The following is a 229,630-nucleotide window of genomic DNA, read 5'->3' on the forward strand; positions in this document are numbered from 1 at the left end:
CACGCCTGAATGGTTTCCTGGAAAACCTTGCGAGTCATCGTCTGGTATTTCAGGTCGCACAACGTCATGGCGCGACCGCCGTCCCCCGGATGCATGTGCGCATCGACGAAGCCGGGCATCAACATGCGTCCCGCCAGATCGATCAGCTGTGTCTGCGTGCCGATGTACGAGGCAACACCTTCATCGCTGCCGACATAGACGATCTTCCCGCCCGTGACGGCGATCGCCTGTTGCACCGAGTTCTTGCCATCGACGGTGTAGACATAGCCGTTGCGCATCACCATGTCAGCCGGTGTCGAACCCTGTGTCTGACACCCCACCAGCGCCATGCAGGAAAATGCCGTTGTCGACGCAACAGCAATAAACAGCCTGGAAAATTTCAACTGCCTCACCTCTATTTTTATAGTTTTGGAAGTGGCCCGAACAGACGGCCGCAAGCCTCTGATATGCAGGGCATACCCTATAGGGCGCAGGCGTCGGATGGACCTCTACAAATGAGGAGGGGTGAGGCAATTAGATGGCAGGCATCCGATGTGGTGTAGCGGCGAAACCTGTGGGAGCGGGCTTGCTCGCGAAGACGGCGGCACAGTCAACATTGATATCGACTGACACGCCGCTGAACTCGATGACGACTTACTCGCCATCGCGGTCTGCGTGGCGCAGGTCGTAGACACCGAGCATGGGGTTGTTGGCGGCATCTAGGAGGTAGAACGAGGCGGAGTTTTTTTAGCTGCCCTTGGCGACTTGCTCGGCGATGAGGCCTTGGGTGGAGGCCGTGAGGGATTTGATCCAGCCGGCAGCCGGGGCGTCGTGTTGCGGGCCCTTCTCGTCTGTACGAATCCCCAGAAACGAAAAAGCCCAGCTGATCGCTGGGCTTTTGGGTCAATGACACATTCGCCTTAGGCAGAAGCCTTCTCGGTTTTTCGCGCCATCTTGATAGCTTCCGCCTTATCCAGCACGTCACGCTGGGAGGCGATCGCTTTAGACATCGCCACTATAAATACGTCCCGCTTGGTCTCGGGGGAAGCCTTGCAGAAAAATTCAGCCAAAGGACTGGATTTTCCGGTCTTAGCTGCACTCATTTTTCTCTGCCTCGGTTAGGAGCTCGATAAGCTCAAGATGATCATAGGTCTCAGGCAGCCTCTTCTGTCGCTTTTTCTTCGGGGGTCATTTGAAGCTCGCAATTCGTTTGGCTCAACCTAACACTTAGATCGCCTCTAGACCATCCGCCTGCCTGTACGACCCCCAGTGACGCCCCGCCGCCGATTCCGACGACGGCTTCGGACAAATTCTGCGAAGATCTCCCATCAGCTGCTTGCTCGTTTCAATATGTTGCTTGACCTCCACCACACCCATTTCCTCTCGGATGTCGTAATCGGCTAACGCACGCAACTTTTTCTACTTTCTCAGCGATCTACCAATGACTGCAAGACGCTTACCGATGACCCGCGGGGCTTCGTGGAGTGACGGGGTGTAGGCGGCAACGGTGGCGGCCAGTTCTAGGCTAGCCACCACACTTGCGATGACCCACTTCAAACATACGTCAGATGCGTCCTTGGTTTTCAAGGCTCCACCTCGTGTAGGACGCGCGCACAAGATCATTCAACGTCGCCCGAGATCGCTTGTTTAAGCATCCTCATGGTTACGTCCTGAAAGCTACAAAACCTTGCGCCGTTGCCTACGGCTGCACCAGAATCCGCCGGCTTGTGCGCTTTGGGGACACTCGGTAACTTGATTCGTGTCACTGCTCATCAGTGATCGGGTTTAGCAGCCCGTCGTGACGAAGCGTATTTGCATCCAGACAGTCAGGTCATTTCATGCCTGCACTTTATGGTAGCTGTGCGCAGGGCGCCCTCGGGCGCGCCGGGTTCGTCTCCGCCGGTCTGCTAACCTGCACACAGCTGCCACCTTCGTTTAGCAGCGATTCGGTGATGGCTCCATATTGTTGGAGACGTAAATATGTTCAAGGTAACGCCAAACCCACCAGACGCCGATCCGATTTCCCCATACGAACCCGATTCAAAAAAGCTCAATGAGGCCGCCAAACGCGCCCTCGACTTCCACTTCCCGTCGAATGCCGACATCAAAGCCACCGCGCGTACACCCAGCACTATGTTTTCCGTGGCCCCGGAAGCCACAGCCGAAACCCTGGCGGTTTTTTTGGTCGAGACGCTGGCCTCGGTCGATGTGATGGTCCATCAGTTGGTGGATCATCTGGAGGGTGAGTCGCGCTACGCCCTGCTGGGCATTTCAAACAGCATCATGGTGGCGGAGATCACGGCGAACCGGGTGCTGGATAAAATCAATACACCTTAGAAATGTGAGCTGCATTCCCCCTGTAGGAGCGAGGCTTGCCCGCGAAGAACGATAACGCGGTGTGCCAGACCGGACGCCTTCGCGGGCAAGCCTCGCTCCTACAGGGCGCGCGTTGTAGGCGGATTTAATCGCGGCGCGGCGTATCCGCGAGCGAGGTCGCGGAACGCAGCACCGACCCCAGTTCCACCTTGCTCTTCACGCCCAGTTGCAGGTAGCAGTTGCGCAGGTAGGTGCGCACTGTCGCAGGGCTCAACTCCAGGATTTTGGCAATCTCCTTGTAGGAATGGCCGGCGGCAAACAGCATGGCTGCCGTTCGCTCGCGTGGCGCAAGCATCGCCCCGCGCGACTGGGCTTCGAGCGACAGGATAACGTGCTCGCCGTTAGGGCTCAGTGTCAGGGCGCAGCGGCCCAGGCGCATGACGCAGGGTGCCTTTTGCAGTTGCGCGATCACCTGCGCGGGAAGCATTGAACCGTTCCAGCCGGGTAACTCACGTTCAATGGCTGCACACAGCGTTGCCCCCACGTACAGCAAGCTGCCGTCCATGCGCGCGACGCCAAAGTCCGACGCCCCGTTGCCCGTGTCGAAGCGGATCATGTCCTGCACCTGGAATCGCCACAGCTGCAACAGATGGTCGCAGAAGGCCGAAAACAGATCGGCCTCGTTGTCGTTGAAAGCCGAGGCATCAATGCCTCGATAGAGGCAGACGAAGAACATCAAGCCGCTTTCGGGTAACTCGAAGGTGATGCACATCAGGTAGTAGAGGTCGTGGCGCCGAGCGAAGGCGTTCACTTCTTCATTGGGGTCGGTGAAGCCGCTGTCGCGCACGACCTCACCGGGTCGGCTCATGGTGTCTTGGGAGAATTTGTCGTTGCGCGCACACGTGTGCCACTCGGCGGCAAACGACTCGGGCAGATTGATTCGCCCGTGCATCCAGTTTCTGGGCGAAACATCGACGCCTGACCCAGACATCTCGCCCCACCAGGCCGAAGCGAAGGGCACCAGTTGGCTGAATGCCTGCAGGCCGTCTGTGATGAAGCGGGATGCACCGCGATCTCGGGCAAGACGCCCCAGGTGCAATACGCAAAGATTGAATGCCTGCAATGTTGTCATCGACGCCTTGGCACCGACCTCATCACCCTCCTCCATCGTTCTGATCCTGTTCGCTACATGGCGTATTATTTTTTTGACCATGCCATAGGCGCAGTGATTGCGTCCAGCCCCGAGCGCGCAAGCTCGCCCGCCACGGGGCTGGCGGTATTTTCAGACTTTGATTTCACTGGCCGGCATAACATCGATCCGCGCCACGGAGCCGGTCAGGTGCGCCAGATCCTTGTTGTGTTCGGCGATGATGTCTTCGGCGCTCATCGTGCCGTTGTCGATGGTGGAATGGGCGTCAGCCACCAGTACGACGTCGTAGCCCAATTGATGCGCCTGGCGGACGGTAGCGTTGACGCAGTAGTCGGTTTGCAGGCCGCAGATGATCAGGCGGTCGGCGTCCAGCTCTTGCAGCTGTTCATGCAGGTGGGTCTGGTAAAACGAATCCGGGGTGGTTTTGCGCACGCGCAGGTCTTGGGGTGAAGTCTTCAGGCCCTCGGCCAGTTGCCAGCCTTCGCCACCGTATTGCAGCAGGTCGCCCTCTTCTTCGTGCTGGATCAGGATGACCGGCATGTTGGCAGTTCGGGCTCTGGTGCTGAGGTCGTTGATGGTGTCGATGACGCGCTGGATGTCGAAGCATTCATACTCGCCGGTGCACAGCGCGCGTTGGACATCGATGATCAGGAGTGCGGTGCTCATGGCTTCCTTCCTTGATAAGTCGGTGGCTCGGAGACGGATTTCAACTCCCTTCTTCATGTAGCAATTGTCGACCTTACGAGGCTGTGTTCGAGCCCCGTAGGAGCTGCCGAAGGCTGCGATCTTTTGATCTTGCTTTCGCTGACATCAAAGGCAAAAGATCGCAGCCTTCGGCAGCTCCTACGGGGATCGGGGCCACCCAGGGAGCTGAAGTGGCCGGTGATCGCCTGTTTCAGTAACCGAGTGACAACCCGGTATTACGCCGTGGATCGTTCGCGCCATAGAAGCGGTTCTTGCCCACTGGCTTGCCTTCCAGCGAAGGCGCACCTACCAGAATAGCTGCGATATGGTTGGGGTCCTGCGGCCCGGCAAATTTGTGCCCCCAGCTTTCGAGCATCTTCTTGGTGTCCGGGCTGGTGGCGAAGTTCTCCAGGTTGGTTTCTTCCGGCAGCCATTGCTGGTGGAAGCGCGGCGCATCCACCGCTTCCTGGATGTTCATGCCGTAGTCGATCACGTTGAGGATGGTCAGCAGGGTTGCGGTGATGATGCGGCTGCCACCGGGAGTGCCGACGACCATGACGACTTTACCGTCCTTGGTGACGATGGTCGGACTCATCGACGACAGCGGTGCCTTGCCGGGGGCGATGGCGTTGGCTTCGCCCTGCACCAGACCGTACATGTTCGGCACGCCGATTTTCGAGGTGAAGTCGTCCATTTCATCGTTGAGGATGACCCCGGTTTTGCTCGCCATGACGCCGGCGCCGAACCAGTCGTTGAGGGTGTAGGTCACCGACACCGCATTGCCCCATTTGTCGACGATCGAGTAATGGGTGGTATTGCTGCCTTCGTGGGGCGCCACGCCGGGTTTGATCTCGCGGGACACGCCGGCCTTCTGCGGGTCGATGACTTCGCGGATCTTGGTCGCGTAGTTTTTATCCAGCAGATGAGCGATCGGATTTTTCACGAAGTCCGGGTCGCCGAGGTAGCTGTTGCGGTCCACATACGCGTGGCGCATCGCTTCGATCTGGTAGTGCATCGCCTGAGCCGAGCGAAAGCCCAGGTCTTTCATCGGGTAGCCGTCGAGGATGTTCATGATCTCGCAGATCACCACGCCACCGGAGCTTGGCGGTGGCGCCGAGACCACGTGATAGCCACGGTAATCGCACTCGATCGGCGCCAGTTCGCGGGTCTGGTATTTGTCGAGGTCAGCCTGGGTGATGATGCCCTTGTTGGCCTGGCTGGAAGTGACGATAGCATCAGCCACCCAGCCTTTATAAAAACCGTCGGCACCCTTCTCGGAAATTTCCCGCAGGGTTTTGCTCAAGTCTTTTTGTACGAGTTTCTGGCCGACCTGCATCGGTTCGCCATTGCTCAGGAAGATCGAGCCCGAGTCGCGCATGTCTTTCTTGAAGACGTCGGTGGCGTACTCCAGCAAGTCGACATCGCCCTGCTCCAGCACAAAACCGTCTTCGGCAAGTTTAATCGCGGGGGCGATCACTTCCTTGCGGGGTTTGGTACCGTATTTCTTCAGGGCCAGTTCCATGCCCGAGACGGTGCCCGGCACGCCAACGGCAAGATGGCCGCGGGTGCTCAGGTCCGGGATGACGTTGCCCGCTTTGTCGAGGTACATGTCGGGGGTCGCGGCCAGCGGGGCTTTTTCACGGAAGTCGAGGAAGGTCTTGCGCCCGTCCGCCAATTGAATCGTCATGAAACCACCGCCGCCCAGGTTGCCCGCCGCGGGGTACACCACCGCCAGCGCATAACCTACCGCAACGGCGGCATCGACGGCGTTGCCGCCATTCTTGAGCACATCGACGCCGACGTGGCTGGCCAGATGCTGGGCGGTGACGACCATGCCGTTTTCGGCTGCGACCGGGGCGACGGAGGCCGCCTGGGCGGTCAGGCAGCTCAGCGCCAATGCGGTTGCCACGAGCGATTTGGTAAAAGGTTCGAACTTCATGAGTCGGTCTCTTTTTGTTTTTAGGTTCTGTTCAAAAACAGCGGGAACGGTTCAAGAGCAGTAGGCAAGTATGGCTGGGATTGCGTATTGCGCCTCCCCGACGAGGCAGTATGCTGGGCCCCTGTTCAGCACTTTTGCGGAGTCCGCCGGCATGTCCTACACCTTCACCACCCTGGCGTCTCCGGTCGGCGAATTGAAACTGGTCGCGAAAGGCGCGCGACTGGCGGCCATCCTCTGGGAAAACGACAAACCGGGCCGGGTGAAGCTGGGGCCGATGACTGAAGCAGCGGACAACCCGATCCTGGTGCGCACCGCACAGCAGTTGCAGGAATACTTCGCTGGCACGCGTAACCGTTTCGAGCTGGAACTGGACTTTGCCGGGACGGAATTTCAGCAGAAGGTATGGCAGGCGTTACTGACCATTCCGTTTGGCGAAACGCGCAGCTACAGCGAGATTGCCCGGCAGATCGGCAATCCCAGTGCGGTTCGCGCAGTGGGTGCGGCGAATGGCAAGAATCCGATTTCGATTATCGCGCCGTGTCATCGGGTGATTGGGGCGTCGGGGAAACTGACGGGGTTTGCTGGTGGGCTTGAGGCGAAAGAGCGGTTGCTGACGCTGGAAGGGTATGAGTGTCGCGGAGGCGGCAGAATGGACGATTTGTTTATCTAACGGCCCCTACAAAAAGATAGGGAACATAGCAATTACCTAAATCGCCGCCCGTAATTCCCGTGGCGACAAGCCATAGTGTGAGCGAAAGCGCACTGCAAAACGTGAGGCCGAGGCGTAACCGCTGGCACCGGCAATTTCACCGATGGGGCGTGAGGTGGTTTGCAACCATTGCAGCGCCGTCGCCAGCCGAACGTTTTCCAGAATGTTCCTGAAACTGCTCCCTTCATTGGCCAGTTGGCGACGCAACGTCGACTCCCCCAGGTTCAGGTGTTGTGCAACGTGCGCAACAGTCCAGTCTCTCTCCGGGCTGCTCATTACCAGTTGCTGCACCCGTTCGCAGAGTGGATCGTTGCGATCCATCAGCAGCGGTCCGGCCTGGCCGCCGAGGCACAGGCTCAGGAGCACCGCTTCCCCATAGTGGGTGCGTAATGCATCCGGAGCATCCGCATTGATGGCCGCCAATAACTGATCCCATGCCTGTGTGATATGCCTGTCCAGAGGGACACATAGGTCTGTCTTCTGGGCATGGCGATGGCTGATGATCTGCTGGCCATATCGGCTGCTGAAGTTACGCAGTGTCGAACCGGGAAAGGTCACCACATCGGCGATATAGTGACCGTGAAGGCCGGGGAAGTTCGAGATGCCAAGCTCGCGCCCGGCCGGCATCAGAATCAGATGCTGCGGCCCTGCACGCATTTCCCGGTCATCCCATTGCAGCAGTTTTTCCCCCTGCCGCACTCGACACAAGGCGGTAGCGAATATCGGCACCCGTTGCAATGTATGGGGCTGTCGCGCCCGTATGACACACGCATCGATAATGTTTTCCCGGTGCTGTATGCCGACACAAGGGCGCATTGTTCTTAACGTCCGTAAGTTGAAGTGATGGTCGCTTTGGCCAAGGCGTTGGCATTGAGCATATAGCCCACCAAGGCGCCGCTGGCCTGGTTGTCGAGGGGTAGCTTATCGACTTTCAGCGCCCATACGGTGAATTGATAGCGATGCGGCTTATCCCCTACAGGAGGGCAAGCCCCGCCAAATCCCGGTTGGCCATAGTCGGTTCGCCCTTGTACTGCACCGGCAGGCAGGTTCGAGCCAACCCCTCTTGGCAAACTGCTGGTTGAAGCGGGTAAGTTGACCACCGTCCAATGCCACCAGCCGCTGCCGGTCGGCGCATCGGGATCGTAGACCGTGATCGCGTAACTTTTGGTACCCGTCGGGGCGTTGCTCCAGGAAAGCTCGGGCGAAGTATTGCCCCCTTCGCAACCGAAACCCTGGAACACCTCGCGGCTGGTCAACGGGCGGTTTTCAGCAATATCCTGGCTCTTCAGCGAGAAGTCGGCAGCGTGTCCAGTGAGCACGACCCCCATGGTCAATGCGGATAGGATTATTCTGATGTTCATCGTGACCTCATCTGAGTGTTGGCGTGAGGCACGAGTTTAGAGAGAGCAAAGGCTGGTTACTGTGCCGAAATGCTCGACCATTGTGCCTGAACGCTCTCTCGACTCAGAGGGCAATCCAATCCTGCTCAAACCGCTCCGAAGATGTTTTTCATCGCCACATACTGCAGCAGCATGATGGTCTTGGCATCGCAGATCTCCCCGCGATAGAACGCCGCCAGCGCGTCGTCGAACGTCCACTCCAGCACTTCCAGTTCTTCGGTTTCTTCCTCCAGCCCGCCGCCATCACTGACTTTGGAAGAGGCGTCGTACTCGGCGATGAAGAAATGCAGCTTTTCAGTCACCGAGCCGGGGCTCATGTAGGCTTCGAAAACCTTCTGCACATGGTGGACGCGATAACCGGTTTCCTCCTCGGCCTCAGCGCGAATGCGCTCTTCAGGCGCAACGCCTTCCAGCAGACCCGCCGCCACTTCAATCAGCAAACCATCGTGGCCGTTGACGAATACCGGCAGCCGGAACTGGCGGGTCAGCACAACGGTTTTCTTCTCGCGGTTGAACAGCAGAATCGCCGCTCCATTGCCCCGGTCGTAGACTTCGCGAGTCTGACGCTGCCAGTCGCCGTTGTTGCGCAAATAATCGAAAGTGATTTTCTTCAGCAGATACCAGTCGTGGGACAGCACCTGGGACTCGATGATGTTGACCCGCTCGGCTGTGTTCGACATGACAATCCATCCCTATTTTCGTCAGAAAGCGTCCATGTTAGGCGAAAACAGAAAAGCCCGGCGACTGCCGTAATGGCGCTCCCAAGAGAATCTTGAGTCAGAGAAACCTGTGGCGAGGGAGCTTGCTCCCGCTGGGCTGCGTAGCGGCCCCAAAAATCTGACAACCATTGCGATTTTTGTGAGCGCTACGCACTCAAGCGGGAGCAAGGTATCCGTCCGGTCAACACACCTTCCTGACCTTCAGCCAATCTGCTCGAACCGCCGCCTGGTCACGAACAGCCCCGCGCCCACCGGCACGGCAAGGACCGACATCAATCCCAAGTCAAAGCCCAGCAACTGGGTCTGGCTCACTGCAACGCAGCCGATTGCGCCTGCCACCACCAGCGTCACCCCTAGCCACTTGCGCAGCGGGGACGGCTTAAGAAACCGATCAAGTAGAAAGGCCAGCGCCACAACGATGACCGTCTGGGTAATTTCGGACATGTGCAGCCCCACTCAGGTCTTGATGATCAGGGATTCGGAAGAGCGCTGTGGGCCAATCCCACCATTGACCTGCGCCTGGATGCTGACGATTACGTCGCCAGCATGGTAGGTGGGCAGAGCGTCATTGACGTACGAGCGCACACCCGCCGTTACAACAGTACCTGCGGCGACACTGCCTGCAGGTCCGGCTAAACCGCCCACAGTACCGGCAGCGCCACCGAAGGCGGAGGCGGCAAGGTTGGCGACCTTGGTGCGTTGGGCATTGAGGGCATCGCCCTGTTGCCGGGTCAGCGGCTTGGAGATGCCGATCATCATCAGGCACGGCAGGCTCTTGGCCTGCATCTTGTCGTACACCTCGACGACCTTGCTGTTGACCTCATAGTGGGCGCTTTTCGCCTCGCCAAAATGCAGCTCGCGCAGGCGTCCGCGTTCGCTGTCGGTGAGGGTGATCTGCGAGACGTTGAAGACGATCCCGTGATTGCCCATGGATTGGAAAGTCCCTTCGAACTTCATCGCACGCATCCTTTCGAGGCAAAGATGGCGATTCTCTACAAGGAGCGCATTGGATTCAAATCATTTCACCTTGCTGGCAAGGTGTATTGGCCGGGCGCTTACGGAGCAAGCTCCCTCGCCACAGGTTTCTCTGACTCCAGACGCTCTTGAGTGAACAGCATCGCGGCGCTTTCAGCCTCAGGAAAGTTGCGCCTTGTATTCTTTCTGATACTGCCCGGCGAGGGTTTCTTTCTGTTGGTCGTCGAGCAACTTGCCGGCCATCTGGAAGAACTTCTGCTCCTCCTCTTTCAAGTGGTGATGGACCTTCTCCGAGAGCTTTTTCGCCGTTGCCAACCAGGACGGACTGGACATTTCGGTCGCATCCAGCGCTTCCATCATCTCGTCCATTTCGTGGTGTTCGGAGATGGCGTGGCGGCTAAGATCCACGCCGTTGTCGAACTCCATCAGCGGCATGTAGAAATGGCGTTCTTCAGCGGTTTCGTGGGCCTGAAGCTCGGATTTGAGCCGTTTGTAAGCCTCGACCCGTTCCGGGGTGTCGCCACGGGTTTGAATCAGTGCAACGGCATAGCGGCGCTGACGGTCGTGGCTTTCGCGCAAGGCTTCGAAAATATTCACGGGCTGTCCTCAATGGCTACGTTCAGCAATGACGCTGTTCAGGCTAGACATTCCCCGGGCCCCGGGGGTTCCTTCGGTTGCGGGGGATAGAACAATCGCCACAACCGGGATAGGCTCGGTGTTCATTGCCATAAGGATGTGTTGCCTATGACCCTGCGAATCGAATTGTCGAAAAATGCCACCCCGGAAGAGCGCGAGGCGATCCTCACACCGCTGCGCGCTTACAACGCCTCAAAGGCCGGGGCCACGGTGTCGGAGCAGATTGCTTTGCTGGTACGCAATGACAGCGACGAGATTCTCGGTGGGCTTTATGGCCGAGTGTTTTACCAGTGGTTTTTCATTGAGTTGTTGTCGGTGCCGGAGCAGGCCCGGGGACAAGGGATGGGCTCGAAGCTGATGCAGATGGCCGAAGACCTGGCGCGGGAGAAGGAATGCGTGGGGATCTGGCTGGACACCTTCGACTTCCAGGCGCCGGAGTTTTACAAGAAGCATGGTTACAGCGAGTTGGGGCACATCGCCGATTACCCGCCGGGCCACAAGCGCTTCTTTTTCCAGAAGCGTTTGGTGAACGACGCCTAATCCTGTGGGAGCAATCCCATTTGTGATCGACACCGGACAATTGTGGGAGCGAGCCTGCTCGCGATAGCGGTTTTTCATTCAACAATGTTGTCGACTGACCCGCCACTATCGCGAGCAGGCTCGCTCCCACAGGGTAGGTGCGCGGCTCATCGACTCAGAGGCAGGTCGCCAACGCCGCCAATCGGCGCTTGGCGACAAAATCGTCATGCTGCGCGTAGTAACTCAACGCTGTACCCGAGGCGTCGGTGCTCACGTCCACGAAGGACTCGGCCGAACGGGTATACACCGTGGAGCCACCCTTCTTGCCCGGCTGCAAATACGCGCCCGCATCGACGCCGAATACCGCTTCGTCCTGCCATGCAAACTGCACGCACTGGGCAACGACTTTTTCCGGTTTGTCCGAGGTCAGGGTTTTGTACGGGGTTTTGGTGCGGGCGTCATTCATCGCCGATCCGGCGCAGCCCGCCAGCAAGGTTGCGGCCAGCGCCACCATCAGAATTCGCATTGCGTTCGCTCATCAAGAAAAAGCGGACTGTATCACCGCGGCGCGGCGTATCGTTCTGCTTTACTTCATTTATACCGCGACACCGCGCAACGATTCGCGCACCCTGTCGCGCCATTAACGCCGCATCGCCCATTTCTCCGGGCGCATTTTTCTGGAAAGGTCATGACACCCAACGCCGAATACTACAAACCGACCGCTGAATACGCCGACAAGCTGATCAGCCAGATCGGTCAGACGCCTTCCTGGATCGCCAAGCGAATTGGCGTCACCGACAAACGGATTCGTTACATTCTCGATGGCGAAAGAACCGTCAAAGGCGAAACCACGCCGATCCAGATGACCTACCCCGAGCAGTTTGCTCTCGAGTGTCTGGCCGCGGCCGCCAAGGCGAGCAAAAAGCAGTCTTCCAAGGAGTGACCATGGCGGCAACCGAACAGCAACACGAGCAGGCGCTGAAAAAGTTTCTCGATGAGCGTCCTGAGCTGCGCGTCGAACTGGACAACCTGAATCCACTGTTGGCCCAGGCCAAGGGTGTAACAGTGGCGCAGTACCGCGATGAGCGCTTGCATGAAGCGTTCGAAGCCGAGGCTGAGCGCCTGGGCTTGTTTGCCTGGGAGCTGACACTGCAACTGACTGCCGCCACGCCCGAGGACTACCAGGCCCAACGCCTGGAGGTGCACAAGGAAGTCGCGGAGATGGCCGGCATGGACTGGCTGGAGTATTGCGAGTTATATGGGTTAACCAAATAATCTCGCTGCTCAAGGAAGCCTTCATCGATGCTGCCTTCGCCCTCAAGTACCCGGGCCACACCGGGCCATTTGCATACCCATAAATGGCGCGGGCGCATCGGCCTGTCGCTGGTCGCCAGTTTGTCGGTGCTCGCCGGCATGACCGATGCCATCGGCTTCATGGCCAGCGGCGACTTCGTGTCCTTCATGAGCGGTAACACCACCCGTCTGGCCGTGGCGATCAGCGACGGCGACCTCGGGCTGACCCTGCGCCTGATAATCCTCGTGACCACGTTCGTCGCCGGCAACGCCCTGGGCATTGTCGTCAGCCGGCTCGGTGGCCGACGGGCGTTGCCGTTGCTGCTGTGCATCGCCACCCTGCTCTGCGGCGCTGCGGCATGGCCCTATGAGACGCAGTTGCCGGCGTTGCTGGCGGCGATCATCGCCATGGGCATGCTCAATGCCGCCGTGGAAGAAGTGAACGGCCTGCCGGTCGGGCTGACTTACGTCACTGGCGCGTTGTCGCGGTTTGGCCGTGGGCTGGGGCGGTGGATGCTGGGCGAGCGGCGCAACGGCTGGCGAGTGCAATTGATCCCGTGGGCCGGGATGTTTGCCGGCGCGGTGCTGGGTGCAGTGCTGGAACATCATCTTGGGCTCAAGGCCCTGTTTGTCAGCGGGCTGCTGGCCGGGGCGCTGGGGGTGCTGTCGTTGAAGATACCGCGGCGTTGGCAGTTGGGTTACATGCCGCGCTGAATCTTGTATTGACTGTTCGGGCCTCATCGCGGGCAAGCCCGCTCCCACAGGTTTTGCGGTGAAGCTACAATCTTCGGCATCACACAAATCCCTGTGGGAGCGGGCTTGCCCGCGATGGGGCCCGCACAGACAACATCGATTTAGCCGCCCCGCCGATAAAGCTTTATCATGGCCGCAGTTTCGCTGATCGAGTCCGTCATGAAGTTCGCCATTGCGCTGTTTTCCGCCGCCCATGCGCCCTCCTCGCGCCGCGCCTTGCTGTTCGCCCAGGCCGCGCTGGCCGGCGGGCATGAGATTGTCCGGCTGTTTTTCTATCAGGATGGCGTCTACAACGCGTCCACCAGCGTGGTCACGCCTCAGGATGAGCAAGACTTGCCCAAGCAATGGCGCAACTTTGTCAGCGAGCATCAACTCGATGGCGTGGTCTGCATTGCCGCCGCCCTGCGCCGTGGGGTGTTGAACGAGGAAGAAGCCCAACGCTATCAGCGTGAAGCGGTAGCGGTGGGTGCGCCGTGGGATTTGTCCGGTCTCGGCCAGTTGCATGACGCGGTGCAGGACGCTGACCGCTTGATCTGTTTCGGAGGCGCGTGAGATGGCTAAGTCCTTGTTGATTATCAGCCGTCAGGCGCCATGGTCCGGGCCGAATGCACGGGAAGCGTTGGACATCGTGCTGGCCGGCGGTGCCTTCGATCTGCCGATCGGCCTGCTGTTTCTCGATGACGGTGTGTTCCAGCTCGCCAATGAACAGAACGCCAAAGCCCTGCAACAGAAAGACCTGAGCGCCAACCTGCAAGCCTTGCCGATGTTCGGCGTCGAAGAGCTGTTCGTCTGTGGTGAAAGCGCCGCGACCCGTGGTCTGGCCCCCGAAAACCTGTCACTTGAAGAAGCCCGGGTACTGACCACCCAGGACATCACCGCCCTTATTGACCGTTACGACCAGGTGATCACCCTCTGATGTCGACTTTGCATGTGTTGTCTCATTCCCCTTTCGGCGATGAACGTCTGAGCAGTTGCCTGCGCGTGATCGGCGCCAACGATGCGCTGCTGCTCAGTGGCGACGCGGTCTATGCCTTGCAGCCAGGCACTGCGCCGTTCGGTGCGCTGCACGCCCGCCAATTGAAACTGTTCGTGCTGGCCGAAGATGCTCAAGCGCGGGCTCTGCAAGTCCCGGACTGGGCCAAGGCCATCGATTACCCGGCCTTCGTCGAACTGTCGATTCACTACGACAAGGTCAACAGTTGGCTATGAAATCCATGACGGTCGGCGCCCGCGCCATTGAACTGGACAAGGACGGTTTCCTGGTCGAACTGAGTGACTGGTCTGCCGAGGTGGCCGCCGCCCTCGCTGCCGCCGAAGACATCGAGTTGAGCCCGGAACACTGGGAGATCCTCGAACTGCTGCGCAGTTTCTACGACGAATTCCAGCTGTCCCCGGCGACCCGCCCGCTGATCAAGTACACCGCATTGAAACTCGGCCCCGACAAGGGCAACAGCCTGCACCTGAACCGACTGTTCAAAGGCACCCCTGCCAAACTCGCCGCGAAACTGGCGGGCCTGCCCAAACCGACGAATTGCTTATGACCGACTATCCAGCACTGACCCTCGAAACGCCCGCCGAGCATCCGTTCGCCCAGTTCGTGCGGATTCTTGGCAAAGGTAAACGCGGTGCCCGCAACCTGACTCGCGAAGAAGCCCGCGAGGCCATGGGCCTGTTGCTCGACGACAAAGTCGAAGACACCCAGCTCGGCGCCTTCCTGATGCTGTTGCGACACAAGGAAGAAAGCGCCGAGGAAATGGCCGGGTTCACCGAAGCCTTGCGTGAACGCCTGAATCCGCCAGCGCTGGCGGTCGATCTGGACTGGCCGACGTATGCCGGCAAGAAGCGTCACCTGCCGTGGTATCTGCTGGCGGCCAAGTGCCTGGCGCAGAACGGCGTGCGTATCTTCATGCATGGCGGCGGCGCGCACACGGCCGGTCGGCTGTACAGCGAACAATTGCTCGAAACCCTGAACATTCCACTGTGCCGCAACTGGCAGCAGGTCGACGCTGCGCTCGATCAGGGCGGCCTGGCGTTCATGCCATTGGTGGACTGGGCTCCGCAACTTCAGCGGATGATCGACCTGCGCAACACCTTGGGCCTGCGCTCGCCGATCCATTCCCTGGCGCGGATTCTCAACCCGTTGGGCGCTCGCTGCGGTCTGCAAAGCATTTTCCACCCTGGCTATCAGGCCGTGCATCGCGATACCAGCGGTTTGCTCGGCGATACCGCCATCGTCATCAAGGGCGACGGCGGTGAAATCGAGATCAACCCGGACGCCGACAGTCACCTGTATGGCACCACTGGCGGCGAAAGTTGGGATGAAGAATGGCCGCAGCTGTCGACCCAGCGCCACGTCAAACCGGCCAGCCTCGATCCGGAGCATTTGAAAGCGGTGTGGCGTGGCGACGTGGTCGACAGCTACCCGCAAATGGCGCTGATCTCGACCATGGCCCTGGCGTTGCGCGGCCTCGGCCAGAGCCGCGAGCAAGCGTTCGAAACCGCCCAGCAGTACTGGGACGCCCGGGACAAATCGATTTAACCGATCATAACTGCCTAACCTTTGCGCTTTTTGTTCGAACCCATGCGCATAGACTCCTCTCCAACGCTTATCGGTTGAGGAGTTTTGAACATGGGTTTGTTAGTCGAAGGCCGCTGGCAAGATCAGTGGTATGAAAGCAAGGACGGCACCTTCCAGCGCGAACAGGCGCAACGTCGCCACTGGCTGACCGCCGACGGCAAGCCAGGCCCGACCGGCGTCGGTGGTTTTGCCGCCGAGGCCGGGCGCTATCATCTCTACGTCTCCCTCGCCTGCCCATGGGCTCATCGCACGCTGATCCTGCGCAAACTCAAAGGCCTCGAAAGCCTGATCGATGTGTCGGTGGTCAGTTGGTTGATGCTGGAAAACGGCTGGACCTTTGACAAGAACCTGGGCTCGACCGGCGACAAGCTCGATCACTTCAGTTTCATGCACCAGCGCTACACCGCCGATACCGCTAACTACACCGGCCGCGTTACGGTGCCGGTGCTCTGGGACAAACAGACGAATCGCATCGTCAACAACGAGTCGGCGGAAATCATCCGCATGTTCAACAGCGCGTTCGATGATTTGACCGGCAACGACCTGGATTTCTACCCGGCCCCCTTGCGAAACGAAATCGACGCCATGAACGAGCGGATTTATCCGGCGGTGAACAACGGCGTGTACCGCGCCGGGTTTGCCACCTCGCAGCAGGCTTATGAAGAAGCGTTCGATGAGTTATTTGCTGAGCTGGATCGGCTGGAGCAATTGCTGAGCGCCAATCGTTACCTGACGGGTGAATACCTGACCGAAGCCGACATCAGGCTATTCACTACCCTGATTCGCTTTGATGCGGTGTATTACGGCCACTTCAAATGCAATTTGCGGCGGATTGCCGATTATCCGAATCTGTCGAACTGGCTGCGGGAGATTTATCAGTGGCCGGGGATTGCCGAGACGGTGAGTTTCGAGCACATCAAGAATCACTACTACGGTAGCCACAAGACCATCAATCCGACCGGGATCGTGCCGAAGGGGCCGGCGCAGGATTTCACTGCAGCTCATGATCGGGCGCGGTTGAAGGGAAAAGGGGTTTGGCGCAGGATCTGAATTCGTACAGGCTTTGAGGGCCCCATCGCGGGCAAGCCCGCTCCCACAGGGATTTGTGTGATGCCAAAGATTGCAGCTTCACCAAATAACCTGTGGGAGTGGGCTTGCCCGCGATGGGGGCGACTCGGTCCTCAGACCTGCGCCTGAGCCCCTTCGAACCACGCCAGTTTCTCGCGCAGTTGCACCACTTCCCCGACGATCACCAGCGTCGGCGCATGCACTTCATGCTCCGCCACCAGCCGTGGAAGGTCGGCCAGGGTGCCGGTAAACACCCGCTGATTGACCGTGGTGCCCTGCTGGATCAACGCCGCCGGGGTATCGGCCGCGCGACCGTGCTTGATCAACTGCTCGCAGATGATCGGCAGGCCCACCAGCCCCATGTAAAACACCAGGGTTTGCGCCGGCGCGACCAGGTCGGCCCACGGCAAATCGGTGGAACCGTCCTTGAGGTGCCCGGTGACAAACCGCACCGACTGCGCGTAATCGCGGTGAGTCAGCGGAATCCCGGCATAGGCCGCGCAACCACTGGCTGCGGTAATGCCCGGGACGACCTGGAACGGAATGCCATGGGCCGCCAGTTCTTCGATCTCTTCACCGCCGCGCCCGAAGATAAACGGATCGCCGCCCTTCAAGCGCACCACGCGCTTGCCGGCCTTGGCCAGATCCACCAGATGCTGGTTGATCTGTTCCTGAGGCACGGCGTGATCGGCGCGGCGCTTGCCAACGTAGACCCGCTCGGCATCGCGACGGCACAAATCCAGAATCGCCGGCGCCACCAAGCGGTCATACAAAACCACATCGGCTTGCTGCATCAGCCGCAAGGCGCGGAAGGTCAACAGGTCGGGATCACCCGGCCCGGCGCCCACCAGATAAACCTCGCCGGTAGCGACAGGCGCTTCGCCATTGATTTTCGCCAGCATCAAGCGCTCGGCCTCGACGCCCTGCCCGGCCAGTTGCCGGTCGGCAATCGGGCCCTGGAATACATCCTCCCAGAACGCCCGACGCTGCTGCACATCCGGAAACAGACCTTTGACCTGAGTACGGAAACGCGCCGCCAGACCGGCCAGTTGCCCGTAGGTCGAAGGAATCCAGGTTTCCAGCTTGGCGCGAATCAACCGCGCCAGCACCGGCGCATCGCCGCCGCTGGACACCGCAATGATCAGCGGAGAACGATCGACGATCGCCGGGAAGATCACGCTGCACAGGGCCGGCGCGTCCACCACGTTGACCGGCACGCAACGCCGATGAGCATCGGCGGAGACTTGCGCGTTCAGCGGTTCGTCGTCGGTGGCGGCGATGATCAGCCCGCAGCCGTCCAGATCCGCCTCGACGTAGCCACGCACCAGGCACTCGCCACCGCTGCCGACCACCAGCTCACGCAGTTGCGGTTCGATTTGCGGTGCAACCACCCGCAGCAGCGCACCGGCTTCGGCCAGCAGGCGGGATTTGCGCAAGGCAATCTCCCCTCCGCCGACGACCAATACACGACTGCCGCGAAGGTTATGAAACAGCGGCAGATAGTCCATTTAGCCGATGACCTCAAGGCCACCCATGTACGGCTTGAGCACCTCAGGCACACGGATCGAACCGTCAGCCTGCTGGTAGTTCTCGAGCACCGCCACCAGGGTACGACCGACCGCCAGGCCGGAACCGTTCAGGGTGTGAACCAGCTCAGGCTTGCCGGTTTCCGGGTTGCGGAAACGCGCTTGCATGCGGCGGGCCTGGAAATCGCCGCAGTTGGAGCACGACGAAATTTCGCGGTATTTGTCCTGGCTCGGAATCCACACTTCCAGGTCGTAGGTCTTGACCGCGCTGAAGCCCATGTCGCCGGTGCACAGCGCCAGGGTGCGGTATGGCAGCTCCAGCAGTTGCAGCACTTTTTCGGCGTTGGCCGTCAGGTTTTCCAGCGCTTGCATCGAGGTCGATGGTTCAACGATCTGGACCATCTCGACCTTGTCGAACTGGTGCTGACGGATCATGCCGCGAGTGTCGCGACCCGATGCACCGGCCTCGCTGCGGAAGCACGGCGTGTGCGCCACGAACTTGATCGGCAGCAGTTTCGAATCGACGATTTCGCCAGCGACGATGTTGGTCAGCGACACTTCAGCGGTCGGTATCAGGTACAGATCGGCTTCGCCTTCGCGGCTGATCTTGAACAGGTCTTCTTCGAACTTCGGCAACTGACCGGTGCCCTGCAACGCAGGCGCCTGCACCAGGTACGGGGTATATGCCTCTTCGTAACCGTGTTCGTTGATGTGCAGGTTGATCATGAACTGTGCCAGGGCACGGTGCAGACGGGCGATCGGGCCGCGCAGCAGGGCGAAACGGGCGCCGGACAGCTTGGCGGCGGTTTCGAAGTCCAGCCAGCCGAACTTCTCGCCCAGGGCCACGTGGTCCTGAACCGGGAAATCGAAAGCCTTAGGCGTGCCCCAGCGACGCACTTCAACGTTGCCTTCTTCGTCATCGCCGACCGGCACCGATTCGTGCGGCAGGTTCGGAATGCCCAGCAGGATCGAATCCAGCTCGGTCTGGATCGCGTCCAGCTCGACTTTACCGGCGCTCAACTCACCCGCCATGCGCTCGACGTCCGCCATCAACGGCGCGATGTCTTCGCCGCGCTGCTTGGCCTGACCGATGGACTTGGAGCGCGCGTTACGTTCAGCCTGCAGTGCTTCGGTGCGGGTCTGGACGGTCTTGCGCTGTTCTTCCAGCGCTTCGATGCGCGCAACATCCAGGGCAAAGCCACGGGATGCCAGGCGGTCCGCTACGTCCTGAAGGTTGCTACGTAACAGTTTGGAATCGAGCATGTCGGTTTCTCGTTATCAAAGTTTGGTCAAGGACAGGCCAGCCCAGGTGGCGAGCAGCCCGCCGAATACGCTGATGACCGCATAGCCCAGGGCCAGCGGCACTTGCCCGGTTTCCAGCAGGCGCACCGTATCCAGTGAAAAGGATGAAAAAGTCGTCAGCCCCCCGAGGAAGCCGACCATCAACCCGGCGCGCACCGCAAACGGTACCTCCGGGCGAATCAAAAACAGACCGTATAGAACGCCGATCAGCAAACAGCCCACGATATTAACGGCCAGCGTCGCGGTATAGAAGTGCCGCGGCCAATTCGCGTTGATCCAGTTACCGGTGGCGAAGCGCAATAGCGTGCCGGCGACACCGCCAACAGAAACGGCAACGATCAATGCAATCACTATTTTCTCCGTTGCCGGGGGCTTAGACGATCAAGCTGCGCGAGGTGGTTAAGCTTTTCGCCGATTTTCAGTTCCAGGCCGCGGGGCACTGGTTGATAAAACCGTTGCGGTTCGAGTTCGTCCGGGAAGTAGTCTTCGCCAGCGGCGTAGGCATCCGGTTCATCGTGGGCATAGCGGTATTCATCGCCATAACCCAATTGCTTCATCAACTTGGTCGGCGCATTGCGCAAGTGCAGCGGCACTTCGAGCGAACCGTGTTCGGTGGCGCTGCGCATCGCGGCTTTGAAGCCCATGTACACCGCATTGCTTTTCGGCGCGCAGGCCAGATACGTGATGGCCTGGGCCACCGCCAACTCACCTTCGGGGCTGCCAAGGCGCTCCTGCACTTCCCACGCCGCGAGGCACAGGCTCAGGGCGCGAGGGTCGGCATTACCGATGTCTTCGCTGGCCATGCGCACCACGCGCCGAGCCAGGTACAGCGGGTCGCAACCGCCGTCGATCATCCGCGCGAACCAATACAGCGCGCCATCGGGATTGGAACCGCGCACCGACTTATGCAGCGCGGAAATCTGGTCGTAGAAAGCTTCGCCGCCCTTGTCGAAGCGCCGGCGGGTATCGCCGAGCAGACTTTGCAGCAGATCGACGCCGATTTCGCTGTTGTCTTCAGCCAGGTCGGAGGCGTTTTCCAGCAGGTTGAGCAGACGCCGGCCATCGCCATCGGCGGCGGACAACAGCATCTGGAAACCTTCATCGCTGAGGGTCAGTTGCCGCTTGCCCAGCCCGCGCTCTTCGGTCAGCGCGCGATGCACCAGCTTGCGCAGGGCCGCTTCGTCGAGGCTTTTGAGCACATAGACGCGCGCCCGGGACAGCAGCGCGTTATTGAGTTCGAACGAGGGGTTTTCGGTGGTCGCGCCGATGAAAATCAGCGTGCCGTCTTCAACGTATGGCAGGAACGCATCCTGCTGGGACTTGTTGAAGCGGTGCACTTCGTCGACGAACAGGATGGTGCGTTTGCCGTACTGCCCGGCCTGCTGCTTGGCGACTTCCACCGCCTGGCGGATTTCCTTCACGCCGGCCAGCACCGCCGAAACCGTTTCGAAGTGCGCATCGGAGACTTCCGCGAGCAGCCGCGCCAAGGTGGTTTTACCCACCCCCGGCGGGCCCCAGAAAATCATCGAATGCAGGGCACCCTGCTCCAGCGCTTCGCGCAAAGGCTTGCCGCGAGCGAGCAGGTGTTCCTGACCGACGTACTCGTCCAGATTGGTCGCGCGTAGGCGTGCGGCCAAGGGCTGAGCAATCGGGGCGCTGCGAAACAGGTCCATCACTACTTGCGAAACCTCACTGCCTATCAGTCAATAATTTGAACACCGCTGATCCCTGTGGGAGCGAGCCTGCTCGCGATAGCGGCATTACATTCAACATCAATGTTGACTGACCCGACGCTATCGCGAGCAGGCTCGCTCCCACAGGTTCTGTGTTTTATTCCTGGATCACGTCCGCCCCTTTAGGGATGTCGAACTTGAACTTGGACGCCGGAATCGGCTCGTTGGCCTTCACGCCGGTGAACAGGATGTTGGTGCGCTGGCCGACGCTGTCGATCATCTGCATATCATTGACCAGACCATTGCGGAACGACAGGCGCAGGCTGTCGAACAGGGTGTCCTTGGTTTTCGGCTTCAGGGTGAAGTCGATCACACCGCCGGCTTCCTTGGCGCTGATGTCGAAGCTCTGGCTGATCTTCGATACATCACCGGACAGCAGCAACGCCGGGGTCTGGGTCAGACGCTGATCGAGATTCTTGATGGTGGCCTGTTCCAGATCCGGGTCCCACAGGGTCACTTTCTTACCGTCCGACACCATGGTTTGCTCGGCCGGCGCGTTGGTGTGCCAATAGAACAGGCCCGGGCGCTGCAAGGACATTTCCCCCGCTGTTTCTTGTAACTGGGTGCCGCTGCCATCAAGAGTCAGCTGGGAGAAACGCGCGGTCAGGGTCTGGGATTTTTCCAGCAGTTGAGTCAGACGCGCCACGTCCTTGTCATCGGCGTGGGCCGAGAGCGTGGTCAAAGCCAGTACCGGCAGCAACAGCATGCGGATAAGACGCATGGGAGTCCTCATAAACATTCGTGGGAGTGCGGGCGGCATCTCAGACACCGCCCCTTTCAAAACCGGATCAGTCGCGCACCGGGCCAGGGGCCAGGACTTCACGCGAACCGTTGGTGTTCATGGACGTCACGACCCCGGCCATTTCCATGGCTTCGATCATGCGCGCCGCGCGGTTGTAGCCGATTTTCAGCTTGCGCTGAACCGCGGAGATGGACGCACGACGGCTTTCCAGTACGAACTGCACCGCTTCGTCGTAGAGCGCATCGGTTTCAGCATCATCGTCACCGCCACCGCCGCCGTTTTCAAAGCCACTACCGGGCTCTTCGACACCAGCGAGGATGTCATCGTTGTATTCAGGCGCACCGCGCAGTTTCCAGGCTTCAACCACCCGGTGAACCTCATCATCGGACACGAACGCGCCGTGAACACGAATCGGCAGACTGGTGCCCGGCGGCATGTACAACATATCACCGTGGCCCAGCAGTTGTTCGGCGCCGCCCTGGTCGATGATGGTCCGCGAATCGATCTTGCTCGATACCTGGAACGCCATACGGGTCGGAATGTTCGCCTTGATCAGACCGGTGATCACGTCCACCGACGGACGCTGGGTCGCGAGGATCAAGTGGATACCGGCCGCACGGGCCTTCTGGGCAATACGGGCGATCAGCTCTTCGACCTTCTTGCCGACGATCATCATCATGTCGGCGAATTCGTCGACGACCACGACGATGGTCGGCAATTTTTGCAGCAGGGGTGCCTCGTCGTGGATGCTTTCGCGCTTGTACAGCGGATCGCTCAACGGCTCGCCGGCGTCCTGGGCTTCCTTGACCTTGGCGTTGAAGCCCGACAGGTTACGCACGCCCATTTTCGCCATCAGCTTGTAGCGCCGTTCCATCTCGGCGACGCTCCAGCGCAAGGCGTTGGCGGCGTCCTTCATGTCGGTGACCACCGGGCACAGCAGGTGCGGAATGCCTTCGTAGATCGACAGCTCAAGCATTTTCGGGTCAATCATGATCAGCTTGGCGTCTTCCGGGCCAGACTTGAACAGAATCGACAGGATCATCGCGTTCACGCCCACCGACTTACCGGAACCGGTCGTACCAGCCACCAGCAAGTGCGGCATTTTCGCCAGGTCGGTGATGACCGGCTTGCCGCCGATATCATGGCCCAGGGCCAGGGTGACCGGGGACTTGAAGTTATCGTACTCGGGGGTCGACAAGACCTCGGAAAACCGCACGATCTGCCGGTCTTCGTTAGGGATCTCGATACCGACCGTGGTCTTGCCCGGAATCACTTCCACGACACGCACGCTGGTCACGGCCAGGGAACGGGCCAGGTCTTTCGCCAGGTTGGAGATGCGGCTGACTTTGACGCCGGCTGCTGGCTGGATTTCGTAACGGGTAATGACCGGACCCGGGTGAATCGAATCCACCGAGACCTCGACGCCGAATTCCTTGAGCTTGATTTCCAGCAAGTGGCCGACGGCCGCCAGGGACTCAGGCGAATAATTGAGTTGTTTCTTTTCCGCGGGGTCGAGAATCGAGATCGGCGGCAAGGTGCCTTCCACGGCGCTGTCGACGAACAACGGCGCCTGTTTCTCTTTTTCCACGCGTTTGCTGGGAGCGGCCGGTTTGGGCGGAGCCGGGGCAATCACCGGCGGTACCTGCTTCTCGCGTTCGGACATGTGCTTGCTCAGGGCTTGCTCACGCTCGATCAGGCGCTCCTTGACCTTGGCCTGCTCGCGTTTGTCGGTGACGGTCGGCGCGACCACGTCATGCACGCGATCATCGACCTCACGCAGCTGGGCAACCAGTTGCTTGCGTTCGACACGGGCCGCCCACCAGCGATTGGCCGCGCCCTGAAACAGTTCGAACAGATCAAGGGTGATCTTGCCGGTGACGTCCATCACCTTGAACCACGACAGGTCGGTGAACACCGTCAGGCCGAACAGGAACAGCGCGATGAACAACAGCGTGCTGCCCTGGATATTCAGCGCGTTCCGGGCCAGATCGCCGAGGCTTTCGCCCAAAGCGCCACCCGCGCCGGCCGGCAGACCGGTCGCCGCATGGAAATGGATGTGGGCCAGCGCCGCACCCGACAGCACCAGGAATACCAGGCCGATCAGGCGCCAGGAGAACAACCAGCCGCTCCACTGCCACGGTTCGTGGCGCTGGCGGAAGATCTGATACGCCTTGATCGCCAGCAGCAACGGGAAAATGTAGGCGAAGTAACCCAGGACCATGAACAGGATGTCGGCGCTGTAAGAGCCGGCAGGCCCGCCGAAGTTCTGCACATCGTCGATCTTGCTGTTATGGCTCCAGCCCGGATCGTCTTTGCCGTAGGTCAACAAAGCCATCATCAGGAACAGGCACAAGGCGCCGATGGCGATCAATGCACCTTCCTTGAGCCGGTAGTGCAATTGCTGGCGCCAGAGCGGGACGACTGTTTTAGGTGCTGCGGTGGATTTCTTCAAAACGCTTCTTTTCCTGCGCCCATGGCGCGTCCATCTGTTGAATGACTATAAAAACTGCCCAATCCAGGCAGGTAAAAAAGATAACAGGCGCAACTGGGACTACTTTTAACACTGCGCCCCGGTTTTTCGAAATACGGCACGCACCGCTTTTTTGATACAAACACTGTTACAAGCGAGCATTGTACGGGTTTGTTCACCCGATGCCATGCTTGAGCCCCTTTGGGTGCAGCATAGCCAACAGCACAGTACGCGCGGTCCAATTTGAGCATGCATTCTCTTTTGTGACAAAGGCTTATGAGGTGTTTTTATGACTGAAGCGCAGCATTCCCGCCTGATCATTCTGGGTTCCGGCCCTGCCGGTTACAGCGCAGCCGTTTATGCCGCTCGCGCCAACCTCAAACCCGTTGTCATCACCGGCATACAGGCAGGTGGCCAGCTGACCACCACCGTCGAAGTCGACAACTGGCCCGGCGACGTCGAAGGCCTGACCGGCCCGGTACTGATGGAACGCATGCAAAAACACGCCGAACGTTTTGATACAGAGATCGTTTACGACCACATCCATACGGCCAAGTTGCAACAGCGCCCGTTCGAGCTCATCGGCGACAGCGGCACCTACACCTGCGATGCGCTGATTATCGCCACCGGCGCTTCGGCCCAATACCTGGGGCTGCCATCGGAAGAAGCCTTTGCCGGCAAAGGGGTTTCGGCCTGCGCCACCTGCGATGGCTTCTTCTACCGCAACCAGGTGGTCGCGGTGGTTGGCGGCGGCAACACGGCCGTGGAAGAAGCGCTGTACCTGTCGAACATCGCCAAGGAAGTCCACCTGATTCACCGTCGCGACAAACTGCGTTCGGAGAAGATCCTCCAGGACAAGCTGTTCGAAAAAGCCGCCAACGGCAATATCCGTCTGCACTGGAACCAGAATCTGGACGAAGTACTGGGCGATGCCAGCGGCGTGACCGGTGCCCGTCTACGCCACAGCCATACGGGCGAAACCAATGAATTGCCGTTGGCCGGTGTATTCATCGCCATCGGCCACAAGCCCAACACCGACCTGTTCCAGGGCCAGCTGAAAATGCGTGACGGTTACCTGCTGGTCAAGGGCGGCAGCGAAGGTGACGCCACCGCCACCGACATCGAAGGCGTGTTCGCCGCCGGTGATGTGGCCGATCATATTTACCGCCAGGCGGTGACGTCCGCCGGGGCCGGCTGCATGGCCGCGCTGGATGCCGAGAAGTATCTCGATGACATCCCTACCGTTTGACGGTTAACCTCCTTCAAGGCGGGCTCAACGGCCCGCCACCGCCCTCCCCTTCTGCAAGCCCGGATGCCATGCTGACTTGGTTACAACGCAACACCCTGACCTTCCCGCCGCTGGAAAAAGCCATGCGCGACCCCAACGGGCTGCTGGCCGCGGGCGGCGATCTGTCCGCCGATCGCCTGATTCAAGCCTATCGTCACGGTTGCTTTCCGTGGTTCTCGGAGGGCCAGCCGATTCTCTGGTGGTCGCCGGATCCGCGCACGGTTCTGTTTCCCGACGAACTGCATGTCTCCCGTAGCTTGAACAAACTGCTGCGCCAACAACGCTATCAAGTGACCTTCGATCGGGATTTTGCCGCGGTCATCCGCGCCTGCGCCGCACCGCGCGAATACGCCGACGGCACCTGGATCACCCAAGAGATGCAGGACGCCTACGTCGAACTGCACCGGCGTGGTTATGCCCATTCGGTGGAGGTCTGGGACGATGGCGTGCTGGTCGGCGGGCTCTACGGCCTGGCGATGGGGCAGTTGTTTTTTGGCGAGTCGATGTTCAGCCGCGCCGACAACGCCTCCAAATATGGCTTCGCCACACTGGTGCGACATCTGAAAGACTCAGGTTTTGTGCTGATCGATTGCCAGATGCCTACCGATCATCTGCACAGTTTGGGTGCCCGAGCGATTCCTCGCCGCGAATTTGCCGGCTACCTTGCGCGACACCTGGATCAACCGGGCCGCGCCAACTGGGTTTGCTGAGCGACTTCTGCGCGCGTGGCTTACACTTAATGCGGGGAAACGAATTGAGAGCGCCCCCTAATCAAAAGCTTATCCCGAGGGTTGATCATGACCGAGTTGGCGCGTTTGAAGTTCTATGCCACTCAGCCCCACTCTTGCAGTTATCTGCCCGAGGAGCAGGCCACCACGCTGTTCCTCGACCCTAGCCAGCCCATGGATGTGCATGTCTATGCAGACCTGTCGGAAATGGGTTTTCGTCGCAGTGGCGATCATCTCTACCGGCCCCATTGCCAGCATTGCAATGCGTGCGTACCGGCGCGCATTCCTGTGGCGCAATTTACCCCCAACCGTCAGCAGAAACGCATTGTCAAACGCAATGCCGACTTACAGGTGCGTCCGGCCAGACCAACGTTCAGCGAAGAGTATTTCGATCTCTATCAGCGCTACATCGAACAACGTCACGCCGATGGCGATATGTATCCGCCGAGCCGCGACCAGTTTTCGACCTTCCTGGTGCGCGACCTGCCGTTCTCGCGCTTCTATGAATTTCGTCTCGAAGGCCGACTGCTGGCAGTGGCCGTCACTGACTTGCTGCCCAACGGTTTGTCGGCGGTCTACACCTTCTACGAGCCCGGCGAGGAGCGTCGCAGCCTGGGGCGTTACGCGATTCTCTGGCAGATCGCCGAAGCCCGGCGCCTGGGGTTGGAAGCGGTCTATCTCGGCTACTGGATCAAAAACTGCAAAAAAATGAGCTACAAAACCCAATATCGCCCTATCGAACTGCTGATTAATCAGCGTTGGGTCATCCTGAGCTAGTGCCCTGTCTCGCAAATACTGTTCCTTTTTGACGGTGTCTGTTGTCATCATGCTGCGTTGCCGCTCCTTGCCATAGCGGGCTATGACTCGTCGCGGCGCCTTGCCTGACGACAACAGCCACTCGCCAAAAGAGGAACGTATTTGTGAGACAGGACACTAACCCCTTGGCTTAAACCCCATTTTTCGGGCACAATGCACGCCGCTTTTGCCTGGCGCAGTTGCACCGGGCCATTCATTGGACACCGAGGGCTTTACTGCATGTCGAAAGAAGACAGCTTCGAAATGGAAGGCACTGTCGTCGACACCCTGCCCAACACCATGTTTCGTGTGGAGTTGGAAAATGGGCACGTCGTAACCGCGCATATCTCCGGCAAGATGCGCAAGAACTACATCCGTATTCTTACCGGCGACAAAGTGCGCGTCGAGCTGACGCCCTATGACTTGAGCAAAGGGCGCATCACCTACCGCGCTCGCTAATCAAGTCAATACAAAACGCCCGGCTATGCCGGGCGTTTTTGTTTGTGCGTGAACTAGCTGCCACATTTCGAGCCGCTGCCCAGACCCTGTGGGAGCGGGCTTGCCCGCGATAGCGGTGGGTCCGCTTGCCTGGATGCTGAATGTGCCGCCGCCTTCGCGGGCAAGCCCGCTCCCACAGGGTTTTGTGTTTATTGCTTGAAATCGATCAGGCAGCAAAAAGGCGCCAATCGGCGCCTTTTTGCTTTGTTGCGGTTTAACGTCAGGCCATTTCAGCCGTGGTCTCGAACTCGAAGGTCAGCTCGCCGTCCTTGAGGTCGATGTGTACCACACCACCATGGTCGGCCAGTTCACCAAAGAGGATCTCTTCGGCCAGTGGACGCTTGATCTTGTCCTGGATCAAACGCGCCATTGGACGAGCGCCCATTGCCGTGTCGTAGCCACTCGCTGCCAGCCAGCCGCGCGCTGCGTCCGTCACTTCCAGCTGCACGCGCTTGTCTTCCAGCTGCGCCTGAAGTTCGGTAAGGAACTTGTCCACCACGCTTTTGATGACCTCATGGCTGAGGCGACCAAACTGGATAATGGTGTCCAGACGGTTACGGAATTCCGGCGTGAAGCTCTTCTTGATCACTTCCATCGCGTCGGACGAGTGGTCCTGATAGGTGAAACCGATCGAAGCACGCGCCGCAGTCTCGGCACCGGCGTTGGTCGTCATGATGACGATCACGTTACGGAAGTCCGCCTTGCGTCCGTTGTTATCAGTCAACGTACCGTGGTCCATGACCTGCAACAGCAGGTTGAAGACTTCCGGATGCGCCTTCTCGATTTCATCGAGCAACAGCACGCAGTGAGGCTGCTTGGTGATGGCTTCGGTCAGCAAACCGCCCTGATCGAACCCGACATAGCCTGGAGGCGCACCGATCAGACGCGATACGGTGTGGCGCTCCATGTACTCGGACATGTCGAAGCGAACCAGCTCGACCCCCAACGCCTTGGCCAGTTGCCGCGCGGCCTCGGTTTTACCAACACCGGTCGGCCCTGCGAACAGGAACGAACCGACTGGCTTGTCAGGTGACTTGAGGCCGGCACGGGACAGTTTGATCGCAGTCGACAGCGAGTCGATCGCCGCATCCTGGCCAAATACCGTGAGTTTCAGGTCACGCTCAAGGTTACGCAGCAGCTCTTTATCGGAACTGGTGACGTGTTTTGGCGGAATTCGCGCGATTTTCGCAACGATGTCCTCGACCTGAGGCACTTCGATACGTTTCACGCGCTTCTCGATCGGTTGCAGACGCTGATAGGCACCCGCCTCGTCGATGACGTCGATCGCCTTGTCCGGCATGTGCCGGTCATTGATGTAACGCGAGGCCAGTTCAGCAGCGGCGCGCAGGGCTTCATCGCTGTATTCGATGTTGTGGTGCGCTTCGAAACGGCCTTTCAGGCCACGCAGGATGCCAATGGTGTCTTCCACCGAAGGTTCCGACACATCGACCTTCTGGAAGCGCCGAGCCAGGGCACGGTCCTTCTCGAAGATCCCACGGAATTCCTGGAACGTGGTCGAACCGATGCAGCGAATGTCGCCCGAAGACAGCAATGGCTTGAGCAGGTTCGAGGCATCCATGACGCCACCGGACGCAGCGCCCGCACCGATGATGGTGTGGATCTCATCGATGAACAGGATCGCCTGCGGACGTTTTTTCAGCTCATTGAGCAGCGCCTTGAAGCGCTTCTCGAAATCGCCGCGGTATTTGGTCCCGGCCAGCAAAGCCCCCAGATCGAGGGAATACACCACGCTGTTGGCCAGCAGATCCGGTACCTGGTTGTCGACAATGCGTTTGGCCAGGCCTTCGGCAATCGCGGTTTTACCCACGCCTGCCTCGCCCACCAGCAGCGGGTTGTTTTTGCGACGACGCGCAAGGATCTGCGCGACGCGCTCGACTTCCAGCTCACGGCCTACCAACGGATCGATACGCCCCTGGCGCGCGAGCTCGTTGAGGTTGCTGGCATAAGCATCCAGAGGATTGCCTGAAGAAGAAGACTCACCGCCCTCGTCGTCCTGCATATCTTGTTCACCTTCAGAGTGATCGCCATGCCCTGGCACTTTGGAAATGCCATGGGCGATGTAGTTGACGACATCGATGCGCGCAACGCTCTGCTGTTTCAGCAGAAACACTGCCTGACTCTCTTGCTCACTGAAGATTGCGACCAGCACGTTAGCACCAGTCACTTCGCGTTTGCCCGAGCTCTGCACGTGAAAGACAGCACGCTGCAATACACGCTGGAAGCCCAGGGTTGGCTGGGTTTCACGATCCTCGTCATGAAGAGGGATCAATGGCGTGGTGGAGTCGATGAACTCCTGCAGATCATGCTTGAGTTTGTCGAGGTTTGCGCCGCAGGCACGCAAAACGGTGGCGGCAGCCTCATTATCCAATAGGGCCAACAGCAGGTGTTCGACCGTCATGAATTCATGACGCTTCGAACGAGCCTCCTTGAAGGCAAGATTGAGGGTGACTTCGAGCTCGCGGTTTAACATAGCTTCACCTCATACCCAAGTGGTCGGCGATTAACCGTCCTTCTCGATTTCACAGAGTAGCGGATGCTGGCTTTCCCTGGCGTACTGGTTGACCTGCATGGCCTTGGTCTCCGCGATGTCGCGGGTAAACACTCCACATACTGCCCGTCCTTCTGTGTGGACGGCCAGCATGACCTTGGTCGCCAGCTCGCGATTCAGGTTAAAAAACACCTCGAGCACTTCGACGACGAAATCCATCGGTGTGTAGTCATCGTTGAACAAAACCACCTTGTACATCGGTGGCGCCTGTAGAGCAGGCTTAGCCTCCTGAACAGCAATGCCTGCGGAATCGTCGTCGTGTAAATCAGGGCGATCCTGATTGAATGTTAGTCGAATCTGGCTGATTGCATGCATGGAAAGAAAGGTTCGTCAGTTGTGCAAATACAGTGGTGGGGGCTGTTATGAACGTTTTCAACTCCGACTGCCCGGTCACCTTGACTATCGGAGAATCGGTGTTACAACCAATAGAGCCCACAGTGGGTAAAAAAGGTCCGCGGAGTCAATCTATTTGCAAGATTAGACTGCGGATTAACTGGATGATACTCCAGTGATGGAGTCTGTTGCAGAGGGATATGGGTATGGCTGTCGGTAAGGTGAAATGGTTCAACAATGCCAAGGGGTTCGGTTTCATTAACACCGACGCCAGAGAAGGTCGTGACGAGGATGGAAAGGAAATCGATTTCTTCGCCCACTATTCGGCCATTGTGATGGACGGATACAAGACCCTCAAGGCCGGACAAATCGTTAGCTTCGAGATCATTCAGGGCCCCAAAGGGCTGCATGCAGTAAAGATCGCGGCTGCCACCCCTTCGAACGAACAGAGCACCCCTGCCACCCGACAAGAAACAGTGTCGAGCTGACGCAGCTCGTCATCCAGTCATAAAAAAACCGCCCGAAGGCGGTTTTTTTGTACCGACGCGCTTACATATGCGAAATCAGTGCATCACCAAACCCTGAAGACGAAACCAGTTTGGCGCCTTCCATCAGGCGCTCGAAATCATAGGTCACGGTCTTGGCGGAAATCGCGCCGTTGGTGCCTTTGATGATCAGGTCGGCCGCTTCGGTCCAGCCCATGTGACGCAGCATCATCTCGGCGGACAGGATCAACGAACCCGGGTTGACCTGGTCCTTGCCGGCGTACTTCGGCGCGGTGCCGTGGGTCGCTTCGAACATGGCCACGGTGTCCGACAGGTTGGCACCCGGCGCGATACCGATACCGCCCACTTCGGCCGCCAGGGCGTCGGAGAGGTAGTCGCCATTGAGGTTCAGGGTCGCGATCACGTCGTATTCGGCCGGACGCAGCAGGATCTGCTGAAGCATGGCGTCAGCAATGGCGTCCTTGACGATGACATTCTTGCCGGTTTTCGGGTTCTTGAACTGCATCCACGGACCGCCGTCGAGCAGGGTCGCGCCGAATTCTTCAGCGGCCACTTCGTAGGCCCATTCCTTGAAGGCACCTTCGGTGAACTTCATGATGTTGCCTTTGTGCACGATGGTCAGCGAGTCGCGGTCGTTGTCGACCACATACTGCAGGGCCTTGCGCGCCAGACGCTTGGTGCCTTCCAGGGACACCGGCTTGACGCCGATACCGCAGTTTTCGTCGAAACGGATCTTGGTGACGCCCATTTCTTCTTTAAGAAACTTGATGACCTTGGTCGCTTCCGGCGAACCGGCTTTCCATTCGATACCGGCATAAATGTCTTCCGAGTTTTCGCGGAAGATGGTCATGTCGACATCGCCTGGCTTCTTGACCGGGCTCGGTACGCCTTCGAACCAGCGCACTGGGCGCAGGCACACATACAGGTCGAGTTGCTGGCGCAGGGCCACGTTCAGCGAACGGATGCCACCGCCGACCGGGGTGGTCAGAGGGCCCTTGATGGAAACCACGTAATCCTTGACCGCGTCCAGGGTTTCCTGAGGCAGCCAGGTGTCCTGATCGTAAACCTGAGTCGCTTTCTCCCCGGCGTAGACTTCCATCCAGGAAATTTTGCGCTCGCCGCCGTAAGCCTTCTTAACAGCAGCATCGACAACCTTGATCATGACCGGGCTGATATCAACGCCAATACCATCGCCTTCGATGAAGGGGATGATCGGGTTGTTAGGAACATTGAGAGAATGGTCCGCGTTGACGGTGATTTTGTCGCCGACGGCTGGAACCTGAATCTTCTTGTATCCCATGCTGAACTCCATTGTTTGGATTGAACATCTGGCTTGGTCCGAGCGTACCCCAGTTAAATCGGCGCGCAAACCCTATGTTCCGCCCATCCGCCGCAAAGCGGCACAGTTCGCGACGTACAAGCCTGAAAGCAAAGGGAAAAGCGCCAAACTCAAGCACGATGGACGACTCTACGCCCCACGCCCGCCTGCGACCTTTAGACCAATGGACGAAAAACGTTGCATATGAACCATCGGCAGATTGCCAGCTACCTATGTATAATGCCGCCGCTGACCACAGAGTCACGACGGCCGACCGCTCTATCACACGACGTTGGGCCCGAATAAGCCGGATTGTTATCGCAGTCCACCCGCTTGACGCTCGACTGATGCACCCAACATCACCGCGAAGAAACCTCGACATTCGGTTCACGGATGACTTTGAACGAACGCGCTTACCCGGCGCCCCTCGAGTTTCTGCGCACGCTTTAGCAAAGAAGAGAGAGTTAATCCGAATATGCCCACCCGCTCGAAGATCATCTATACCTTCACCGACGAAGCCCCAGCCCTCGCCACCTATTCACTGTTGCCTATCGTAGAGGCTTTCACCGCCTCGGCTGATATCGCCGTTGAAACCCGCGATATCTCTCTTGCAGGGCGCATTCTGGCCAGCTTCCCCGAGCAATTGGGTGACAAAGCCGTAGCCGACCACCTCGCCGAACTGGGCGACCTGGCCGTTACGCCTGAAGCCAACATCATCAAGCTGCCGAACATCAGCGCTTCGGTTCCGCAACTGCAGGCCGCGATCAAAGAGCTGCAAGCCCAGGGCTTCGCACTGCCGGACTACCCGGAAACCGTGACCAGCGATGCCGACAAGCTCGCCAAGTCGCGTTACGACAAGATCAAGGGCAGCGCCGTAAACCCGGTTCTGCGCGAAGGCAACTCCGATCGTCGCGCACCACTGTCGGTCAAGAACTACGCGCGCAAGCACCCGCACAAAATGGGCGCATGGGCCAAAGACTCCAAGTCCCACGTCGCTCACATGAGCACCGGCGATTTCTACGGCAGCGAAAAAGCCGCCCTGATCGACGCCGCTGACTCCGTCAAAATCGAACTGATCGCTCAAGACGGGACCACCACCGTCCTGAAAGAAAAAACCACCGTGCAAGCCGGTGAGATCCTCGATTGCGCAGTCATGAGCAAAAACGCGCTGCGCAGCTTCATCGCAGCCGAGATCGAAGACGCCAAAGCCAAAGGCGTGTTGCTGTCGGTTCACCTGAAAGCCACCATGATGAAGGTCTCCGACCCGATCATGTTCGGCCAGATCGTTGCCGAGTTCTATAAAGACGCACTGGCCAAGCACGCTGACGTGCTGGCCCAGATCGGCTTCAACCTGAACAACGGCATCGGCGACCTGTACGCTCGCATCAAGGCCTTGCCTGCCGAGCAACAAGCTCAAATCGAAGCGGACATCCAGGCGGTCTACGCCGTTCGTCCGTCGCTGGCCATGGTCAACTCCGACAAAGGCATCACCAACCTGCACGTGCCGAGCGACGTTATCGTCGATGCCTCGATGCCGGCAATGATCCGTGACTCCGGCAAGATGTGGGGCACTGATGGCCAGCTGCACGACACCAAGGCTGTGATCCCGGATCGCTGCTACGCCACCATCTACCAGGCGGTGATCGAAGACTGCAAGGCTAACGGCGCTTTTGATCCAACCACCATGGGCAGCGTGCCAAACGTTGGCCTGATGGCGAAAAAAGCCGAAGAGTACGGCTCGCACGACAAGACTTTCCAGATCAAGTCGAATGGCGTGGTTCGGGTTTCCGATGGCGCTGGCCGCACCCTGCTGGAACAGTCGGTTGAAGCCGGCGACATCTTCCGCATGTGCCAGACCAAAGACGCGCCGATCCAGGACTGGGTCAAACTGGCCGTCAACCGTGCTCGCGCAAGCGCAACTCCGGCGATTTTCTGGCTGGACCCAATGCGCGCCCACGACGGCGTAGTGATCGAGAAAGTTCAGGCCTACCTGAAGGATCACGATACTTCCGGCCTGGACATCCGCATCATGTCGCCCGTCGACGCGATGAAGTTCACCCTGGACCGCACCCGTGAAGGCAAGGACACCATTTCGGTGACCGGCAACGTATTGCGCGACTACCTGACTGACCTGTTCCCGATCATGGAGCTGGGCACCAGCGCCAAGATGCTGTCGATCGTTCCACTGATGAACGGCGGTGGTCTGTTCGAAACCGGCGCCGGCGGTTCGGCACCGAAGCACGTTCAGCAGCTGCTGGAAGAAAACTTCCTGCGCTGGGATTCCCTGGGCGAGTTCCTGGCCCTGGCCGCTTCCCTCGAGCATCTGGGTGTTACCTACAACAACCCTAAAGCGCTGGTGTTGGCCAAGACCCTGGATCAGGCCACTGGCCAGTTCCTGGACAACAACAAGTCGCCATCGCGCAAAGTCGGCAACATCGACAACCGCGGCAGCCACTTCTACCTGGCGCTGTACTGGGCTCAAGCCCTGGCTGCCCAGACCGAAGACGCTGCACTGCAAGCGCAGTTCGGCGAACTGGCCAAGACCCTGACCGAGAACGAAGCGACCATCGTTGCCGAGCTCAACGCCGTTCAGGGCAAGCCAGTGGACATCGGCGGTTACTACCACGCCAATGCCGAACTGATCAGCAAGGCCATGCGCCCGAGCAACACCTTCAACGCCGCGATCGCTGCGCTGGTTTAAGGTTGTAAGGGAACATCACAAACCCCGGCCTCGTGCCGGGGTTTGTGTTTGTGGCGTTCATACATATTTATCTGTCAGAACCCGAACCTGTGGGAGCTGGCTTGCCTGCGATGGCGGTTTATCATTCAACATTGATATCGACTGACCCACCGCCATCGCAGGCAAGCCAGCTCCCACAGGATCGAGTTTCAACATTCAAATTGAGGAACTCTTATGGATTGGCTACCCCACATCACCGTCGCCACCATCGTCGAAGACAATGGTCGCTTCCTGATGGTCGAAGAACTCAAGCACGGACAAACGGTGCTCAACCAACCGGCCGGCCATCTGGACCCGGATGAAACCCTGATCGAGGCCGCCGTGCGTGAAACCCTCGAGGAAACCGGCTGGGACGTCGAGCCGACAGGCGTGGTGGGCATTTATCTCTACACCGCGCCAAGCAATGGCGTGACCTACCAGCGGGTCTGCTTCACCGCAAAACCGCTCAAACACCACCCGGATTATCAGCTGGATGACGGTATCGTCGGCGCAAAATGGCTGACGCGTGACGAACTGCTGCAACAGCGCGCAAACTGGCGCAGTGAGCTGATCATCCGCTGTATCGATGATTATCTGGACGGTAAACACTTCAGCCTCGAGCTGATCCGCCCTTCTCTTTAGCCTTGCAGGCTTGAGCCTGCTAGAATCGCGTCCTTTTTCAAGACACTCATTGAATCCCTATGCGTGATCCAGCCCCTTCTGACACACAAAAGAAGCGCGTTATTGTCGGCATGTCCGGCGGCGTGGACTCTTCCGTTTCCGCTCTCCTGCTGATCGAGCAGGGTTATGAGGTGGAAGGCCTGTTCATGAAGAACTGGGAAGAAGACGATGGAACCGAATACTGCACCGCCATGGATGACCTGGCGGACGCTCAGGCCGTGTGCGACAAGATTGGCATCAAGCTGCACACCGCCAACTTCGCCGCCGAGTACTGGGACAACGTGTTCGAACATTTCCTGGCCGAGTACAAGGCCGGTCGCACGCCGAACCCGGACATCCTCTGCAACCGCGAAATCAAGTTCAAGGCGTTCCTCGACTACGCCATGATGCTCGGCGCCGACCTGATCGCCACCGGCCACTACGTGCGCCGCCGCGACATCGATGGCCGCACCGAATTGCTCAAGGGCCTGGATCCGAACAAGGACCAGAGCTACTTCCTGCACGCCGTCGGCGGTGAACAGATCGCCAAGACCCTGTTCCCGGTCGGCGAGCTGGAAAAACCCGAAGTGCGCGCGATTGCCGAGAAGCACGACCTGGCCACCGCAAAGAAAAAGGATTCCACCGGGATCTGCTTTATCGGCGAACGCCGCTTCAGCGACTTCCTCAAGCAATACCTGCCGGCCCAACCCGGCGAGATCAAGACCACCGAAGGCGAAGTCATCGGCCGTCACCACGGCTTGATGTACCACACCATCGGCCAGCGTCAGGGCCTGGGCATCGGCGGACTGAAAGACGCCAGCGACGAGCCGTGGTATGTGCTGATCAAGGACCTGGAGCACAACGAGCTGATCGTTGGCCAAGGCAATGATCACCCTTACTTGTTCTCCCGCGCCCTGCTCGCCTCGGACATCTATTGGGTCAACCCGATCGATTTGACCGAGCCGCGCAAGCTGACCGCCAAAGTGCGCTATCGCCAGAGCGACCAGCCGTGCACGCTGGAAAAGACCGCCAGCGGCTACCGCGCGACCTTCGATGACCCGCAACGCGCAGTCACTCCAGGCCAGTCCGTGGTGTTCTACGACGGTGAAATCTGCCTCGGCGGCGGCGTGATCGAAGTGGCCGAACCCTGGACCAGCAAGGGCCAGCGTTCATGAGCCCGACCCAGGAGCAACTGACGGCCCTGGGCGGCGTGTTTCTCGCCGCCGTACTGGTCGACAAGATCGCCAAGAGTGGCCAGACCAACGAAGCCGGCCTGACCTGCATGCTCGGCAGCCTGTTGATTCGCGACCCCAAGGACACGCTGGAAGTCTATGGCGGCGACGACATCAATCTGCGTGACGGCTATCGCGCCCTGATCGGCGCCCTGGAGCGCGACCCCAGCACCCTTCAGCGCGAACCTCTGCGCTACGCCCTGGCGATGCTGGGGCTGGAGCGTCAACTGGCCAAGCGCGACGACATGCTGGAAGTGATCGGCAAGCGTTTGCCGCAGATTCAGTCTCAGGTCGAACACTTCGGCCCGGCTCACGAAAACGTGATCGCCGCCTGCGGTGCGCTGTATCAGGACACCCTGAGCACCCTGCGCCAACGGATTCAGGTGCATGGCGACATGCGCAACCTGCAGCAACCGAGCAATGCCTCGAAGATTCGCGCGCTGTTGCTCGCCGGGATCCGTTCGGCACGCCTGTGGCGGCAGTTGGGCGGTCATCGCTGGCAGTTGGTGATCAGCCGGCGCAAGCTGCTTAAAGAGCTTTACCCGCTGATGCGCAGCAGCTGAACCGCGCCCGCAATACCGCTTTGTAGTCAGTAACGCGTAATACGCCGGTCAGTTGGCAACGGACCGGCGGATTTTTTCATGTATGATACGCGCCCCATTTCGTTGCCCGACTGTCCGAGAACACCCCATGCAGCTCTCTTCGCTCACTGCGGTTTCCCCTGTTGACGGCCGCTACGCCGGCAAAACCCAGGCCCTGCGCCCAATTTTCAGCGAATACGGTCTGATCCGTGCTCGCGTCCTGGTTGAAGTGCGCTGGCTCCAGCGCCTGGCCGCTCACCCTGCCATCAGCGAAGTGCCGGCGTTCTCCGCCGAAGCCAACGCGGTGTTGAACACCCTGGCGGAAAACTTCTCTCTGGAGCACGCCGAGCGTGTCAAAGAGATCGAGCGCACCACCAACCACGACGTCAAAGCCATTGAGTACCTGCTCAAAGAGCAAGCGGCCAAGTTGCCAGAACTGGCTGCCGTCAGCGAATTCATCCACTTTGCCTGCACCAGCGAGGACATCAACAACCTGTCCCACGCCCTGATGCTGCGCGAAGGCCGTGATGATGTGATGCTGCCGCTGATGCGCCAGACTGCCGAAGCCATTCGCGAACTGGCCATCCGTTTCGCCGACGTGCCGATGCTGTCGCGTACCCACGGTCAACCGGCTTCGCCGACCACCCTGGGCAAAGAGCTGGCGAACGTGGTTTATCGTCTGGAGCGTCAGATCGCTCAAGTCGCCGCCGTTCCCCTGCTGGGCAAAATCAACGGCGCTGTCGGCAACTACAACGCTCACCTGTCGGCCTACCCTGAAATCGACTGGGAAGCCAACGCCCGCGCCTTCATCGAAGACGAACTGGGCCTGGGCTTCAACCCGTACACCACGCAGATCGAACCGCACGACTACATCGCCGAGCTGTTCGACGCGATCGCGCGCTTCAACACCATCCTGATCGACTTCGACCGCGACATCTGGGGCTACATCTCCCTGGGTTATTTCAAACAGCGCACCATCGCTGGCGAAATCGGTTCGTCGACCATGCCGCACAAGGTCAACCCGATCGACTTCGAAAACTCCGAAGGCAACCTGGGGATCGCCAACGCACTGTTCCAGCACCTGGCGAGCAAGCTGCCGATCTCCCGCTGGCAGCGCGACCTGACCGACTCCACCGTACTGCGCAACCTCGGTGTCGGCTTCGCCCACAGCGTGATCGCGTACGAAGCCAGCCTCAAAGGCATCAGCAAACTGGAGCTCAACGCTCAGAAAATCGCTGCTGACCTGGACGCCTGCTGGGAAGTATTGGCCGAGCCGATCCAGACCGTGATGCGCCGCTACAACATCGAAAACCCGTACGAAAAGCTGAAAGAACTGACTCGCGGCAAGGGCATCAGCCCTGAAGCGCTGCAGACTTTCATCGACGGCCTGGACATGCCAGCCGCCGCCAAGGCCGAGCTGAAACTGCTCACTCCGGCGAACTACATCGGTAACGCTGTGGCACAAGCCAAACGCATCTGATCGACCGCTTTACCCGTTTGAGACGCCCGGCAGCGCCGGGCGTTTTTATTCCCGTCTGAAAAGTGCATTTTTTCAATAGGTTACACATGAATCCTGATATTCCTCTTCAACTTCTGGGCGGCATCACGGCGCGCGAATTCCTGCGTGACTACTGGCAGAAAAAACCCCTGCTGATCCGTCAGGCGATCCCTGATTTCGAAAGCCCGATCGACGCCGACGAACTGGCCGGCCTGGCGCTGGAAGAAGAAGTCGAATCGCGCCTGGTGATCGAGAACGGCGAGCGTCCCTGGGAATTGCGCCGTGGTCCGTTCGCCGAAGACGAATTCAGCAAACTGCCGGAACGTGACTGGACCCTGCTGGTTCAAGCGGTCGACCAGTTCGTGCCGGAAGTCGCTGAGCTGCTGGAGAACTTCCGCTTCCTGCCGAGCTGGCGCGTCGACGATGTGATGATCAGCTTCGCCGCCCCGGGTGGCAGTGTTGGCCCGCACTTCGACAACTACGATGTGTTCCTGCTGCAGGGTCACGGCAAGCGCAACTGGAAAATCGGCCAGATGTGCGATTCCGAGAGCCCGTTGCTGCAACACGCCGACCTGCGCATCCTCGCTGACTTCGAAGCCACCGATGAGTGGGTTCTGGAACCGGGCGACATGCTGTATCTGCCACCGCGCCTGGCCCACTGCGGCGTGGCCGTCGATGACTGCATGACCTATTCGGTTGGTTTCCGCGCGCCGAGCGCCGCTGAAGTGCTGACCCACTTCACCGACTTCCTCAGCCAGTTCCTGTCGGACGAAGAGCGTTACACCGACGCCGACGCCCTGCCGGCGGTCGATCCTCATCAGATCCAGCACGACGCCCTCGATCGCCTGAAAAGCCTGCTGGCCGAGCACATGAGCGACGAGCGCCTGCTGCTGACCTGGTTCGGCCAGTTCATGACCGAGCCGCGCTACCCGGAACTCGTGGTTGGCCCGGAAGAGATCGAAGAAGACGACCTGCTCGCCAGCCTCGAGCAAGGCGCGATCCTGATCCGCAACCCAAGCGCACGCCTGGCCTGGTCGGAAGTTGATGACGACCTGCTGCTGTTTGCCAGCGGTCAGAGCCGTTATCTGCCGGGCAAACTGCGCGAGCTGTTGAAGATGATCTGCGCCGCCGATGCGCTGCACGTCGACAACCTTGGCGAGTGGCTGATCGATGAAGACGGCCGCGGCCTGCTGTGTGAGCTGATCAAGCAGGGAAGCCTGGGGTTTGCCGATGAATAAAATTCACGTTCGTGTCGCAGACTGGCAAAAGGATAACGCCGAGATCCGGCGCATTCGTGAGACGGTGTTCATCGCCGAGCAATCCGTTCCACCTGAACTGGAATGGGATGCTGATGACGCAACGGCAGTCCACTTCCTGGCCTTTGAAGGCGACTTCCCGATCGGCACCGCTCGGCTGCTGCCAGATGGTCACATCGGTCGGGTGTCGGTGCTGAAGGACTGGCGCGGCTTGAAAGTCGGCGATGCGCTGATGCAAGCGGTGATCGGTGAAGCCGAAGAGCGCGGACTGAAGCAGCAGATGCTGAGCGCGCAAGTGCAGGCCACGGCGTTCTATGAGCGCCTGGGCTTCAGCATGGTCAGTGAGGAATTCCTGGAAGCCGGGATTCCGCATGTGGACATGGTGCGTCACTCCGCCTGACACCCTGCCACCGATCGTTCCCACGCTCCGCGTGGGAATGCCTCTCGGGACGCTCCGCGTCCCATCGCGGCAAGTGACGCGGAGCGTCACAGGCTGCATTCCCACGCGGAGCGTGGGAACGATCACGCCCCGCCATCCTCGGATGCCGGGGCGTTTTGCTGTCTACGATTCAACTTGCCCCACCGCGGGCCGACAAACTGGCAAACTCAAGCCTTTGATTGCGGAGATAACGGATATGTCCCTACGCACCCTGCTCACCACGCTGCTGCTGACCTGCAGTTTTTCGGTCATGGCCGCCACCGAGATCGTGCCCCTGAACTATCGCACCAGCGCCGACCTGCTGCCGGTGGCACAGGATTTCATCGGCAAGGACGGTCAGGTCAGCGCCTACGGCAATCAGCTGATCGTCAACGCAGAACAACGCAAGATCGACGAACTCAAGGCCTTGATCGGCCAACTCGACGTGGCCGCCAAGCGCTTGCTGATCACCGTCGATACCAACGAAAACAACTTCCAGGGCGATCAGGGTTACTCGGTGAACGGTGCCAAGCCGAGCCAGACTCGCATCATCAACCGCAGCACCGACAGCCGTGACGGCGGTATCCAGCAGGTTCAGGCCAGCGAAGGCACACCGGCGCTGATCCAGGTCGGCCAGAGCGTGCCGCTGACCAGCACGCAGACCGATTCCTATGGCGATCTGCGCAGCCAGACCGAATACCGCAATGTCACTCAAGGTTTCTACGTCACCGCCAGCGTCACCGGCGAGATCGTTCATCTGGCAATCAGTACCAACCGTGACCGGATGAGCCAGGAACGTCCCGATGTAGTGAATGTGCAAAGTACCGACACAACTGTCACGGGTCGACTGGGTGAATGGATCACCCTGGCCGGCGTGAACCGCCAGACTCAGGCCGACAAACAGGGCCAGACCCGCAGTTACTCGACTCAGGGCCGGGATGACATGACCCTGCGGGTGAAAGTCGATACTTTGGACTAAACCACCAAAAACTGACTGATTAGTCGTATTAGACCAAAGATGTAGTGCTTTAAAAAAAAGCACTACAAAACGTTTGACGAGCCAAAAAAGCAAAGGCATGATGGCCTCGCTCCCGCTAATCAGAGGCCCTGGCAAGGGCTTTCGAGTCGCTGTTCGCACCTACCCCGCGAGCCGATTCGTGTCTGTACCGCCCACAAGGTGTGTTTGACGAGGTTGCCGACTGGAACGAAGTTGTCCCGAGGGACGGAAGCGTAATTAGGTAACCCGGCTCCACACTGAAGTTCGCACCAAGGCCCACGACGCCCGAATGCGCTCGCCAGTTCGCCCTTACCTGCTCACTTCCCCTCGAGCCCATCGTTCATCCCGTCGCCACCCCCGCCGAACCCGACTTGACCGCCTAAGCTTCTGGTCAGCGAGCAGCCTTTTACGCCCCTTTAAAATGCGTTATCTGGCTGGAGCAGGAATTTCCACCAAGAACGACTTTTTATCAAAGACGCGACGAGGTTTATCTCCATGGCACTGACACGCGAACAGCAAATTGCAGCCCTCGAAAAAGATTGGGCTGAAAACCCGCGCTGGAAAGGCGTGACACGCAATTACTCCGCTGCTGACGTCGTCCGTCTGCGTGGCTCGGTTCAACCTGAGCACACCTTTGCAAAAATGGGCGCCGACAAGCTTTGGAACCTGGTCACCCAGGGTGCCAAGCCGTCCTTCCGTCCTGAGAAAGATTTCGTCAACTGCATGGGCGCCCTGACCGGCGGCCAGGCTGTGCAACAAGTCAAAGCCGGTATCCAGGCGATCTACCTGTCGGGCTGGCAAGTGGCTGCGGACAACAACTCCGCCGAATCGATGTACCCGGATCAGTCGCTGTACCCGGTGGATTCGGTTCCGACCGTGGTCAAGCGCATCAACAACTCGTTCCGTCGTGCCGACCAGATCCAGTGGAAAGCCGGCAAGAACCCGGGCGACGAAGGCTACATCGACTACTTCGCACCGATCGTGGCTGACGCTGAAGCCGGTTTCGGCGGCGTACTGAACGCCTACGAGCTGATGAAGAGCATGATCGAGGCAGGCGCCGCCGGCGTTCACTTCGAAGACCAACTGGCTTCCGTGAAAAAATGCGGCCACATGGGCGGCAAGGTACTGGTTCCGACCCAGGAAGCTGTACAGAAGCTGACCGCTGCGCGTCTGGCAGCTGACGTTGCCGGTACGCCGACCATCATCCTGGCCCGTACCGACGCCAACGCAGCCGACTTGCTGACTTCCGATTGCGATCCGTACGACCAGCCATTCGTGACTGGCGAACGTACCCAGGAAGGCTTCTACAAAGTGCGTGCCGGTCTCGACCAGGCCATCGCTCGCGGCCTGGCCTACGCGCCGTTCGCCGACCTGATCTGGTGCGAAACCGCCAAGCCGGATCTGGACGAGGCTCGTCGCTTCGCTGAAGCGATCAAAAAGGAATACCCGGACCAACTGCTGTCGTACAACTGCTCGCCTTCCTTCAACTGGAAGAAAAACCTGGACGACGCGACCATCGCCAAGTTCCAGCGCGAACTGTCCGCCATGGGCTACAAGCACCAGTTCATCACCCTGGCCGGCATTCACAACATGTGGCACAGCATGTTCAACCTGGCGCACGACTACGCCCGCAACGACATGACTGCCTACGTGAAGCTGCAAGAGCAAGAGTTCGCTGACGCTGCCAAGGGTTACACCTTCGTGGCTCACCAGCAGGAAGTGGGCACCGGCTACTTCGACGACATGACCACCGTGATTCAAGGTGGCACGTCCTCGGTGACCGCGCTGACCGGTTCAACCGAAGAAGAACAGTTCCACTGATCTGCTTCGCCTGAGTAAACGGCCGTTGCGGACCGAATAAAAGCTAACCGCAGCGCTGCACATCTGACGCCCCGACTGGTTCGGGGCGTTTTTTTGCCTGGGATTTCACCTGCTTTTGTAGGAGCGAGGCTTGCCCGCGAAGAACGATGACGCGGTACGCCTGAAAAACCATGGCGCGCTCTTCGCGGGCAAGCCTCGCTCCTACAGACCCAGACAGACAAAAACATTGATCCAGAGCGGTGTCGCGATCAGAAAAAGAGGGTAAAACGGGGACGCCTGCTACTTGCAGTAACACGCATATAAGACAACTTCCCAGCCACTCACCCGTTAAACAGTTTGAAAACCACGTCAAATAATATTGATTATCATTTAGCGGCAACTATGTTCGTTACATTCCCTACAAGACATATTTGACAAAACCCCCGCTAATGCCCGAGCGGCATGGGCTACAGGGCTTTGGAGGCACGCTATGTCCTTATTCTTGTAAATAATTTCGCTATCTGAATTTTACTTGCTCGGTGTTTAGCCATAAAATCACCGCGATTGATTGCTGCGACATATCGTCACTGCTTTGTTTCTTTTCAAGCTCAGAGACCTTTGCTCTCTGTTAAGGATTACCAGCATGCCCGAAGCGACCGGACTCATGGCCCACAACTGGGGCTTTGCCATTTTCCTTCTGGGTGTCGGCGGCCTTTGCGCCTTCATGCTCGGCGTCTCCAGCCTCCTCGGGTCAAAAGCCTGGGGCCGCAGCAAAAACGAACCGTTCGAGTCCGGCATGCTACCTACCGGTGGCGCCCGCTTGCGGCTCTCAGCCAAATTCTATCTGGTCGCGATGCTCTTCGTGATCTTCGATATCGAAGCCCTTTTTCTCTTTGCCTGGTCTGTGTCCGTCCGCGAAAGCGGCTGGACCGGATTCGTCGAAGCTCTCGTTTTCATAGCAATTCTGTTGGCAGGCCTTGTCTACCTATTCCGAGTGGGCGCCCTTGACTGGGCTCCGGAAGCTCGTCGTAAGCGGCAAGCGAAGCTGAAACAATGAGGCTTTGGCAATGCAATACAATCTCACCAGGATCGACCCCGATGCTCCTAACGAGCAGTATCCGATTGGCAAACGGGAAACCGTTTCCGATCCGTTAGAAGATCAAGTCCACAAAAACATTTTCATGGGCAAGCTCGAAGACGTGCTCAACGGCACGATCAACTGGGGGCGCAAGAACTCCCTGTGGCCGTATAACTTCGGTCTTTCGTGCTGCTACGTGGAAATGACCACCGCCTTCACGGCGCCCCACGACATCGCGCGCTTTGGCGCCGAGGTTATCCGGGCATCGCCGCGTCAGGCGGATTTCATGGTTATCGCCGGTACCTGCTTCATCAAGATGGCGCCGATCATTCAGCGTCTCTACGAGCAAATGCTCGAGCCTAAATGGGTCATCTCCATGGGTTCGTGCGCCAACTCCGGTGGCATGTACGACATCTACTCCGTCGTTCAAGGGGTGGACAAGTTCCTGCCCGTGGACGTCTACGTGCCTGGCTGCCCACCCCGCCCTGAAGCTTTTCTGCAAGGCTTGATGCTGTTGCAGGAGTCGATTGGCCAGGAGCGTCGCCCACTTTCCTGGGTCGTTGGCGATCAAGGCGTTTACCGCGCCGAGATGCCTTCGCAAAAGGAACAGCGCCGCGAACAGCGTATTCAGGTAACCAACCTGCGCAGCCCCGACGAAGTCTGATCCAGATCTGTTCTTACAAAGAAACGAGAAACTGGCTTCATTCTTTACGTTGACCGAAAGCGATAAATAACCATGACTACAGGCAGTGCTCTGTACATCCCGCCTTATAAGGCAGACGACCAGGATGTGGTCGTCGAACTGAACAATCGTTTTGGCCCGGAGGCGTTCACCGCCCAGCCGACCCGCACCGGCATGCCGGTGCTTTGGGTTGCCCGCGCCAAACTCGTCGAAGTCCTGACCTTCCTGCGTAACCTGCCCAAGCCGTACGTCATGCTCTATGACCTGCACGGCGTGGACGAGCGTCTGCGCACCAAGCGTCAAGGGCTGCCAAGCGGCGCCGACTTCACTGTGTTCTATCACTTGATGTCGATCGAACGTAATAGTGACGTAATGATCAAGGTCGCCTTGTCCGAGAGCGACCTCAGCGTGCCGACCGTTACCGGTCTGTGGCCGAACGCCAATTGGTACGAGCGTGAAGTGTGGGACATGTACGGCATCAACTTTGCCGGTCACCCGCACCTGACCCGCATCATGATGCCGCCGACCTGGGAAGGTCACCCGTTGCGCAAGGACTTCCCGGCCCGCGCCACCGAGTTCGACCCGTTCAGCCTGACCCTGGCCAAGCAACAGCTTGAGGAAGAAGCCGCGCGCTTCAAGCCTGAAGACTGGGGCATGAAGCGTTCCGGTGCGAACGAGGACTACATGTTCCTCAACTTAGGTCCCAACCACCCTTCGGCGCACGGTGCGTTCCGCATCATTCTGCAGCTGGACGGTGAAGAGATCGTCGACTGCGTGCCGGACGTCGGTTACCACCACCGTGGTGCCGAGAAGATGGCCGAGCGTCAGTCCTGGCACAGCTTCATTCCGTACACCGACCGTATCGACTACCTCGGCGGCGTGATGAACAACCTGCCGTACGTGCTTTCGGTCGAGAAGCTGGCCGGCATCAAGGTGCCCGAGAAGGTCGACGTCATCCGCATCATGATGGCCGAGTTCTTCCGGATCACCAGCCACCTGCTGTTCCTGGGGACTTACATCCAGGACGTCGGCGCCATGACCCCGGTGTTCTTCACCTTCACCGACCGCCAGAAGGCGTACACGGTGATCGAAGCCATCACCGGTTTCCGTCTGCACCCGGCCTGGTACCGCATCGGTGGCGTCGCTCACGACCTGCCGCGCGGCTGGGAAAAACTGGTCAAGGATTTCGTCGAGTGGATGCCCAAGCGTCTGGACGAATACCAGAAAGCCGCACTGGACAACAGCATCCTGCGTGGCCGGACCATCGGCGTCGCCGCCTACAACACCAAGGAAGCCCTGGAATGGGGCGTCACCGGTGCCGGCCTGCGTTCCACCGGTTGCGATTTCGACCTGCGTAAGGCTCGCCCTTACTCCGGCTACGAAAACTTCGAATTCGAAATCCCGCTAGCGGCCAATGGCGATGCCTACGACCGTTGCATCGTTCGCGTCGAAGAAATGCGCCAGAGCCTCAAGATCATCGAGCAGTGCATGCGCAACATGCCGGAAGGCCCGTACAAGGCGGATCACCCGCTGACCACGCCGCCACCCAAAGAGCGCACGCTGCAACACATCGAGACCCTGATCACGCACTTCCTGCAAGTTTCGTGGGGCCCGGTCATGCCGGCCAACGAATCCTTCCAGATGATCGAAGCGACCAAGGGCATCAACAGTTATTACCTGACGAGCGATGGCGGCACCATGAGCTACCGCACCCGGATTCGTACTCCAAGCTTCCCGCACCTGCAGCAGATCCCTTCGGTGATCAAAGGCAGCATGGTCGCGGACTTGATCGCGTACCTGGGTAGTATCGATTTCGTTATGGCCGACGTGGACCGTTAAGCATGAACAGCACGCTTATCCTGACAGACCGTTTCGCCCTGAGCGAAACCGAGCGCTCGGCCATCGAGCATGAGCTGCATCACTACGAAGACCCGCGCGCGGCGTCGATCGAAGCCCTGAAGATCGTCCAGAAGGAACGTGGCTGGGTGCCTGACGGCGCGCTCTACGCCATCGGCGAGATCCTCGGCATCCCGGCCAGCGACGTTGAAGGCGTGGCGACGTTCTACAGCCAGATCTTCCGTCAGCCTGTGGGCCGTCACATCATTCGCGTCTGCGACAGCATGGTCTGCTACATCGGCGGCCACGAGTCGGTGGTCAGCGAAATCCAGAGCAAGCTGGGCATCGGCCTGGGTCAGACCACCGCCGACGGTCGTTTCACCCTGCTGCCGGTCTGCTGCCTCGGCAACTGCGACAAGGCGCCGGCGTTGATGATCGACGACGACACGTTCGGTGATGTGCAGCCTGCCGGTGTTGCCAAATTGCTCGAGGGCTACGTATGACCCTGACTTCCTTCGGTCCTGCCAACCGCATCAAGCGTTCGGCCGAGACTCACCCGCTCACCTGGCGTCTGCGTGACGACGGCGAAGCCGTATGGCTCGACGAGTACCAGGCCAAGAACGGTTACGCCGCTGCGCGCAAGGCCTTCGCCGACATGGCCCAGGACGACATCGTCCAGACCGTGAAAGACTCCGGCCTCAAGGGCCGCGGCGGTGCAGGCTTCCCCACGGGCGTGAAGTGGGGCCTGATGCCCAAGGACGAATCCATCAACATCCGCTACCTGCTGTGCAACGCGGATGAGATGGAGCCGAACACCTGGAAAGACCGCATGCTGATGGAGCAACTGCCCCATCTGCTGATCGAAGGCATGCTGATCAGTGCTCGCGCGCTGAAAACCTACCGTGGCTATATCTTCCTGCGTGGCGAATACACCACCGCCGCCAAGCACCTGAACCGTGCCGTGGAAGAAGCCAAGGCAGCAGGCCTGCTGGGTAAGAACATCCTGGGCAGCGGCTTCGATTTCGAACTGTTCGTCCACACCGGCGCCGGGCGTTACATCTGCGGTGAAGAAACCGCACTGATCAACTCCCTCGAAGGCCGCCGCGCCAACCCGCGTTCCAAGCCGCCCTTCCCTGCCGCCGTGGGCGTGTGGGGCAAGCCGACTTGCGTGAACAACGTGGAAACCCTGTGCAACGTGCCGGCGATCATTGCCGACGGCGTGGACTGGTACAAATCGTTGGCGCGCGAAGGCAGTGAAGACATGGGCACCAAGCTCATGGGCTTCTCCGGCAAGGTCAAGAACCCGGGCCTGTGGGAATTGCCGTTCGGCGTCACCGGTCGCGAGTTGTTCGAAGACTACGCCGGCGGCATGCGCGACGGTTACAAGCTCAAGTGCTGGCAGCCAGGCGGCGCCGGTACCGGTTTCCTGTTGCCGGAACACCTGGACGCACAAATGTATGCCGGCGGCATCGCCAAAGTGGGCACCCGTATGGGTACCGGCCTGGCCATGGCGGTGGACGACAGCGTCAACATGGTGTCGTTGCTGCGCAACATGGAAGAGTTCTTCTCCCGCGAATCCTGCGGCTTCTGCACCCCATGCCGTGACGGTTTGCCGTGGAGCGTCAAGCTGCTGCGCGCGATCGAGAACGGTGAAGGCCAAGCCGGCGATATCGAGACCCTGCTGGGTCTGGTCGGTTTCCTCGGCCCAGGCAAGACCTTCTGTGCTCACGCACCGGGCGCCGTGGAGCCGTTGGGCAGCGCCATCAAATACTTCCGCCATGAGTTCGAAGCCGGCATCGCGCCTACCAGCGCCGTCGTCCCGCCTCTGGCAAAGCCGATCGTAGTCGGCGCGTAAACGCTTAAAAAGGCGAAGGGTCCGTGCCCTTCGTCTTCTCGTGTGATGACGCCGTAAACGGCTGTGTTGATTCACGCGAATAACAAGATTCCATTAGCCACGCCCGCTGACACCGGGCCAACGAAGAACTTTGAACCATGGCCACTATCCACGTAGACGGCAAAGAGCTCGAAGTCGATGGGGCAGACAACCTGTTACAGGCGTGTCTGTCGCTAGGCCTCGATATCCCTTATTTCTGCTGGCACCCAGCCCTTGGCAGCGTTGGCGCTTGCCGCCAGTGCGCGGTCAAGCAGTACACCGACGAGAACGACAAGCGCGGTCGGATCGTCATGTCCTGCATGACGCCAGCTACCGACGGCAGCTGGATCTCCATCGACGACGAAGAAGCGAAAGTGTTTCGCGCCAGCGTCGTCGAATGGCTGATGACCAACCACCCTCACGACTGCCCGGTCTGTGAGGAAGGCGGTCACTGCCACCTGCAAGACATGACGGTGATGACCGGCCACAACGAGCGCCGTTATCGCTTCACCAAGCGTACTCACCAGAACCAGCAACTGGGCCCGTTCATTTCCCACGAAATGAACCGCTGCATCGCCTGCTATCGCTGCGTGCGCTTCTATAAAGACTACGCTGGCGGCACCGACCTCGGCGTATTCGGCGCCCACGACAACGTGTACTTCGGTCGCGTTGAAGATGGCACCCTCGAAAGCGAGTTCTCCGGCAACCTCACCGAAGTCTGCCCGACGGGTGTGTTCACCGACAAGACTCACTCCGAGCGCTACAACCGCAAGTGGGACATGCAGTTCTCGCCGAGCATCTGCCATGGCTGCTCCAGCGGTTGCAACATTTCCCCGGGCGAGCGTTACGGCGAACTGCGTCGCATCGAAAACCGTTTCAACGGTTCGGTGAACCAGTACTTCCTGTGCGACCGTGGTCGTTTCGGCTATGGCTACGTCAACCGCGAAGACCGCCCGCGTCAGCCACTGCTGGCCAACGGCGCCAAGCTGGGCCTCGACGAAGCACTGGATAAAGCCGCCGACCTGCTGCGCGGTCGAAACATCGTCGGTATCGGTTCGCCGCGCGCCAGCCTCGAAAGCAACTACGCGTTGCTTGAACTGGTCGGCGCCGAGCACTTCTACTCCGGTATCGAAGCCGCTGAACTTGAGCGCATTCGTCTGGTTGTACAGGTGCTCAAAGACAGCCCGCTGCCGATCCCGAACATGCGCGACATCGAAGATCACGATGCGATTTTCGTCCTCGGCGAAGACCTGACCCAGACCGCTGCGCGCATGGCCCTGGCCCTGCGTCAATCGGTCAAGGGCAAGGCTGAAGACATGGCCGACGCCATGCGCGTTCAGCCGTGGCTCGATGCCGCGGTGAAGAACATCGGTCAGAACGCGCTGAACCCGCTGTTCATCGCCAGCCTGGCTGAAACCAAGCTCGACGACATCGCTGAAGAATGCGTTCACGCCGCTCCAGACGACCTGGCCCGCATCGGTTTCGCCGTGGCTCACGCCCTCGACGCCAGCGCGCCTGCCGTTGAAGGTCTGGACGCTGAAGCTCTTGACCTGGCCAAGCGCATTGCCGACGCCCTGCTCGCTGCCAAGCGTCCACTGATCATTGCCGGTACCTCGCTGGGTTCCAAGGCGTTGATCGAAGCCGCGGCGAACATCGCCAAGGCCCTGAAGCTGCGCGAGAAGAACGGTTCCATCAGCCTGATCGTGCCAGAGGCCAACAGCCTCGGCCTGGCCATGCTCGGTGGTGATTCGGTCGACGCAGCCCTGCAAGCGGTGATCGACGGTAAGGCCGACGCCATCGTCGTGCTGGAAAACGATCTGTACACCCGTACCGACAAAGCCCGTGTCGATGCTGCCCTGAACGCCGCGAAAGTGGTGATCGTGGCGGACCATCAGAAGACCGCCACCAGCGATCGCGCGCACCTGGTTCTGCCAGCCGCCAGCTTCGCTGAAGGCGACGGTACGCTGGTCAGCCAGGAAGGCCGCGCCCAGCGCTTCTTCCAGGTCTTCGACCCGACTTACCTCGACGCAAGCATTCTGGTTCACGAAGGCTGGCGCTGGTTGCATGCCCTGCGTTCGACCCTGCTGAACCAGCCGATCGACTGGACCCAACTGGACCACGTCACCGCTGCCGTTGCTGCGAGCAAACCGCAACTGGCGCGCATCGTCGATGCCGCACCGTCCGCCACATTCCGCATCAAAGGCCTGAAACTGGCGCGCGAACCGCTGCGTTACAGCGGCCGGACCGCCATGCGCGCCGACATCAGCGTGCATGAACCGCGTACTTCCCAGGACAACGACACCGCGTTCTCGTTCTCCATGGAAGGTTACTCGGGCTCGGTCGAACCGCGTCAGCAAGTACCCTTCGCCTGGTCTCCGGGCTGGAACTCGCCGCAAGCCTGGAACAAGTTCCAGGACGAAGTCGGTGGTCACATCCGCGCTGGCGACCCGGGCACTCGCCTGATCGAAAGCACCGGTGATTCGCTGAACTGGTTCGCCAGTGTTCCGCGCGCGTTCAACCCGGCTCCGGGCACCTGGCAGGTCGTGCCGTTCTTCCACCTGTTCGGCAGCGAAGAGAACTCTTCCAAAGCCGCACCGGTTCAGGAACGCATCCCGGCCGCTTATGTGTCGCTGGCCAAGTCCGAAGCCGACCGCCTGGGTGTCAATGACGGTGCCCTGCTGAGCCTGAACGTAGCCGGCCAGACCTTGCGTCTGCCGCTGCGCATCAACGAAGAGCTGGGTGCCGGTCTGGTTGCATTGCCGGCCGGTATCGCCGGTATTCCGCCAGCGATCTTTGGCAAATCCGTTGACGGTCTGCAGGAGGCAGCGCTATGACCTTGTTCACTCCTGAAGTGATCGACGTAATCATCGCGGTCCTCAAGGCCATCGTGATCCTGCTCGCCGTGGTGGTGTGCGGCGCGCTGCTGAGCTGGGTCGAGCGTCGTCTGCTCGCCCTCTGGCAGGACCGCTACGGTCCGAACCGCGTCGGCCCGTTCGGCGCGTTCCAGATCGCCGCCGACATGATCAAGATGTTCTTCAAGGAAGACTGGACCCCGCCGTTCGCCGACAAAGTGATCTTCACGTTGGCACCGGTCGTGGCCATGAGCGCCTTGCTGATTGCCTTCGCAATCATCCCGATCACCCCGACCTGGGGAGTGGCGGACATCAACATCGGCATCCTGTTCTTCTTTGCCATGGCCGGTCTGTCGGTCTACGCGGTGCTGTTCGCCGGCTGGTCGAGTAATAACAAGTTCGCCCTGTTGGGCAGCTTGCGGGCCTCGGCACAAACCGTGTCGTACGAAGTGTTCATGGGCCTGTCGCTGATGGGCATCGTGATCCAGGTTGGCTCGTTCAACATGCGCGACATCGTTGAATACCAGGCGCAGAACCTGTGGTTCGTCATTCCGCAGATCTTCGGTTTCCTGACTTTCTTCATCGCTGGCGTCGCCGTGACTCACCGTCACCCGTTCGACCAACCGGAAGCGGAGCAGGAACTGGCCGACGGTTACCACATTGAATACGCCGGCATGAAATGGGGCATGTTCTTCGTCGGCGAGTACATCGGCATCGTGTTGATTTCGGCACTGCTGGTGACCTTGTTCTTCGGTGGCTGGCACGGTCCGTTCGGCATTCTGCCGCAGATCCCGTTCATCTGGTTTGCACTGAAAACCGCGTTCTTCATCATGTTCTTCATCCTGCTGCGCGCCTCGATTCCGCGCCCACGGTATGACCAAGTGATGGATTTCAGCTGGAAGTTCTGCCTGCCGCTGACCCTCGTCAACATGCTGGTGACCGCTGCGGTCGTGTTGCTCAACACGCCCGCCGTCGCGGCTCAGTGAGGATAGAGAATCATGAAGTACATTTTTGACATCGTGCATGGCTTCTTCACCCAGCTTCGCAGCCTGGTGATGATCTTCGGCCACGCTTTCCGCAAGCGCGACACGCTGCAGTACCCGGAAGAAGCCGTGTACCTGCCGCCGCGCTTCCGTGGCCGTATCGTCCTGACCCGCGACCCTGACGGTGAAGAGCGTTGTGTAGCCTGCAACCTGTGCGCCGTGGCGTGCCCGGTCGGTTGCATCTCGCTGCAGAAAGCTGAAACCGAAGACGGTCGCTGGTACCCGGACTTCTTCCGCATCAACTTCTCGCGCTGCATTTTCTGCGGCCTCTGCGAGGAAGCCTGCCCGACCACCGCGATCCAGCTGACACCGGATTTCGAAATGGCCGAGTTCAAACGTCAGGACCTGGTGTACGAGAAAGAAGATCTTTTGATCTCCGGCCCCGGCAAAAACCCTGATTACAACTTCTATCGTGTTGCAGGTATGGCGATTGCCGGTAAGCCAAAAGGCTCCGCGCAGAATGAAGCCGAGCCGATCAACGTGAAGAGCTTGCTGCCTTAAGGAAGAAAGATGGAATTCGCTTTCTATTTCGCATCGGGTATCGCTGTTGTGTCCACGCTTCGCGTGATCACCAACACCAACCCCGTGCACGCCCTGCTCTACCTGATCATTTCGCTGATCGCCGTGGCCATGACGTTCTTCGCCCTCGGCGCACCGTTTGCCGGTGTACTGGAAGTGATCGCCTACGCTGGCGCCATCATGGTGCTGTTCGTGTTCGTGGTGATGATGCTGAACCTGGGCCCGGCCTCGGTTCAGCAAGAGCGCGTCTGGCTCAAACCCGGCATCTGGCTGGGCCCGGTCGCACTCGGCGCCCTGCTGCTGGCTGAACTGCTGTACGTGCTGTTCGCCCATCAGAGTGGCCAGGCCATCGGCCACACCACCGTAGACGCCAAGGCCGTGGGCATCAGCCTGTTCGGTCCTTACCTGCTGGTGGTCGAACTCGCCTCGATGCTGCTGCTCGCCGCAGCCGTCACGGCGTTCCACTTGGGCCGCAACGAAGCCAAGGAGCAATGACGATGCCTGCTATCCCTATGGAGCATGGTCTGGCGGTTGCCGGCATCCTGTTCTGCCTCGGTCTGGTCGGCCTGATGGTCCGGCGCAACATTCTTTTCGTGCTGATGAGCCTGGAGGTCATGATGAATGCCTCCGCGTTGGCGTTCATCGTTGCCGGTAGCCGCTGGGCACAGCCGGATGGACAGATCATGTTCATCCTGGTGATCAGCCTGGCAGCCGCCGAGGCCAGTATTGGCCTGGCGATTCTGTTGCAGCTGTATCGCCGCTTCCACACTCTCGATATCGACGCTGCCAGCGAGATGCGCGGATGAACCTTCTCTATCTGACTTTCGTATTCCCTCTTATAGGTTTCCTGCTGCTGGCGTTCTCACGCGGTCGCTTGTCGGAAAACCTTTCGGCGCTGATCGGCGTCGGCTCCATTGGCCTGTCGGCAATCGTCACTGCTTACATAATCTGGCAGTTCAACGTTGCACCACCTGAAGGCGGTCACTACACCCACGTGTTGTGGCAGTGGATGGCGGTAGAAGGCTTCACGCCTAACTTCGCCCTGTACCTGGATGGTCTGTCCCTGACCATGCTCGGTGTAGTGGTCGGTGTCGGCTTCCTGATCCACCTGTTCGCGTCCTGGTACATGCGCGGTGAAGCTGGTTACTCGCGCTTCTTCGCCTACACCAACCTGTTTATCGCCAGCATGCTGTTCCTGGTCCTGGCCGATAACCTGTTGTTCGTGTACTTCGGCTGGGAAGGCGTGGGCCTGTGCTCGTACCTGTTGATCGGTTTCTACTACAGCAACCGCAACAACGGTAACGCAGCACTCAAAGCCTTCATCGTGACCCGCGTCGGCGACGTGTTCATGGCCATCGGCCTGTTCATCCTGTTCCAACAGTTGGGCACGCTGAACATTCAGGAACTGCTGGTCAAGGCGCCTGAGCACTTCAAGGCCGGTGACTTCTGGATCGTTCTGGCGACCCTGATGCTGCTGGGCGGCGCTGTCGGTAAATCCGCGCAACTGCCGCTGCAAACCTGGCTGGCGGATGCGATGGCCGGCCCGACTCCGGTTTCGGCACTGATCCACGCCGCGACCATGGTGACCGCTGGTGTCTACCTGATCGCCCGTACCCACGGTCTGTTCGCCCTGGCGCCGGACATCCTGCACCTGGTAGGTGTGGTGGGTGGCGTGACGCTGGTGCTGGCAGGTTTCGCGGCACTGGTGCAGACAGACATCAAACGTATCCTCGCCTACTCGACCATGAGCCAGATCGGCTACATGTTCCTGGCCTTGGGCGTAGGTGCATGGGACGGCGCGATTTTCCACCTGATGACCCACGCCTTCTTCAAGGCGCTGTTGTTCCTCGCATCCGGTGCGGTGATCGTTGCCTGCCACCACGAGCAGAACATCTTCAAGATGGGCGGCCTGTGGAAGAAACTGCCACTGGCCTACGCCAGCTTCATCGTCGGCGGCGCGGCCCTGGCGGCCTTGCCTCTGGTGACTGCGGGCTTCTATTCCAAGGATGAAATCCTCTGGGAAGCGTTCGCCAGCGGTAACCAGGGTCTGCTTTATGCAGGTCTGGTCGGTGCCTTCATGACCTCGCTGTACACCTTCCGCCTGATCTTCATCGCGTTCCACGGTGAAGCGAAGACCGAAGCGCACGCTGGTCACGGCATTGCTCACTGGCTGCCGCTGTCGGTGCTGATCGTACTGTCGACGTTCGTCGGCGCGATGATCGTTCCGCCGCTGCACGGTGTACTGCCGGAAAGCGTCGGCCATGCCGGCGGCGAAGCCAAGCACAGTCTGGAAATCGCCTCGGGCGCCATCGCCCTGGCCGGTATCCTGCTGGCCGCGCTGCTGTTCCTCGGCAAGCGCCGCTTCGTCACCGCCATCGCCAACAGCGGCGTCGGCCGCTTCCTTTCGGCCTGGTGGTTCGCTGCCTGGGGCTTCGACTGGATCTACGACAAACTGTTCGTCAAGCCTTACCTTGCGATCAGCCACATTCTGCGCAAAGACCCGCTCGACCAGACCATCGGTCTGATCCCGCGTATGGCCAAGGGCGGTCACACCGCCCTGAGCCGCACCGAGACCGGTCAACTGCGTTGGTATGCCGCCTCGATGGCTGCTGGTGCCGTGCTGGTAATCGGCGCCGTCGTTCTGGTAGCGGTCTGATATGAACCTTGCGAACTTGCGAAAGGAAACGAGCCCGTCATGATTCTGCCCTGGCTAATCCTGATCCCCTTCATCGGCGGCCTGCTGTGCTGGATGGGTGAGCGCTTCGGCGCCACCCTCCCCCGCTGGATTGCGCTGATCACCATGTCCCTGCTGCTCTCCCTCGGCCTCTGGCTGTGGGCCAACGGTGACTATTCATTTGCCCCGGCGCCTGGCGCCGACCCGACCTGGGCGCTTGAGTTCAAGCACGTCTGGATCCAGCGTTTCGGCATCAACGTGCACCTGGCCCTCGACGGCCTGTCGCTGTTGATGATCATGCTGACCGGTCTGCTGGGTGTCCTCTCGGTACTCTGCTCGTGGAAAGAGATCCAGCGTCACGTGGGCTTCTTCCACCTGAACCTGATGTGGATCCTGGGCGGTGTCGTCGGCGTGTTCCTCGCCCTCGACCTGTTCATGTTCTTCTTCTTCTGGGAAATGATGCTGGTGCCGATGTACTTCCTCATCGCGCTCTGGGGTCACAGTTCTTCGGACGGCAAGAAAACCCGGATCTACGCGGCAACCAAGTTCTTCATCTTCACTCAGGCTTCCGGCCTGATCATGTTGGTGGCGATCCTGGGTCTGGTACTGGTCAACTTCAACGACACCGGCGTGATTACCTTCAACTACGCCGATCTGTTGAAAACCAAGATGTCGACGACCACCGAGTACATCCTGATGCTCGGCTTCTTCATCGCCTTCGCGGTCAAGCTGCCAGTCGTACCGTTCCACTCCTGGTTGCCTGACGCTCACGCCCAGGCACCGACCGCGGGTTCCGTGGACCTGGCCGGTATCTTGTTGAAGACTGCGGCCTATGGCCTGCTGCGTTTCGCCCTGCCGCTGTTCCCGAATGCCTCGGCCGAGTTCGCGCCGTTCGCGATGACCCTGGGTCTGATCGGGATCTTCTACGGTGCATTCCTGGCCTTCGCACAAACCGACATCAAGCGTCTGATCGCCTTCTCGTCCGTTTCCCACATGGGCTTCGTGCTGATCGGCATCTACTCTGGCAGCCAACTGGCGCTGCAGGGCGCAGTGATGCAGATGCTGGCTCACGGTCTCTCGGCCGCGGCACTCTTTATCCTCTCCGGTCAGCTCTACGAGCGTACCCACACCCGCGATATGCGTGAGATGGGTGGCCTGTGGTCGAAGATTGCCTACCTGCCGGCCCTCAGCCTGTTCTTCGCCGCCGCGTCCCTGGGCTTGCCGGCGACCGGTAACTTTGTCGGTGAATTCCTGATCCTGATCGGCACCTTCGCCAGCGCCCCATGGATCACCGTGATTGCGACGTCCGGCCTGGTATTCGGTTCGGTCTACTCGCTGATCATGATCCACCGTGCCTACTTCGGCCCGTCGAAATCGGACGCGGTGCTGCATGGCATGGACGGTCGCGAACTGATCATGGTGGTTGGGCTTGCGGCACTGCTGATCTACATCGGCGTGTACCCGCAACCGTTCCTCGATACCTCTGCCGCGACGATGCATGGCGTGCAGCAGTGGCTCGGCACCGCCTTCACTCAACTCGCTTCGGCCCGGTAAGAGCGCTATGGAATTCACGACTCAACACTTTATCGCGCTTGCGCCGTTGTTGATCACCAGCGCCACGATCATCGTGGTGATGCTGGCTATCGCATGGCGACGCAACCACTCACAGACCTTCCTGCTGTCGGTGGCAGGTCTGAACCTGGCTCTGCTGTCGATCCTGCCTGCCCTGAAAGTCGCGCCGCTGGCCGTGACTCCACTGCTGCAGATCGACACCTTCGCTTGCTTGTACATGGCGCTGATCCTGGTTGCCACCCTCGCTTGTGTGACCCTCGCCCACGCCTACCTGGGCGACGGCGGTTCGGGTTACCCGGGCAACCGTGAAGAACTTTACCTACTGATCCTGATGGCCGCCGCCGGTGGCCTGGTACTGGTCAGCGCGCAGCACCTGGCCGGCTTGTTCGTCGGTCTGGAACTGCTCTCGGTACCGGTTTACGGCTTGGTGGCTTACGCCTTCTTCAACAAGCGCTCGCTGGAAGCCGGTATCAAGTACATGGTGCTCTCGGCCGCCGGTTCCGCGTTCCTGTTGTTCGGCATGGCCCTGCTCTACGCCGACGCTGGCAGCCTGAGCTTCAACGGCATCGGTCAGGCCCTGGCGGCCACCGGCCTGCCAAGCTCTCTGGCTCAACTGGGCCTGGGCATGATGCTGATCGGCCTGGCGTTCAAGTTGTCGCTGGTACCGTTCCACCTCTGGACCCCGGACGTTTACGAAGGTGCTCCGGCACCGGTGGCAGCGTTCCTGGCCACCGCGTCGAAAGTCGCTGTGTTCGCGGTGATGGTGCGTCTGTTCCAGATCTCGCCAGCGGCGAGCAGCGGTGTGCTGAGCGACGTGCTGACCATCATCGCCATCGCGTCGATCCTGTTCGGTAACCTGCTGGCACTGACCCAGAGCAACCTCAAACGTCTGCTGGGTTACTCGTCCATCGCCCACTTCGGTTACCTGCTGATCGCCCTGGTGGCGAGCAAAGGCCTGGCCGTGGAAGCCATCGGCGTGTACCTGGTCACTTACGTGATCACCAGCCTCGGCGCGTTCGGCGTGATCACGCTGATGTCCTCGCCGTACAACGGCCGTGATGCGGATGCCCTGTACGAATACCGCGGCCTGTTCTGGCGCCGTCCGTACCTGACCGCCGTCCTGACCGTGATGATGCTGTCCCTGGCCGGTATCCCGCTGACCGCGGGCTTCATCGGCAAGTTCTACATCATCGCTACCGGTGTCGAGTCGCACCAATGGTGGCTGGTCGGCTCCCTGGTACTGGGCAGCGCCATTGGCGTCTTCTACTACCTGCGCGTCATGGTCACCCTGTACCTGATGGAACCGAACCTGCGTCGCCACGATGCGCAACTGCACTGGGAACAACGTGCAGGCGGCGTGATGCTGCTGGCGATTGCCGTACTGGCGTTCTTCCTCGGCCTGTATCCACAGCCGCTGCTGAACCTGGTTCAACAGTCGGGGTTGGCGGGTTGATCGCGTAAGCGACACTCGGTAGAAAACAGAAACGGCACCTTCGGGTGCCGTTTTTGCGTTTGTGGGATTTATTACCGCCGCACTCCCCTCCTCCTGCAATACCCGAAAGCTCTCGCCAGACTATCCGCCTCGTCCTACATCCAGCACTGCGCACTTGGCTCTATCTTGAATGACTGGCTGGATCGATAAATCAACGCGAGAAATAACAATGAACCGTGACATTTTTTCCGAACTGGTAGAAGACTTCGACGCCTTGGCCGCTGATCGCCGGGGTAATGTCACGCTGCTGCCCCATAGAGTGAAGCGCTCCAAACTGGCCCCCGTCCCCCTTGAGGAATCGCGCAGCTTTACCGCCTCCAAATATTCTGGCTATATTTGTCCAGAATATGGGAGTGAAATCATGATCGTCGTTCCGTTGGCCGAAGCAAAAAACAATCTGTCCAAACTCGTCGATGACGCAGCCGCCGGACAGATCATCACGATTGCCAAACATGGTCGGGCTCTTGCGCAGCTGGTTCCGGTGGGAAAACCCTGCGGGCAGCGTATCGGAGCGATGAAAGGCAAACTGGTGCTTCCCGAAGACTTTGACACCTCACTGCCGGACGACATGCTCGATACTTTTGAAGGCACTCAAGAATGAGGCTTCTGCTCGACACGCATATTTTGCTCTGGACGCTAAGCGATGACCCCAGGCTATCCGGCAAAGCCAGAAAGCTAATTGAGAACGCTGCCGATATTTACATTAGCGCAGCGACATTCTGGGAGATGGCGATCAAGGTCGGGCTGGGAAAGCTGAACGTTGACCTGGAAGAAATCCGCCAGTACTGCCTCGACAGCGGGTTCATCGAGCTGCCTGTGACCTCAGAACACGCCATTGCCGTGAAGGACCTGGAACATCACCATCGTGACCCGTTTGACCGCCTCATTGTTGCAACGGCCATGACAGAACCCATGAAACTCCTCACTGCCGATCCATTGGTTGCCCAGTACACGGATTTGGCTGTTCTGGTCTGATCGGGCAACACCACACGCACATGACGAAATTGTAATTCCCCCATCACCTTGGCGTTATCCGCAGCTTGCAACGATGTCACCCGGCGACCATGCCGGCGGGCCCTTGCCCGCCGAACAATAAAACCCACGCCAAAGCACGTTCCCGTTCTGCCGAACCCAAGGAGTGATTGATGGTTAACAATACAAAAATGTCGATGGCCGCTTTAGCGGTGGTGGTCGGCTCCGGGCCGTCCATGGTGTTGGCGCAAGATAAAGCCGAGGGGTTTATCGAGGGCAGCAGCCTGACGGTGCTCAACCGCAACTTATACTTCAATCGTGATCATCGAGACGGCCAGGCGAGTCCCACCGGCAATGGTTATTCCGAGGCCTGGGCCCATGCGATCATCAGCAAGTTCGAATCCGGCTTTACCCAAGGCACCGTCGGGGTCGGTGTCGATGCGTTTGCGATGATCGGCTTGAAGCTCGATACCGGCGACGGTCGCAACGGTGGCCGTAGTTCTTTCGACGTGTTGCCGGTCGACAGCGATGGTCAGGCGCGGGATGAATACACTAAGGTCGGTGGTGCCGCCAAAGTGCGCGCCTTCGATACGGTGGTGAAGGTCGGCGATGTGTTTCCGGCCAACCCGGTGGTTGCGTCGGGTGACTCCCGACTGTTGCCGGAAAGCTTCCGGGGTGTCACGGCCACCAACACCAGTATCGAAGGTCTGTCGGTACAGGGCGGTCGCCTGCATGCGATGAGCCAACCAGTGTCCAGCGACATGCGCGAGAACTTCGCGACCTTCTATGCCGGCCCGGTCAATTCGCCATGGATCGCTTACGGCGGTGGTGACTACGCGCTGAACAAAAACCTCAGTTTCAGCCTGTATTCCAGTCGCCTCAAGGATGCCTGGAATCAGTACTACGCCGGCACTGCATGGACTTATCCGCTATCGGATGACCTGTCGCTGTTCAGTGGCCTGAACTATTACAAGGCGGTCGACGAAGGCAAACAGCTGCTTGGCGAGTTCGACAACAACATCTGGAGCGGCCGCGTCGGGGTGAAACTCGGCGCCCACTCCGTTGCCTTGTCGCACCAACGCAACAACGGCAACGACGACTTCGATTACCTGCGTCAGTCCGACTCGATTTTCCTCGACAACTCCATCCAGTACAGCGACTTCAACTCGCCCAAGGAACGTTCGTGGATGGTGCGCTACGACCTCGACATGAGCAGCTATGACATGCCGGGTTTGTCGTTCATGACCCGTTACGCCCGTGGCACCGACGCCGACTATTCCAGCGCCAACGCCGTGTACATGCGTCGCGATGCCGACGGCAACCCGCTGACCGACCAGAAGCGCTGGGAGCGTGATATCGAAGTCAAATACGTGGTGCAGAGCGGCTCGCTGAAAGACATGTCGTTGCGCCTGCGCCAAGCCACTACCCGCGCCACGGCATTTGAGTCGGATCTGGATGAGGTACGGGTGATTGTCGAATATCCGCTGGCGATTCTCTGACTTCACGGTTTATGCAAATTCACCTTTAGAAGCTCCTTGCTCCTTTGGTAAGAGGTGAATCTTTTGGCGTCCTTCGGGGCGCCTTTTTTTATGCCCGGTCTTTAACACATCGCGAAAAACTGTGGGAGCGGGCTTGCTCGCGATGATGCCGGCACAGCCAATATCTTCATTGGCTGAACCACCGCTATCGCGGGCAAGCCCGGCTCCCACAGGTTCTGTGGTGTACACAAATTTGGCAAACATCGCGGAAATTGTGGGAGCTTGCCCGCGATGATGTCGGCACAGCCAACACCTTCATGGACTGGACCACCGCTATCGCGGGCAAGCCCGGCTCCCACAGGTTCTGTGGTGTACACAAGTTAGGAAAACATCGCGGAAATTGTGGGAGCGAGCCTGCTCGCGATGATGCCGGCACAGCCAACATCTTCATGGGCTGAACCACCGCTATCGCGAGCAGGCTCGCTCCCACAGGATTATGCAGCCGGCTCGACGTTATCCAATGCCTGATTCACTGCCAGTTCCCCCAGCATGACCACTTGCGCAATGCCCAGCAGGGTCTTGCGATGGCTGCCTTCCAGCAGCGCGGCGAAGTCACCGAGCATGACCGTGGCCGAGGACAATGACTCGCTGGCGTTGGCCAGCAGGGACTCGGTGTCGGCTTTTGGATTGGCGAAAAACATCTGGTTGGGGGTGTAGGGCGTGGCCATGACGTGGGCGGTAGGGTTCAGGTAGTAATCGAGCGCGCGATCGGCGGCTTCGTGGAGTTTTTTGGAGTCGATGGAGGCGTAGGGGGATGTTGGGGCGGTGTCCGTAGCGGTATCTGCTTCGGGAGGGTTGGGTGTTGGCTTTTTCATGATGTTTCTCTCTCTTTGATAGTTGCAGCTGACCCATTCGATTTCCAAGCGAATGGGTGGCAGCTGTACGCAGGCTGGAAATCCGGGAGAGAGAGCAACCCGGCAGACACGAATGTCTCCCGCGCACAGCCGCCATAACAGAGTACACACCATGAAGGTGCGCAAGCATACGTTATGAAAGGCGCCTTTTGCTCTCTCAAGTCCTCGGGTTTCCAGGCCCGGTCGCTGAATTGGCAGCGACATGCACAGGCTAGAGAGCGGACGTCCGACGGACAACCTGAAAACATTGTGGGAAGCTTCTGTATTCCAGGCACAATCTTTAAACATCCCGAATTGAAATACGCACTGTGTAGGAGCTGCCGAAGGCTGCGATCTTTTGATCTTGCTTTTGAAGATCAAGATCAAAAGATCGCAGCCTTCGGCAGCTCCTACAGGGGTATCCGGTGTCAGTTACCGCGTTTGCAAAGAGAAAAGCGTTGTCAGCCGCCACGTTTGCGGCAATCCCCCGCCACTGTGTATTTGATGGTGTTAAGTTGGCCCTGAGAATCTTCATAGGTCATGGCAGTAGGCACCACGGCACAAGCAACTTGCGGCCGCACAACGCTCACCACTTTGACCACATCCAGTTTCATCCCGTATTCGTAGTCTTTCACCACCGGCGCAGGTTTGCCCTGGTTGGCCGCGTACTGCTCCATGGCTTTGACGTTGGCACTGAACGCCCTCTCAAACGTTCGGTCACCGCCGCCTTCTGCCAGCGCATTCAACGACATCGCCATCACACCGACGAACGCCATCAACTTAAAAACTTTCATACCCAATACCTTCAAATCCAGGCTCAAAAAAAAGCCCACCATCGACGCTCGATGACGGGCTAGTTCCAGTGCGACACGCTTACAAGTCTTTGGTCTTGTCGTCCTTCTTTTCATTCAAGACGACGGGGTCACGCGCCTGTTCTTTGGCGACAAACTTCTCCACCGAGCGGTCATTGGCCGCCATCATTTTTTCAAAGGCTCTATCGCCGCCACCTTCAGCCAAAACAACAGAAGACATCACCAACGCTGTAAGCGCACTCAGTTGTGCAAGTTTCATGTTTGATTCCTCGTTTAATTAACTAACGAGGTCAAGGTAACAATCCGAACCTTTCGTGACGGTGGCGCGCAGATTACATATCCGTTATGTGGCTGCCACTCTGTTGAATCAGGGCAAATAACTAATGTGGGAGCGAGCCTGCTCGCGATGGCGGTGGATCAGTCAGCATCATTGCCGACTGACAGATCGCTATCGCGAGCAGGCTCGCTCCCACAGGGGGATCACCTATTTGGTTGAAGCTGCGTCTTCGTCTCGACGATGTGCCAACTGATACAGCGCCGGCAAGATCAGCAGCGTCAGGATGGTCGAGGACAGAATCCCGCCGATCACCACCGTCGCCAGCGGTCGCTGCACCTCTGCGCCGGTGCCGGTTGCGAGGGCCATGGGAATGAAGCCCAGGGATGCGACCAATGCCGTCATCAACACCGGACGCAGTCGTGTGAGCGCCCCCTCATTGATTGCATCAGAGAGTGAACGTCCCTCCTCACGCAGGTTACGGATGAACGCGATCATCACCAAACCATTGAGCACCGCCACCCCCGACAGCGCAATGAAACCGACGCCCGCCGAGATCGACAACGGAATGTCCCGCAGCCACAACGCCATGACGCCGCCAGTCAAGGCAAACGGAATCCCGGTGAACACCAGCAAGCCGTCCTTGAGGTTGTTGAACATCATGAACAGCAGGCCAAACACCAACAGCAAGGCCACTGGCACCACGATCTGCAAGCGCTTGGCCGCCGATTGCAGTTGCTCGAACTGCCCGCCCCAACGGGTCCAGTAACCCGCCGGAACCTGAACATCGCGCTCGATCACCTCACCCGCCTCTTTAACGAAAGAGCCAATATCCCGCCCACGCACGTTGGCGCTGACGATCACCAACCGCTTGCCGTTTTCGCGGCTGACCTGATTCGGCCCGAGCACCAGATCAAGGCTGGCGACTTCCTTGAGGGCGATGAAGCCAATCTGATCGGCAGCGCCATTCGGGGGCGCCGGCACTGGAACCAACAGCGCCGACAAGCCTTCGATGTCCTTGCGCATGGCATCGGACAGGCGCACCACCATGTCGAAACGCCGATCGCCTTCATACAGTGTCCCGGCCTGGCGCCCGCCGACCGCCACCGCAATGGTGTCTTGCACGTCGCCAACGTTGAGCCCGTAACGCGCCGCCTTGTCGCGGTCGATATTGATGGTCAGCACCGGCAGGCCGGTGGTTTGCTCGACCTTGACCTCGGACGCGCCGTTGACCTTCTGCATGGCGGCGGCGATCTTCGCCGCCGTGGCGTTGAGCACGTCCATGTCATCCCCGAACACCTTGACCGCCACATCACTGCGCACGCCGGAGATCAGTTCGTTGAAACGCAACTGGATCGGCTGCGACAGTTCATAGTTGCTGCCCGGCAGCGTCGCGGCGGCTTGTTGCAGTTCGGCCATCAGCGTTTCACGGGACTTGCCCGGATCCGGCCACTGCGCCTTCGGCTTGAGCATCACGTAGCTGTCGGAGATGTTCGGCGGCATCGGGTCGGAGGCGATTTCAGCGGTGCCGGTACGGGCGAACACGCGCTCGACCTCCGGCACTTTGCCGAGAATCAGGGTTTCCAGACGCTGCTGCATATCCACCGACTGGGTCAGGCTGGTGCCCGGCACGCGTAACGCTTGCAAGGCAAAATCGCCCTCACTGAGGCTCGGCACAAACTCGCTGCCCATGCGGCTGGTGAGCACGCCGCTGAGCACAATCACACCCAATGCCGCACCCACCGCCATTGCGCGATGGGACATCACCCAAGCCAGAGCCGGTGCATAAATGCGACGCGCGCCGCGCATGACCACGCCCTCTTCTTCTTTGACTTTGCCGGTGACAAACAGCGCGATGGCCGCCGGAACAAAGGTCACCGACAACAGCATGGCGCCCAGCAGCGCGATGACCACAGTGAAGGCCATCGGGTGGAACATTTTCCCTTCGACACCGCTCAAGGCGAAGATCGGCAGGTACACGACCATGATGATCAACTGGCCGAAAATCAGCGGTCGGCGCGCCTCTTTGGCTGCCGAAAACACTTCGCGGAAACGCTCGGAGCGGGTCAGCAAACGCCCGTGATGTTGCTGCGCATGGGCCAGCCGGCGCAGGGTGTTTTCGACGATCACCACCGCCCCGTCGACGATGATGCCGAAGTCGAGCGCGCCGAGGCTCATCAGGTTAGCGCTGACCTTGTTGGTGAACATGCCGGTGAAGGTGAACAGCATTGACAGCGGAATGACCATCGCGGTGATCAACGCCGCGCGGATGTTGCCCAGAAACAGGAACAGAATCGCAATGACCAGAATCGCGCCTTCCACCAGGTTCTTCTTCACCGTGGCGATGGCTTTGTCCACCAGGTGCGTGCGGTCATACACCGCAACGGCGATCACGCCTTGGGGCAGGGAGCGGTTGATCTGTTCAAGCCTGGTCGCCACTGCCTGGGAGACCGTTCGGCTGTTTTCGCCGATCAGCATGAACACCGTGCCAAGCACCACTTCGCGACCGTTTTCGGTGGCGGCACCGGTACGCAGTTCGCGGCCGATGTCTACGGTCGCGACGTTCTTGATCCGGATCGGCGTACCGTCGACATTGGCCATCACGATATTGGCGATGTCGTCTGTGCTTGCCACTTGCCCGGGCGCACGAATCAGCAACTGCTCGCCGCTGCGCTCGATGTAACCGGCGCCGACGTTGGCGTTGTTGCGTTCCAGCGCCGTGATCAAATCGGTGAGGGTCAGTTTGTAAGCCGCCAGCCGTTTCGGATCGGGGGCGATCTGGTATTCCTTGGCGAATCCGCCGATGGTGTTGATCTCGGCCACGCCCGGAACATTGCGCAATTGCGGCTTGATGATCCAGTCCTGGATCACCCGCAGGTCGGTCGGCGTGTAGGCCGTGCCGTCCTCCTTGAGCGCACCTTCCTGCGCCTCCACTGTCCACAGGAAAATCTCGCCAAGCCCGGTGGAAATCGGCCCCATCAGCGCTTCCGCGCCCTCGGGCAATTGCTCCTTGGCGATCTGTAAACGCTCGTTGACCAATTGCCGGGCGAAGAACAGATCGGTGCCGTCCTTGAAGATCACCGTGACCTGCGACAGCCCCGAACGCGACAGCGAACGGGTCTGCTCCAGCGCCGGCAAACCGGCCATGGCGGTTTCAATCGGGAAGGTGATGCGCTGCTCGGTTTCCAGCGGCGAGAACCCGGCCGCGCCGGTGTTGATTTGCACCTGGACGTTGGTGATGTCCGGCACGGCGTCGATCGGCAGCTTTTGATAACTGGCGATGCCGAGGCCGGCCATGAGGAGAACGGCGAGCAGCACGATGATGCGCTGCTCGATGGCAAACTGGATCAGGCGTTCGAACATGAGAACCTTCCGGTCGAGGTTGACGGATCAGTGGGAGCCTTCAATGAGAATGCTCGGCTGAGGCTTTGCCCAATTCCGATTTGAGGACGAAGCTGCCGGCTGCGGCGACTTGCACGCCGGATTCCAGCCCTTGAGTGACTTCCACCAAACCGGCCGCGCGACTGCCCAATTCCACCGGTTGCGCCTTGAAGCCGTCGTCGGTGCGCACGAACACCGTGGGTTTGTCCTCGACGGTCTGGATCGCGGTTTCAGGTACGGCGACCTTGGCTTGGCGACTGTCGGTAGCAACCAGCGCCGTCACGAATAATCCCGGACGCCACGCGCCTTTAGGGTTGGCCAGGGTCACGCGAACCGTTGCAGTGCGGGTCTGCTCACCGAGCAAACTGCCGACGTAGGCCACGGTGCCAGCGACTTCGGAATTGAGTTCCGGGGCGCTGACGGTGACCGGTTTACCCACCTGCACCTTGGTCAGATCCTTGGGCGATACGCCGAAGGTCACCCACACCCGCGACAGGTCAGAAAGCGTGAAGGCATTGGTGGTTTCATCGACCACCTCCCCCGGCGTCAGGTGTTTCTCCACCACCACGCCGTCGAACGGCGCGCGCAACTCATAGCGATTGCCGCCAGTGGCGACCACGCTGCCGCTGAGTACGCTGATTTTTTGCCGGGCATTGGCCAGGGCAATTTCGGCTTCTTCCAATGCTTGCCGGGCCTGAAGGAAATCCTGCTCGGCGGAGATCTTGTCCTGCCACAGTTTTTTCTCGCGTTCATAAGTGGTACGCGCCAAGGTCAGGCGACGCTGTGCGGCAGCCTGTTCACTGCGCTGATCGGAGATCTGCTGACTGGCGATCACCGCCAGCAACTGGCCCTTTTTCACCGACTGCCCGAGGTTGACCGACACCGACTCGACCACGCCGGGCACCCGAGGCACCACGTGCGCAGTGCGGTCTTCGTCGAAGCGCACTTCACCGGGGAATGGCAAGCCGAGGCTGATGTTCTGCGCTCGCGCTTCGGTCAATTGAATGCCGGCCGCCGCAATCTGTTCGGTGCTCAACTCCAAGCGCCCTTCTTCTGCATGTTCAGCGTCGGCTGCTGCACCTTCTTCAGCGTGATCGGCGTGTTCCGCCGCTTCATCGGCGTGAGCGTCGATGGACGCATTGCCCGGCCACATCGAGCCAATACCAATGCCCAGCGCCAACGTCGCCGCTGCAACAATGATCAGTTTTTTTTCCATGGAAACTCCTCTGCGCCATGCCATCGCGCAGTGATCTGAAAGATGAAATTCAAGGGCTGACGGTGAGGTCGCCGAAGATGCGTTCGATGCGTACTCGGGCATCCGTCGCCTCGCTGACGGCCTGGATGTATTGGCTGCGCGCGCTGATCAGGGTGCGCTGGGCGTCGAGCACGTCGAGGAATCCGAACTTGCCCATTTCGAAACCGCGCGTGGCGCTGTCGACCGCACTTTGCGCGGCGGGCAGGATGGTCTGGTTGAACGCTGCGACTTCGCCGTTGGCGGTCTGCCATTGCTCCAGGGTGGTCTGGATTTGTGTGCGCAAACGCAGCTCGGTGGCGTTGCGCAGATCCCGCGCCTGATCGCTGCGCCGGGCCGCCGCCAGCACGTTGCCCTGATTGCGGTTGAACAGCGGAATCGGCATCGACAGCCCGACCACATTGACCCGCTCGCGCTCGGTTTCGCTGTATTGGCTGCCAATGCTCACGGTCAGGTCAGGAATGCGTTGCGACTTTTCCAGACCCAATGAGGCTTCGCGCTGATCGATCTGCAATTTGGCCAGACGCAGTTCGGCGGTCTCGTTCAGCAGCTCAAGCAATCGGGTCGGCGGTGGCACGGTGGGCATGCTTTGCGTGGCCGCTTGCACGGTGGTCGAGGTGGGCAACGGTGAGCCCATGACCTGCGCCAATTGCTGATAGGCGTTGGCCTGATCGCGTTCGGCGCGGCTCAGTTCCAGGCGCACTTCGGAAAGTTGCACTTGCGCACGGGTGCCTTCGACTGGCGATGATTTACCGGCCTCGATGCGTCCTTGGGCGACGCGCAAACCGTGTTCGGCGAGTTGCAGCGACTGGCGGGACAACTGCAAGCGTTGTTGCGCGGTCTGGGCGCTGTTGAACGCCTGAATCACATCGGCGCGCAACGCATAGCGCTTGCGCTCCAGTTCGATCCCGGCGGCGTCCTGCGCGCGGCTGGCGACGTCGATCCGTGCGCCACGTTTGCCGCCCAGCTCGATCGGTTGGCTGAGCATCACCGTGGTGGTTCGCGAATCACGACGGGTGTCTTCGGCCTCCCACGACACTTCGGGGTTGGGGATCAGACCGGCCTGTTTGCGCTCACCCTCGGCGATGCCGATTTCCCACTGCGCAGCCGCCAGATCCGGGTTACCGGCGAATGCCGTTTGCAGGGCTTGATCCAGGGTCAGGGTCGATGCATGCACAAGACCCGTGCCGGCCAGCAACACAACGCTGGCCGTCACTGTCCTCGTTGTTTTTTTCAGGCGTGATCGCGCCGTCAGTTCTTTTAAACCGGGCAATGGAGGACTTCCTTCATTCAAGAATCTTTGATGCCGCCACGGTAGGGTTTTGAACTTATCGACAAGGTGACTGAAACATTACAAATACGTTATCCACGGCATGTGGAAGTTGTTTTGATTTAGGATGCGAAGTGCGAAAGGCGACATAGCAATACATGGAAACAAATACACGGTAGTTATCTGCCGAACAGCCCTTGCCTGAATTCGGTGCATGGGCATTCAGGCTTGCCTGCTGCGACAGGCTGTCGCAGATCATCATTTTCAGGGCTCAAGACCCAGCATTTAAGTTGACTCTGTAGCCACTACAGCCTTTACCTTGCACGCCATCACACAGGGAAACCTCTGTAGGAAACCAGAAACTCACAACTCTAGTCGTTATTAAAACCCGTCCGGCCTCCCCTACAAAAACAACAACTTTCCCGGCCACCTTAATTAAATATCCATTAAATAAAAGTGGTGATTGACCATGCGAATCCTTGTCGTCGAGGACGAGCTTAAAGCTGCCGAATACTTACATCAGGGACTGACGGAAAGTGGTTACATCGTTGACCACGCGGCCACGGGCGCCGATGGACTGCATCTGGCGCAACAGCAGGCGTATGACCTGGTGATACTGGACGTCAATCTGCCAGAGCTGGACGGCTGGGGCGTGCTTGAACAACTGCGTCGCACCCACTCCACCCGGGTGATGATGCTCACCGCGCGTGGTCGTCTGGCCGACAAGATTCGCGGCCTGGACCTGGGTGCCGACGATTATCTGGTCAAGCCATTCGAGTTTCCGGAATTGCTGGCGCGGGTCCGCACGCTGATGCGCCGCAGCGAAAACATCCCGGTGCCGCAAGTGCTCAAAGTCGCCGATCTGGAACTCGATCCAGGGCGCCACCGCGCCTTTCGCGGCGAGCAGCGCATCGACCTGACCACCAAGGAATTCGCCCTGCTGCATCTGCTGATGCGCCAGTCCGGGGAAGTGCTCACCCGCACCCAGATCATTTCGCTGGTGTGGGACATGAATTTCGACTGCGACACCAACGTGGTCGAAGTGTCGATCCGGCGTTTGCGCGCCAAGATCGACGACCCGTTCGACAGCAAACTGATCCATACCCTGCGCGGTGTCGGCTATGTGCTGGAGGCGCGGGAATGAAGCCGGCCAGCCTGTCAATGCGGTTGGGGCTGACGGTGAGTATTCTCGGGGCGCTGCTGGTAGTGTTTCTGGCGATCCTGGCTTACTTCGCCCTGACCCATGAGTTGAACGCGTTATCCAGAAACAGCCTGGCCCAGAAGATGGAACAGGTGGAACACAGCCTGTCGCTGTATGCCGATTCCGCAGAAATTCGTTCGGCGCCGCACATTTTGCTCGATCAGGTCATGGGCCATGACAACCTCACCCTGACGATTTATGACCGCACCAACTTACGCACGCCGCTGTTGAAATCCGGCTCCGGAATGGCCGACCCGCGCCTGGAACGCAAGGCAGTGCTGGCCGCCAACGAACAACTGGCGTTCTCCAGCAGCACCGACGACCAAGACAAGCGCTACCTGACCGCCTCTCGGTTGATCCGCATCAAGGACGGCACCCGCATCCCGGTGCTGCTGTCGATGGACGATGCCCACAATCAGGCGTTGCTCAACGCCTATCTGCGCTCGACACTGATTGCCTTGCCGTTGCTGCTGATCTTCATCGGCCTCAGTGCCTGGGCCGCTGTACAGCGGGGGCTGACGCCGCTACGCGAGTTTCGCAAAGTGGCGGCGATGGTCTCGACGCAAGACCTCGGCCATCGGCTGTCGGTGCTCGACATGCCCCAGGAACTCAGTGAGCTGGCCCGGGGGATCAACTTCATGCTCGATCGCCTCGATAATGGTGTGCAGCAGTTGTCGCAGTTCTCCGATGACCTGGCTCATGAATTGCGCTCGCCGATCAACAATCTGATGGGCAAGGCACAGGTGACGCTGTCCCGGGAACGCACGACCGAGGAGTACAAGAACGTTTTGGTGTCTTGCACCGAAGAACTGGAGCGTGTCGCACGGATTGTCTCGGACATGCTGTTTCTGGCGCAGGCCAGTAACCCGGCAGCGCTCACATCCTTCGAGTCGGTCGCCCTGGAAGAAGAAGCCGAGAAAGTGGCCGAACTGTTTTCCTTGTCGGCGCAAGACAAGCGCATCAGCCTGAGCGTGACCGGCGCCAGCGCACGGGTATTGGGCGACCGCCTGATGATTCAACGGGCGATCTCGAACCTGCTGTCCAACGCCCTGCGCCACTGCCCGGCCGGGCAAACGGTTTCGTTACACATTGAACAAGAAGCGTCTGAGGTTTCGCTGCGGGTCAGCAACCCCGGCGCGGGCATCGAAGCGCAGCATCTGCCGCATCTGTTCGACCGCTTTTACCGGGTCGACAGCAGCCGCTCCCGCTCGCAAGGCAGCACCGGACTGGGCCTGGCCATCGTACGTTCGATCATGAGCCTGCATCAGGGCGTGGCACAGGTTAAAAGCTTGCCCGGGACGGTGACGGTGTTTCGATTGGGGTTTCCCGCCCCCGAGGAATAAACGTCGCCGACCCATTGGTTGCCCAGTACACAGATTTAGCAATTTTGGGTTAGCCCGGCCTGCCTTTCCCAGTCTCATTCCCCCTTTCCAGAATCGCCTCGCGGGTGAATCAGCCGCGTCCTACATCCCGATCCCGCCTTCGACATTAATGTAATGACTTGACCGAATTGGCAGGCACAGAAGCCTTGACCTATTCGATTCTTGTGATAGAAATATACGCAGGTAACGTACAGAACATGGACGCTCTTTTTATCGAATTACCCGCATTTCAAAAACACAGAAATGACTATCTGGACGACGAACTGTTTCGCAGCTTTCAACTGGAGCTGCTGAAAAACCCGGAAACCGGCGACCTGGTGGAAGGTATGGGCGGGTTGCGAAAGGTCCGTTTCTCCGACCAGCGACGCGGCAAAGGCAAGCGCAGTGGACTAAGGGTGATTTATTACTGGTGGTCGGGTTTTGATCAATTCTGGCTATTCACCGTATATAGCAAAAACGAGCAAGACGACTTGTCGCCTTCCCAGAAGAAACTTTTCAGACAAACTCTAGATAGCGAAATCAACACGAGATCCCACTATGAAACGTGACATTTTTGCCGAACTGATGGAAGGCCTTGAAGCCTTGGCCGACGAGCGCCAAGGCAAGGTCACGCTGCGAACCCACAAGGTCAAACTGCCAAAACTGGTGCCAATCACTGCCGAGGAGGTGGTAGCCATACGCCAACAGCTCAACCTTTCCCGTTCGGTATTCGCGATGTATTTGCGTACGAATACCCGGACGTTGGAGAACTGGGAACAAGGACGGGCGAAACCTAATGCTCAGGCGACAACGCTGATCCGGCTGGTTGAGCGTTTTCCGGAAACGGTTGAACAACTGGCGGCGCTGACCTGAAATGCTCGCGGCGTATTCAATGACGCCATCGCGAGCAGGCTCGCTCCCACAGGGGACTACGTTCTGTCAGAAAGAATGCGGTTCAATGTGGGAGCGAGCCTGCTCGCGATGGCGGTGGCAAACAAACAAAAACGGCACCTGTTGCGGTGCCGTTTTGCCTCACGCGGTCCCGCTGTTTACTTACGCGCCGCCTCCCACGATTTCAGCAGTTCGGCATAGCTCACGGTTTCGCCTTTAGGCTTCTCGTTCGCCAGTTTCGCTTTCGGCGCACCCGGTTGATCGAACCAGTACTGCGCATCCCGCTCCGGATTCATTTTCGGCCCACAGGTCGGTTGTACCTTGGAACGTTCCAGACGGGTCATGATCGCGTCCTGATCCTTGGCCAGACCGTCCAGTGCCTGTTGTGGCGTTTTCTCGCCACTGGCGGCTTCCGCGATGTGGCTCCACCACAGTTGCGCCAAACGCGGATAGTCCGGCACGTTGGTCCCGGTCGGGGTCCATTGCACGCGGGCCGGGCTGCGGTAGAACTCCACCAGACCACCGAGTTTCGGCGCCAGGTCGGTCATGGCTTGCGAGTTGATGTCCGACTCGCGGATCGGGGTCAGGCCGACAATGGTTTTCTTCAGGGATACGGTTTTCGAGGTCACGAACTGCGCGTACAGCCAGGCAGCGAGTTTTTGCTTTTCAGGCGTGGACTTGAGGAAAGTCCAGGAACCAGCGTCCTGATAACCGAGCTTCATGCCCTCCTCCCAGTACGGCCCTTTTGGCGAGGGTGCCATTCGCCATTTCGGCGTGCCGTCGGCGTTCATCACCGGCAGGCCCGGTTTGGTCATGTCGGCGGTAAACGCGGTGTACCAGAAGATCTGCTGGGCGATGTTGCCCTGAGACGGCACCGGCCCGGATTCGGAGAAGGTCATGCCCGCCGCTTCCGGTGGCGCGTATTTTTTCAGCCAGTCCACGTACTTGGTGGTTGCATAGACCGCCGCCGGGCCGTTGGTGTCGCCGCCGCGGGTCACGCTGGAACCGACTGGATGGCAGTCTTCGACACGGATGCCCCACTCGTCCACCGGCAAGCCGTTGGGAATGCCCTTGTCGCCAGCGCCGGCCATGGAGAACCAGGCATCTGTGAAGCGCCAGCCGAGGGACGGGTCTTTCTTGCCGTAGTCCATGTGCCCGTAGATGCGCTTGCCGTCGATTTCTTTGACGTCTTCGCTGAAGAACTTGGCGATGTCTTCATAGGCCGACCAGTTCACCGGTACGCCCAGCTCATAACCGTATTTTTCTTTGAATTTCGCTTTCAGATCCGCCCGCTCGAACCAGTCGGCGCGAAACCAGTAGAGGTTGGCGAACTGCTGGTCGGGCAGTTGATAGACCTTGCCATCCGGCGCGGTGGTGAACGAGATGCCGATGAAGTCTTTGATGTCCAGGGTCGGTGAGGTGTAGGCCTTGCCTTCGTTGGCCATCAGGTCGGTGATCGATTCGGTCTTGCCGTAGCGAAAGTGCGTACCGATCAGGTCCGAGTCGTTGACCCAGCCGTCATAGATGTTCTTGTCCGATTGCATCTGGGTCTGCAGTTTTTCCACCACGTCGCCTTCTTGCAGCAAGTCGTGGGTCAGCTTGATCCCGGTGATCTCGGTAAAGGCCTTGGCCAGCGTTTTGGATTCATATTCGTGGGTCGCGATGGTTTCCGAAACCACCTTGATGCTCATCCCGCGAAACGGCTCGGACGCCTTGATGAACCACTTCAACTCTTCGAGCTGCTGTTCCGGGGTCAGGGTGGACGGTTTGAACTCGCTGCCAATCCATTTCTTGGCGGCGTCTTCATAGGCATCGGCCCAGGCCGCAGCGCTCAACCCGCTGAGTGCCAGCATGGCTGCCAATGAAACGCTATGTCGCAGCTTATTGTTTTTGTCGAACATAGAGACCTCCTGTTTAGGTTTCGGGACATGCATGCCGATCGATTTCGACTAGCCCCAACGCATCACAGCCAACAGCCACACCAGGGACAACGCGAACGCTACCCAGATGCTCCAGTCGGTGGCGCCGATTACCAGCAAATGCAGGTAGGCGCTGCCGAGAAGACCGATAAACAACCGATCGCCACGGGTGGTGGCAATCGGCAAAAAACCACGCCGAGGGACACTCGGCGAACGCAACTCCCAGGTCGTCATGCTCGCCAGGATCAAGGCAATGACGCCGAAAAACGCCGCCGTGGGGCCAGTCCAACTCATCCATTCCATCATCAGTTCCTCATACCCGGCCCAGGGCAAAGCCCTTGGCCACGTGGTTGCGAACAAACCAGATCACCAGCATGCCTGGCAGGATGGTCAACACCCCCGCGGCCGCCAGCACGCCCCAGTCGATGCCGGACGCCGAGACTGTGCGGGTCATGACTGCGGCGATGGGTTTGGCGTTCACCGAAGTCAGGGTTCGCGCCAGCAACAGCTCGACCCAGGAAAACATGAAGCAGAAAAACGCCGTAACACCGATCCCGGAGCCGATCAGCGGGACGAAGATCTTCACGAAGAACTTGGGGAAACTGTAGCCATCAATGTAGGCGGTTTCGTCAATTTCCTTGGGAACGCCGGACATGAAGCCTTCAAGAATCCACACCGCCAACGGCACGTTGAACAGGCAGTGAGCCAGCGCAACCGCGATGTGGGTGTCGAACAACCCGATCGAGGAATACAGCTGGAAGAACGGCAGCAGGAAAACTGCCGGCGGCGCCATGCGGTTGGTCAGCAGCCAGAAGAACAGGTGCTTGTCACCGAGAAAACGATAGCGCGAGAACGCATACGCCGCCGGCAGCGCCACGCTCAGGGAAATCACCGTGTTCAGGCTCACGTAGTACAGCGAGTTGAGGTAACCGGTGTACCAGCTCGGGTCGGTGAAGATCACCTTGTAGTTGGCGAAGGTGAAATCCTGGGGAAACAGCGTCAGACCGCCGAGGATTTCGGTGTTGCTCTTGAAGGACATGTTCAGCAGCCAGTAGATCGGCACCAGCAGGAACATGATGTAGATCAGCAATGGGATAAGCTTTCTCTTGCTCATGGCAGGCCTCACCGATTGGCGTCAGAGTGAGTCATGGCGGTGTAGAACAGCCACGACACCAACAGGATGATCAGGAAGTACACCAGCGAGAAAGCGGCCGCCGGGCCGAGGTCGAATTGCCCTACGGCCATTTGGGTCAAGGTCTGACTCAAGAAGGTCGTGGCATTGCCCGGACCGCCCCCCGTCAGCACGAACGGCTCGGTGTAGATCATGAAGCTGTCCATGAACCGCAGCATCACCGCGATCAGCAGCACGCTTTTGAGCTTGGGCAACTGGATGTGTCGGAACACCGCCCAGGCCGACGCCCGATCAATCCGTGCTGCCTGGTAATACACATCCGGAATCGCCCGCAAACCGGAGAAACACAACAGCGCCACCAGCGACGTCCAGTGCCACACGTCCATCACCAACACCGTGACCCAGGCGTCCATGGTATTGGACGCATAGTTGTAGCTGATGCCCATGGCATTGAGGCTCGAACCGAGCAAACCGATATCGGCCCGGCCGAAAATCTGCCAGATGGTGCCGACCACGTTCCATGGAATCAGCAGCGGAATCGCCAGAATAATCAGCACGACCGACGACCAGCGGCCCTTGATCGGCATGGTCAGGGCGATGGCGATGCCCAAGGGGATTTCGATCAGCAGCACGCAAGCGGAGTAGATGAACTGGCGCAGCAGCGAGTCATGCAACCGTGGGTCGAGCAGCACTTGCTTGTACCAGTCGGCGCCGACGAAGTAACGGCTGGACTGGTCGAAGATGTCCTGCACCGAGTAGTTGACCACGGTCATCATCGGGATCACCGCACTGAATGCCACCAGCAGGAACACCGGCAACACCAGCCACCAGGCCTTGTTGTTCTGCACCTTGTTCATGGCAGCACCTCCAGCAGGTAATCATCGGCATAGACCATCAGCCATTGCGCCGGAAAACTGATGTACGCCGTGCCTTCTGGCACCGGTTTGTCTTCGGCCAGACGTACTTTCAAAGGAACGCCGTCGAGGTTCAGGGTCATGATCTTGTAGGTCCCCAGGTCTTCGACGTGTACGACCTGTGCCTGCATCGCGTCATCAAAGGGTTCGTCCCACACATGGACAAACTCCGGACGAATACCGACCTTCAGGGTTTTCCATTCGGACTCGGCGATTCGTTTCTGCATCGCGTCGGACAATGGCAAGTGAGTCCCGGCAAAACCGACACCGCCGGCTTGTGGCTGGACCTCGATCAGGTTCATCCCCGGGCTGCCGATGAAATAACCGACAAAGGTGTGGCTCGGCCGTTCGAACAATTCCCGTGGCGTTCCGAACTGCACAATTTGGCCGCCGTACATCACGGCGATCTTGTCAGCGAAGGTCGAGGCTTCGAGCTGATCGTGGGTGACGTAGACCATGGTGATGTTGAACTGCTCGTGGATCTGCTTGAGCTTGCGTCGCAGTTTCCACTTCAGGTGTGGGTCGATCACCGTCAGCGGTTCATCGAAGAGGATCGCCGACACGTCATCGCGCACCAGCCCACGGCCCATGGAGACTTTCTGCTTTTCATCAGCAGTAAGGTTACGGGCCTTCTTGTACAGCAATGCCTGAAGGTCGAGGACTTCGGCGATTTCCTGCACCTTGGTGTGAATTTTCGCTTCCGCCATGCCCTGGTTGCGCAACGGGAAGGCCAGGTTATCGAACACCGTCATGGTGTCGTAGACCACCGGAAACTGGAAAACCTGAGCGATGTTGCGCTTTTCCGGGGTCAGCTCGTTGACCACTTTACTGTCGAACAGCACCTGGCCCTGGGACGGGCTGAGCAACCCGGAAATGATGTTGAGCAAGGTCGACTTGCCGCACCCCGAAGGCCCGAGCAGCGCGTAGGCACCGCCCTGCTCCCAGACGTGGTTCATCTCGCGGATCGCGTAATCCTCGGGGCCGGTCGGCGTAGGGGTGTAGCTGTGGGCAAGGCTCTGCAAACGGATTTCGGCCATCAGGCAACCCTCGCAATGCGGCGACCGGGCGCCTGGACCAGCCGCCCCTGCATATCGAACACAAACAGTTTATGGGTCGGGATATAGATGCGAATCGGCGCATCGACGTCGTATTCGTGAACACCCGGCAAGTGCAGCACCAGCAGGAAATACTCGTTGCGCACGTGCAGGAAGGTTTCCGAACCGCTGATCTCGGCCACCTCGACGGTCACCGCCAGTTCCAGGTCATCGTCATTGCTCGGCACCAGCGAAATGTGGCTGGGGCGCACGCCGAAACGGAACTCGCCCTCGCCCACCGGCCGCAGATCGACGTTCAACGGGAAGTGCACGAAGTTGGCGAAACTGACTTCGTTGCCGGCAATTCGCCCCGGCATCAGGTTGATCGGCGGCTCGGAGAACAGCTCCGCCGCCAGCACGGTTTGTGGCTGGTGATACACCTCGGAGGACTTGCCGCTCTGAATCACCCGACCTTCGTGAAGAATCGTGGTGGTGCCGCCCAGCGCCAGGGCTTCGTTGGGTTCGGTGGTGGCATAGATAGCGATGGTGTGATGGGCCGCGAACAGCTCGCGCATTTCCTGGCGCAGCTCTTCGCGCAGCTTGTAGTCGAGGTTGACCAGTGGCTCGTCGAACAGAATCAGCTCGGCGTCCTTGACCAGCGCGCGGGCCATGGCCGTGCGCTGTTGCTGGCCGCCGGAGAGTTCCAAAGGATGGCGCTGGAGGAATTTCTCGATGCGCAGCATCTTCGCGGTTTCCAGCACTTTGCTCTGGATCAGCTCGTTGGAAACGCCGCCCTGACGCAGTGGCGAGGCGATGTTCTCGAACACCGTCATGGTCGGGTAGTTGATGAACTGCTGATAGACCATCGACACATTGCGCAAACGCACCGGGCGCTGGGTGACGTCGACGCCGTTCATCAGGATGCGGCCGCTGTCGGGCTTGTCCAGACCTGCCATCAGGCGCATGAGGCTGGTTTTGCCAGACAGCGTGCGACCGAGCAAAACGTTGAACGATCCGGGTTCGAAGTTAAGGCACGCATCGTCGATCCAGGTCTGACCCTCGACGGTACGGCTGACGTGCTCCAGGATTAGTGACATGGCTCGGCCTTTTTATTATTGGAGTCAAGCGACCGGAGCACTACAGCGACATTCGTGCCAGAAATTCCAAGCGATTGATCTGGCTTGAAAAACACGAAAAAGAAGGGAAAACCGCGTTCGTTGCTGAACAGAAATGAACAACCGCGGTTGAACAATTGAACAGTTCAACGATTGACAATGAACAAATGTGAACAACACTCTACAGACGTTTTCAGCCACACATTGCCCTGTAGGAGCCAGGCTTGCCGGCGAAGGCGTCGTCGAAATCGCCTTCGCCGGCAAGCCTGGCTCCTACAGGTATGCGTCGTGCCGGAAACACGTGCGAAATGTGCTCTTGTGCGTGAAAACCATAAAAACAATAAAAGCTTGCTCAGAGATCGACTGCCATGGCCGCACCCGCCCCGCCGCTCTCCCACGACGCCATCATCCTGGACTCCTGGTCTCGCTGCCGCGCGTTCGGGCTCGATCATCAGAGCGCGCCGGCGTTCGATCAGCTACCCGCCGATGGCATCGCCCAGTTGCTCGAGAGCCAGCATTCACTGGTGCAGACCACCCATCAGGAAGTCCTGCCGTATTACGAGAACATCCTCAGCAACTCCAATTGCCTGATCATGCTCGCCGACAATCAGGGCCAGGTGCTGACGTCCTGGGGTACCCAGCGTTTCATCGAGCCAAGCCTGACTCGCGGTTTCAGCGCTGGCGCCAGCTGGATGGAGCGTTGCAGCGGGACCAATGCGATCGGCACCGCGCTGGCCTGTGAGCAGGCGGTGCACATCGAGCATGATGAACACTTTCTCAAGGCCAACCGCTTCATGACCGGTTCCGCCGCACCGATTTTCGATGCCGAGCGCAAGGTGATCGCGGTGCTGGATGTGTCCAGCGACAGCTACCTGCCGCCGTCGCACACCCTGGGCATGGTCAAGATGATGAGCCAGACCGTGGAGAACCGGCTGATCCTCAACCTGTTCCATGGCCAGCATTTCCAGCTGACCTTCAACACCGGGCTGAACAACCTCGACAGCCAATGGGCCGGGTTGCTGATCTTCGATGAGACCGGTCAGGTGCTGTCGGCCAATCGTCGGGCCGACAACCTGCTGGGCATCAGCCTGTCGCGGGTCAGTGTCGAAAGCCTGTTCAAAGTCTCGTTGTTGGAACTGCTGAACCAGCCGGACGGCCTGCCGTTTGCCCTGCAAGCCTCGGGGCGCAACCGTTTCCAGTGCCTGTTGAAACGACCGAAACAAGCGCCGATTCAGGCGAGGCTGTTTTCTGAAATAAAGAGCGCTGAACCCACGGCGCCGGCGCCCACAGCGATCAGCCTCAATACCCTGCATTTTGGCGACAGCCGTGTGGAAAAAGCCGTGCGCCAGGCCGAACGCTTGCTGGAAAAGGACATCCCGCTGTTAATCCACGGGGAAACCGGAGTCGGCAAGGAAGTCTTCGTCAAAGCCCTGCATCAGACCAGTTCACGCAGCAAACAACCGTTCATTGCCGTCAACTGTGCAGCGATCCCCGCGGAACTGGTGGAATCCGAACTGTTCGGCTACGAGAAAGGCGCGTTCACCGGCGCCAATCAGAAAGGCAGCATCGGGCTGATCCGCAAGGCCGACAAAGGCACGCTGTTCCTCGACGAAATCGGCGACATGCCGCTGCCAACCCAGGCGCGGCTGTTGCGGGTGTTGCAGGAGCGTTGCGTGCAACCGGTGGGCAGCAGTGAGCTGTTCCCGGTGGACATTCGGATCATTTCAGCGACCAACCGCTCGTTGCGCGAACAGGTTCAGCTGGGGCGGTTCCGTGAGGATTTGTATTACCGCATCGGCGGTTTGACCCTGGAACTGCCGCCGCTCAGGGAGCGTAGCGATAAAGAAGCGCTGTTCAAACGGCTGTGGGAACAGCACCGCGAACCGAGCCAATGGGCTGGCTTGAGCCGTGAAGTGATGGAGCTGTTCAGCCGTCATCCGTGGCCCGGGAATTTGCGTCAGGTCAGCAGTGTGATGCAGGTAGCGCTGGCCATGGCCGAGGAACAACCGGTGCGGCCGGAGCATTTGCCGGATGATTTTTTTGTCGATCTGGAGATGGAGCCGGTGGATTCGCCGGAGCCGATAGTGGTTGATTTGAATGATGCCGAGGAATTGAATCGGCAGTTGCAGGCGGCTGGGGGGAATATTTCCCACTTGGCGCGGCGGTTGGGGGTTAGCCGCAATACCCTTTACAAGCGATTGCGCCAGGTTGAGTGACGAGTGAGCCGCACTGGCGGCGTTCGGCTTGAGAACATTCGCGGGCAAGCCTCGCTCCTACAGGGACCGCGCCGTTCGCCAATATCGTGAACGACGCGATCCCTGTAGGAGCGAGGCTTGCCCGCGAAGACGTCAGCCCAGACACCGCCTCACTTACGCTCAACCCACAAACAAAAACCCGCACAAGGCGGGTTTTGTTTTGTAGCAAACGCAGCGATCAGTCAGCCAATCGCCAGGTCGTCCCGCCCTTGCCGTCTTCCAGCACCACGCCCATGGCGGTGAGCTGGTCGCGGATGCGGTCGGATTCGGCCCAGTCCTTGTTGGCACGAGCCGTCAAACGAGCCTGGATCAGTGCATCGACCTCAGCCGCATCGACCCGCCCTTCGGCACCGGCCTGCAGGAAGTCATCGGCTTCGAGTTGCAACACACCCAGCACGCTCGCCAGTTCCTTCAAACGTGCCGCCAAACCAGCCGCCGCATCAAGATCGCTCTCGCGCAGACGGTTGATCTCGCGAACCATCTCGAACAGCACCGCACAGGCTTCCGGCGTACCGAAGTCGTCGTTCATCACCTGAGTGAAACGCTCGACGAACGCTTCGCCGCCAGCAGGCGCCACGTTCGGCAGGCCTTTCAACGCATGGTAGAAACGCTCGAGCGCGCCTTTGGCGTCCTTGAGGTTGTCTTCCGAATAGTTGATCGCGCTGCGGTAGTGGCTCGATACCAGCAGGTAACGCACGACTTCCGGGTGGTACTTTTCCAGCACGTCGCGAATGGTGAAGAAGTTGTTCAAGGACTTGGACATCTTCTCGCCATTGATGCGAATCATGCCGCAATGCATCCACGCGTTGGCGTAGGTCTTGCCGGTGGCCGCTTCGCTCTGGGCGATTTCGTTTTCATGGTGCGGGAACTCGAGGTCGCTGCCGCCGCCATGAATGTCGAAGGTCTCGCCGAGGCAGCAGGTCGACATCACCGAGCACTCGATGTGCCAGCCTGGACGTCCGTCGCCCCACGGCGAAGGCCAGCTCGGCTCGCCCGGCTTGGCGCCTTTCCACAGCACGAAGTCCAGCGGGTCCTGTTTCGACTCGTCGACTTCGATCCGTGCGCCAATGCGCAGGTCTTCGATCTTCTTGCGCGACAGCTTGCCGTAGCCCATGAACTTGGCTACGCGATAGTACACGTCGCCATTGCCCGGTGCGTAGGCATAGCCCTTGTCGATCAAGGTCTGGATCATGCTCTGCATGCCAGCGATATGATCGGTGGCCCGCGGCTCCATGTCCGGCTTGAGGATATTGAGGCGCGCCTCGTCCTCGTGCATCGCGGTGATCATGCGTTCGGTCAATACGTCGAACGGCTCGCCGTTCTCCTTGGCCCGATTGATGATCTTGTCTTCAATATCGGTGATGTTGCGCACATACGTCAGGTTATAACCGCTGAAACGCAACCAGCGGGTCACCAGGTCGAACGCGACCATGCTGCGGCCGTGGCCGATGTGGCAGTAGTCGTACACGGTCATCCCGCAGACGTACATGCGCACATTGTTGCCATCCAGCGGCTTGAAAACTTCTTTGCTCTTGGTGAGCGTGTTGTAGATCGTAAGCACTTTAGGTTCCTTGAATCACTGGCCCCACGAATCACGCAAGGTCACGGTACGGTTGAATACCGGAGCGCCCGGTTTCGAGTCCTTGATATCCGCGACGAAGTAACCTTCGCGCTCGAACTGGAAACGGTCTTCCGGCTGTGCATTGCCCAGCGAAGGCTCGGCACGACAACCAGTGAGAACTTGCAGCGAGTCAGGGTTGATGTTGTCCAGGAAACTGGCGCTGTCTTCGGCCTTCTCAGGGTTGGCCGAACGGAACAGGCGATCGTACAGACGCACTTCGCACTCGACGCTGGCCGCAGCCGGCACCCAATGCACCACGCCTTTGACCTTGCGGCCTTCAGGGTTTTTACCCAGGGTTTCCGGGTCGTAGGAGCAACGCAGTTCGACGATGTTGCCATCGGCGTCCTTGATCGCTTCGTCGGCACGGATCACGTAGCTGCCGCGCAGACGCACTTCGCCGTTCGGCTCCAGGCGCTTGTAGCCTTTTGGCGGCTCTTCCATGAAGTCTTCACGGTCGATATAGAGCTCACGAGCGAACGGCAGAACGCGCACGCCCATGTCTTCTTTCGGGTGGCACGCCAATTCGAGGTTTTCGACCTGGCCTTCCGGGTAGTTGGTGATCACGACTTTCAGCGGACGCAATACGCACATGGCGCGTGGGGCGCTGTGGTCGAGGTCGTCACGGATGCTGAATTCGAGCATGCCGAAGTCGACCACGCCGTCGGAACGGTTGGTGCCGATCATTTCGCAGAAGTTGCGGATCGATTTCGGCGTGTAGCCACGGCGACGGAAACCCGACAGCGTGGACATGCGTGGATCGTCCCAACCGTGAACGTGCTTTTCATCGACCAGTTGCTTGAGCTTGCGCTTGCTGGTGATGGTGTAGTTCAGGTTCAGGCGGCTGAACTCGTACTGACGCGGTTTCGCCGGTACTGGCAGGTTCTCGAGGAACCATTCGTACAGCGGACGATGGCTTTCGAACTCCAGGGTGCAGATCGAGTGAGTGATGCCTTCGAGGGCGTCCGACTGACCGTGGGTGAAGTCGTAGTTCGGGTAGATGCACCACTTGTCGCCGGTCTGATGGTGATGCGCGTGACGGATGCGATACATGATCGGGTCGCGCAGGTTCATGTTCGGCGAGGCCATGTCGATCTTGGCCCGCAGCACGCGTGCGCCGTCCTTGAATTCGCCGGCCTTCATGCGGGCGAACAGGTCAAGGTTTTCTTCAACCGAGCGGTCGCGGAACGGGCTGTTCTTGCCCGGTTCGGTCAGGCTGCCACGGTATTCCTTGGCTTGCTCGGGGGTCAGGTCGTCGACGTAGGCCTTGCCGGCCTTGATCAGCTCTACCGCCCAGTCGTGCAACTGGTCGAAATACTGCGAGGCATAGCGCACTTCACCGGACCATTCGAAGCCCAGCCATTTGACGTCGCTTTCGATCGCGTCGATGTATTCCTGGTCTTCCTTGGCCGGGTTCGTGTCGTCGAAACGCAGGTGCGTGACGCCGCCGAATTCCTGGGCCAGACCGAAGTTCACACAAATCGACTTGGCGTGACCGATGTGAAGGTAGCCATTGGGCTCAGGCGGGAAGCGGGTGACGATCTGCGTGTGCTTACCCGAGTCCAGGTCCGCCTGGATGATCGGGCGCAGGAAATTGACCGGCACGGCAGGGCCGGTCTTGGAATTCGAGGTAGGGTCGACAGTGGGCTTGCTCATAGGATCCTTGAACGTACAAGTGCGCGGCCAGTTGGCCAAATCAAAGCGGCTGTTATAAATCAAAGGGGCTTATCATAGCCGATGCTGTCAAGTGGCTGACAGAGCAGGCCGGCAATCGGTTGCATTTAATCGGCCGGCAATGAAAAACAGCCTCGAAATTCGCGCCCGGCACGCTAAACTGCCTGCCTTGGCCGACACTGGCCGGACTGGTTGAGGGCCTGAACGCCCCGAAACCCACGAATTCATAGAAAAAGAGTATCGATCATGACTCAAGTCAAACTGACCACCAACCATGGCGACATCGTCCTGGAACTGAACGCTGAGAAAGCCCCGATCACCGTGGCCAACTTCATCGAATACGTCAAAGCCGGTCACTACGAAAACACCGTTTTCCACCGTGTCATCGGTAACTTCATGATCCAGGGCGGCGGTTTCGAGCCAGGCATGAAAGAAAAGAAAGACAAGCGCCCAAGCATCCAGAACGAAGCCGACAACGGCCTGCCGAACGTGAAGTACAGCGTGGCCATGGCCCGCACCATGGAGCCGCATTCGGCTTCCGCCCAGTTCTTCATCAACGTGGCTGACAACAGCTTCCTGAACCACAGTGGCAAAACCACTCAGGGTTGGGGCTATGCCGTATTCGCCAAAGTAGTCGAAGGCACCGACGTGGTCGACAAGATCAAAGGCGTGGCCACGACTTCCAAAGCCGGCCACCAGGACGTACCAGCAGAAGACGTGATCATCGAGAAAGCCGAGATCATTGAGTGATACTGCTGATTTCAGACTTGCATCTGGAAGAGGAGCGCCCGGACATTACCCGGGCGTTTCTGGATTTGCTCGCTAGACGTGCCCGTTCAGCGAGTGCGTTGTACATTCTGGGCGACTTTTTCGAGGCGTGGATTGGCGACGATGCCATGACGCCGTTCCAGCGCTCCATCTGCCAGGCCCTGCGCGACCTCAGCGACAGCGGCACGGCCATTTTTCTGATGCACGGCAATCGCGACTTCATGCTCGGCCAGGCTTTCTGCAAACAGGCCGGCTGCACGTTGTTGAAAGACCCAAGTGTCGTGCAGTTCTACGGTGAGCCGGTGCTGTTGATGCACGGTGACAGCCTCTGCACCCGCGACGAAGCGTATATGAAGCTGCGGCGCTACCTGCGCAACCCGATCACCCGGTTCATCCTGCGCCATCTGCCCTTGCGTACTCGGCATAAACTGGCGCGCAAGCTGCGCAGCGAAAGCCGCGCGCAAACGCGGATGAAGGCCAATGACATTGTCGATGTCACGCCGGAAGAAGTGCCGCGGATCATGCAGCACTATGGCGTGAAAACCTTGATCCACGGGCATACCCACCGCCCCGCCATCCACAAGTTGCAGATTGGCGAGCAGGCGGCCAAACGCATTGTGTTGGGGGATTGGGACCGTCAGGGCTGGGCGTTGCAGGTGGATGAGAATGGGTTTGCGCTGGCGCCATTTGATTTTGGTAACCCGCGCCTGACTGCAGAATGAAACCCCTGTAGGAGCGAGGCTTGCCCGCGAAGGCGTCATATCAGTCAACATTGATGTTGAATGTGGCGACGTCTTCGCGGGCAAGCCTCGCTCCTACAGGGGTTCGATCAATGCCCTGCCGAGGCCGGGCCCGCCTTCGCCGCAAATGGCGGTTTCGCCAGCCACACCAGCAGAATCAACCCCATGAACGCCCACCCGAGCAACGTGAAGTAATCCACGGTGGAGAGCATGTACGCCTGGCTGGTCAGCACATGATCCAGCTGCGCATAGGCCGGATTGCCCGCCCCGCCGAGCGTGTTCAACGCCTCCCGGGTCGCCGGCTCATAGGTGGTGATGCTTTCACTCAAATACGCATGGTGCTGATCGGCCCGGCGAATCCAGATCCAGGTGGTCAACGACGCCGCAAAACTACCGCCCAGGGTCCGCAGGAAGGTCGCAAGACCCGCGCCGTCGGCAATCTGGCTCGGCGGCAAGTCCGACATCAAAATGCTCAGGGTCGGCATGAAGAATAGCGCCACCCCGATGCCCATGAATAGCTGCACCAGTGCGATGTGCTGGAAGTCCACTTCGTTGGTAAACCCGGCGCGCATGAAGCAACTCAAACCGATGCACAGGAACGCGCCACCGGCCAACAGTCGCAGGTCGAACCTGTGCGCGTACTTGCCGACAAACGGCGACAGCAGCACCGGCAAAATACCGATCGGCGCCACCGCCAGTCCGGCCCAGGTGGCGGTGTAGCCCATCTGGGTTTGCAGCCATTGCGGCAAGATCAGGTTGATGCCGAAGAACCCGGCATAACCGCCCACCAGCACGATGGTGCCGATACGGAAGTTGCGGTAAGCGAACAGCCGCAGGTTGACCACCGGGTGTTTGTCGGTCATTTCCCAGATCACGAACACCGCCAGCGCAATCACTGAAATAGCCGCGCCGACGATGATGAAGTTCGATTCGAACCAATCCAGATCATTGCCCTTGTCGAGGATCACCTGCAACGCGCCGACACCGATGATCAAGGTGATCAAACCGACGTAATCCATCGGCTGGTAACTGGTCACCACCGGACGTGCCTTGAGTTGCTGACGCACGACCATCACCGCGAAAACCCCGATTGGTACGTTGATAAAGAAAATCCACGGCCAGCTGTAGCTGTCTGTAATCCAGCCGCCGAGGATCGGCCCTGCAATCGGCGCCACCACCGTGACCATCGCCAGCAACGCCAGGGCCATGCCTCGCCTGGCGGGCGGATAGACCGCAATCAGCAGCGTCTGGGTCATCGGGTACAAGGGACCGGCCACCAGGCCTTGAAGCACCCGAAAGCCGATCAGCTCTGGCATCGAGGTTGAGATGCCACAGAGAAACGAGGCCAGCACGAACAGCATCGTTGCCCAGAGAAACAGCTTCACCTCACCGAAACGCCGGCTGAGCCAACCGGTCAGCGGCAGCGCAATGGCGTTGCTCACGGCAAACGAGGTAATGACCCAGGTGCCCTGCTCCGAACTCACGCCCAGGTTGCCGGAAATCGTCGGCAAGGCCACGTTGGCGATGGTGGTGTCGAGCACCTGCATGAAGGTTGCCAGCGACAGGCCGATGGTGCTGAGCAGCAGGCTGGGCGGCGTGAAAGACGCGTTATTGCTCATCGCAAATCCTTTGAAACCTGATTGGCGCTGCGCCTGTTACAGACGCAGCTGACCTTGTGGGAGCGAGCCTTTGTGGCGAGGGAGCTTGCTCCCGCTGGGTCGGTGTGATGACCAATCAGCGGTTCGCGGTTTTGCTGACCGCGGCGCTGTTGTCATGGATCAACTGGGTAATCATCGCGTCGGCCTCGGCCAACTGACGGTCGTAGATGCCAGTGCTGAACGAAGCCTTTTGCGGCGACTGTTGCGCCAGCACCGGACCGCTCTGGTCGCGCAGGTTCACATCGACCTGAGTCGACAGGCCGACCCGCAACGGGTGCTTGGCCAGCTCTTCGGCGTTGATATGAATGCGTACCGGCACCCGCTGGACGATCTTGATCCAGTTACCGGTGGCGTTCTGTGCCGGCAGCAAGGCAAACGCGCTGCCGGTCCCGGCGCCGAGGCTGTCGATGGTGCCGCTGTATTTGACGTCGCTGCCGTAGAGGTCGGCCTCGATGTCCACCGGCTGACCGATGCGCATGTCACGCAGCTGGGTTTCCTTGAAGTTGGCGTCGATCCACAGCTGATCCAGCGGGATCACCGCCATCAGCGCGGTGCCCGGCTGGACCCGCTGCCCCAGTTGCACGCTGCGTTTGGCCACGTAACCGGTGACCGGCGCGATCAAGGTGCTGCGGGCATGGGTCAGGTACGCCTGGCGCAGTTGCGCGGCGGCGGACATCACGTCCGGGTGCGACGACACCACGGTGTCATCCACCAGCGCGCTGGTGGTCTTAAGCTGCTGTTGGGCGTTGGCCAAGGCGTTTTGCGCCGAGGTCAGGTCGTCGCGAGCATGGGACAGTTCTTCCTGGGAAATCGCCCCGCCGGCGGCGAGGTTTTTCCGCCGATTGAAGTTGTCCTGCGCTTTCTGCACTTCGGCCTGCTGCGCATTGACCTGGGCTTTCATGCCGTCGACATTGCTGTACAAGCCGCGCACCTGGCGCACGGTGCGGGCCAGATTGGCCTGGGCACTTTGCAGGCCGACTTCGGCGTCGTTCGGGTCGAAGTTGATCAGCACCTGGCCTTCGTGAACCAGGTCGCCATCATCGGCGCCAATGCTGACCACGGTGCCGGTGACCAGCGGGGTGATTTCCACCACGTTGCCATTCACATAGGCATCATCGGTGCTTTCATTCCAGCGACCGAAGAATTGGTGATAACCCCAGACGCCGGCTCCGGCGAGGATTACCACGATTGTCAGCACAAACAGCATCACTTTGCGTTTGCGCGAATTGCTCGCGTCTTGAGTGTCGTCAGGGGTTGGAGTTGTATCGACTGTGGCCATGGCAAGTACCTCGAATTAGTTGTGCTGCGTGGCTGGGATTGCGTTGGCCGCGGTCAGGGTTTCGCCCTGAAAGCCGCCGCCCAGCGCTTGCATCAGTTGGATCGACAGGTCGATCTGCTCGGCATTCAGGTTGGCCAGCTGACGCTGGGCCTGGAGCAATTGCTGCTCGATGCTGAGCACGTCCAGGTAGTTGCCGATGCCGGAACCGTAGCGCTGGACCACGGTGTTGTAAGAATCCTGGGCAATGTCGGTGGCGTGTTGCTGGGCACCGATTTGCCGGCCGATATCGCGCAACTGGTTGATGGTGTCGCTGACATCGCCCAGGGCTTTCACCAGGCTTTTGTTGTACTGCGCCACCGCGAGGTCGTAATCGGCGTCGCGGAAATCGAGGTCGGCACGCAGGCGGCCACCGTCGAAAATCGGCACCGAGATCGTCGGCGCGACATTGAAGAAGCGACTGGCGGAACCGAACATCGCATCGCCCAGCAACGACTCCACACCAGCCGCCGCACTGAGGTTGAGGTTGGGGTAGAACCGGGTCTTGCCCGCCGCAATGTTTTTGCTCGCGGCCTCAACCCGCCAGCGCGCCGCCACCAGGTCCGGGCGACGACCGAGCAACTCCGCCGGCAGCACCGACGGCAACGCCACGGCGCTGGTCTGAAGCACTTTCGGTCGGGCGATTTCATTGCCGCGATCCGGGCCTTTGCCCAACAGCACCGCCAAGGCGATTTTCGCGCTTTGCAGACGTTTCTCGGCGTCGATCAGGCTGGCTTCGGCGCTGGCCTCCAGGCTTTCGGTCTGCTGGAACTGGTACTGACTGTCGATCCCCGAACTCAGGCGACGCTGGCTGAGGTCGAGCATTTGCCGGGTGCGCTTGAGGTCTTCGCTGGCCAGGTCATGGATGATATGCGCCTGCCCCAGATCGCTATAGGCGCGGGCGACGTCGGCGGACAAGGTCAGCTGCGCGGCCTGCTGATCGACTTCGGCGGCGCGGGCCTCGCCCAATGCGGCTTCCCAGGCGTCGCGCTGACCGCCCCAGAGGTCGAAGTTGTAATTGAAAGTGGCACCAACGTTGCGCACGGTGGAGTAGGTGCCGCCCTGCCCGCTCGGGTCCTGATCGCGAGCCAGACGCGAACGGCTGACACCGGCGCTGGCATCGAGGGTCGGCATCCGCTCGGCGTCGGCTGCATAGGCGGCGGCGCTGGCCTGATGGGCCCGGGCGTCGGCGATTTGCATGTCGGGGCTGTCGTGCAAGGCTTCGCGGATCAGACCGTCGAGTTGCGGATCGCCAAGGCTTTTCCACCAGTCGCTTTTCGGCCACGCCGCGGGCGACAGAGTCACGCCGTTGAGGGATTGCCCGGCCTTGAGATTTTTCGCATCGAGGCTAACGCCTTCGGTGGTCAGGCCGCTGTAACTGGCGCAACCGGCGAGGCTCATGGCCAACAGCACCAGGCTCAGGCCGCTACGCAGGCTTTTACTGTTCATGGCCACCTACCCGCAGCAGAGTGATCGAGTCACCCGCGGCTACCAGAATTTTCTTCAGGATCTGTTCCAGGGTTTTCAATTCTTCCGGGGTGATGGCGCCAGCCAGTTCATTCATCGCGTCGGCGCCGATCTGCGGCAACTGATCGGTCAGCTGCTGGCCCTGTTCGGTCAGCACCAGTTGAACCTGACGCCGGTCCGCCTCGGAGCGTTGGCGGGCGAGGAAACCTTTCTGTTCCAGACGATCGAGCATGCGGGTCATCGAACCGCTGTCCAGCGACAGGTGACGGCACAACTCGGCCGGGGTATCGACGCCGAACTGGGCCATGATGATCAGCACTTTGAACTGTGCGGCGGTAATGCCGTGGGGTTCCATGTGCGTGTCGATGATCCGGTCCTTGAGCAGCGCGGCGCGCCCGAGCAAAAGGCCGAGGTGGCAATTATGGAAATCGTATGAGGTGAAATGTTTCATCTGACCACCGATTAGCTGCCTAGGCAGTGAATGTATGTCGAGATGTTACTGCCTAGGCAGCGAATGTCAATGCAATAGTTAGGATGCTTTGTATTTGATTGATAAACGGCAATGGATTCTGCGGTGAATGCTCTGACGCCATCGCGGGCAAGCCCGCTCTCACGAGGTTCAGTGTGATCCCTGTGGGAGCGGGCTTGCCCACGATTGGGGGCGACGCGGTATCTGGAAGGGAACGGGGAGTTAGAAATCCCGCTTGTAGAAGATGTCCAGCGAACTGGCCACGCCGCTGGCGGCTTCGAGGTAGACCTTTTTGCTCAGTTTGTAGCGCAAGGCGATGGTGTTGGCCGGTTCGAACACGCCGACGCCATAACGCAGGCTGAGTTTTTCCGAGATATTGCCGCTGGCCACCACGGCGGTGCTGGTGCCGCTGCCTTGGGTATCGAGCTGGAAGTCCTGAATGCCCAGGTCCTTGGCCAACCCGCTGGTCACCCCGGAACTGCCCATCAAACCCAACCCGAGAGCGGCCTGGGCGAGCATGTTGTTGTCTTCACCGGTAGTGCTCAAAGGACGCCCCAGCACCAGATAAGACAACGCCTGCTCCTGACTCATCGCCGGTTCGGAAAAGATCTGCGTGGTCGGCTGTTCGGCGCTGCCACTCAGGCGAATGCCGGCAATGACATCATCGGTCTGGCGAATCGCTTCGATGTCCAGATAAGGCTGATCGATGGGACCTGCAAACAACAGACGCGCCCGGCGCACCGTCAGTCGCTGACCGTAGGCGCGGTAACGCCCGTCGTTGAGCCACAGCTCGCCACGGGTGTCCATGTTGTCGCCAATGTGCACTTGGCCTTGCAGATTGGCAGTGAGGCCGAAGCCGGCAAAGCTGAGTTTGTCCTGCCCAACCACTACATCGATGTCCATCGCCATGGCCATCGGTGGTTTGCCCTCTTCGGTCTGCTGACCGACGATCACCGTGTCATCGGAGACCTTGACGGTCGATGGCGGCAGTTCGCGCACGGTGATTTCGCCCTTGGGCACCAGCACTTTGCCGACGATTGCCAGTCTGTCGTCCTTCATGGAAATCTTCAGGTCCGGCGCGACTTCCAGCGCGGCGTAGGGCTCGACGGTGACCGGCAACTGCGAGCCCTTGAGTGCCAGGTCCACGACCAGCGCCTGACCCCAGGCGATGTTGCCATTGAGGCTGCCCTGCCCGCTCTTGCCGCTTTTCCAGCCACCGTTCAGTTGCACGGTTTCGCCGGCAATCACCGCTTGAAGTTGCAAGGCTTCGAGCGCCATCGGCAGTTCAGGCCCGGAGATCTCTCCGTCGCGCAGCTCAAGGTTGCCATTGACCAGCGGCGCCAGCAGTCCGCCAGACAGTGTGCCGCTGCCGTTCAAATGCCCGGAGAGTTTCTCGACCATCGGCACAAACGGCCGCGCCACCGACAAGTCCAGACCATTGAGGCGGAATGAACCGGTCAGCGGTTTGTTCTTCGGCAGCGGATTGATCTGCGCCTGAACCATCAGCTCACCGAGCTTGCCGCCGACAAAGTTGAGGTCGGTGTCGATGCGTTTTGGCGTGAGTTTGCTGGTGAGCTTCAGGGTCTGGTACGGGAAGTCCAGCCATTGTTCCTTCTCGCGCATACGCAAGGTGCCGCCACTGGCGTCGATGCTGATTTGGCCGTTCGGGCCGCTGGCCGGCAAGTCCAGTTGCAGGTCGGCGTTGAGCTTGCCCTTCCAGGCGAAATCCTTTGGTAGCCATTGCGCCAGGCTGTCGATGGGGAACTGCTTGAGGTGGTAACGCAGTTTCGGCTCGGGCATCAAGCGCTGGTCTTCGCCGCACAGGCTGGCCGGGCCGGACATCCAGCAATGGGCGCCGAAGTTGATTTTGCCGTCCGCCAGTCGCTCAAGCTTCGCCGGATTTTGCAGTTTCCAGTCCTGACCGCCGGCCTGGATATCGCCACTGGCCAGACGCCCACGCCAATTGCCCTTGTCCAGCGTGCCATCAAGACCAAGCGCCAGTTTCAGCTTCGGTCCTTGCAGATCGAGGGCGAGCTTCTGATTTTTGATGTCGCCCTGACCGCTGGCGGTCAACGTGCCCAGTGACGTGTCGCCGGTCTGAATGCCGCTGCCCTTGAGGTCGATTTTCGCCCGCTGGGCGCTGTCGAGGGTGGCGTCCAGATTGAGGCTTTGCAGGCGATTGTCTTCGAACGCCAGTTGCGTGCCTTGCAGACCGAGCTTGCCTTGTGGCGCCTTGAGCGTGCCGGCGACATCGACCCGACCATTGAGCTGACCACGCAGTTGCGGCCAGAGTTGGGCCAGGCGCGGCAGCTTGATGTCGATCCGGCCGGCGAGTTTCTGTTGCAGGCTGCCCTGGCCGTTGATGCTGTTATCACCAAGGCGAATCTGCAACGCGCTGAGGTTCCATTGCTCGCCGGCGCCATCGGCCTTGGCTTGCAACACCGCCGGTTGCCCGCGCAGCTTGCCTTTCAGGTCCAGGTCGGCGGTCAGGCTGAGCGTTTCGTTCTTCATCTCACCTTTGCTGCGCAAGGGACCGGCCAACGTGCCCGGTAGCTCCGCGAGCCAGTACGCCGGGTTGATTGCCGAGAGGTCCAGCGCCGTATCCCAGGCGATACCGTCGGCAAACTGCAGATTCAGGTGCCCTTCGGCCTTGCCCTGCCCGGCTTCGAGTTTGAATTGCGGCAGGTGGATTTGGGTTAGGTTGCCGCTGAACGGGCTGTTCAGACTGAACGCCCCAGCCGGGCCATCCAGTGCAGCCTTGAAGTTACCGATGTAGTTGCCGTCGGTGTAGGAGACCTCACCGTTGAAGCTGCGCAGCGCCACTTGCGGCTCGTCGATCAACGGATAGAGACGGTGCCACGGGAAGTCCAGCCAGTCGATTTTCGCTTCAGCACTCAGGTCTTTGCTCCAGTCCACTTGCCCGGTGAGCTTGAGGCTTTGTTTGTCGTTGGCCGTCAAGTCAAGGCCGGCGATTTGCGCGCCCTTGGCGTCGACCTTGCCTTGCAGCAGCAGCGCAACCGGGCCTTGCTCTGCGGGCAGCGTGGCTTTGCCGAGCAACTGGTAACCGTTTTTCAGGTCGCCGTCGCCGGTGAGTTCCAGTTGATTGAGTTGCAAGGTATCCGGCAGATCGGCGCCAGGTTTGAAGCCGTCGGCGGTGATGCGCACTTTGGCCGGGAGGTTTTCCACCAGCGGTTGCAGCTCGCCAGTGAGTTGGCCGTTCAGGTAGCCACTGCTGTCGGCTTTCAGGTTCAGGGTTTTCAGTAGATCGCCATCGACCTTCAGGGCCAGTGTCCAAGGCTCGGTACCCGGCGCCGGCAAGGTCAGTTTGCCTTCGGCGGTCAGCGGCCAGTTACCGCTCGGTTGCAGCAGGCCGGACAGGTTCAGGCTCAGTTCATCACGCTGCAAGTGCACCGAGTCGATCTGCAAACCCTTCTCGGTCCAGTGCGCCGCCAGTTGCAGCCCCTTGAGTTCTTCACTGCCGTTGAACAGCAGGCGGCCGATTTTGACGTCGCCCAATTCGATGGCCAGCGGCAATTTCAAGTCCGGGAGACTGATCGGGCCACTGCTTTGCTCTTCCACACCCGGCGGGAATTGCAGGCTGACTTGCTCAGCCTGCAATTGCTCGATACACAACGTCATGCGCATCAGGCACAGCGGCGACCAGGCGAAAATCGCTTTGTTCAGCTCAACCCGGCTGCTGTCTTGCTGCCACAGCAGATGATCGGCGCTCCACTGCCCCCCCAAACGGCCCTGGAAATTCTCCACGGTCAAACCCGGCACGAAGCCGAGCGCCCAGCGACTGCCCGTCGGAGTGCCCAGCACGGTGACCAGTGTCAGCACGACCAGCGTCAGCAGCGCCGGAATCGCCAGCAGCGTTATTTTCAAACCACGCTTCACAGCTCAGGCCCCATGGAAAAGTGCAATCGAATGCCGCCGTCGTCGTCCATCGCGTGGGCCAGGTCGAGGCGAATCGGCCCCACCGGTGAGACCCAGCGCACACCAATACCGACACCGGTCTTGAGGTTTGGCAGTTCGAGTGTGTTGAAGGAGTTGCCCTGGTCGATGAAGGTCGCGACCCGCCATTTTTCGGCGATGGAGTATTGATACTCGACGCTGCCGGCCACCATGTAGCGGCCACCGATACGGTCGCCATCGGAGTTTTCCGGGGACAGGCTCTGGTAGTCGTAACCGCGCACGCTCTGATCGCCGCCGGCGAAGAAGCGCAAGGACGGCGGCACCGATTTGTAGCCGTTGGTGGCGCTGCCGCCGACCTGCACCCGACCGAGCAAGCGGTGTTTGTCGAAGACCGTGGTCAGGCCTTTGACCAGCGCCGTGCCATAGATCAGGTTGGTGTCCGAACCCAATCCTTCCTTGGCGACTTTGGTTTCGAATTGCAGGCGATAACCGTTGTGCGGATCGATGCGGTTATCGCTTTTGAGGTACGAATAGCTCACGCCGGGCATCAGTAAGGTGCTGAGCCCCGAATCGTCACCGAGTTGGTATTCCTCGCGTTGCCACTTGAGCGACACCACCCGCTGCCAGCCGCTGGGCAACTTGCTGTGCCACTCGGGGCCGAGGGTCAGCAGCTTGCTGAGGGTGTCGGTGCCAGCGATTTCTTCATATTGATAACCACCGGCAAAGCGCAGTTTGTCGGTCAATGGCGGGTCCAGCGGAACGTCATAAAACAGCCCGACGTTCTGCCGTGGCGCCGAAACCTCGGCCTCCCAGCCATAACTGTGCCCCTGAGGATTAACCCAGTGGCGGGTCCAGTTGGCTTTGACCCGTGGACCGACGTCGGTGGAAAAACCCAGACCCAACCCCATGGTCCGTGGCTTGCGGGTTTCCAGTTTGACCGCTACCGGGATCACGTCGTCCTTGGACGCGGTCGGCGCCGCGTCCACGCGCACGCCCTCGAAATAGCCGCTCGATTGCAGCGCCTGATTGAGTTCGGCGATCAGTTCAGAGTCATAGGGCGCACCGGCCTTGAACGGCACCATGCGTTGCAGCAGGTCTTCGTCGAACGGTGTGTCGCCTTCAAAACTGACCTTGCCCAGCGCATAGCGCGGGCCGCTGTCGTAGACCAATTCGATGTCGGCGACGCCAGCCCGCGGGTCCACCAACAGTTTCTGGCGGGTGAAGCGCCCACTGAAAAAGCCGTAGCGCGAGGCCTGGTTCTGGATCAGCCGCTTGGCGTCTTCGTAACGGCCATGGTTAAGCACCGCGCCAGGTTTGAGCAGGTCGCTTTTCGGTACACGAAAGGATTTGAACGAGGCCGCCGGACCGTCGATGCGCACCGTGACGTTGCGCAAATGGATCGGCTCGCCGGGGTCGATATTCAACACCAGGCGCGGTGTCTTGCCGCCCTTCACGTCGCTGTCGATTTGCGGCTGGTAATAACCCAAGGCCTGGGCGGCCTTGCGCGCCTGTTCTTCGGCGCCTCGACTGAAGCGCAGCAAGGCTTCTTCATCGCGATCGCCGAGGCTACCGATATAGCCTTCTATATTGGCCTTCAGTTCATCGTTGGACGGTTTGATCCGCACATCCAATTCACTTTGCGCCAGCGCCGCGCAGCTGGAGATCAGCATCAGCACGCCACTGGTAAATCTTCCTGGAAACTTCATAGGCGCGGATGCTATCACGAGCTTGGGAGCGTGATAGAGCCTGGCGTGCACTGAAAGTTCTACCTTTATCCCGTTGCTGTTTGTAACACCTGCGGGTTGGCGTGGAAAAATACGTGTTCACGAATCGGTCCTACGGCCACTTCGCCGATTTCCTCGTAGCCCTGACGCTTATAGAACTCCAGATAACGAGGATTCCCGGTGTCGAGGATCACGCCTTGGGAGTGTTCATCGACCGCGCACCAGTTATGGACCGCTTGTAGCAATTGTTCGCCGAAGTGCTTGCCCTGGAATTGCGGATGAACCCCCAGTAATGGCAAAACATGCACCGAGTCGGACGGCACGCACGCCATCACGGCGGCGTGGTAATCGAGGTAGCGTCGGGTACAGCGAAACCCGGTGCTGAGCACCATCCGCAGGCGCCAGGCCCAGCTTTCGGTAATGCCCAGGCGGCGTTGTGGCGGTGCAATCAGGGCGATGCCGATCAAGCGGTCGTTGACCAGCAGGCCGATGGCCGGCAGATCCTGCAAAAAGTGTTGTTTGACCAGTTCGCGCACCGTCGCCCTTACTCGTTGTTCATAACCGGGGCGTTCGGCTTCGAACAGGTAGCCGAACGTCGGCTCGTGCCGGTACGCCTGGTACAACAGGGAGCGGGCTTCACGGGAATAGCCGCTGTCGAGCATGTGAATATCGGCGATGACGGTCGAGGTTTCGGGCATAACGGTGGTTCTCCCCTGGGCGCGGCTCAGAAGGCCGCGTTCTTATTGGTACGAGCCTGTGGGTAGCTTCACAGTTCCCCAGACAGGTATAGACCAAGCCGGGATCTTCATCGACCGGGCTGACGCCTTCGCGGGCAAGCCTCGCTCCTACAAATTGGGTGTCGATCATTTAATTATGGCTCGACGCGAACCTTGTAGGAGCGAGGCTTGCCCGCGAAGAGGCCCAATCTGCCAACACATCTCTGACAGAACACAACGAATCCCCGCACCCCAAGGCTGGCCCCATTCCTACATGTCAGCTAGCATCGCACTTTTGCCAGGACTGCCGACCATGAAGATCGTCTCCTTCAACATCAACGGGCTGCGCGCTCGCCCGCATCAGCTGGCGGCGCTGATTGAGAAACATCAACCGGACGTGATCGGGTTGCAGGAAACCAAGGTCCACGACGATCAGTTTCCCCTGGCCGAGGTTCAGGCACTGGGTTATCACGTGCATTTCCATGGGCAAAAAGGCCACTACGGCGTGGCCCTGCTCTCGCGCCAGGAGCCAATTGCGCTGTACAAAGGTTTCGCCACTGACGAAGAAGACGCTCAGCGGCGCTTCATCTGGGGCACGTTCGCCGACGCCAATGGCGTGCCGGTGACCATCATGAACGGCTATTTCCCACAGGGCGAAAGCCGCGATCACCCCACCAAATTCCCGGCCAAGCAACGTTTCTACAGCGATTTGCAGCAGTTGCTGGAAAGCCAGTTCAGCAACGACCAGCCAATTGTGGTGATGGGCGATGTGAACATTTCCCCCGAAGACTGCGACATCGGCATTGGCCCGGACAACATGAAACGCTGGCTGAAAACCGGCAAGTGCAGCTTCCTGCCCGAAGAACGCGAATGGATGGCCCGCCTGAAGAATTGGGGCCTGGTGGACAGCTTCCGTCACCTGAACCCGGACGTTGGCGACCGTTTCAGCTGGTTTGACTACCGTAGCCGCGGTTTTGAGGATGAGCCCAAGCGCGGGCTGCGGATTGACCTGATCATGGCGTCCCACGGGTTATTGCCGCGAGTGAAAGATGCCGGCGTGGATTACGACTTGCGCGGGATGGAAAAACCCTCCGACCACGCACCGATCTGGCTTGAGTTGAGCTGATCCGGCGGCGTTGCTGATCGTTCCCACGCTCTGCGTGGGAATGCATCCCGTGATGCTCTGCGTCACATTCAAGAGCGGAACGCGGAGCGTCCCCGGCGGCGTTCCCACGCAGAGCGTGGGAACGATCACTGTCATCGTTCAGAAACCTTACTGACTTATTCTCCCGGCACTTTCTTTGGCTTCATTAGGTGCCGGCATGACGCTGCGCGTGTTGTTCCTGTTGCTGCTCGGTGCTGTGCTGCCGGCGTCGGCCGGCGATTTGCCGACGCCCGAACGTGGGCCGGTGTTGCGTATTCAGGGCTCCAACACCATTGGCGCGGCGTTGGGCCCGGCGCTGGTCGAGGGCTTGATGCGTGAACAGGGCCTGCTCAAGGTTCACCGCGAAACCCCGGACAAAGCCAACGAACAACGCATCGTCGGCGAAACCGTTCAGGGACGCCGAGTCGAGGTGGAGGTCGCGGCACACGGCTCCAGCACCGGGTTCAAAGCCCTGAAAAACGCCTCTGCCGATCTCGCGGCCTCATCGCGCCCGATAAAAGACAGCGAACGGCTGGAGCTTGAACCCCTAGGCGACCTGAAAAGCCCGGTTGCCGAGCAAGTCATCGCCATCGATGGGCTGGCAATCATCCTTCATCCGCACAATCCGCTGAAGCAACTCAACACCGTACAACTGGCGCGAATCTTCAGCGGCGAAGCGAAAACCTGGGAAGAACTCGGCGGCACCGGTGGGACGATTCATCTCTATGCGCGGGATGATCAATCGGGCACCTATGACACGTTCAAGGAACTGGTCCTCAGCCCGCGTGGGAAAACCCTGAGCGGCAACGCGAAACGCTTTGAATCCAGCGAGCAGTTGTCCGACGCGGTCAGTCTGGACCCGCAAGGCATCGGCTTCATCGGTTTGCCTTATGTACGCCAGGCCAAAGCCGTAGCGATTGTCGATGGCGACTCCCTGGCCATGCTGCCGGTCAATAGCCTGATCGCGACGGAAGATTACCCGCTGTCCCGTCGGCTGTTCTTTTACCTGTCACCAAATGGGAAAAACCCCTGGGCCAAGGCCTTGGTGAAGTTCGCGCAAAGCAGCAAAGGCCAGGCGATCGTCGCGGCCAATGGTTTTATCGCGCAGACCGTTCAGGCCATGGCCGTCACACCGAATGCGCTGATGCCCGAGGGTTATCAGGCACTCAGTCGCCATGCCCAGCGGCTGACGGTGAATTTTCGTTTCGAAGAGGGCCAGCGCGACACTGGACAACAAGGCCCGACAGGACCTGTCGCGGGTGCTCGACTATATAAAGCAGCACGACAAAACCAATCGACAGGTGACGCTGGTGGGGTTTGGCGACGCCAAGAGCGACCCGGCGCGGGCGGACCTGCTGTCGAAACTGCGGGCCATGGCGGTGCGGCGAGAATTGGTGAAAAGCGGCGTGGTGTTTCGCGAGATTCGCGGTTTCGGTGCCGAGATGCCGGTGGCGACCAATAGCGGGGATGAGGGACGGATCAAGAATCGGCGGGTTGAGGTTTGGGTGTATTGAGTCAGATATTGATGTAGTGAGTCGGCTGACCCCATCGCGGGCAAGCCCGCTCCCACAGTGTCCGTGTCGTACACAAAATCTGTGAACACCACTGCAACTGTGGGAGCGGGCTTGCCCGCGATGAACGATGACGCGGTGTCTGTCAGTGCCCGCTACGCATCATTTCCTTCGGCACATATTTGCCGATCTCGAACTTGCCGATCGCCGCGCGGTGCACTTCGTCCGGGCCGTCGGCCAGGCGCAGGGTGCGTTGCATGGCATACATGTAGGCCAGCGGGAAATCGTTGGAAACCCCTGCCCCGCCATGGATCTGGATCGCCCGATCGATCACCCGCAATGCTACGTTCGGTGCGACGACTTTGATCTGCGCGATTTCGCTCTTCGCCACCTTGTTGCCAACGGTGTCCATCATGTATGCGGCTTTCAACGTCAGCAGGCGCGCCATGTCGATCTCCATCCGCGAATCGGCGATTTTGTCGATGTTGCCGCCCAGCCGCGCCAGGGGTTTGCCGAACGCGGTGCGGTTGACCGCACGTTTGCACATCAGCTCCAACGCACGCTCGGCCATGCCGATCGAACGCATGCAGTGGTGAATCCGGCCTGGGCCGAGGCGACCCTGAGCAATTTCGAAGCCGCGTCCTTCACCCAACAGGACGTTTTCGTACGGCACCCGGACGTTTTCGAACAGCACTTCGGCGTGGCCGTGAGGCGCATCGTCGTAACCGAACACCGGCAGCGGACGCACAATCTTCACGCCTGGGGTATCCACCGGCACCAGAATCATCGAGTGCTGCGCGTGGCGCGGTGCATCCGGATTGCTCAGGCCCATGAAGATCAGGATCTTGCAACGTGGATCGCAGGCCCCTGAGGTCCACCATTTCTTGCCGTTGATCACCCATTCGTCGCCATCACGCACGGCGCGGGCGGCCATGTTAGTGGCGTCGGACGAGGCCACGTCCGGCTCGGTCATGGCGAACGCCGAACGAATCTCGCCGCGCAACAGCGGTTCGAGCCAGCGTTGCTTCTGCTCTTCATTGGCGTAACGCACCAGCACTTCCATGTTGCCGGTGTCCGGGGCGGAGCAGTTGAACGGTTCAGGACCGAGCAGCGAGCGGCCCATGATTTCCGCCAATGGCGCGTATTCGAGGTTGGTCAGGCCGGCGCCGAGTTCGGATTCAGGCAGAAACAAATTCCACAGGCCTTCAGCTTTGGCCTTGAGTTTGAGTTCTTCCATGATCGCTGTCGGCTGCCAGCGATCGCCCTCGGCGACCTGGCGTTCGAACACCGCTTCAGCGGGATAAACGTAGGTGTCCATGAACGCGGTCACGCGCTCACGCAGTTCTTGCACTTTGGGCGAATAAGCGAAATCCATGGGCAGCTACCTTCTAAAGGGAGGTTGTTCAGGTCATGCAATCGATGCTAGAACAGCGTTGATAATTTACCTAGCCTATTCTCGGCGTGTATTAACATTCATCACCGATATATGATCGACTGATCGAGCTACCTTCCTAAAACAAGAGCAGAGAGCGCAGCGCAATGAATCTGAGCAAGGTCGACCTCAACCTTTTCATCGTCTTCGACGCGATCTACACCGAAGCCAACCTGACGCGCGCCGGGCAGATTGTCGGCATTACTCAACCGGCAGTCTCGAACGCTCTGGCCCGCCTGCGCGAGACCTTCAACGATCCGCTTTTCGTGCGCACCGCCCAAGGCATGGTGCCGACGCCAATGGCGCAGAACATCATCGGCCCCGTGCGCAACGCCCTCTCCTTGCTGCGGGTGTCGGTGCAGGAAAGCCGCATTTTCAACCCGTTACAGGCGGTCAAGACCTACCGCATCAGCATGACCGACCTCACTGAAGCGGTGATCCTGCCGCCGCTGTTCCAGCGCCTGCGACGCCTGGCGCCGACGGTGATCATCGAAAGCTTCCTGTCCAAACGTCGCGAGACCACCAAGGAACTGGCAGCCGGGCGTCTCGATTTCGCGGTGGATGCGCCGCTCAACACCGACCCGCAGGTGCGTCACGTCAAGTTGATGGAGGACCGTTACGTGTGCGCCATGCGCAAGGGCCATCCGTTGGCGGGCAAAGAGAAATTCACCCTCGACGATTATCTGTCCCTGACCCACATCCATATCTCCAGCCGCCGCAGCGGTCTGGGCTATGTCGACCTGGCCCTGGGCAAAATGGGCATCCAGCGCAAGATCGCCCTGCGCTCCCAGCATTACCTGATGGCGTCCCAGGTGTTGCAACAGACCGACATGGTCATGACCGTGCCGGAACGCTTCGCCCGTCGCCATGACTTGTACGCGGTGAACCTGCCGGTCAAAGAAGTTCCGCCGGTGGAAACCCACCTCTACTGGCACGAAAGCACTGACCAGGACCCGGCCAACCGCTGGATGCGCGAGCAAATGATCGAGTTGTGCCAACAGGTTACGGCGCATGAGAAGAAGCTCGACAAGGTGTAAGGCTTTGGACCGCGTCATCGTTCTTCGCGGGCAAGCCTCGCTCCTACAAGGTTAAATGATCGACACCAAACCTGTAGGAGCGAGGCTTGCCCGCGAAGAGGCCGGTAATACCAACGAAGATCCAAGCCCCTTGACGTAAACGTCAACCTGCCATTAGCTTAGCGCCATGACCTTTTTCGAGCGCTTCCATGAGCAGCCAGACCTATAGCATTTCCGACCTCGCCCGCGAGCTCGACATCACCACCCGGGCCATTCGCTTCTATGAAGAGCAAGGTCTGCTCAGCCCCAAGCGCCGCGGCCAGGAACGCATTTATTCGCCCCGTGACAAGGTCAGCCTGAAGCTGATTCTGCGGGGCAAGCGCATTGGTTTTTCCCTGGCCGAATGCCGCGAGCTGATCGAGCTCTATGACCCCTCCAGCGGTAACACCAAGCAACTGCACAGCATGCTGGCGAAAATCGCCGAGCGTCGGGAACAACTCGAACAGCAACTGCTGGACATCGAACAGATGAAACTGGAACTCGATACGGCCGAAGAGCGCTGTACTCAGGCGCTGGAACAGACAATCAAGAGCCAGCAGCTCGTGTAGGAGCTGAGCTTGCTCGCGAAAGCGGTATGTCCTTCAACATTGATGTCGACTGACCTGACGCTTTCGCGAGCAAGCTCAGCTCCTACAGGGTTCTGTGAACATTCATACAATTTCAACAGGTCCATTGCCATGTCCCTACCCACCCACGTACGCCTGGTCGAAGTCGGCCCCCGCGACGGTTTGCAAAACGAAGCTCAGCCCATCAGCGTTGCGGACAAGGTGCAACTGGTCGACGCGCTGACCGCCGCAGGCCTGGGCTATATAGAAGTCGGCAGTTTCGTCTCGCCCAAATGGGTGCCGCAAATGGCCGGTTCCGCCGAGGTCTTCGCGCAGATCCAGCGCAAGCCGGGCGTGACCTATGGCGCCCTCGCCCCCAACCTGCGGGGCTTTGAAGACGCCATCGCTGCCGGGGTCAAGGAAGTCGCCGTGTTTGCCGCAGCGTCCGAAGCGTTTTCCCAGCGCAACATCAATTGCTCGATCAGCGAAAGCCTGGAGCGCTTCGTGCCGATCATGGACGCCGCCAGACAACACGGCGTCAGCGTGCGCGGTTACGTGTCCTGCGTGCTGGGCTGCCCTTACGAAGGTGATGTCGCGCCTGCACAAGTCGCCCGGGTTGCTCGTGAGCTTTATGCCATGGGCTGCTACGAGGTTTCGCTGGGAGACACCATCGGCACCGGCACTGCCGGCGCGACCCGCAAGATGTTCGAAGTGGTCTCGGCCGATGTGCCACGTGAAAAACTGGCCGGGCACTTTCACGATACCTATGGCCAGGCCATGGCCAACATCTACGCCAGCCTGCTGGAAGGCATCGCGGTGTTCGACAGCTCCATCGCCGGCCTCGGCGGCTGCCCATACGCCAAGGGCGCCAGCGGTAATGTCGCGACCGAAGACGTGGTTTACCTGCTCAACGGCCTGGGTATCGAGACCGGAATCGACCTGGACGCCTTGATTCGGGCCGGCCAACAGATTTGCGCGGTGCTGGGGCGCCCTACCGGTTCGCGCGTGGCCAAGGCTCGCAGCGCACAGTGACAGTGTGGATGTGTCCGGGTGTTACCGCGTGTGCAGAAACGTGGGCGGAAGCGAGTAACACGGAAACAAATTGTCAGGTTTGGGTTGGATGAAAAATCCTGCGAAAAACTCAAAGCATTGAATTTAAAGGGTTTTTAAAAGTTGGCACGGCTTCTGCTATCTCTATGGCATAACAAGAATAAAAACTGCAAACCAATAAAAATAAGACGTAACGACTCTGACATAACAAGAACAACACGGCAGAGACGCAGCTAACAGATTTTTTTGGAGAGGATGTGCTTTTCAGGGTGCTTTTCGAAGTAACCCGCAACCGGGCAGAGAACAATAAAACTACCTTCAGGTAGCTCCCGAACTGGTTGGATCGCTTAGCGAAAAAGTAGATCAGCGCTCAAAAAAATACGTTTGCTCTTGATCCCGGATGGGGATCGACAAAAACAGCAGTAAAGGGCCACGGTTGCCAAAAACAACAACAGACCGCCCCTCAATAATAAAAAAAGAGCACGTAACGACAAAATTAAAGGGGAGCTTCGGCTCCCCTTTGTGCTTTCTGGTGTTTGCCATTTCCACTGCCCCCCCCTGTGGGAGCGAGCCTGCTCGCGATAGCGGTGGTTCAGCCGACATCTATATTGGATGTGCTGCCGTCATCGCGAGCAGGCTCGCTCCCACAAGGAATTGTGGTCAGGCGTGATTACCTCGCAGCTCCTGGATGCTGATCTCACGCATCCGGAACTTCTGGATCTTGCCGGTCACCGTCATCGGAAACTCCTCGACGAACTTGAAGTAACGCGGTGTCTTGAAGTGCGCGATGCGCTCCTTGCACCAGGCTTGCAGTTCCTGCTCGGTGGCGCTGTGGCCGGGGTGGAATTTGATCCAGGCGACGATCTCTTCACCATAACGGGAACAAGGAATGCCGATCACCTGCACGTCGGCTACCGCAGGATGGGTGAAGAAGAACTCTTCCAGCTCCCTTGGGTAAACATTCTCACCGCCGCGGATGATCATGTCCTTGTTACGCCCGGCGATGCACACGTAGCCTTCGTCATTCATGCTCGCCAGATCGCCGGTGTGCATCCAGCCCGCTTCATCAATAGCCTCGGCGGTGCCTTGCGGGTTGTTCCAGTAGCCGAGCATCACGCTGTAGCCGCGAGTACATAGCTCACCGATGGTGCCGCGCGGTACCAGGTTGCCCCCCTCGTCGATGATTTTGCTTTCCAGTTGCGGCTGGGTTCGACCAACGGTGGTGACACGCAATTCCAGCTCGTCTGACGGACCGGTCTGCAAAGACACGGGGCTGGTTTCCGTCATGCCGTAGGCAATCTGCACTTCGCTCATGTGCATTTCATTGATAACCCGGCGCATCACCTCGATCGGGCAGGTCGCGCCGGCCATGATCCCGGTGCGTAGGCTCGACAGATCAAACTCGGCGCGCTTGGGCTGATCGAGCATGGCGATGAACATGGTCGGTACGCCGTAAAGCGCGGTGGCTTTTTCTTCGGCGACGGTGCTCAGCGTCAGCAATGGATCGAAGGCGTCGTTGGGGTAAATCATGGTACTGCCGTGGGTGACGCAGCCAAGATTGCCCATGACCATGCCGAAGCAGTGATACAGCGGTACCGGAATCACCAGCCGATCATTGGCCGTCAGCCCGAGGCTTTCGCCGACCATGTAACCGTTGTTGAGAATGTTGTAATGACTGAGGGTCGCGCCCTTGGGGAAACCGGTGGTGCCGGAGGTGTACTGGATGTTTACCGCCTGGTCGAAATGCAGACTGTCCTGGCGTTCGCGCAATTGCTCGACCGACACGCTGGCCGCCAGATCGGTCAGCTGCGACCACGGCAGGAAACCCGATGGCGGCTGCGCATCCAGGCTGATCACCCCGCGTAGTTCCGGCAGGCGTTCGCCCTGCAACTGGCCGATGGATTGCTCTGCCAATTCCGGTACCAGCCCCTGCAGCATGCCGTGATAGTCGGAGGTCTTGAAAGCCCCGGCACAGACCAGCCATTGGCAACCGGACTGCTTCAACACGTATTCGAGTTCGGAACTGCGGTAAGCCGGGTTGATGTTGACCAGGATCACGCCGATTTTCGCGCTGGCGAACTGGCTGATGCACCACTGGGCACAATTCGGCGCCCAGATGCCTAGCCGGTCACCGGTCTGCAAGCCCAGCGCCAAAAATGCTCTGGCGTGCAGGTCGACGGCTTCTGCCAACTGCTGCCAGGTGTAACGCAGCTGTTGATGGCGCACGACCAGCGCCTCCCCGTTCGGGTATTGCGCGACCGTGTTATCGAACGCCTGACCGATGGTCATCGCCAGCAAGGCTTTGTCCTGGGAACCACGGGTATAGCTGCGCTGCGGGCTTGCACTGGGTTGATCCATGACGACCCCTATTGTCTTTATTAATGGGCTGCCGACGGTCACCTGTGGGAGCGAGCCTGCTCGCGAAAGCGGCCGAACATTCAACATTGATGTCGACTGATCCGACGCTTTCGCGAGCAGGCTCGCTCCCACAGGGTTGGTCCGCTTTTCTATCTTGAACTGGCTCTACTCTCGCTCAAGTTGACGTTAACGTAAAGGGTGATTGACAGCCATTCGTCACAGGCTTACGTTAACGTAAAGGTGAGAGCCGAATCACTGCTCTCCCCACCCTACAAAAAAGCCAAAAGGTGCCCCATGAGCTACCCATCCCTGAACTTTGCCCTCGGTGAAACCATCGACATGCTGCGCGATCAGGTTCAGTCCTTCGTCGCCAAAGAGATCGCCCCGCGCGCCGCTCAGATCGACATCGACAACCTGTTCCCCGCTGACCTGTGGCGCAAATTCGGCGACATGGGTCTGCTCGGCATTACTGTGCCAGAAGAGTACGGCGGCGCAGGCCTGGGCTACTTGGCGCACGTTGTCGCCATGGAAGAAATCAGCCGCGGCTCGGCCTCGGTCGCCCTGTCCTACGGCGCCCACTCCAACCTTTGCGTCAACCAGATCAACCGCAACGGCACTCACGAACAGAAAAGCAAATACCTGCCAAAACTGATCAGCGGCGAGCACATCGGTGCCTTGGCCATGAGCGAACCGAATGCCGGTTCCGACGTGGTCTCGATGAAACTGCGCGCCGACAAACGCGGCGATCACTATGTACTCAACGGCAGCAAAACCTGGATCACCAACGGTCCCGACGCCAATACCTATGTGATCTACGCCAAGACCGACCTGGAAAAAGGTCCGCACGGCATCACCGCGTTCATCGTCGAGCGTGACTGGAAAGGCTTCAGCCGCAGCAGCAAGTTCGACAAGCTCGGCATGCGCGGTTCGAACACCTGCGAGCTGTTTTTCGATGACGTCGAAGTCCCGGAAGAAAACATCCTCGGCGTGCTCAACGGTGGCGTGAAAGTGCTGATGAGCGGCCTCGACTACGAGCGCGTGGTGCTTTCCGGTGGCCCGACCGGGATCATGCAGGCCTGCATGGACTTGATCGTTCCGTACATCCACGACCGCAAACAATTCGGCCAGAGCATCGGCGAATTCCAGTTGATCCAGGGCAAAGTCGCCGACATGTACACCCAACTCAATGCCAGTCGTGCTTACCTCTATGCGGTGGCCCAGGCCTGCGAGCGCGGCGAAACCGCCCGCAAGGACGCCGCCGGAGTGATCCTCTACAGCGCCGAATGCGCGACCCGAATGGCCCTCGACGCGATCCAGATTCTCGGCGGTAACGGCTATATCAACGAATTCCCGGCCGGTCGTCTGCTGCGTGACGCCAAGCTGTATGAAATCGGTGCCGGCACCAGTGAGATCCGTCGCATGCTCATCGGTCGCGAACTGTTCAACGAAACCCGCTAAACGGAGCTGCACATGGCTATCCTGCATACCCAGCTCAACCCCCGTTCGGCGGAGTTCGCGGCCAATAGCGCGGCGATGCTCAAACAGGTCGACGCCCTGCACACCCTGCTCGCGCAAGTGCAGCAAGGTGGCGGCCCGAAGGCTCAAGAGCGCCACACATCGCGGGGCAAACTGCTGCCCCGTGAGCGGATCAATCGCCTGCTCGATCCGGGTTCGCCATTTCTCGAAATCAGCCAACTGGCGGCCTACGCGGTGTACGGCGAAGACGTTCCCGCCGCGGGTGTGATTGCCGGTATCGGTCGGGTGGAAGGCGTCGAATGCATGATCGTCGCCAACGATGCCACCGTGAAAGGCGGCTCGTACTACCCACTGACGGTGAAAAAACACCTGCGCGCGCAAACCATCGCCCAACAAAATCGCCTGCCCTGCATCTATCTGGTGGACTCCGGCGGCGCCAACTTGCCGCGTCAGGATGAAGTGTTCCCGGACCGCGAACACTTTGGTCGGATCTTCTTCAACCAGGCCAACATGAGCGCCATGGGCATTCCGCAGATTGCGGTGGTCATGGGCTCGTGCACCGCCGGGGGCGCTTACGTACCAGCGATGGCCGATGAAGCGATCATGGTCCGTCAACAGGCGACGATTTTCCTCGCCGGCCCACCGCTGGTGAAAGCCGCGACGGGTGAAGTGGTCAGCGCCGAAGACCTCGGCGGGGCCGATGTGCACTGCAAGATTTCTGGGGTCGCCGACCATTACGCCGAGAGCGATGAACACGCCCTCGCATTGGCCCGGCGCAGCGTCGCCAACCTCAATTGGCGCAAGCTCGGTGAACTGCAACAGCGCACGCCGATCGCGCCGCTGTACAGCAGCGACGAGTTATACGGCGTGGTGTCGGCGGACGCCAAGCAACCGTTCGACGTGCGCGAAGTGATCGCGCGCCTGGTGGACGGCTCGGTGTTCGATGAGTTCAAGGCGTTGTTCGGAACTACGCTGGTCTGCGGCTTCGCCCACCTGCACGGTTACCCGATCGCGATCCTCGCCAACAACGGCATCCTGTTCGCCGAAGCCGCGCAGAAAGGCGCGCACTTCATCGAACTGGCCTGCCAGCGCGGCATTCCATTGCTGTTTTTGCAAAACATCACTGGCTTCATGGTCGGCCAGAAATACGAAGCCGGCGGCATCGCCAAGCACGGCGCGAAACTGGTGACGGCCGTGGCCTGCGCCAAGGTGCCGAAATTCACCGTGATCATCGGTGGCAGCTTCGGCGCCGGCAACTACGGCATGTGCGGGCGGGCCTACGATCCACGTTTCCTGTGGATGTGGCCGAACGCGCGGATCGGCGTGATGGGTGCCGAACAGGCGGCGGGCGTGCTGGTGCAGGTCAAACGTGAGCAAGCAGAACGCAGTGGTCATGGTTTCAGCGCCGAGCAGGAAGCCGAGATCAAGCAACCGATCCTCGATCAGTACGAAGAACAGGGGCATCCCTATTATTCCAGCGCTCGACTGTGGGACGACGGTGTCATCGACCCGGCGCAGACCCGCGACGTGTTGGCCCTGGCCTTGTCGGCGTCGCTGAACGCACCAATCGAACCGAGCCGCTTCGGCGTGTTCCGGATGTGATCCGACCTTGTAGGAGCGAGCGGGCGGCGTTCCGACTTGCCCGCGAAGGCGTCGGTACATCCAATATCGATGTGACTGACAAACCGCTTTCGCGGGCAAGCCTCGCTCCTACAGAATAGAGTTGTGGAGACGGACAAACATGAGCGACTTCAACACCCTCGAACTGCTGACCGACCCGCGGGGTTTTGCGACCCTGTGGCTCAGCCGTGAAGAAAAGAACAACGCCTTCAACGCCGAAATGATCCGCGAACTGATCCTTGCGCTGGACAAAGTGTCGAGCGATGCCAGTCTGCGTTTTCTGCTGATCCGTGGGCGCGGCAAGCATTTCAGCGCCGGTGCCGATCTGGCGTGGATGCAGCAATCGGCCGAACTCGATTACCACACCAACCTCGACGACGCCCGGGAACTGGCGGAGTTGATGTACAACCTCGCCAAGCTGAAAATCCCGACCGTGGCAGTGGTGCAAGGCGCAGCCTATGGCGGTGCGCTGGGCCTGATCAGTTGCTGTGACATGGCCATCGGTGCCGATGACGCGCAGTTCTGCCTGTCGGAAGTGCGCATCGGCCTGGCGCCGGCGGTCATTAGCCCGTTCGTGGTGCAAGCCATCGGTGAGCGCGCGGCACGCCGTTATGCCTTGACCGCAGAACGTTTCGGCGGGCAACGGGCTCGGGAAATCGGCTTGTTGTCGGAAAGCTACCCGATGGCTGAACTGGAGCAGAAAGTCGATCAGTGGATCGACAACCTGCTGCTCAACAGTCCGGCGGCCATGCGCGCCAGCAAGGACTTGCTGCGTGAAGTCGGCCACGGCGCGCTGACCCCGGCGCTGCGGCGCTACACCGAGAACGCCATCGCCCGAATCCGCGTCAGCCCCGAAGGCCAGGAAGGCCTGCGCGCCTTCCTGCAAAAACGTCCGCCGAACTGGCAAGCCGAAACTACCCTCAAGGAGCCGCGTTGATGAGCGCACCTGTTCTCACCACCTTGCTGGTGGCCAACCGCGGCGAAATCGCTTGCCGAGTGATGCGCACCGCGAAGGCTCTGGGCCTGACCACCGTGGCCGTGCACAGCGCCACCGACCGTGACGCCCGGCACAGCCGCGAAGCCGATATCCGCGTCGACCTGGGCGGCAGCAAAGCCGCCGACAGTTACCTGCAAATCGACAAGCTGATCGCCGCCGCGAAAGCCAGCGGCGCTCAGGCGATTCATCCCGGTTATGGCTTTCTCTCGGAAAACGCCGGGTTCGCCCGCGCGATCGAAGCGGCCGGCCTGATCTTCCTCGGCCCGCCCGCCTCAGCCATTGACGCCATGGGCAGCAAGTCCGCAGCCAAAGCCTTGATGGAAACCGCTGGCGTGCCACTGGTGCCCGGCTATCACGGCGAAGCCCAAGACCTTGATACCTTCCGCGACGCCTGCGAACGCATCGGTTATCCGGTGCTGCTCAAAGCCACGGCGGGCGGCGGCGGCAAAGGCATGAAAGTGGTCGAGGACGTCAGCCAACTGGCCGAAGCCCTGGCCTCGGCGCAACGTGAAGCGCAGTCGTCGTTCGGCGACTCGCGGATGTTGGTGGAGAAGTACCTGCTCAAACCACGCCACGTGGAAATCCAGGTCTTCGCCGACCAGCATGGCAATTGTCTGTACCTCAATGAACGTGACTGCTCGATCCAGCGTCGGCATCAGAAAGTCGTCGAAGAAGCCCCGGCTCCGGGTCTCAGCCCGGAACTGCGTCGAGCGATGGGCGAAGCCGCCGTGCGCTCGGCACAGGCCATCGGTTACGTCGGTGCCGGCACCGTGGAGTTTTTGCTGGATGCGCGCGGTGAGTTCTTCTTCATGGAGATGAACACGCGCCTGCAAGTTGAACACCCTGTCACCGAAGCCATCACCGGCCTCGACCTGGTGGCCTGGCAAATTCGCGTGGCCCGCGGTGAAGCGCTGCCGATGACTCAGGACCAAGTGCCGCTGATCGGCCACGCGATCGAAGTGCGGCTGTATGCCGAAGACCCAGGCAACGATTTTCTACCGGCGACCGGGCGTCTGGCGTTGTATCGCGAATCCGCCGAAGGAGCGGGGCGTCGCGTGGACAGTGGCGTTGAAGAAGGCGACGAGATTTCGCCGTTCTACGACCCGATGCTCGGCAAGCTGATTGCCTGGGGCGAAGACCGTGAACAGGCGCGGCTGCGCTTGCTAAGCATGCTTGATGAGTTTGCCATTGGCGGGCTGAAGACCAACATCAACTTCCTGCGTCGAATCATCGGCCACCCGGCATTTGCGGCGGCGGAGCTGGATACCGGTTTTATTCCGCGTTATCAGGAGCAACTGCTGCCAGCACCTTCAGACCTCAGCGATGAATTCTGGCAAGCGGCCGCGCAGGCATTTGCCCAGAGCCAGCCAAACACGACCCGCGCTGATGACCTGAGTTCGCCTTGGGGTATCGGCAACGGATTCCGTGCCGGACTGCCGACAGAAATCACCCTGCATTTGAGTTGCGAAGGGCAAGACCGGGCGCTGACCTTGGGCAATGCCGACGCTCATACCGCACAGCTCAAGGGTGAATACCTGCTGACCGAACACAACGGTTTGCGCCGCCAGCATCGGGCAATCCGCCGTGGCGATACGCTGTATCTGCAATGGGACGGCGAGCTGCGCCGCATCGAGTCGTATGACCCGATCAGTGCCGTCGAAGCCAGTCACAGCCATCAGGGCGGGCTCACCGCGCCCATGAACGGCAGCATCGTGCGAGTGCTGGTGGAGACCGGGCAAACGGTCGACGCCGGGGCGCAATTGGTGGTGCTGGAAGCGATGAAAATGGAGCACAGCATCCGCGCGCCCCACGCCGGAGTGATCAAGGCGCTGTATTGCCAGGAAGGCGAGATGGTCAGCGAAGGCAGTGCGTTGGTGGAGTTGGAACTAACCTGAAATGAAGATCGGTCCTACGCGTTGCGAGGACCGATCTGATTAGAATTTGGCAGTCGCCTGAACCACCACGCCGATGATTCGGCATTCTTCGGTGTAAAGGGCTTTCGGATAGGTCGGATTGAGCGGGACCAGATAACGCTGCCCGCCCTCTTCGATCAGTTTGCGAAAAACCGCCTCGGCGCTGCCGGGCCATTGGGCGATCACCAGTTTGCCAGGCTCCGGCACGATGGCCGGGTCCACCAGAATCAACATGTCCGCGGCAATGCTCACACCCGTGGGCGCGGTCATCGCATCACCGACCACCACCAGCCAGAACGCGGCGCCCTGTGCGTGGTAATCGGACAACTCGAAGCGCGGTTTGCTGACAGCCGATGAAGCGCCGTAGGTCAATAACTCTCCGTCGCGCACCTCCCCGGTTACCCGCCAGTCACTGACCGGGTAGCGAAAGTACGGGTTGTACTTCTGCGTCAGAGAGATCTCTTCATCCTGAGAGACCTGCGGTTCCCTGATCACCATCGCGACTTCCAGATAGTCCATCCCCAGCGCCTGCAAGACACGGTTCATCTCTTGGATGCGGGGCTGACGACGTTTATTCAGCCAATGGCCGACGCCGCCCTGGGACATTCCGATGCGCTCGGCGAGTATCTCTTGAGTGACTTTGAGTTCACTCATTTTGGCCTTGACCAATTCAATCCATTTATCCATGTGCGGCACGATACGTGGGGTACTCCGACCAACAAAACACAAATTGTAGTATTTAAATTCAAGACACAAATACAGTACGTACTAAGCTGGGCTCACGGATTTGAATCTATCACGGAGCTTGCCATCGTCATGACCATCCCCAGCATTACCCTGCCCGACATGCAATTCGACACTACGCTCAACTCGCCAAAAGGCTCTGCCGCCGCGCAGCGGGCGCTGGACTATTACTTGAAACCAGCTGTGTCAGAAGAGGTCAGCGAAGAACGTTTCTTCGATGTGAACCGTAACATCAGCAGCGAAGAGGCGCTGGTCCATGCTTCGGATCTGTTGCGATGTGCCGCCGCCACCGCGCATGAATCAGCCAACCAGCTGCAGGGCGCAAGCCGGGATCTGGCGTTTTCGACGGTGCACATGATCGACATGGCCAAGGCGATGGTCGACCGGTCCCTGGAGGGCAATCAGAACGATTGAGGAGGAAGCGCTTTGGAGGAAGACAGGAAAAACTTTCCAATCGAGCAGATAAAAACATTTGACTTGCAAATGATAATGATTATTATTGCAGCAACTGGTCGCGAGATCAGTCGATGGCCCAAGGGACCTTAGGTCGGTCTCCTGGACTATCTCCTCATCAGGCTAATCACGGTTTTTGACCCGGCTTTTTGCCGGGTCTTTTTTTTGCCAGTTATTCTGGCTTTGGCTTCAGGCTAATGAAGTCTGTGGGTGCTGCAAATTCGATTGGCGCGGATGATATCAAATGAATATCTGTTGGCAAGAGAGGCCCGGTAACATTGGGCCAAACTAACGCAAAATAGCACTTGAGAATCACTTGCACAGTCTCTAAGCTGCATCGGCGTCAAGGAGGACGCCCCCCCTTTTCACCCCCGTAATTTCCCCCCGGTTTCTCCCTCTCTTGCGTGTAAAGTAGCAGCCATAAAAATCATATTCAGGAACCGATTATGGCCGTGGGTAAATCTTCTTTCGACATCAGTGCAAACTTCGACAGCGGCAACATCGAAGTGCTGGATATCAGCAATCCTTTGCAAGCGCTGCTGGCGATCAAGCCAGACACCCGCAGCCAGCACTTCCAGTGGTTCCACTTCAAGGCCAGCGGTCTGCACGTCGGTCAAGAGCATTGGTTTCGTCTGAACAACGCCAGTAAATCCTCGTACAACAAAGCCTGGGATGGCTATCAGGCGGTGGCGTCCTACGACCACGTCAACTGGTTCCGGGTGCCAACCATCTTCGAAGGCGACTGCCTGCGTTTCAGCCTCGAAGCCACTGCCACGCATGCCTGGTTCGCCTACTTCGAGCCCTACAGCCGTGGCCGGCATGACTGGCTGATCGAACAGGCACTGACCAAAACCGGTACCGAACTGCTGGCCACCGGCAAGAGCGTTGAAGGTCGCGACATCCAGTTACTGCGCAAAGGTACGGGTGCCGAAGGTCAGCGCAAGGTCTGGATCATCGCCCAGCAACACCCGGGCGAACACATGGCCGAATGGTTCATGGAAGGCGTGATCGAGCGCCTGGAAAAACACGACGACCCGGTACTGAAAAAACTCCTGGCCAGTGCCGACCTGTACCTGGTGCCGAACATGAACCCGGACGGCGCCTTCCACGGTCATTTGCGTACCAACGCCATGGGCCAGGACCTGAATCGCGCCTGGCAGAGCGCCAGCCAGGAAATCAGCCCGGAGGTACTGTTCGTTCAGCAGCAGATGGAAAAGTATGGCGTCGACCTGTTCCTCGACATCCATGGCGATGAAGAAATCCCCTACGTGTTCACCGCCGGTTGCGAAGGCAATCCGGGCTATACGCCACGGATCGAACAACTCGAAGCGCATTTCCGCGATCATCTGAAACACCAGACCAAAGACTTCCAGATCAAACACGGCTACACCCGCGACTTGCCTGGCAAGGCCAACATGACCCTGGCCTGCAACAGCGTCGGTCAGAAGTTCGACTGCCTGTCGCTGACCCTGGAAATGCCTTTCAAGGACAATAACGACGCACCGAACCCGCTGACCGGCTGGTCCGGCAAACGCTCCAAGCAGTTGGCCAAGGACGTACTGACGACCATCGCCGACATGGTCGATACCTTGCGCTGACCGCCCTTAAAATCAAAAGATCGCAGGCTTCTGCCGAAGGCTGCGATCTTTTGATGTTTCACTCGGCAGCAATCCGCAGACAATCCTCCGGCCCCAACAAACGCCCATCCTCGGCACGTAATTCCAGAGCCCGCACCGGTTTACCGTTCTCACGATCGACAACCCGCGAATGCACCTCCCCCGCCTCATAGAAAAACGCCTCGCCCCACTGCCGCAATCCGATGATCAACGGGAACAGACCCTTGCCCTTCTCCGTCAGCACGTATTCCTGATACGCGCTGCCGTCCGACGCTGGCACCAGATCAAAAATCCCGTGAGCCACCAACGTGCGCAGGCGTACCGAGAGAATGTTTTTCGCCATGCCCAGATTGCGCTGGAATTCACCGAATCGCCGCAGGCCATCGAACGCATCGCGCACGATCAATAACGACCACCAATCCCCAATCGCGTCCAATGAACGAGCAACCGGGCACTCGGCGCCCTCCATGCTTGTACGTTTAACCATAACCACGTCCGCCGGCAACCCATGTGGTTGCAATATAAAACCAGACTCTCTACCGTACAACTGGTTTTATTTTGAAACCACAAAAGGACGTCTGTGATGAAACCTGACCACCCGTTAAGCGGCGCAGTGGTGCTGCTGTTTGCCGTCGCCTGCGGCCTGGCTGTCGGCAATGTGTATTACGCACAACCGCTGCTCGATGCCATGGCCGAAGCCTTCGCCATGGAGCCGGCAACTATCGGAATCGTCGTCACCCTTACCCAGATCGGTTATGGCGTGGGTCTGTTGCTCCTGGTTCCACTAGGGGATCTGCTCAACCGCCGCCGGCTGATCGTCGTGCAAACCCTGTTGTCGGCCCTGGCCTTGTTGATGATCGCGTTAGCGTCGAACAGCACCTGGCTGTTGCTCGGCATGGCGTTGACCGGGTTACTGGCGGTCGTGACACAAGTCCTGGTGGCCTACGCAGCGACCCTGGCCATCCCGGCGCAACGTGGACGCGTGGTGGGCGTGATCACCAGCGGCATTGTCGTCGGCATTCTGTTGGCACGAACGGTGGCGGGCGGCATGGCCGATCTGGCCGGTTGGCGTTCGATTTATCTGTTGTCCGCCGGGTTGACCCTGATGATGGCGCTGCTGTTGTTTCGTGTGCTGCCCAAGCACGAAGATGCGCGACCGGATAGCGCTTACGGTGCGTTGATCGGCTCGGTATTCACGTTATTCAAGGAAGAACCGGTATTGCGTCAACGGGCCATGCTCGCCCTGCTGACCTTCGCCAGCGCCATGGTGTTGTGGACGCCCTTGGTACTGCCACTGAGTGCCCCGCCGCTTTCACTTTCCCACACCGAAATAGGACTGTTCGGCCTGGCCGGAGCCGCCGGTGCGCTGGCCGCCGCTCGCGCCGGGCATCTGGCCGATCGCGGTCTGGGTCAATGGACCAGTGGACTGTCGTTGCTGCTGATGCTCGCCTCGTGGCTGCCCATCGCCCTCACCCAATCCTCGTTATGGGCGCTGCTGCTTGGGGTGATTACGCTGGATCTGGGTTTGCAGGCCGTTCATGTCACCAGCCAGAGCATGATCTACAGCGTGCGCCCCGAAGCGCAAAGCCGACTCACCGCCGGCTACATGCTGTTCTATTCGATCGGCAGCGCCTTGGGTTCTATCGGTTCGACGGCGATGTACGCCTGGGGGGGATGGATCGGGGTGTGCTGGCTGGGTGCGGGCATCAATGCCGTGGCGCTGATTTATTGGTGGCTGACGTTGGCCACGAAGACTCAACCTGTAGAAGCAGCTTCACGCTGACGCGTAGGAGCTGCCGCGTAGGAGCTGCCGCAGGCTGCGATATTTTGATCTTGTGGACACCTTCGATTCTTAAGATCAAAAGATCGCAGCCTTCGGCAGCTCCTACGTTGACCGTGTACAACCGCAGAATTTGGCTGCAGCTGTTGGGATCAGCCGCGATCCTTACCCCGCAGCATGCTGTTCAGCACGTCATCGCGGCGCACCCAACCGTGAAACAACGCCGCCGCCAAGTGCAGCAGCACGGTCAGGAACAGCAGGTACGCCAGATACCCATGCGCCTGACGCAGGAACGCAAACACCTGCGCATTCGCCGGCAGGATCGACGGCAATTGCAGTGAACTACTGAGCATCACCGGATCGCCAGCCGCCGAAATCATCGCCCAACCCAGCAATGGCAAAATCAACATCAAGGCGTACAACAAGATATGCGAAGCCTTGGCCGCGAACGCTTGCCAGCCCGGCAGGTCCGCTGGCAGCGGTGGTTGCCGGGTCGAAAAGCGCACAGCCAGACGCACGATCACCAGCAACAGAATCGCCACGCCCAGAGGTTTGTGCAGATGGATCAGCCACTCATGACGCTCGGACACCGAGGCCACCATGCCCGCGCCGATAAACAGCATCGAGATGATCATCAGCGCCATCAGCCAATGCAGCAGCCGCGCCAACGGCGCGAAATGATTCGGTTGAGCGCTCATTGTCGAGACTCCTGTTTAGCGTTGGGCAATTGCGTCACTTCGCTGGTACGGCGCAGGTAGGAACGGGCGTAACCCGCTGAGCGAGCGGCAAGCAGCGGATCGTCGGAGCCTTCGATACCGCTGGGCAATACCAGCGGGTCGTAGTTGATGTCACGGCACTCGCCATTGAGTTGCGGCTGAGTGCTTTCGAGCACCAGAGTGCCCGCGTTCAGTACTTTTCGGTCGTCGGGCCAGGACTTGCTCGCGTCGTTGACCGGATCTTCGGGGTTCGCCAGAGTAATGTTCAACTGCCAACGCAGCGGTCCGGCGGCCAAACGCTGCACCAAGTCTTTCTCAAGGAAATCACCGCCCTCGGGGGCCGTTGCACCTGCCGCATCCTGAGCCACTGGCATCATGCTCCAACGCACTGCTTGCCGCTGACCGGCCGCGTTCACCAGGTAAAACGCGTTGACGCTGTTATAGGTTTCCGTCGCATAACTGGCCGAAGGTTTGGCGGTTTTGATCCAGGCCAGAAACGGCGCGGCTTCCGGGTGAGAACCGAAAAACGCTGGGACAGCCGCCGGATTCGGTTTGCCGGTAGCCGGGTCCGGTGACTGTGCTTGTTGCAACTGATAGAACGCCTCGGGCGTGCCCACCGGGAACACCGGCATGCTGTTCATCCCGGTGCGCCATTGCTGGCCGTTGGCCTGGGTGAAACGCAACGCCAGACTGCGGATCGGCACGCTGTTGTCCGGCGCGTAAGGGTTGCCGGCAGGCAGCGCGAAACGCCCGACCACCGGGGTCCGCGCTTCGCTGAACACTTGGGCAGTGGAATACTCGCGCGCCTGGCTGCTGCTCTCGAAATGCCCGATCACGCACACGCCTTTGGCGTGGTTACGACGGAACCCCGGGTGCACGCCGTTGTTTTTCTCCAGCACATTGATCAGCGCTTTCGGCGTCAGTCGCTGTGGGTCGAGTGTGCCATTGACGTAGGCAAAAGCCCCGGCCAGTGCCGCGACCACTGCAGCAATGCCGGTCAGGCGCAACGTCAGGCTCGCGGCACTCAACGGGGGCCGGCCTGGCCCCGCTGGCGGTGATGAGCGATCTACCATGAATGACTCCAGGGCCATCGGCCACAAGTGAGAAGAATCAGGCAGACGAACCGCGCCAGGGTTTATTCCATTGCTCGGTGTTTATTTTTCCAGGCGTGGAATAACCTCGAATGCCGGACGTCTTCCTGAACACTCACCACAGCGTAGTGACTAGTCAGAACTTCATGAACGATCTCGACGAACAACTCAGGGAAGTCATTCCCAGGCTACGACGTTTCGCCGTTTCGCTGACGCGCAACCTCAGCAGCGCCGACGATCTGGTGCAGGCCTGCCTTGAGCGCGCGCTGTCGAGTTGGGGCGATAAACGTCCTGAGGGCGATTTGCGTGCCTGGCTGTTTTCGATTCTTTATCGGCAGTTTCTCGACGCTCATCGCCGCTCCCGGCGTTATGCGCGGATGCTCGAATTCTTTACCGGCCGTGACGATGCGCAGCCTTCGGCGGAGCGCACCGTGATCGCCCAATCGACCCTGCAAGCCTTCGATCAGCTCAGCACCGAGCAACGTGCGCTGCTGCTCTGGGTATCGGTGGAAGGCTTGAGTTATAAGGAGGTCGCCGAGATTCTCGACGTCCCCACCGGCACCGTGATGTCGCGCCTGTCCCGCGCGCGCCAGGCCTTGCGCCAGCTCAGCGACGGTGAAATCACCCGTCCTTCTCTGCGGAGACTCAAATGATCAGCATGCCTCCCGGTGAGCGCGACCTGCACGCCTACATCGATCACCAACTCAGCGATGCCGACCGGCATCTGGTGGAGACTTATCTGGCCGGCAACGCCGAAGTGGCCGCGCAAGTACGCGCCTGGCAGCACGATGCCCAACAATTGCGCGCGGCCCTGAGCGGCGCCTTGCAGCAACCGGCCAACCCGCAACTCGACCCGGCAATGATTCGCCAGCGAGTCACACGCCAGTCGCGCCGTCATCTGGCCAGCGCCGCGATGCTGCTGATCGCAGTCAGCGTCGGCGGATTGGGCGGTTGGCAGGCGCGACAAATGACCCTGGTCAGCGCTCCGCTGCCGATGACCGACGCCATGCAAGCCTACCGCCTGATTGCCCAGCAAGGCATCCTGCCGGCGGATTACAAAGTCAGCGATGACGGCGATATGCAGGGCTGGCTCGATCAATATTTCAGCCAGGCCCAACGCCTGCCGAACCTGACCGCTGCCGGATACAAACCCATCAGCGGGCGGCTGCTCAGCACTGAACAGGGGCCGGCGGCGATGGTGGTTTATGAAGATCAGGGCGGCCACAAAGTCAGCTTCTACGTCCGCCCGCCAGGGCCGAGAAACTTCCTCCTGCCTCGGGGGAGCCGCAGCGATGGTGAGTTGCAGGCCGAGTACTGGTCGGGGGCCGGGTACAACTATGCGATGGTCAGCCCAAGTGACACGCCGGCGGCGCAGATGCTAAAGCAGACGCTGAAGTTCTGATCACACCACTGATCCCTGTGGGAGCGGGCTTGCCCGCGATTGCGGCCGCACATCCAACACTAATGGTGACTGATCCGCCGCTATCGCGGGCAAGCCCGCTCCCACAGGGTCAGCGATTATTTGGAGACTGTGGTCACCCCTGCCCAAACACCTGCGAAGGCCTTCGCAACAGCGGATCGAACGGATTGATCCGCGGCCCGATCAGCGCGGCTTCGCGTTTGAGCATCTCCACCACTGTCGGCAAGCGATCCGGGCCCAGGCGATCGCTGACCGTGGCTACACTCAGCGCCGCCACCGCCCGGCCTTCGCGGTCGAGGATCGGCACGGCCACCCCGGCCATGCCTTGCAATACACCGGTGTTGCGCCCGGCGTAACCGAGGGTGCGCACATTCTCGACTTCCGAACGCAGGAACACCTCGTCGTACAGGTGAAAATCCTTGAGCCGCGGCAAGTTGTAATGAATCACCGTGTCGCGCTCCTCTTCCGGCAGAAACGCCAGAATCGCCAGACTGCCCTGCCCCACGCCGAGCGCCACCCGCCCGCCGATGTCACCGGTAAACGTGCGGATTGGAAACGGCCCTTCACTGCGGTCCAGACAGATCGCATCGAAGCCACTTCGCGCCAGTAAAAACAACGAATCCCCCAACGAAGCCGACAGCCGCAGCAATGCCGGCCGCGCCAGTTCGCGCAAGTTGCCGGTGTTGCCGGCGCGGGCCGCCAAGGCAAAAAACTCCAGGCTCAGGCGATAGCGTTTGCTGCGCGCGTCCTGCTCGACCATGCCCTCGTCCATCAGGCTGCGCAGCAAGCGGTGGGTGGTCGGTTGCGACAAACCGATGCGCTGCGCCAGTTGGGTCACGCGCTCTCCACCTTCGACGGTGTCTCCCAGACTGCGCAGCACTGCAAACAGCCTTGAGACTGCACCCACACCGACCTCATTTTTATTTTCATTCCGCTCAATGGAATCAGGCATGTGATTTCTCGACGATAAATTTACTCACTGAATGAAACTGAAAATAGTCATCGCTTCAGTGAAATAGGCCATTGAGCCCATCCTATTCTTCGTCCTACTCTGCGTCCATCAGGGGCGATTCGAACAACAGCGGCAGCCGACAGAAGTCGAGCGCCAACGCACCCCGGCAACATCCTTTTCGTATCTGCCCATACAAAAAAGCGCGCCTTTGGCGACGCATAACAATCTCAGGTGGAGCGCAGTCATGGCCTTCGTGCAACTTGAAAACCTCGGCAAACGTTACGGCGAGATCGACGCGGTCGTCGCCACCAACCTGTCGGTGGAAAAAGGCGAGTTCGTTTCCTTGCTCGGCCCCTCCGGCTGCGGCAAAACCACCACCCTGCAAATGATCGCCGGCTTCGTTGAAGTCAGCAGCGGGCGCATTGTGCTGGACGGTCGCGACATCACCCACGCCAAACCCGCCAGTCGCGGCCTCGGGGTGGTGTTCCAGAGTTACGCGTTGTTCCCGCACATGACCGTGCAAGACAACGTCGCCTTCGGCCTGCGCATGCGTAAAGTGCCCAACGGCGAGCTACAGCAACGGGTGGATCGGGTGCTGAAACTGGTGCGGTTACACTTGCACGCCGAGCGTTACCCACGAGAACTCTCCGGCGGTCAGCGCCAGCGTGTTGCGCTGGCCCGGGCGTTGGTCATCGAGCCGCCGGTGCTGCTGCTCGACGAACCGCTGTCCAACCTCGACGCCAATTTGCGCGAGGAGATGCAGTTCGAAATCCGCCGCATCCAGCGTGAGGTCGGCATCACCACGCTGATGGTCACCCATGATCAGTCCGAAGCGCTGTCGATCAGCGACCGGGTGGTGGTCATGCAGGCCGGGCGCATCACTCAGATCGACGCGCCCTACACCCTCTACGAACACCCGCGCACCGAGTTCATTTCCGGCTTCGTCGGCAAGGCCAACCTGCTGCCCGGCGAGCGGGACAGCGCTGGTGTCGTGCAAGTCTGCGGCCGTGGTGACGGTGAGCTGACCCTGAGCCTGCGCCCGGAAAAAATCGATCTGCGTGATGTTGGCCATGGTCGTTTGCAAGGCAAGATCGTCAGCCGCTTCTTCCTCGGCAGCCAATGGCTGTACGGCGTATCGACGACCTTGGGCGAACTCTGTGTGGTACGCCGCAACGACGGCTCGGCACCGCTGGCCGAAGGCACCGCGGTGGGGCTCGACTGGGACGCGGCGCTGCTGCGGGTACTGAGTGTCGATGAGGTGTCGGCATGAGTACGCTTGCCGTCATCCGCCAAGGGCGCCAGGGACGTCAGGGGTATTGGTTATCGGCACCGGCCCTGGCGTTGTACCTCGGCCTGCTGGTTATCCCGCTGCTGCTGACCTTGGTGCTGTCGTTCAACGTCTTCGACTACAGCTCGGGGATCAACAGCGACGCCTACACCCTCGATCATTACAGCAGCCTGCTGGGCGATCCGTACTTCTACGAGATCTTTCTGAGGACGTTCTGGATCAGCGCCCTGACCACCCTGCTCTGCGTGGTGATCGGTGTGCCCGAGGCCTACATCCTCAGCCGCATGGGCGCGCCGTGGCGCTCGATCTTCCTGATTCTGATCCTCACGCCGTTGCTGATTTCGGTGGTGGTGCGTGCCTTCGGCTGGAGCCTGTTGCTCGGCGCCGACGGCCTGGTCAACCAGACCCTGCAAGCCTTCGGTGGCTCGCCGATGAAGCTGCTTTATACGCCGTTCGCCGTGGTGATCGCCCTGGTTCACGTGATGCTGCCGTTCATGATCATTCCGGTCTGGACCTCGCTGCAGAAACTCGACCCGGCCGCCGAACAGGCCGCGCTGTCGCTGGGCGCCAGCCACCTCACGGTGATGCGCAAAGTGGTGCTGCCACAAATCATGCCCGGCGTGCTCTCCGGCACCTTGATCGTGTTCGGCCTCGCGGCGAGTTCATTTGCCATTCCCGGACTGCTCGGCGGACGCCGGATAAAGATGGTCGCCACGCTGATCTACGACCAGTACCTGTCGGAGCTGAACTGGCCGATGGGCGCGGCCATCGCCGTCGCGCTGCTATTGCTCAACCTGCTGATCATGCTGTCGTGGAACCGGATGATCGAAGGCCGCTACAAGAAGTCATTGGGATAATTCGTCATGTCCAGAAACGGTCCTTTCGCCCTGCTGTTCCATACCCTGGTGGTGCTGTTCATGCTCGCGCCGCTGGTGGTGGTGTGCCTCGTTGCGTTCACCCCGGAAAACACCCTGAGCCTGCCGACCACGGAGTTTTCCCTGCGCTGGTTCCGCGCAGTGTTCGAGCGCGCGGACTTTGTCGATGCGTTCTACAACAGCCTGATCCTGGCGTTCTGCGCCGCCACGCTGGCGACGCTGATCGCAGTGCCGGCAGCCCTGGCGATCACTCGCTTCGAGTTTCCCGGACGGGACTTTTTCAATGGTCTGTTCCTGTCGCCGATCATCATTCCGCACCTGGTGCTGGGCGTCGCATTGCTGCGCTTGTTTGCGCTGATGGGTGTCAACGGCAGCTTCGCCTGGCTGATCTTCGCCCATGTGCTGGTGATCACGCCGTACGTGCTGCGCCTGGTGTTGGCCTCGGCCATCGGTCTGGACCGCAGCGCCGAACATGCCGCGCAATCCCTCGGCGCCGGACGCTTCACGTTGTTCCGGCAAATCACCTTGCCGATGATTTTGCCGGGCGTTGCCGGTGGCTGGCTGCTGGCGTTCATCAACAGTTTCGATGAGGTCACGTTGTCGATCTTCGTCACCTCGCCGGCCACGCAAACGCTGCCGGTGCGCATGTACGTGTACGCCACCGAATCCATCGATCCAATGATGGCGGCGGTGTCGGCACTGGTGATTGCGCTGACCGCGCTGACGATGATTCTGCTCGATCGGGTCTACGGCCTGGATCGGGTTCTGGTGGGTAAACAATGAGGGCGCCATGGCTCTGCTGAAACGACTGGCCGAAGGCGACCGCCCGGCCCTGGACTTTACCCTCGACGGCAAGCCTGCCAGTGGCCTGCTCGGCGACACCCTGCTGACCGCCGTGCTGACCTGCAGCGAACACCTGCGCGGCAGCGACTTCAGCGCCGAGCCCCGCGCCGGTTTCTGCCTGATGGGCGCCTGCCAGGACTGCTGGGTACGCCTGGGCGATGGCCGCCGGGTGCGGGCTTGCTCGACGCTGCTTGAAGCCGGCCAACACATCAACCGCGAACCGGGGCGCTCCCTATGAACACCCCATCGACCTGCACAAACCGGATTCCCTGTGGGAGCGAGCCTGCTCGCGATAGCAATCTGTCAGCCACCACCGATGTTGAATGTACCGCCATCATCGCGAGCAGGCTCGCTCCCACAAGGGTTCGGCGTCTATCACATATGGGGTGGGTATGAAGTCTGTGGTCATCATCGGCGCAGGCCCCGCTGGAATCCGGGCGGCGCAAACCCTCGTCGCCCACGGCGTGCGCCCTGTTCTGCTGGACGAAGCCGCCCGCGGTGGCGGGCAGATTTATCGGCGTCAGCCGGCGAATTTCAAGCGTTCGGCGGTCAAGCTATATGGCTTCGAAGCACGCAAGGCCAAGGCGCTGCATCAAACAATCGACGCACTGCGCGAGCAACTCGATTACCGTCCCGACACGCTGGTGTGGAACACCGAAGCTGGGGCGCTCGACACCTTGCACGAAGGCCGCGCGACGCGTGTGGAATTCTCCCGGGTGATCGTCGCCACGGGCGCCACCGACCGGATACTGCCAGTGCCAGGCTGGACGCTGCCGGGGGTCTACAGCCTCGGCGCGGCGCAGATTGCCTTGAAGTTTCAAGGCTGTGCCATTGGTGAACGCGTGGTGTTTGCCGGCAGCGGACCGTTGCTGTATCTGGTGGCGTACCAATACGCCAAGGCCGGCGCCAATGTAGCCGCCGTGCTCGACAGCTCACCCTTCAGCGCTCAGGTCCGTGCCCTGCCCGGCCTACTGTCGCAACCGGCCACGCTGGCCAAAGGCATTTATTACCGCACCTGGCTAACCGCCCACGGCATCCCGGTGCACCAGGGCGCCACCTTGAAACGCATCGATGGCGAACACCGCGTGCAATCGCTGAACTGGCATAACGCAGCAAGCGAACATCAAATCGAATGCGACGCCGTAGCCTTCGCCCACGGTCTGCGCAGTGAAACCCAACTCGCCGACCTGCTGGGCTGCGAATTCACCTGGAATCCGCTCAACCGCGCCTGGCTGCCGCAGCGTGACAGCGCCGGTCGCAGCAGTGTCGCCGAGGTGTACCTGGCCGGTGACGGCGCCGGCATCATGGGTGCCGACGCGGCCGAAATGGCCGGTGAACGGGCAGCCCTGGCGCTGCTCGAAGACATCGGTTACCTGATCCCGTCACAGCGTGCCACCCAGCTGGAACAATCGCTGAACACTATCGGCAGATTCCGCCAAGGCCTTGAGCGCGCGTTTATCTTTCCCGAAAGCTGGGCCACCAACGCCGCGGATGAACTGATGATTTGCCGTTGCGAAGAAGTGCGCGCCGGCGACATCCGCCAGGTGGTGCGCGAAGGCCATTGGGAGATCAACCGGGTCAAGGCCCATTGCCGGGTCGGCATGGGTCGCTGCCAGGGAAGAATGTGCGGTGCCTCCGCCGCGGAAATCATTGCCTGCGAAAGCCAGCGCTCCATCTCCGACATTGGTCGCCTGAGGGCTCAGGCGCCGATCAAACCCCTGCCGTTCGGTCTGGAGGTCGAGCCATGATCGAGGTCGATGCAATCATTATTGGCGGCGGCATTGTCGGGGCTTCCGCCGCTCTGTTTCTGAGCAAGGCCGGCCGTCGCGTCGCGTTGCTGGAGCGGGACTTTTGCGGTTCGCACTCCAGCGGCGTGAACTACGGCGGTGTGCGTCGTCAGGGCCGACCGCTGTCGCAATTGCCGCTGTCGCAACGGGCTCACGAGATCTGGGGGCAACTGCCGCAGTTGATCGGCATCGACGGCGAGTACCAGCGCAGCGGTCACCTGAAACTCGCCCGCAGCCTCAACGACCTGCACGCCTTGCAGGACTACGCCGCCAGCAGCCAGGGCTTCGGCCTCAATTTGCAGGTACTCGAACGCAACGAATTGCGCGCACGTTTTCCGTGGGTCGGCGATGTGGCGGTCGGTGCCTCGTTGTGCCCGGACGACGGCCACGCCAACCCGCGCCTGGTGTCTCCGGCGTTTGCCCAAATGGCGCGTCGGCATGGCGCGCAGGTGCATGAGCAATGCGCAGTGACGGCGGTGGAGCACGACGGTCAGCGCTTTCGCGTCAGCACTCAAACCGGCCACGAGCTGCAAGCCCCCTGGCTGCTCAACTGCGCCGGCGCCTGGGCCGGCAACCTTGCCGCGCAATTCGACGAAGCGGTGCCGATGCACGCCGGGCACCCGGCAATGCTGGTCACCGAACCGTTGCCGCTGGTGATGAATGCCAGCACCGGCGTCGAGGGTGGCGGCATCTATGCCCGTCAGGTCGCTCGCGGCAATTGTGTGTTGGGCGGCGGCCAGGGCTTTGCCCTCGATGACGCCCGTGCCCGACCTGGTCAGAACGCCGTCATCGAGATCCTGCGCCAGGCCGTCGAGCTGTACCCGTTTCTTGAAGGCGCCCAGGCGATTCGCACCTGGAGCGGCACCGAAGGTTATTTGCCCGATCGCCAACCGGTGATCGGCCACAGCAGCACCCAACCCGGTCTGTTGCACGCGTTCGGCTTTGCCGGCGCAGGCTTTCAGATCGGGCCCGCGGTGGGCCAGGCACTCACCGAGATCATCTGTAGCGGCGCGTCAAAGACGCCGCTGGATGCGTTTTCCATCACCCGGTTTCACTCCATCTCCGTTGCTTGATAGAGGAAGGTCGCGCCATGAATAATTTCAAACGCAGTGCACTGCTCGGTTTCTCTTGGCTAAGTTTTTCTTGCGTGGGCGCCATGCTCACGGTCAGCCAGGCCCAGGCCGAACCGACGCTTTACCTGGGCATGAACGGCGGAACCATGGAGCGGCTCTACGCCGACAAGGTGCTGCCGGCTTTCGAGAAAGCCAATAACGTCAAAGTGGTGATCGTGCCGGGAACCTCCGCCGATATTCTGGCCAAGGTCCAGGCCAGCAAAGGCAACCCGCAGATGCACGTGATGTTCCTCGACGATGGCATCATGTACCGCGCCATCGCCATGGGCTTGTGCGACAAACTCGAAGACAGCCCGACCCTGTCGCAGATTCCGGCCAAGGGCCGCATCAAGGATCAAGCCGTGGCGGTCAGCCTCGGGGTTACGGGGCTGGCGTACAACACGCGGTTGTTCAAGGAAAAAGGCTGGAGCGCGCCGACCTCATGGATGGACATGGCCGACCCGCGCTTCAAGGACAAACTGGTGTTCCAGTCGATGGCTTCGTCGACCTTCGGCCTGCATGGTTTCCTGATGTTCAACCGGATTCAGGGCGGCAGCGAAACCGACGTCGAACCGGGGTTCAAGGCCTGGCCGAACACCGTCGGGCGCAACGTGCTGGAGTACATTCCGAGTTCAGCGAAGATCTCCGAAATGCTCCAGACCGACGAAGCGGCACTGTTCCCGCTGACTCCGACCCAGGTTACCGCGCTGAAACTGAAAGGCATGCCGGTGGAATATGCGCAGCCGAAGGAAGGCTCCGTGGTGCTCAACGTCGCCGAATGCGCCATCGCCAACAATACTCAACCGGAACTGGCGCAGAAACTCGCCGCCTTCCTGCTGACGCCCGAAGCGCAAGCCGCCGCGCTTGAAGACGGCGATCAGATTCCGTCCAACCCGAATACGCCAACCACCGACAAGACCCGTGGTCAGGTCGAGGCGATGAAGCAGTATCTGACGACCGCGATCGCCATCGACTGGGATCAGGTCAACGAACAGCGCCCGGCGTGGAATGCCCGGTGGAATCGCAGTATCGAGCGCTAACGAAAATCCTGTAGGAGCGAGCGGTGCGGCGATCCGACTTGCCCGCGAAGAATGCACCGCGGTTTTTCAGGTATTACGCGTCATCGTTCTTCGCGGGCAAGCCTCGCTCCTACAGGATTAGGGGCAAGCCATCGACACCAGTGGAAGGCAAATTCCCCATTTGGTTACACTACGCCGCCGCAGCTTGGGAGCGGCCTTAAGACTACGGGGTGACTTCACAGTGGCCGTTCGACCGCCCAACCGTCCGCGACTTACACCACGCTGGCCCGCGCTACGCCGTTTCTTCGGCAAGGCATTTGCGGCGCCGGCCAGTGGCAGCGCGCAGGGTCGGGTGATCCACGACTACTTCCACCACAAGGCCCATACCCAGGGCTACACCCTCAGTCACAGCCAGCAGCGAGTGATCGACTGCATGACGCAGCACGCTTCGGCGCTGCTGGGCACATCATCCCCGACACTCCCCGGTCTTTACCTCTATGGTGCCGTCGGGCGCGGCAAGAGCTGGTTGCTCGACGGTTTTTTCCAGGCCATCCCCATCGTGGAAAAACAGCGCCTGCACTTCCATGAGTTTTTTGCACAACTGCACCAGGGTATGTTCAGCCATCGCAATCAGCCCGACCCGCTGGCGACCACCCTCGACGAACTGCTGCAAGACTGCCGGGTGTTATGTTTCGATGAATTCCACGTACATGACATCGGCGATGCGATGCTCATCACGCGGCTGTTCAAGGCGCTGTTTCGCCGGGGGATTGTGCTGCTGGTGACCTCCAACTACCCGCCGGAAGGTTTGCTGCCCAACCCGCTCTACCACGAACGCTTCAAACCGGTGATCGACCTGATCAACACGCGCATGCAGGTGATGGAAGTCGGCGGCCCGCATGATTACCGCAGTCAGGCGCGCCCCCACGCACAGCAGCTGTTCACCCAAGGCCAGTACGTCTGGCCGGCCACGGCGGCCCAGCGTCAGGTGTTGCAGCTGCTCGAACACGACGCACCGGCCATCCAACTGCCCGTCGGGACACGGCACCTGCAAGCCCGATACTGTGAAGGGCGAAGCGTCGGCTTCACCTTCGCCGACCTGTGCGAACACCCTACCGCAGTCATGGACTACCTCGAACTGTGCCGGCATTTCGATCGCTGGATCATCGACAAACTGCCCAGCCTCGTCGACTGTTCAATCGCCGCCCAGCAACGCTTCATCAACCTGATCGACGTCTTGTACGACCAGGACAAGCACCTGATTCTGCTTGGTCACCAGTCATTGCGCGAAAGCCTGGGTGGCGATGCTATCGACCTGGCGCGTACGCGCAGCCGGTTGGGGCAGTTGGTGGAGGTCAAGGAATAGGTTTGATCAAGACTCTTGTGTTGGGCGACCGGCCTCTTCGCGGGCAAGCCTCGCTCCTACAAGGGATCGAGGTACAACACAAAACCGTTGTAGGAGCGAGGCTTGCCCGCGAAGGCGGCCTGACAAGCACCGCAACTTTCCCGCTATCATGTCGCCCATTTCCAGGCCCCACGCCCTCCTTCTGATCAATAGCGAACCTGCCCATGGATACCCTCGCCCAACTGCGCGCCGGCCAACTGTCGGGCATCACCCGTCTGGACTTGTCCTGCGGCCTGACCGAGTTCCCCCGGGAAATTTTCGATCTGGCGGACTCGCTGGAAGTGCTCAACCTCAGCGGCAACGCCTTGCGCAGCTTGCCGGACGACCTGCACCGTCTGACCCGCCTGCGTGTGCTGTTCTGCTCGGATAATCAGTTCACCGAACTGCCCGCCTGTCTCGGTCAATGCGCCGCGCTGACGATGATCGGCTTCAAGGCCAACGCCATCGAATACGTGCCGGGCGCCGCCCTGCCGCCGCTGTTGCGCTGGCTGATCCTGACCGATAACCAAATCAGCGAATTGCCGACCGAACTGGGTGAACGCCCGCATCTGCAAAAACTCATGCTCGCCGGCAACCAGTTACAGCGTCTCCCCGAAAGCCTGAGCCATTGCCATCGACTTGAGCTGATCCGCATCGCCGCCAATCAGCTCACCGAGCTTCCCGAGTGGCTGCTGACCCTGCCGAGCCTGACTTGGCTGGCGTATGCCGGTAACCCGCTGGAAACCGAAGCCGATGCGGCTGCACTTGAAGCCACGGCGAGCATTCCCTGGTCGGGGTTGAACCTTGAGAAAAAACTCGGCGAAGGCGCCTCGGGGGTTATTCATCAGGCGTTGTGGGAGCAGACGAAACAGGTCGCGGTGAAACTCTACAAAGGCGAAATGACCAGCGATGGCTCGCCGTTGCACGAAATGAACGCCTGCATCACTGCCGGCATCCACCCCAACCTGATCCGGGTCGAGGGCCGAATTGTCGATCACCCGCAGCAAACGGCCGGGCTGGTGATGCAACTGATCGATCCGAGTTACCGCAACCTGGCCGGGCTGCCGAGCCTGGCGTCCTGCACCCGCGACGTCTACGCCGACGACACCCGGTTCAGCGCTGGCGTGGCACTGCGCATCGCCAGTGGAATTGCTTCAGTGGCTGAACATCTGCACCGGCAAGGCATCACCCACGGCGACCTCTACGGCCACAACATTCTGTGGAACGAGCACGGGGATTGCCTGTTGGGCGACTTTGGTGCGGCATCATTCCATGCCACCTCGGACAGCCTTGAAAGCCGCGCGCTGCAACGGATCGAAGTGCGGGCGTTCGGGGTGCTGCTGGAGGAATTGCTGGAGCGCACCGACTCGGGGCTGAGCGATGAACAGCGCGTCGCGTTAGAGGATTTACAACAGCGTTGCTGTCAGCCAGATGTGCTGGCGCGGCCGGGGTTCAGCGAGATTGTGCGGGAATTGAAGGGACGGTGACCGCTGCGCGGTCAATCGCGAGCAGGCTCGCTCCCACAATTGATCTGTGCGTTCACAAATCTCCTGTGGGAGCGAGCCTGCTCGCGATGGCGTGGTCACTGAAGAAGCAGATTAACCCGCCAACCCGACAAACATGTCCTGCACGTCATCATGGTTATCGAGGCCTTCGAGGAACGCTTCGACTTCAGCCATCTGTTCATCGCTCAGACCGCTGACCGGGTTCTTCGGCTGGTAACCCAACTTGGCCGACAACACGGTGAAACCCTGCTCCGGCAGCGCTTTCTGTACCGCATCCAGGTCCGCAGGTTCGGTCAGGAACAGCGTCGCGCCGTCTTCACCCGGCTCGAAATCCTGGGCGCCGGCTTCGATTGCGGCCATTTCCGGATCGGCGTCAGGGCTGTCCGGGGACGCCTCGATCATGCCGACGTGGTTGAAGTCCCAGGCCACGGAACCGGAAGCGCCCAACTGGCCCTTGCGGAACGCGACGCGGATTTCAGCGACGGTGCGGTTGATGTTGTCAGTCACGCATTCAACGATCAGCGGCACCTGATGCGGTGCGAACCCTTCATACGTCACGCGATGGTATTGCACGGTTTCGCCGAGCTGGCCGGAGCCTTTCTTGATCGCGCGTTCCAGGGTTTCGCGGGGCATCGAGGCTTTTTTCGCCTGTTCGACCACCAGACGCAGGTGTGCGTTGGTGGTGGTATCGGCACCGTTGCGGGCAGCGATGGTGATTTCTTTCACCAGTTTGCCGAAGATCTTGCCTTTGGCGTTGGCTGCCGCTTCTTTGTGTTTAACCTTCCACTGTGCGCCCATTACTCACTCTCTTGATCTGTGGCGCCGAGACATCTATTGGCCGACGCGTTGCGCAAGTTTATACGGCCTAAAGATGCCAATCGACCAAAAATTCCAAGATCTTTACCCCAAGACCGATCGACATTTTCACCAGCGCTTGTAGGGCAATTCTGAAAAGGCGATTTGCGATGACGCTTCAGGGCTGTGGTTTCGTACCCTTTGCGCCCATCCTCCCTGGCAGAAGCGCGTTCGATGCATAACGACAAGGAAAGTCCCTTCACCCTGACACTGCTCGACGGCGGTTTGTGTTTGCAGGTGTTGCAGTTCAGTGGCCGTGAAGGTCTCAACCAGCCCTATCGATTCGACATCGACGTGATCGGCCTCGCCCCGGCGATGCACCTCGACCAATGGTTACAACAACCGGCGTTTTTGACGCTGACGGATAACCAGGGCATTCACGGTGTGATCCACAGCGTCAGTCGCGAACATCGCGGCCCGCACCGGGTCGGCTACTCCCTGGTGTTGGCGCCCCATCTTCAACGACTTCACCTGCACAGCTCGCGTCGGGTGTTTCATCGTCTCAGCGTGCCGGCGATCGTGCGCCAGTTGCTGGAGGAGCATCAATTGCCCGGGCACAGCTACCGTTTCGAGCTGGCAAATGGGTGCTACCCGCCCCGGCCTTTTTGCATTCAATACGATGAGAGCGATCTGGCCTTCATGCAGCGGCTGTGTGAAGAAGAAGGCATCCACTATCACTTCGAACATCAGCACGACGGGCACGTGCTGGTGCTGGCCGATGACAGCCTGAGTTTCCCCCAGGCGCCGCTGCTGATGCCGTTCCAGGACGACGCATTCAACGACTCTGTCTTGCCGGTGATCAGCGAGTTGTTCCAGCGCCATGATCCGGATCCCGCCCCTGCACGATGGGAGGCCAGAAACCGCGGCGCGCAGGTGGTCGGCGACGGAGCGGCCAACCACACGCTCGCCAGAACGGGCCCGGTGACGGCACGCCCCGCGCCGGCACAGCTGCATCACGATCAGCTCAGCCGCCGACGACTGGAACGCCTGCGTTGCCAGCAACGGCAGATCCACGGCCAAAGCAACCAGAGCGAACTGTGCAGCGGACGGATCCTGCAGGTGGCGCAGCACCCGCTCTCGAATTTCAACGATCAGTGGCTGCTCACCGATATCCGGCACCAAGGACAACAGCCGTCGATTCTTGCCGAGGACCAGCCTGGCATTGCCCGGCGCTACAGCAATCAGTTCACTGCCATCCCCTGGTCAACGGTCTTCAGGCCGACGTTCAAACACGCCAGGCCGAGCATCCCGGGTTATCAGACCGCCCGGGTGCTGGGCCCCGTCGGGCAACCCGCGACGCTCGATGACCAGGGCCGGATACAGGTCAGACTATGGTCAACGCCGGAGGCGGACGAATCCGCCGGTTTCTGGCTACCGGTCGCCCTCGCCACGCCGGACGGTCGGATCGATTCCTCCAAGTTGCCCATGGCCGGCACCGAAGTGCTGATCAGTTTCCTCGACAGTGACCCGGACCGGCCGGTGCTGTGTGCCGGCATGGGTCATCCCCAGCCTTCCCGACCTGCTCCCGAGCCACGCCACGATGGCCGTCTGCTGCTCGACTGGCTGGTCAACCGCTCGGATCTCGCCCCCTGAGTTTCATCCCTTGTCGGCCTTGCCCGCTGCCGCGGCAAACTTGGCCAGGCGCACGTCGAGGTGCCGTGGCCGGCGCCCGTGATCCTCGGCGCGCTCCTTGCGGCGGATGGCGTTGCGCACCATCAGTGAGCCGAGGTAGCGGATCGGCTCCGGCGGAAAAAATCCCAACGGGCCATTCACCAACGGCGAACGGGTCCAGGCGTTGTCCAGCCCCAACACCATCGAGGCGAGAATCTGTCCGCCCATATGGCAAGGCCCGACCCCGCTGCCGGAGTAACCAAAACCGTAAAACACATTGCCGCTGGCGCTCATCTGGCCAAAGAACGGTAAACCGGTGACCGAGCGATCCGACGGCCCGTTCCAGGTGGCCTCGACCTTGACCTTGGCGAACGCCGGGAAGAATTCGCTCAGGCTGTGCTGCAACAAGCCGGCATAGGGCGATGGCTGATCGAACACCGGTAGCATTCGCCCACCGTAGGCGAAGGTATTGCCGCCCTTGCCGAGCATGATTCGACCATCCGGGGTGTTGTGGTAGTAGTGCACAAAAATCCGCGAATCGAGCACCGTCACGCCACTGGTCAAACCGATCTCATTGAGCAGCTCCGGCCGTGGTTCGGTGATCAGCATATCGCTGGAAACAATCGCCACACTGCGTTCGAACTGTGGAAACGCCCGGGCCATCCAGGCATTCATCGCCAGCACCACCCGGTCGGCGCGGACCGTGCCATTGGGGGTTTTAACCCCCGCAGGCTTGCCCTCCACCAGGCCGGTCATCGCCGTGTTTTCATGAATCCTCACCCCCAGCTGCAAGGCCACCCGGCGCAGGCCGCGCACCAGTTTGCCCGGCTGAACACTCGCAGCAGCCGGGGAAAACCAGCCCTCCAAGTGTTTGCTGGAGCCGGCCATGCGCTGTACATCCGCCAGTGGGCGCTGGGTAAACGAATTGATGCCGTTGCGCTCCAGCGCCGCAATCACCGCGTCGGTCGAGCCGCATTGCGCGCGATTGGTGGCGGTGTAGAGCGTGCCATCGAGACGGTAATCGGCGTCCACCGCGTACTGTTCGCAAAAGGCGCCGATGGCGTGGATGCTGCGCTCGGACTCCTTGACCAGTCGCACCGCCTCCTCGACGCCGAACAGCCGTTCCAGGGTGAAATACTTGGCCGACCACGACAGCGCACAACCACCGTTGCGCCCACTGGCACCAGCACCGCAGATGTCCGCTTCGATCAGCAACACGTCCAGTTCGGGGTTCTGCTGCTTGAGCATGATTGCGGTCCACAAGCCGGTGTAGCCGCCACCGACAATGCAGACATCGACGCGGGCATCTCCGGGTAAAGGTTCGCACGGCGCGCAGGACTCGGCCGCCAGCGCCTGTTCCAGCCAGTAAGGTCTCATGGGGGTAATCCTTATGTACGCAGGGGTTTTACGGTCATCGGCTGGTTAGGCACAAATGCTCTTTCGGGACGCAGACCCGCCGGGCGACTGTTCCAGTGGGGGATCAGCACCAGCGACGAGAACAACGCGCAGCCGGCAAAGACGATGAACACCGTGACCGAGTCGAAGTAACCCGGCAGCAACCCGCCGAGAATCGCCCCGACCGAGCCGCAACCGTTGACGAAGCCCGCCGCCGTGGCGCCGGCCTTGGCGGTGCCGAAATCGATCGCCGCCGCGCCGCTGATCATCGAGTCCGGCCCGTACAGGGTCAGGCCCATGACGAACAGCAGTGCCACCACCAGCAAGACACTGCCGGTATGCAAAGCGCCCATGAACAGCGCCAGGGAAACCGTGAGCGCCAATAGACTCAGCACACAGGCTGGCATGCGTCGGGCACCGAACAGTTTGTCCGAGGCCAGCCCCAGCAGAATCGGCCCGAGCAGCCCGGCCAGTTCGAACGCGGTAGGAATGATCGCCGCGCCGACCTTGCCCACTGTCGGCATTTGTTCGAAGACGATCACCGGCCCCCACAGCAGAATCGCGTAGCGCGCCGGTTTCAACAGAAAGTACGCCAGCCCCAGCACCAACACCGTGCGGTTGCGCAGGATTTCCCGCAGCGGCTCCAGGACGCTGATCTTGCTTTGAGCGTGCGCCTCTTCAGCGGTCAGCTCGGGTTCCGGCTCCACCGCCGGCAAGCCAACGTCTTCGGGTTTGTTACGTTGAAAAATAAAAAACAGCACGGCGACCAGCCCAACCACCGCCGCACTGGAAATGAACGCCGCATGCCAGGTGCCGATCAGCGTATACGCCCACCAACCCGCAAACGGCGAGGCCACCAGCCCGCCAAAGGCGTAGCAGGAGCTCCATAAACCCAGCACCCGCCCACGCTGCTCGGCGGGAAAGAAACTGCCAATGTTCTTGCACAGCCCCGACCATCCGGTGGACTGCGCCAGCCCTTGAATCAGCATGCAAGTGGCGAAAATCGGCAACGTGGCAAAGCTGCCCATCACCAGCGCGGCCACCGCGGAAATCAGCAATCCGCCGAGCACCACGACCCGTGGCCCGAAGCGGTCGGCCAGGATGCCCCAGGTGAATTGCCCGATGGCATAAGCCGCCAGGTAGATGGCATCGAGGTTGGCCATGGCCATTTTATCGAGGGTGAAGGTGGGGTCTTCGGCGATCCCCAGTTTGGCCACGGAAAACGCTTTGCGGGTGAAGTAGAACGCGGCATACGCGAGCCAGGTGATGGCGAAAATCTGCACGCGCCAACGCTTGATGGTACCGATGGGATTATTCATTGTGGTTCTGACCTCAGGGTGTGAGTGTGCCGGCAGAATCGGAAGAAAACGCCTGTGTTTTTTATTGTTGAGCACTGCGGTATCGCCTGTTCCCTGAGGCGATACCGGTCAGATGAGTCCTGCTGATTGCACGCACAGGCTCATGACCACCGGTGCTGTTCGACTGAGCAGTCACCGGGGTTGAGGCGATAAAAACAATAACTGACTAATAAGTGAAATCGATTTATCGTATTTCAAATATAAGCTCAGCTTGTTACTGAAGGTTCGATGTCGGTGTCCCACGCCCAGCTCAAAGCCTTTCACGCCGTCGCGGTCCACGGAAGCTTTACCAAAGCCGCCGAACGGCTGTTTCTGACGCAACCGGCGATTTCCGACCAAGTGCGCAAACTCGAAGAGCGTTTCGGTGTGTTGTTGTTCCACCGCAATAAACGCTCGGTGCGCCTGACCGATCTGGGCGAGCGCCTGCTGAGCATCACCCAGCGACTGTTTGTCATCGAAGCCGAAGCGCAGGAGTTGCTTCACGCCTCTCAGGCACTGCAGACCGGCAGCCTGATTCTGGCGGTGGATGCGCCGGTGCATGTGCTGCCGCAGATTGCGCGGTTCTGCGAGCGCTACCCCGGCATCAGCGTGAAGATCGAAACCGGCAACACCGACGAATCACTGTTTCGGTTGTTCAACTATCAGGCCGATCTGGCCTTGCTGGGGCGCGATGTCAGCGACGAACGCTTGCTCTCGTTGCCGCTGCGCAATGACCCGATGGTGGCGTTCGTTTCGCGTCATCATCCGTGGGCCGATCGCGAGTCCATCTGCTTGGCGGACCTGGACGACACGCCGCTGGTGCTGCGGGAAATCGGTTCGGTGACCCGCCAGACCCTGGAAGAGGAAATGGCCCGGGCCGGGTTTCGCATCCGCCCGGCGATCGAGGTCGAAGGCCGGGAAGCCGCGCGCGAGGCGGTGGTGGTCGGGATTGGCGTGGGGGTGGTGTCGGCCGCTGAATTTGGCGCGGATTCGCGGGTATGCGCGTTGCCGATTACCGATTGCACACGGCGGCTGACGGAGACGCTGGTGTGCTTGCGCGAACAGAGTTCGCGGCGAGTGGTGGCGACGTTTCTGGAGATGGTGCGCGAGAGTCTGGTATAGGCAGGTCCGGCCCCATCGCGGGCAAGCCACGCTCCCACAGGGATTTGTGCTGGCCGCATATCTTGTGTACGACACAAAACCTGTGGGAGCGTGGCTTGCTCGCGAAGGCCGCGCCTCGGTCTATCTGCCAGGCGCCAACCCAAAAAACGCCTGGATCAAGCGCAAATCCCGCCGCCGCTCCATGCACCCAATCATGTGCCGATTGACCAACCCCTCGCCAATAATCGGCACCGCCGCCACTCGCGGGTCGTGGCTGACTTCCACCGACGACACCACACCCACGCCCAGTTCTGCAGCCACCGCCTCGGTCACCGCCTCGCGACTGTCCAGTTCCAGCAACACCCGTGGATTGACCCTTGCCTGAGCGCACGCCTCGTCGAATGTGCGTCGGGTAATCGAACTCGGTTCACGCAAGACCATGATCACCTGGTCCAGATCCTTGAGCTGCACCCCTTTCGACTGCTGCGCCCACGGATGACCCGCAGGCACCAACGCGCAAATCCTCGACTCGCTCAACGCTTGCAGGTGCAGCCCCTTGCGCGGCTCGACCTCGGTCAGCACCGCCACGTCGGCATGCTCCGACAACAACGCCGCTAATGTTTCCTGGGCATTGCCCAGCCGCAGGTTCACGGTGATCCCCGGATAACGCGCACGTAAACTGGCGAGCATCGGCATGACCATATGCGGCCCGTCCGCCGCTACTTCCAGGCGCCCGGTCAGCAGCTGCCGGTTGGCCTCCAGCATCACCTGCGCTTCTTCGGCCAAGCCAAACATCGCCCGGGTGATTGCCGCCAGTTTGGTGCCCTCTTCCGTCAGCTCGACGCGCCGCGCGGTGCGGCGCAGCAAGGTGATCTGGTAGTGCTCTTCCAGCGCCTTGATGTGCCCGGTGACCGCCGGTTGGCTAATGAACAGGCGCTCGGCGGCGCGGGTGAAACTGCCCTCGCGGGCCACGGCGTCGAAGGCGCGTAGCTGGAACAGATTCATGAATAACCCTCACTGATGGCTGGCATAACAACAAACAATTTGATTGATAGCTCACCGAATTGCAATTTATGTCCCGTAGCTTCATCCCACTGAGCTTTTGCGAGGACACAAGAATGAGTACTGCCGAGCCCATCCTGCTCACCCCCGGCCCACTGACCACATCGAGCCGCACCCGTCAGGCAATGATGGTCGACTGGGGCTCATGGGATGACCGTTTCAACCAACTGACCGCCAGCCTCTGCGAACAACTGCTGACGATCATCAACGGTGCCGACAGCCATCACTGCGTGCCGTTACAAGGCAGCGGCACGTTCGCGGTCGAGGCGGCCATCGGCACACTGGTGCCTCGGGACGGTAAAGTTCTGGTGCTGATCAACGGCGCCTACGGCAAACGCCTGGCGAAAATCTGTGAAGTGCTCGGCCGTTCGTTCAGCACCTTCGAAACCGCCGAAGACGAACCGACCACCGCCGCCGACGTCGACCGCCTGCTGCGGGCCGATGCCAGCATCACCCACGTCGCGCTGATTCACTGCGAAACCAGCACCGGCATCCTCAACCCGCTGGCGGACATCGCCCACGTCATCGAGCAACACGGCAAATGCCTGATCATCGACGCCATGAGCTCGTTTGGCGCCCTGCCAATCGACGCCCAAGATGTGCCGTTCGATGCGCTGATCGCCGCCTCGGGCAAATGCCTGGAGGGCGTGCCGGGGATGGGCTTCGTCTTTGCGCGCAAAGAAGCACTGGCGAAAGCCGCCGGTAACTCGCACTCACTGGCGATGGACTTGTTCGACCAGCACACCTACATGGCCAAGACCGGCCAATGGCGCTTCACCCCGCCGACCCACGTGGTCGCGGCGCTGCACGAAGCCCTGCTGCAATACAACGAAGAAGGCGGCTTGCCCGCGCGGCATCAGCGCTACGCCAATAACTGCCGGGTGCTGCTCGATGACATGGCCAAACTGGGGCTGCGCAGCTTTCTTCCGGCCGCGATCCAGGCGCCGATCATCGTCACCTTCCACGCGCCGAAAGACCCGCGCTATCAGTTCAAGGAATTCTACGAGCGGGTCAAGGCCAAGGGTTTCATCCTCTACCCCGGCAAACTGACCCAGGTCGAAACCTTCCGCGTCGGCTGCATCGGCCACGTCAACCAGGCCGAAATGCACGCGGCAGTGACGGCGATCGCCGACGTGCTGCGCGAGATGGAAGTACTCGAAATCTGAAACGACGCCACCGTCCCCTGTAGGAGCGAGGCTTGCCCGCGAATGCAGACGACACGGTCCGTCATTAAAACCTCGTTATCGTTCTTCGCGGGCAAGCCTCGCTCCTACAAGGGACACCTCACATGAACTACAGCAACCCAACCAAACTCCAAGCCGCCATCCTCGACTGGGCCGGCACCGTGGTCGACTTCGGCTCCTTCGCCCCGACGCAGATTTTCGTCGAAGCCTTCGCTGAGTTCGACGTCCAGGTGTCCATCGAAGAAGCCCGCGGGCCGATGGGCATGGGCAAGTGGGACCACATTCGTACCCTGTGCGATCAGCCGCAAGTCGCCGAGCGTTACCGCAACGTGTTTGGTCGCACCCCGACCGACGATGACGTCACCGCCATTTACAAACGCTTCATGCCACTGCAAATCGAAAAAATCGCCGAACACTCGGCCCTAATTCCCGGCGCCCTGGACACCATCGCCAACCTGCGCCAGCAAGGGATCAAGATCGGCTCATGCTCCGGCTACCCGAAACAGGTCATGGACAAAGTCGTCGAACTGGCCGCCACCAACGGTTACGTCGCCGATCACGTGGTCGCCACCGATGAAGTGCCCAACGGCCGCCCATGGCCGGCTCAGGCACTGGCCAACGTGATTGCCCTGGGCATCGACGACGTCGCGGCTTGTGTGAAGATCGACGACACGGTGCCGGGCATCCTCGAAGGTCGCCGCGCCGGCATGTGGACCGTGGCATTGATCTGCTCCGGCAACGCGCTGGGTCTGGACTACGAAGGCTATCGCGCCCTGAGCAGCGATAAACTGGCCAGCGAACGCAAACGCATTCACGCGATGTTCGAAGGCTCGCGGCCGCACTACATGATCGACACCATCACCGACTTGCCCGAGGTGATTGCCGACATCAACAAGCGCCTGGCCAACGGCGAGATGCCGCAAACCGACTGATTCCACCTCTCGTTTCATAAAAAAGCGCCAGCTCCTTTAACGGAACTGGCGCTTTTTTGTGGCCGATCACTTGATCCAGAGCATTGAACAGCCGATTCACCTCAGGCAAACCCACCGAAACAGGATTACAGTTAACCCACGCCGTCGAACAAGAACGGTGACTTCAGACCAGACCTGTGAGGAAACACCGTATGCCCTGGAAGAATTCCGAATCACGCTACAGCACCGTATCGATCGCGCTGCACTGGTTGATGCTGGTTCTGTTAATACTGGTTTATGCCTGTATCGAATTTCGCGGGATCTTTCCCAAAGGCAGTGGCGGCCGGACGCTGATAAAGGAAGCGCACTTCATGCTCGGCCTGACGGTGTTCGTGCTGGTCTGGTTGCGGCTGTTCGCGCGCAGCCTGGGGCCCGCGCCGCAGATCTTCCCCGCCTCGCCACGCTGGCAGACCCTGCTCGCCAAACTGATGCATTGGGCGCTGTATATTTTCATGATCACCATGCCGATTCTGGGCTGGCTGATTACCAGCGCCGAGGGGCATCAGGTGATGTTCTATGGCATTGATCTGCCGTTGCTGATCGAAGAAAACAAACCGCTGGCCAAGCAGCTTGAAGGCTGGCATGTGCTCGGCGGGACGATCGGCTATTGGCTGATCGGACTCCACGCCGTGGCCGGGCTTTACCACCACTATGTGGTGCGCGATAACACCCTGCTGCGGATGATGCCCAAGCGCGGTTGAGTTCGGCTGAGGCTTGCCTACACAAAACCTGTAGGAGCGAGGCTTGCCCGCGAAGAATGCACCGCGGTTTTTCAGGTATCACGCGTCATCGTTCTTCGCGGGCAAGCCTCGCTCCTACAGGATTTAGCCCTCTCGCCGTGAGCTGAAACACCGGCGGCCCTGCAAGCCGCCGGTGTGGATGAAGATCAAGCGCGTTCCCCGGGCAAATTTACCCGCCTCGATTTGCTGCTTGAGCGCCAGCAGCGCTTTGCCGGTGTACAGCGGTTCGAGGGGAATGCCGCTGGCCTGCTCGGTCTGCTCGATGAACGCAAGCAACGGCAGATCGACCTTGGCAAAACCACCACGGCTGGCGTCCAACAGTTCATAGGCGGGATCGACTAGTCCAGCTTCCTGCACAATCATCTCGACCTGCTGCGCCACGCCATGATCGTCAGGCACCGCCAGCGCGCCATACACCGGATGCTCACCCGCCTCGGCCAAAACCAGGCCGGTCAGGGTGGTGCCCGTTCCGCAGGCCAGCCACCAGCCGTCGTAGTGGCTCCAGCCCAGACCGCTCAATTGCTCGCAGGCCAGAGTCACCAATTGCCCGCAGCCCTTCGCCCCAGGCAAGCCGCCACCACCTTCCGGTACAGGATGTAGCTCGGGGTATTGCTTGCGCCATGGCGCCCAGAAGCCTGGTTCGTGCCGCGCTCGATAACCGCCATAACCCAACCAGTGCAAGTGCATGCCGAACGCCTGCAAGTCCTTCACCGTCGGGGTGTCTTGCGGATGCCCGCGCAGCAGGCCGACGGTGGTGAAACCGAAGCGTTTGCCCGCCGCAGCCAATGCATGGAGATGATTGGAATGGGCACCACCCAGACTGATGATGCCTTGGGCACCATTCTGATCGGCGGCTTTGAGGTGTTCGATGAGTTTGAACCACTTGTTGCCGCTGATCAGCGGGTCGATCTGGTCCAGACGCAGGATCGCTACTTCGACGCCGGCAGTGATGAGCCAGTCGAGGTGAAGGGGTTCGAGGGGGGCTTGGGGTAGCCAGTCTGTTGGTGGGGAAAGCATTGATGCCGGCTCGGGGTAAAGAGCCGGTATCTTAGCAGCAGACAGGACGCCTTCGCGGGCAAGCCTCGCTCCTACAAATTTCAGGTTGCTCACCCAATGGTGCTTTAACTCGAAACCCTGTAGGAGCGAGGCTTGCCCGCGAAGGCCATTGGCAAGCTAAGCCTGCCTACGCCATTACAACTCAGCCGCCAACCGCGAACCCTGGTTGATCGCGCGCTTGGCATCCAGCTCCGCCGCCACGTCCGCGCCGCCGATCAAATGCACATTCTGCCCCGCCGCGACCAAGCCGTCCTGCAACTCACGCAACGGATCCTGCCCGGCGCAGATCACGATGTTGTCCACCGGCAGCACCTGCGGTTCGCCGCTTTCGCCGATGCGGATGTGCAGGCCTTCGTCGTCGATCTTCAGGTACTCGACGCTATTGAGCATCTGTACCTGCTTGTTCTTAAGACCCGTGCGGTGAATCCAGCCAGTGGTCTTGCCCAGGCCGTCGCCAACCTTGGACTTCTTGCGTTGCAGCAGGAACACTTCACGGGCCGGCGCATGCGGCTCAGCCTTGATGCCCGCAACGCCGCCGCGCGCTTCGAGGTGTGTATCGATGCCCCATTCCTTCCAGAACGCTTCGCGGTCCTGACTGGTGGCCACACCCTTGTGAACGAGGAATTCCGACACGTCGAAACCGATACCGCCGGCGCCGATCACTGCGACGCGCTTGCCCACCGGTTTACGCTCGAGGATCACGTCCAGGTAGCTCAGCACCTTGGCGTGCTCGACGCCCGGAATCGCCGGCACCCGTGGCGCAATACCGGTGGCCAGGATGATTTCGTCGTAACCGCCCTCAACCAGCTTCGCCACATCCACACGGGTGTTCAGGCACAGCTCGACGTTGGTGGTCTGCAATTTGCGGTTGAAGTAGCGCAGGGTTTCGAAGAACTCTTCCTTGCCCGGCACACGCTTGGCGATGTTGAACTGGCCGCCGATTTCGCTGGCCGAATCGAACAGCGTCACCTGATGACCACGTTCGGCTGCCACAGTGGCGGCGGACAGACCGGCAGGACCGGAACCAACCACGGCGATTTTCTTGATCTGCTGCACCGGCAGGTAATTGAGTTCGGTTTCATGGCAAGCACGCGGGTTAACCAGGCAACTGGTCAACTTGCCGCCAAAGGTGTGATCCAGGCACGCCTGATTGCAACCGATGCAGGTGTTGATTTCATCGCCACGACCGGCCGCAGCCTTGTTGACGAAATCCGGGTCGGCGAGAAACGGCCGCGCCATGGACACCATGTCGGCATCGCCTTCGGCCAGAATCTGCTCGGCGACTTCCGGGGTGTTGATGCGGTTGGTGGTGATCAGCGGAATATTCACCGAGCCACGCAGCTTGGCCGTGACCTTGCTGAACGCCGCACGCGGCACTTTGGTGGCGATGGTCGGAATCCGCGCTTCGTGCCAGCCGATGCCGGTGTTGATGATCGTCGCACCGGCCTGCTCGATGGCCTTGGCCAATTGCACGATCTCTTCCCAGCTGCTACCGCCTTCCACCAGATCAAGCATCGACAGGCGGAAGATAATGATGAAGTTAGGGCCGACCGCTTCGCGCACCCGGCGGACGATTTCCACCGGCAGGCGCATGCGGTTTTCGTAAGCACCGCCCCAACGGTCAGTGCGATGGTTGGTGTGGGCCGCGAGGAACTGGTTAATGAAATAACCTTCAGAGCCCATGATCTCGACGCCGTCGTACTCGGCTTTTTGCGCCAGGGTCGAGCAGGTGACGAAGTCGCTGATCTGCTTCTCGATGCCTTCCTCATCCAGCTCTTTAGGCTTGAACGGGTTGATCGGCGCCTGGATCGCGCTCGGCGCCACTTGCTTTGGGCTGTAGGCATAACGCCCGGCATGGAGAATCTGCATGCAGATCTTGCCGCCCGCCTCGTGCACTGCCCGGGTGACGATCAGATGCTTGAGTGCCTCTTCCTCAGTGGTCAGCTTGGCCGCGCCGGAGTAAACCCCGCCCTCATCGTTCGGGCCGATACCGCCGGTGACCATCAGGCCAACGCCACCAAGGGCACGCTCGGCGAAGTACGCGGCCATGCGCTCGAAACCGCCGGGCTTTTCCTCAAGACCCGTGTGCATCGAGCCCATCAGGGTGCGGTTGCGCAACGTGGTAAAACCCAGGTCCAGCGGGGCCAACAGGTGCGGGTAATGAGCGGCGGCCATCGGTAACTCCACAACGAGCGATCACGGAAAAAATGCAGGAGCTCTTCGGCCCCCGTCAGTCATGTTCGACAGACTAAGAGTCGCACTGCTGTCACTCAATGACCGTAACTGACAACTTATTGATCCAAATGTGCAGCGCCCCTTGGCAAGCGCGGGCATGGGCCCTACCCTAGTTGCGAACCCTGCACACGGTCATTGACTGTTTCCCCATGCGCAAACTTTTGTACCTGACCTTCTCCATGGCGTTAATCGCCGCTCTCACGACCTACGCCATGTGGGCCGCTGACCGCCCGGTGGGTCATTACCTGTCGGACCTGCGCATCAGTCTTGCGGTCGATCAGGGCACGCCCGCCGATCGCGGCAATCTGCTAGGCATCCAGCCCGAGCTGTTCCCCACCGACTATCAAAGCCCCGAACGCCTGCACCGCAAGCTCGCGGCTTATTTGCAGAAGGCTCAGGACCAAGGCCTGCTGAATGAAAAGACCATCGTCGTACTGCCTGAACATATCGGCACCTGGTTGATGGTCAGCGGCGAGAAAGACGAGCTGTACCAGGCCACTACGCTCAAGGAAGCCATGAACTGGCTGGCGGTGAGCAACCCGTTGCAGTTTATCCGCGCCCTGATCAGCGCCGAAGGTGGTAGCCGTCTCGACGACGCGCACTTGCGGATGAAAGCCAGGAAAATGGCCAAGGATTACCAGGCGCTGTTCGGCGGCCTGGCGAAAGACTTCCACGTGACCCTGGTGGCCGGTTCCATCGTGCTGCCCGAGCCGAGCGTCAGCGACGGTACCCTGAAGATTGGTCACGGCGCGCTGTACAACAGCAGCGTAGTGTTCGGGCGCGACGGTTTGCCTATCGGCCAGCCGCAGCGGCAATTGCACCCGACTTTCGCTGGACGCGACACTGTCGAAGCCAATTCCGCGCACACGATCAACGTCGTCGATACACCGGCCGGACGCCTGGGCGTGCTGATCGGCAGCGACAGCTGGTATCCGGACAACTACCGCAAACTCGACGATCAAGGCGCGCAACTGGTGGCGGTCCCGGCGTTCGTCGTCGGGCGCGAGTCCTGGGATCAACCGTGGCCCGGCTACAAAGGTCAGTCCACACCGAATTCTGTCAGCCTCAAGGCTGGCGAACTCAGTGAAGGTCAGGCCTGGCATCGGTTGACGCTGATTGCCCAACCGTCCGGCAGCCAGGCCATCGCCGGCATGAGCGTGTTCCTGCGCGGTCAGTTCTGGGACAAGAGCAGCGCCGGTCAAAGCTTCCTCAGCAGCAACGGGCAACAATTCGCCGACGGCGATGCCCGGGGCGCGCGTTTGCTGAACCTCTGGCTGTAAGCCGATGAAACCGCAGCCGATGCGCCTCGGGGATTTGTCGGTAGGCTTCGTCCATAGCCTGGCCGACGCCGTGCGCAGCCATGGCCTGGACCCACAACCACTGCTCGAACAGTACGGCCTCGACGCCGCGCGACTGGCCGAGGCCGGCGCCCGCCTCTCGATCCCGCGCTACATGCGCCTGGGTCACGGCGCCATTCAACTGACCGACGACCCGGCACTGGGTTTACGCATGGGCCAGCTCAGTCGCCTGAGCCAGGCCGGACTGGCCGGAGTCACCGCCGCCCAGGCACCCACCGTGCGCGAAGCGGCGCGCTGCCTGATTCGCTTCGAAGCGCTGTACGGTTCCAACTATCGCGGCCAGTCGAGCTTTCACGAAGATGCCCAAGGCGCCTGGCTGCGGTTCTATTCCATCAGTCCCTATAACGCCTACAACCGCTTCGTGGTGGATTCGATCATCACCGGCTGGTTGCAGCAATTATCCAGCGTAAGCCCTGCCCCGCTACGTGCTGAACGGATCGAGATCGAGTTTGAAGCACCGGATTACCGCGAGGCGTACGCCGTGCTGGGGGATTGTCCGATTCAGTTTGGCGCCGAACAGAATCAACTGCGCCTGAGCCTGGAGAGCCTCGCCCAGCGCAACCCGGAACACTGCCCGAGCACCTGGCGGCACCTGCTGCAACTGTGTGAACGGGAACTGGAGCAACTGACACGCACCCGCAGCCTGCGTGAACGCATCACTCAGTTACTGGGGCCGTTGCTCAATGGTGGTCGGGAACCCGACCTGGAAGAAGTGGCGGCACGCCTGAAGCTGCCAACCTGGACCTTGCGTCGCAAACTCGCCGAGGAAGGCACGCAGTTTCGTGCAATTCTCAACGACACACGCCGCGACCTCGCCATGACCTACATCCGCGACACCGAACTGGCGTTCGGGGAAATCGCCTACCTGCTGGGTTTTGCCTCAGCCGAAGCCTTCCAACGGGCCTTCAAACGCTGGAACGGCCAGACCCCCGGCGAGTTTCGCCGCAGTCATCGCCAATCCGCGTAAGGTTAGGGGGCGTTCTCAATTAGTTTCCCCACCGCGTTGTCGCCTTAAAGCGGACCAGGCAAGGCGCAGGCCGCTGGGAATGGTTGTTCCCTTTCCAAGGCCTGCAACGCAGGCTGGCCCGCTTTAAGGCACAACCCGAAGGGCCGGGTCTGCTGTTGTGCAGGGCTGCGTTGCTCGAAGCTTATTTGGAATGACCAAACCACGCTTCTCGCGCCTTGCCCTGCACAACAGCAGACCCGGCGCGGCGGGGAAACTAATTGAGAACGCCCCCTACAACTCTGTAGCGTCTTCGGCCGGTTCCAGCGGGTCCAGTTCAAACGCCTGGTACTCGAGCAGTTCTTCTTGATAATCGTCCATTATTAAACCCCCATCGCTTGTTGAAAAAATCGTCTGAATAAATGACCAGCGCCTCGAGCATAAAGTGCCCGCATGAAAGAAAAATGACGCGCGCATGACACTACATCTCTACTGAATAAAACGTAGCAGGTGGTCAGGAATTTATCACAGGATTTTTTCGATACGAGCTGTAGGAATACAGCTCGATTTGATGTGGATCAATCTTGGAAGGTGTTATGGGATCGGAGTCGTCTGACCCGATCCCATAACATTGGCCAATTACTGGCCGGAGACAGGCATGGCCGAAATGGGCTCGGTCGGTGCCGGCATGGTGCTTGAATCCGCCGGTGGAGTTACCGTTTCGGTGGACGAACTCGGCTCGCTACTCTGCGCCGGGGTAATCGGCGTCGTTTCAGCAGGTGGAGCAACAGGCTCCGAACTGGCTGGAGCGGTTTCAGCTGCCGGCGCTGGAGCAGGCGCTGGTTCTGCTGCCGGGGTTGGCGCCAACTGAGCCGGCGCGGCCTTGGCTTCGGGCACACCCAGATCAGTCTTCGGCTTCTCGATAATGTGCGCGGCCTTCTTCGCTTCCGGCGGCAGGAACAACTCGACCAGGGCAAAGAAACGCTCGTAGAACTTGGCCGAGGACACGGTTTCACTGGCGACCTTGACCATCGAGTCGTCGGACGAGCCGATCGGCATCGATACCGAGCCCAACACACCAACACCGAGGCTGGCGGAGTTGTTGGTCTTCTTCAGCGCATAACGGTCCTGCAAGGCGTTGGCGAACATGGTCGCGTGATGCCCTTCGCTGCCGTCATCGGCACAGACCACGCTGAAGCTGATCTCCATGTGGGTCTCGCCAGTCTGCTGGAAGCTCTTGTGTCCGCTGACCAGCTTCGGATCGGCGCTGGTGATGATGTAACCCTGGCTGAGCAACGCCCGACGGGCGGCCTCGCAGGTTTGCGCATCGGTCACCGGGTAATTGCGCGAGAACGTTCCGGAGTCGTCGAAGTTCTCATGCTCGTAGATGGCGGCCTTCTTCGACGAACAACCGGCAGCGGCGGCCAGCACCAAGGCCAGCCCGACAACACGCATGGGAATTGATCTAAACATTGAACATCCTGAGGAAAACGGTTCGGGGCGTATTGTGCAACAGATCGATGCTTAGCGTCGCACCGTTTAGTGTCTTGAAACAGTTACAAGTCTACTGACTGTCATTGACAGGAAAAAGTCCCGTTCGCACGGCGATCTTTTGATCTTCGCCCATAAAAAAACCCCGGCCGTCTGGCCAGGGTTTTTTATGTGGCAGGAAACTCAGTCAAGCATCAGAAACGCTTGATCTCAGCCTCGCTTTCCAACAGTTTGCGGTAAGCCGCGAAGTCTTGCTGGCCAATGCGCGAGGCGAGGAAGCGGCGGTACTGGACCTTCTCTTCTTCGCTCGGCGCCGCAGCTTCGTTCACGCCGTTCAGACGCACGATCACCAGGCTACCATCGGCCAGGGTCACGCTGCTGAAGGTCGGCTTGTCTTTGGCAACCGGTTTGGGCATACGGAACAGTGCTTGCAGCACGGTTGGGTCGACCCCTTCCTGAGCGCGAGTCGCTGCTTGAGTCACTTTCCAGTTCTGGCCATCGATCGCCTTGTCCAGTGCAGTCTTGCCATCGCGCAGGCTGACGATCAGTTGATCAGCCTTGGTCTTGGCGGCAGCACTGGCGTGCTCCTTGGTCAGTTGCGCACGGATGCTGGCAGCCACGCTTTCCAGCGGCAGTTGCTCAGGCTTGCGGTGTTCCTTGGCGCGCAGCACGATCACGGTTTCCGGGTCCAGCTCGATGGCGGTGCTGTTGGCACCCTCATCCAGCACTTCAGGACTGAACGCAGCGGTCACTACGGCACGGTTGGCCGCAACACCTTCGCCACCTTCACGGCCGAATGGCGCGGACGTGTGGACAGTCAGCTTCAGGTCTTGTGCTGGCTGGGCCAGATCGGAGGCCTCGAACGAAGAGTCTTCCAATTGCTTGGTCGCCTCGACGAAACGCTGCTCGACCTGCTGGGTTTTCAGCTCGCGGGTCAGCTTGTCTTTCAGGCTGGCAAACGTCGGCACTTCAGGGGCTTCAACGCCCAGCAGCTTGATCAGGTGGAAACCGAAGTCAGTGCGAACCGGCTCCGAAACCTGGTCCTTGGCCAACGAATACAGGGCTTTTTCAAACGCTGGATCGTAGACACCTGGACCTGCATAACCGAGATCACCGCCGTTGTTCGCCGAGCCAGGGTCCTGGGAGAATTCCTTGGCCAGGGCCTCGAATTTCTCGCCTTTGGCCAGACGCGCCTGCACTTCTTCGATTTTGGCCTTGGCTTGCGCCTCGGTCATCTTATCGTTCACTTCGATCAGAATATGCGCAGCCCGGCGTTGCTCGGACAGGTTCGCGGTTTCTTTCTGATACGCCGCTTGCAGGTCTTCGTCCTTGACGCTGACCTGATCAAAGAAGGAGGCCTTCTTCAATTCGAGGTAATCGATGACCACCTGATCCGGCGTCATGAATTCCTTGGCGTGTTCGTCGTAGTAGGCTTTGACTTCGTCGTCAGTCAGTTTCACCGCCGCAGGATCCGCCTTGACATTCAAGGTGGCGAAATCGCGGGTCTGCTTTTCCAGACGGGCGAAGGCCAGAACCTGTGCATCGGTGACAAAACCGCTACCGGCCAAGCCAGCGCGCAGCTGACCGATCAGCATTTCCTGAGCCAGCATCTGGCGGAATTGCAGACGGCTATAGCCCAGTTGACGGATCACCTGATCGAAACGCTCGGCGCTGAACTTGCCGTCCACCTGGAATTCAGGCGTTTGCAGGATCACCTGATCCAAAGCCGCTTCGGAGAAAGCGAATTTCGATTTTTCTGCGCCTTGCAGCAGCAGTTTGCGATCGATCAGGCCTTTGAGGGCCGATTCGCGCAGCATTTTTTCGTCGAGCAAGGAAGCATCGAAATCCTTGCCAAGCTGTTGCATGAGCTGACGGCGTTGCATATCAACCGCCTGGTTCAGCTCATTTTGACTGATTTCTTCACCGTTGACCTTGGCCGCATCCTGGCTGTTGGTCGTCGCCTGGAAAATGGCCTCGATACCGGTGAAAGCCATCAGTACAACGATGATCCCGATAATGGTCTTGGCAATCCAGCCTTGTGAATTGTCCCTGATATTCTGCAGCATGCGTCCCCCAGAAACGGTTGAACTTCAAAATTAGGCAACCGTGGAGCGTGGGTAGAATCCGGATAGAAGAAAGGCGCATCCGAGGATGCGCCTTCTCGTAACTGGCGGAGCGGACGGGACTCGAACCCGCGACCCCCGGCGTGACAGGCCGGTATTCTAACCGACTGAACTACCGCTCCGCTGCCAAGTCAGGAATGACCCCGACCCGGATAGGCAAAAACCTGAATCGAACTTAGTTGACAGCTTCTTTCAGTGCTTTACCGGCTTTGAAACCTGGCTTTTTGGCGGCGGCGATTTCCAGCGTCTTACCGGTCTGTGGGTTACGACCGATGCGAGCTGGACGATCGGTCACGGAGAAGGTACCGAAACCAACCAGAACAACAGAGTCGCCAGCCTTGAGAGCGCCAGTGACGGATTCGATTACAGCGTCCAGCGCACGGCCAGCAGCAGCTTTCGGGATATCAGCGGATGCAGCGATAGCATCAATCAGTTCCGACTTGTTCACTCTAAGTCCCCTTATATCTATTTGAGTTTGATTCTAAGTTTTTTGGTGAAAGCAAAAAAACGAGTGCTGAATGGCCTACAGACACTTAAGAGCCGCTTTATAACAAGGGCTCTAAAAAACTGTCAACAAGCCCCCCAGGCAAATGCGTACTAATGCGTGCTAATTCTTTCCTTAGAGTCAGACTCGCGTTTTTCATCCTTTGCAACGATCTCCGGAACCACATCCGGCAAGGGCTCCGGCGCGTATTGCAGCGCAATTTGCAGGACCTCGTCAATCCATTTAACTGGTTTAATCTGTAGATCTTGCTTGATATTGTCAGGAATTTCCTTCAGATCGCGTACGTTCTCTTCAGGAATGATCACCGTCTTGATTCCGCCACGGTGAGCAGCCAGCAGTTTTTCCTTCAATCCACCAATCGCCAGCACCTGGCCACGCAAGGTGATTTCGCCGGTCATGGCAACATCTGCGCGTACAGGAATGCCAGTCAATGCTGACACCAGGGCCGTGCACATGCCTACACCGGCGCTAGGGCCATCTTTCGGCGTTGCCCCTTCAGGCATATGGATATGCGTGTCGCGCTTCTCGTGGAAGTCCAGAGGAATCCCCAGGCTCTTCGCACGGCTGCGGACAACGGTCAGGGCTGCGGTGATCGATTCGACCATCACGTCACCCAGAGAACCCGTCTTGATCAACTGGCCTTTACCCGGCACGACCGCGGCTTCGATGGTCAGTAATTCGCCGCCCACCTGAGTCCACGCAAGGCCCGTTACCTGGCCAATCTGATCCTGCGATTCAGCCAGGCCGTAGCGGAACTTACGCACGCCCAGGAAGTGCTCGAGCATGTCGGCAGTGACCTTCACCGAGAAGCGTTTTTCCATTGCATGCTCTTTGACTGCCTTGCGGCAAACCTTGGCAATCTGGCGCTCCAGCCCACGTACACCGGCTTCGCGGGTGTAGTAGCGGATGATGTCGCGGATCGCTTCGGCGTCAAATTCCAGCTCGCCCTTCTTCAGACCGTTGGCCGTGATCTGCTTCGGCGAAAGGTATTTGACAGCGATGTTGATCTTCTCGTCTTCGGTGTAACCCGGCAGACGAATCACTTCCATCCGGTCCAGCAGCGCCGGCGGAATGTTCATGGAGTTGGAGGTGCACAGGAACATCACATCGGACAGGTCGTAATCGACTTCCAGATAGTGATCGTTGAAGTTGTGGTTCTGCTCGGGATCGAGCACTTCCAGCAACGCCGACGCCGGATCGCCACGCATATCGCTGCCCATTTTGTCGATTTCATCGAGCAGGAACAGCGGGTTGCGGACGCCCACCTTTGTCATCTTTTGAATCAATCTTCCTGGCATCGAACCGATATAAGTCCGGCGATGACCACGAATTTCCGCCTCATCGCGCACACCACCGAGGGCCATGCGCACGAATTTGCGGTTGGTGGCGTGAGCGATCGACTCCGCCAGGGAGGTTTTACCCACCCCGGGAGGACCGACCAGGCACAGCACCGGACCACGAATCTTCTTCACGCGCTTCTGCACGGCGAGGTATTCGAGGATCCGCTCTTTGACTTCTTCCAGACCATAGTGGTCGGCGTCGAGAATGTCTTCGGCACGAGCGAGGTCCAGACGCACCTTGCTCTGGGCCTTCCACGGCACTTGAACCAGCCAGTCGATGTAAGAACGCACCACCGTCGCTTCCGCGGACATTGGCGACATTTGCTTGAGTTTGTTCAGTTCGGCCTGAGCCTTGGCCAACGCGTCTTTCGGCAGACCGGCGGCATCGATACGCTTTTTCAGCTCTTCGATTTCGTTGTGGCCTTCGTCGCTGTCGCCCAGTTCTTTCTGAATGGCCTTCATCTGCTCATTCAGGTAGTACTCGCGCTGGCTGCGCTCCATTTGCTTTTTAACGCGGCCGCGAATGCGTTTTTCGACTTGCAGCAGATCGATCTCGGCATCCAGCAACGCCAGAACGTGCTCGACCCGGGCCGACAAATCGATGATTTCGAGAATTTCCTGCTTCTGCTCGATTTTCAGGGCCATGTGCGCGGCCATGGTGTCGACCAGGCGGCCTGGCTCGTCGATGCTGTTAAGCGACGACAGGACTTCAGCGGGGACTTTCTTGCCCAGCTGCACATATTGTTCGAACTGAGCCAGCAGGCTGCGGACAAACACTTCCGACTCGCGCTCAGGCGCGTCGACTTCGTCGATCAGCGAAACTTCGGCACGGCAGTGGCCATCGACTTCGCTGAAGCGCTCCACGGCGCCCCGCTGCTCACCTTCGACAAGAACCTTGACCGTGCCGTCAGGCAGCTTGAGCAGCTGCAGAACGGTAGCGATGGTGCCTACGCGATAAAGTGCTTCTTCACCGGGATCGTCGTCAGCAGGGTTTCGCTGAGCCAGCAGAAGGATCTGCTTGTCACCCGTCATCGCTGCCTCGAGGGCTTCGATGGATTTCTCGCGCCCCACGAACAGCGGGATAACCATGTGCGGATAAACCACGACATCACGCAATGGCAGGAGAGGCAATTCGATGGTTGTCTTCATGATTTCGCCTCTACGGCGGCCATAAGGCCGTAAACAGATGGAAGTAAGCTTGAAACCAAGATGGGGGCTGTTTTCAAAAAAAACAAGCGGATAAAAGAACCACTTTAAAGATCGCTGCTTACGGCAGCGCCTGCATTGGTCCAGATGCATCAAAAATCAGGTCGACTGTTATGCCTCCTTCGCAGCGGGCGGCGATCCGACAAGCCAGCTCCCACAATAGCAAAGGGGCCCGAAGGCCCCTTCTTTATTCCAGCAGTGTGACGCTTAGGCGTCCGGAGCTGCCTTGGCAGCCGGCTCACTGTTTTCGTAGATATACAGTGGCTTGGACTTGCCTTCTATAACGCTTTCATCGATCACTACTTTACTCACCTCGGACTGCGAGGGGATTTCATACATAGTGTCGAGCAATACACCTTCGAGAATCGAGCGCAGTCCACGGGCACCGGTTTTGCGTTCCAGGGCACGTTTGGCGACCGATTTCAGTGCGTCAGCCCGGAATTCCAGGTCCACGCCTTCCATCTCGAACAGCTTGGCATACTGCTTGGTCAGAGCATTTTTCGGCTCGGTGAGAATCTGCATCAACGCAGCCTCATCAAGCTCGTCCAGCGTGGCAAGTACCGGCAGACGACCGACGAATTCCGGGATCAGACCGAACTTGACCAGATCGTCAGGCTCGACTTCACGCAGGGATTCACCGACTTTCTTGCCTTCTTCCTTGCTGCGCACTTCCGCGTTGAAACCAATGCCGCCCTTGGTGGAACGGTTTTGAATAACCTTTTCCAGACCGGAGAACGCACCACCGCAGATGAACAGGATGTTACGGGTATCGACCTGAAGGAATTCCTGCTGCGGATGCTTGCGACCACCTTGAGGTGGAACGGAAGCGACCGTACCTTCGATCAACTTGAGCAGGGCCTGCTGCACGCCTTCACCGGAAACGTCTCGAGTGATCGACGGGTTGTCGGATTTACGCGAGATCTTGTCGATCTCATCGATGTAGACAATGCCCATCTGGGCTTTTTCTACGTCGTAATCGCACTTCTGCAGCAGCTTCTGAATGATGTTCTCGACATCTTCACCCACATAACCCGCCTCGGTGAGGGTGGTTGCGTCGGCGATGGTGAACGGAACGTTCAGCAAGCGGGCCAGTGTTTCGGCAAGCAGGGTTTTACCCGAGCCTGTCGGGCCGATCAGCAAGATGTTGCTTTTGCCGAGTTCGACGTCGTCATTCTTTTTGTCACGCTGGTTCAAACGCTTGTAGTGGTTGTACACCGCTACGGCCAGAACCTTTTTCGCACGCTCCTGACCAATCACGTACTGATCAAGGATGCCGCTGATTTCTTTAGGCGAAGGCAATTTATGCGCGCTGCTTTCGGCCTGGGCTTCCTGCACCTCCTCACGGATGATGTCATTGCACAGGTCGACGCACTCGTCGCAGATAAAGACCGAGGGGCCGGCAATCAATTTGCGTACTTCATGCTGGCTTTTGCCACAGAAGGAGCAATAGAGCAGCTTGCCGTTGTCCTCGCCGTTGCGGGTGTCAGTCATTCGTTCGATCCAAATCCGATAGGCTTGCAACACAAGATGAAGGCTATTGCGGGCTTTTTCAAGCCCGCCAGTGATCAGACCAGCTGACCAACCCTATTTTGAGCTGCTTATTATTAAGCGGGGCGCTGGTTGATCACTTCATCGATCAACCCGTATTCACGCGCGGCTTCAGCGCTCATGAAATTATCGCGGTTGGTATCGCGCTCGATTTCTTCAAGCGTGCGCCCGCTATGCTTGGCCATCAGCGTGTTGAGACGCTCACGAATGAAGAGGATTTCCTTGGCATGGATTTCGATATCCGAGGCCTGGCCCTGGAAACCGCCCAGTGGCTGGTGAATCATCACACGCGAGTTCGGCAGGCAGTAACGCTTGCCTTGGGCACCGGCCGTCAGAAGAAACGCGCCCATGCTGCACGCTTGACCGATACAGGTGGTCGACACGTTTGGCTTGATGAACTGCATGGTGTCATAGATCGACATGCCCGCCGTCACCGAACCGCCCGGGGAGTTGATATAGAGATGGATGTCCTTGTCCGGGTTTTCCGCTTCAAGGAACAGCAGTTGCGCACAGATCAGGTTGGCCATGTAGTCCTCTACCGGACCAACCAGAAAAATCACTCGTTCCTTGAGAAGGCGCGAGTAGATGTCATAGGCGCGCTCGCCACGAGCAGACTGCTCGACAACCATCGGGACCAGGCCGCCAGCGGCCTGGATATCAGAGTTCTGCTGAATATACGAATTACGGAACATGCTCTGCAGTCACTCCCAAATAGTTATGTCTTGAATACGCATAAGCCAGCACGAAGGCTGGCTTATGGTGTTTGCTTCTTACCGCAAAAACGATCAGTCGGCTTGTGGAGCTTCTACCGGCTTGACTGCTTCTTCGTAAGAGACCGATTTGTCGGTCACGCTAGCTTTCTGCAGAACAGTATCCACAACTTGTTCTTCCAGCACAACCGAACGGACTTCGTTCAGTTGCTGGTCGTTCTTGTAGTACCAAGACACAACCTGCTCAGGCTCCTGGTAAGCCGAAGCCATTTCCTGAATCATCTCGCGAACACGGGCTTCGTCAGGCTTGAGGTCGAATTGCTTGACCACTTCAGCCACGATCAGACCCAGCACAACGCGGCGCTTGGCTTGCTCTTCGAACAGCTCGGCCGGCAGTTGGTCAGGCTTGATGTTGCCGCCGAACTGCTGAACAGCCTGCACGCGCAGACGATCAACTTCGTTGGACAGCAGAGCCTTTGGCACTTCGATCGGGTTGGTGGCCAGCAGACCGTCCATAACCTGATTCTTGACCTTGGATTTGATCGCCTGACGCAGTTCGCGCTCCATGTTCTTGCGAACTTCGGTGCGGAAGCCTTCCAGACCGGTTTCCTTGATGCCGAATTGAGCGAAGAACTCTTCGGTCAGTTCTGGCAGTTTAGGCTCGGAAACGGTGTTCACGGTCACGGTGAACTCAGCGGTTTTGCCTGCCAGGTCGAGGTTCTGATAGTCCTCAGGGAAGGTCAGGTTCAGAACGCGCTCTTCGCCGGCTTTAGCGCCAACCAGACCGTCTTCGAAACCAGGGATCATGCGGCCGGAACCCAGCACCAGCTGGGTGCCTTTGGCGGAACCGCCAGCGAACACTTCACCGTCGACTTTGCCGACGAAATCGATGTTCAGTTGATCTTCGTTCTGAGCAGCGCGATCGGCGACTTCGAAACGGGTGTTCTGCTTGCGCAGGATTTCCAGCATCTTGTCCAGATCGGCATCAGCCACGTCAGCGCTCAGGCGCTCGACAGCGATGCCTTCGAAACCGGCAACGGTGAACTCAGGGAACACTTCGAATACGGCTACGTATTCCAGGTCCTTGCCTGCTTCCAGGGATTTAGGCTCGATCGAAGGCTGACCAGCCGGGTTCAGCTTCTGCTCAACCACAGCTTCGTAGAAAGAAGACTGGATTACGTCGCCTACAGCTTCCTGGCGAGCGTCAGCACCGAAACGGCGCTTGATTTCGCTCATTGGCACTTTGCCTGGACGGAAGCCAGCGATCTTGGCCTTTTGGGCGGTCTGCTGCAGACGCTTGTTGACCTGGCTCTCGATACGCTCAGCCGGCACGGTGACGCTCATGCGGCGCTCAAGAGCAGTAGTATTTTCAACAGAAACTTGCATGGATATTCCTCGTTGCACAGACGTTAGCCGGCCGTTTCCGACCCCAGAATCAAGGGCATGCATTCTAGTGGGTCAAACTCAAGAAGTCACCCTACTGAAAACGGGTAAAAAAGCAGCAGGCAATTTATAGGCGGGGACAAACGGTTGTGCCTCGCCCTGTTAGCAAATACAGCCAGTCATGCCAGGGCTCTGCACCCACCTTCCTATATATAGAAGGAATCGGCAATCCATCCCTGACAGCCAACCCCGCGAGGGGATCGGCGGGCAAATCGAGCATCATCGAGAAACATAAATACGACGAAGCGACCTGCCCCTGCGGCCCACAACCTGCAGCCGCCGATACTCAAACCACTGAAACAAAAAAGGCGCCAGACTGTTAAATCTGGCGCCTTTCGAAATATGGGGTGGACGATGGGGATCGAACCCACGACAACGGGAGTCACAATCCCGTGCTCTACCAACTGAGCTACGCCCACCATATTGCGTGACAAAGAAGCCAAACAACTTCTTTGTTGAGCCCCAACCAAGCCAACCGGCAAGAGTGAAGCTTTATTTGGTGCGGATGAAGAGACTCGAACTCTTACGCCTCGCGGCGCTGGAACCTAAATCCAGTGTGTCTACCAATTCCACCACATCCGCGGATTGAAGCTGTTAAAGCAAAGGCGCCAGACTGTTAATCTGGCGCCTTTCGAAATATGGGGTGGACGATGGGGATCGAACCCACGACAACGGGAGTCACAATCCCGTGCTCTACCAACTGAGCTACGCCCACCATATCGCGCTACTTGTGCCAAAGCTGCCTAATGGCGCACCCGGCAGGACTCGAACCTGCGACCATCCGCTTAGAAGGCGGATGCTCTATCCAGCTGAGCTACGGGCGCCTTGTTAATCTGTACCCTTGAAGGACTACAAACTAAGTGCTTTTCAGCCTTGCGGAACCGTAACTCCGCTCGACCTTATCAACCAGTGCTAGGCTGTGCCCGACAAGTGCGACGAATAGTATAGAGCCCCCCAGAGGTCGTCAAATCCTTTTTATAAAAAATTCATTTAATTAAAGGAGTTAGGGGAATTTGCAGACCAAGCGCCTTTGCCCTCACCTCATGACATGCGAGAATGCGCTCTCTTTTTTTCCCCTCTCGATGGTTAATCACGCGCAATGACTGCACAACTAATCGACGGCAAATCGATCGCCGCCAGCCTGCGCCAGCAGATCGCCAAACGAGTCGCCGAGCGTCGCCAGCAAGGCCTGCGCACGCCCGGCCTCGCGGTGATCCTGGTCGGCAGCGATCCTGCCTCTCAGGTTTATGTCTCGCACAAGCGTAAAGACTGTGAAGAGGTCGGCTTCCTTTCCCAAGCCTACGACCTGCCTGCCGACACCACTCAGCAAGCGCTGGCCGATCTGATCGATCGCCTGAACGACGACCCGGCAATTGACGGCGTTTTGCTCCAGCTGCCTTTACCTGAACACCTGGACGCCTCCAAATTGCTGGAGCGCATTCGTCCTGACAAGGACGTCGACGGTTTCCACCCTTATAACGTCGGCCGTCTGGCCCAGCGTATTCCGCTGCTGCGTCCGTGCACACCGAAAGGCATCATGACGTTGCTGGAAAGCACCGGTGCCGATCTATACGGGATGGACGCGGTCATTGTCGGGGCTTCCAACATTGTTGGCCGCCCGATGGCGATGGAACTGCTGCTGGCCGGTTGCACCGTGACCGTTACCCACCGCTTCACCAAGGATTTGGCAGGCCATGTCGGTCGCGCCGACCTGGTGGTGGTTGCCGCCGGCAAACCGGGCCTGGTCAAAGGCGAATGGATCAAGGAAGGCGCGATCGTGATCGACGTCGGCATCAATCGTCAGGAAGACGGCAAGCTGGTCGGTGACGTGATCTACGAAACCGCCCTGCCCCGCGCCGGCTGGATCACTCCGGTACCGGGCGGCGTTGGCCCGATGACGCGCGCCTGCTTGCTGGAAAACACGCTGTACGCCGCGGAAACACTGCACGCCTGAGTTCACGCTTGCATGCAGCACCGTATAAAAAACCCCGCCAATCGCGGGGTTCTTTTCGTCCGCAGAAAAAGCTCGACCATCCGCCGGAAAAGCCTGTTTCCCCGCACTTTCACTTGAACATCGAACAACCATCGACAGTTCTTCAGCCATACTCCTAAAATGCGTCGCTTTTTAAAGAAACAGCCCGTTACAAAAACGGTATATCCACCCTTTATGAGTCCGCCAGCGTGAAAATCCGCCTTTCAATCCTGAGCTTGTTTTTTGCATTTACAGGGACTTTCACCACGCCAGCAATTAATGCCGCCGAAACCATCGAGGCGCCCCGAAACACTTCGCAACTGAAGATCGCTTCCGGCAGCGCATTGCTGATGGATCTGCAAACCAACAAAGTCATCTACGCCAACAATCCGGATGTTGTGGTGCCGATTGCTTCCGTCAGCAAACTGATGACCGGCCTGGTGGTGGTAGAAGCGCGGCAAAACATGGATGAATACCTTTCCGTCAATATCAGCGACACCCCGGAAATGAAAGGCGTGTTTTCCCGAGTCAAACTCAAAAGCGAATTGCCGCGCCGCGAAATGCTGCTGATCGCCCTGATGTCGTCGGAAAACCGTGCTGCCGCGACGCTGGCCCATCACTATCCGGGCGGTTATGTCGCGTTCATTGCCGCCATGAACGCCAAAGCCAAAGCGCTGGGCATGACCAGCACCCACTTTGTCGAACCGACGGGCCTCTCCCCTCGCAATGTGTCCACTGCCCGCGACCTGAGCAAACTGCTGATCGCCGCACACAAGTACCCGCTATTGACTCAGCTGAGCACCACCAAGGAAAAAACCGTTTCGTTCCGTAAACCCAACTACAGCCTGGGTTTCCGCAATACCGACCACTTGGTAAACAAGCCTAACTGGGACATCCAACTGACCAAGACCGGTTTTACCAACGAGGCCGGTCATTGCCTGGTGCTGGTCACCAGCATGGGTAATCGTCCAGTAGCCCTGGTGATTCTCGATGCCTTCGGCAAGTACACGCACTTTGCCGATGCCAGCCGGATTCGCAGCTGGGTCGAAACCGGCAAGAGCGCCAACGTGCCGTCCGTCGCCCTGCAGTACAAGTCCGACAAGAACCTCAAGCATCGCCAGAGCGGCGTGGTTGAAGCATCGAAATAAGCTCGAAACGCCTCCAAATGAAAGCCCCGAATATTCGGGGCTTTTTTTTGTCCGGGTTTAATCATTGGGCAACGGCATCTGATCGTCATCCGGGATGCCATCCCCGGCACTCGGGTCTCTCCAGCCCTGTGGATGCTTGGTCGGCACCACTGTCGGCCTGGCCAAGGGATCCCTTAACGGGCTGTCCGGATCCATCACCGGGTCCAGGTCCGCTTCAGGGGTTGTCGGAACACTGTCTGGAGGGTCTGGCCGTTTGTCGTCAAAGCTCGAATCGGTAGACATACGCACCTCACTGAGACTTGGGTTTCAGATTACCGAGTGGGTCGTAAGGCTTCGCGGGTGCCTTCTTGCCCTCCTCACCCGGCTTTATATCCCTGGGCGCCCTGGCAGGCCCGATGGGGTCGACCTGAGGATCGGCAACGTCCGGAGAATCGGGGTCGAACCCCAACTCATTATCGGACGAATGCTCAGACGAGTGCGGGCCGGTGGGGGTATTGGACTGTGCCATGGACGCCTCCTGTTCATGGTCCCGGAAAAATCCGGGCCCTCTACTTGAGACTTCAGCATAGCGTGGCGGTGCCATGCTGATGACGAGCGGAAACTTACTGCGCGGTCAGCGCCTTCTTCGCCCGGGCTGCAGCCTGTCCCTGACCTGACTGGGCAAGATCGCTCGCCGCTTTCAGCCAGCGCGGCTGATCGACATTGGCCGGAATCTGGTCCGGCTTCTGGATCAATACGGCCCAACCACCGGCATTCTCGAATGCTGATTCAAAGGAACTGAACCCCATCAGCAACCGACGATCCATCCCGGCGCGCAACAGCACGGTCTGCTTCTGACGGTTGTAGCCGGCGAGAATGGCGTATCGCGGCTCCGCCCAAAACGCCGAGCCTTCCGTGAAGCGCACCATCACTGGATAACCGGCGGCGACCTGGGTCAGCAGCGCCGGCAAATTTTTGTCGAGGGGGTAGACCACCATCCCGTATTCGCGGGCGAGGTTCTGCATGTTCTGCTGCAGGCGGTCTTCGGCACCCGGCAAATGCAGAGGTTTGTCGAGCAACCCCGGGGTGATCACGATGCCCTGCTGGGACAGCAGACTAGCCAGCACCTGAGGCCCGCTTTGATAACTTTGCCCACGGTAGAACGTACCGCTGAGTTCGACCCGCTCCGGCAGACGCTTGATCTCAGGCGCCACGCTCCCCGCACAGCCAGCCAGGCCGGCAACGCAGCCAACGATCAGCACCAAAGATCGAATTCGAGAAAATACCCGCACCATCATCACTCTCTTGTTCAGACGCCAGGCAATCGCACAGCCGGCTTGGCCGTCGATCATAGGATGCCGCGCGGCAGCGGTATAGCCTTAACCGGCAGTTGATTGCATTCGATAGAGCGAACTGTTTGATGACAGGCGACCTTTGGTCAATAGCCTGAAATACAGCAGCGGCTAGACTGTCACTTACCAAGGACGAATGTGTGCCCGATGCAGGGCAAAGAGGAGGCACTGATGAGCCTGACAATGACCATTGTAATGTTGATTTCCGGCTGGCTGGCCGTGGCCGCCGCCATGCTGTGGGGTGTATTGCGTATTACCCGCCGGCACCATCACCACCCGATTCAATCGGCACCTGTGGCGAAAACCGATAAAGCGGCTGCTCACCCCGCTACTGCGCACTGACCGGCGCTTTTCGGTCGCCCAGACAAAAACGGCCGCCTGGACTCTTTCGAGTTCAGGCGGCCGTTTCATTTAACGCAGGTCAAGCTTCAGCGGCGATGCGCTTCTGCCTGGCCCGACGCGACAGCATGTTCAAGCCTTCAATCGTGGCCGAGAACGCCATGGCCGCGTAGACGTAGCCTTTGGGTACGTGGGCGCCAAAACCTTCGGCGATCAGCGTCATGCCGATCATGATCAGGAAGCCCAGCGCCAGCATCACCACCGTCGGGTTGTCGTTGATGAACTTGGCCAGAGGGTCAGCCGCCAGCAACATCACCAGTACCGACACCACCACCGCAATGATCATGATCGGCAAATGCTCAGTCATGCCGACAGCGGTAATGATGCTGTCGATGGAGAACACCATGTCCAGCAGCAGGATCTGACCGATCGCAGCGGCAAAGCCCAGGGTCACCGTCGAGGTGGCCGACGTCGGATCATCCGGCGCCGGGTCCATGCTGTGATGGATCTCGGTGGTCGCCTTCCACAACAGGAACAGGCCACCCGCGATCAGGATCATGTCCTTCCAGGAGAACGCGTGGCCGAGAATCTCGATCACCGGCTCGGTCAGTTGGACGATGAACGCGATGGTGCTCAACAGTGCCAGGCGCAGGATCAACGCCATGCCGATACCGATCCGCCGCGCCTTCTGGCGATGCTGTTCGGGCAGCTTGTTGGTGAGGATCGAGATGAAGATCAGGTTATCGATGCCGAGCACGATTTCCATCACCACCAACGTGGCCAGGGCGACCCAGGCAGTGGGGCTTGCAGCAAGTTCTAAAAGGTATTCCATGGGTCAGTCCTGACTCGTTGTAGACGGTTTAGATTTCCTGGGACGAAGATTCGGATTTGTCCGTCTCTTTGGCCGATTGTTCTTTCTTGCTGATCAAGCCGCCGGTGGCATCGCTCAACGCTTGCTCGGCGGCTTTGTGGGTATCGTCAATCGCCTGTTTGGCGGTTTCGGCGGCCTTGCCCATCAATTGCTGAGCGCTTTTCTCGGCCTGGTCGCAACCGGCCAACACCAGTACAGACGCAATCAGCAGCGCGGTGGTTTTAAGCTTCATGATGCTTTCCTCGATAGAACAGACAGAACCGAAAAGGCGATCCGTCGATAGCGAGGCATTCTAAGGAAGCAAATACTTCAGTAAAATTCGTATTTTTAGCGGTTATACTTCGGTTTTAACGAACTATAGGCCCGCTATGCTCAACTATCGGCAATTGCATTACTTCTGGGTGGTGGCCAAGACCGGCAGCATCGTGCGCGCCTGTGAGCAGCTGAACCTGACGCCACAGACCATCAGCGGGCAAATTTCCCTGCTCGAGCAAACCTATGGCATCGAGTTGTTTCGCCGGGTCGGCCGGCAGCTGGAACTCACCGAAGCCGGGCGTCAGACCCTGCCCTACGCCGAGCAGATGTTTCAACTCGGTGGCGAGCTGGAATTGATGCTACGGGCGCAGCCCAATGAGCAACAGATTCTGTTTCGGGTGGGCGTCGCCGACGTAGTCCCCAAATCCATCGTTTATCGCCTGATTGCGCCAACCATGGAGTTGAGCGAGCCCCTGCGTATCACCTGTCGCGAAGACAAACTGGAACGCTTGCTTGCCGACCTGGCGATTCAGCGCCTGGATCTGGTGATCTCCGACAGCCCGATGCCCTCGCATCTGGACATCAAGGGCTACAGCCAGAAACTCGGCGAATGCGGTATCAGCTTCTTCGCCACCGCAGAATTGGCGGCGCGGTATGGCCAAGACTTCCCACGCAGCCTGCACGGCGCCCCGCTGTTGATTCCCGGGCCGGAAACCGTGGTGCGCAGTCGCTTGCAACGCTGGTTTGCCGAACAGCAGATCCAGCCGCAGATCGTCGGCGAGTTCGACGACAGCGCCTTGATGCAGGCCTTCGGCCAATCCGGCAGCGGGATATTCATCGGCCCGAGCGTGATTGCCGACGAAGTGAAACGCCAATGCGGCGTGGAATTGATTGGCCAGACCGATGCGGTGAGCGAGTCGTTCTACGCCATCTCGGTGGAACGCAAGATCAAGCACCCCGGCATTGTCGCGATTACCGAAGGTGCCCGACGCGAGTTGTTCACCGAAATGTGAAGCCTCAGGCGCAGATTTCCCGGGGCTTGAAGGTCATCAGCGCCATCGCCAACAGGATCGAGACCAGGATAAAACCGGCCGCCGCGAAACCCAGGCCGCCCAGGCCCACACTGTCGATCACTCGCCCACCGACCATCGCGCCCAGACCGATCCCGAGATTGGCCCCGGCAATGTTCAACGACGCAGCAAAGGCCGGAGCCTCGGGCGCAGCCTTCATCAAACGCACATGGCTGACCAGGAACAGCGCGGCCTGAGTCACGCCCCAAATCCCCATCGCCGCCGCCAGACCCAGCGGCGAATGAATGTTCGGTACCAGCGTCACCATGCCGGCAATCATGAACGCGCAAAACGTCACAGAAGCAATCAGTGGATGCCGATCCACCGCACGACCACCCAACGAATTGCCGATCAAGCCGACCGCACCGAAGCCCATCAGGCACCAGCCGACCACCGTGCCGTTGAAGCCGGCGAGGCGCTCAAGAATGTCCGCCAGGTAGGTGTAAGCGGTGAACATGCCGCTGAACACCAGGATCGATAACAGCACATGCCCCAACATCAACGGGCTGCGCAGGATTTTGAACTGCGAACGGAAACTCACCTGATGCTGGTGCAGGTTGGTTTTTGGCAGGTAGATAAACAGCAGCAACGCCTTGGCAAACGCGATCACCGCCAGAATGCCGAAAGCACTGCGCCAGCCGAACGCATCGGAAATCAGCGTACCCACCGGAATACCGAACACCGTGGCGCAGACAATGCCGAAACCGATCTTGGCGATGGCCCGCCCGGCGTAGTCCGGCCCGACGATGTCCACCGCGGTTTCACTGGCCAACGCCCAGAACACCGGCAACCCCAGCGCCGGAATCAACCGCGCAACGGCCATCACCCCGATGTTCGGCGCCAGTGCCGCCAGTGTGTTGGCCAGACCGAACATGATCAGCACACTGATAAACAGTTTGCGCCGTTCAAACCTGGCGAAGTACGCCGTCAGGAACGGCCCGAAGGCGGCCACGGTAAAGGCGAACAGGGTCACCAGCAAACCCGCTTGAGGGATGCTGACGTCCAGATCACGGGCGATTGCCGGCAACAGGCCGACGATGATGAATTCCGTGGTCAGTACCGTAAAACCGGCGGCGGACAACAGAAGAATGGGCAACAGCATGCAGAACTCCAGAAAAACGACGACACCAGCGACAGCCCGAAGGCTCACTGGCAGAACTTGAAAATGAGGATGGCGAAGCTTAACAGAGAGTTTCCGGACGAGGTTGCACGAACCTGCAAATCGCGTTGAGCAATCGGGTGGCAGATCGTCACAGGTCTGAAGGATCACGGCTACGCTGTGATAAAGTCCGCGCCCCTGCGGTACTTACACTTTGCTCATCGGCCATTCATTGGCATTGATGTCGCGATCCCCTTCGGTTCCCTCCATGTGGCCTGCCCGGCTTTTTGCTGCATGAGCCAAGGAACCCTGCACCCTAATAAAATCAGAGATGCCGTTATGACCGCTTCATCCCCTTCTCTCTTGCAACGCCTGAAACACAGCAGCCTGGTCACGCAAATCATTATCGGCCTGATCGCCGGGATTACCCTGGCGTTGTTCGCGCCTGAGCTGGCGAAGTCCACCGCCTTCATCGGCAAAGTGTTCGTCGCGGCGCTCAAGGCTGTCGCGCCGATTCTGGTGTTCGTGCTGGTCATGGCCTCGATTGCCAACCATAAGCACGGCCAGGAAACCCACATCCGGCCGATTCTGTTTCTGTATTTGCTGGGCACCTTCGCGGCGGCCGTGGTGGCGGTGATCGCCAGTACGCTGTTTCCGTCGAGCCTGGTGCTGTCGACCCAAGACGTTGCGGTGACCGCACCGGGTGGCATCAGCGAAGTGTTGCAGAGTCTGTTGCTCAGTGTGGTCGACAACCCGGTCAGCGCGCTGATGAATGCCAATTTCATCGGCATTCTGGCGTGGGCAATCGGCATGGGCGTTGCGATCCGCCATGCCGGCGAAACGACCCGCGAAGTGCTGGGCGATCTGTCCAACGGCGTGACCTTGATCGTGCGCCTGGTGATTCGCTTCGCGCCGTTGGGGATCTTCGGCCTGGTGGCTTCGACCCTTGCCACTTCCGGTTTCGGTGCCTTGATCGGCTACATGCATCTATTGGCTGTATTGCTGGGCTGCATGCTGTTCGTCGCGCTGGTGATGAACCCGGCCATCGTGTTCTGGAAGCTGCGTCGCAACCCATATCCGCTGGTACTCACCTGCCTGCGCGAGAGCGGCATCACTGCGTTTTTCACTCGCAGTTCGGCGGCGAACATTCCGGTCAACCTGGAATTGAGCAAGCGCCTGGGCCTGCACGAAGACACTTACTCGGTGTCGATCCCGCTCGGCGCCACCATCAACATGGCCGGTGCCGCGATCACCATCACCGTGCTGACCCTGGCCGCCGTGCACACCCTGGGCATCGCCGTGGATATTCCGACAGCCATCCTGCTCAGCATCGTCGCGGCAATCTGTGCCTGTGGCGCCTCGGGCGTGGCTGGCGGTTCGTTGCTGCTGATTCCGCTGGCGTGCAGCCTGTTCGGCATCCCGAGCGAAATCGCCATGCAGGTGGTGGCGGTCGGCTTCATCATCGGCGTGTTGCAGGACTCGGCGGAAACCGCGCTGAACTCCTCCACCGACGTGCTGTTCACCGCGGCGGCGTGCCAAGGTGAGGAGTTGAAGGCGCAGCGTTTGGCGTAAAACGCACCTGTAGGAGCCAGGCTTGCCGGCGAAAGCGATCTTACGTACGCCTTCGCCGGCAAGCCTGGCTCCTACAGGGCTTTTTTGTACCTGGGCGGTTTAGAACGCGCCCATGTAATCGCGCTTGCCCACTTCCACGCCGTTGTGACGCAGCAGTGCGTAAGCGGTGGTGACGTGGAAGAAGAACTGCGGCAGACCGTAGCTCAGCAGGTAAGCCTGGCCAGAGAAGCGCTTCTCTTTAGGGGTGCCTGGGCGGGTAACGATCTCGATGCCTTCCTTGCCGTCGATCTGCTCGGGTTTGATCTCGCCGATGAAGGCCAGCACCTTGGAGATCAACGCTTGCAGCTCGGCGAAGGTGGTTTCGGTGTCGTCGTATTTCGGCAGCTCGACTTCAGCCAGACGCGCGGAAACGCCTTTGGCGAAATCAACGGCGATCTGCACCTGACGCACCAGCGGGAACATGTCCGGGTACAGACGGGCTTGCAGGAATGCGTTCGGGTCGATGTTTTTCGCCGTGGCGTGGGCTTCGGCCTTGCTCAGGTTATTGCTCAGGGCATTGAGCATTTGCTGGAAAACCGGAATAGAAGCGGCGTACAGGGAAATGGTCATAGTGGTCTCGTGTGGTGACAGGAGTAAAAACGTGGAGCGATTATAGCCATGCCCGACCGACCTGCGGCTTGTCTTTTATCCAGCAAGGATTAGGCTAGCCGCTTCGACTGCCTAGGGAAAAGCGCGATGAGCACTGAGCAAGAAACGATTTTCGACGAACCGCGGCTCAACAGCACGGAAATCCGCATCCTGGGCTCGTTGATCGAGAAACAGGCCACCAGCCCGGAAACCTATCCGCTGACCCTCAATGCACTGGTGATTGCCTGCAACCAGAAAACCAGCCGCGAGCCGGTGATGAACCTGAGCCAAGGCCAGGTTGGCCAGAGCCTGCGCGTTCTGGAAGGTCGTGGTTTCACCCGACTGGTGATGGGCAGCCGTGCCGACCGCTGGGAACATCGGGTCGACAAGGCGCTGGAACTGGTGCCGGCGCAAGTGGTTCTGACGGGGCTGTTGTTTCTGCGCGGTCCGCAGACGGTCAACGAACTGCTGACCCGCAGCGGCCGCATGCATGACTTCGAAGATGCCGAGCAGGTGGTGCATCAATTGGAGCGCCTGATCGCCAGGGGTCTGGCGCTGTTGATCCCGCGCCAGGCCGGCCAGCGCGAAGACCGTTACATGCATGCGCTGGGTGATCCGGCGGATATCGAAGCGATCCTGGCTGCCCGGCAAAATCCTGTGGAACGTGGCGCCAGTGGCGGTGTGTCGGTTGAGCGAATCGAAGAGCTTGAAGCGCGGATTGCAGCGCTGGAAGAACGGCTGGCACGCCTCGAATAACCAAAGAGCGTACCTCTGTGGCGAGGGGGCTTGCCCCCGTTCGGCTGCGAAGCAGTTGTCAATCGATGACTGCGTCTTTTTCTGAAGTAACACGCTGAGTGGTTTTGGGAGCGCTTCGCGCTCCTACGGGGGCAAGCCCCCTCGCCACAGGTCCGCGTTCAACCCTAATAGCTACTCGCCATCCCAATAATCCACACCATCGGCCTGCCTGGCGACGGCGGCGAAACCTGAAGCGTTGCCCTCGGCATCGACCTTGAAGTCGTCCATCACCACGTATTTGCCGGAATCCGGGTATTCGCAAATGTCCGGCGATTGCTGGCTGCTGACCGCCAGATACCGCAATTCGCCGTTGCTGGTATTGATGATCTGGTGCGCGGTTTCAGGACCGCCCGCCGGGCAGGCGATCACGTCACCGGCGCGGATCGGAAAGCGTTCGGCGCCAAGGCGAACTTCCCCTTCCCCGGCCACGATGTAGAACATCTCCTCGTTGACCCGATGGCTATGAAACGGACTGCCACGCATACCCGGCTCAAGGGCATACAACCGATACCCCAGCTTTTGCGCGCCCAATTGCTGGCCGATGCGGGCCAGGCGTTGCTGATAGCGGCCGGCGGCGTCTCCGGTGGGGGCAAAACCTTCGGGCAATGGTGCAAGTTCGACCTGATCCAGGTTGAGAATGGCGGGATGCATGAGAACCTCGGTCACGGTGGCTGGCAAGCAAGTCTTCGCTTGCTGGCGAGCAGTATAGGCGGAGATATTCGTGGGCAAGTGCCCAGGGGCAGGCTGGAAACCGAGTCGCGGCAATCGCGAGCAGGCTCGCTCCCACAGGTTCAGCGCTGACCTTGTGGGAGCGAGCCTGCTCGCGAAGGGGCCGGTACAGCCGACAAATAATCGGGATGATCAGCTCCGGGCAAACGCCACCGCTTTCTGGAACTGCTCATCGGTCGGCCGCACGCCGGTGTACAACACGAACTGTTCCAGTGCCTGGATCGCAATCACTTCCAGCCCGGTGATCACCCGCTTGCCTTCGGCACGACCGCGCACGATCAGCGGTGTTTCCGAGGGGATCGCTACTACATCGAAGACAGTTTCGGCCGCAGCGATAGCGTCAGGCTCAAACGCCAGTTGATCGGCCTCCGGGCCGCCGGTCATGCCGATCGGCGTGACGTTGATCAGCATCTGCGGGCGTTGAGCGCCCAACTCCGCCTGCCAGTGATAACCCAACGATTCAGCCAAGGCACGTCCGGCACGCTCGTTACGAGCCACGATCAGGCCGTTTTTGTAGCCGCCATCGCGCAAGGCACTGGCCACAGCCTTGGCCATGCCGCCACTGCCACGCAGGGCAAAGGTCGAATCCTTGGGCACCTGATGGGTTTCAAGCAACTGGGCGATGGCGATGTAATCGGTGTTGTAGGCCTTGAGGTGACCGTTGGTGTTAACGATAGTGTTGATCGATTGGATAGCCTCAGCCGATGCATCCAGCTCATCGACCAACGCGATACAAGCTTCCTTGAACGGCATCGACACCCCGCACCCCCGAATGCCCAAGGCACGGATGCCACCCACGGCGCCCGGCAAGTCCTGGCTGCTGAAGGCCTTGTAGTAAAAATTCAGGCCCAGTTGTTCGTACAGATGGTTATGAAACCGCAGGCCGAAATTGCCGGGGCGCCCCGAGAGTGACATGCACAGCTGAGTGTCTCTGTTGGGGTTCATCTGCATTGGAATCTCCTTCAATAGCACTTTCGGATGGACGGGATTAGCCACTTCACCGGTTCTGATTGATCATAAAAGCCAGTCTGCACTTGGCACACAGCCGTAAAGAAGCCGGTACAGACCTTACACAAAATTTACCCAACGGCTGTGCTGATTTTCAAAAAAATGCTGTCTTAGAAGTATCCCCGCGACAACTTGTGTCTATTGCAGACGCGAGCGCCGGGTCGAAGAACCGAGGACTTATCATGATCCGTAAAATCCCCACAGTAGCCTTGCTGATCGGTGCTCTTGCTATCGCAGGGCAGGCAGAAGCAGGTGGTCATGGTCATGGCGGCTGGGAAGGTCCGGCTGTGTTTGGTGCGATCGTCGGCTCGGCAATCATTGGCTCAGCAATAATCGGCCGCGACCGTCCAGTGTATGTGGAACAACCGGTCTACGTTCAGCCACAACCGGTGTACGTGCAGCCACCGCCTGTTTATTACCAACCGGCGCCGGTCTACGTTCAACAACCGATGTACTACCGCCCGGCACCGATCTATTACGGTCCGCCACGCGGGTATGGTCCACCACGCGGCTATTACGGCCCTCCCCATGGTTATTATCGTGGCGACCGCTGGTAACACGCTCACCAGGCCCCGCTTTAAAAGCGGGGCCTTTTTTGTGACCACTGGCTGGACGAAGTCTGAATAAATCTCGTCAAGGTCGCTGTCGGGACAGTACCGGCAGATAAAGTTGGTCATATTTATGTCATGTCCGATCCGCAAGCTTGGATCTGTCCGTAAACAACAGGTTGATAAAAACAAGGACGACCTTCATGCCCACACAAAACCCGCATCGCATTGTCGGCCTGTGCACTTCCGACAAGGTGTACAACGCACTGACCGAACTCAAACACCTGGAAGGCCATCGCAGCGCAAAATTCCTCTCGCTGCTGGCAGAAAACCTGGTGCGCAAAGGCCTGCTCAATGAGCAGGAAGTGGTGCATATGCTCGATCTAGTGGTGGATTGACCGCAGAACTCATTGGCATCAATGACGACTATCGAAAGCGTTGATTGTCCGTTCAGGCGTCCAATCCGTAAGGTAGCTCCATAGATTAATGGAGGTACTTATGGCTCAGGTTCAGATCATGTCCGTTATCGGCAGTGCCGTTCCCGCACAACTCAGAGCGCGAGGATTGCTTGCCTGTTGGTATCTGATGCAGGACGGTGAACCGATCAGCGGCCCGCTCACCTCGCTTCCCGCCGCCCAAGCCTTGTCGCAACGTATCGACGCAGGCCAGCTCAGCGCCTAAGGCAGCTGAACCTTGGGCTTGGAATCGATGAAGATCGCCCAGCTCGACACGAACAGCGCCGCGATCAAGGGTCCGATGACAAAGCCGTTCAGGCCAAAAAGCGCCAGGCCACCCAGGGTCGAGATGAGGATCAGGTAGTCCGGCATTTTGGTGTCCTTGCCCACCAGGATCGGCCGCAGCACGTTGTCCACCAGGCCGATCACGAACACTCCGAACAAGGTCAGCACGGTGGCCTGCCAGATCGCGCCGCTGAACAGGAAATACGCCGCCACCGGTACCCAGACGATCCCCGCCCCCACCGCCGGCAACAGCGACAGAAACGCCATCAACACCGACCAGAGCAGCACGCTCGGGATGTCCAGAAACCAGAAAATTAAACCACCCAATGCCCCTTGCGTGATCGCCACCACCACATTGCCCTTCACCGTGGCCCGCACCACGCGATTGAACTTGAGTTGCAAACGACGTTTCTGGTTGTCTTCCAGCGGTATCGCCGCACGTACTTTACGTGCCAGTTCAGACCCGTCCCGCAGGAAGAAAAACAGCAGGTACAGCATGACGAAAAAGCTCACCACGAATTCGAACGTGCCCTGACCAAAGTTGAACGCCTTGGTCGCGACAAACTGGCTGCCTTGCATCGTGCTCTTGATGATGTTCTCCCGAAGCCCGCTCAGCTCACCCATGCCGAAACGGTCGAGCAAGTACTGAACGTACGGTGGCAGACTTTGCTTGAACTGCGACACATACCCGGCGATGTCCAGTTCACCGCTTTCGATTCGGTTGTACAGCGCCGCACCTTCCTGAACCAGCAAGGTACTGATGGTGATTACCGGCAGGATCGCGATCACTACACAGAGACTCATGGTGAACAGGGCCGTCAGGTTGCGTGGCCAGCCGAACCTCTGTTGCAACTGATGCTGCAAGGGCGAAAAAAGAATGCCGAGAATGACCGCCCAGAACACCGCGCCATAGAGCGGCAGCAGAATCCATATGAAGGCAATGCTCACCAGGGTCAGCAAGACCATCAGCGAGGTGTTTTGCAGCTTCGTTTCGTTCATGTCCGATCCATGTCAGTGCACAGGGGCGCCAACGCGCTTCTTGATGTTTAGTCCGCCACGGCTCGCGCGAGTGCCATCCTTTTTTCATCAAGCATAGATCCAGATCAATAAACCCCGCGGGCAAGCCGCTTACCCTTGCCGGCTTTTGCGATCGACACTGCCATGACCAGCGCCATGACGCTTACGCCCCCGGAACTGCTCGCCCCCGCCGGCACCCTGAAAAACATGCGTTATGCCTTCGCCTATGGCGCCGACGCGGTGTACGCCGGCCAGCCGCGCTACAGCCTGCGGGTGCGCAACAACGAATTCGATCACGCCAATCTCGCGCTCGGCATCGCCGAGGCCCAGGCTCAGGGCAAGCGTTTCTATGTGGTGGTGAACATCGCCCCGCACAACGCCAAGCTCAAAACGTTCTTGAAGGACCTGGAACCGGTGATCGCCATGGCGCCGGACGCGCTGATCATGTCCGACCCGGGCCTGATCATGCTGGTGCGCCGGCACTTCCCACAGATGCCGATTCACCTGTCGGTGCAGGCCAACACGGTGAACTGGGCCAGCGTCGAGTTCTGGCAGCAACAGGGCTTGAGCCGGATCATTCTGTCCCGCGAACTGTCGCTGGAAGAGATCGCAGAAATCCGTCAGCAGGTCCCGGCGATGGAGCTGGAAGTGTTCGTCCACGGCGCGTTGTGCATGGCCTATTCCGGGCGCTGCCTGTTGTCGGGCTACATGAACAGGCGCGACGCGAATCAGGGCAGCTGCACCAACGCCTGTCGCTGGAAATACTCGGCGACGGAGGCTGTCGAAAATCAACTTGGTGAAATCGTCCAGCCGTTCCAGCCCGAACCGACGCTGGGCATCGGTGCGCCGACCGATCAAGTGTTCCTGCTGCAAGAAGCCAATCGCCCTGACGAACTGATGCCGGCGTTCGAGGATGAACACGGCACCTACATCATGAACGCCAAGGACCTGCGCGCCGTCCAGCACGTCGAGCGCCTGACGCAGATGGGCGTGCATTCATTGAAGATCGAAGGCCGGACCAAATCGCACTTCTATTGCGCGCGCACCACCCAGGTGTATCGCCGCGCGATCGATGATGCGGTGGCGGGCCGAGCATTTGATCGCAGCTTGATGACCGATCTGGAATCCCTGGCCCAGCGTGGCTACACCGAAGGTTTTCTGCGCCGGCATGTGCATGACGAATATCAGAATTACCAGAACGGCAGCTCGGTTTCAGAGCGCCAACAGTTCGTGGGCGAGCTGACTGGCGAACGCCGGGATCGGCTGGCCGAGGTGCGGGTGAAGAATCGCTTTGGCCTGGGCGACCACCTGGAACTGATGACGCCCCAGGGCAACTTCCACTTCGATTTGCATCAGCTGCAGAACGTCAAAGGCGAGGCAGTTGAAGTGGCGCCGGGGGATGGGCACACGGTGTACTTGCCGATACCGGACGCGGTGGATTTGCGTTTTGGGTTGTTGATGCGGGATGTGGGCGTGAGTTAAAGACCATCACGGGCACGACACTAAACCTGTGGGAGCAGGCTTGCCCGCGATTGCTATCTGACAGTCGACATCAATGTTGAATGTTCTGGCCTCATCGCGGGCAAGCCCGCTCCCACAGGGATTGCGTTGACTGACTGACATTGTGAGTGATCAGGCAAACTCCTCGCGCAACATCGCCACAAACGCTTCCCGCGCAGGGTGAACCCCGGCGTTTTCATGCCAGTAAAACAGGTTATCGATAGCCGTCAGCTCGGGGAATTCATACCCCGCGCACCCCGCCCCTTTGGCGTACTGATCGAAGATCCCTTTGGGCACCAGTGCTACACCGGCCCCGGCGCTGACGCAGCCAACAATCGCGCCATAACTGGCCAGGCTGACAATCGGCAATGCCTGCCCCTGACGCAGCAACCAATGCTCCAGCGCCGCCCGGTAAGGACAACCCTGAGGCCACATGAAGACGGTCTTGTCCTGCAAATCGGTGATATCGCGCACCGGCCCCAGCGACGTCGAAGCAATCAGCAACAGCTCTTCGCGGTACATCGGCGTGCGCTTGAGGTGTGAGCGCTCGACATCCACCGCGACGATCGCGCCATCGAGCCGGTGATTGAGCGTGTCATCAAGCAATTGGCCCCAGCTGCCGGTAGTCAGTTCCAGCGCAACGCCCGGATAGCGCTTATGAAACTTGGCCAGTAACCGCGGCAATCGACCGGTCGCCGACGACTCGATGGCGCCAATGCGCAACGGCCCGGAGGGCTCGGCCGACGGGTCCAGCGCGCGTTTGGCTTCAGCCGTCAGCGCGAGAATTTTCGCGGCGTAAGCCAAAAAGGTCTGGCCCGCCGGGCTGATTCGCAACCCTCGGCCCTCACGCAGAAACAGCGCGACACCCAGCTCGGTTTCCAGGGACTTGATGCGCGCTGTGATATTCGACGGCACACAGTGCAGCAACTCGGCCGCCCGGGCGATGCTGCCGACGTCGGCGACGGTCTTGAACATGCGAATCTGCGCCAGCTCCATACATCACCAAAAGTGAACAGTTGACGCAGTATAAGTCAGTTGTGGCGAACGGTCAGGCTTCCGATACTCGGCGCATACGCCCACAGGTGCCTGACCATGCAACCACTCACACCCGCCTCCAATCACTCCATCAAAATCATTCTGGCGATGGCGTTTGTCGTCGGCTGCTGGGGGTATTCCCCGACCGGCATTCATATCGGTTTGCAGGCCTATGACCCGGGGCATCTGGCGCTGCTGCGGTTTTTGCTGGCATCGGTGTTCATGGCAGTAGTCGCCGTGTTCCGAGGCATCCGCCTGCCGAACATTCGCGACTGCCCGCTGCTGATCGTCCTTGGTTTCTTTGCCGTGAGCCTGCATCACGTCGCGCTGAATTTCGGCCAGCAAGGGGTCAGCGCCGGGGCGTCCAGTGTACTGGCGCAAACCACGCCCTTGTTCAGTACGCTGTTGGCGCGTTTCGTGTTCAAGGACCGGGTAAGTGTGTGGCGCTGGAGCTGCGTGTTTCTGGGCTTGACCGGCGTGGTGATTGTGGTGGCTGGTGATCATGGATTGGGGAGTATCGACGCTCACGGCTTGCTGATTTTACTGGCGGCGGTGTCCTGGAGTTTCTACTTTGCGTTGCAGAAGCATCAGTCTGGGCGTTACGACGGGTTGACGCTGGTCTGCTACACCGTCTGGTCGGGGACGGCGTTGTTGCTGGTTTATCTGCCGGGGCTGGCCAGCGAAATCGTCACCGCGCCCCTTCATGTGCAATGGGCAGTGGTTGCATTGGGCGTGTTTCCCAGCGCCCTCGCCTATCTGGCCTGGGCGTTTGTGTTGGCTCATGTGGATTTGAGCCGTGCGACGATGACGATGTATTTGATTCCGCCTGCTGCGATGGCCATTGCCTCTGTTGGCTTGGGCGAGCAGCCGACGTTGATGGTGGTGATGGGGGCGGTGGTGGTACTGGTCAGTGTGTTGGCGTTGAATCTGGAGAGGCGGTTTTTTGGGATTCAGGTGGCCAGTGTTTGATCGCTGATGGGTGTTGATGCGTCTGGCGCCTTCGCGGGCAAGCCTCGCTCCTACGAGGCGGCGGTGCTTTTGGGAAACGAACCCGCAAAAGGGCTGCTATCGAGGAGACCAACGGCGACTACCGATCAGCCGAAAAGCGGTCGCGACTGTTAGTCAGGTGCAACCACATCGCCGCCCGCGCCGCATCCGGGTCCTGGCGTCTGATGGCGTTGAGAATCGCCTCGTGTTCGAGGTTGGCGAGCTGCCCCAGCTTGCTCAAATCCGCCGACCCGCGCTCGGCGGCATTGACGCGGGTCCGGGGGATCATGGCGCTGCCCAGGTGCTGCATGATCTCGGTGAAGCAGACGTTGCCGGTGGCTTCGGCGATCAGCAGATGGAAGCGTTTGTCCGCCTCGACGCAGCTGTCGTTGTTGGCCAACAAGCTTTGATAGTCATCCAGCGCCTCACGCATCTGTGCCAATTGCTGGTCTGTGCGACGAACCGCTGCCAGCGCCGCCGCCTGGGTCTCCAGGCCCATGCGCAACTCCAGAATACTGCGCACGCCCAGCGCGGTATCGACATTCAGCCGCAGCCCCTGATCCGGTGTTCGCTCGAGAACAAAAGTACCGATGCCGTGACGGGTTTCCACCAGCCCAGAAGCCTGCAACTTCGAGATTGCCTCGCGCACCACCGTGCGACTGACGCCATGCTCCTGAACAATCGAGTTCTCCGACGGCAGCTTGTCCCCCGGCACCATCTGGCCGAGCAGGATGCTCTGCGTCAGTTTGCTCACCAGATCATGGGCCAGGTTGTGGGCACGCTTGCGGGCGGGTGCGTCGATGTCTTCTTGCATGGTGATTATCCGGAGAGCAGGGCTATCCGGATCGTAGCACCGGGATCGATGGGAATCTTCAGAAAATAAAACCTATCTTGTATGACAACACTCAACAATCGCACCAATCAAGCAGTATTACGAACCCACCTCAGATCATAAAAAGCATAGATAACTCCAAATAAATAGCCATTTTATTGGGTTACGGTGCTTGTCGAATCAAAAAACTCAGTTGTATGATGTCTATCAACAACGCAGCACCCTGTCACACCCCGCATAAAAATAACGAGTGGGAGAAAACGAAGTGAATACATCCATATCCGGGATGAACGATGGCGCCGATTCGGTCCTGCAATCCGCCATCTCGAAAGTGAAACGCCACGTCCTGCCGCTGTTCGTGATCATGTTCATCGTCAACTACATCGACCGTGTGAACATCGGCTTCGTCCGCGCCCACATGGAACATGACCTGGGCATTGGCGCTGCCGCCTACGGCCTCGGTGCCGGTCTGTTCTTCATTGGTTACGCGCTGTTCGAAGTCCCCTCCAACATCCTCCTGCAAAAAGTCGGCGCGCGAATCTGGCTGACCCGCATCATGCTGACCTGGGGCCTGGTGGCCGCCTGCATGGCGTTCATCCAGAACGAAACCCACTTCTACATCCTGCGATTTCTACTCGGCGTGGCCGAAGCCGGTTTCTTCCCCGGGGTGATTTATTACTTCACTCGCTGGTTGCCCGGTGTGGAGCGCGGCAAGGCGATTGCAATCTTCCTCAGCGGTTCGGCCATTGCGTCGCTGATCTCAGGCCCGCTGTCCGGGTTGCTGCTGCAAATCAGCGGTTTTGGCATGCACGGCTGGCAGTGGATGTACTTCATTGAAGGGATGTTCTCGGTCGGGCTGTGCGTGTTTGTCTGGTTCTGGCTGGACTCCAAACCCCACGACGCCAAATGGCTGACCCGTCCCGAGCAGGACGCACTGGTCAAAGCCATCGATGACGAACAACGGGCCCGCGAAGCCGCGACGCCGATCAAGCCGTCGCTGGGCACACTGCTCAAGGATCGCCAGATCATCCTGTTCTGCCTGATCTATTTCTTCATCCAGCTGACCATCTACGCCGCGACCTTCTGGTTGCCGAGCATCATCAAGAAGATGGGCGACCTGAGCGACATTCAGGTCGGGTTGCTCAACTCGATTCCGTGGTTGTTGTCGATCGTCGGCATGTACGCCTTCGCCACGCTGTCGGCCAAGTGGAAACACCAGCAAGCCTGGGTCGCCACAGCCTTGCTGATCGCCGCTGCCGGGATGTTCATGTCCACCACCGGCGGGCCGATCTTCGCCTTCGTCGCCATCTGCTTCGCCGCGCTGGGTTTCAAATCGGCATCGTCGCTGTTCTGGCCGATTCCCCAGGCGTACCTGGATGCGCGGATTGCTGCAGGCGTGATCGCATTGATCAACTCGGTGGGCAACCTCGGTGGCTTCGTTGCGCCGACCACCTTTGGTCTGCTGGAAGAACATACCGGGTCGATTCAGGGCGGGCTGTACGGCCTGGCCGCGACGTCGATCATCGCCGCGATCATCGTTTTCGCCGCGCGCAACAAACCGAAACCCGCACCTGTGGCTGCCTTGGGCAAACCTGAGCCCCGTCACGCCTGAATACCTGCTTTTAAGGACATAAAAATGAACCCACAAGAAACCGCAAAAGCCCCGATCATCACGGGAAGAACATACCGGGTCGATTCAGGGCGGGCTGTACGGCCTGGCCGCGACGTCGATCATCGCCGCGATCATCGTTTTCGCCGCGCGCAACAAACCGAAACCCGCACCTGTGGCTGCCTTGGGCAAACCTGAGCCCCGTCACGCCTGAATACCTGCTTTTAAGGACATAAAAATGAACCCACAAGAAACCGCAAAAGCCCCGATCATCACCAGCATGCAGGTTGTGCCGGTGGCCGGCCACGATGGCATGCTGCTCAATCTGAGCGGCGCCCACGGCCCGTTTTTCACCCGCAACATCGTGATCCTCAAGGACAACGCCGGCCACACCGGCGTCGGTGAAGTGCCAGGTGGCGAGCGCATTCGCCAGACGCTGGAAGATGCACGCTCATTGGTGGTCGGCAGCCCGATCGGCACGTACCAGAAGATCCTCAATCAAGTGCGCCAGACCTTTGCCGATCGCGATGCTGGCGGTCGCGGCCTGCAGACCTTCGACCTGCGCATCACCATTCACGCGGTCACTGGCCTTGAAGCCGCCCTGCTCGACTTGCTCGGCCAGTATTTGGACGTACCGGTCGCGGCCCTGCTCGGCGAAGGCCAGCAGCGCGACGAAGTGAAGATGCTCGGTTATCTGTTTTATGTCGGTGATCGCAACGAAACCGATCTGGCCTACCGCAGCGAACCGGACGCCGACAACGACTGGTTCCGTGTGCGTCACGAAAAAGCCATGAGCGCCGGCGCCGTGGTGCGCCTGGCCGAAGCTGCCCACGCCCGTTATGGCTTCAAGGACTTCAAACTCAAGGGCGGCGTGTTGAGTGGCGACGAGGAAATCGAAGCGGTCACCGCCCTCGCCGAACGTTTTCCCGATGCGCGCATCACCCTTGATCCGAATGGCGCCTGGTCGCTGAAAGAAGCGATCCGTCTGTGCCAGGATCAGCATCACGTTCTCGCTTACGCCGAAGACCCATGCGGTGCGGAAAACGGTTACTCGGGCCGGGAAGTCATGGCCGAGTTCCGTCGTGCCACGGGCCTGAAAACCGCGACCAACATGATCGCCACCGACTGGCGGGAAATGGGTCATGCGATCCAGTTGCAGTCGGTGGATATTCCTTTGGCAGACCCGCATTTCTGGACCATGCAAGGCTCGGTTCGAGTCGCGCAGATGTGCCACGAATGGGGCCTGACCTGGGGCTCGCACTCCAACAACCACTTCGATATTTCACTGGCGATGTTCACCCACGTCGCGGCGGCTGCGCCGGGTGAGATCACGGCCATCGACACCCACTGGATCTGGCAGGACGGCCAACGTCTGACCAAAGCGCCGCTGCAAATCGTCGACGGCTGCGTGCAGGTGCCGAAAAAACCTGGCCTGGGGGTTGAGCTGGACATCGATCAACTGGCCAAGGCCCATGAGCTGTACAAAGGCATGGGACTGGGCGCGCGGGATGACAGCGTGGCGATGCAGTTTCTGATTCCGGGGTGGAAATACGATAACAAGCGGCCGTGTCTGGTGCGGTAACTCTCCAAGAACACTACGCATCCCCCATGTAGGAGCTGCCGAAGGCTGCGATCTTTTGATCTTGACGTTTGGCGAAGCTGAAATCGCCAAAGATCAAGATCAAAAGATCGCAGCCTTCGGCAGCTCCTACGATTCATCATGTGCCGCTTGCAGCAGCCAGCCCTTGAACACTGCCATCGCCGACGTTTCAGGGCGCGACTGCAAGCGGGTCAGCCAGTAGCTGCCCGTGGTGATCCCGATGGCGAACGGTTGCTCGATTGAACCCGCCGCCAGTTGCCGGGCAAACATCAGCGGCGGCGCCAATGCTACGCCCGCCCCTTGCAATGCCGCTTCCATCATCGCCAGCGACGAGTCGAAGACGATGCTCCGGGGCGGTGCGGCATGGGCCGAAAGACCAGTCGCCTGAAACCACTCCGGCCACTCATCCGTGCGATAGGAGCGCAACAGCGTTTGCTGCAACAGATCGGTCGGTGTGTGCAATTGCCGCGCAATCTCGGGAACGCAGAGCACCGACAGCGGCGCCTCGATCAACCGTACCGCTTCGATCCCATGCCACGCCCCCGCGCCAAAGCGAATGGCGTAATCCAGGCCTTCGGCGGCCACGTCAACCCGGTTGTTATTGGTCGACAGGCGCAAATCTATGAACGGATGTTTCTTCTGAAAGTCCGCCAATCGCGGCAACAGCCAACCGACCGCGAAAGTCCCCACAGCGCCCACCGTCAGCACCTCACGAAAATGCCCGCCCTCGAAACGCTCCAGGGTCTCGGCGATCCGGTCGAAGGATTCGCGCAACACCGGCAGCAGGGTTTCACCTTCGCTGGTCAGCATCAGGCCTCGGGGCAGGCGTTTGAACAAAGTCACGTTAAGCTGGGCTTCAAGGCTTTTGACCTGATGACTCACCGCCGCCTGCGTGACACATAACTCCACCGCCGCCCGGGTGAAACTCAAATGGCGCGCCGAAGCCTCGAAAGCGCGCAGCGCATTCAGCGGTAGATGAGGACGAATCATGCCCACTCCCAAAATTTTCTAATGGCTCATCCGAAATATCGTCGTTTGTCGGTCTTCGCCAAACTGCATAGATTTGGCTCGCCCAGCAGCGGACAAGCTTGAAAAAACCGCTCGGAGTGTAGCGGTTAACACCACGAAAAATCATGGAATTGAAACAATGACGAACAACAGAAGTACGGCCAGATTGAAGATTCTTGCGGCTTGCGTGGCGGTATTCGGCGCCAGCCATTGTGTTGCCGCGGCCCAGACGGATCAGCCCATCGAGACGATTGTTAACGACGCCATCCGGCCTGTCATGCAGGCTCAGGGTATTCCCGGCATGGCCGTGGCCATAACGCTCAACGGAAAACAGCATTACTTTAACTACGGCGTGGCCTCGAAAGAAACCGGGCGCCCGGTAGCAAAGGACACCCTGTTCGAGATCGGTTCGGTGAGCAAAACCTTCACCGCCACTCTCGCCGCCTATGCGCAGGCGACAGGCAAACTGCCCCTGTCGGACAACGCCAGTCAGGTGCTGCCAACATTGCGCGGCAGCGCGTTCGACAGCATCAGCGTGCTGCAACTCGGCACCTACACCGCTGGTGGCCTGCCACTGCAATTCCCCGGTGATGCGGACCATCAGGACAAGATGCTCGGCTATTTCAAACAGTGGAAACCGACCTACGCCGCCGGCACTCATCGCCAATATTCAAACCCCAGCATTGGGTTGTTCGGCTATCTGGCGGCGCAAAGTATGGGGGCATCGTTCGATGAGCTGATGGAAAAAACCTTGCTGCCGAAACTCGGCCTCAAGCACAGCTACCTCAAGGTACCGCAGGATCAGATGGGGCTTTACGCTCAGGGTTACAACAAGGACGACAAACCTGTGCGAGTCGAACCGGGCGCGCTGGATTCCGAAGCGTATGGCGTGAAAACCAGTGCCTCGGATCTACTGCGCTATGTCGAGGTGAACATGAATCCGACGTCGCTGGAAAAGCCCCTGCAGCAAGCCATCGCCACCACTCATACCGGCTACTACACCGTCGGCGAGATGACTCAAGGGTTGGGGTGGGAGTTCTACAACTATCCGGTAACGCTCGATACATTGCTGGCGGGCAACTCGTCGCAGATGGCGGTTGAGGCGCATGAGGTCCAGTGGCTGAAGCCACCGCAACCGCCACACGACACTGTGCTAATCAACAAAACCGGCTCAACCGGCGGCTTTGGCGCCTATGTAGCCTTTATTCCGGCGAAAGACGTTGGCATCGTGATCCTGGCCAACAAAAACTACCCGAACCCCGAACGAGTCAAAATCGCTCACAAGATATTGAGTGCGCTGACTGAATAGCCGAAGGTGACACGACCCGTAGCAGCTGCCGAGCCCGCGAGGCTGCTGCTACGGACGTTCGGGGGATAAACAAAAAATGGTCAAGACGCAGAACCTGTGGGAGCGTGGCTTGCCCGCGAAGAACAATGACGCGCAGTACCTGAAAAACCGCGGTGCATTCTTCGCGGGCAAGCCACGCTCCCACAGGATTTTCGTCGCTCAAATGTCTTAACTTACCAGCGGAAATTCAATCATCCGGCATTTCAGGCGGTTTGGCGGGTTTCGCCGGTTTGCCCTTTGCACCTTTGACCGGTGCAACTTCAGCCACCGGCGCTGGTACCGGTACCGTTGCTTCTTTCTCGGCCGCCGGCAACTGGTCGACGGTGCTGAAAATCTCTTTCAGCTCGACCGCATCCTTTACAAGCTTCTTTTCGCCGTCCTTGCCGACCAGGATGATTTTGCTCTTCGCCCCGGCGCCCAGATTGAGCGAGCGGATCAACGCCATCGTCGTTTGCGGGTCGAGGTCTTTGCCGTCGCGTTGGCCCATCGTATTGATCACGGTGTACAGCACCATGTTTCGCTCGGTGAAGCCCTGGCGACTGGCGGGTTCATCCAGTGACTTTTTCAGGCTGACCCAGGTGGGATCGACCGAACTGGGCGCGATGACAATCAAGGGACGGGCCCTGCCCACGTCTTTAACCAGAGGGGAATCGTCATCGGCGGCGAACAGGGGGCCGACGAAAGCCAGTAGAGTAGCCAGGGTCAAAGACCTGATGAGCATGCGCATCTCCTTTTGATATCCACGCTCTAATGATTGCGCATCGCGGCGAACGTTCCGGGTGACGCACTGCAATTGTGATTCGCCTTGCCCCAAGCTTAGGTCAGGGCGGTCATTGCGCAACAGCCTGAGCTAATCTCATGGCACGACTCGCACGACCTGATTCGCCGTGAGGATTTTTCCATGAGCGCTCAGCTGAACCACACCATCGTCTGGTGCCGTGACAAACAGGTGTCGGCCCGCTACCTGACCGACCTCCTCGGCCTGCCCGATCCCGAGCCGTTCGGACCGATGCTGGTGGTCAAATTCGATAACGGTGTGTCGCTGGATTTCTACAATAACGACCCTCCCATCGCGTCCCAACACTATGCGTTTCTGATTGGCGACGAAGACTTCGATGCGGCCTTCGCTCGCCTGCAAGCGCGCAAGCAGCCCTGGTGGGCAGATCCTGGCAAACAACGGCCGAATGAGATCAATGATTACGGCGGTGGCCGGCGGGTGTATTTCGATGACCCGGACGGGCATCTGCTGGAGATTTTTACCCGGGAATGGATGCCCGTCATTGGCGTGTCATATACCGAACGGAAAGGTGTCGTCCTCGTGTTCCATGAATTCAGGCGCCGGCAATGGCGAAACCGCATGGGTTTTTTCGATCCAGACGAAAGCGTCGAACTGCTCCGCCAGTACGGCCTGAAAGTAATGGCTCTGGCGCTCGGTCCTGGGGCGATAGATGACGCCGATAGCACGCTCAAGTAATGGCTCGGCCAGCACGTCCAGCAATTCCTCGCTCGGTGACGTCCGCCAGTCGAGCAGTGCTGCGGGGACGCCGGCCTTGAGAAACAGTTGTTCCCAGCTGTCGGCCAATGCCGGGTTCACCTGTTTGACCTGCATCGGCTCATCCCAGTCGTCGGCGGCGGCGACGGTGCCGTGGTCGGTGCCCATGCCGATCAGCACCGCTTGTGAGCCGTAGGCCGTGCGGCACAACTGGCCGATGTTGAACTGCCCCTCCCAGCCCATTTGCGTGGCGGCGGCGTTGCCGATGTGTGAGTTATGCGCCCACACCACCGCTTTGGCGCCTGCCCCGCGATGCTCCATCAGAGTTTGCAAGGTGTCGAACATGTGCAGGTCACGCAGGTTCCACGAGGCGGTCGAGCCGCGGTACATGGCGCGGTAATACTGCTCGGCGGCCCGCACGACGCGGGCGTTCTGGGTGGCGCTGAAAAACGCCTCGTCGTCGGCGACCATCGGATCAAGCCGTTCGCCCAGCAGCACATTCAATTGCTCGACCACGGCGTCCTCGCACGTGGCCATATTGCCCCGCTCGGCGAAATGACCGTACAGCGCCGGGTCGTCATGCCACGGCGTAAGGCAGCTGTAGCGATGCCGGGCCTCTTTCGCCAGCTGCGAGTCGGTCTTATCGAGATAGCCCAGTACTTCGTCGATGGAGTGACGCATGCTGTAAACGTCCAGCCCGCGAAATTCCACCCGCTGCTCAAGCGCCAAGCCGCGATTATGGTGGTGCAGCCAACGGGTAAAGGTCTGCACGGCCGTGTTGCGCCACATCCAGGTGGGGAATCGGGCGAAGGCCTGTTTTTTCCAGGCGGAGCGCCCCAGGTCGCGGACACATCGATCGACCTGCCCGGCATCGGGCCAGTCGGCTTCGACCGCGACGATGCCGAAGCCATGCTGCTCGATCAGGCGGCGGGTGATCGCCGCTCGGGTCTGGTAGAAGTCCTGGGTGCCATGGCTGGCCTCGCCGATCAGCACCACGCTGGCATCGCCAAAGCGGTCGAACAGTTCGCCGAATTCAGGTGAGTCGAGTGCAGGTAACGGTTCGACATGACGGCGCAGCACGTCGGCTGCGTTGTCGGGTGGCTCGCCACGGGGGCGGCGGAACCGTCGCAGAAGATCGTTTACGGGGCTGTTCATGGACGTCATCTCGGCGTGGTCATAGTTTTGACTACGCCAGCGAGAGCATGATTCCGCTAAATTCAGGGATCTATACGGTGCCGGATCAGAACGCCAGCTTGTAGCCGATCAGCACGAGCATCGTGGCCAGGCATGGACGCAACAGTTCGTCGGAGATCCGCCCGGTCAAATGGCTGCCCAGGTAAATCCCCGGCAGCGAGCCGACCAGCAAGTAGCCCAAAACGTGCCAATCCATATTGCCCATGCTCGCATGGCCCAGGCCGGCGACCAGGGTCAGGGGCACTGCGTGAGCGATTTCGGTGCCGACCAGGCGGCGAGTAGGCAGCAGCGGATACAGGATGAACAGCGCGACGGTGCCCAGGGCGCCGGCGCCGATGGAGGTCAGGGCCACCATGGTGCCGAGGATCAGACCGGTGATGACGGTCAGCACATTCAACCGCGAGCCGCTGGGGTTGTAATGCCCGCCCGCCCGTTTGTGGGCGAAATCGAGCAAGCGTTTCTTGAAGAAAATCGCCAGCGCCGTGGCGAACAATACGAAGCCCAAGGCTTGTTTGATAACAGCGTTCATCGCGTCGGGCGAGGTCTGCAAACTGCTCAGGAACCACAGCGTCAGCGCCACCGCCGGCACACTGCCGAGGGTCAGCCAACCGGTGATCGCCCAGTCGATGTTTTTGTTCTTGCGATGAACCAGCACACCACTGGATTTGGTAATGGCCGCGTACAGCAAGTCCGTGCCCACCGCAGTCGCCGGGTTGATCCCGAACCACAGCAGGATCGGTGTCATCAGCGACCCGCCGCCCACGCCGGTCATGCCAACGATAAAACCGACCACCAGCCCGGCAACGACCAACCCGAAGTTAACAAAATCCATTAATCCGTCCACATCGACCGCAGGAAAAATCTGGCCCGCAGCATAGCGATTTTTCTTATAACCACTTATATCGATGCGATCTATATTTATATCTATTTATTGATTGGAACAACGATCTCCCCCTCAACACAATCCCCTGTGGGAGCTGGCTTGCCTGCGATGGCATCGACTCGGTTCGACATTAAGCCGAGCCGTCTGCATCGCAGGCAAGCCAGCTCCCACAAAATCTCGCTCCCACTGGGGGTTGGGTTCAGCCCTCGTTTTACTGTACTGGCAAGAAATTCAGGAACAGCAAACTCTGGGCGTAGTTGAGGCCGATCCGTCGGTAGCGTTCGTCGAGCATCTGGGTCAACAGGTCCAGCCGCGCGACGATCTTGCCGAACTCCACGGCAAAACTCAGGTTGCTGCCCTCCTCCGAAATCTCGTTGGAAAACAGCAAAGGCTCGCCTTGCTTGTTTTGCCGCTGACTCAAGATCCAGGTGGCTTTCTCGATGTTGCGTGCGGCATTACTGACGAAGGTCGGGTTGATCGCATCCGTCATGTAGAACTCCAGCCGATTGCCGTGGGCGGTGACCAGCATGCTGCCGATGGCATAGATGAAGGCTCCGACCCGGTCGCCGAGGAATTCCGGGCTCATGGCGTAGCTCAGCGCGGCGAGGTCTTTTTTGCCGCCGAGGGTGGGTAGCGGCTCTTGCTGTTCGATGGCCATGCGCACTTGTTTTTCCGCGGTGCCGACATCGAGGAAGCCGGATTTCTTCAGCTCCTCCGGGTTGCGCAGGTAGAGCTTGTTCATCAGCAGGTAGAGGCTTTCGAGGTTGTCGCGCATCGTCAGGGTCGCCATACGGTCGACGCTGGTCTGGAGGAATTCCTGGGGTTGGCCGTTGCGAAACTGGCTGACGATATCGTTGCCCGGCTGCTGGCTGCAGCCACTGGCGAAGAGCATAGACAGGCCAATCAGCAGCAAGCAATAACGGCGAATGTGCGGGGTAAAGCGGGGTAAAACTCGAGCCATGGGTTCTTGAACTTGGGCATGGGCCGGCGGTGGGGATCGCCGCGGGCTGGCCAAGGATAGAACCGCGAAAGCCGAAAAAGTGCAGTGCCGGTGGTCCGTAAACGCGGATCACCGTGAAAACGGCTTCGTATTAGTCATACTTTATAATTGCAACGCTGCATAGATAAGCTATAAATCCTTCCTTGATCGCGTTAAAACTCGATTATTAGTATGACTACTTCTCACAAAACAACAAAAAGGAAGGTCAACCATGCTTCAATCTCGATACCTGCTCTCCGGCCTCGGACTGTCCCTGATGATCGCCACCCTCCCCGCTCACGCCGCTGGCTTGTCCAGCGAACAGAAAGCCTTCGGCAAAACCAGTGACGGCACGCCCGTGGAGCAATACATCTTGCGCAACAGCCATGGCCTGCAAGCCACGGTCATTACCTACGGCGGGATTCTGCAGTCACTGAAAGTGCCGGACAAAAACGGCAAGCTCGACGATGTGGTGCTGGGCTTCGACGACGTGCAGGGTTATCAAAGCGGCACCGCGTACTTCGGCGCGACCATCGGCCGCTTCGGCAATCGCCTGGCCAACGGTGCCTTCGAGCTGGACGGCAAGCGCTATCAGGTGCCACTCAACGACGGCAGCAATTCACTGCACGGCGGGGCCCTGGGTTTCGACAAACGGGTGTGGAAAGCCGAACCGAGCAAAGGCAAGGATTCGGTGGGCGTGACCCTGACGTATCTGTCGGCGGGTGGTGAAATGGGTTTCCCGGGTAACCTGAAAACCGAAGTCACCTACAGCCTCACCGAGAACAATGAGCTGCGCATCGAGTACAAGGCCAGCACCGATCAACCCACCGTGCTGAACCTGACCAACCACAGTTACTTCAATCTGGCCGGCGCGGGCAACGGCGACGTACTGAAGCAGCTTGCGACTTTGCATGCAGCCCGTTACACGCCGGTCACCGGCAAACTGATCCCCACCGGTGAACTGGCCCCAGTCGCCGGCACCCCCATGGACTTCACCCAACCGACCGCCATCGGTCAACACATCAAGGCTGATCACCCGCAACTGAAATTCGCCGAACCGAAACAAGGCGGTTTCGATTTCAATTGGGTGCTGGACGCCAAGGGTGATCTGGGCAAACTCGCCGCCGATGTCAGCGATCCGCAATCCGGGCGTCGCTTGCAGCTCTACACTACTGAACCGGGTGTGCAGTTCTATACCAGCAACTTCCTCGATGGCACGGTCAAGGGCAAGGCCGGCAAGGTTTATCCGCATTGGGGGGCGTTTACTCTGGAAACCCAGCATTATCCGGATTCGCCGAACCAGCCGAACTTCCCGTCCACACGGCTGGATCCGGGCAAGCGCTATAGCCAGACTACGGTGTACAAGTTTTCTACCCTGTAGGTCAAAAGATCGCAGCCTTCGGCAGCTCCTACGGAGGCTGCGATCTTTCGAGAGATCCACGGAACCACCGGACTATTTTGCTGCCAACTGAAGTATCGATCGGGCTTCGGAAAGGAGGATTCATGCGTACTCTTGAGCTGGCCGGCAGCCATGTGCCGGTCATCGGCCAAGGAACCTGGCGCATGGGAGAGGAACGCTCCCGACACACAAAGGAAGTTGCAGCGTTGCGTTTGGGCATCGAGTTAGGCATGACCCTGATCGACACCGCTGAAATGTACGCTGAAGGAGGCGCTGAAGAGGTGGTGGGTGAAGCCATCGCAGGCCTTCGCGACCAGGTTTTCCTGGTCAGCAAGGTCTATCCCTTCAACGCCAGCCGCAAAGGCATCCCCCAGGCCTGCGAGCGTAGCCTGCGGCGGTTGAATACCGATTACATCGATCTCTACCTGTTGCACTGGCGCGGCGACTATCCCCTTGCGGAAACCGTCGAAGCCTTCGAACGCCTGCGCGAAGATGGCAAGATCGGCCGTTGGGGCGTGTCCAATTTCGACCTGGATGACCTGGAAGAACTGGCCTCCCCGGCCTGCGCCACCAATCAGGTGCTGTATAACCTGGAAGAACGCGGCATCGAATTTGATTTGCTCCCCTGGAGCCAACACCAACGGATGCCGGTGATGGCCTATTGTCCGATCGGCCAGGGTGGGCACATGCTGGCCAACTCGACGCTCAAGCAGGTTGCCGCCCGTCACGAGGCGACACCTGCGCAGGTAGCGCTGGCATGGATTCTGCGTCAGAACGGCGTGATCGCCATCCCCAAGGCGGTCCGTCCCGAGCATGTGCAGCTCAATGCGCAAGCGGCGCAATTGCAGCTTGAAGTCGGGGATCTGGAGGCGCTGGACCAAGCGTTTCGCGCGCCACAACGCAAGCAGCGGTTGGCCATGGTCTGAGCCATCGCGGTGCTGTCAGAGGGCATCGGCATGAGAAGTACCGATCAGCTCGACGCTTTCAATTTGCCACGCTTCGTCCAGGCGCAGGACCCTGTGTTCGAGTGGGTGCAGGAGGAGTTACGCGCCGGCCAGAAGCGCCGGCACTGGATGTGGTTTATCTTTCCGCAGTTTTGCGGGTTGGGTGACAGCGAGATGTCCCGCTACTTTGCCATTCGCTCAAGTGAAGAAGCCACCGCGTATCTGAAGCATCCGTTACTGGGGCCACGCTTGCGCATGTGCACGCAACTGGTTCTGGACATTCCTCAAAGCTCGATCGCCAAGATTTTCGGTCATCCCGACAACCTCAAGTTTCACTCATCGATGACGCTGTTCGCCCAGGTTTCACCAAAAGGCAGCTTGTTCCATAAGGCGCTGGATCAGTATTTTCACGGCATACCGGATGACTGGACGTTGTCGCTGCTGGACTCAAAACAGGCCCAGTTGCCCCCCAATCAGCGTTGAGAAATCGTCATCCACGAACGGCAGGATCGCATCCGCCACCGGCTGCAGCTGCCGGGTGACGTAATGGTCGTAGTCGATGGGCGCGCTGCGGATTTCCAGCGGCTCGGGGCCGGCGACGGTGATTACATAACTGATCCAGCCGCCATTCTGATATTGCCGCGGGCGTCCCTGCTGGTCGTTGTAGTCGTCGGCGATTCGCGCGGCCCGCACGTGGGGTGGCACGTTGCGCTGATAATCATCGAGGGTACGACGCAGGCGTTTGCGGTAGATCAGACGCTCGTCGAACTCACCGGCCAACGTCTTGCGCACATAGTCACGTACGTAATCCTGATAGGGTTTGCGATTGAAGATGCGCAGGTACAACTCCTGCTGGAATTGCCGGGCCAGCGGCGACCAGTCGGTGCGCACGGTTTCCAGGCCCTTGTAGACCATTTCATCGGTGCCGTCGGCGCGGGTGACCAACCCGGCATAGCGCTTCTTGCTGCCCTCCTCGGCGCCGCGAATGGTCGGCATCAGAAAGCGCTTGTAGTGGGTTTCGAACTGCAATTCCAGGGCACTTTCCAGCCCGTATTCCTGTTTCACATGCTCGCGCCACCACTGGTTGACGTGATCCACCAGCGCGTGGCCGATCTGCGCGGCTTCTGCCTGACCGTGGGCGCGGCGCAGCCAGACAAAGGTCGAGTCGGTGTCGCCATAGATCACCGCGTGGCCTTGGGCTTCGATCAACTGGCGGGTGCGCAACATGATCTCGTGCCCGCGCAAGGTGATGGACGAGGCCAGCCGTGTATCGAAGAAGCGGCAACCGCTGGAACCGAGGACGCCGTAGAAGGCATTCATGATGATCTTCAGGGCCTGGGACAACGGCGCATTGTGTTCGCGCTTGGCGGTTTCACGGCCTTCGGCGACCCGGGCGACAATGGCCGGCAGGCAATGCCGGGTTCTTGAGAAACGCGCACCGCGAAAGCCCGGCACCGACTCGCTGTCGTCGGGATGCTTGAGCCCTTCGATCAAGCCCACCGGGTCGATCAGGAAGGTGCGGATGATCGACGGATAGAGGCTTTTGTAGTCAAGCACCAGCACCGATTCGTACAGCCCTGGTTGCGAGTCCATGACAAAACCGCCGGGGCTGGCCTCCGGTGGTTTGCCACCGAGGTTCGGCGCGACAAAGCCCTGCCGGTGCATCAACGGCATATACAGGTGAGTGAACGCCGCCACCGAGCCACCACTGCGGTCCGCCGGCAAACCGGTGACACTGGCGCGCTCGAGCAGGAAGGTCAGCAGTTCGGTCTTGGCGAAGATCCGCGTCACCAGTTCGCAGTCCTTGAGGTTGTATTTCGCCAGGGCCGGTTTGTCCTCGGCGAACATGCGATTGATTTCGTCCATGCGCTGGTACGGGTTGTCGATCGACTTACCCTCGCCCAACAGGGTTTGCGCGACGTTTTCCAGGCTGAACGAGGGGAAACTCCAGGTCGCCGAGCGTAGCGACTCGATGCCGTCGATGATCAACCGGCCGGCAGCCGAGGCGAAGTAATGATTGCGACTGCCGTGCTCGCGCCAGTGCATTTCTTCGCCGCCACGTCCCAGCTTCAGCGGTACCGCCAAGCGCCTGGCATGTTCGTGCAGTACGCGCAGATCAAACTGCACGACGTTCCAGCCAATGATGGCGTCGGGGTCGTGCCGGGCGAACCATTCATTGAGTTTTTTCAGCAGCAGGGTTCGCGAATCGCAGTATTCGAGCTGGAAATCCACGCCACTGTCATCGCCATTGGGCGGCCCGAGCATGTACACCTGCCGCTCGCCGCAGCCTTCCAGGGCAATGGAATACAGCTCGCCCTGAGCGGTGGTTTCGATGTCCAGCGAGACCAGCCGCAGGTTCGGTCGGTAGCCGGGATCGGGTTTCATTTGTGCGTCGAGCAGCAGGCCTTCCGCGTTGGGGGTGCCGCCGAACAAAACGGGGGCGGTGATGAAACGCTCCATCATGTAGCGTTCCGGCGGGCGGACGTCGGCTTCGAATACCTCGACGCCTGATTTGCGCAGCGCGGTTTCCAGGCGCATCAACTGACCGTGCTGCTGGCAATACAGGCCGAGTACCGGGCGGTGTTCGAAGTCCAGAAGGGCCAAGGGCTTCAGCTCGACATTTTTTTCGCCGTGCAGCAGCCCTTCGGCTTGCTCACGCTGGGCTGCCGGAATGAACGCTACCGAGGGTTGATGCGGCAGGCGGATGCGTCGGGGACCGGCATCGGTCGCCAGCCAGAACTCGACTTCCGTGCCGGCCGGGGTATCGCGCCAATGCCGGGTCAGGACGAAGCCCTGCTGTAAATCCACCACTGCAACCTCAACGATCTGATTCAAGGGGTAATTCTACGCGTGATCGCCGGTCAAGACGCAGAACCTGTAGGAGCGAGGCTTGCCCGCGAAGAACGATGATGCGGAATACCTGAAAACCGCGGTGCATTCTTCGCGGGCAAGCCTCGCTCCTACTGGATTTTCGTCGGACTTTTACAAAGAAAAATCGCTGAATGACGCTTTTTGCGCGGTATCTGCCGCTTTGCGCCTTGCTCTGCGAGCGCGTCTCTACGATTCTTCAAGAACAACGACAACACCCGAGAAACCGCCATGAAAACCGTCGCCCAACTGCTCAAGTTAAAGGCCCAACAGAATCAGCAAGTCCACTCTATTGCACCGCATCAAATGGTGCTGGAAGCGCTGATGGTGATGGCCGCAAAAAACGTCGGTGCGTTACCGGTCCTGAAAGATGGCAAGGTCGTCGGCATCATCAGCGAGCGTGACTATGCGCGCAAACTGGTGCTCAAGGGGCGCTCCTCTGTCGGCACACCGGTCAGCGACATCATGGTGTCGCCAGTGATCACCGTGGACACCCATCAAACCGTCGAAACCTGCATGGGCATCATGTCCGAAAAACGCCTGCGGCATTTGCCGGTGGTGGAAAACGGCGAGTTGATCGGCTTGCTGTCCATCGGCGACCTGGTCAAGGAAGCCATTGCCGAACAGGCTGAACTGATTCGGCAGCTGGAGCAGTACATTCGCGGCGAATAAAACGCGGCAATCCCGATGCAGCGAAAATCTCCTGTAGGAGCGAGGCTTGCCCGCGAAAGCTGTTATGCGGTGGAACTGATGAATCGTGTCATCGTTCTTCGCGGGCAAGCCTCGCTCCTACATTGGACTGGCGGTGATCCTATGGCCAATGCCGCGCGAAAACCGGCGCCAATGCAGGGTGCCGGTCGAAGCGTTCGAGCCAGGCGAAGAACCCCGGCCGCGCAGCGCGCAAGTGCTCCCGAGTGCCCGCCCACCGTGTTACCACCGCCGCCAGAATATCCAGCGCGCCAGGCGCTCCCTCGCCCAGGTACAACTTGCCGGCGAACTGATCGGCAAACACCTCCCAACTCCAGTGCAGGCGCTGGCGGGCACCGGCCATAAGGTTTTCCCTGGATGATTCGTCCGCCTCGGCCAGCCAGCGCTCGGGGTAGTCGATGATGCCGATGGCGGCATAGCAATTGCTGACGATGTACACCAGGCCCCGAATAACCTGATCACGCTTGAGCGGGTTTTCCGGTAGCAGGTTCGACTCCGGGAACGTGAGGCCCAGATGAATCAGGATGGCAGCACTCTCGGTCAGAACACCGCCATCAGGCAATTGCAGAGTGGGAATCTGCTTCAGCGGGTTGAGCTTCTCCAACGCCTGAACCGCCTCCGGGGACGATGAAACATCGATGAAGCGATAAGCAACCTCGCACAGTTCCAGCGCGGCTTCGATGGCGGCCGCACCCGAATTCTGATGCCCGTAGAGCTGGTACATGACTAAATCTCCTCTGCGACTCTCTCTTTGTAGCAGCTGCTGAAGATTGCGTTCGAATTGTCAGTCAAGCGTTGGTTTTTTGACCATTTTCGGTTCAGTCACATCCCTACGCGCTTCATACAGCGTTGATAACGTTCATCGACCCGCTTGGCGAACCACGCCGTGGTGAGCTTGCGGGTGATTTTCGGGCTTTGCAGCACAATCCCCGGCAACACCGCTCGGGGTAATGGCCGGCCTTCGGCCTGTTCGGCCAAGGCAAAGACGCGCCGATAAAGCTTGGTGTCCTCGAACTCGAGACCTTTCCCCTCCTCCAATTGATCCCGAATGGTCAGGTTGCGCATGTCCAGTTGCTTGCCGAGAGTGCGCACCGCCAATTCCGTGGTGCCAGGCATGATCGAGCCGTAGCGCACCAGATCGCCATCCAGCGCCAGCGGAATGCCCGTCGCACGACTTACCGCATTTTGAAACGCCGCATTGCGGCTGGCGTACCAACCGGCGTTGAAGTCGGCGAAGCGATACAGCGGCTGCTCGTAACTCACCGGATAACCGAGCAAATGGGCAATACCGAAATACAGGCCACCGCGACGCGTAAACACTTCGCGGCGAATCGAGCCGTCCACCGGGTAGGGATAATCCCGCGCCTGCTGCTCCGCAAAATCGATGCTGACTTGCATCGGCCCGCCGGTGTGCACCGGGTTGAAACCATCGAACAGCGTCCGCCCCATTGGCACCATGCCGATGAAATCATCGAAAATCGCGCTGAGTTCTTTTTCGCTGCGCGCGGCATTCAGCCGGTCGCTGTAGCTTTTGCCATTGGGTGAACTGACCTGCAAGGCACCGCTCACCAGCAGGCCGGGAATATGGGCCTTGGCGGCGCGGCGGTCGATCTCGTCCCGGGCGATCTTGCCCAGGCCCGGCACCGGCGGATCAGCCTGAAACGTCGATTCCTGCTCAGTGACCGCGAGTACCGAACACAGGTTTTGCGTGGTCGGTGAAATCTTTTGCGCGGCAAATGCCGCGTAGATGTCCGTGGCCCAGCCCTGGCGGTCGGCTGTCTTGGCCGGGAGCAGACGCATGATCTCGGCTTTGACCTCGGCAGGCTTGCGGGCCGGCGGCTCCTGCGTGCGTTGGCTACCGCAACCGGCCAGGACCAACAGTGCCGCGATGCTCATGATCAATCGATTAGCTTGCATGGTGCTCCATCAAAATCCGTTGAGCCGGGTTAACCATACGATCAATGGCATGGCGCAGGCTATGACTGTGGCAGTCGCGGACTGTTCCCCCGTAGCGGTAGCGCTGTGTTTTCCGTTGGGCAGCCGGGAGGCCAGTGCATTCGGGCTGAACCATACTTGATCCACATACCGTGGAGGACAGGCTCATGAACCGTAGCGACGTGCTGATCATCGGCGCCGGCCCGACCGGGCTGGTACTGGCGCTGTGGTTGAGCAAACTGGGGATTCGGGTACGGATTATCGACAAGACGTCGACACCCGGCACCACTTCACGCGCACTGGCGGTACAGGCGCGAACGCTTGAACTGTATAGCCAGCTCGACCTCAGCGACGCCGTTGTGCAAAACGGCCATAAAGTGGCCGCAGCGAATTTCTGGGTCAAGGGCGAACCCGTCGCACGTCTGCCGCTGAGCACCATCGGCGAGGGTCTGACACCCTACGCGTTTCTGGAAATCTATCCGCAAGACGAGCACGAACGCCTGCTGATCGAACGCCTGGAGGCCTTCGGTATTACAGTGGAGCGCGATACCGAACTGCAAAGGTTCGAGGAAACCGGCGACGGCATCACCGCCCGGCTGCTTCTGCCCGATGGTCAGCAGGAAACCTGCCAGGCCTGTTACCTCGCCGGCTGCGACGGCGCCCGGTCGATTGTGCGCAAGACGCTGGACACCGGTTTTCCAGGCGGCACCTATCAGCAGATTTTCTACGTGGCGGACGTGCAAGCTCGCGGCCCCACATTCAACGGAGAACTGCATGTGGATCTCGACGAAGCCGACTTCCTCGCCGTTTTTCCCTTGTCCGACGAAGGTCGCGCACGCCTGATCGGCACGGTTCGTGATGAGCGCGCCGACCGTGCCGAAACCCTCCAGTTTGAAGACGTCAGCCACCGGGCCATCGAGAACTTAAAGCTGCAGATCGATCAGGTGAACTGGTTCTCGACCTACCGCGTGCATCACCGGGTTGCGGATCATTTTCGCACCGGGCGCGCGTTTCTGTTGGGTGACGCCGCCCATGTCCACAGCCCGGCGGGTGGCCAGGGTATGAACACCGGGATTGGCGATGCGATCAATCTGGCCTGGAAACTCGCAACAGTCTTAAGCGGTGGCGCCACGACCAAACTGCTCGACAGTTATGAAACCGAACGCATCGCCTTTGCCCGGCGACTGGTGGCCACCACCGACCGGGTCTTCAGTTTCGTTACGGCCGATGGGCCAATAGCCGACTTGGTGCGTATTCGCGTGGCACCCTTTTTGATCCCGAAAATGATCTCGTTTGAGGCGGCCCGGGAATTCATGTTTCGCACGGTGTCGCAGACCACCCTCAACTATCGCGGCATGCCGTTGAGCGAAGGTGTTGCTGGCCATGTTCACGGCGGTGATCGCCTGCCCTGGGCACACGACGGTGAAGGGGATAATTTCGAGTCACTGAAAAATCCGACCTGGCAGGTGCATGTGTATGGCGACACCAGCGATGAAATGATTGCCTGGTGCACCGAGCATCACCTGCCGTTGCAGGTGTTCGACTGGCGACCGGCGTTTGAAACCGTGGGGCTGGCGCGCAACGGGTTTTACCTGCTGCGGCCGGATACGTATGTGGCGATTGCCGACTACAGCGCCGATCCGAAGGTGATCGAGCGGTATTTCCGGGACCACGGGATTCGGCCGTTCTTCGGCTGAGGATCTTTTGATGATCGTTCCCACGCTCTGCGTGGGAATGCAGCCAAGGACGCTCCGCGTCCCAACAAGCGTGACGCGGAGCGTCACAGGAGGCATTCCCACGCAGAGCGTGGGAACGATCATTCAAGACAGTTAGATCCCGGCCAGGGCCAGGTCCATCGCGAAATAGGTGAAGATCAAATCCGCCCCGGCCCGTTTGATCGCCCCCAGGCTCTCACGCACCACTCGGTCTTCATCGATTGCCCCGGCCTGCGCGGCGAATTTGATCATCGCGTACTCGCCACTCACCTGATAGGCCGACAGCGGCAAACGCGAGGCTTCGCGGATGTCGCGGATGATGTCCAGGTACGCGCCGGCGGGTTTGACCATCAGCGCGTCAGCGCCTTCCTGTTCGTCCATCAGCGATTCACGCACAGCTTCGCGGCGGTTCATCGGGTTCATTTGATAGCTTTTGCGGTCGCCCTTCAGCGCACTGCCGCCAGCCTCGCGGAACGGACCATAAAGCGCTGAAGCGAATTTGGTTGAATAGGCCATGATCGCGGTCTGGCTGAAACCCGCTGCATCAAGCGCCCGGCGAATGGCCTGGACCTGCCCGTCCATGGCCGCCGACGGTGCGATCACATCGGCGCCAGCCTGGGCGGCCGCCACGGCTTGCTTACCGAGGTTGATCAGGGTCTGGTCGTTGTCGACTTCGTGGTGGTGCAGCACGCCGCAATGGCCGTGGTCGGTGTACTCGCAGAAACAGGTGTCGGACATCACGATCATTTCCGGCACGGCGTCCTTGGCGATGCGCGACATGCGCGACACCAGACCATTGTCGTTCCAGGTATCGCTGCCATTGCTGTCCAGATGATGGGACACACCAAACGTCATCACCGATTTGATCCCGGCCCGAGCGTAACGCTCGATCTCGCCGGCCAGCTTCGACTCGGGAATGCGCATCACCCCGGGCATGCTCTTGATCGGCACGAAATCGTCGATTTCTTCCTCGACGAAAATCGGCAGCACCAGGTCGTTCAAGCTGAACTCGGTTTCCTGGAACAGGCTGCGCAGGCTCGCATTGCGGCGCAGACGGCGTGGACGTGCTTCGGGGAACTGACTGGGCATGGGCCTTCCTGAAAAACGGCGGATGAGACAAAAGTCGTAGGGGGCGAAGCTTATGCCCTGCAAGGCGCGGGGCACAAACCTTGCGCAGCAGAAAAACCCTTACCGCGTCGGTAACAATCACCGCACTCCCTGTGGGAGCGAGCCTGCTCGCGATGGCGGCATACCATTCAACAATAATGTCGACTGATAGTCCGTCATCGCGAGCAGGCTCGCTCCCACAGGTTCGGTGCGGTTAAAGTGTCAGCGTACCGCTGATACACGTCACCACTGCGCCGCCAATCCAGATCTCATCCCCCACCTGCTCGACCTGAATCCGCCCGCCGCGGCCCATGGTAAGGCCCTGGCTGACGACATAAGACGCCGGCGCCAGCCCTTCGCTGAACAACCATTGGGCAATCCCGGCGTTCAGGCTGCCGGTGGCCGGGTCTTCTGGCATGCCGTCGACGGAGATGAACGCACGCACTTCGAACTGCGCCTCAGCGCCATCGCGCTCGACGCACCACGGGGCGATGACACCCACAGCGAGGCCCAGCATCTGCGAATGATCCGGCTGCAAGTCCAGTACCTGCTGACGATCCTCGACCATCACCGCCAACCAACCGGCACCGTTGTCGACCCATTGCGCCCGCACAATCGCGCCCGGCGCCAATCCGAGGCCCCGCCGTACGCGCTCGACCAGTTCGGTATCTACCGGGCCGGACCTGACCAGCGGGGGCGCGAGAAACGCCAGCTCCGCACCCTGTCGACGCACCCGCACCAGGCCGACGCCGCATTCCTGAATGATCTCCTCGCCCTTGGGCACCCCACCGGCCTCGAGCCAGGCATGACAGGTACCGAGCGTCGGGTGACCGGCGAACGGCAACTCCTGAAGCGTGGTGAAGATGCGAACTCGATAGTCGGCCCGAGGGTCCCGGGGTTCGAGCACGAACGTGGTTTCACTGAGGTTGGTCCAGGACGCGAACGCCGCCATGCGCTCATCGCTGAGCCGGTCTGCACCGAACACCACCGCCAACGGGTTGCCCTTGAGCGCGACGCGGCTGAAGACATCTACTTGCTTGAAATCGAATGAGCTCATTGCCTGCCTTGGTGATGAGGGATTCAAAGGGGTTGCTTGGGGATTTCCAGCCCGCGAATCACCGCTGGCCTTGCCAGGAAACGTTCCAGCACGCGGATGACGTTGGGGAAATTCTGGATGCCGACCAGGTCGCCGGCCTCATAGAAGCCGATCAGGTTGCGCACCCATGGAAAGGTCGCGATGTCGGCGATGGTGTAACGCTCGCCCATGATCCAGTCGCGTCCTTGCAAACGGCCTTCAAGAACGCTGAGCAAGCGCTTGCTTTCGTCGACGTAGCGATCGCGGGGGCGCTTGTCTTCGTAGTCCTTGCCGGCGAATTTGTTGAAGAAACCGAGCTGGCCGAACATCGGCCCGATACCGCCCATCTGAAACATCAGCCACTGAAGGGTCTCGTAACGCGCCGCCGATTCCTGCGCCAGCAGTTGCCCGCTCTTGTCGGCGAGGTAAATCAGAATCGCCCCAGACTCGAACAGCGCCAGCGGTTGGTCCCCCGGACCGTGGGGGTCGAGGATCGCCGGGATCTTGTTGTTGGGGTTCAGCGAGAGAAATTCGGGGGACAGCTGATCGTTGGCGTCGAAGCCCACACGATGCGGCTCGTAGGGCAGCCCGATCTCTTCGAGCATGATCGAAACCTTGACGCCATTGGGCGTTGGCAAGGAATAGAGCTGGATCCACTCCGGGTACTGGGCCGGCCATTTTTGAGTGATGGGGAATGCAGACAAATCGGTCATAAGGAGCATCCGGTACAAAGAAAGGGTTGAGCATAATCTGTAGGAGCTGCCGAAGGCTGCGATCTTTTGATCTTTCTACCTGCTGAAAAGATCGCAGCCTTCGGCAGCTCCTACAACCGTAACATCCTGTCGATAACCTTTCCCCCAATCCATTAAAGGTTGCCGCTAAAGTGCCGGGCACCTCGTTCGGATCGAACCAAAGGGCTTCAGAGGACTCTGAGCATTGCCCTGTAGGAAACGGACCGGGTCAATGACATGGAATACACCGATGCTGGGAGCTCGCGGTGTCAAGGTTTGTCAGCCTTAACCGAATGCGCTGAAGATGATCAATTCGATGATGAATCCATTGAAATTCGCCAAACGCTTCAAGCATCGCACCTATATCTTCCTGCCCTCCCTGCTGGCGGTCGGCGCGTTGTTCTTGTCGCTTGAGTCCAGTGAAAGCCGCGCCCAACCAGCGGACGGCACTCAGACGCTGGTATTTCTGCGCCACGCGGAAAAACCCGCCGGCGGCCTGGGTCAGCTCAATTGTCAGGGGCTGAACCGCGCCATCGACCTGGCCACCTTGTTGCCGGAAAAATTCGGCAAGGCCAACTACGTGTTTGCCGCCAACCCGACGCGCAATGTCGAGGAAGGTGAACTGGATAATTCCTACAGTTACATCCGCCCCCTGATGACCATCAGCCCCAGCGCGATCAAGCTCGGCTTGCCGGTGAACATCAACTTCTCGGCCAACGACACCAGTGATCTGGCGGATGAACTGCTGCGCGACAAGTATCACAATTCGGTCATTTACACGGCCTGGTCCCACGGCTACCTGCCCGAGCTGATCAACAAGGTCGCCGGGGAAGCCGTCGGCAAAAAACAGAACATTACCGATGACTGGGAATCGAGCGACTACGACTCGCTGTACGTGCTCACGCTGACCTGGCACAACGGCAAGGCCAGCCTGCAGAGCCATAGCTACAAGCAGGGGCTGGATAACGGTCGGGAGACTTGTCCGACTTAAGCGGTCGGGCGCCTGTCAGGGCCTCTTCGCGGGCAAGCCTCGCTCCTACAGGGGATCTCACTGTAGGAGCGAGGCTTGCCCGCGAAGAGGCCAGCAAACCCGCCACCTAAACTTGCTTGTTAGCGCGCGCTCTCAGATATTCAAGCACCGCCCCCCGCTCCCCGACAAACTCGATCCGCGTCCCCTTCTTCTCCCGCTGAAACGCATACATCGGGTCGTAATACTCACGCAGCAACCCTTCGATCCACCCCCGGTGCGAATCCACCGCGCCGCTGTTCGCCTGTTCTGCCAGCGCGTCTTCCATCAGGGTCAACATCCGCTGATGACGTTCGCCGCCCAAACGTTTCTGCACATTGTTCAGGCTCGCCAGCAAACGCTCGGAAAACAGTGCGAAGCCTTCATCGCCATGCACTTCGATGAACTCGGCGCACAAGTCCACCACGTAATCGTGCAGGATCCGCTCGACCCGCCCTTCCAGGCTGTCTTCCAGCCAGACCATCGGAAACTGCTGCATGCCCTGATACAGCGGCAGCGGCAAGGCGCAACTGCCAATCGCGCGGCTCTCGTCTTCCAGCACGAACTGTTCGATACCCCGGGCACGTTTCTTCAGCACATCCACGGCCAGGCGGTTTTCAAAGTCGATGTTGGAGGGTTGGCCGGTGGCGCGCTTGCCGAAACTGGAGCCGCGATGATGGGCGTGGCCTTCAAGGTCCAGCCCGTTGCTCAATTGCGTAAGCACCTCGGTCTTGCCGGTGCCGGTCATGCCCCCCAGCAAAACGAAATCACACTGGGTAATGGCCTGATCAAGCGTCTCGAGCAAGAAGGTGCGCATGGCCTTGTAGCCGCCACCGACCCGCGCATAGTCGATACCCGCTTCGTCCTTGAGCCACTGCTGAACGATCTGCGAACGCAGCCCGCCACGAAAACAGTACAAATAACCATCCGGATGAGCCCGGGCAAATTCGGCCCAGGCCTGGATCCGCTCGGCCTTGATCTCACCGGACACCAATTGATGTCCCAGCGTGATGGCCGCTTGCTGACCTTGCTGCTTGTAGCAAGTGCCGATCCGTTGCCGCTCGAGGTCATTCATCAGCGGCAGATTGACCACCCCAGGGAATGAACCCTTGAGGAATTCGACCGGCGCGCGGGTATCCATCATCGGCCGGTCGTTGAGGAAGATGTCGCGGTAACCGGTGAAGTCGATGGACATCAAATCACCTCTACCGCGTTAGTCTGTCGCTCAACCAGTTCACCGATCGGCGCAAGGGCCAGACCGAGTTCGGCCGCTACCGCCAAAAACTGTTCGTTGCCCTCGGGCGTGACCGCAATCAGCAGGCCACCGCTGGTCTGCGGATCGCAGAGCACGCGTTTGTGCAACTCCTGGAGCCGGCCGACCTTACTGGCGTAGCTATCGAAATTGCGCAGTGTGCCGCCCGGCACACAGCCCTGATCGAGGTAATACTCGACGCCCGGCAGGCGTGGCACACGGTCGTATCCGATGCGGGCGGTCACGTTGCTGCCGTCGGCCATTTCCACCAAGTGCCCGAGCAGGCCGAAACCGGTGACATCGGTCATCGCGGTCACACCGTCGAGTTTGCCGAAACGGCTGCCGGGTTTGTTCAGGGTGCACATCCAGTCGCGGGCCAGGCCGATGTCGGCATGGCGCAACTTGCCCTTCTTCTCGGCCGTGGTGAGGATGCCGATGCCCAAGGGTTTGGTGAGGTACAGCAAGCAACCGGCGATGGCGGTGTCGTTGCGCTTCATGTGGCGTTTTTCCACCAGCCCGGTCACGGCCAGGCCGAAGATCGGCTCTGGCGCGTCGATGGAATGGCCGCCAGCCAGTGGTATCCCCGCCTCGTCGCAGACCGAACGCCCGCCACGAATCACTTCCCGGGCAATCTCCGGCGCCAGCACATTGACCGGCCAGCCGAGGATCGCAATCGCCATCAACGGATCGCCGCCCATGGCGTAGATATCGCTGATGGCGTTGGTGGCGGCAATGCGACCGAAGTCGAACGGATCGTCGACGATCGGCATAAAGAAGTCGGTGGTCGAGACCACGCCGCGTTCTTCGTCGATGGCATACACCGCTGCGTCATCACGCGAAGCGTTGCCGACCCAGAGTTTCGGGTCCAGGTTTTGCGCGCCGCTGCCGGCCAGAATCACCTCCAGCACCTGGGGCGAAATCTTGCAGCCACAGCCTGCGCCATGGCTGTATTGGGTCAGACGAATCGGCTCGCTCATCGGGGGTGCACCTTGTGAAGTCAATGCCGAGGATTCTACAGCAACCCCGTGGCGAGGGGGCTTGCCCCCGTTGGGCTGCGCAGCGGCCCCGAAACCAGACAATGCGGTTTGTCCGCAGCACCGTGTTGAGTTGTTTACGACTGCTGCGCAGCCGAACGGGGGCAACCCCCTCGCCACAGCCCCCCCTCACCACAGCAAGCCCCCTCGCCACAAAATCTCCTTTGCCCGTCCTTGCCACAGATCGGGTTAATCATCTGACAGTCGACACCACTTTGGTGCATATCCCCGTCAGATCCCCTTCGCCCTGAAAACCACTCCTTCTGCTCGCCCCCGAAATCCTTGACCAAAAGGACAGTAAAACTACCAATTCCCTCTATTTTTCAGAATATTGAACAAAACTGGTATGCCTTGTGCAAACGTTTGCGAGTCGCCGATACCGGCCTGTTCGCCACTTAACCGCGCAAGCCCGCGCAACCGGGCTTTCGATCCGCACGAAAAGGGACTTTTAATGCATTGCACCTCCAGCCGCGTGACTTGCTCGCGCACTTTGGCTGTTTCCTTGCTGCTGGCCAGCGTTACAGGACTACTCAGCAGCCACGTTTTGGCCCAACCGGCCACCGCCGAAGAATCCGCCCAGGGCGAAGCCCTCAGCCCTGAAGCCAGCCCGCCGAAAAAAGGCGCCTACCTGTCGGACTGGTTCAACCAGGACCTGACTGTCATCGGCAGCAAAGACATCAGCTTCGGCCCGCAACCGGCCGACGACATCTACCTGGAATATGAATACTTCGGCCGCAAGGGCCCGTTCGAGTTGTATGGCTACATCGACATTCCAAAGATCTTCGACATCGGCAACAGCCATGACAAAGGCGTGTGGGACCACGGCTCGCCGGTGTTCATGGAGCACGAACCGCGGATCTCCATCGACTACCTGGCCGGCCGCAGCCTCGCCATCGGGCCGTTCAAGGAATGGTACGTGGCGTTCGACTGGATCTACGACCACGGCAGCAACAGCGCCAACCGCGCAAACACGCTGTACAGCGGCCTCGGCACCGACATCGACACCCATTCGCGGGTCAACCTGTCGGCCAACTTCTACGGCCGCTACCAATGGGAAAACTATGGCGCCAGCAATGAATATTCGTGGGACGGCTACCGCGCCCAGCTCAAATACATCGTGCCCATCAGCAGTTTCAGCAATGGCGCTTCGCTGACCTACATCGGTTTCACCAACTTCGACTTCGGCTCCGACCTGCACAAAGACAACCCGGCCCGCACCGCCAACGCCACCGTGGCCACCAACGTGTTGCTCTACGCCTTCACCCACTTGCGTTTCACCCTGGTCGGCCGTTACTTCCACAACGGCGGCAATTGGGACGACGGCAGTGAGTTGAATTTCGGTGACGGTGACTTCCGCGCCCGTTCCAACGGCTGGGGCTACTACGCCGGTGTCGGTTATCAGTTTTAAGGCTCATTTGAATAAGGAGGTTTTATGAAGGCAATGCCCCGTTTTTCCCTGTCCGTCGGTTTGGCCATGAGCACCCTGCTCTCTTCTTCTGCCTGGGCGGTTGACGCGCCGATCCAGCCGAAAGTGATGCTGATCACCATGTTCGCCCCCGAGGCGCAGAACTGGATCGATCGCCTGGAACTCAAGCAAGAAGTGCGCGTACCGGGCCTGTCCGCCGAGTACCCGAATATTCGCTGCAACACCCAACAGGTGTGCCTGATGGTCACCGGCATGGGCCAGACCAATGCCGCAGCCTCCACCCTGGCTCTGGCGCTGTCGTCGAAATTCGACCTGCGCAAAAGTTACTTCCTGATCGCCGGGATTGCCGGTATCAGCCCGCACCACGGCACCATCGGCACCACCGCGTGGGCGCACTATCTGGTGGAATTCGGCACCCAGTGGGAGCTGGATTCCCGCGACGCGCCGAAAGACTGGCCGACCGGTTACCTGGGCATCAACACCAAAGGCCCGAACGAAAAACCGCCGCTGGACTACAAGACTGAAGTGTTCGAACTCAATCCGAAGTTGCAGGCCAAGGCGTTCGCCCTGAGCCACAAGGTCCAGCTGAGCGAGAGCAAGGAATCGGCGGCGTGGCGCTTGAAGTATCCGTCTGCGCCAGCCAATCAGCCGCCAGTGGTAACCCAGTGCGACACACTGGCGGGCAATACCTGGTTTTCCGGGACGCGGTTGAGTGAGCGGGCCGAAGTCTGGACCAAGCTGTTGACCAATAACGAAGGGGTCTATTGCACGACTCAACAGGAAGATAACTCCACCTACGAGGCGCTGCTGCGCGCTAGCCGCGAGGGGCTGGTGGATGTCCGGCGCCTGGCGGTGGTGCGCGCCGGTTCTGACTTCGACCGGCCGGCGCCGGGCCAGAGCGAGGTGGATAACCTGCTCAAATATGCCGATCAAGGCGGTTTTGTGCCGGCGCTGGAGAACCTGTACCGCACGGGGAATCCGTTGGTGCAGGAGATTTTGCAGAATTGGTCGGTTTGGGAGAAAGGCGTGCCTGAGGCCTGAGTTCGACTTGAGGACGCCTTCGCGGGCAAGCCTCGCTCCTACAGAGGTCTGTGTTCACAAATCATGTGAGCGGCGCAGATCCACTGTGGGAGCGAGCCTGCTCGCGATAGGGCCAGAACATTCGACAAAGATACCGACTGGGACGATTCCGCTGGCGCACCTTGGCCATAGACTAGGATGATCGGGAGTCAGGAAGGCTCCAAGATCACGAGACGTCCGGCTGTCGCCAGTCACTGTCACCGTACGACAATCCGACTGAATTTTCGCCGAGCCTCGCGATCCCTCTATTACTACAGGGAGGAATACAGGCTTTATGAACAATGCAAAACTTTTCGTTATTGAATACACCCTTCATGGCAAGCCCAAGTCTTTCATTATCCGCCTGGACAAAATGGACAATGCAGAGGCTTGGCACTGGGCAAGTTGCGACGCCGGAGTCGGCCGGATCCCGCGCTTTGGCCGTGAACGGGTGCAAAAGACCAGCAAACCGCTGGCGGAAAAATTCGGCATCGAGAATGTGACTTGGCGACCGGCCAGTTGAGCGTCAAAAAGGAGGGAAAAGATTCAATTCGAAGTGGAGCCTGGACGGCTCCACTTTTTTGGCTGAACGGTCAGTGTTGAGCACACTTGCAGCCTTTGGTGGCGCATGCTTCGCCGTGTTCGTGATGTTTGGCGCAGGCTTCACAGCAATAGTGCTTGCCGTGACGCGCGATCGGATGTTCGCCCAGTTTGCAGGAACATTTGGGGCAGTCGCAGATACTTTCACTGTCGATCATGAGTCTGACTCCATTGTTGTGGTCGTCAAGGTGCCGCGGGTGCGCGACACCTGAAGCAAATGACCGCTCGTTCCCCAAACGGGTTCAAACAAACCCTTGGACGGTGTTTGCTTACTAATGAGGGTAGTCGCGATGCAGCTACTCATGGACCAACACTGCCGTGTGGCGAGGGGAAAGCACAGCACCTGTAGGAGCGAGGCTTGCCCGCGAAGAATGCGCCGCAGTTTTTCAGGTATTACGCGTCATCGTTCTTCGCGGGCAAGCCTCGCTCCTACAGGTTCTGCGTCCTGTTCGGGGGCAAGCCCCTTTGCCACACGAGCACTCTCAATCAGATACGGAATTGCCCGACCAGTTGCCCCAGGCGCTGACCGAGGTCGGCCAGGCTGCGCGAGGTCTGGGCGCCGAGCTGGGTTTCGTCGGCAACGCTGTCTACGGCCACGGCGATCTGGTGCACGCTGCGGTTGATTTCTTCGGCCACGGCGGTTTGCTCTTCGGCGGCGCTGGCAATCTGGGCGTTCATCGAGTTGATGGTGCCGATCAATTGGGCCATGGCGTCCAGAGATGCCCCCGCCTCGTTGGCCTGGGCCGACGTGCCGTCGCCGGCCTCGCTGGAGCGACGCATGGCCTCGACTGCCGATTGGGTGCCGGCCTGCAAGCGGTCGATCATGCCCTGGATTTCCTGGGTGCTGATTTGCGTGCGACTGGCCAATGCCCGCACTTCGTCGGCGACCACCGCAAAACCACGCCCGGCCTCACCGGCGCGGGCCGCTTCAATGGCGGCGTTGAGCGCCAGAAGGTTGGTCTGTTCGGCAATCGAACGGATCACCCCGAGTACGCTGACAATCGACGACACGTCTTTCTGCAAGCTGTCGAGGGACACACCACTGCTGCGAATGTCGTTCACCAACGCATGAATCTTCACGATGCTGCCGGCCACTACGCGCTTGGCGGCCTGACCTTCTTCGTCGGTCTGCTGGGCAGCGACCGCGGCGTTTTGTGCACTCTTGGCCACTTCCTGGGCCGCCGCCGACATCTCATTGATCGCCGTGGCCACCTGATCGGTTTCGTGACGCTGGCGCTCCATGGCCTGATCCGAGCGCTGGGCCTGATCAGAGACCTGATTCACCAGCCCGGTCAGTTGCGAGGTCATTTCAGTGATCTGGCGTACCAAACCGTGGATCTTGTCGACGAAACGGTTGAACGAGCCGGCCAGTTCGCCGAGTTCATCCTGGCTAGTGATGGACAGGCGCCGGGTCAGGTCGCCCTCGCCCGCCGCGATGTCGTCGAGGTTGGCTTTCATCAGGTTCAGCGGACGCAGAATGGTGTTGGCCAGCAGCATCCCGGCGGCAGCGATCAACAACAGCACCACCACGGCAATCCCGACAATGCTCAGCACCACGCCTTGCATGCGTTCCTGGACCTTGATCTCAACCAGCGCCACTTGAGCTTCAATGCCGTCGAGGTTGACCGAGGTACCGACCGCCATGTCCCACTTTGGCAGGTATTCGGTGTAGCCGAGCTTGGGCACCAGCACTTGGGTGTTGCCGGGCAGCGGCGAGCTGTATTGCAGGTAGTGAGTACCGTCCTTGGCGACTTTCACCAGGTCACGGTTGACGTAGACACCGTTCGGATCGCGGTTGTCCTTGAAGCTCTGGCCCACGCCTTCGGGGCTGTTGGCCTTGAACAGGCGCACGGTATTGGAGTCGTAGCCGAAGAAGTAGCCATCCTTGCCGTAGGTGATACTCGACAGCAACTTGACCACCTGCGCCCGTGCCGCGTCATCGCCGGGAGCGGCCGCGTCGTAGAGCGGTTTGATCGTGGTCATGGCCACGGCGACGTAACTTTGCAGGGTCGCCTTGGCATCGCTGAGCAGGCGCTGACGGGTTTCCTCGACTTCCTTGCGGGCCTGCTCCTGCAGAATGAACAACGTGGTCAGGCTGATGACCAGCGCAAAGAGCAGCACCGGGAGGACGGCAAGGGACAGGACTTTAGCCTTCAGGCTCATGCGCATGACGTTCACTCTTTTGATTTTGTTGGCGTGGTTAAAGGCTTTAACGGCAGGCCAATTCAAAAGTTGAACGCGGTCATTGTGGGAGCGTGGCTTGCCCGCGATACAGGCGCCGCGGTTTACCAGGCACACCGCGTAATCGTTCATCGCGGGCAAGCCACGCTCCCACAAGGTAAATGTGGTTACAACACCATCGCCGCCACCCAGCCAAACGCCAGCAATGGCAGATTGTAGTGCAGGAAGGTCGGGACCACGGTGTCCCAGATGTGGTGATGCTGGCCGTCGATGTTCAGACCGGAGGTCGGGCCCAGGGTCGAGTCCGACGCGGGTGACCCGGCATCGCCCAATGCGCCAGCAGTGCCGACGATGCACACGATGGCGATCGGGCTGAAGCCCAGTTGCACGCACAGCGGCACGAAAATCACCGCCAGAATCGGGACGGTGGAAAACGACGAGCCAATGCCCATGGTCACCAACAGGCCCACCAACAACATCAGCAACGCGCCGATGGCTTTGCTGTGGCCGATCCACGAGGCCGAGGTTTCGACCAGTGTCTGCACTTGCCCGGTGGCTTTGATCACTTCGCCAAACCCGGACGCGGCGATCATGATGAAGCCGATCATCGCCATCATCTTCATGCCTTCGGTGAACAGGTCATCGGTGTCGCGCCACTTCACAATCCCCGACACCGAGAAAATCAGAAAACCCGCCAGCGCCCCGATAATCATCGAGTCCAGCAGCAACTGAATAATGAACGCGGCGGCAATGGCCAGGCCGGCCACCATCAAGCTCAACGGGTTGTATTGCACCGCGACCTGTTCGACCTGCTCGATCTTTTCCAGATCGTAAACGCGCTTCTTGCGATAGCTGATGAAGGCTGCCGCGAGACCAAAAACCATGCCCAGTGCCGGAATACCCATGGCATGGGTGACGTTGATTCCGCTGATATCCACGCCACTGCGGGCGACGTTGGCCAGCAGGATTTCATTGAGGAAGATGTTGCCGAAGCCCACGGGCAGGAACATGTACGGCGTGATCAAACCGAAGGTGATAACACAGGCAATCAATCGACGGTCCAGTTGCAGCTTGGTCAGCACATATAAAAGAGGCGGAACCAGCAACGGGATAAAGGCGATATGAATCGGCAAAATGTTCTGCGAGGCGATGGCCACCACCCACAGCAAACCGATCAGCAGCCATTTGACATTTCCGCCACCGTTGGCGTGCTGGCGATCGACCATGGCCAGGGCTTTGTCGGCCAGCGCATGGGCCAGGCCGGACTTGGCGATGGCCACCGCGAATGCGCCGAGCAAAGCGTATGACAATGCAACCGTCGCCCCGCCGCCAAGGCCATTGTTGAAGGCTTTCAGGGTCGCGTCGATGCCCAGGCCACCGGTCAAGCCACCGACCAGCGCGCCCACGATCAGTGCGATCACCACATGCACGCGGGACAGGCTGAGTATCAGCATGATGCCGACCGCGGCAATTACTGCATTAATCATCGTTACCTCAAGGCAAACGGAATGAGTCCGGCCAGCAGTCTGCATGAGCTGCCGGCGGATTGAAGAATGGGTTTTATTAGAGGGCGCGCACTGTGCCGGACCGCTGCGGCCTTGTCAAAGCCAACACCCCGTTTGGACCGGGGACATGGTTTACCCTGTGGCGAGGGGGCTTGCCCCCGTTCGGCTGCGAAGCAGTCGCAAAACCTGCCGATGCGGGTTGTCTGACTAAATGCAGGGGGCCGCTTCGCGACCTAACGGGGGCAAGCCCCCTCGCCACAGGTAAGCCCCCTCTCCACAAAGCTTCGGCTTGCAACATAAAGAAAGCCGAATCACAGCCGCTACAGTGCAAAGTCTCAGATATTTATCGAATAAAAGGACGTTCCCATGTCGCTCAGACAACTTTCCATCCAATGGAAAATCACCCTGTTGGCCGGGCTGTGCCTGGCAGGCATCGTGACCCTGCTGGTAGGTCTTTCGCTGTATCGCATGGAGCACAGCTCCGCGCTGGTGAAAGCCTCGAGCATGGAGATGCTCACCGAAGCCGCCCAGGCGCGCATCGAGTCTCAGGGTGAAGTCCAGGCGCTGGGTATTCGTCAGCAGTTCATGGACGCCTATCAATATGGCCATGGTTTCTCGCGGCAGGTGCTGTTTTTGCGCGATCAGGCCGAGAAGCGCTTTCTCGATGCCTTCGACCTGCGTGAAGACTTGACCCGGCAGGTCAAGTCGGCCCTGCAAGCCAACCCGGAACTGCTTGGTCTGTCCCTGGTGTTCGAGGCCAATGCGCTGGACGGCAAGGACGAACTGTTCGCTGACCAGACAGAGATTGGCAGTAACGAGAAGGGTCGTTTCGCCCTGTACTGGTCGCAACCTGTACCTGGCAAGGTGACCTCCATGGCCCTGCCGGAAAGCGACATCGCCGACACCAGCACTGGCCCCAGCGGCGAGCCGGCCAACGCCTGGTTCACTTGCCCGCGCACCACACTCAAGCCTTGCGTGATCGAACCCTACTTCTATGTGATCGACGGTCAGAACGTGCTGATGACCAGCATCGTGTTCCCGCTGATGGTCAACGGCAAAGTCATTGCCTCGCTGTCGGTGGACATCAACCTCAACAGCCTGCAAGCGATCAGCCAGAGCGCCAGCAAAAAACTCTATGACGGCCAGACCAATGTCAGCATCGTCAGCCCGGTCGGTTTGCTTGCCGCCTACAGCCCGGACGCCAGCAAGCTCAGCCAGCGCCTGGACGCCGTCGACACAACCAACGGTGCCGAATTGCTCCGCAGGCTGACCACCAGCAGTAAAACCGAAAGCCTGCACAGCAACCAGCAATTGAAAGTGCTGTCACCGTTCCAGCCGATTCCCGGTGGCAAATCCTGGGGCGTGTTGCTCGACGTGCCGGAGAAGGTCCTGGTCGGCCCCGCCGAAGCGCTGAAAAAACAACTCGACGACAGCAACACCACCGGTACGCTGATTGAACTGTGCCTGGGTGTGCTGGCGGCGCTCGTCGGTCTGCTGTTGGTGTGGCTGATGGCGCGTAGCGTGACCCGACCGATCCTCGGCGTGGCCCGCATGCTGGAAGACATTGCCAGCGGCGAAGGCGACCTGACCCGGCGCCTGGCCTACGACAAGCAGGATGAACTGGGCCAGTTGGCCGGTTGGTTCAACCGTTTCCTCGACAAGCTGCAACCGATCATCGCCCAAGTGAAGCGCTCGGTGCAGGACGCCCGCAGCACGGCGGACCAGTCGTCCGCCATCGCCACCCAGACCAGCGCCGGCATGGAGCAGCAATATCGCCAGGTCGATCAGGTGGCGACCGCGTCCCACGAAATGAGCGCCACCGCCCAGGACGTCGCCCGTAGCGCCGCGCAAGCAGCACAAGCGGCGCGCGATGCCGATCAGGCGACCCGCCAGGGTTTGACCGTGATCGACCGCACCACCGCCAGCATCGACCACCTCGCCGCCGACATGAGCGCGGCCATGGTGCAGGTCGAAGGACTGGCAGCGAACAGCGAGAAAATCGGTTCGGTGCTGGAAGTCATTCGTGCCATTGCCGAACAGACCAACCTCTTGGCGCTGAACGCCGCCATCGAAGCCGCCCGGGCCGGTGAAGCCGGACGCGGTTTTGCCGTGGTGGCCGATGAAGTGCGCAACCTGGCACGGCGTACTCAGGAGTCCGTGGAGGAAACCCGCCTGGTGATCGAGCAGTTGCAGAGCGGTACTCAGGACGTAGTGAGTTCGATGAACAACAGCCATCGCCAGGCTCAGGGCAGTGTCGAGCAGGTTGGTCAGGCAGTGACAGCGTTGCGTCAGATTGGTGATGCGGTGACGGTGATCAGCGACATGAACCTGCAGATTGCCAGTGCGGCTGAAGAACAAAGCGCGGTGGCTGAAGAGATCAATAACAACGTGGCGACCATTCGGGATGTGACCGAATCGCTGTCGGGGCAGGCCAATGAATCGGCGCGGGTGAGTCAGTCGCTTAACAGTTTGGCGAATCAGCAGCAGAGCTTGATGGATCAGTTTCGCGTCTGATGTACCCGCCCCCACAGGGGTATCGGTTGAGCACAGAATTTGTGGCCAACGCCAATCCTGTGGGAGCGGGCTTGCCCGCGATGAGGCCATAACATCCAATATCTATGTTGACTGTTACATCGCCATCGCGGGCAAGCCCGCTCCCACAGTGGGTTTGTGTTGACTGAAAATTCTGCGGTCACCGCTAACCCTGTGGGAGCGGGCTTGCGTTTGGAGTCAGCGTTTGGGTAGCTCGATTGTCACTTTCAACCCGCCCCACTCGCTTTCCTGCAACTTCAACACCCCGCCCCACGTGTCGACGATGTCGCGCACGATGCCCAATCCCAAGCCATGCCCATCCGTCTGTTCATCAAGCCGGGTACCGCGACTGAACACTTGAGCGCGCTGGTCTTCGGGAATGCCCGGGCCATCGTCTTCCACGCTCAACTCAAACCTTTCTGCTGTTTCGACCACGCTCAACCGCACCTCGGCATCCGCCCATTTGCAGGCGTTGTCCAGCAGGTTGCCCAGCAACTCCAGCAGATCTTCGCGATCCCATGGCAGTTGCAAACCGGCCGGAGCCCGGTAGCTCAAGTCGAGGTGTTCGCCGTGAATCATGTTCAACGTGGCCAGCAACCCCGGCAGTTCCGCATCGCAATCGAACAACGCCCCTGGCAGTGCATCGCCGGACAGCCGGGCGCGGTTGAGTTCACGATTGAGCCGCTGCTGAACCTGTTCCAGTTGCGCCTGCATGACTTTGCGCAGCTGCGGGTGAGCATCGAGTTTTTCGCTTGAAGCCAGGCTCAACAACACCGCCAGCGGGGTTTTCAAGGCATGGCCGAGATTGCCCAAGGCATTGCGTGAGCGCTTGAGGCTGTCTTCTGTGTGGGCCAGCAAATGGTTGATCTGCGCCACCAGTGGTTCCAGCTCCAGCGGCACTTCTTCGTCGAGTTGCGAGCGCTGGCCCTGTTGCAATTGGGCGATTTGCTCGCGGGCTTTTTCCAGCGGGCGCAAGGCGCGGCGCACGGTGATACGTTGCAACAGCAATATCAGCAATAGCCCCGCCAGCCCCAGTCCAAGGCCGACCTGTTGCATGCGCCGAAAGCTCTCGCGCACCGGGGTGTAGTCCTGGGCGACGCTGATGGAAATCGCCTGGCCCAACCGACGGTAGTCCGAACGCAATACCAACAGCTGCTGGCCTTCCGGCCCCAATTGCAGATTGCTATGCAGGCCAGGGTGTTCAAGCGACGGCAGCTCCTGATCCCATAACGAACGGGAACGCCAACGGCTGTCGGCGAAATCGATACGAAAGTAATGCCCGGAGAACGGTCGCTGATAGGCCGGCGCCAAGTGCCGTTCATCCAGCTGCAACCCCTGCGGCCCACGCACCAGCGCCACCAACAGGTTTTCGCTGTCGTTGCGCAACCCGGCTTCGAGGTAGCGCTGCAAACCCATTTCGAACAGCCACAGGCTGGTTTGCGCCAGCACCAGGCCGACGATCACCATCACGCTGATCAGGCCCAGGCTCAAACGGCGCTGGATCGACCTCACTGGGCTTGCCCGCCGAACAGGTAACCCTGACCGCGACGGGTTTCGATCACGCTGCGGCCGAGCTTGCGTCGCAGGTGGTTGACGTGGACTTCCAGCACGTTGGAATCGCGCTCGGTTTCACCGTCGTAAAGGTGCTCCGCGAGATGGCTTTTGGAAAGGATCTGTTCGGGGTGCAGCATGAAATAGCGCAGCAGGCGAAACTCGGCGGCGGTGAGCTGGATGTCGGCGCCGTCGCGGGTCACGCACTGGCGACCTTCATCCAGATGCAAACCGGCGGCCTTGAGCGTCGGCTGATTGGCGTGGCCATGGGAGCGGCGTAACAATGCCTGGACTCGCAGGTGCAGTTCTTCGGGGTGAAACGGTTTGGTCAGGTAATCATCAGCACCGGCCTTGAGGCCTTCGATCCGCTCGGCCCAGGAACCGCGCGCGGTGAGGATCAGCACGGGCGTGGCCAAGCCGCCGGCCCGCCATTGCGCCAGCACGTCGAGCCCCGGCAAACCCGGCAGTCCGAGGTCGAGAATGATCAGGTCATAAGGCTCGCTGCTGCCCTGATACACCGCATCGCGGCCGTCGGCCAGCCAGTCCACGGCGTAACCCTGCCGGTTGAGGCCGGCCATCAATTCGTCGGCCAGCGGCACGTGGTCTTCCACCAGGAGCAAACGCATCGGTCAATCTTCCTTGTCTTTCAGTAAGTGGCCGGTGGTGGCGTCGAGGTCCAGCTCGCGCACCACGCCTTCGGTGGTCAGCAGCTCGACCTCATAAATGTAGACGTCGTGTTTTTCCTCAAGCTCGGCTTCCAGCAGCTTGGCCCCGGGATAGAGGCCCAGCGCTTGCTGCAAGAGCTGCTCCAGCGGCAGGATCACACCTTGTTGGCGCAGGCGCAGGGCCTCGTCCTGATCCAGGTCGCGGGCCATGACCACCGAGCAAAAAGCCAGGAGCGCCAGCGCCATTCGGCTGCTGGCGCGGCGATTTAAAGAAAACACCTTCATTACGTATCCTGATGATCCTTGAGAACCTGCCCGCTGACAGCGTCCAATTCCAGGCCCCACTCAAGGCCCTGCGGGTCGCGCAGTTCCACCTGGTAGATGTACTTGCCGTACTCTTCTTCTAGCTCGGTTTCGCTGATTTTGGCGCCGGGGTGTTTGGCCAATGCCGTGGCGTTGAGCTTCTCGAAGGACACAATGGTACCAGCGTCGCGCAGTCTCAGGGCTTCGTCGGGGCCGAGGTCTCGCGCGTGAGCGATGCTGGCAGTCATGGCGATGATGGAGGCGGTGAACAGGGCAGTCAGGATTTTCATGGGGTGTCTCCGTATTTTTTTATGTGTTGCTACGAGAGCTACCTTAGTGATTCGAGATTAACTGAAACTGAATTGCCATCATTGATGATTGCAACGCGACATTACCGACACACACAACCCCCTGTAGGAGCCAGGCTTGCCGGCGAAGGCGTCCTCGAAATCGCCTTCGCCGGCAAGCCTGGCTCCTACAGATTGTGCGCTGCGCTGTCTGACACGCGCTTATAATCCCCCGCCTGCCAAACATCGAGACCGGTATGACCGCGATCCACATCAAGTTCCCTTCCCTGACCCTCAAGGCCGGCCCGCGGGCCTTGGCGCGCATCCGTGCAAATGGCTTGAGCGCCGCCGATGTGGGCACGTTGCCGGGCGCCGCCGGTGGCCCGAAAGCGTTGGGAATTCAGGGGCTGGATCTGGCGCTGTTCGGCGAATGGCTGCCGGCGGCGCCCCGGGAGCGTTCGCTGATTGGCGCCTCGGTGGGTTCCTGGCGGTTCGCCAGCGCCTGCCTGCCGGATGCCGCCGAAGGCATCCGCCGCCTCGGTCATCTGTACACCGAGCAGAATTTCGCCAAGGGCGTGACCATGGCGCAGATCAGCCAGAGCTCCCGGCGCATGCTCGATGACTTGCTCGACGGCCGCGATGCCTCGATTCTGGACAACGCCCACTACCGACTGAACATCATGGTGGTCAAAAGCCATGGCCTGCTGGCGGACGATCATCGCGGTCGGCTGGGGTTGGGCCTGTCGTCGGTGATCGCCGACAACCTGCGCGGGCGGGCGCGGCTGTCGCGGCATTTCGAGCGGCTGATCATCCACGACCCGCGTCTGGCGCCACCCGTCCACACGCTGAATGACTTCCCGTCACGCTTCGTCGCGCTGGATGCCGGCAACCTGCGCCAGGCCCTGCTCGCCTCCGGTTCGATCCCGATGGTCATGCAAGGCGTGCGCGACCTGCCGGGTGCCGGCGCCGGGACGTTTCGCGATGGCGGACTGCTGGACTATCACCTCGACTTGCCCTACAGCGGCAACGACATTGTGCTGTATCCGCACTTCACTGATCGAGTGATCCCCGGCTGGTTCGACAAGACGCTGCCGTGGCGCCGCGCCTGTCCTGCGCGCTTGCAGGATGTTCTGTTGCTGGCGCCGTCAAAGGAATATCTGTCGCGCCTGCCCTACGGCAAACTGCCGGACCGTAACGACTTCAAGCGCTTCATGGGCGACGCCCCGAGCCGGCAGAAATACTGGCGCACGACGATGGATGAAAGCCGCAGGCTGGGTGACGAATTCCTCGAACTGACCACCAACGGTCGCTTGGGCGAGCGCTTGCTGACCCTCTAGTGCCCTGTCTCGCCAATACTGTTCCTTTTTGACGGTGGCTGTTGTCGCCAAAAGAGGAACGTATTGGTGAGACAGGACACTGGTCAGTGTTTTCCCGCATCGCCAAACACAAGCTGGTAAACTCGCCACCTGCCCATATCGCCGCGGCGATCGCCACCTGACAGAGCTGAACATCACTGTGGAAATTTTCAAAGAGTTTACCTTCGAGTCCGCCCACCGCCTGCCCCACGTGCCAGACGGCCACAAGTGCGGTCGCCTGCACGGTCACTCGTTCAAAGTGGCGATTCACCTGAGCGGCGACCTCGATCCGCACACTGGCTGGATCCGCGACTTCTCGGAAATCAAGGCGATCTTCAAGCCGCTCTACGAGCGCCTGGACCATAACTACCTGAACGACATTCCCGGCCTGGAAAACCCGACCAGCGAAGTGCTGGCCAAGTGGATCTGGAATGAATTGAAGCCCCTGCTGCCGGAGCTTAGTGCGATTCGTATCCACGAGACCTGCACCAGCGGTTGCATCTATCACGGCGAGTAAGCCGATCCCAAGCACAGCATGAATCCCTGTGGGAGCTGGCTTGCCTGCGATGGCATCAACTCGGTTCGACATTAAACCGAGCCGTCTGCATCGCGGGCAAGCCCGACTCCCATACAAGCCCGACCACACAAGAACTGCGTTTCGTCAGTGAATAGAGAAACAGCCTTCAATGGCTGTTTTTTTATGCTTATGCTTCTTGGCTCGCACATGCCAAGAGGACGCTCCCATGGCTGACTGGCCGCTGGCTCAGACCTATCGTTTCAACGGGCATTCCGTGCGCTACGCCGTGCGTGGCGACGGTCCACCGCTGGTGTTCGTGCATGGCACACCCTTCTCTTCTTATGTGTGGCACCGGATTGCGCCGCACTTCATCACCACGCACCGGGTGCACTACTTCGATCTGCTGGGTTACGGGCAATCCACACAGCCGGACGGCGATGTGTCGCTGGGTGTACAAAACCAACTGTTGGCGCAACTGCTGGAGCACTGGGGCCTGGAACGGCCAGACGTGGTGGCCCACGATTTCGGCGGCGCCACCGCGTTGCGCGCGCACCTGCTCAATGGCAAGGATTACCGCAGCCTGACGCTGATCGACCCGGTGGCGCTGTCGCCCTGGGGATCGCCGTTCGTGCAGCATGTGCGTCAGCATGAAGCCGCGTTCAGTGGAGCGCCCGATTACATTCAGCGGGCGATTGTGCCGGCCTATATTCGTGGCGCGATCAAGCGCGAGATTCCCGATCATGAGCTGGCGCCCTATGTGCAGCCTTGGCTGGGGGAACCGGGGCAAGCGGCGTTCTATCGGCAGATCGCACAGATGGATGAACGTTATACCCGCGAGGTCGAAGGGCTGTACCCGACGATTCGCTGCCCGGTGCAGATTCTTTGGGGGAAGGACGATCAGTGGATTCCCATCGAGCGCGGCCAGGCGCTGCATCAGATGATTGCGGGGTCGCAGTTTCACGCCATTGCGAATGCCGGGCATCTGGTTCAGGAGGATGCGCCGGAGGCGATCGTTGCGGCGCTGCTGCGGTTTTTATCCCTGCAAAAACCCTCTTGAAAACAGCGCATTTACTGTGGGAGCGAGCCTGCTCGCGATAGCAATGGCACATCCAGCATCAAGGTGACTGGCGGACCGCTATCGCGAGCAGGCTCGCTCCCACATGGGTGCTGTATTCCTTCAATTGCACTGCTTTCGTGCCCGCCACCCGCTAAATCTCCGCGCTCGACTATAAATAATTACGCCAGCTCAGCTTTGGCACGACCACTGCAGCACCCCCCGCGTCCTCCATCCAGCAAGGAACGCCACATGACGCAGAACGATTCGGGCAACGATTACCCCCTCAGCGAAGTCCCGATGCATGCTCGCAAGGGACTTGCCTCCACCGCCATGGTGCTACTGGGTTTTACCTTCTTCACCGCGACCATGTTCGCCGGCGGCAAGCTCGGTGTGGCGTTCAGTTTCGGCGAGATGATGGCGGTGATTATCGTCGGCAATCTGCTGCTGGGGATCTACGCCGCGGGGCTGGGCTACATCGCCTTCAAAAGCGGCCTCAACTCGGTGCTGATGGGACGTTTCTGCTTCGGTGAAGTGGGCAGCAAACTCAGCGACCTGATCCTCGGCTTCACCCAGATCGGCTGGTACGCCTGGGGTACCGCGACGGCGGCTGTGGTGCTGGGCAAGTATTTCGAACTGAGCGAGGGCACGGTTCTGGGGTTGATGGTGCTGTTTGGCCTGGGCTTCTGTGCCACGGCCTACATCGGCTATCGCGGGTTGGAGATTCTGTCGTACATCGCCGTGCCGGCCATGATGTTGCTGCTGATGTTGTCGATGTGGGTTGCGACGGTGAAGGTCGGCGGTCTCAAGGGCTTGCTCGCGGTGGTGCCGACGGGAACGCTGGATTGGTCGACCGCGATTACCCTGGTGTTCGGCACATTCGTCAGCGGTGCGACGCAAGCCACCAACTGGACACGCTTCTCCCGTTCGGCGCGGGTGGCGGTGCTGGCGAGCCTGATCGGCTTCTTCGTCGGCAACGGTCTGATGGTGTTGATCGGTGCCTACGGCGCCATCGTCTATCAGCAACCGGACGTGGTCGAAGTGCTGCTGTTGCAAGGCTTCGCCATGGCCGCGATGGCGATGTTGCTGCTCAACATCTGGAGTACTCAGGACAACACCATCTACAACTTCGCCGTCGCTGGCTGCAACCTGCTGCGCACCGACCGTCGCAAAACCGTGACCCTGGCCGGCGCGATGATCGGCACGCTGCTGGCCCTGCTGGGCATGTACGACATGCTGGTGCCTTACCTGATTCTGCTGGGCACGGTGATTCCGCCGATTGGTGGGGTGATCATGGCGGATTTTTTCTTCCGCTATCGGGGTCACTATCCTCGCCTGGCGGATACGCAATTGCCCGCGTTCAACTGGCCGGGCCTGACTGCCTATGCGGTCGGCACGGTCGCCGCCTTCAACTCGCCATGGGTCGCGCCGCTGGTAGGGATTGCCGCTGCCGCGCTAACGTATGTGTTATTGACCGGCGTACTGGGTGCCCGTACCGCCGACGCGCCACTCCAAGATCTATAAGAAGGATTGCCTGATGCACATCATCAACGCCCGCCTGCGTAACCAAGAAGGCCTGCATGAGTTGCACCTGGAAAACGGCTTGATTCACAGCATCGCCCGGCAAACCGAAGCCCCATCACTGGGGCCTGACGACCTGGACGCTGGCGGTAATCTGGTGGTGCCGCCCTTCGTCGAGCCGCATATTCACCTCGACGCCACCCTGACCGCCGGCGAGCCGCGCTGGAATATGAGCGGCACGCTGTTCGAAGGCATCGAGTGCTGGGGCGAACGCAAGGCGACCATCACCCACGAAGACACCAAGACCCGCGCCAAGAAGACCATCCAGACCCTCGCCGCCCACGGCATCCAGCATGTGCGCACCCACGTCGACGTCACTGACCCGGAGCTGACCGCGCTCAAGGCGATGCTTGAAGTCCGCGAGGAAAGCCGTCATCTGATCGACCTGCAAATCGTCGCGTTCCCTCAGGAAGGCATCGAGTCGTACCGCAACGGTCGGGAGCTGATGGAAGAAGCGATCCGCCTGGGCGCCGATGTAGTCGGGGGCATTCCACATTTCGAATACACCCGCGATCAGGGCGTGAGCTCGGTGAAGTTCCTCATGGACCTGGCCGAACGCACCGGTTGCCTGGTGGACGTGCATTGCGACGAAACCGACGACCCGCACTCACGTTTCCTTGAAGTGCTGGCCGAAGAGGCCCGCAGCCGCGACATGGGTTCACGCGTTACCGCCAGCCACACCACGGCCATGGGCTCCTACGACAACGCCTACTGCGCCAAGCTCTTTCGGCTGCTCGGGCATTCGGGGATCAGTTTTGTCTCCTGCCCCACCGAAAGCATTCACCTGCAAGGACGCTTCGACAGCTTCCCGAAACGCCGTGGCGTGACCCGGGTGAATGAGCTGCTCGAAGCGGGGATGAATGTGTGCTTCGGCCAGGATTCGATTGTCGACCCGTGGTATCCGCTGGGTAACGGCAACATCCTGCGGGTGCTCGAGGCTGGTTTGCACATCTGCCACATGCTCGGTTATCGCAATCTGCAGAGCGCGCTGGATCTGGTGACCGACAACAGTGCCAAGGCCATGAACCTGGGTGATCGCTATGGGCTGGAACAGGGACGGCCAGCGAATCTGCTGATTCTGTCGGCGGACAGCGATTACGAGGTGATCCGCAGCCAGGGTCTGCCGCTGTATTCGGTTCGCGGGGGCAAGGTGTTGATGAAGCGGCAGATGCCGGTGGTGGAATGGGCGGATCAGCTCTGAGTTTTCGCTGACAGTGCGGGCCTCTTCGCGGGCAAGCCTCGCTCCTACAGGGTTAGCGCGGATATCTGTAGGAGCGAGGCTTGCCCGCGAAGGCGATCTTGAATTCAACCCATCAACCGCGCCGTACCAAACAATCTGACCCGACTCAACTCGCCCTCCATTTCCTCCAGCAAAATCGGCGCCGTGCCGCCAGGCATGACCACCTTCACCTCCCCCGCCGCCACCCAACCCACTCGCCACGCCGCACACGCCACCGCACTGGCGCTGGTGCCCGACGAGGCGGTCGGCCCTTCGCCGCGCTCGAACACCCGCGCAACGATTCGGCCCTCAGACTCAAGCATTGCCCATTGCAGGTTCACACCCGCCGGACACGGCTGCCCTGCCCCGGTCGGCATGGCATAGGCAATACGCATCAAGCCTTGCGCCAATGGCGGCTCACGCATCTGCTCATTGCTCGGCAACGCGTCGGCATTCGCCAGCAGCGTCACGCAATGCGGATTGCCGATGCGCACAAACTGGCTGCGGTTCCAGACAGGATCAAGCGCTGACAACGGCTGCACATGGCTGACTTCACGATCATTCAGCGTCACGCGTTCAACCTCGCGCGCACCCACCGCTTGCGGCCCGAACGAAGGTTTTCCCAAATCCAGCCAGAACCCTTGCACACCATCGATTTCAGCGGGTTTCACTGAAGTCTCCACCGGCGAAACCGCGTCGCTCTTGTCGTGATGAACCCGCAGCTGACAGGCCTCTTTCGGCATCAGCCCTTGTTCACTCAGGGCCTGGGAAAAAATCGTCAGGCCGTTGCCACTGCGCTCGGCCAGGCTGCCGTCGGTGTTGACGATCAGCAGGTCAAACGGCGGCGACGATTGAAACGGCCCCACCAGCAGACCATCGCAGCGATGCGCCTTGCTGCGGGGTGGTTGTGTACCCGGGGCCCAAGCGCAGAACGCCTCGATGGCCGACATTGCCCAGGCCTCACGGGTCTGCGCGGCATCGCTGGCCAGCGCAGGCAATTCGATACCGCTACTGCGCGCGTTGTCAGGCGTCACCACCGCATAGATATTGCCCCGGGCATCGTACATCCGCGTCATGGCGCCCCCTCTCTATGAACAATTGATGTGTCGACGATATCGCGAAACAGCGGCTGGCTGTGCAAGGATGTCACCCTGCCTGACTGCTCCCCCGCCCGGACGTGGTGATCGAACCCTTTGTGGTTGTTCACTGTCCCTTGGGGACGCGACGTTTTTTGCCAAGGATTGATATGACCAACCTCAACACCCAAGCCACCTTCGTCCCCGGACGTCTGGAACAGATGTCCACCCGCATCGCCTTTTTCATCGCAGGCTTCGGCATCGCGGCCTGGGCGCCACTGGTGCCTTACGCCAAGGCACGGGCCGGGCTGGATGAAGGAACCCTTGGGCTGTTGCTGTTGTGCCTGGGGGTGGGCTCGATTCTGGCGATGCCGATGGCCGGGATTCTGGCGACGCGCTTCGGCTGCCGTCGGGTGTTGAGCGGCGGGACTTTGTTGATCTGTGCGGCGCTGCCGCTGTTGGCGACGGTGTCTACGATACCGGCATTGATCGCGGCATTGTTCATGTTCGGCGCGGGCCTGGGCACGGTGGATTCGACGGTGAACCTGCAAGCGGTGATCGTCGAGCGGGCCAGCGGCAAGACCATGATGTCGGGTTTTCATGGGCTGTTCAGCCTCGGCGGGATCGTCGGCGCGGCGGGTGTCAGCGCCCTGCTCGGCTTGGGTTTTTCGCCGCTGGGGGCGATGTTGGTGGTGATCGTGATTCTAGTGCTGGCATTGCTTAAAGCCGCGCCGCACCTGTTGCCTTATGGCAGTGAAAGCTCCGGCCCGGCATTCGCCGTGCCCCATGGCATCGTGCTGTTTATCGGCGGGATGTGTTTCATCGTGTTCCTGGCCGAAGGTGCGGCGCTCGACTGGAGCGCGGTGTTCCTGGCGCAGGAGCGCGGGATCGACACGGCATATGCGGGGCTGGGTTATGCGGCGTTTGCGCTGACCATGACCGTCGGGCGCTTGACCGGCGACAGGATTGTCCGGCGTCTTGGTTATACGCGGGTGATTGTGTTCGGTGGGCTGACGGCCGCGGCGGGCCTGGCGCTGGCGACGTTCGCACCGGCGTGGGAGGCGGCGCTGGTGGGTTATGCGTTGCTGGGGGCTGGCTGCTCGAATATTGTGCCGGTGCTTTACACCGCCGTCGGCAAACAGACCGTCATGCCGGAAAGCATCGCCGTGCCGGCCATTACCACGTTGGGCTATGCGGGGATTCTCGCCGGGCCTGCGGTCATCGGCTTTATCGCCCATGGCAGCAGTTTGAGTTTTGCCTTTGGGTTGATGGCAGTGTTGCTGGTGGCCGTGGCGATTGGCGGGAAGGTATTGAAGGTTTAAACACTCAGCACACACCTGTCAGATCTGACAGTAGACACGCTATCTTGTATGCAGCATGTTGAACCCTCGTCCTTTGACTGAGGGAATCGAACATGCAAATGCTCGCTGGCTTGGGATCGACCGTTGCCCTGATCGGCCTGCTCCAAGGCTGTGCATCGGTCGATTATTTTGATTGGGGCGAAGGCACCCCCAACTTTGCCCCGGCCGAGCGGCTGTCCAACGCCGAAGGGCGTTACACCCACTGGCAGGCTATCGGGCGTGTCGAGGTGGACAGCGGCATGACCTGCTCCGGTACGCTCATCGACACGCGAGATCCCGACGCATTGACACAACCGGCCTATGTGTTGACCTCAGGGCACTGCACTCACCCGAAAATAGGCGACAACGAAGTCATCGTCAATCAGCCTGCAACCGGTCGCGTGACGTTCAATTTTTTTCATGACACCCAGGCGCGAAGCCGCTCTTACGCTGTCAGCCGGATCAACTGGAGTACTCTGCGTGGCCAGGACATTTCCATCATTGAACTGGATCAGACGCTTGGGCAATTGATCAGCGATGGCATACATCCGCTGAAACTTGCCGAACACACGCTAGCGCCCGACACCGACATTTTAATCGTCGGCGCGCCGGTCAACGGTTTCATCCAGCGCATGGCGTGCAAACAGGAACACTCGGTGGCGATTCTCGAAGGTCCGTGGCGCTGGGTCGGGCAAACGAGCAACCGCTGTCTCGACGTCGTTAACGGGCTCTCGGGTTCACCGCAACTCTCACGCTACAGCAATGAAGTTGTGGGCGTATTAGGCACTACTACACGCGGCAGCGGCCGTAATCGCTGCGACAAAGGAGCACCCTGTGAAGTGGTTGATGGCACGATCGACAAGCACCCCGACACCAACTATGCCTCCGCCGCCGAAGGTCTGAACGGTTGCTTTATTGCGGGCCGCTTCAACTCGCGCCTGGGCACCTGCCCAATGGGTTCCGCCTGGTCTTTCCCCGCGTCATCGCAGTCGAGCGATTACATCAAGGTCGAACGTGACGAGCAGGGCCAGATCGTGCCCTGGCAGTGGCATCAGCCCTTTACCCTGGATGCCCCTTATTACCGATATCGCTACACGCGCACCTTGGCCGATTGCCAGACACTTGATAGCTACAGCCAGGTTCAAGTCACTCAACCGGGCGTCACCAATCAATTGAGTAGCGAACTGAAGGAGGGTGCGGGGCTGTATTTTCTTTGCCTAGTCGGCCAACAGCGCCCAACGGACGTGCCGGGCCAATGGGAGGGGCGAACCCCCAGCGTGTACTGGCGCTGGCTGATGGAAGCACCGGCACCGTTGACACCGGTCTATAAGGTTGAATTGGCAGACGGTAATGATTTTGACATCAGGGTATTTCCGGTTTCACCGGATCTCGCCCCCGATCAGTATCGCTACAAAAACGGACGGGTACAGAACGTCGACTGTGATTCAGCGCAAGGGTATCAACGAGTCTCGGCATCCACCGGGGTGTTTCATGTCTCAGCGGCCGAAGGCCCGCAGAAGGTCTGCGTCAAGGGCGCAGACCTAGCGGGCAATCCGGGGCCGATCATCGACTTCAGGATTCCCGAGTGAACACCTGAACCGGTTATCGCTGAACCGACCCATAGCCGGTTCAGCGCCATCACCGCAGTCAGAACCCGACGCTGGCCTGCACAAAGAATGTGCGTGGCGCGCCGACGTACATCCCCGAGTTGTTGTCGCTGGAGCGGGTGAAGTACTGCTTGTCGAAAATGTTCTTCACCCCGGCGCCGACTTTCAGGTTCGACAGTTGCGAGCCGAAGTCATAACCGCCACGCACGTTCCAGGTCACGTAACCCGGAATGTCGCCGTACTGGCCGTCTGCTGAACCTTCGGTGATGTAGTTGCCGCTGAAACTGCCATCAGCGTTCACCGCGGTGCCCGGCGAGCGCTGCCTGGACTGGGCAAAGGCATCGAGGTTGTAGGTCCAGCGGTTGATGTCGTAACGCAGCCCGGCGGTGGCCACCTGACGCGAGTAGAACGGTAGGTCGCGGCCCTTGAAGCCTGGAATCTCGCCTTCATAAACCGCGCGTGTGTAGGTGAAACCGGCGTTGGCGGTCAGGCCGTCGAGCCGTGGGTCCAGCGCCGCCATGTCGTAGTGCACCGAGGCTTCAAGGCCCTGGTGCGTGGTGGCGCCGAGGTTGGTCCAGCCCACATCGTTGCTGATGTATTGCAATTCTTTATCGAAGTCGATGTAGAACAGCGTCACTTCCCCGCCCCACACGTCATCGTTGTAGCGCGTACCGATCTCGTAGGTCTTGGCCTTTTCCGGGTTCAGGCCGTTGGCGGTGTTGTCACCCGAGCCACCCTGACCGAGCTGGAAATATTGCAGGCTGCCGAACGAGGTTTCGTAGTTGGCGAACAGCTTCCAGGCCTCGGACATGTGATACATCACGCTCAGGGCCGGCAGCGGTTCGTTGCTGTCGATGCTGCGGCGCTTTTCCTGCACAGGCTTGCCGACGGTGTCGAGAACCGGCCGGTCGTGCCACTCGGTGCTGATGCTTTCAAAACGGATGCCGGGGGTCACGGTCCAGTTGCCGACGTCGATCTTGTCATCGATGTACACCGCGTGGGCTTCGGTGCCGCCGGTGCGGTCCTGGAACACATGACCATCGGAAGTTTTGGTGACCACCGGCTGATTGTTCACCAGCGCCAGACGGCTCGACTCTTCATGCATGCCTTCTTTCAGGTAGCGATAACCGACGCTGGCTTCCTGAGTGGTCGGGCCCAGATCGAATACATGGGACACCCGCGGTTCGATGCCGAAGGTGTAATAAGTACGCGGATAGGAGCTGAGGGTTTTCTGGTCGCGAGCGGCGATGGTGCTGCCACGGAAGCTGTCGGAATAGTAAGTCAGCACTTCGGCCTGGGTGCGGTCGTCGATCTGCCGAATCCACTTGAAGGACACATCCTTGCGGCGGCCGCTGAAGTTGTCATGGTCACGGTCGGACTGGAACGGATCGGCGTCGTACTGCTTCTGCGTCAGGCCACCGGGCATGTCGGCGCTGGCGTCATAGTAATGGAAATTGAGGCTGAAATCGTCCTGATCGGTGGGTGCCCAATGGGTCTTGAGGATCACGTCGTCGATGTCATTGCTGTTGTTGCTTTTGCGATAACCGTTGCCGTTCACCCCGGAATACAACAGCGCCACGCCCATGCCGTTATCGGCGGTGCCTCCGAGAAACGCGGTGTCGATGTGTTTCCAGCCGCCGCGCTGGGTGGTTTCCAGGGTGGTGCCGATTTCGCCGGTGGCTTTCTCCGGGATCGCGCGGGTGACGAAGTTGATCACGCCACCGACGTTCTGCGGTCCATAACGTACCGAACCGGCACCGCGCACCACGTCGATGCTGTCGAGGTTGCCGGAGGAAATCGGCGCCATGGACAGCTGCGGTTGGCCATAAGGGGCGAAGGCGGCCGGCACGCCGTCGATCAGCACAGTGGAGCGTGGCGACAGGCGCGAGGTCAGGCCACGCACGCCAACGTTCAGGGAAATATCGCTGCCGCCGGTGCCGTTGGCGTCCTGCACTTGCACGCCGGGTACGCGACGCAATACGTCGCCGACGTTCATCGCCCCCTGCTCGACCATCGCTTCACGACGGATCACCGTGCGTGCGCCGGGATGGTTTTGCACCACAGCGGCGTCGGCATCACCGAGCCAGTCGCCGACCACTTTGATGTCGGTCACGCCCAGCTCCAGCGGGCCATTGGCGGCGGAAGTCGGGGCTGGCATCAGGGTCACCGAGCCTTCATCGATCTGGTATTGCAGACCGCTGCCTTGCAGCAATTGGCGCAAGGCTTGTTCTGGCGAGAGATTACCGTCGACTGCCGGGGCTTGTTTACCGGCCACCAGTTCCGGGCTGAAAAAAACCTGCAGCGAGGTTTGCTGGCCCAGCTGACTCAAGGCCTGGCCCAGTGGCTGCGCCTGAATATGAATGGCATCGGCGGCGAACGCCTGGGGCAGCGCCGAGCTGACCGCCAGGGCGAGAGCGAGGGGCAGCCAGGATGATTTGTTATTTTTAGCGGTGGTTTTTTTCACGTCGAACGTTGTCCTGTGGATCGCAAGAGTGTGCGGCTGTTAATGCAAACCAGTTGCAGTTGGACAAGTAGACGAAGAACTCGAAAAAAACCTGAATCTATCGGGCAATTATTTCCTGACTGCCGTCATCGAGGGTCCGTATGGCCACCGGCAGAATGCTCGGCAAGGCCTTGAGCAGTGCGTCGGTGTTGTCGGATTTGAACACACTGGTCAGGCGCAGATTGCCCACTTTGGCGCTGCCGACCGTCAGCGGTTTTTGCCGATAGCGCGACACCTCTTCGGCCACTTCGCTGAGGCTGGCATTGTTGAACACCAGTTTGCCGCTGCGCCATGCGGTCAGTTCTGCAGGGTTGACCGCATAAGCGGCAGCGACAAAGCCTTGGGCATCGACGCGAGTGCCGAGGCCGGCGGTGAGGCTGATGGAATCAGCGCCGTTACCTTGAACCTTGACCGTGCCCTGCTCTACGACGACGCGGGTTTCGGTGCTGTCGCGACGCACGTCGAAACGGGTGCCGGTGACCGTGACCTTGCCGCTGCCCGCCTCGACCACGAACGGTCGGCTGCTGTCGTGCTCGACGCTGAACATCGCCTCGCCTTGCGTCAACTCGATGCCGCGACGATCTTTTTCATAGCGCACCTGCACCCGGCTGCGGCTGTTCAGATCGATCACCGAACCGTCCGGCAACGCCACATGACGACGCTCGCCAAGGGCCGTGGAATATTCAGCCGTGTAGGTCGCCGGATGGTCCAAGCCACTGAACAGCCCCAGGCCGAGCGCCACCGCCAACACACTGGCGGCCACGGCATAACGCACCAGCGGATGACGTGTGCGGCGCGCCGGCGGGGTTTCACACAAGGCGTGCAAACGCTTGGCCGGCAGCAGATCGGCTGCCGCCCACAGGCCCTGGAGCATTTGATATTCGTCGCGATGCTGAGGGTGTTCGTCCAGCCAGATCTCGAAGGCTCGCCGGTCTTCGGCGTTGACGGCAGGTTCCTGCAAACGCACAAACCACCGCGCCGCGTCGTCACGAACCGTTGTTTGCCCGCACGCACAATCACGAGTATCCATCATGGAAAGTCCTGTTGAGCTGGGGATAAGAAGGCGCGGCGAATCATGGTTATAACCCGTCCAGGCGATCACGCAGGTGCCGCAGGGTGCGGATCATATACTTTTCCACCATGTTCTTGGACAGCCCCAGGCGTTCGGCGATTTCGGCCTGGGTCAGGCCTTCGATCTTCTGCCAGACGAACACCTTGCGACAGTTGACCGGCAGCTCGGTGAGCGCCCGTTCGATGGAATCGGCCAACTGGATCGCGTGCATGAAATGCTCCGGGTCGCCGGACGACGACACACTGTGATCGATCGCCTCGGACTCCATGGCACTGCGCCGGTCCTCACGCCGATAACCGTCCACCGCAATGTTGCGCGCGGTCTGGTGCAGATACGCCCGAGGTTGTTGCACCGCCGCCGAATCGGACTCAAGCACCCGCACGAAGGTGTCGTGGGCCAGGTCCTCGGCCTGCTGACGATTTCTCAGACGACGGGTCCAGGTGCCGATCAACTCTTCGTAATGCTCGAAAAAGCCGTGTCTGCGGGGCAGCTTGGGGGTCATTGCGGTGTGCTGTGGGGAGGAGGCGTGAATAGTAATGCTTCCTATTAACTGGAAGCAATGGATTCCACTTGCAGGGTAAACCGAGCGTTGGATAACCTCACCCCATCAGAATAGGTGATCCCACGGTAGATCTTCTGTGAACACAAAATATGTGTACGACGGTACTCCATTGTGGGAGCGGGCTTGCTCGCGAAGGCGGTGTATCAGGCAACACTATGTCGACTGACCCACCGCCTTCGCGAGCAAGCCCGCTCCCACAGGGGGATGCATGTGGGGCTTAGATGTTTTTCTCGTCGATCCCGGCCTGTAGCGATTGGCTATCGTAATGACCACCCACGGTCACGGGGCCGAGTTTGACGCTGTGCTCCCCAGCGGCGGAAACGTCGGGTTTACTGCCCTCGGTTTGCGGTTTTTCTGGCAGATCGAGTCCAGCCTTGACCCCGTAATCGCGGTTACTCAGGTCGGTGGTGCTGACCTTGGAGCCCGCTAAGTCCACGCGACCTTCAGATGAAGCGATCCGCGCGCCGGTCAGCTGCGTTGCACCGCCAACCTTGAGATTCACGCCTTGTGTGCCGTTGATGCCAGAGGCCTGGTTGACGCTGTCCTTATGAGCGTAGCTGGCATCCAGTTTCAGGGTCGGCTTGTAGTCCGTCCCGCTCGGCTTGCTGTTGTCGGCCACTTTGTCCTTGTCGACTGGCGCTGCTTTCTTGCCGGTCAAACCGAGGTCAACATCGACCTTGGCACTGGTTTGGCTGTCTTGACGGCTTTCCACGGTCAGGTCGCCACCGACCTTGCCGCTGACCGTCGCCGCATCGATCCGTGCGCCCGCAAGATGAGCATCACCTGCACTGTTCAACACCACGCTGTCAGCCTTGATCTGACTGTT

The 229,630-nt window shown here is 59.7% G+C and carries 211 protein-coding genes, 5 tRNA genes and 5 pseudogenes (2 of these 221 running past the window's edge); 114 read left to right on the plus strand and 107 right to left on the minus strand.

Translation table 11 applies throughout. The annotated features are described in order from the left end of the window. Together AB7M22_RS16345 and AB7M22_RS16350 are read right to left on the minus strand one after the other, a co-directional pair. Positions 1-383 carry the start of an amidohydrolase gene (locus AB7M22_RS16345; RefSeq protein WP_454187110.1) on the minus strand. The gene continues 1,486 nt to the left of window position 1, outside the view, so the window shows 383 of its 1,869 coding nt (coding positions 1-383); it begins with the start codon at positions 381-383; its stop codon lies beyond the left edge, outside the window. Positions 384-899: 516 nt separating this feature from the next. Continuing rightward, positions 900-1,082, minus strand: coding sequence for a hypothetical protein (locus AB7M22_RS16350; RefSeq protein WP_008068377.1), 183 nt, complete (start codon positions 1,080-1,082; stop codon positions 900-902). 877 nt (positions 1,083-1,959) lie between these two features. On the opposite strand from AB7M22_RS16350, the gene AB7M22_RS16355 reads away from it, so the two are divergent. Beyond that, positions 1,960-2,316, plus strand: coding sequence for a DUF6124 family protein (locus AB7M22_RS16355; protein ID WP_008008526.1), 357 nt, complete (start codon positions 1,960-1,962; stop codon positions 2,314-2,316). 124 nt (positions 2,317-2,440) lie between these two features. Here AB7M22_RS16355 and AB7M22_RS16360 read toward each other — a convergent pair whose 3' ends face one another. The 3 genes from AB7M22_RS16360 to ggt form a co-directional block, all read right to left on the minus strand. After that, positions 2,441-3,463, minus strand: coding sequence for a helix-turn-helix transcriptional regulator (locus AB7M22_RS16360; RefSeq protein ID WP_454187111.1), 1,023 nt, complete (start codon positions 3,461-3,463; stop codon positions 2,441-2,443). A 114-nt stretch (positions 3,464-3,577) separates the two neighbouring features. After that, the gene (locus AB7M22_RS16365; RefSeq protein WP_454187112.1) at positions 3,578-4,111 is read right to left on the minus strand and encodes a cysteine hydrolase family protein; all 534 of its coding nucleotides are present in this window, start codon (positions 4,109-4,111) and stop codon (positions 3,578-3,580) included. Positions 4,112-4,340: 229 nt separating this feature from the next. Next, positions 4,341-6,068: a gamma-glutamyltransferase gene (gene ggt, locus AB7M22_RS16370; protein WP_454187113.1), complete on the minus strand. Its 1,728-nt coding sequence runs from the start codon at positions 6,066-6,068 to the stop codon at positions 4,341-4,343. Positions 6,069-6,219: 151 nt separating this feature from the next. On the opposite strand from ggt, the gene AB7M22_RS16375 reads away from it, so the two are divergent. After that, a complete protein-coding gene (locus tag AB7M22_RS16375; protein ID WP_454187114.1) occupies positions 6,220-6,738 on the plus strand; it encodes a methylated-DNA--[protein]-cysteine S-methyltransferase in 519 nt (172 codons plus the stop codon). 36 nt (positions 6,739-6,774) lie between these two features. Here AB7M22_RS16375 and AB7M22_RS16380 read toward each other — a convergent pair whose 3' ends face one another. The 6 genes from AB7M22_RS16380 to AB7M22_RS16405 all read right to left on the minus strand — a co-directional run bounded on the left by AB7M22_RS16380 (position 6,775) and on the right by AB7M22_RS16405 (position 10,468). Further along, positions 6,775-7,593, minus strand: coding sequence for a helix-turn-helix transcriptional regulator (locus tag AB7M22_RS16380; protein ID WP_454187115.1), 819 nt, complete (start codon positions 7,591-7,593; stop codon positions 6,775-6,777). Positions 7,594-7,598: 5 nt separating this feature from the next. Next, positions 7,599-8,138, minus strand: coding sequence for a kinase inhibitor (locus AB7M22_RS16385; RefSeq protein WP_454187116.1), 540 nt, complete (start codon positions 8,136-8,138; stop codon positions 7,599-7,601). Between the two features lie 125 nt (positions 8,139-8,263). Further along, positions 8,264-8,857, minus strand: coding sequence for an NUDIX domain-containing protein (locus tag AB7M22_RS16390; RefSeq protein WP_454187117.1), 594 nt, complete (start codon positions 8,855-8,857; stop codon positions 8,264-8,266). A 240-nt stretch (positions 8,858-9,097) separates the two neighbouring features. After that, positions 9,098-9,340, minus strand: coding sequence for a hypothetical protein (locus AB7M22_RS16395; RefSeq protein ID WP_454187118.1), 243 nt, complete (start codon positions 9,338-9,340; stop codon positions 9,098-9,100). Between the two features lie 12 nt (positions 9,341-9,352). Continuing rightward, a complete protein-coding gene (locus tag AB7M22_RS16400; RefSeq protein ID WP_454187119.1) occupies positions 9,353-9,853 on the minus strand; it encodes a hypothetical protein in 501 nt (166 codons plus the stop codon). Positions 9,854-10,030: 177 nt separating this feature from the next. Further along, complete coding sequence (locus AB7M22_RS16405; protein ID WP_454187120.1) at positions 10,031-10,468, minus strand: hemerythrin domain-containing protein; 438 nt, start codon at positions 10,466-10,468, stop codon at positions 10,031-10,033. A gap of 147 nt (positions 10,469-10,615) precedes the next feature. On the opposite strand from AB7M22_RS16405, the gene AB7M22_RS16410 reads away from it, so the two are divergent. Then, positions 10,616-11,047, plus strand: coding sequence for a GNAT family N-acetyltransferase (locus tag AB7M22_RS16410; RefSeq protein ID WP_454187121.1), 432 nt, complete (start codon positions 10,616-10,618; stop codon positions 11,045-11,047). Between the two features lie 154 nt (positions 11,048-11,201). Here the strand turns inward: AB7M22_RS16410 and AB7M22_RS16415 are convergent, their stop codons facing one another. Next, a complete protein-coding gene (locus AB7M22_RS16415) occupies positions 11,202-11,552 on the minus strand; it encodes a hypothetical protein (protein WP_008008545.1) in 351 nt (116 codons plus the stop codon). Between the two features lie 162 nt (positions 11,553-11,714). Between AB7M22_RS16415 and AB7M22_RS16420 the strand changes: the two genes are divergently transcribed. The 9 genes from AB7M22_RS16420 to AB7M22_RS16460 all read left to right on the plus strand — a co-directional run bounded on the left by AB7M22_RS16420 (position 11,715) and on the right by AB7M22_RS16460 (position 16,700). After that, complete coding sequence (locus AB7M22_RS16420) at positions 11,715-11,969, plus strand: hypothetical protein (RefSeq protein WP_008008546.1); 255 nt, start codon at positions 11,715-11,717, stop codon at positions 11,967-11,969. Between the two features lie 2 nt (positions 11,970-11,971). Further along, positions 11,972-12,301 carry a DUF6388 family protein gene (locus AB7M22_RS16425; RefSeq protein WP_008008547.1) on the plus strand — a complete coding sequence of 110 codons (330 nt, stop codon included), beginning with the start codon at positions 11,972-11,974 and terminating at the stop codon, positions 12,299-12,301. Positions 12,302-12,328: 27 nt separating this feature from the next. After that, on the plus strand, positions 12,329-13,033 hold the full coding sequence (locus AB7M22_RS16430) for a YoaK family protein (RefSeq protein ID WP_454187122.1): 705 nt from the start codon (positions 12,329-12,331) through the stop codon (positions 13,031-13,033). Between the two features lie 198 nt (positions 13,034-13,231). Then, positions 13,232-13,624, plus strand: coding sequence for a sulfurtransferase complex subunit TusD (tusD, locus tag AB7M22_RS16435; RefSeq protein ID WP_454188826.1), 393 nt, complete (start codon positions 13,232-13,234; stop codon positions 13,622-13,624). 1 nt (position 13,625) lies between these two features. After that, positions 13,626-13,988, plus strand: coding sequence for a sulfurtransferase complex subunit TusC (gene tusC, locus AB7M22_RS16440; protein ID WP_454187123.1), 363 nt, complete (start codon positions 13,626-13,628; stop codon positions 13,986-13,988). Next, a complete protein-coding gene (gene tusB / locus AB7M22_RS16445; protein WP_454187124.1) occupies positions 13,988-14,281 on the plus strand; it encodes a sulfurtransferase complex subunit TusB in 294 nt (97 codons plus the stop codon). Before tusC ends, tusB begins: the two co-directional genes overlap by 1 nt. Next, entirely contained in the window at positions 14,278-14,613 is a 336-nt protein-coding gene (locus AB7M22_RS16450) for a TusE/DsrC/DsvC family sulfur relay protein (RefSeq protein ID WP_007904907.1), read from the plus strand. Before tusB ends, AB7M22_RS16450 begins: the two co-directional genes overlap by 4 nt. Beyond that, positions 14,610-15,611 (plus strand): glycosyl transferase family protein, encoded by a 1,002-nt coding sequence (locus AB7M22_RS16455; RefSeq protein ID WP_454187125.1) that lies wholly within the window; start codon positions 14,610-14,612, stop codon positions 15,609-15,611. Before AB7M22_RS16450 ends, AB7M22_RS16455 begins: the two co-directional genes overlap by 4 nt. A 90-nt stretch (positions 15,612-15,701) precedes the next feature. Beyond that, complete coding sequence (locus AB7M22_RS16460) at positions 15,702-16,700, plus strand: glutathione S-transferase family protein (protein WP_454187126.1); 999 nt, start codon at positions 15,702-15,704, stop codon at positions 16,698-16,700. Between the two features lie 131 nt (positions 16,701-16,831). Here AB7M22_RS16460 and cysG read toward each other — a convergent pair whose 3' ends face one another. The 7 genes from cysG to AB7M22_RS16495 form a co-directional block, all read right to left on the minus strand. Beyond that, positions 16,832-18,226, minus strand: a complete 1,395-nt coding sequence (gene cysG, locus AB7M22_RS16465) for a siroheme synthase CysG (RefSeq protein WP_454187127.1) — start codon at positions 18,224-18,226, stop codon at positions 16,832-16,834. Then, complete coding sequence (serS, locus tag AB7M22_RS16470; RefSeq protein WP_008008557.1) at positions 18,227-19,507, minus strand: serine--tRNA ligase; 1,281 nt, start codon at positions 19,505-19,507, stop codon at positions 18,227-18,229. It abuts the gene before it with no gap. A gap of 15 nt (positions 19,508-19,522) precedes the next feature. Then, positions 19,523-19,897, minus strand: a complete 375-nt coding sequence (crcB, locus tag AB7M22_RS16475; RefSeq protein ID WP_007904914.1) for a fluoride efflux transporter CrcB — start codon at positions 19,895-19,897, stop codon at positions 19,523-19,525. Then, the gene (locus tag AB7M22_RS16480; protein ID WP_008008559.1) at positions 19,897-21,219 is read right to left on the minus strand and encodes a replication-associated recombination protein A; all 1,323 of its coding nucleotides are present in this window, start codon (positions 21,217-21,219) and stop codon (positions 19,897-19,899) included. Before AB7M22_RS16480 ends, crcB begins: the two co-directional genes overlap by 1 nt. A 157-nt stretch (positions 21,220-21,376) precedes the next feature. Then, a complete protein-coding gene (lolA, locus tag AB7M22_RS16485; RefSeq protein ID WP_008154853.1) occupies positions 21,377-22,000 on the minus strand; it encodes an outer membrane lipoprotein chaperone LolA in 624 nt (207 codons plus the stop codon). Positions 22,001-22,067: 67 nt separating this feature from the next. Further along, complete coding sequence (locus AB7M22_RS16490) at positions 22,068-24,473, minus strand: DNA translocase FtsK (protein ID WP_032830114.1); 2,406 nt, start codon at positions 24,471-24,473, stop codon at positions 22,068-22,070. Further along, positions 24,470-24,742: a hypothetical protein gene (locus AB7M22_RS16495; protein ID WP_454187128.1), complete on the minus strand. Its 273-nt coding sequence runs from the start codon at positions 24,740-24,742 to the stop codon at positions 24,470-24,472. The genes AB7M22_RS16490 and AB7M22_RS16495 overlap by 4 nt, the downstream gene beginning before the upstream one ends. Positions 24,743-24,780: 38 nt before the next feature. Here AB7M22_RS16495 and trxB point away from each other — a divergent pair, with 38 nt between their 5' ends. From trxB to infA, 4 genes are all read left to right on the plus strand, one after another. Further along, complete coding sequence (gene trxB / locus AB7M22_RS16500; protein WP_454187129.1) at positions 24,781-25,740, plus strand: thioredoxin-disulfide reductase; 960 nt, start codon at positions 24,781-24,783, stop codon at positions 25,738-25,740. Between the two features lie 68 nt (positions 25,741-25,808). After that, positions 25,809-26,489: a leucyl/phenylalanyl-tRNA--protein transferase gene (gene aat / locus AB7M22_RS16505; RefSeq protein ID WP_008068331.1), complete on the plus strand. Its 681-nt coding sequence runs from the start codon at positions 25,809-25,811 to the stop codon at positions 26,487-26,489. 87 nt (positions 26,490-26,576) lie between these two features. After that, positions 26,577-27,284, plus strand: a complete 708-nt coding sequence (locus AB7M22_RS16510; RefSeq protein ID WP_008008563.1) for an arginyltransferase — start codon at positions 26,577-26,579, stop codon at positions 27,282-27,284. A gap of 258 nt (positions 27,285-27,542) precedes the next feature. After that, positions 27,543-27,761, plus strand: a complete 219-nt coding sequence (infA, locus tag AB7M22_RS16515; RefSeq protein ID WP_002553999.1) for a translation initiation factor IF-1 — start codon at positions 27,543-27,545, stop codon at positions 27,759-27,761. Positions 27,762-28,020: 259 nt separating this feature from the next. Here the strand turns inward: infA and clpA are convergent, their stop codons facing one another. After that, positions 28,021-30,291 (minus strand): ATP-dependent Clp protease ATP-binding subunit ClpA, encoded by a 2,271-nt coding sequence (gene clpA, locus AB7M22_RS16520; RefSeq protein WP_007905018.1) that lies wholly within the window; start codon positions 30,289-30,291, stop codon positions 28,021-28,023. Between the two features lie 30 nt (positions 30,292-30,321). Continuing rightward, positions 30,322-30,684 carry an ATP-dependent Clp protease adapter ClpS gene (gene clpS / locus AB7M22_RS16525; RefSeq protein ID WP_015094394.1) on the minus strand — a complete coding sequence of 121 codons (363 nt, stop codon included), beginning with the start codon at positions 30,682-30,684 and terminating at the stop codon, positions 30,322-30,324. Between the two features lie 224 nt (positions 30,685-30,908). On the opposite strand from clpS, the gene AB7M22_RS16530 reads away from it, so the two are divergent. After that, the gene (locus tag AB7M22_RS16530; protein WP_427622869.1) at positions 30,909-31,190 is read left to right on the plus strand and encodes a cold shock domain-containing protein; all 282 of its coding nucleotides are present in this window, start codon (positions 30,909-30,911) and stop codon (positions 31,188-31,190) included. A 61-nt stretch (positions 31,191-31,251) separates the two neighbouring features. Here AB7M22_RS16530 and icd read toward each other — a convergent pair whose 3' ends face one another. Beyond that, the gene (icd, locus tag AB7M22_RS16535) at positions 31,252-32,508 is read right to left on the minus strand and encodes an NADP-dependent isocitrate dehydrogenase (RefSeq protein ID WP_038982523.1); all 1,257 of its coding nucleotides are present in this window, start codon (positions 32,506-32,508) and stop codon (positions 31,252-31,254) included. 493 nt (positions 32,509-33,001) lie between these two features. On the opposite strand from icd, the gene AB7M22_RS16540 reads away from it, so the two are divergent. The 25 genes from AB7M22_RS16540 to AB7M22_RS16660 all read left to right on the plus strand — a co-directional run bounded on the left by AB7M22_RS16540 (position 33,002) and on the right by AB7M22_RS16660 (position 61,779). Beyond that, the gene (locus AB7M22_RS16540) at positions 33,002-35,227 is read left to right on the plus strand and encodes an NADP-dependent isocitrate dehydrogenase (RefSeq protein WP_454187130.1); all 2,226 of its coding nucleotides are present in this window, start codon (positions 33,002-33,004) and stop codon (positions 35,225-35,227) included. A 213-nt stretch (positions 35,228-35,440) separates the two neighbouring features. Then, positions 35,441-35,887: an NUDIX hydrolase gene (locus AB7M22_RS16545; RefSeq protein ID WP_008014882.1), complete on the plus strand. Its 447-nt coding sequence runs from the start codon at positions 35,441-35,443 to the stop codon at positions 35,885-35,887. 59 nt (positions 35,888-35,946) lie between these two features. Then, positions 35,947-37,080, plus strand: coding sequence for a tRNA 2-thiouridine(34) synthase MnmA (gene mnmA / locus AB7M22_RS16550; RefSeq protein ID WP_258615884.1), 1,134 nt, complete (start codon positions 35,947-35,949; stop codon positions 37,078-37,080). Beyond that, on the plus strand, positions 37,077-37,700 hold the full coding sequence (gene hflD / locus AB7M22_RS16555) for a high frequency lysogenization protein HflD (protein ID WP_008014886.1): 624 nt from the start codon (positions 37,077-37,079) through the stop codon (positions 37,698-37,700). Before mnmA ends, hflD begins: the two co-directional genes overlap by 4 nt. A gap of 127 nt (positions 37,701-37,827) precedes the next feature. Further along, positions 37,828-39,198 (plus strand): adenylosuccinate lyase, encoded by a 1,371-nt coding sequence (gene purB, locus AB7M22_RS16560; protein WP_007905039.1) that lies wholly within the window; start codon positions 37,828-37,830, stop codon positions 39,196-39,198. A gap of 86 nt (positions 39,199-39,284) precedes the next feature. Then, positions 39,285-40,454, plus strand: a complete 1,170-nt coding sequence (locus tag AB7M22_RS16565; protein WP_007905042.1) for a ribosomal protein uL16 3-hydroxylase — start codon at positions 39,285-39,287, stop codon at positions 40,452-40,454. Next, positions 40,447-40,872 carry a GNAT family N-acetyltransferase gene (locus AB7M22_RS16570; protein WP_007905044.1) on the plus strand — a complete coding sequence of 142 codons (426 nt, stop codon included), beginning with the start codon at positions 40,447-40,449 and terminating at the stop codon, positions 40,870-40,872. Before AB7M22_RS16565 ends, AB7M22_RS16570 begins: the two co-directional genes overlap by 8 nt. Positions 40,873-41,107: 235 nt before the next feature. After that, positions 41,108-41,869 carry a secretin N-terminal domain-containing protein gene (locus tag AB7M22_RS16575; protein WP_454187131.1) on the plus strand — a complete coding sequence of 254 codons (762 nt, stop codon included), beginning with the start codon at positions 41,108-41,110 and terminating at the stop codon, positions 41,867-41,869. Between the two features lie 513 nt (positions 41,870-42,382). Next, positions 42,383-43,708, plus strand: coding sequence for an isocitrate lyase (gene aceA, locus AB7M22_RS16580; RefSeq protein ID WP_007905048.1), 1,326 nt, complete (start codon positions 42,383-42,385; stop codon positions 43,706-43,708). A gap of 622 nt (positions 43,709-44,330) precedes the next feature. Further along, positions 44,331-44,744, plus strand: a complete 414-nt coding sequence (locus tag AB7M22_RS16585; RefSeq protein WP_007905050.1) for an NADH-quinone oxidoreductase subunit A — start codon at positions 44,331-44,333, stop codon at positions 44,742-44,744. 10 nt (positions 44,745-44,754) lie between these two features. Beyond that, on the plus strand, positions 44,755-45,429 hold the full coding sequence (locus tag AB7M22_RS16590) for a NuoB/complex I 20 kDa subunit family protein (protein WP_008014893.1): 675 nt from the start codon (positions 44,755-44,757) through the stop codon (positions 45,427-45,429). Between the two features lie 72 nt (positions 45,430-45,501). Beyond that, positions 45,502-47,286 carry an NADH-quinone oxidoreductase subunit C/D gene (gene nuoC, locus AB7M22_RS16595; protein ID WP_008014895.1) on the plus strand — a complete coding sequence of 595 codons (1,785 nt, stop codon included), beginning with the start codon at positions 45,502-45,504 and terminating at the stop codon, positions 47,284-47,286. 2 nt (positions 47,287-47,288) lie between these two features. Beyond that, positions 47,289-47,786, plus strand: coding sequence for an NADH-quinone oxidoreductase subunit NuoE (gene nuoE, locus AB7M22_RS16600; protein ID WP_007905058.1), 498 nt, complete (start codon positions 47,289-47,291; stop codon positions 47,784-47,786). Beyond that, positions 47,783-49,138 (plus strand): NADH-quinone oxidoreductase subunit NuoF, encoded by a 1,356-nt coding sequence (gene nuoF, locus AB7M22_RS16605; RefSeq protein WP_008014896.1) that lies wholly within the window; start codon positions 47,783-47,785, stop codon positions 49,136-49,138. The genes nuoE and nuoF overlap by 4 nt, the downstream gene beginning before the upstream one ends. 137 nt (positions 49,139-49,275) lie before the next feature. Next, positions 49,276-51,990: an NADH-quinone oxidoreductase subunit NuoG gene (nuoG, locus tag AB7M22_RS16610; protein WP_454187132.1), complete on the plus strand. Its 2,715-nt coding sequence runs from the start codon at positions 49,276-49,278 to the stop codon at positions 51,988-51,990. Then, complete coding sequence (nuoH, locus tag AB7M22_RS16615) at positions 51,987-52,994, plus strand: NADH-quinone oxidoreductase subunit NuoH (protein WP_007905066.1); 1,008 nt, start codon at positions 51,987-51,989, stop codon at positions 52,992-52,994. The genes nuoG and nuoH overlap by 4 nt, the downstream gene beginning before the upstream one ends. 12 nt (positions 52,995-53,006) lie before the next feature. After that, complete coding sequence (gene nuoI, locus AB7M22_RS16620; RefSeq protein ID WP_007981268.1) at positions 53,007-53,552, plus strand: NADH-quinone oxidoreductase subunit NuoI; 546 nt, start codon at positions 53,007-53,009, stop codon at positions 53,550-53,552. 9 nt (positions 53,553-53,561) lie between these two features. Beyond that, positions 53,562-54,065 (plus strand): NADH-quinone oxidoreductase subunit J, encoded by a 504-nt coding sequence (nuoJ, locus tag AB7M22_RS16625; RefSeq protein ID WP_008014904.1) that lies wholly within the window; start codon positions 53,562-53,564, stop codon positions 54,063-54,065. A 2-nt stretch (positions 54,066-54,067) separates the two neighbouring features. After that, positions 54,068-54,376 carry an NADH-quinone oxidoreductase subunit NuoK gene (gene nuoK / locus AB7M22_RS16630; protein ID WP_007946416.1) on the plus strand — a complete coding sequence of 103 codons (309 nt, stop codon included), beginning with the start codon at positions 54,068-54,070 and terminating at the stop codon, positions 54,374-54,376. Continuing rightward, the gene (gene nuoL / locus AB7M22_RS16635; RefSeq protein WP_008014907.1) at positions 54,373-56,226 is read left to right on the plus strand and encodes an NADH-quinone oxidoreductase subunit L; all 1,854 of its coding nucleotides are present in this window, start codon (positions 54,373-54,375) and stop codon (positions 56,224-56,226) included. The genes nuoK and nuoL overlap by 4 nt, the downstream gene beginning before the upstream one ends. A 39-nt stretch (positions 56,227-56,265) precedes the next feature. Next, positions 56,266-57,798 carry an NADH-quinone oxidoreductase subunit M gene (nuoM, locus tag AB7M22_RS16640; protein WP_454187133.1) on the plus strand — a complete coding sequence of 511 codons (1,533 nt, stop codon included), beginning with the start codon at positions 56,266-56,268 and terminating at the stop codon, positions 57,796-57,798. A 7-nt stretch (positions 57,799-57,805) separates the two neighbouring features. Then, positions 57,806-59,269, plus strand: coding sequence for an NADH-quinone oxidoreductase subunit NuoN (gene nuoN / locus AB7M22_RS16645; protein ID WP_008014910.1), 1,464 nt, complete (start codon positions 57,806-57,808; stop codon positions 59,267-59,269). Between the two features lie 208 nt (positions 59,270-59,477). Next, complete coding sequence (locus AB7M22_RS16650) at positions 59,478-59,909, plus strand: type II toxin-antitoxin system Phd/YefM family antitoxin (RefSeq protein ID WP_008014912.1); 432 nt, start codon at positions 59,478-59,480, stop codon at positions 59,907-59,909. Beyond that, positions 59,906-60,283, plus strand: a complete 378-nt coding sequence (locus AB7M22_RS16655) for a type II toxin-antitoxin system VapC family toxin (protein WP_008014913.1) — start codon at positions 59,906-59,908, stop codon at positions 60,281-60,283. The genes AB7M22_RS16650 and AB7M22_RS16655 overlap by 4 nt, the downstream gene beginning before the upstream one ends. A gap of 170 nt (positions 60,284-60,453) precedes the next feature. Beyond that, positions 60,454-61,779: an OprD family porin gene (locus tag AB7M22_RS16660; RefSeq protein ID WP_454187134.1), complete on the plus strand. Its 1,326-nt coding sequence runs from the start codon at positions 60,454-60,456 to the stop codon at positions 61,777-61,779. Between the two features lie 9 nt (positions 61,780-61,788). On the opposite strand, the gene AB7M22_RS16665 is transcribed toward AB7M22_RS16660, so the two are convergent. From AB7M22_RS16665 to AB7M22_RS16695, 7 genes are all read right to left on the minus strand, one after another. Next, on the minus strand, positions 61,789-62,022 hold the full coding sequence (locus AB7M22_RS16665; protein WP_454187135.1) for a hypothetical protein: 234 nt from the start codon (positions 62,020-62,022) through the stop codon (positions 61,789-61,791). Between the two features lie 230 nt (positions 62,023-62,252). Next, positions 62,253-62,633: a DUF6124 family protein gene (locus AB7M22_RS16670; RefSeq protein ID WP_454187136.1), complete on the minus strand. Its 381-nt coding sequence runs from the start codon at positions 62,631-62,633 to the stop codon at positions 62,253-62,255. 479 nt (positions 62,634-63,112) lie between these two features. After that, the gene (locus tag AB7M22_RS16675) at positions 63,113-63,445 is read right to left on the minus strand and encodes a DUF2790 domain-containing protein (protein WP_454187137.1); all 333 of its coding nucleotides are present in this window, start codon (positions 63,443-63,445) and stop codon (positions 63,113-63,115) included. Positions 63,446-63,524: 79 nt separating this feature from the next. Continuing rightward, positions 63,525-63,722, minus strand: a complete 198-nt coding sequence (locus tag AB7M22_RS16680; protein ID WP_454187138.1) for a co-regulatory protein PtrA N-terminal domain-containing protein — start codon at positions 63,720-63,722, stop codon at positions 63,525-63,527. A 225-nt stretch (positions 63,723-63,947) separates the two neighbouring features. After that, positions 63,948-67,100 carry a CusA/CzcA family heavy metal efflux RND transporter gene (locus AB7M22_RS16685; protein ID WP_454187139.1) on the minus strand — a complete coding sequence of 1,051 codons (3,153 nt, stop codon included), beginning with the start codon at positions 67,098-67,100 and terminating at the stop codon, positions 63,948-63,950. Between the two features lie 40 nt (positions 67,101-67,140). Next, positions 67,141-68,334, minus strand: coding sequence for an efflux RND transporter periplasmic adaptor subunit (locus tag AB7M22_RS16690; protein WP_454187140.1), 1,194 nt, complete (start codon positions 68,332-68,334; stop codon positions 67,141-67,143). A 49-nt stretch (positions 68,335-68,383) separates the two neighbouring features. After that, positions 68,384-69,643: a TolC family protein gene (locus tag AB7M22_RS16695; protein WP_454187141.1), complete on the minus strand. Its 1,260-nt coding sequence runs from the start codon at positions 69,641-69,643 to the stop codon at positions 68,384-68,386. Between the two features lie 466 nt (positions 69,644-70,109). Here AB7M22_RS16695 and AB7M22_RS16700 point away from each other — a divergent pair, with 466 nt between their 5' ends. The 4 genes from AB7M22_RS16700 (at position 70,110) to AB7M22_RS16715 (ending at position 73,075) form a co-directional block, all read left to right on the plus strand. Further along, positions 70,110-70,784: a heavy metal response regulator transcription factor gene (locus AB7M22_RS16700; protein WP_007940896.1), complete on the plus strand. Its 675-nt coding sequence runs from the start codon at positions 70,110-70,112 to the stop codon at positions 70,782-70,784. Then, entirely contained in the window at positions 70,781-72,184 is a 1,404-nt protein-coding gene (locus AB7M22_RS16705) for a heavy metal sensor histidine kinase (RefSeq protein ID WP_454187142.1), read from the plus strand. Before AB7M22_RS16700 ends, AB7M22_RS16705 begins: the two co-directional genes overlap by 4 nt. Positions 72,185-72,420: 236 nt before the next feature. Further along, entirely contained in the window at positions 72,421-72,771 is a 351-nt protein-coding gene (locus tag AB7M22_RS16710) for a type II toxin-antitoxin system RelE/ParE family toxin (protein WP_032836267.1), read from the plus strand. After that, positions 72,761-73,075, plus strand: coding sequence for a helix-turn-helix domain-containing protein (locus tag AB7M22_RS16715; protein WP_007896134.1), 315 nt, complete (start codon positions 72,761-72,763; stop codon positions 73,073-73,075). Before AB7M22_RS16710 ends, AB7M22_RS16715 begins: the two co-directional genes overlap by 11 nt. Positions 73,076-73,251: 176 nt before the next feature. Here the strand turns inward: AB7M22_RS16715 and AB7M22_RS16720 are convergent, their stop codons facing one another. From AB7M22_RS16720 to AB7M22_RS16745, 6 genes are read right to left on the minus strand one after another with little or no spacing between them, the layout of a single operon-like run. Continuing rightward, a complete protein-coding gene (locus AB7M22_RS16720; protein WP_454187143.1) occupies positions 73,252-74,994 on the minus strand; it encodes an ABC transporter substrate-binding protein in 1,743 nt (580 codons plus the stop codon). A gap of 48 nt (positions 74,995-75,042) precedes the next feature. Beyond that, the gene (locus tag AB7M22_RS16725; protein ID WP_032836262.1) at positions 75,043-75,315 is read right to left on the minus strand and encodes a DUF2160 domain-containing protein; all 273 of its coding nucleotides are present in this window, start codon (positions 75,313-75,315) and stop codon (positions 75,043-75,045) included. 10 nt (positions 75,316-75,325) lie between these two features. Next, the gene (locus tag AB7M22_RS16730; RefSeq protein WP_454187144.1) at positions 75,326-76,126 is read right to left on the minus strand and encodes a carbohydrate ABC transporter permease; all 801 of its coding nucleotides are present in this window, start codon (positions 76,124-76,126) and stop codon (positions 75,326-75,328) included. 8 nt (positions 76,127-76,134) lie between these two features. Beyond that, positions 76,135-77,001, minus strand: coding sequence for a carbohydrate ABC transporter permease (locus AB7M22_RS16735; RefSeq protein WP_008014318.1), 867 nt, complete (start codon positions 76,999-77,001; stop codon positions 76,135-76,137). Next, entirely contained in the window at positions 76,998-78,095 is a 1,098-nt protein-coding gene (locus AB7M22_RS16740) for an ABC transporter ATP-binding protein (protein WP_454187145.1), read from the minus strand. The genes AB7M22_RS16735 and AB7M22_RS16740 overlap by 4 nt, the downstream gene beginning before the upstream one ends. Beyond that, positions 78,095-79,189 (minus strand): ABC transporter ATP-binding protein, encoded by a 1,095-nt coding sequence (locus tag AB7M22_RS16745; protein ID WP_008014313.1) that lies wholly within the window; start codon positions 79,187-79,189, stop codon positions 78,095-78,097. Before AB7M22_RS16745 ends, AB7M22_RS16740 begins: the two co-directional genes overlap by 1 nt. 386 nt (positions 79,190-79,575) lie before the next feature. Between AB7M22_RS16745 and AB7M22_RS16750 the strand changes: the two genes are divergently transcribed. Further along, positions 79,576-81,423 (plus strand): sigma-54-dependent Fis family transcriptional regulator, encoded by a 1,848-nt coding sequence (locus AB7M22_RS16750; RefSeq protein ID WP_454187146.1) that lies wholly within the window; start codon positions 79,576-79,578, stop codon positions 81,421-81,423. A gap of 217 nt (positions 81,424-81,640) precedes the next feature. On the opposite strand, the gene cysS is transcribed toward AB7M22_RS16750, so the two are convergent. Together cysS and AB7M22_RS16760 are read right to left on the minus strand one after the other, a co-directional pair. Then, positions 81,641-83,023 (minus strand): cysteine--tRNA ligase, encoded by a 1,383-nt coding sequence (cysS, locus tag AB7M22_RS16755; protein WP_008014309.1) that lies wholly within the window; start codon positions 83,021-83,023, stop codon positions 81,641-81,643. Positions 83,024-83,038: 15 nt separating this feature from the next. Further along, positions 83,039-84,736, minus strand: a complete 1,698-nt coding sequence (locus tag AB7M22_RS16760; protein ID WP_427622692.1) for a glutamine--tRNA ligase/YqeY domain fusion protein — start codon at positions 84,734-84,736, stop codon at positions 83,039-83,041. A gap of 264 nt (positions 84,737-85,000) precedes the next feature. Here AB7M22_RS16760 and AB7M22_RS16765 point away from each other — a divergent pair, with 264 nt between their 5' ends. Continuing rightward, entirely contained in the window at positions 85,001-85,504 is a 504-nt protein-coding gene (locus AB7M22_RS16765) for a peptidylprolyl isomerase (protein ID WP_007896145.1), read from the plus strand. Continuing rightward, the gene (gene lpxH / locus AB7M22_RS16770; RefSeq protein ID WP_454187147.1) at positions 85,501-86,244 is read left to right on the plus strand and encodes a UDP-2,3-diacylglucosamine diphosphatase; all 744 of its coding nucleotides are present in this window, start codon (positions 85,501-85,503) and stop codon (positions 86,242-86,244) included. Before AB7M22_RS16765 ends, lpxH begins: the two co-directional genes overlap by 4 nt. Positions 86,245-86,351: 107 nt before the next feature. On the opposite strand, the gene AB7M22_RS16775 is transcribed toward lpxH, so the two are convergent. The 7 genes from AB7M22_RS16775 to AB7M22_RS16805 all read right to left on the minus strand — a co-directional run bounded on the left by AB7M22_RS16775 (position 86,352) and on the right by AB7M22_RS16805 (position 97,508). Then, on the minus strand, positions 86,352-87,881 hold the full coding sequence (locus AB7M22_RS16775; protein WP_454187148.1) for a DHA2 family efflux MFS transporter permease subunit: 1,530 nt from the start codon (positions 87,879-87,881) through the stop codon (positions 86,352-86,354). A 115-nt stretch (positions 87,882-87,996) separates the two neighbouring features. Then, positions 87,997-89,199 carry an HlyD family secretion protein gene (locus AB7M22_RS16780; RefSeq protein WP_454187149.1) on the minus strand — a complete coding sequence of 401 codons (1,203 nt, stop codon included), beginning with the start codon at positions 89,197-89,199 and terminating at the stop codon, positions 87,997-87,999. A gap of 15 nt (positions 89,200-89,214) precedes the next feature. Then, the gene (locus AB7M22_RS16785; RefSeq protein ID WP_454187150.1) at positions 89,215-90,684 is read right to left on the minus strand and encodes an efflux transporter outer membrane subunit; all 1,470 of its coding nucleotides are present in this window, start codon (positions 90,682-90,684) and stop codon (positions 89,215-89,217) included. After that, a complete protein-coding gene (locus tag AB7M22_RS16790; protein WP_007896150.1) occupies positions 90,674-91,153 on the minus strand; it encodes a MarR family winged helix-turn-helix transcriptional regulator in 480 nt (159 codons plus the stop codon). Before AB7M22_RS16790 ends, AB7M22_RS16785 begins: the two co-directional genes overlap by 11 nt. A gap of 240 nt (positions 91,154-91,393) precedes the next feature. Further along, positions 91,394-95,068 (minus strand): translocation/assembly module TamB domain-containing protein, encoded by a 3,675-nt coding sequence (locus AB7M22_RS16795; RefSeq protein ID WP_454187151.1) that lies wholly within the window; start codon positions 95,066-95,068, stop codon positions 91,394-91,396. Beyond that, complete coding sequence (locus AB7M22_RS16800; protein WP_454187152.1) at positions 95,065-96,792, minus strand: autotransporter assembly complex protein TamA; 1,728 nt, start codon at positions 96,790-96,792, stop codon at positions 95,065-95,067. The genes AB7M22_RS16795 and AB7M22_RS16800 overlap by 4 nt, the downstream gene beginning before the upstream one ends. A gap of 65 nt (positions 96,793-96,857) precedes the next feature. After that, positions 96,858-97,508, minus strand: coding sequence for a GNAT family N-acetyltransferase (locus tag AB7M22_RS16805; RefSeq protein ID WP_007904091.1), 651 nt, complete (start codon positions 97,506-97,508; stop codon positions 96,858-96,860). A 331-nt stretch (positions 97,509-97,839) separates the two neighbouring features. Here AB7M22_RS16805 and xthA point away from each other — a divergent pair, with 331 nt between their 5' ends. Both xthA and AB7M22_RS16815 read left to right on the plus strand, forming a co-directional pair. Next, positions 97,840-98,652: an exodeoxyribonuclease III gene (gene xthA, locus AB7M22_RS16810; RefSeq protein ID WP_454187153.1), complete on the plus strand. Its 813-nt coding sequence runs from the start codon at positions 97,840-97,842 to the stop codon at positions 98,650-98,652. A 196-nt stretch (positions 98,653-98,848) separates the two neighbouring features. Beyond that, positions 98,849-100,184 (plus strand): annotated as a pseudogene (locus AB7M22_RS16815) (substrate-binding domain-containing protein). A gap of 142 nt (positions 100,185-100,326) precedes the next feature. On the opposite strand, the gene AB7M22_RS16820 reads toward AB7M22_RS16815, so the two are convergent. Beyond that, positions 100,327-101,556, minus strand: coding sequence for an acyl-CoA dehydrogenase (locus AB7M22_RS16820; protein WP_008014296.1), 1,230 nt, complete (start codon positions 101,554-101,556; stop codon positions 100,327-100,329). A 164-nt stretch (positions 101,557-101,720) separates the two neighbouring features. On the opposite strand from AB7M22_RS16820, the gene AB7M22_RS16825 reads away from it, so the two are divergent. The 3 genes from AB7M22_RS16825 to AB7M22_RS16835 all read left to right on the plus strand — a co-directional run bounded on the left by AB7M22_RS16825 (position 101,721) and on the right by AB7M22_RS16835 (position 104,266). After that, positions 101,721-102,650: a LysR family transcriptional regulator gene (locus AB7M22_RS16825; protein WP_007904083.1), complete on the plus strand. Its 930-nt coding sequence runs from the start codon at positions 101,721-101,723 to the stop codon at positions 102,648-102,650. Between the two features lie 188 nt (positions 102,651-102,838). Then, on the plus strand, positions 102,839-103,237 hold the full coding sequence (locus tag AB7M22_RS16830) for a MerR family transcriptional regulator (RefSeq protein WP_454187154.1): 399 nt from the start codon (positions 102,839-102,841) through the stop codon (positions 103,235-103,237). A 129-nt stretch (positions 103,238-103,366) separates the two neighbouring features. Continuing rightward, positions 103,367-104,266 carry a hydroxymethylglutaryl-CoA lyase gene (locus AB7M22_RS16835; protein WP_454187155.1) on the plus strand — a complete coding sequence of 300 codons (900 nt, stop codon included), beginning with the start codon at positions 103,367-103,369 and terminating at the stop codon, positions 104,264-104,266. 678 nt (positions 104,267-104,944) lie between these two features. On the opposite strand, the gene AB7M22_RS16840 is transcribed toward AB7M22_RS16835, so the two are convergent. Further along, positions 104,945-106,642, minus strand: a complete 1,698-nt coding sequence (locus AB7M22_RS16840; RefSeq protein ID WP_454187156.1) for an AMP-binding protein — start codon at positions 106,640-106,642, stop codon at positions 104,945-104,947. Between the two features lie 294 nt (positions 106,643-106,936). On the opposite strand from AB7M22_RS16840, the gene AB7M22_RS16845 reads away from it, so the two are divergent. The 4 genes from AB7M22_RS16845 to AB7M22_RS16860 all read left to right on the plus strand — a co-directional run bounded on the left by AB7M22_RS16845 (position 106,937) and on the right by AB7M22_RS16860 (position 112,630). Continuing rightward, positions 106,937-108,100 carry an isovaleryl-CoA dehydrogenase gene (locus AB7M22_RS16845; protein WP_008014292.1) on the plus strand — a complete coding sequence of 388 codons (1,164 nt, stop codon included), beginning with the start codon at positions 106,937-106,939 and terminating at the stop codon, positions 108,098-108,100. Between the two features lie 12 nt (positions 108,101-108,112). Continuing rightward, a complete protein-coding gene (locus AB7M22_RS16850; RefSeq protein WP_008014290.1) occupies positions 108,113-109,720 on the plus strand; it encodes a carboxyl transferase domain-containing protein in 1,608 nt (535 codons plus the stop codon). 139 nt (positions 109,721-109,859) lie between these two features. Continuing rightward, positions 109,860-110,675: a gamma-carboxygeranoyl-CoA hydratase gene (locus AB7M22_RS16855; protein ID WP_008014289.1), complete on the plus strand. Its 816-nt coding sequence runs from the start codon at positions 109,860-109,862 to the stop codon at positions 110,673-110,675. Continuing rightward, on the plus strand, positions 110,675-112,630 hold the full coding sequence (locus tag AB7M22_RS16860; RefSeq protein WP_454187157.1) for an acetyl/propionyl/methylcrotonyl-CoA carboxylase subunit alpha: 1,956 nt from the start codon (positions 110,675-110,677) through the stop codon (positions 112,628-112,630). Before AB7M22_RS16855 ends, AB7M22_RS16860 begins: the two co-directional genes overlap by 1 nt. A 39-nt stretch (positions 112,631-112,669) precedes the next feature. On the opposite strand, the gene AB7M22_RS16865 is transcribed toward AB7M22_RS16860, so the two are convergent. Continuing rightward, a complete protein-coding gene (locus tag AB7M22_RS16865; protein ID WP_454187158.1) occupies positions 112,670-113,335 on the minus strand; it encodes a LexA family protein in 666 nt (221 codons plus the stop codon). A gap of 129 nt (positions 113,336-113,464) precedes the next feature. On the opposite strand from AB7M22_RS16865, the gene AB7M22_RS16870 reads away from it, so the two are divergent. After that, complete coding sequence (locus tag AB7M22_RS16870) at positions 113,465-113,806, plus strand: DUF6124 family protein (protein ID WP_008014282.1); 342 nt, start codon at positions 113,465-113,467, stop codon at positions 113,804-113,806. A 485-nt stretch (positions 113,807-114,291) separates the two neighbouring features. Next, a complete protein-coding gene (locus AB7M22_RS16875) occupies positions 114,292-115,443 on the plus strand; it encodes a M14 family metallopeptidase (protein WP_454187159.1) in 1,152 nt (383 codons plus the stop codon). Positions 115,444-115,501: 58 nt separating this feature from the next. On the opposite strand, the gene AB7M22_RS16880 is transcribed toward AB7M22_RS16875, so the two are convergent. After that, positions 115,502-115,948 (minus strand): winged helix-turn-helix transcriptional regulator, encoded by a 447-nt coding sequence (locus AB7M22_RS16880; protein WP_454187160.1) that lies wholly within the window; start codon positions 115,946-115,948, stop codon positions 115,502-115,504. Positions 115,949-116,044: 96 nt separating this feature from the next. Here AB7M22_RS16880 and AB7M22_RS16885 point away from each other — a divergent pair, with 96 nt between their 5' ends. Next, positions 116,045-117,244 carry an MFS transporter gene (locus tag AB7M22_RS16885; protein WP_454187161.1) on the plus strand — a complete coding sequence of 400 codons (1,200 nt, stop codon included), beginning with the start codon at positions 116,045-116,047 and terminating at the stop codon, positions 117,242-117,244. 149 nt (positions 117,245-117,393) lie between these two features. Here AB7M22_RS16885 and AB7M22_RS16890 read toward each other — a convergent pair whose 3' ends face one another. Continuing rightward, positions 117,394-117,939: a cytochrome b gene (locus tag AB7M22_RS16890; protein WP_427622706.1), complete on the minus strand. Its 546-nt coding sequence runs from the start codon at positions 117,937-117,939 to the stop codon at positions 117,394-117,396. Continuing rightward, positions 117,936-119,030, minus strand: a complete 1,095-nt coding sequence (locus tag AB7M22_RS16895; RefSeq protein ID WP_454187162.1) for a catalase family peroxidase — start codon at positions 119,028-119,030, stop codon at positions 117,936-117,938. The genes AB7M22_RS16890 and AB7M22_RS16895 overlap by 4 nt, the downstream gene beginning before the upstream one ends. 164 nt (positions 119,031-119,194) lie before the next feature. Here AB7M22_RS16895 and AB7M22_RS16900 point away from each other — a divergent pair, with 164 nt between their 5' ends. After that, on the plus strand, positions 119,195-119,701 hold the full coding sequence (locus AB7M22_RS16900; RefSeq protein WP_454188827.1) for an RNA polymerase sigma factor: 507 nt from the start codon (positions 119,195-119,197) through the stop codon (positions 119,699-119,701). After that, a complete protein-coding gene (locus AB7M22_RS16905) occupies positions 119,698-120,450 on the plus strand; it encodes an anti-sigma factor family protein (protein ID WP_454187163.1) in 753 nt (250 codons plus the stop codon). The genes AB7M22_RS16900 and AB7M22_RS16905 overlap by 4 nt, the downstream gene beginning before the upstream one ends. A gap of 133 nt (positions 120,451-120,583) precedes the next feature. Here AB7M22_RS16905 and AB7M22_RS16910 read toward each other — a convergent pair whose 3' ends face one another. Continuing rightward, positions 120,584-121,420, minus strand: coding sequence for an IclR family transcriptional regulator (locus tag AB7M22_RS16910; RefSeq protein ID WP_007896916.1), 837 nt, complete (start codon positions 121,418-121,420; stop codon positions 120,584-120,586). A 244-nt stretch (positions 121,421-121,664) separates the two neighbouring features. Between AB7M22_RS16910 and AB7M22_RS16915 the strand changes: the two genes are divergently transcribed. From AB7M22_RS16915 to AB7M22_RS16955, 9 genes are all read left to right on the plus strand, one after another. After that, the gene (locus tag AB7M22_RS16915) at positions 121,665-122,690 is read left to right on the plus strand and encodes an ABC transporter ATP-binding protein (RefSeq protein ID WP_454187164.1); all 1,026 of its coding nucleotides are present in this window, start codon (positions 121,665-121,667) and stop codon (positions 122,688-122,690) included. Further along, entirely contained in the window at positions 122,687-123,565 is an 879-nt protein-coding gene (locus AB7M22_RS16920; protein WP_008014263.1) for an ABC transporter permease, read from the plus strand. Before AB7M22_RS16915 ends, AB7M22_RS16920 begins: the two co-directional genes overlap by 4 nt. A gap of 6 nt (positions 123,566-123,571) precedes the next feature. Continuing rightward, the gene (locus AB7M22_RS16925; protein WP_007896923.1) at positions 123,572-124,366 is read left to right on the plus strand and encodes an ABC transporter permease; all 795 of its coding nucleotides are present in this window, start codon (positions 123,572-123,574) and stop codon (positions 124,364-124,366) included. A 7-nt stretch (positions 124,367-124,373) separates the two neighbouring features. Further along, entirely contained in the window at positions 124,374-124,664 is a 291-nt protein-coding gene (locus AB7M22_RS16930; RefSeq protein ID WP_454187165.1) for a (2Fe-2S)-binding protein, read from the plus strand. A gap of 154 nt (positions 124,665-124,818) precedes the next feature. Further along, positions 124,819-126,174 carry an FAD-dependent oxidoreductase gene (locus AB7M22_RS16935; RefSeq protein WP_454187166.1) on the plus strand — a complete coding sequence of 452 codons (1,356 nt, stop codon included), beginning with the start codon at positions 124,819-124,821 and terminating at the stop codon, positions 126,172-126,174. Further along, positions 126,171-127,286 carry an NAD(P)/FAD-dependent oxidoreductase gene (locus tag AB7M22_RS16940; RefSeq protein WP_454187167.1) on the plus strand — a complete coding sequence of 372 codons (1,116 nt, stop codon included), beginning with the start codon at positions 126,171-126,173 and terminating at the stop codon, positions 127,284-127,286. Before AB7M22_RS16935 ends, AB7M22_RS16940 begins: the two co-directional genes overlap by 4 nt. Before the next feature lie 17 nt (positions 127,287-127,303). After that, positions 127,304-128,365: an ABC transporter substrate-binding protein gene (locus tag AB7M22_RS16945; RefSeq protein WP_454187168.1), complete on the plus strand. Its 1,062-nt coding sequence runs from the start codon at positions 127,304-127,306 to the stop codon at positions 128,363-128,365. Positions 128,366-128,585: 220 nt separating this feature from the next. Beyond that, a complete protein-coding gene (gene zapE, locus AB7M22_RS16950; protein ID WP_454187169.1) occupies positions 128,586-129,710 on the plus strand; it encodes a cell division protein ZapE in 1,125 nt (374 codons plus the stop codon). Positions 129,711-129,913: 203 nt separating this feature from the next. Beyond that, on the plus strand, positions 129,914-131,215 hold the full coding sequence (locus tag AB7M22_RS16955) for a leucine-rich repeat-containing protein kinase family protein (protein ID WP_454187170.1): 1,302 nt from the start codon (positions 129,914-129,916) through the stop codon (positions 131,213-131,215). 111 nt (positions 131,216-131,326) lie between these two features. On the opposite strand, the gene AB7M22_RS16960 is transcribed toward AB7M22_RS16955, so the two are convergent. Then, positions 131,327-132,031: a YebC/PmpR family DNA-binding transcriptional regulator gene (locus AB7M22_RS16960; RefSeq protein ID WP_007903391.1), complete on the minus strand. Its 705-nt coding sequence runs from the start codon at positions 132,029-132,031 to the stop codon at positions 131,327-131,329. A gap of 231 nt (positions 132,032-132,262) precedes the next feature. Between AB7M22_RS16960 and AB7M22_RS16965 the strand changes: the two genes are divergently transcribed. After that, positions 132,263-133,681: a type VI secretion system Vgr family protein gene (locus AB7M22_RS16965; protein WP_454187171.1), complete on the plus strand. Its 1,419-nt coding sequence runs from the start codon at positions 132,263-132,265 to the stop codon at positions 133,679-133,681. A gap of 3 nt (positions 133,682-133,684) precedes the next feature. On the opposite strand, the gene AB7M22_RS16970 is transcribed toward AB7M22_RS16965, so the two are convergent. Then, the gene (locus tag AB7M22_RS16970) at positions 133,685-135,076 is read right to left on the minus strand and encodes an FAD-dependent oxidoreductase (RefSeq protein ID WP_454187172.1); all 1,392 of its coding nucleotides are present in this window, start codon (positions 135,074-135,076) and stop codon (positions 133,685-133,687) included. Between the two features lie 11 nt (positions 135,077-135,087). Further along, a complete protein-coding gene (locus tag AB7M22_RS16975) occupies positions 135,088-136,413 on the minus strand; it encodes an MFS transporter (RefSeq protein WP_454187173.1) in 1,326 nt (441 codons plus the stop codon). Positions 136,414-136,680: 267 nt separating this feature from the next. On the opposite strand from AB7M22_RS16975, the gene AB7M22_RS16980 reads away from it, so the two are divergent. Continuing rightward, positions 136,681-137,553, plus strand: coding sequence for a LysR family transcriptional regulator (locus AB7M22_RS16980; RefSeq protein ID WP_008011448.1), 873 nt, complete (start codon positions 136,681-136,683; stop codon positions 137,551-137,553). Between the two features lie 120 nt (positions 137,554-137,673). Here the strand turns inward: AB7M22_RS16980 and AB7M22_RS16985 are convergent, their stop codons facing one another. Then, positions 137,674-138,537, minus strand: coding sequence for a LysR substrate-binding domain-containing protein (locus tag AB7M22_RS16985; protein ID WP_454187174.1), 864 nt, complete (start codon positions 138,535-138,537; stop codon positions 137,674-137,676). Positions 138,538-138,650: 113 nt separating this feature from the next. Here AB7M22_RS16985 and AB7M22_RS16990 point away from each other — a divergent pair, with 113 nt between their 5' ends. From AB7M22_RS16990 to AB7M22_RS17000, 3 genes are all read left to right on the plus strand, one after another. After that, the gene (locus AB7M22_RS16990; RefSeq protein ID WP_454187175.1) at positions 138,651-139,760 is read left to right on the plus strand and encodes a 2-aminoethylphosphonate--pyruvate transaminase; all 1,110 of its coding nucleotides are present in this window, start codon (positions 138,651-138,653) and stop codon (positions 139,758-139,760) included. 122 nt (positions 139,761-139,882) lie between these two features. After that, the gene (gene phnX, locus AB7M22_RS16995) at positions 139,883-140,710 is read left to right on the plus strand and encodes a phosphonoacetaldehyde hydrolase (protein ID WP_454187176.1); all 828 of its coding nucleotides are present in this window, start codon (positions 139,883-139,885) and stop codon (positions 140,708-140,710) included. Between the two features lie 191 nt (positions 140,711-140,901). Beyond that, on the plus strand, positions 140,902-141,450 hold the full coding sequence (locus AB7M22_RS17000) for a cytochrome b (protein WP_008011439.1): 549 nt from the start codon (positions 140,902-140,904) through the stop codon (positions 141,448-141,450). 123 nt (positions 141,451-141,573) lie between these two features. Here the strand turns inward: AB7M22_RS17000 and AB7M22_RS17005 are convergent, their stop codons facing one another. Beyond that, positions 141,574-142,506: a 1-aminocyclopropane-1-carboxylate deaminase/D-cysteine desulfhydrase gene (locus tag AB7M22_RS17005; RefSeq protein WP_454187177.1), complete on the minus strand. Its 933-nt coding sequence runs from the start codon at positions 142,504-142,506 to the stop codon at positions 141,574-141,576. Between the two features lie 174 nt (positions 142,507-142,680). Next, on the minus strand, positions 142,681-144,720 hold the full coding sequence (locus tag AB7M22_RS17010) for an oxidoreductase (protein WP_454187178.1): 2,040 nt from the start codon (positions 144,718-144,720) through the stop codon (positions 142,681-142,683). A gap of 209 nt (positions 144,721-144,929) precedes the next feature. Between AB7M22_RS17010 and AB7M22_RS17015 the strand changes: the two genes are divergently transcribed. Next, the gene (locus AB7M22_RS17015; protein WP_454187179.1) at positions 144,930-146,060 is read left to right on the plus strand and encodes a nitrilase-related carbon-nitrogen hydrolase; all 1,131 of its coding nucleotides are present in this window, start codon (positions 144,930-144,932) and stop codon (positions 146,058-146,060) included. Positions 146,061-146,064: 4 nt separating this feature from the next. Next, entirely contained in the window at positions 146,065-147,105 is a 1,041-nt protein-coding gene (locus tag AB7M22_RS17020) for an AraC family transcriptional regulator (protein ID WP_454187180.1), read from the plus strand. A 615-nt stretch (positions 147,106-147,720) separates the two neighbouring features. Here the strand turns inward: AB7M22_RS17020 and AB7M22_RS17025 are convergent. The 12 genes from AB7M22_RS17025 to AB7M22_RS17080 all read right to left on the minus strand — a co-directional run bounded on the left by AB7M22_RS17025 (position 147,721) and on the right by AB7M22_RS17080 (position 158,271). Continuing rightward, entirely contained in the window at positions 147,721-148,554 is an 834-nt protein-coding gene (locus AB7M22_RS17025) for a DUF2242 domain-containing protein (RefSeq protein WP_454187181.1), read from the minus strand. Between the two features lie 212 nt (positions 148,555-148,766). Beyond that, positions 148,767-150,638, minus strand: coding sequence for a SurA N-terminal domain-containing protein (locus tag AB7M22_RS17030; RefSeq protein ID WP_454187182.1), 1,872 nt, complete (start codon positions 150,636-150,638; stop codon positions 148,767-148,769). Positions 150,639-150,740: 102 nt separating this feature from the next. Then, positions 150,741-150,817 (minus strand) — tRNA-Asp (locus tag AB7M22_RS17035). Positions 150,818-150,870: 53 nt separating this feature from the next. Further along, the gene (locus AB7M22_RS17040; RefSeq protein ID WP_002552737.1) at positions 150,871-151,143 is read right to left on the minus strand and encodes an HU family DNA-binding protein; all 273 of its coding nucleotides are present in this window, start codon (positions 151,141-151,143) and stop codon (positions 150,871-150,873) included. Between the two features lie 149 nt (positions 151,144-151,292). After that, the gene (gene lon / locus AB7M22_RS17045) at positions 151,293-153,689 is read right to left on the minus strand and encodes an endopeptidase La (protein WP_007901802.1); all 2,397 of its coding nucleotides are present in this window, start codon (positions 153,687-153,689) and stop codon (positions 151,293-151,295) included. 264 nt (positions 153,690-153,953) lie between these two features. Beyond that, complete coding sequence (gene clpX, locus AB7M22_RS17050; protein WP_007946893.1) at positions 153,954-155,237, minus strand: ATP-dependent Clp protease ATP-binding subunit ClpX; 1,284 nt, start codon at positions 155,235-155,237, stop codon at positions 153,954-153,956. 113 nt (positions 155,238-155,350) lie between these two features. Continuing rightward, on the minus strand, positions 155,351-155,986 hold the full coding sequence (gene clpP, locus AB7M22_RS17055) for an ATP-dependent Clp endopeptidase proteolytic subunit ClpP (protein WP_007901795.1): 636 nt from the start codon (positions 155,984-155,986) through the stop codon (positions 155,351-155,353). A gap of 93 nt (positions 155,987-156,079) precedes the next feature. Then, positions 156,080-157,390 (minus strand): trigger factor, encoded by a 1,311-nt coding sequence (tig, locus tag AB7M22_RS17060; protein WP_008011426.1) that lies wholly within the window; start codon positions 157,388-157,390, stop codon positions 156,080-156,082. Between the two features lie 400 nt (positions 157,391-157,790). Beyond that, positions 157,791-157,866 (minus strand) — tRNA-His (locus AB7M22_RS17065). Positions 157,867-157,944: 78 nt separating this feature from the next. Continuing rightward, positions 157,945-158,029, minus strand: a tRNA-Leu gene (locus AB7M22_RS17070). Positions 158,030-158,086: 57 nt separating this feature from the next. Further along, a tRNA-His gene (locus AB7M22_RS17075) sits at positions 158,087-158,162 on the minus strand. A gap of 32 nt (positions 158,163-158,194) precedes the next feature. Further along, positions 158,195-158,271, minus strand: a tRNA-Arg gene (locus tag AB7M22_RS17080). 275 nt (positions 158,272-158,546) lie between these two features. On the opposite strand from AB7M22_RS17080, the gene folD reads away from it, so the two are divergent. Together folD and pbpG are read left to right on the plus strand one after the other, a co-directional pair. Then, positions 158,547-159,401: a bifunctional methylenetetrahydrofolate dehydrogenase/methenyltetrahydrofolate cyclohydrolase FolD gene (gene folD / locus AB7M22_RS17085; protein ID WP_007901791.1), complete on the plus strand. Its 855-nt coding sequence runs from the start codon at positions 158,547-158,549 to the stop codon at positions 159,399-159,401. A gap of 227 nt (positions 159,402-159,628) precedes the next feature. Then, a complete protein-coding gene (gene pbpG, locus AB7M22_RS17090) occupies positions 159,629-160,567 on the plus strand; it encodes a D-alanyl-D-alanine endopeptidase (protein ID WP_008011424.1) in 939 nt (312 codons plus the stop codon). 57 nt (positions 160,568-160,624) lie between these two features. Here the strand turns inward: pbpG and AB7M22_RS17095 are convergent, their stop codons facing one another. The 3 genes from AB7M22_RS17095 to AB7M22_RS17105 all read right to left on the minus strand — a co-directional run bounded on the left by AB7M22_RS17095 (position 160,625) and on the right by AB7M22_RS17105 (position 161,898). Further along, positions 160,625-160,849 carry a hypothetical protein gene (locus AB7M22_RS17095; protein WP_007901789.1) on the minus strand — a complete coding sequence of 75 codons (225 nt, stop codon included), beginning with the start codon at positions 160,847-160,849 and terminating at the stop codon, positions 160,625-160,627. A gap of 7 nt (positions 160,850-160,856) precedes the next feature. Further along, the gene (locus AB7M22_RS17100; protein WP_008011421.1) at positions 160,857-161,075 is read right to left on the minus strand and encodes a DUF6021 family protein; all 219 of its coding nucleotides are present in this window, start codon (positions 161,073-161,075) and stop codon (positions 160,857-160,859) included. Between the two features lie 94 nt (positions 161,076-161,169). Continuing rightward, positions 161,170-161,898, minus strand: coding sequence for a peptidase C39 family protein (locus AB7M22_RS17105; protein ID WP_454187183.1), 729 nt, complete (start codon positions 161,896-161,898; stop codon positions 161,170-161,172). A 171-nt stretch (positions 161,899-162,069) separates the two neighbouring features. Here AB7M22_RS17105 and AB7M22_RS17110 point away from each other — a divergent pair, with 171 nt between their 5' ends. Then, positions 162,070-162,240, plus strand: coding sequence for a hypothetical protein (locus AB7M22_RS17110; protein ID WP_454187184.1), 171 nt, complete (start codon positions 162,070-162,072; stop codon positions 162,238-162,240). 79 nt (positions 162,241-162,319) lie between these two features. On the opposite strand, the gene AB7M22_RS17115 is transcribed toward AB7M22_RS17110, so the two are convergent. Both AB7M22_RS17115 and AB7M22_RS17120 read right to left on the minus strand, forming a co-directional pair. Beyond that, a complete protein-coding gene (locus AB7M22_RS17115) occupies positions 162,320-163,069 on the minus strand; it encodes a TerC family protein (RefSeq protein WP_008011416.1) in 750 nt (249 codons plus the stop codon). A 28-nt stretch (positions 163,070-163,097) separates the two neighbouring features. Next, positions 163,098-163,340, minus strand: coding sequence for a hypothetical protein (locus AB7M22_RS17120; RefSeq protein WP_008011414.1), 243 nt, complete (start codon positions 163,338-163,340; stop codon positions 163,098-163,100). 136 nt (positions 163,341-163,476) lie between these two features. On the opposite strand from AB7M22_RS17120, the gene nhaR reads away from it, so the two are divergent. Next, the gene (nhaR, locus tag AB7M22_RS17125) at positions 163,477-164,376 is read left to right on the plus strand and encodes a transcriptional activator NhaR (protein ID WP_008011412.1); all 900 of its coding nucleotides are present in this window, start codon (positions 163,477-163,479) and stop codon (positions 164,374-164,376) included. Between the two features lie 4 nt (positions 164,377-164,380). Here nhaR and AB7M22_RS17130 read toward each other — a convergent pair whose 3' ends face one another. Beyond that, positions 164,381-165,535, minus strand: coding sequence for an MFS transporter (locus AB7M22_RS17130; protein WP_454187185.1), 1,155 nt, complete (start codon positions 165,533-165,535; stop codon positions 164,381-164,383). A 336-nt stretch (positions 165,536-165,871) separates the two neighbouring features. On the opposite strand from AB7M22_RS17130, the gene sstT reads away from it, so the two are divergent. Then, positions 165,872-167,104 carry a serine/threonine transporter SstT gene (gene sstT / locus AB7M22_RS17135; protein WP_454187186.1) on the plus strand — a complete coding sequence of 411 codons (1,233 nt, stop codon included), beginning with the start codon at positions 165,872-165,874 and terminating at the stop codon, positions 167,102-167,104. Between the two features lie 99 nt (positions 167,105-167,203). Here the strand turns inward: sstT and AB7M22_RS17140 are convergent, their stop codons facing one another. Then, positions 167,204-167,713 (minus strand): DUF1993 domain-containing protein, encoded by a 510-nt coding sequence (locus AB7M22_RS17140; RefSeq protein WP_454187187.1) that lies wholly within the window; start codon positions 167,711-167,713, stop codon positions 167,204-167,206. Positions 167,714-167,839: 126 nt separating this feature from the next. Between AB7M22_RS17140 and AB7M22_RS17145 the strand changes: the two genes are divergently transcribed. Beyond that, positions 167,840-168,487, plus strand: a complete 648-nt coding sequence (locus AB7M22_RS17145; RefSeq protein WP_454187188.1) for a YceH family protein — start codon at positions 167,840-167,842, stop codon at positions 168,485-168,487. A gap of 171 nt (positions 168,488-168,658) precedes the next feature. Here the strand turns inward: AB7M22_RS17145 and AB7M22_RS17150 are convergent, their stop codons facing one another. Both AB7M22_RS17150 and AB7M22_RS17155 read right to left on the minus strand, forming a co-directional pair. Next, positions 168,659-169,177, minus strand: coding sequence for a cupin domain-containing protein (locus tag AB7M22_RS17150; RefSeq protein ID WP_454187189.1), 519 nt, complete (start codon positions 169,175-169,177; stop codon positions 168,659-168,661). Positions 169,178-169,387: 210 nt separating this feature from the next. Then, positions 169,388-170,206, minus strand: a complete 819-nt coding sequence (locus AB7M22_RS17155) for a shikimate 5-dehydrogenase (protein WP_007901770.1) — start codon at positions 170,204-170,206, stop codon at positions 169,388-169,390. Positions 170,207-170,445: 239 nt separating this feature from the next. Here AB7M22_RS17155 and AB7M22_RS17160 point away from each other — a divergent pair, with 239 nt between their 5' ends. The 3 genes from AB7M22_RS17160 (at position 170,446) to AB7M22_RS17170 (ending at position 171,492) form a co-directional block, all read left to right on the plus strand. Beyond that, on the plus strand, positions 170,446-170,820 hold the full coding sequence (locus AB7M22_RS17160; protein ID WP_192342568.1) for a hypothetical protein: 375 nt from the start codon (positions 170,446-170,448) through the stop codon (positions 170,818-170,820). 194 nt (positions 170,821-171,014) lie between these two features. Further along, positions 171,015-171,209 carry a hypothetical protein gene (locus AB7M22_RS17165; RefSeq protein ID WP_008011397.1) on the plus strand — a complete coding sequence of 65 codons (195 nt, stop codon included), beginning with the start codon at positions 171,015-171,017 and terminating at the stop codon, positions 171,207-171,209. A 100-nt stretch (positions 171,210-171,309) separates the two neighbouring features. Further along, positions 171,310-171,492 (plus strand): hypothetical protein, encoded by a 183-nt coding sequence (locus tag AB7M22_RS17170; protein WP_454187190.1) that lies wholly within the window; start codon positions 171,310-171,312, stop codon positions 171,490-171,492. Here the strand turns inward: AB7M22_RS17170 and AB7M22_RS17175 are convergent. Next, a complete protein-coding gene (locus AB7M22_RS17175; protein WP_454187191.1) occupies positions 171,489-172,550 on the minus strand; it encodes an AI-2E family transporter in 1,062 nt (353 codons plus the stop codon). The two genes, AB7M22_RS17170 and AB7M22_RS17175, sit on opposite strands and share 4 nt — an antisense overlap. A gap of 174 nt (positions 172,551-172,724) precedes the next feature. On the opposite strand from AB7M22_RS17175, the gene trhP reads away from it, so the two are divergent. Continuing rightward, a complete protein-coding gene (trhP, locus tag AB7M22_RS17180; RefSeq protein WP_454187192.1) occupies positions 172,725-174,050 on the plus strand; it encodes a prephenate-dependent tRNA uridine(34) hydroxylase TrhP in 1,326 nt (441 codons plus the stop codon). Between the two features lie 150 nt (positions 174,051-174,200). On the opposite strand, the gene AB7M22_RS17185 is transcribed toward trhP, so the two are convergent. Then, a complete protein-coding gene (locus AB7M22_RS17185) occupies positions 174,201-175,064 on the minus strand; it encodes a LysR family transcriptional regulator (RefSeq protein WP_007901753.1) in 864 nt (287 codons plus the stop codon). A 96-nt stretch (positions 175,065-175,160) separates the two neighbouring features. Here AB7M22_RS17185 and AB7M22_RS17190 point away from each other — a divergent pair, with 96 nt between their 5' ends. Beyond that, a complete protein-coding gene (locus AB7M22_RS17190; RefSeq protein WP_454187193.1) occupies positions 175,161-176,072 on the plus strand; it encodes a DMT family transporter in 912 nt (303 codons plus the stop codon). Positions 176,073-176,190: 118 nt separating this feature from the next. On the opposite strand, the gene AB7M22_RS17195 is transcribed toward AB7M22_RS17190, so the two are convergent. Further along, on the minus strand, positions 176,191-176,904 hold the full coding sequence (locus AB7M22_RS17195; RefSeq protein WP_454187194.1) for a FadR/GntR family transcriptional regulator: 714 nt from the start codon (positions 176,902-176,904) through the stop codon (positions 176,191-176,193). A gap of 283 nt (positions 176,905-177,187) precedes the next feature. Here AB7M22_RS17195 and AB7M22_RS17200 point away from each other — a divergent pair, with 283 nt between their 5' ends. The 3 genes and pseudogenes from AB7M22_RS17200 to gudD all read left to right on the plus strand — a co-directional run bounded on the left by AB7M22_RS17200 (position 177,188) and on the right by gudD (position 180,113). Next, the gene (locus AB7M22_RS17200; protein ID WP_454187195.1) at positions 177,188-178,534 is read left to right on the plus strand and encodes an MFS transporter; all 1,347 of its coding nucleotides are present in this window, start codon (positions 177,188-177,190) and stop codon (positions 178,532-178,534) included. Between the two features lie 64 nt (positions 178,535-178,598). Continuing rightward, positions 178,599-178,745 (plus strand): annotated as a pseudogene (locus AB7M22_RS17205) (MFS transporter); the annotation flags it as partial. Positions 178,746-178,769: 24 nt separating this feature from the next. Then, positions 178,770-180,113, plus strand: a complete 1,344-nt coding sequence (gene gudD, locus AB7M22_RS17210; protein ID WP_454187196.1) for a glucarate dehydratase — start codon at positions 178,770-178,772, stop codon at positions 180,111-180,113. A 126-nt stretch (positions 180,114-180,239) separates the two neighbouring features. Here the strand turns inward: gudD and AB7M22_RS17215 are convergent, their stop codons facing one another. Then, positions 180,240-181,121 carry a LysR family transcriptional regulator gene (locus AB7M22_RS17215; RefSeq protein ID WP_454187197.1) on the minus strand — a complete coding sequence of 294 codons (882 nt, stop codon included), beginning with the start codon at positions 181,119-181,121 and terminating at the stop codon, positions 180,240-180,242. Positions 181,122-181,278: 157 nt separating this feature from the next. Here AB7M22_RS17215 and ampC point away from each other — a divergent pair, with 157 nt between their 5' ends. Beyond that, entirely contained in the window at positions 181,279-182,448 is a 1,170-nt protein-coding gene (gene ampC / locus AB7M22_RS17220) for a class C beta-lactamase (RefSeq protein WP_454187198.1), read from the plus strand. Positions 182,449-182,524: 76 nt separating this feature from the next. Then, positions 182,525-182,659, plus strand: a complete 135-nt coding sequence (locus AB7M22_RS17225; RefSeq protein ID WP_454187199.1) for a hypothetical protein — start codon at positions 182,525-182,527, stop codon at positions 182,657-182,659. A 15-nt stretch (positions 182,660-182,674) separates the two neighbouring features. Here the strand turns inward: AB7M22_RS17225 and AB7M22_RS17230 are convergent, their stop codons facing one another. Beyond that, entirely contained in the window at positions 182,675-183,208 is a 534-nt protein-coding gene (locus tag AB7M22_RS17230) for a DUF4174 domain-containing protein (RefSeq protein ID WP_454187200.1), read from the minus strand. Positions 183,209-183,388: 180 nt separating this feature from the next. Here AB7M22_RS17230 and AB7M22_RS17235 point away from each other — a divergent pair. Next, a pseudogene (locus AB7M22_RS17235) lies at positions 183,389-183,754 on the plus strand (VOC family protein); the annotation flags it as partial. A gap of 21 nt (positions 183,755-183,775) precedes the next feature. On the opposite strand, the gene AB7M22_RS17240 reads toward AB7M22_RS17235, so the two are convergent. The 3 genes from AB7M22_RS17240 to AB7M22_RS17250 all read right to left on the minus strand — a co-directional run bounded on the left by AB7M22_RS17240 (position 183,776) and on the right by AB7M22_RS17250 (position 187,017). Beyond that, positions 183,776-185,134: an erythromycin esterase family protein gene (locus tag AB7M22_RS17240; RefSeq protein WP_454187201.1), complete on the minus strand. Its 1,359-nt coding sequence runs from the start codon at positions 185,132-185,134 to the stop codon at positions 183,776-183,778. Between the two features lie 85 nt (positions 185,135-185,219). Beyond that, the gene (locus AB7M22_RS17245; RefSeq protein WP_008011378.1) at positions 185,220-186,005 is read right to left on the minus strand and encodes a sulfite exporter TauE/SafE family protein; all 786 of its coding nucleotides are present in this window, start codon (positions 186,003-186,005) and stop codon (positions 185,220-185,222) included. Positions 186,006-186,267: 262 nt separating this feature from the next. Next, on the minus strand, positions 186,268-187,017 hold the full coding sequence (locus AB7M22_RS17250) for a hypothetical protein (protein ID WP_454187202.1): 750 nt from the start codon (positions 187,015-187,017) through the stop codon (positions 186,268-186,270). A 250-nt stretch (positions 187,018-187,267) separates the two neighbouring features. On the opposite strand from AB7M22_RS17250, the gene AB7M22_RS17255 reads away from it, so the two are divergent. The 3 genes from AB7M22_RS17255 (at position 187,268) to AB7M22_RS17265 (ending at position 189,861) form a co-directional block, all read left to right on the plus strand. Further along, a complete protein-coding gene (locus AB7M22_RS17255; RefSeq protein ID WP_454187203.1) occupies positions 187,268-188,416 on the plus strand; it encodes an aldose epimerase family protein in 1,149 nt (382 codons plus the stop codon). Positions 188,417-188,538: 122 nt separating this feature from the next. Further along, positions 188,539-189,360, plus strand: coding sequence for an aldo/keto reductase (locus AB7M22_RS17260; protein WP_454187204.1), 822 nt, complete (start codon positions 188,539-188,541; stop codon positions 189,358-189,360). Between the two features lie 30 nt (positions 189,361-189,390). Beyond that, positions 189,391-189,861, plus strand: a complete 471-nt coding sequence (locus AB7M22_RS17265) for a DUF1810 domain-containing protein (RefSeq protein WP_454187205.1) — start codon at positions 189,391-189,393, stop codon at positions 189,859-189,861. On the opposite strand, the gene AB7M22_RS17270 is transcribed toward AB7M22_RS17265, so the two are convergent. Further along, complete coding sequence (locus tag AB7M22_RS17270; protein ID WP_454188828.1) at positions 189,826-192,186, minus strand: DNA polymerase II; 2,361 nt, start codon at positions 192,184-192,186, stop codon at positions 189,826-189,828. The genes AB7M22_RS17265 and AB7M22_RS17270 overlap by 36 nt on opposite strands. A 291-nt stretch (positions 192,187-192,477) precedes the next feature. On the opposite strand from AB7M22_RS17270, the gene AB7M22_RS17275 reads away from it, so the two are divergent. Beyond that, positions 192,478-192,918 carry a CBS domain-containing protein gene (locus AB7M22_RS17275; protein WP_008011368.1) on the plus strand — a complete coding sequence of 147 codons (441 nt, stop codon included), beginning with the start codon at positions 192,478-192,480 and terminating at the stop codon, positions 192,916-192,918. Positions 192,919-193,057: 139 nt separating this feature from the next. Here the strand turns inward: AB7M22_RS17275 and AB7M22_RS17280 are convergent, their stop codons facing one another. Next, positions 193,058-193,678, minus strand: a complete 621-nt coding sequence (locus AB7M22_RS17280; RefSeq protein WP_454187206.1) for a glutathione S-transferase N-terminal domain-containing protein — start codon at positions 193,676-193,678, stop codon at positions 193,058-193,060. A gap of 98 nt (positions 193,679-193,776) precedes the next feature. Continuing rightward, the gene (locus AB7M22_RS17285) at positions 193,777-194,871 is read right to left on the minus strand and encodes a DUF1615 domain-containing protein (protein ID WP_454187207.1); all 1,095 of its coding nucleotides are present in this window, start codon (positions 194,869-194,871) and stop codon (positions 193,777-193,779) included. Positions 194,872-195,056: 185 nt separating this feature from the next. On the opposite strand from AB7M22_RS17285, the gene AB7M22_RS17290 reads away from it, so the two are divergent. Beyond that, a complete protein-coding gene (locus AB7M22_RS17290; protein WP_454187208.1) occupies positions 195,057-196,586 on the plus strand; it encodes an FAD-dependent oxidoreductase in 1,530 nt (509 codons plus the stop codon). Between the two features lie 132 nt (positions 196,587-196,718). On the opposite strand, the gene hemB is transcribed toward AB7M22_RS17290, so the two are convergent. From hemB to AB7M22_RS17305, 3 genes are all read right to left on the minus strand, one after another. After that, entirely contained in the window at positions 196,719-197,693 is a 975-nt protein-coding gene (gene hemB / locus AB7M22_RS17295; protein WP_454187209.1) for a porphobilinogen synthase, read from the minus strand. Positions 197,694-197,925: 232 nt separating this feature from the next. After that, the gene (locus AB7M22_RS17300) at positions 197,926-198,768 is read right to left on the minus strand and encodes a PhzF family phenazine biosynthesis protein (protein ID WP_454187210.1); all 843 of its coding nucleotides are present in this window, start codon (positions 198,766-198,768) and stop codon (positions 197,926-197,928) included. A gap of 23 nt (positions 198,769-198,791) precedes the next feature. Then, positions 198,792-199,499, minus strand: coding sequence for a glutathione binding-like protein (locus tag AB7M22_RS17305; protein WP_454187211.1), 708 nt, complete (start codon positions 199,497-199,499; stop codon positions 198,792-198,794). Positions 199,500-199,833: 334 nt separating this feature from the next. Between AB7M22_RS17305 and AB7M22_RS17310 the strand changes: the two genes are divergently transcribed. Then, positions 199,834-200,508 carry a histidine phosphatase family protein gene (locus AB7M22_RS17310; protein WP_454187212.1) on the plus strand — a complete coding sequence of 225 codons (675 nt, stop codon included), beginning with the start codon at positions 199,834-199,836 and terminating at the stop codon, positions 200,506-200,508. Between the two features lie 106 nt (positions 200,509-200,614). Here AB7M22_RS17310 and mnmH read toward each other — a convergent pair whose 3' ends face one another. Both mnmH and selD read right to left on the minus strand, forming a co-directional pair. Further along, positions 200,615-201,718 carry a tRNA 2-selenouridine(34) synthase MnmH gene (mnmH, locus tag AB7M22_RS17315; protein WP_454187213.1) on the minus strand — a complete coding sequence of 368 codons (1,104 nt, stop codon included), beginning with the start codon at positions 201,716-201,718 and terminating at the stop codon, positions 200,615-200,617. Beyond that, complete coding sequence (gene selD / locus AB7M22_RS17320; protein WP_454187214.1) at positions 201,718-202,752, minus strand: selenide, water dikinase SelD; 1,035 nt, start codon at positions 202,750-202,752, stop codon at positions 201,718-201,720. The genes mnmH and selD overlap by 1 nt, the downstream gene beginning before the upstream one ends. A 508-nt stretch (positions 202,753-203,260) precedes the next feature. Between selD and AB7M22_RS17325 the strand changes: the two genes are divergently transcribed. The 3 genes from AB7M22_RS17325 to AB7M22_RS17335 all read left to right on the plus strand — a co-directional run bounded on the left by AB7M22_RS17325 (position 203,261) and on the right by AB7M22_RS17335 (position 205,817). Further along, on the plus strand, positions 203,261-204,217 hold the full coding sequence (locus AB7M22_RS17325; protein ID WP_007907007.1) for a nucleoside-specific channel-forming protein Tsx: 957 nt from the start codon (positions 203,261-203,263) through the stop codon (positions 204,215-204,217). 24 nt (positions 204,218-204,241) lie between these two features. Then, on the plus strand, positions 204,242-205,276 hold the full coding sequence (locus AB7M22_RS17330; protein ID WP_454187215.1) for a purine-nucleoside phosphorylase: 1,035 nt from the start codon (positions 204,242-204,244) through the stop codon (positions 205,274-205,276). 313 nt (positions 205,277-205,589) lie between these two features. Further along, on the plus strand, positions 205,590-205,817 hold the full coding sequence (locus AB7M22_RS17335) for a DUF6555 family protein (protein WP_007907010.1): 228 nt from the start codon (positions 205,590-205,592) through the stop codon (positions 205,815-205,817). Positions 205,818-205,887: 70 nt separating this feature from the next. Here AB7M22_RS17335 and AB7M22_RS17340 read toward each other — a convergent pair whose 3' ends face one another. The 4 genes and pseudogenes from AB7M22_RS17340 to AB7M22_RS17355 all read right to left on the minus strand — a co-directional run bounded on the left by AB7M22_RS17340 (position 205,888) and on the right by AB7M22_RS17355 (position 209,559). Then, positions 205,888-206,052 (minus strand): metallothionein, encoded by a 165-nt coding sequence (locus AB7M22_RS17340; protein WP_007907012.1) that lies wholly within the window; start codon positions 206,050-206,052, stop codon positions 205,888-205,890. A 328-nt stretch (positions 206,053-206,380) separates the two neighbouring features. After that, complete coding sequence (locus tag AB7M22_RS17345; RefSeq protein WP_454188829.1) at positions 206,381-207,202, minus strand: methyl-accepting chemotaxis protein; 822 nt, start codon at positions 207,200-207,202, stop codon at positions 206,381-206,383. Between the two features lie 36 nt (positions 207,203-207,238). After that, positions 207,239-208,207 (minus strand): annotated as a pseudogene (locus AB7M22_RS17350) (cache domain-containing protein); the annotation flags it as partial. 35 nt (positions 208,208-208,242) lie between these two features. Continuing rightward, on the minus strand, positions 208,243-209,559 hold the full coding sequence (locus tag AB7M22_RS17355; protein WP_162130608.1) for a Na+/H+ antiporter family protein: 1,317 nt from the start codon (positions 209,557-209,559) through the stop codon (positions 208,243-208,245). A 1,530-nt stretch (positions 209,560-211,089) separates the two neighbouring features. Here AB7M22_RS17355 and AB7M22_RS17360 point away from each other — a divergent pair. Both AB7M22_RS17360 and AB7M22_RS17365 read left to right on the plus strand, forming a co-directional pair. Then, positions 211,090-211,236, plus strand: a pseudogene (locus tag AB7M22_RS17360) (HAMP domain-containing protein); the annotation flags it as partial. Between the two features lie 102 nt (positions 211,237-211,338). Next, complete coding sequence (locus AB7M22_RS17365) at positions 211,339-212,094, plus strand: methyl-accepting chemotaxis protein (protein WP_454188830.1); 756 nt, start codon at positions 211,339-211,341, stop codon at positions 212,092-212,094. Positions 212,095-212,310: 216 nt separating this feature from the next. Here AB7M22_RS17365 and AB7M22_RS17370 read toward each other — a convergent pair whose 3' ends face one another. The 4 genes from AB7M22_RS17370 to AB7M22_RS17385 are packed head-to-tail and all read right to left on the minus strand — an operon-like array spanning position 212,311 to position 214,921. Further along, on the minus strand, positions 212,311-213,624 hold the full coding sequence (locus AB7M22_RS17370) for a sensor histidine kinase (RefSeq protein WP_454187216.1): 1,314 nt from the start codon (positions 213,622-213,624) through the stop codon (positions 212,311-212,313). Then, the gene (locus AB7M22_RS17375) at positions 213,621-214,289 is read right to left on the minus strand and encodes a response regulator transcription factor (RefSeq protein ID WP_007907723.1); all 669 of its coding nucleotides are present in this window, start codon (positions 214,287-214,289) and stop codon (positions 213,621-213,623) included. The genes AB7M22_RS17370 and AB7M22_RS17375 overlap by 4 nt, the downstream gene beginning before the upstream one ends. Before the next feature lie 3 nt (positions 214,290-214,292). Continuing rightward, the gene (locus AB7M22_RS17380) at positions 214,293-214,613 is read right to left on the minus strand and encodes a PepSY domain-containing protein (RefSeq protein ID WP_454187217.1); all 321 of its coding nucleotides are present in this window, start codon (positions 214,611-214,613) and stop codon (positions 214,293-214,295) included. Continuing rightward, the gene (locus tag AB7M22_RS17385; protein ID WP_454187218.1) at positions 214,613-214,921 is read right to left on the minus strand and encodes a PepSY domain-containing protein; all 309 of its coding nucleotides are present in this window, start codon (positions 214,919-214,921) and stop codon (positions 214,613-214,615) included. Before AB7M22_RS17385 ends, AB7M22_RS17380 begins: the two co-directional genes overlap by 1 nt. A gap of 254 nt (positions 214,922-215,175) precedes the next feature. On the opposite strand from AB7M22_RS17385, the gene AB7M22_RS17390 reads away from it, so the two are divergent. The 5 genes from AB7M22_RS17390 to codA all read left to right on the plus strand — a co-directional run bounded on the left by AB7M22_RS17390 (position 215,176) and on the right by codA (position 220,626). Then, a complete protein-coding gene (locus AB7M22_RS17390) occupies positions 215,176-216,255 on the plus strand; it encodes a patatin-like phospholipase family protein (RefSeq protein WP_454187219.1) in 1,080 nt (359 codons plus the stop codon). Between the two features lie 178 nt (positions 216,256-216,433). After that, a complete protein-coding gene (gene queD, locus AB7M22_RS17395) occupies positions 216,434-216,790 on the plus strand; it encodes a 6-carboxytetrahydropterin synthase QueD (protein ID WP_003179697.1) in 357 nt (118 codons plus the stop codon). 226 nt (positions 216,791-217,016) lie between these two features. After that, positions 217,017-217,847 (plus strand): alpha/beta fold hydrolase, encoded by an 831-nt coding sequence (locus tag AB7M22_RS17400; RefSeq protein WP_454187220.1) that lies wholly within the window; start codon positions 217,017-217,019, stop codon positions 217,845-217,847. 249 nt (positions 217,848-218,096) lie between these two features. Beyond that, positions 218,097-219,368, plus strand: a complete 1,272-nt coding sequence (gene codB, locus AB7M22_RS17405; RefSeq protein WP_454187221.1) for a cytosine permease — start codon at positions 218,097-218,099, stop codon at positions 219,366-219,368. A gap of 13 nt (positions 219,369-219,381) precedes the next feature. Beyond that, complete coding sequence (gene codA, locus AB7M22_RS17410) at positions 219,382-220,626, plus strand: cytosine deaminase (protein ID WP_008011526.1); 1,245 nt, start codon at positions 219,382-219,384, stop codon at positions 220,624-220,626. A gap of 104 nt (positions 220,627-220,730) precedes the next feature. On the opposite strand, the gene AB7M22_RS17415 is transcribed toward codA, so the two are convergent. Next, positions 220,731-221,720, minus strand: coding sequence for a diaminopimelate epimerase (locus tag AB7M22_RS17415; RefSeq protein ID WP_454187222.1), 990 nt, complete (start codon positions 221,718-221,720; stop codon positions 220,731-220,733). A 170-nt stretch (positions 221,721-221,890) separates the two neighbouring features. Between AB7M22_RS17415 and AB7M22_RS17420 the strand changes: the two genes are divergently transcribed. After that, positions 221,891-223,042 carry an MFS transporter gene (locus AB7M22_RS17420; protein WP_008011521.1) on the plus strand — a complete coding sequence of 384 codons (1,152 nt, stop codon included), beginning with the start codon at positions 221,891-221,893 and terminating at the stop codon, positions 223,040-223,042. Between the two features lie 92 nt (positions 223,043-223,134). Continuing rightward, the gene (locus tag AB7M22_RS17425; protein WP_454187223.1) at positions 223,135-224,649 is read left to right on the plus strand and encodes a serine protease; all 1,515 of its coding nucleotides are present in this window, start codon (positions 223,135-223,137) and stop codon (positions 224,647-224,649) included. A gap of 58 nt (positions 224,650-224,707) precedes the next feature. On the opposite strand, the gene AB7M22_RS17430 is transcribed toward AB7M22_RS17425, so the two are convergent. The 4 genes from AB7M22_RS17430 to AB7M22_RS17445 form a co-directional block, all read right to left on the minus strand. Next, complete coding sequence (locus AB7M22_RS17430) at positions 224,708-227,131, minus strand: TonB-dependent siderophore receptor (protein WP_454187224.1); 2,424 nt, start codon at positions 227,129-227,131, stop codon at positions 224,708-224,710. 97 nt (positions 227,132-227,228) lie between these two features. Further along, positions 227,229-228,203: a FecR family protein gene (locus AB7M22_RS17435; protein ID WP_454187225.1), complete on the minus strand. Its 975-nt coding sequence runs from the start codon at positions 228,201-228,203 to the stop codon at positions 227,229-227,231. 46 nt (positions 228,204-228,249) lie between these two features. Then, positions 228,250-228,744 carry a sigma-70 family RNA polymerase sigma factor gene (locus tag AB7M22_RS17440; protein ID WP_454187226.1) on the minus strand — a complete coding sequence of 165 codons (495 nt, stop codon included), beginning with the start codon at positions 228,742-228,744 and terminating at the stop codon, positions 228,250-228,252. Between the two features lie 277 nt (positions 228,745-229,021). Next, positions 229,022-229,630: the final stretch of a hemagglutinin repeat-containing protein gene (locus tag AB7M22_RS17445; protein WP_454187227.1), read on the minus strand. The gene runs 3,903 nt beyond the window's last position; 609 of the gene's 4,512 nt are visible here — the last part of the coding sequence; its start codon lies beyond the right edge, outside the window; its stop codon occupies positions 229,022-229,024.

The organism is Pseudomonas sp. ADAK2 TE3594, assembly GCF_053628675.1.

Coding starts and splice junctions, on each gene's coding strand:
- AB7M22_RS16350 (WP_008068377.1), bottom strand. CDS start 1,082: ATGAGTGCAGCTAAGACCGGAAAATCCAGTCCTTTGGCTGAATTTTTC.
- AB7M22_RS16355 (WP_008008526.1), top strand. CDS start 1,960: ATGTTCAAGGTAACGCCAAACCCACCAGACGCCGATCCGATTTCCCCA.
- AB7M22_RS16360 (WP_454187111.1), bottom strand. CDS start 3,463: ATGGAGGAGGGTGATGAGGTCGGTGCCAAGGCGTCGATGACAACATTG.
- AB7M22_RS16365 (WP_454187112.1), bottom strand. CDS start 4,111: ATGAGCACCGCACTCCTGATCATCGATGTCCAACGCGCGCTGTGCACC.
- ggt (WP_454187113.1), bottom strand. CDS start 6,068: ATGAAGTTCGAACCTTTTACCAAATCGCTCGTGGCAACCGCATTGGCG.
- AB7M22_RS16375 (WP_454187114.1), top strand. CDS start 6,220: ATGTCCTACACCTTCACCACCCTGGCGTCTCCGGTCGGCGAATTGAAA.
- AB7M22_RS16380 (WP_454187115.1), bottom strand. CDS start 7,593: ATGCGCCCTTGTGTCGGCATACAGCACCGGGAAAACATTATCGATGCG.
- AB7M22_RS16385 (WP_454187116.1), bottom strand. CDS start 8,138: ATGAACATCAGAATAATCCTATCCGCATTGACCATGGGGGTCGTGCTC.
- AB7M22_RS16390 (WP_454187117.1), bottom strand. CDS start 8,857: ATGTCGAACACAGCCGAGCGGGTCAACATCATCGAGTCCCAGGTGCTG.
- AB7M22_RS16395 (WP_454187118.1), bottom strand. CDS start 9,340: ATGTCCGAAATTACCCAGACGGTCATCGTTGTGGCGCTGGCCTTTCTA.
- AB7M22_RS16400 (WP_454187119.1), bottom strand. CDS start 9,853: ATGAAGTTCGAAGGGACTTTCCAATCCATGGGCAATCACGGGATCGTC.
- AB7M22_RS16410 (WP_454187121.1), top strand. CDS start 10,616: ATGACCCTGCGAATCGAATTGTCGAAAAATGCCACCCCGGAAGAGCGC.
- AB7M22_RS16415 (WP_008008545.1), bottom strand. CDS start 11,552: ATGCGAATTCTGATGGTGGCGCTGGCCGCAACCTTGCTGGCGGGCTGC.
- AB7M22_RS16420 (WP_008008546.1), top strand. CDS start 11,715: ATGACACCCAACGCCGAATACTACAAACCGACCGCTGAATACGCCGAC.
- AB7M22_RS16425 (WP_008008547.1), top strand. CDS start 11,972: ATGGCGGCAACCGAACAGCAACACGAGCAGGCGCTGAAAAAGTTTCTC.
- AB7M22_RS16430 (WP_454187122.1), top strand. CDS start 12,329: ATGCTGCCTTCGCCCTCAAGTACCCGGGCCACACCGGGCCATTTGCAT.
- tusD (WP_454188826.1), top strand. CDS start 13,232: ATGAAGTTCGCCATTGCGCTGTTTTCCGCCGCCCATGCGCCCTCCTCG.
- tusC (WP_454187123.1), top strand. CDS start 13,626: ATGGCTAAGTCCTTGTTGATTATCAGCCGTCAGGCGCCATGGTCCGGG.
- tusB (WP_454187124.1), top strand. CDS start 13,988: ATGTCGACTTTGCATGTGTTGTCTCATTCCCCTTTCGGCGATGAACGT.
- AB7M22_RS16450 (WP_007904907.1), top strand. CDS start 14,278: ATGAAATCCATGACGGTCGGCGCCCGCGCCATTGAACTGGACAAGGAC.
- AB7M22_RS16455 (WP_454187125.1), top strand. CDS start 14,610: ATGACCGACTATCCAGCACTGACCCTCGAAACGCCCGCCGAGCATCCG.
- AB7M22_RS16460 (WP_454187126.1), top strand. CDS start 15,702: ATGGGTTTGTTAGTCGAAGGCCGCTGGCAAGATCAGTGGTATGAAAGC.
- cysG (WP_454187127.1), bottom strand. CDS start 18,226: ATGGACTATCTGCCGCTGTTTCATAACCTTCGCGGCAGTCGTGTATTG.
- serS (WP_008008557.1), bottom strand. CDS start 19,507: ATGCTCGATTCCAAACTGTTACGTAGCAACCTTCAGGACGTAGCGGAC.
- AB7M22_RS16480 (WP_008008559.1), bottom strand. CDS start 21,219: ATGGACCTGTTTCGCAGCGCCCCGATTGCTCAGCCCTTGGCCGCACGC.
- lolA (WP_008154853.1), bottom strand. CDS start 22,000: ATGCGTCTTATCCGCATGCTGTTGCTGCCGGTACTGGCTTTGACCACG.
- AB7M22_RS16495 (WP_454187128.1), bottom strand. CDS start 24,742: ATGCTCAAATTGGACCGCGCGTACTGTGCTGTTGGCTATGCTGCACCC.
- trxB (WP_454187129.1), top strand. CDS start 24,781: ATGACTGAAGCGCAGCATTCCCGCCTGATCATTCTGGGTTCCGGCCCT.
- aat (WP_008068331.1), top strand. CDS start 25,809: ATGCTGACTTGGTTACAACGCAACACCCTGACCTTCCCGCCGCTGGAA.
- AB7M22_RS16510 (WP_008008563.1), top strand. CDS start 26,577: ATGACCGAGTTGGCGCGTTTGAAGTTCTATGCCACTCAGCCCCACTCT.
- infA (WP_002553999.1), top strand. CDS start 27,543: ATGTCGAAAGAAGACAGCTTCGAAATGGAAGGCACTGTCGTCGACACC.
- clpA (WP_007905018.1), bottom strand. CDS start 30,291: ATGTTAAACCGCGAGCTCGAAGTCACCCTCAATCTTGCCTTCAAGGAG.
- clpS (WP_015094394.1), bottom strand. CDS start 30,684: ATGCATGCAATCAGCCAGATTCGACTAACATTCAATCAGGATCGCCCT.
- AB7M22_RS16530 (WP_427622869.1), top strand. CDS start 30,909: ATGGCTGTCGGTAAGGTGAAATGGTTCAACAATGCCAAGGGGTTCGGT.
- icd (WP_038982523.1), bottom strand. CDS start 32,508: ATGGGATACAAGAAGATTCAGGTTCCAGCCGTCGGCGACAAAATCACC.
- AB7M22_RS16540 (WP_454187130.1), top strand. CDS start 33,002: ATGCCCACCCGCTCGAAGATCATCTATACCTTCACCGACGAAGCCCCA.
- AB7M22_RS16545 (WP_008014882.1), top strand. CDS start 35,441: ATGGATTGGCTACCCCACATCACCGTCGCCACCATCGTCGAAGACAAT.
- mnmA (WP_258615884.1), top strand. CDS start 35,947: ATGCGTGATCCAGCCCCTTCTGACACACAAAAGAAGCGCGTTATTGTC.
- hflD (WP_008014886.1), top strand. CDS start 37,077: ATGAGCCCGACCCAGGAGCAACTGACGGCCCTGGGCGGCGTGTTTCTC.
- purB (WP_007905039.1), top strand. CDS start 37,828: ATGCAGCTCTCTTCGCTCACTGCGGTTTCCCCTGTTGACGGCCGCTAC.
- AB7M22_RS16565 (WP_007905042.1), top strand. CDS start 39,285: ATGAATCCTGATATTCCTCTTCAACTTCTGGGCGGCATCACGGCGCGC.
- AB7M22_RS16570 (WP_007905044.1), top strand. CDS start 40,447: ATGAATAAAATTCACGTTCGTGTCGCAGACTGGCAAAAGGATAACGCC.
- AB7M22_RS16575 (WP_454187131.1), top strand. CDS start 41,108: ATGTCCCTACGCACCCTGCTCACCACGCTGCTGCTGACCTGCAGTTTT.
- aceA (WP_007905048.1), top strand. CDS start 42,383: ATGGCACTGACACGCGAACAGCAAATTGCAGCCCTCGAAAAAGATTGG.
- AB7M22_RS16585 (WP_007905050.1), top strand. CDS start 44,331: ATGCCCGAAGCGACCGGACTCATGGCCCACAACTGGGGCTTTGCCATT.
- AB7M22_RS16590 (WP_008014893.1), top strand. CDS start 44,755: ATGCAATACAATCTCACCAGGATCGACCCCGATGCTCCTAACGAGCAG.
- nuoC (WP_008014895.1), top strand. CDS start 45,502: ATGACTACAGGCAGTGCTCTGTACATCCCGCCTTATAAGGCAGACGAC.
- nuoE (WP_007905058.1), top strand. CDS start 47,289: ATGAACAGCACGCTTATCCTGACAGACCGTTTCGCCCTGAGCGAAACC.
- nuoF (WP_008014896.1), top strand. CDS start 47,783: ATGACCCTGACTTCCTTCGGTCCTGCCAACCGCATCAAGCGTTCGGCC.
- nuoG (WP_454187132.1), top strand. CDS start 49,276: ATGGCCACTATCCACGTAGACGGCAAAGAGCTCGAAGTCGATGGGGCA.
- nuoH (WP_007905066.1), top strand. CDS start 51,987: ATGACCTTGTTCACTCCTGAAGTGATCGACGTAATCATCGCGGTCCTC.
- nuoI (WP_007981268.1), top strand. CDS start 53,007: ATGAAGTACATTTTTGACATCGTGCATGGCTTCTTCACCCAGCTTCGC.
- nuoJ (WP_008014904.1), top strand. CDS start 53,562: ATGGAATTCGCTTTCTATTTCGCATCGGGTATCGCTGTTGTGTCCACG.
- nuoK (WP_007946416.1), top strand. CDS start 54,068: ATGCCTGCTATCCCTATGGAGCATGGTCTGGCGGTTGCCGGCATCCTG.
- nuoL (WP_008014907.1), top strand. CDS start 54,373: ATGAACCTTCTCTATCTGACTTTCGTATTCCCTCTTATAGGTTTCCTG.
- nuoM (WP_454187133.1), top strand. CDS start 56,266: ATGATTCTGCCCTGGCTAATCCTGATCCCCTTCATCGGCGGCCTGCTG.
- nuoN (WP_008014910.1), top strand. CDS start 57,806: ATGGAATTCACGACTCAACACTTTATCGCGCTTGCGCCGTTGTTGATC.
- AB7M22_RS16650 (WP_008014912.1), top strand. CDS start 59,478: ATGAACCGTGACATTTTTTCCGAACTGGTAGAAGACTTCGACGCCTTG.
- AB7M22_RS16655 (WP_008014913.1), top strand. CDS start 59,906: ATGAGGCTTCTGCTCGACACGCATATTTTGCTCTGGACGCTAAGCGAT.
- AB7M22_RS16660 (WP_454187134.1), top strand. CDS start 60,454: ATGGTTAACAATACAAAAATGTCGATGGCCGCTTTAGCGGTGGTGGTC.
- AB7M22_RS16665 (WP_454187135.1), bottom strand. CDS start 62,022: ATGTTTGCCAAATTTGTGTACACCACAGAACCTGTGGGAGCCGGGCTT.
- AB7M22_RS16670 (WP_454187136.1), bottom strand. CDS start 62,633: ATGAAAAAGCCAACACCCAACCCTCCCGAAGCAGATACCGCTACGGAC.
- AB7M22_RS16675 (WP_454187137.1), bottom strand. CDS start 63,445: ATGAAAGTTTTTAAGTTGATGGCGTTCGTCGGTGTGATGGCGATGTCG.
- AB7M22_RS16680 (WP_454187138.1), bottom strand. CDS start 63,722: ATGAAACTTGCACAACTGAGTGCGCTTACAGCGTTGGTGATGTCTTCT.
- AB7M22_RS16685 (WP_454187139.1), bottom strand. CDS start 67,100: ATGTTCGAACGCCTGATCCAGTTTGCCATCGAGCAGCGCATCATCGTG.
- AB7M22_RS16690 (WP_454187140.1), bottom strand. CDS start 68,334: ATGGAAAAAAAACTGATCATTGTTGCAGCGGCGACGTTGGCGCTGGGC.
- AB7M22_RS16700 (WP_007940896.1), top strand. CDS start 70,110: ATGCGAATCCTTGTCGTCGAGGACGAGCTTAAAGCTGCCGAATACTTA.
- AB7M22_RS16705 (WP_454187142.1), top strand. CDS start 70,781: ATGAAGCCGGCCAGCCTGTCAATGCGGTTGGGGCTGACGGTGAGTATT.
- AB7M22_RS16710 (WP_032836267.1), top strand. CDS start 72,421: ATGGACGCTCTTTTTATCGAATTACCCGCATTTCAAAAACACAGAAAT.
- AB7M22_RS16715 (WP_007896134.1), top strand. CDS start 72,761: ATGAAACGTGACATTTTTGCCGAACTGATGGAAGGCCTTGAAGCCTTG.
- AB7M22_RS16720 (WP_454187143.1), bottom strand. CDS start 74,994: ATGTTCGACAAAAACAATAAGCTGCGACATAGCGTTTCATTGGCAGCC.
- AB7M22_RS16725 (WP_032836262.1), bottom strand. CDS start 75,315: ATGGAATGGATGAGTTGGACTGGCCCCACGGCGGCGTTTTTCGGCGTC.
- AB7M22_RS16730 (WP_454187144.1), bottom strand. CDS start 76,126: ATGAGCAAGAGAAAGCTTATCCCATTGCTGATCTACATCATGTTCCTG.
- AB7M22_RS16735 (WP_008014318.1), bottom strand. CDS start 77,001: ATGAACAAGGTGCAGAACAACAAGGCCTGGTGGCTGGTGTTGCCGGTG.
- AB7M22_RS16740 (WP_454187145.1), bottom strand. CDS start 78,095: ATGGCCGAAATCCGTTTGCAGAGCCTTGCCCACAGCTACACCCCTACG.
- AB7M22_RS16745 (WP_008014313.1), bottom strand. CDS start 79,189: ATGTCACTAATCCTGGAGCACGTCAGCCGTACCGTCGAGGGTCAGACC.
- AB7M22_RS16750 (WP_454187146.1), top strand. CDS start 79,576: ATGGCCGCACCCGCCCCGCCGCTCTCCCACGACGCCATCATCCTGGAC.
- AB7M22_RS16760 (WP_427622692.1), bottom strand. CDS start 84,736: ATGAGCAAGCCCACTGTCGACCCTACCTCGAATTCCAAGACCGGCCCT.
- AB7M22_RS16765 (WP_007896145.1), top strand. CDS start 85,001: ATGACTCAAGTCAAACTGACCACCAACCATGGCGACATCGTCCTGGAA.
- AB7M22_RS16775 (WP_454187148.1), bottom strand. CDS start 87,881: ATGAGCAATAACGCGTCTTTCACGCCGCCCAGCCTGCTGCTCAGCACC.
- AB7M22_RS16780 (WP_454187149.1), bottom strand. CDS start 89,199: ATGGCCACAGTCGATACAACTCCAACCCCTGACGACACTCAAGACGCG.
- AB7M22_RS16785 (WP_454187150.1), bottom strand. CDS start 90,684: ATGAACAGTAAAAGCCTGCGTAGCGGCCTGAGCCTGGTGCTGTTGGCC.
- AB7M22_RS16790 (WP_007896150.1), bottom strand. CDS start 91,153: ATGAAACATTTCACCTCATACGATTTCCATAATTGCCACCTCGGCCTT.
- AB7M22_RS16800 (WP_454187152.1), bottom strand. CDS start 96,792: ATGAAGTTTCCAGGAAGATTTACCAGTGGCGTGCTGATGCTGATCTCC.
- AB7M22_RS16805 (WP_007904091.1), bottom strand. CDS start 97,508: ATGCCCGAAACCTCGACCGTCATCGCCGATATTCACATGCTCGACAGC.
- xthA (WP_454187153.1), top strand. CDS start 97,840: ATGAAGATCGTCTCCTTCAACATCAACGGGCTGCGCGCTCGCCCGCAT.
- AB7M22_RS16820 (WP_008014296.1), bottom strand. CDS start 101,556: ATGGATTTCGCTTATTCGCCCAAAGTGCAAGAACTGCGTGAGCGCGTG.
- AB7M22_RS16825 (WP_007904083.1), top strand. CDS start 101,721: ATGAATCTGAGCAAGGTCGACCTCAACCTTTTCATCGTCTTCGACGCG.
- AB7M22_RS16830 (WP_454187154.1), top strand. CDS start 102,839: ATGAGCAGCCAGACCTATAGCATTTCCGACCTCGCCCGCGAGCTCGAC.
- AB7M22_RS16835 (WP_454187155.1), top strand. CDS start 103,367: ATGTCCCTACCCACCCACGTACGCCTGGTCGAAGTCGGCCCCCGCGAC.
- AB7M22_RS16840 (WP_454187156.1), bottom strand. CDS start 106,642: ATGGATCAACCCAGTGCAAGCCCGCAGCGCAGCTATACCCGTGGTTCC.
- AB7M22_RS16845 (WP_008014292.1), top strand. CDS start 106,937: ATGAGCTACCCATCCCTGAACTTTGCCCTCGGTGAAACCATCGACATG.
- AB7M22_RS16850 (WP_008014290.1), top strand. CDS start 108,113: ATGGCTATCCTGCATACCCAGCTCAACCCCCGTTCGGCGGAGTTCGCG.
- AB7M22_RS16855 (WP_008014289.1), top strand. CDS start 109,860: ATGAGCGACTTCAACACCCTCGAACTGCTGACCGACCCGCGGGGTTTT.
- AB7M22_RS16860 (WP_454187157.1), top strand. CDS start 110,675: ATGAGCGCACCTGTTCTCACCACCTTGCTGGTGGCCAACCGCGGCGAA.
- AB7M22_RS16865 (WP_454187158.1), bottom strand. CDS start 113,335: ATGGATAAATGGATTGAATTGGTCAAGGCCAAAATGAGTGAACTCAAA.
- AB7M22_RS16870 (WP_008014282.1), top strand. CDS start 113,465: ATGACCATCCCCAGCATTACCCTGCCCGACATGCAATTCGACACTACG.
- AB7M22_RS16875 (WP_454187159.1), top strand. CDS start 114,292: ATGGCCGTGGGTAAATCTTCTTTCGACATCAGTGCAAACTTCGACAGC.
- AB7M22_RS16880 (WP_454187160.1), bottom strand. CDS start 115,948: ATGGTTAAACGTACAAGCATGGAGGGCGCCGAGTGCCCGGTTGCTCGT.
- AB7M22_RS16885 (WP_454187161.1), top strand. CDS start 116,045: ATGAAACCTGACCACCCGTTAAGCGGCGCAGTGGTGCTGCTGTTTGCC.
- AB7M22_RS16890 (WP_427622706.1), bottom strand. CDS start 117,939: ATGAGCGCTCAACCGAATCATTTCGCGCCGTTGGCGCGGCTGCTGCAT.
- AB7M22_RS16895 (WP_454187162.1), bottom strand. CDS start 119,030: ATGGTAGATCGCTCATCACCGCCAGCGGGGCCAGGCCGGCCCCCGTTG.
- AB7M22_RS16900 (WP_454188827.1), top strand. CDS start 119,195: ATGAACGATCTCGACGAACAACTCAGGGAAGTCATTCCCAGGCTACGA.
- AB7M22_RS16905 (WP_454187163.1), top strand. CDS start 119,698: ATGATCAGCATGCCTCCCGGTGAGCGCGACCTGCACGCCTACATCGAT.
- AB7M22_RS16910 (WP_007896916.1), bottom strand. CDS start 121,420: ATGCCTGATTCCATTGAGCGGAATGAAAATAAAAATGAGGTCGGTGTG.
- AB7M22_RS16915 (WP_454187164.1), top strand. CDS start 121,665: ATGGCCTTCGTGCAACTTGAAAACCTCGGCAAACGTTACGGCGAGATC.
- AB7M22_RS16920 (WP_008014263.1), top strand. CDS start 122,687: ATGAGTACGCTTGCCGTCATCCGCCAAGGGCGCCAGGGACGTCAGGGG.
- AB7M22_RS16925 (WP_007896923.1), top strand. CDS start 123,572: ATGTCCAGAAACGGTCCTTTCGCCCTGCTGTTCCATACCCTGGTGGTG.
- AB7M22_RS16930 (WP_454187165.1), top strand. CDS start 124,374: ATGGCTCTGCTGAAACGACTGGCCGAAGGCGACCGCCCGGCCCTGGAC.
- AB7M22_RS16935 (WP_454187166.1), top strand. CDS start 124,819: ATGAAGTCTGTGGTCATCATCGGCGCAGGCCCCGCTGGAATCCGGGCG.
- AB7M22_RS16940 (WP_454187167.1), top strand. CDS start 126,171: ATGATCGAGGTCGATGCAATCATTATTGGCGGCGGCATTGTCGGGGCT.
- AB7M22_RS16945 (WP_454187168.1), top strand. CDS start 127,304: ATGAATAATTTCAAACGCAGTGCACTGCTCGGTTTCTCTTGGCTAAGT.
- AB7M22_RS16955 (WP_454187170.1), top strand. CDS start 129,914: ATGGATACCCTCGCCCAACTGCGCGCCGGCCAACTGTCGGGCATCACC.
- AB7M22_RS16960 (WP_007903391.1), bottom strand. CDS start 132,031: ATGGGCGCACAGTGGAAGGTTAAACACAAAGAAGCGGCAGCCAACGCC.
- AB7M22_RS16965 (WP_454187171.1), top strand. CDS start 132,263: ATGCATAACGACAAGGAAAGTCCCTTCACCCTGACACTGCTCGACGGC.
- AB7M22_RS16970 (WP_454187172.1), bottom strand. CDS start 135,076: ATGAGACCTTACTGGCTGGAACAGGCGCTGGCGGCCGAGTCCTGCGCG.
- AB7M22_RS16975 (WP_454187173.1), bottom strand. CDS start 136,413: ATGAATAATCCCATCGGTACCATCAAGCGTTGGCGCGTGCAGATTTTC.
- AB7M22_RS16980 (WP_008011448.1), top strand. CDS start 136,681: ATGTCGGTGTCCCACGCCCAGCTCAAAGCCTTTCACGCCGTCGCGGTC.
- AB7M22_RS16985 (WP_454187174.1), bottom strand. CDS start 138,537: ATGAATCTGTTCCAGCTACGCGCCTTCGACGCCGTGGCCCGCGAGGGC.
- AB7M22_RS16990 (WP_454187175.1), top strand. CDS start 138,651: ATGAGTACTGCCGAGCCCATCCTGCTCACCCCCGGCCCACTGACCACA.
- phnX (WP_454187176.1), top strand. CDS start 139,883: ATGAACTACAGCAACCCAACCAAACTCCAAGCCGCCATCCTCGACTGG.
- AB7M22_RS17000 (WP_008011439.1), top strand. CDS start 140,902: ATGCCCTGGAAGAATTCCGAATCACGCTACAGCACCGTATCGATCGCG.
- AB7M22_RS17005 (WP_454187177.1), bottom strand. CDS start 142,506: ATGCTTTCCCCACCAACAGACTGGCTACCCCAAGCCCCCCTCGAACCC.
- AB7M22_RS17010 (WP_454187178.1), bottom strand. CDS start 144,720: ATGGCCGCCGCTCATTACCCGCACCTGTTGGCCCCGCTGGACCTGGGT.
- AB7M22_RS17015 (WP_454187179.1), top strand. CDS start 144,930: ATGCGCAAACTTTTGTACCTGACCTTCTCCATGGCGTTAATCGCCGCT.
- AB7M22_RS17020 (WP_454187180.1), top strand. CDS start 146,065: ATGAAACCGCAGCCGATGCGCCTCGGGGATTTGTCGGTAGGCTTCGTC.
- AB7M22_RS17025 (WP_454187181.1), bottom strand. CDS start 148,554: ATGTTTAGATCAATTCCCATGCGTGTTGTCGGGCTGGCCTTGGTGCTG.
- AB7M22_RS17030 (WP_454187182.1), bottom strand. CDS start 150,638: ATGCTGCAGAATATCAGGGACAATTCACAAGGCTGGATTGCCAAGACC.
- lon (WP_007901802.1), bottom strand. CDS start 153,689: ATGAAGACAACCATCGAATTGCCTCTCCTGCCATTGCGTGATGTCGTG.
- clpX (WP_007946893.1), bottom strand. CDS start 155,237: ATGACTGACACCCGCAACGGCGAGGACAACGGCAAGCTGCTCTATTGC.
- clpP (WP_007901795.1), bottom strand. CDS start 155,986: ATGTTCCGTAATTCGTATATTCAGCAGAACTCTGATATCCAGGCCGCT.
- tig (WP_008011426.1), bottom strand. CDS start 157,390: ATGCAAGTTTCTGTTGAAAATACTACTGCTCTTGAGCGCCGCATGAGC.
- folD (WP_007901791.1), top strand. CDS start 158,547: ATGACTGCACAACTAATCGACGGCAAATCGATCGCCGCCAGCCTGCGC.
- AB7M22_RS17095 (WP_007901789.1), bottom strand. CDS start 160,849: ATGTCTACCGATTCGAGCTTTGACGACAAACGGCCAGACCCTCCAGAC.
- AB7M22_RS17100 (WP_008011421.1), bottom strand. CDS start 161,075: ATGGCACAGTCCAATACCCCCACCGGCCCGCACTCGTCTGAGCATTCG.
- AB7M22_RS17105 (WP_454187183.1), bottom strand. CDS start 161,898: ATGATCGACGGCCAAGCCGGCTGTGCGATTGCCTGGCGTCTGAACAAG.
- AB7M22_RS17110 (WP_454187184.1), top strand. CDS start 162,070: ATGAGCCTGACAATGACCATTGTAATGTTGATTTCCGGCTGGCTGGCC.
- AB7M22_RS17115 (WP_008011416.1), bottom strand. CDS start 163,069: ATGGAATACCTTTTAGAACTTGCTGCAAGCCCCACTGCCTGGGTCGCC.
- AB7M22_RS17120 (WP_008011414.1), bottom strand. CDS start 163,340: ATGAAGCTTAAAACCACCGCGCTGCTGATTGCGTCTGTACTGGTGTTG.
- nhaR (WP_008011412.1), top strand. CDS start 163,477: ATGCTCAACTATCGGCAATTGCATTACTTCTGGGTGGTGGCCAAGACC.
- AB7M22_RS17130 (WP_454187185.1), bottom strand. CDS start 165,535: ATGCTGTTGCCCATTCTTCTGTTGTCCGCCGCCGGTTTTACGGTACTG.
- sstT (WP_454187186.1), top strand. CDS start 165,872: ATGACCGCTTCATCCCCTTCTCTCTTGCAACGCCTGAAACACAGCAGC.
- AB7M22_RS17140 (WP_454187187.1), bottom strand. CDS start 167,713: ATGACCATTTCCCTGTACGCCGCTTCTATTCCGGTTTTCCAGCAAATG.
- AB7M22_RS17145 (WP_454187188.1), top strand. CDS start 167,840: ATGAGCACTGAGCAAGAAACGATTTTCGACGAACCGCGGCTCAACAGC.
- AB7M22_RS17150 (WP_454187189.1), bottom strand. CDS start 169,177: ATGCATCCCGCCATTCTCAACCTGGATCAGGTCGAACTTGCACCATTG.
- AB7M22_RS17155 (WP_007901770.1), bottom strand. CDS start 170,206: ATGCAGATGAACCCCAACAGAGACACTCAGCTGTGCATGTCACTCTCG.
- AB7M22_RS17160 (WP_192342568.1), top strand. CDS start 170,446: ATGATCCGTAAAATCCCCACAGTAGCCTTGCTGATCGGTGCTCTTGCT.
- AB7M22_RS17165 (WP_008011397.1), top strand. CDS start 171,015: ATGCCCACACAAAACCCGCATCGCATTGTCGGCCTGTGCACTTCCGAC.
- AB7M22_RS17170 (WP_454187190.1), top strand. CDS start 171,310: ATGGCTCAGGTTCAGATCATGTCCGTTATCGGCAGTGCCGTTCCCGCA.
- AB7M22_RS17175 (WP_454187191.1), bottom strand. CDS start 172,550: ATGAACGAAACGAAGCTGCAAAACACCTCGCTGATGGTCTTGCTGACC.
- trhP (WP_454187192.1), top strand. CDS start 172,725: ATGACGCTTACGCCCCCGGAACTGCTCGCCCCCGCCGGCACCCTGAAA.
- AB7M22_RS17185 (WP_007901753.1), bottom strand. CDS start 175,064: ATGGAGCTGGCGCAGATTCGCATGTTCAAGACCGTCGCCGACGTCGGC.
- AB7M22_RS17190 (WP_454187193.1), top strand. CDS start 175,161: ATGCAACCACTCACACCCGCCTCCAATCACTCCATCAAAATCATTCTG.
- AB7M22_RS17195 (WP_454187194.1), bottom strand. CDS start 176,904: ATGCAAGAAGACATCGACGCACCCGCCCGCAAGCGTGCCCACAACCTG.
- gudD (WP_454187196.1), top strand. CDS start 178,770: ATGAACCCACAAGAAACCGCAAAAGCCCCGATCATCACCAGCATGCAG.
- AB7M22_RS17215 (WP_454187197.1), bottom strand. CDS start 181,121: ATGATTCGTCCTCATCTACCGCTGAATGCGCTGCGCGCTTTCGAGGCT.
- ampC (WP_454187198.1), top strand. CDS start 181,279: ATGACGAACAACAGAAGTACGGCCAGATTGAAGATTCTTGCGGCTTGC.
- AB7M22_RS17225 (WP_454187199.1), top strand. CDS start 182,525: ATGGTCAAGACGCAGAACCTGTGGGAGCGTGGCTTGCCCGCGAAGAAC.
- AB7M22_RS17230 (WP_454187200.1), bottom strand. CDS start 183,208: ATGCTCATCAGGTCTTTGACCCTGGCTACTCTACTGGCTTTCGTCGGC.
- AB7M22_RS17240 (WP_454187201.1), bottom strand. CDS start 185,134: ATGAACAGCCCCGTAAACGATCTTCTGCGACGGTTCCGCCGCCCCCGT.
- AB7M22_RS17245 (WP_008011378.1), bottom strand. CDS start 186,005: ATGGATTTTGTTAACTTCGGGTTGGTCGTTGCCGGGCTGGTGGTCGGT.
- AB7M22_RS17250 (WP_454187202.1), bottom strand. CDS start 187,017: ATGGCTCGAGTTTTACCCCGCTTTACCCCGCACATTCGCCGTTATTGC.
- AB7M22_RS17255 (WP_454187203.1), top strand. CDS start 187,268: ATGCTTCAATCTCGATACCTGCTCTCCGGCCTCGGACTGTCCCTGATG.
- AB7M22_RS17260 (WP_454187204.1), top strand. CDS start 188,539: ATGCGTACTCTTGAGCTGGCCGGCAGCCATGTGCCGGTCATCGGCCAA.
- AB7M22_RS17265 (WP_454187205.1), top strand. CDS start 189,391: ATGAGAAGTACCGATCAGCTCGACGCTTTCAATTTGCCACGCTTCGTC.
- AB7M22_RS17275 (WP_008011368.1), top strand. CDS start 192,478: ATGAAAACCGTCGCCCAACTGCTCAAGTTAAAGGCCCAACAGAATCAG.
- AB7M22_RS17280 (WP_454187206.1), bottom strand. CDS start 193,678: ATGTACCAGCTCTACGGGCATCAGAATTCGGGTGCGGCCGCCATCGAA.
- AB7M22_RS17285 (WP_454187207.1), bottom strand. CDS start 194,871: ATGCAAGCTAATCGATTGATCATGAGCATCGCGGCACTGTTGGTCCTG.
- AB7M22_RS17290 (WP_454187208.1), top strand. CDS start 195,057: ATGAACCGTAGCGACGTGCTGATCATCGGCGCCGGCCCGACCGGGCTG.
- hemB (WP_454187209.1), bottom strand. CDS start 197,693: ATGCCCAGTCAGTTCCCCGAAGCACGTCCACGCCGTCTGCGCCGCAAT.
- AB7M22_RS17300 (WP_454187210.1), bottom strand. CDS start 198,768: ATGAGCTCATTCGATTTCAAGCAAGTAGATGTCTTCAGCCGCGTCGCG.
- AB7M22_RS17305 (WP_454187211.1), bottom strand. CDS start 199,499: ATGACCGATTTGTCTGCATTCCCCATCACTCAAAAATGGCCGGCCCAG.
- AB7M22_RS17310 (WP_454187212.1), top strand. CDS start 199,834: ATGATGAATCCATTGAAATTCGCCAAACGCTTCAAGCATCGCACCTAT.
- mnmH (WP_454187213.1), bottom strand. CDS start 201,718: ATGTCCATCGACTTCACCGGTTACCGCGACATCTTCCTCAACGACCGG.
- selD (WP_454187214.1), bottom strand. CDS start 202,752: ATGAGCGAGCCGATTCGTCTGACCCAATACAGCCATGGCGCAGGCTGT.
- AB7M22_RS17325 (WP_007907007.1), top strand. CDS start 203,261: ATGCATTGCACCTCCAGCCGCGTGACTTGCTCGCGCACTTTGGCTGTT.
- AB7M22_RS17330 (WP_454187215.1), top strand. CDS start 204,242: ATGAAGGCAATGCCCCGTTTTTCCCTGTCCGTCGGTTTGGCCATGAGC.
- AB7M22_RS17335 (WP_007907010.1), top strand. CDS start 205,590: ATGAACAATGCAAAACTTTTCGTTATTGAATACACCCTTCATGGCAAG.
- AB7M22_RS17340 (WP_007907012.1), bottom strand. CDS start 206,052: ATGATCGACAGTGAAAGTATCTGCGACTGCCCCAAATGTTCCTGCAAA.
- AB7M22_RS17345 (WP_454188829.1), bottom strand. CDS start 207,202: ATGACCTCGCAACTGACCGGGCTGGTGAATCAGGTCTCTGATCAGGCC.
- AB7M22_RS17365 (WP_454188830.1), top strand. CDS start 211,339: ATGGAGCAGCAATATCGCCAGGTCGATCAGGTGGCGACCGCGTCCCAC.
- AB7M22_RS17375 (WP_007907723.1), bottom strand. CDS start 214,289: ATGCGTTTGCTCCTGGTGGAAGACCACGTGCCGCTGGCCGACGAATTG.
- AB7M22_RS17380 (WP_454187217.1), bottom strand. CDS start 214,613: ATGAAGGTGTTTTCTTTAAATCGCCGCGCCAGCAGCCGAATGGCGCTG.
- AB7M22_RS17385 (WP_454187218.1), bottom strand. CDS start 214,921: ATGAAAATCCTGACTGCCCTGTTCACCGCCTCCATCATCGCCATGACT.
- AB7M22_RS17390 (WP_454187219.1), top strand. CDS start 215,176: ATGACCGCGATCCACATCAAGTTCCCTTCCCTGACCCTCAAGGCCGGC.
- AB7M22_RS17400 (WP_454187220.1), top strand. CDS start 217,017: ATGGCTGACTGGCCGCTGGCTCAGACCTATCGTTTCAACGGGCATTCC.
- codB (WP_454187221.1), top strand. CDS start 218,097: ATGACGCAGAACGATTCGGGCAACGATTACCCCCTCAGCGAAGTCCCG.
- codA (WP_008011526.1), top strand. CDS start 219,382: ATGCACATCATCAACGCCCGCCTGCGTAACCAAGAAGGCCTGCATGAG.
- AB7M22_RS17415 (WP_454187222.1), bottom strand. CDS start 221,720: ATGACGCGGATGTACGATGCCCGGGGCAATATCTATGCGGTGGTGACG.
- AB7M22_RS17420 (WP_008011521.1), top strand. CDS start 221,891: ATGACCAACCTCAACACCCAAGCCACCTTCGTCCCCGGACGTCTGGAA.
- AB7M22_RS17425 (WP_454187223.1), top strand. CDS start 223,135: ATGCAAATGCTCGCTGGCTTGGGATCGACCGTTGCCCTGATCGGCCTG.
- AB7M22_RS17435 (WP_454187225.1), bottom strand. CDS start 228,203: ATGATGGATACTCGTGATTGTGCGTGCGGGCAAACAACGGTTCGTGAC.
- AB7M22_RS17440 (WP_454187226.1), bottom strand. CDS start 228,744: ATGACCCCCAAGCTGCCCCGCAGACACGGCTTTTTCGAGCATTACGAA.